This is a genomic window from Paenibacillus sp. J22P59 (assembly GCF_059383895.1).
The window spans coordinates 1-230,686 of record NZ_JBXENX010000003.1 but is presented as its reverse complement, the minus strand read 5'-3'; the positions used below and the strand labels follow the sequence as shown (position 1 = coordinate 230,686).

186 protein-coding genes, 3 tRNA genes, 1 rRNA gene and 2 riboswitches (1 of these 192 cut by a window edge) are annotated in these 230,686 nt (G+C 45.4%); of the genes, 30 read left to right on the top strand and 160 right to left on the bottom strand.

The window, feature by feature from the left end:
* Both AC50YO_RS06370 and AC50YO_RS06365 read right to left on the bottom strand, forming a co-directional pair.
* Nucleotides 1-396 carry the beginning of a ketopantoate reductase family protein gene (locus AC50YO_RS06370; RefSeq protein ID WP_494844615.1) on the bottom strand. It extends 576 nt beyond the left edge of the window, so 396 of the gene's 972 nt are visible here — the first part of the coding sequence; it begins with the start codon at nucleotides 394-396; its stop codon lies off the left edge, out of view.
* Between the two features lie 154 nt (nucleotides 397-550).
* Complete coding sequence (locus tag AC50YO_RS06365; protein ID WP_494844613.1) at nucleotides 551-1,207, bottom strand: RsfA family transcriptional regulator; 657 nt, start codon at nucleotides 1,205-1,207, stop codon at nucleotides 551-553.
* 274 nt (nucleotides 1,208-1,481) lie between these two features.
* Between AC50YO_RS06365 and AC50YO_RS06360 the strand changes: the two genes are divergently transcribed.
* The gene (locus AC50YO_RS06360) at nucleotides 1,482-1,718 is read left to right on the top strand and encodes a DUF2626 domain-containing protein (protein WP_494844610.1); all 237 of its coding nucleotides are present in this window, start codon (nucleotides 1,482-1,484) and stop codon (nucleotides 1,716-1,718) included.
* A gap of 55 nt (nucleotides 1,719-1,773) precedes the next feature.
* Here AC50YO_RS06360 and AC50YO_RS06355 read toward each other — a convergent pair whose 3' ends face one another.
* On the bottom strand, nucleotides 1,774-2,940 hold the full coding sequence (locus AC50YO_RS06355) for a class I SAM-dependent methyltransferase (protein WP_494844607.1): 1,167 nt from the start codon (nucleotides 2,938-2,940) through the stop codon (nucleotides 1,774-1,776).
* A gap of 103 nt (nucleotides 2,941-3,043) precedes the next feature.
* Here AC50YO_RS06355 and AC50YO_RS06350 point away from each other — a divergent pair, with 103 nt between their 5' ends.
* The gene (locus tag AC50YO_RS06350; protein ID WP_494844605.1) at nucleotides 3,044-4,144 is read left to right on the top strand and encodes a coiled-coil domain-containing protein; all 1,101 of its coding nucleotides are present in this window, start codon (nucleotides 3,044-3,046) and stop codon (nucleotides 4,142-4,144) included.
* On the opposite strand, the gene AC50YO_RS06345 is transcribed toward AC50YO_RS06350, so the two are convergent.
* On the bottom strand, nucleotides 4,139-5,434 hold the full coding sequence (locus tag AC50YO_RS06345) for an ABC transporter substrate-binding protein (RefSeq protein WP_494844600.1): 1,296 nt from the start codon (nucleotides 5,432-5,434) through the stop codon (nucleotides 4,139-4,141). The genes AC50YO_RS06350 and AC50YO_RS06345 overlap by 6 nt on opposite strands.
* 156 nt (nucleotides 5,435-5,590) lie before the next feature.
* Nucleotides 5,591-6,922, bottom strand: a complete 1,332-nt coding sequence (locus AC50YO_RS06340) for a PhoH family protein (RefSeq protein ID WP_494844597.1) — start codon at nucleotides 6,920-6,922, stop codon at nucleotides 5,591-5,593.
* Nucleotides 6,923-7,034: 112 nt separating this feature from the next.
* On the opposite strand from AC50YO_RS06340, the gene AC50YO_RS06335 reads away from it, so the two are divergent.
* Nucleotides 7,035-7,568, top strand: a complete 534-nt coding sequence (locus tag AC50YO_RS06335) for a YhcN/YlaJ family sporulation lipoprotein (RefSeq protein ID WP_494845301.1) — start codon at nucleotides 7,035-7,037, stop codon at nucleotides 7,566-7,568.
* A gap of 215 nt (nucleotides 7,569-7,783) precedes the next feature.
* Here AC50YO_RS06335 and AC50YO_RS06330 read toward each other — a convergent pair whose 3' ends face one another.
* The 6 genes from AC50YO_RS06330 to AC50YO_RS06305 form a co-directional block, all read right to left on the bottom strand.
* Nucleotides 7,784-8,836 carry an LCP family protein gene (locus AC50YO_RS06330; RefSeq protein ID WP_494844591.1) on the bottom strand — a complete coding sequence of 351 codons (1,053 nt, stop codon included), beginning with the start codon at nucleotides 8,834-8,836 and terminating at the stop codon, nucleotides 7,784-7,786.
* 17 nt (nucleotides 8,837-8,853) lie between these two features.
* Nucleotides 8,854-9,126 (bottom strand): hypothetical protein, encoded by a 273-nt coding sequence (locus AC50YO_RS06325; protein ID WP_494844587.1) that lies wholly within the window; start codon nucleotides 9,124-9,126, stop codon nucleotides 8,854-8,856.
* Nucleotides 9,123-9,437: a YlaH-like family protein gene (locus AC50YO_RS06320; RefSeq protein ID WP_494844584.1), complete on the bottom strand. Its 315-nt coding sequence runs from the start codon at nucleotides 9,435-9,437 to the stop codon at nucleotides 9,123-9,125. Before AC50YO_RS06320 ends, AC50YO_RS06325 begins: the two co-directional genes overlap by 4 nt.
* A gap of 32 nt (nucleotides 9,438-9,469) precedes the next feature.
* Complete coding sequence (gene typA / locus AC50YO_RS06315) at nucleotides 9,470-11,308, bottom strand: translational GTPase TypA (RefSeq protein WP_494844582.1); 1,839 nt, start codon at nucleotides 11,306-11,308, stop codon at nucleotides 9,470-9,472.
* Nucleotides 11,309-11,357: 49 nt separating this feature from the next.
* Nucleotides 11,358-11,840 (bottom strand): hypothetical protein, encoded by a 483-nt coding sequence (locus tag AC50YO_RS06310; RefSeq protein ID WP_494844579.1) that lies wholly within the window; start codon nucleotides 11,838-11,840, stop codon nucleotides 11,358-11,360.
* 196 nt (nucleotides 11,841-12,036) lie between these two features.
* The gene (locus AC50YO_RS06305; protein WP_494844577.1) at nucleotides 12,037-12,705 is read right to left on the bottom strand and encodes a TerC family protein; all 669 of its coding nucleotides are present in this window, start codon (nucleotides 12,703-12,705) and stop codon (nucleotides 12,037-12,039) included.
* A gap of 146 nt (nucleotides 12,706-12,851) precedes the next feature.
* Between AC50YO_RS06305 and AC50YO_RS06300 the strand changes: the two genes are divergently transcribed.
* Nucleotides 12,852-13,544: a TerC family protein gene (locus tag AC50YO_RS06300; RefSeq protein ID WP_494844575.1), complete on the top strand. Its 693-nt coding sequence runs from the start codon at nucleotides 12,852-12,854 to the stop codon at nucleotides 13,542-13,544.
* Nucleotides 13,545-13,568: 24 nt separating this feature from the next.
* On the opposite strand, the gene thiI is transcribed toward AC50YO_RS06300, so the two are convergent.
* From thiI to AC50YO_RS06205, 19 genes are all read right to left on the bottom strand, one after another.
* A complete protein-coding gene (thiI, locus tag AC50YO_RS06295; RefSeq protein WP_494844573.1) occupies nucleotides 13,569-14,795 on the bottom strand; it encodes a tRNA uracil 4-sulfurtransferase ThiI in 1,227 nt (408 codons plus the stop codon).
* Between the two features lie 2 nt (nucleotides 14,796-14,797).
* Nucleotides 14,798-15,952 (bottom strand): cysteine desulfurase family protein, encoded by a 1,155-nt coding sequence (locus tag AC50YO_RS06290; protein ID WP_494845299.1) that lies wholly within the window; start codon nucleotides 15,950-15,952, stop codon nucleotides 14,798-14,800.
* Nucleotides 15,953-16,043: 91 nt separating this feature from the next.
* Nucleotides 16,044-16,715 carry a lytic transglycosylase domain-containing protein gene (locus AC50YO_RS06285; protein WP_494844570.1) on the bottom strand — a complete coding sequence of 224 codons (672 nt, stop codon included), beginning with the start codon at nucleotides 16,713-16,715 and terminating at the stop codon, nucleotides 16,044-16,046.
* 116 nt (nucleotides 16,716-16,831) lie between these two features.
* Entirely contained in the window at nucleotides 16,832-17,761 is a 930-nt protein-coding gene (locus AC50YO_RS06280) for an alpha/beta hydrolase (RefSeq protein WP_494844569.1), read from the bottom strand.
* A gap of 103 nt (nucleotides 17,762-17,864) precedes the next feature.
* Nucleotides 17,865-18,464, bottom strand: coding sequence for a nitroreductase family protein (locus tag AC50YO_RS06275; protein ID WP_494844568.1), 600 nt, complete (start codon nucleotides 18,462-18,464; stop codon nucleotides 17,865-17,867).
* Nucleotides 18,465-18,582: 118 nt separating this feature from the next.
* Nucleotides 18,583-20,166: a DUF2339 domain-containing protein gene (locus tag AC50YO_RS06270; protein WP_494844566.1), complete on the bottom strand. Its 1,584-nt coding sequence runs from the start codon at nucleotides 20,164-20,166 to the stop codon at nucleotides 18,583-18,585.
* Nucleotides 20,167-20,272: 106 nt separating this feature from the next.
* Complete coding sequence (locus AC50YO_RS06265; protein ID WP_494844563.1) at nucleotides 20,273-20,950, bottom strand: response regulator; 678 nt, start codon at nucleotides 20,948-20,950, stop codon at nucleotides 20,273-20,275.
* A complete protein-coding gene (locus tag AC50YO_RS06260) occupies nucleotides 20,943-22,367 on the bottom strand; it encodes a sensor histidine kinase (RefSeq protein ID WP_494844559.1) in 1,425 nt (474 codons plus the stop codon). Before AC50YO_RS06260 ends, AC50YO_RS06265 begins: the two co-directional genes overlap by 8 nt.
* A gap of 163 nt (nucleotides 22,368-22,530) precedes the next feature.
* Nucleotides 22,531-23,259, bottom strand: coding sequence for a DUF6081 family protein (locus AC50YO_RS06255; protein WP_494844554.1), 729 nt, complete (start codon nucleotides 23,257-23,259; stop codon nucleotides 22,531-22,533).
* 64 nt (nucleotides 23,260-23,323) lie between these two features.
* Entirely contained in the window at nucleotides 23,324-24,241 is a 918-nt protein-coding gene (locus AC50YO_RS06250) for a prenyltransferase (protein WP_494844550.1), read from the bottom strand.
* 185 nt (nucleotides 24,242-24,426) lie between these two features.
* Nucleotides 24,427-25,194 (bottom strand): hypothetical protein, encoded by a 768-nt coding sequence (locus AC50YO_RS06245; RefSeq protein ID WP_494844545.1) that lies wholly within the window; start codon nucleotides 25,192-25,194, stop codon nucleotides 24,427-24,429.
* Nucleotides 25,191-25,889, bottom strand: a complete 699-nt coding sequence (locus AC50YO_RS06240) for an ABC transporter ATP-binding protein (RefSeq protein ID WP_494844542.1) — start codon at nucleotides 25,887-25,889, stop codon at nucleotides 25,191-25,193. The genes AC50YO_RS06245 and AC50YO_RS06240 overlap by 4 nt, the downstream gene beginning before the upstream one ends.
* 6 nt (nucleotides 25,890-25,895) lie before the next feature.
* Complete coding sequence (locus AC50YO_RS06235; RefSeq protein ID WP_494844538.1) at nucleotides 25,896-26,288, bottom strand: GntR family transcriptional regulator; 393 nt, start codon at nucleotides 26,286-26,288, stop codon at nucleotides 25,896-25,898.
* A gap of 44 nt (nucleotides 26,289-26,332) precedes the next feature.
* The gene (locus AC50YO_RS06230) at nucleotides 26,333-27,094 is read right to left on the bottom strand and encodes an ABC transporter permease (protein ID WP_494844534.1); all 762 of its coding nucleotides are present in this window, start codon (nucleotides 27,092-27,094) and stop codon (nucleotides 26,333-26,335) included.
* Nucleotides 27,087-28,040, bottom strand: coding sequence for an ABC transporter ATP-binding protein (locus AC50YO_RS06225; protein WP_494844531.1), 954 nt, complete (start codon nucleotides 28,038-28,040; stop codon nucleotides 27,087-27,089). The genes AC50YO_RS06230 and AC50YO_RS06225 overlap by 8 nt, the downstream gene beginning before the upstream one ends.
* 156 nt (nucleotides 28,041-28,196) lie before the next feature.
* On the bottom strand, nucleotides 28,197-29,390 hold the full coding sequence (locus AC50YO_RS06220) for an MFS transporter (RefSeq protein WP_494844529.1): 1,194 nt from the start codon (nucleotides 29,388-29,390) through the stop codon (nucleotides 28,197-28,199).
* 107 nt (nucleotides 29,391-29,497) lie between these two features.
* Nucleotides 29,498-31,246, bottom strand: coding sequence for a methyl-accepting chemotaxis protein (locus tag AC50YO_RS06215; RefSeq protein WP_494844527.1), 1,749 nt, complete (start codon nucleotides 31,244-31,246; stop codon nucleotides 29,498-29,500).
* An 88-nt stretch (nucleotides 31,247-31,334) separates the two neighbouring features.
* Nucleotides 31,335-31,419, bottom strand: a riboswitch (cyclic di-GMP riboswitch).
* 109 nt (nucleotides 31,420-31,528) lie between these two features.
* Entirely contained in the window at nucleotides 31,529-31,852 is a 324-nt protein-coding gene (locus AC50YO_RS06210) for a hypothetical protein (protein WP_494844524.1), read from the bottom strand.
* A gap of 36 nt (nucleotides 31,853-31,888) precedes the next feature.
* A complete protein-coding gene (locus tag AC50YO_RS06205) occupies nucleotides 31,889-32,212 on the bottom strand; it encodes a YflT domain-containing protein (protein ID WP_494844521.1) in 324 nt (107 codons plus the stop codon).
* Nucleotides 32,213-32,364: 152 nt separating this feature from the next.
* On the opposite strand from AC50YO_RS06205, the gene AC50YO_RS06200 reads away from it, so the two are divergent.
* From AC50YO_RS06200 to AC50YO_RS06190, 3 genes are all read left to right on the top strand, one after another.
* Complete coding sequence (locus AC50YO_RS06200; protein WP_494844519.1) at nucleotides 32,365-32,574, top strand: YrzA family protein; 210 nt, start codon at nucleotides 32,365-32,367, stop codon at nucleotides 32,572-32,574.
* Nucleotides 32,575-32,641: 67 nt separating this feature from the next.
* A tRNA-Thr gene (locus tag AC50YO_RS06195) sits at nucleotides 32,642-32,717 on the top strand.
* Between the two features lie 9 nt (nucleotides 32,718-32,726).
* Nucleotides 32,727-32,803 (top strand) — tRNA-Pro (locus tag AC50YO_RS06190).
* 95 nt (nucleotides 32,804-32,898) lie between these two features.
* Here AC50YO_RS06190 and AC50YO_RS06185 read toward each other — a convergent pair.
* From AC50YO_RS06185 to AC50YO_RS06145, 9 genes are all read right to left on the bottom strand, one after another.
* Entirely contained in the window at nucleotides 32,899-33,999 is a 1,101-nt protein-coding gene (locus AC50YO_RS06185; RefSeq protein ID WP_494844517.1) for a glycosyltransferase family 2 protein, read from the bottom strand.
* 1,897 nt (nucleotides 34,000-35,896) lie between these two features.
* Nucleotides 35,897-36,757, bottom strand: coding sequence for a sugar phosphate isomerase/epimerase family protein (locus AC50YO_RS06180; protein ID WP_494844514.1), 861 nt, complete (start codon nucleotides 36,755-36,757; stop codon nucleotides 35,897-35,899).
* A complete protein-coding gene (locus AC50YO_RS06175; protein WP_494844512.1) occupies nucleotides 36,754-37,761 on the bottom strand; it encodes a DUF6005 family protein in 1,008 nt (335 codons plus the stop codon). The genes AC50YO_RS06180 and AC50YO_RS06175 overlap by 4 nt, the downstream gene beginning before the upstream one ends.
* Nucleotides 37,758-38,051: an acyl carrier protein gene (locus AC50YO_RS06170; protein WP_494844510.1), complete on the bottom strand. Its 294-nt coding sequence runs from the start codon at nucleotides 38,049-38,051 to the stop codon at nucleotides 37,758-37,760. The genes AC50YO_RS06175 and AC50YO_RS06170 overlap by 4 nt, the downstream gene beginning before the upstream one ends.
* A complete protein-coding gene (locus tag AC50YO_RS06165) occupies nucleotides 38,048-39,319 on the bottom strand; it encodes an AMP-binding protein (protein WP_494844508.1) in 1,272 nt (423 codons plus the stop codon). The genes AC50YO_RS06170 and AC50YO_RS06165 overlap by 4 nt, the downstream gene beginning before the upstream one ends.
* On the bottom strand, nucleotides 39,297-41,207 hold the full coding sequence (locus tag AC50YO_RS06160; protein WP_494844506.1) for an IucA/IucC family protein: 1,911 nt from the start codon (nucleotides 41,205-41,207) through the stop codon (nucleotides 39,297-39,299). Before AC50YO_RS06160 ends, AC50YO_RS06165 begins: the two co-directional genes overlap by 23 nt.
* A 23-nt stretch (nucleotides 41,208-41,230) precedes the next feature.
* Nucleotides 41,231-43,090: an IucA/IucC family protein gene (locus AC50YO_RS06155; RefSeq protein ID WP_494844504.1), complete on the bottom strand. Its 1,860-nt coding sequence runs from the start codon at nucleotides 43,088-43,090 to the stop codon at nucleotides 41,231-41,233.
* Nucleotides 43,091-43,383: 293 nt separating this feature from the next.
* Nucleotides 43,384-45,015 (bottom strand): discoidin domain-containing protein, encoded by a 1,632-nt coding sequence (locus AC50YO_RS06150; protein ID WP_494844502.1) that lies wholly within the window; start codon nucleotides 45,013-45,015, stop codon nucleotides 43,384-43,386.
* Nucleotides 45,016-45,018: 3 nt separating this feature from the next.
* Nucleotides 45,019-45,678, bottom strand: coding sequence for a polysaccharide deacetylase family protein (locus AC50YO_RS06145; protein WP_494844500.1), 660 nt, complete (start codon nucleotides 45,676-45,678; stop codon nucleotides 45,019-45,021).
* 338 nt (nucleotides 45,679-46,016) lie between these two features.
* Between AC50YO_RS06145 and AC50YO_RS06140 the strand changes: the two genes are divergently transcribed.
* Nucleotides 46,017-48,137 carry an asparagine synthase-related protein gene (locus AC50YO_RS06140; protein WP_494844498.1) on the top strand — a complete coding sequence of 707 codons (2,121 nt, stop codon included), beginning with the start codon at nucleotides 46,017-46,019 and terminating at the stop codon, nucleotides 48,135-48,137.
* Here AC50YO_RS06140 and AC50YO_RS06135 read toward each other — a convergent pair.
* Nucleotides 48,134-49,363 carry an MFS transporter gene (locus AC50YO_RS06135; protein ID WP_494844496.1) on the bottom strand — a complete coding sequence of 410 codons (1,230 nt, stop codon included), beginning with the start codon at nucleotides 49,361-49,363 and terminating at the stop codon, nucleotides 48,134-48,136. The two genes, AC50YO_RS06140 and AC50YO_RS06135, sit on opposite strands and share 4 nt — an antisense overlap.
* A gap of 212 nt (nucleotides 49,364-49,575) precedes the next feature.
* On the opposite strand from AC50YO_RS06135, the gene AC50YO_RS06130 reads away from it, so the two are divergent.
* Together AC50YO_RS06130 and AC50YO_RS06125 are read left to right on the top strand one after the other, a co-directional pair.
* On the top strand, nucleotides 49,576-50,262 hold the full coding sequence (locus tag AC50YO_RS06130) for a FadR/GntR family transcriptional regulator (protein WP_494844494.1): 687 nt from the start codon (nucleotides 49,576-49,578) through the stop codon (nucleotides 50,260-50,262).
* Nucleotides 50,263-51,474: a CynX/NimT family MFS transporter gene (locus tag AC50YO_RS06125; protein WP_494844492.1), complete on the top strand. Its 1,212-nt coding sequence runs from the start codon at nucleotides 50,263-50,265 to the stop codon at nucleotides 51,472-51,474.
* A gap of 55 nt (nucleotides 51,475-51,529) precedes the next feature.
* Here the strand turns inward: AC50YO_RS06125 and AC50YO_RS06120 are convergent, their stop codons facing one another.
* The 12 genes from AC50YO_RS06120 to AC50YO_RS06065 form a co-directional block, all read right to left on the bottom strand.
* On the bottom strand, nucleotides 51,530-52,003 hold the full coding sequence (locus AC50YO_RS06120) for a hypothetical protein (protein ID WP_494844490.1): 474 nt from the start codon (nucleotides 52,001-52,003) through the stop codon (nucleotides 51,530-51,532).
* A gap of 54 nt (nucleotides 52,004-52,057) precedes the next feature.
* Nucleotides 52,058-52,288 (bottom strand): hypothetical protein, encoded by a 231-nt coding sequence (locus AC50YO_RS06115; protein ID WP_494844487.1) that lies wholly within the window; start codon nucleotides 52,286-52,288, stop codon nucleotides 52,058-52,060.
* A gap of 7 nt (nucleotides 52,289-52,295) precedes the next feature.
* Nucleotides 52,296-52,853, bottom strand: coding sequence for a hypothetical protein (locus tag AC50YO_RS06110; RefSeq protein ID WP_494844485.1), 558 nt, complete (start codon nucleotides 52,851-52,853; stop codon nucleotides 52,296-52,298).
* 116 nt (nucleotides 52,854-52,969) lie between these two features.
* On the bottom strand, nucleotides 52,970-53,626 hold the full coding sequence (locus AC50YO_RS06105; protein WP_494844483.1) for a hypothetical protein: 657 nt from the start codon (nucleotides 53,624-53,626) through the stop codon (nucleotides 52,970-52,972).
* A 377-nt stretch (nucleotides 53,627-54,003) separates the two neighbouring features.
* Entirely contained in the window at nucleotides 54,004-54,549 is a 546-nt protein-coding gene (locus AC50YO_RS06100) for a hypothetical protein (protein WP_494844481.1), read from the bottom strand.
* Nucleotides 54,550-55,101: 552 nt separating this feature from the next.
* The gene (locus tag AC50YO_RS06095; RefSeq protein ID WP_494844479.1) at nucleotides 55,102-55,434 is read right to left on the bottom strand and encodes a hypothetical protein; all 333 of its coding nucleotides are present in this window, start codon (nucleotides 55,432-55,434) and stop codon (nucleotides 55,102-55,104) included.
* Between the two features lie 86 nt (nucleotides 55,435-55,520).
* Nucleotides 55,521-55,724, bottom strand: a complete 204-nt coding sequence (locus tag AC50YO_RS06090) for a hypothetical protein (protein ID WP_494844477.1) — start codon at nucleotides 55,722-55,724, stop codon at nucleotides 55,521-55,523.
* Nucleotides 55,725-55,737: 13 nt separating this feature from the next.
* On the bottom strand, nucleotides 55,738-56,097 hold the full coding sequence (locus AC50YO_RS06085) for a hypothetical protein (protein ID WP_494844475.1): 360 nt from the start codon (nucleotides 56,095-56,097) through the stop codon (nucleotides 55,738-55,740).
* A gap of 281 nt (nucleotides 56,098-56,378) precedes the next feature.
* Nucleotides 56,379-56,780, bottom strand: a complete 402-nt coding sequence (locus tag AC50YO_RS06080; protein WP_494844473.1) for a glyoxalase superfamily protein — start codon at nucleotides 56,778-56,780, stop codon at nucleotides 56,379-56,381.
* Between the two features lie 75 nt (nucleotides 56,781-56,855).
* Nucleotides 56,856-57,206: a hypothetical protein gene (locus AC50YO_RS06075; RefSeq protein WP_494844471.1), complete on the bottom strand. Its 351-nt coding sequence runs from the start codon at nucleotides 57,204-57,206 to the stop codon at nucleotides 56,856-56,858.
* 360 nt (nucleotides 57,207-57,566) lie between these two features.
* A complete protein-coding gene (locus AC50YO_RS06070) occupies nucleotides 57,567-58,592 on the bottom strand; it encodes a lytic polysaccharide monooxygenase (protein ID WP_494844469.1) in 1,026 nt (341 codons plus the stop codon).
* Between the two features lie 469 nt (nucleotides 58,593-59,061).
* Nucleotides 59,062-61,671: an adenosylcobalamin-dependent ribonucleoside-diphosphate reductase gene (locus AC50YO_RS06065; RefSeq protein ID WP_494844466.1), complete on the bottom strand. Its 2,610-nt coding sequence runs from the start codon at nucleotides 61,669-61,671 to the stop codon at nucleotides 59,062-59,064.
* A 365-nt stretch (nucleotides 61,672-62,036) separates the two neighbouring features.
* On the opposite strand from AC50YO_RS06065, the gene AC50YO_RS06060 reads away from it, so the two are divergent.
* The 3 genes from AC50YO_RS06060 to AC50YO_RS06050 all read left to right on the top strand — a co-directional run bounded on the left by AC50YO_RS06060 (nucleotide 62,037) and on the right by AC50YO_RS06050 (nucleotide 65,769).
* Nucleotides 62,037-63,779 carry a DEAD/DEAH box helicase gene (locus AC50YO_RS06060; protein WP_494845295.1) on the top strand — a complete coding sequence of 581 codons (1,743 nt, stop codon included), beginning with the start codon at nucleotides 62,037-62,039 and terminating at the stop codon, nucleotides 63,777-63,779.
* Nucleotides 63,776-64,711: a YqhG family protein gene (locus AC50YO_RS06055; protein WP_494844464.1), complete on the top strand. Its 936-nt coding sequence runs from the start codon at nucleotides 63,776-63,778 to the stop codon at nucleotides 64,709-64,711. Before AC50YO_RS06060 ends, AC50YO_RS06055 begins: the two co-directional genes overlap by 4 nt.
* A gap of 170 nt (nucleotides 64,712-64,881) precedes the next feature.
* Complete coding sequence (locus AC50YO_RS06050; protein ID WP_494844462.1) at nucleotides 64,882-65,769, top strand: hypothetical protein; 888 nt, start codon at nucleotides 64,882-64,884, stop codon at nucleotides 65,767-65,769.
* Here the strand turns inward: AC50YO_RS06050 and AC50YO_RS06045 are convergent.
* Nucleotides 65,766-65,954, bottom strand: coding sequence for a YqzE family protein (locus AC50YO_RS06045; RefSeq protein WP_494844460.1), 189 nt, complete (start codon nucleotides 65,952-65,954; stop codon nucleotides 65,766-65,768). The two genes, AC50YO_RS06050 and AC50YO_RS06045, sit on opposite strands and share 4 nt — an antisense overlap.
* Nucleotides 65,955-66,096: 142 nt before the next feature.
* Between AC50YO_RS06045 and AC50YO_RS06040 the strand changes: the two genes are divergently transcribed.
* Entirely contained in the window at nucleotides 66,097-66,798 is a 702-nt protein-coding gene (locus tag AC50YO_RS06040) for an N-acetylmuramoyl-L-alanine amidase family protein (protein WP_494844458.1), read from the top strand.
* Here AC50YO_RS06040 and AC50YO_RS06035 read toward each other — a convergent pair.
* Nucleotides 66,763-67,518: a divergent polysaccharide deacetylase family protein gene (locus AC50YO_RS06035; RefSeq protein WP_494845293.1), complete on the bottom strand. Its 756-nt coding sequence runs from the start codon at nucleotides 67,516-67,518 to the stop codon at nucleotides 66,763-66,765. The genes AC50YO_RS06040 and AC50YO_RS06035 overlap by 36 nt on opposite strands.
* Before the next feature lie 220 nt (nucleotides 67,519-67,738).
* On the opposite strand from AC50YO_RS06035, the gene AC50YO_RS06030 reads away from it, so the two are divergent.
* A tRNA-Leu gene (locus tag AC50YO_RS06030) sits at nucleotides 67,739-67,825 on the top strand.
* Nucleotides 67,826-67,890: 65 nt separating this feature from the next.
* Here AC50YO_RS06030 and cntE read toward each other — a convergent pair.
* From cntE to AC50YO_RS05945, 17 genes are all read right to left on the bottom strand, one after another.
* Entirely contained in the window at nucleotides 67,891-69,078 is a 1,188-nt protein-coding gene (cntE, locus tag AC50YO_RS06025) for a staphylopine family metallophore export MFS transporter CntE (protein ID WP_494844456.1), read from the bottom strand.
* Between the two features lie 47 nt (nucleotides 69,079-69,125).
* The gene (locus AC50YO_RS06020; protein WP_494844454.1) at nucleotides 69,126-69,869 is read right to left on the bottom strand and encodes an ABC transporter ATP-binding protein; all 744 of its coding nucleotides are present in this window, start codon (nucleotides 69,867-69,869) and stop codon (nucleotides 69,126-69,128) included.
* Nucleotides 69,856-70,677, bottom strand: a complete 822-nt coding sequence (gene cntD, locus AC50YO_RS06015; protein WP_494844452.1) for a staphylopine uptake ABC transporter ATP-binding protein CntD — start codon at nucleotides 70,675-70,677, stop codon at nucleotides 69,856-69,858. The genes AC50YO_RS06020 and cntD overlap by 14 nt, the downstream gene beginning before the upstream one ends.
* Nucleotides 70,678-70,681: 4 nt before the next feature.
* Complete coding sequence (cntC, locus tag AC50YO_RS06010; RefSeq protein WP_494844450.1) at nucleotides 70,682-71,575, bottom strand: staphylopine uptake ABC transporter permease subunit CntC; 894 nt, start codon at nucleotides 71,573-71,575, stop codon at nucleotides 70,682-70,684.
* Nucleotides 71,576-72,508 (bottom strand): nickel/cobalt ABC transporter permease, encoded by a 933-nt coding sequence (gene opp1B / locus AC50YO_RS06005; protein WP_494844448.1) that lies wholly within the window; start codon nucleotides 72,506-72,508, stop codon nucleotides 71,576-71,578.
* A 21-nt stretch (nucleotides 72,509-72,529) separates the two neighbouring features.
* The gene (gene cntA / locus AC50YO_RS06000) at nucleotides 72,530-74,137 is read right to left on the bottom strand and encodes a staphylopine-dependent metal ABC transporter substrate-binding lipoprotein (protein ID WP_494844446.1); all 1,608 of its coding nucleotides are present in this window, start codon (nucleotides 74,135-74,137) and stop codon (nucleotides 72,530-72,532) included.
* Nucleotides 74,134-75,444 carry an opine metallophore biosynthesis dehydrogenase gene (locus tag AC50YO_RS05995; protein WP_494844444.1) on the bottom strand — a complete coding sequence of 437 codons (1,311 nt, stop codon included), beginning with the start codon at nucleotides 75,442-75,444 and terminating at the stop codon, nucleotides 74,134-74,136. The genes cntA and AC50YO_RS05995 overlap by 4 nt, the downstream gene beginning before the upstream one ends.
* Before the next feature lie 29 nt (nucleotides 75,445-75,473).
* Complete coding sequence (locus AC50YO_RS05990) at nucleotides 75,474-76,268, bottom strand: SAM-dependent methyltransferase (RefSeq protein ID WP_494844443.1); 795 nt, start codon at nucleotides 76,266-76,268, stop codon at nucleotides 75,474-75,476.
* A 27-nt stretch (nucleotides 76,269-76,295) separates the two neighbouring features.
* Nucleotides 76,296-77,129, bottom strand: a complete 834-nt coding sequence (locus tag AC50YO_RS05985; protein WP_494844441.1) for a histidine racemase CntK family protein — start codon at nucleotides 77,127-77,129, stop codon at nucleotides 76,296-76,298.
* Nucleotides 77,130-77,484: 355 nt separating this feature from the next.
* A complete protein-coding gene (locus AC50YO_RS05980; RefSeq protein ID WP_494844439.1) occupies nucleotides 77,485-77,883 on the bottom strand; it encodes a hypothetical protein in 399 nt (132 codons plus the stop codon).
* 296 nt (nucleotides 77,884-78,179) lie between these two features.
* A complete protein-coding gene (locus AC50YO_RS05975; RefSeq protein ID WP_494844437.1) occupies nucleotides 78,180-79,982 on the bottom strand; it encodes an ABC transporter ATP-binding protein in 1,803 nt (600 codons plus the stop codon).
* Complete coding sequence (locus AC50YO_RS05970; protein ID WP_494844435.1) at nucleotides 79,969-80,778, bottom strand: MerR family transcriptional regulator; 810 nt, start codon at nucleotides 80,776-80,778, stop codon at nucleotides 79,969-79,971. The genes AC50YO_RS05975 and AC50YO_RS05970 overlap by 14 nt, the downstream gene beginning before the upstream one ends.
* A gap of 116 nt (nucleotides 80,779-80,894) precedes the next feature.
* Nucleotides 80,895-81,323, bottom strand: coding sequence for an Rrf2 family transcriptional regulator (locus tag AC50YO_RS05965; RefSeq protein ID WP_494845291.1), 429 nt, complete (start codon nucleotides 81,321-81,323; stop codon nucleotides 80,895-80,897).
* Nucleotides 81,324-81,494: 171 nt separating this feature from the next.
* Nucleotides 81,495-81,926, bottom strand: a complete 432-nt coding sequence (locus tag AC50YO_RS05960) for a TFIIB-type zinc ribbon-containing protein (protein WP_494844433.1) — start codon at nucleotides 81,924-81,926, stop codon at nucleotides 81,495-81,497.
* 14 nt (nucleotides 81,927-81,940) lie between these two features.
* Nucleotides 81,941-82,153 (bottom strand): hypothetical protein, encoded by a 213-nt coding sequence (locus AC50YO_RS05955; protein ID WP_494844431.1) that lies wholly within the window; start codon nucleotides 82,151-82,153, stop codon nucleotides 81,941-81,943.
* A 114-nt stretch (nucleotides 82,154-82,267) separates the two neighbouring features.
* Nucleotides 82,268-82,588 carry a hypothetical protein gene (locus AC50YO_RS05950; RefSeq protein WP_494844429.1) on the bottom strand — a complete coding sequence of 107 codons (321 nt, stop codon included), beginning with the start codon at nucleotides 82,586-82,588 and terminating at the stop codon, nucleotides 82,268-82,270.
* Between the two features lie 81 nt (nucleotides 82,589-82,669).
* Nucleotides 82,670-83,239: a xanthine phosphoribosyltransferase gene (locus tag AC50YO_RS05945; protein ID WP_494844427.1), complete on the bottom strand. Its 570-nt coding sequence runs from the start codon at nucleotides 83,237-83,239 to the stop codon at nucleotides 82,670-82,672.
* A 282-nt stretch (nucleotides 83,240-83,521) separates the two neighbouring features.
* Here AC50YO_RS05945 and AC50YO_RS05940 point away from each other — a divergent pair, with 282 nt between their 5' ends.
* Nucleotides 83,522-84,265, top strand: a complete 744-nt coding sequence (locus AC50YO_RS05940) for a hypothetical protein (protein ID WP_494844425.1) — start codon at nucleotides 83,522-83,524, stop codon at nucleotides 84,263-84,265.
* On the opposite strand, the gene AC50YO_RS05935 is transcribed toward AC50YO_RS05940, so the two are convergent.
* Nucleotides 84,252-85,526: an ArsB/NhaD family transporter gene (locus AC50YO_RS05935; RefSeq protein ID WP_494844423.1), complete on the bottom strand. Its 1,275-nt coding sequence runs from the start codon at nucleotides 85,524-85,526 to the stop codon at nucleotides 84,252-84,254. The two genes, AC50YO_RS05940 and AC50YO_RS05935, sit on opposite strands and share 14 nt — an antisense overlap.
* Nucleotides 85,527-85,645: 119 nt before the next feature.
* Here AC50YO_RS05935 and AC50YO_RS05930 point away from each other — a divergent pair, with 119 nt between their 5' ends.
* Complete coding sequence (locus tag AC50YO_RS05930) at nucleotides 85,646-86,689, top strand: YkvI family membrane protein (RefSeq protein ID WP_494845289.1); 1,044 nt, start codon at nucleotides 85,646-85,648, stop codon at nucleotides 86,687-86,689.
* 1 nt (nucleotide 86,690) lies between these two features.
* Here AC50YO_RS05930 and AC50YO_RS05925 read toward each other — a convergent pair whose 3' ends face one another.
* Genes AC50YO_RS05925 through AC50YO_RS05910 form a run of 4 tightly spaced genes read right to left on the bottom strand, consistent with a single transcriptional unit; the run spans nucleotide 86,691 to nucleotide 92,425 of the window.
* A complete protein-coding gene (locus AC50YO_RS05925; RefSeq protein WP_494844421.1) occupies nucleotides 86,691-89,810 on the bottom strand; it encodes an AAA family ATPase in 3,120 nt (1,039 codons plus the stop codon).
* Complete coding sequence (locus AC50YO_RS05920) at nucleotides 89,807-91,105, bottom strand: metallophosphoesterase family protein (RefSeq protein WP_494844419.1); 1,299 nt, start codon at nucleotides 91,103-91,105, stop codon at nucleotides 89,807-89,809. The genes AC50YO_RS05925 and AC50YO_RS05920 overlap by 4 nt, the downstream gene beginning before the upstream one ends.
* A gap of 4 nt (nucleotides 91,106-91,109) precedes the next feature.
* Nucleotides 91,110-92,240 carry a glycosyltransferase family 4 protein gene (locus AC50YO_RS05915; RefSeq protein WP_494844417.1) on the bottom strand — a complete coding sequence of 377 codons (1,131 nt, stop codon included), beginning with the start codon at nucleotides 92,238-92,240 and terminating at the stop codon, nucleotides 91,110-91,112.
* A gap of 11 nt (nucleotides 92,241-92,251) precedes the next feature.
* On the bottom strand, nucleotides 92,252-92,425 hold the full coding sequence (locus AC50YO_RS05910) for a hypothetical protein (RefSeq protein WP_494844415.1): 174 nt from the start codon (nucleotides 92,423-92,425) through the stop codon (nucleotides 92,252-92,254).
* Here AC50YO_RS05910 and AC50YO_RS05905 point away from each other — a divergent pair.
* Complete coding sequence (locus AC50YO_RS05905; protein ID WP_494844413.1) at nucleotides 92,424-93,596, top strand: GGDEF domain-containing protein; 1,173 nt, start codon at nucleotides 92,424-92,426, stop codon at nucleotides 93,594-93,596. The genes AC50YO_RS05910 and AC50YO_RS05905 overlap by 2 nt on opposite strands.
* Nucleotides 93,597-93,734: 138 nt before the next feature.
* Here AC50YO_RS05905 and AC50YO_RS05900 read toward each other — a convergent pair whose 3' ends face one another.
* The 6 genes from AC50YO_RS05900 to nrdI form a co-directional block, all read right to left on the bottom strand.
* A complete protein-coding gene (locus AC50YO_RS05900) occupies nucleotides 93,735-93,989 on the bottom strand; it encodes a DUF2164 domain-containing protein (protein ID WP_494844411.1) in 255 nt (84 codons plus the stop codon).
* 12 nt (nucleotides 93,990-94,001) lie between these two features.
* Complete coding sequence (locus AC50YO_RS05895; RefSeq protein WP_494844409.1) at nucleotides 94,002-94,799, bottom strand: PhzF family phenazine biosynthesis protein; 798 nt, start codon at nucleotides 94,797-94,799, stop codon at nucleotides 94,002-94,004.
* Nucleotides 94,800-94,941: 142 nt separating this feature from the next.
* A complete protein-coding gene (locus AC50YO_RS05890; RefSeq protein WP_494844407.1) occupies nucleotides 94,942-95,142 on the bottom strand; it encodes a DUF6954 family protein in 201 nt (66 codons plus the stop codon).
* Between the two features lie 126 nt (nucleotides 95,143-95,268).
* Nucleotides 95,269-96,225, bottom strand: a complete 957-nt coding sequence (gene nrdF, locus AC50YO_RS05885) for a class 1b ribonucleoside-diphosphate reductase subunit beta (RefSeq protein WP_494844405.1) — start codon at nucleotides 96,223-96,225, stop codon at nucleotides 95,269-95,271.
* A 70-nt stretch (nucleotides 96,226-96,295) separates the two neighbouring features.
* Nucleotides 96,296-98,380 carry a class 1b ribonucleoside-diphosphate reductase subunit alpha gene (gene nrdE / locus AC50YO_RS05880; RefSeq protein ID WP_494844403.1) on the bottom strand — a complete coding sequence of 695 codons (2,085 nt, stop codon included), beginning with the start codon at nucleotides 98,378-98,380 and terminating at the stop codon, nucleotides 96,296-96,298.
* Nucleotides 98,313-98,726 carry a class Ib ribonucleoside-diphosphate reductase assembly flavoprotein NrdI gene (nrdI, locus tag AC50YO_RS05875; protein WP_494844400.1) on the bottom strand — a complete coding sequence of 138 codons (414 nt, stop codon included), beginning with the start codon at nucleotides 98,724-98,726 and terminating at the stop codon, nucleotides 98,313-98,315. Before nrdI ends, nrdE begins: the two co-directional genes overlap by 68 nt.
* A gap of 265 nt (nucleotides 98,727-98,991) precedes the next feature.
* Between nrdI and AC50YO_RS05870 the strand changes: the two genes are divergently transcribed.
* Nucleotides 98,992-99,213: a hypothetical protein gene (locus AC50YO_RS05870; RefSeq protein ID WP_494844395.1), complete on the top strand. Its 222-nt coding sequence runs from the start codon at nucleotides 98,992-98,994 to the stop codon at nucleotides 99,211-99,213.
* Between the two features lie 185 nt (nucleotides 99,214-99,398).
* Nucleotides 99,399-99,980 carry a thymidine kinase gene (locus AC50YO_RS05865; RefSeq protein ID WP_494844391.1) on the top strand — a complete coding sequence of 194 codons (582 nt, stop codon included), beginning with the start codon at nucleotides 99,399-99,401 and terminating at the stop codon, nucleotides 99,978-99,980.
* Nucleotides 99,981-100,047: 67 nt separating this feature from the next.
* Here AC50YO_RS05865 and AC50YO_RS05860 read toward each other — a convergent pair whose 3' ends face one another.
* The 15 genes from AC50YO_RS05860 to spoVAC form a co-directional block, all read right to left on the bottom strand.
* Nucleotides 100,048-100,803 carry a class I SAM-dependent DNA methyltransferase gene (locus tag AC50YO_RS05860; RefSeq protein WP_494844387.1) on the bottom strand — a complete coding sequence of 252 codons (756 nt, stop codon included), beginning with the start codon at nucleotides 100,801-100,803 and terminating at the stop codon, nucleotides 100,048-100,050.
* 2 nt (nucleotides 100,804-100,805) lie between these two features.
* Nucleotides 100,806-101,756 carry a CvfB family protein gene (locus tag AC50YO_RS05855; protein ID WP_494844384.1) on the bottom strand — a complete coding sequence of 317 codons (951 nt, stop codon included), beginning with the start codon at nucleotides 101,754-101,756 and terminating at the stop codon, nucleotides 100,806-100,808.
* Nucleotides 101,753-102,100 (bottom strand): ribosome silencing factor, encoded by a 348-nt coding sequence (rsfS, locus tag AC50YO_RS05850; protein ID WP_494844379.1) that lies wholly within the window; start codon nucleotides 102,098-102,100, stop codon nucleotides 101,753-101,755. The genes AC50YO_RS05855 and rsfS overlap by 4 nt, the downstream gene beginning before the upstream one ends.
* The gene (gene yqeK / locus AC50YO_RS05845; RefSeq protein ID WP_494844375.1) at nucleotides 102,097-102,681 is read right to left on the bottom strand and encodes a bis(5'-nucleosyl)-tetraphosphatase (symmetrical) YqeK; all 585 of its coding nucleotides are present in this window, start codon (nucleotides 102,679-102,681) and stop codon (nucleotides 102,097-102,099) included. Before yqeK ends, rsfS begins: the two co-directional genes overlap by 4 nt.
* A complete protein-coding gene (gene nadD / locus AC50YO_RS05840) occupies nucleotides 102,674-103,261 on the bottom strand; it encodes a nicotinate-nucleotide adenylyltransferase (protein WP_494844373.1) in 588 nt (195 codons plus the stop codon). The genes yqeK and nadD overlap by 8 nt, the downstream gene beginning before the upstream one ends.
* Nucleotides 103,262-103,296: 35 nt before the next feature.
* Entirely contained in the window at nucleotides 103,297-103,611 is a 315-nt protein-coding gene (gene yhbY, locus AC50YO_RS05835; RefSeq protein WP_494844371.1) for a ribosome assembly RNA-binding protein YhbY, read from the bottom strand.
* A 66-nt stretch (nucleotides 103,612-103,677) separates the two neighbouring features.
* Nucleotides 103,678-104,556, bottom strand: a complete 879-nt coding sequence (gene aroE / locus AC50YO_RS05830) for a shikimate dehydrogenase (protein ID WP_494844369.1) — start codon at nucleotides 104,554-104,556, stop codon at nucleotides 103,678-103,680.
* 18 nt (nucleotides 104,557-104,574) lie between these two features.
* Nucleotides 104,575-105,702 carry a ribosome biogenesis GTPase YqeH gene (gene yqeH / locus AC50YO_RS05825; RefSeq protein WP_494844367.1) on the bottom strand — a complete coding sequence of 376 codons (1,128 nt, stop codon included), beginning with the start codon at nucleotides 105,700-105,702 and terminating at the stop codon, nucleotides 104,575-104,577.
* Nucleotides 105,699-106,229 (bottom strand): YqeG family HAD IIIA-type phosphatase, encoded by a 531-nt coding sequence (locus tag AC50YO_RS05820; protein ID WP_494844365.1) that lies wholly within the window; start codon nucleotides 106,227-106,229, stop codon nucleotides 105,699-105,701. Before AC50YO_RS05820 ends, yqeH begins: the two co-directional genes overlap by 4 nt.
* Nucleotides 106,230-106,342: 113 nt before the next feature.
* The gene (locus tag AC50YO_RS05815; protein WP_494844363.1) at nucleotides 106,343-108,574 is read right to left on the bottom strand and encodes a DUF4129 domain-containing transglutaminase family protein; all 2,232 of its coding nucleotides are present in this window, start codon (nucleotides 108,572-108,574) and stop codon (nucleotides 106,343-106,345) included.
* Nucleotides 108,571-109,815 (bottom strand): DUF58 domain-containing protein, encoded by a 1,245-nt coding sequence (locus tag AC50YO_RS05810; RefSeq protein WP_494844361.1) that lies wholly within the window; start codon nucleotides 109,813-109,815, stop codon nucleotides 108,571-108,573. Before AC50YO_RS05810 ends, AC50YO_RS05815 begins: the two co-directional genes overlap by 4 nt.
* 4 nt (nucleotides 109,816-109,819) lie before the next feature.
* Entirely contained in the window at nucleotides 109,820-110,776 is a 957-nt protein-coding gene (locus AC50YO_RS05805) for an AAA family ATPase (RefSeq protein ID WP_494844359.1), read from the bottom strand.
* A gap of 133 nt (nucleotides 110,777-110,909) precedes the next feature.
* Nucleotides 110,910-111,260, bottom strand: a complete 351-nt coding sequence (gene spoVAE / locus AC50YO_RS05800) for a stage V sporulation protein AE (RefSeq protein WP_494844357.1) — start codon at nucleotides 111,258-111,260, stop codon at nucleotides 110,910-110,912.
* 7 nt (nucleotides 111,261-111,267) lie between these two features.
* A complete protein-coding gene (gene spoVAD, locus AC50YO_RS05795; protein WP_494844355.1) occupies nucleotides 111,268-112,281 on the bottom strand; it encodes a stage V sporulation protein AD in 1,014 nt (337 codons plus the stop codon).
* Between the two features lies 1 nt (nucleotide 112,282).
* Entirely contained in the window at nucleotides 112,283-112,735 is a 453-nt protein-coding gene (gene spoVAC / locus AC50YO_RS05790; protein WP_494845287.1) for a stage V sporulation protein AC, read from the bottom strand.
* Nucleotides 112,736-113,172: 437 nt separating this feature from the next.
* On the opposite strand from spoVAC, the gene AC50YO_RS05785 reads away from it, so the two are divergent.
* Entirely contained in the window at nucleotides 113,173-114,234 is a 1,062-nt protein-coding gene (locus tag AC50YO_RS05785) for an endonuclease/exonuclease/phosphatase family protein (protein ID WP_494844353.1), read from the top strand.
* A 306-nt stretch (nucleotides 114,235-114,540) separates the two neighbouring features.
* Here AC50YO_RS05785 and AC50YO_RS05780 read toward each other — a convergent pair whose 3' ends face one another.
* From AC50YO_RS05780 to AC50YO_RS05640, 29 genes are all read right to left on the bottom strand, one after another.
* A complete protein-coding gene (locus AC50YO_RS05780) occupies nucleotides 114,541-115,773 on the bottom strand; it encodes a TraB/GumN family protein (protein ID WP_494844350.1) in 1,233 nt (410 codons plus the stop codon).
* A gap of 192 nt (nucleotides 115,774-115,965) precedes the next feature.
* Nucleotides 115,966-116,256: a DUF3817 domain-containing protein gene (locus AC50YO_RS05775; RefSeq protein WP_494845285.1), complete on the bottom strand. Its 291-nt coding sequence runs from the start codon at nucleotides 116,254-116,256 to the stop codon at nucleotides 115,966-115,968.
* Between the two features lie 274 nt (nucleotides 116,257-116,530).
* On the bottom strand, nucleotides 116,531-122,353 hold the full coding sequence (locus tag AC50YO_RS05770; protein WP_494844345.1) for an SdrD B-like domain-containing protein: 5,823 nt from the start codon (nucleotides 122,351-122,353) through the stop codon (nucleotides 116,531-116,533).
* A 236-nt stretch (nucleotides 122,354-122,589) separates the two neighbouring features.
* Nucleotides 122,590-123,390, bottom strand: a complete 801-nt coding sequence (locus AC50YO_RS05765) for a transglutaminase-like domain-containing protein (RefSeq protein ID WP_494844341.1) — start codon at nucleotides 123,388-123,390, stop codon at nucleotides 122,590-122,592.
* Between the two features lie 12 nt (nucleotides 123,391-123,402).
* Nucleotides 123,403-123,486: riboswitch (cyclic di-GMP riboswitch) on the bottom strand.
* Nucleotides 123,487-123,550: 64 nt separating this feature from the next.
* The gene (locus AC50YO_RS05760; RefSeq protein ID WP_494844339.1) at nucleotides 123,551-124,186 is read right to left on the bottom strand and encodes a class D sortase; all 636 of its coding nucleotides are present in this window, start codon (nucleotides 124,184-124,186) and stop codon (nucleotides 123,551-123,553) included.
* Nucleotides 124,187-124,259: 73 nt separating this feature from the next.
* Nucleotides 124,260-125,405 carry a response regulator gene (locus tag AC50YO_RS05755; RefSeq protein ID WP_494844337.1) on the bottom strand — a complete coding sequence of 382 codons (1,146 nt, stop codon included), beginning with the start codon at nucleotides 125,403-125,405 and terminating at the stop codon, nucleotides 124,260-124,262.
* Nucleotides 125,406-125,676: 271 nt separating this feature from the next.
* Nucleotides 125,677-127,071, bottom strand: coding sequence for an alanine/glycine:cation symporter family protein (locus AC50YO_RS05750; protein WP_494844335.1), 1,395 nt, complete (start codon nucleotides 127,069-127,071; stop codon nucleotides 125,677-125,679).
* 95 nt (nucleotides 127,072-127,166) lie between these two features.
* Nucleotides 127,167-127,964: an ABC transporter permease gene (locus tag AC50YO_RS05745; RefSeq protein WP_494844332.1), complete on the bottom strand. Its 798-nt coding sequence runs from the start codon at nucleotides 127,962-127,964 to the stop codon at nucleotides 127,167-127,169.
* Nucleotides 127,965-127,974: 10 nt separating this feature from the next.
* Nucleotides 127,975-128,745, bottom strand: a complete 771-nt coding sequence (locus AC50YO_RS05740; protein WP_494844330.1) for an ABC transporter permease — start codon at nucleotides 128,743-128,745, stop codon at nucleotides 127,975-127,977.
* Between the two features lie 26 nt (nucleotides 128,746-128,771).
* Nucleotides 128,772-129,806, bottom strand: coding sequence for an ABC transporter ATP-binding protein (locus AC50YO_RS05735; protein ID WP_494844328.1), 1,035 nt, complete (start codon nucleotides 129,804-129,806; stop codon nucleotides 128,772-128,774).
* A gap of 187 nt (nucleotides 129,807-129,993) precedes the next feature.
* Nucleotides 129,994-130,830: a malonyl-ACP O-methyltransferase BioC gene (gene bioC / locus AC50YO_RS05730; RefSeq protein ID WP_494844326.1), complete on the bottom strand. Its 837-nt coding sequence runs from the start codon at nucleotides 130,828-130,830 to the stop codon at nucleotides 129,994-129,996.
* Nucleotides 130,811-131,614, bottom strand: coding sequence for an alpha/beta fold hydrolase (locus AC50YO_RS05725; protein ID WP_494844324.1), 804 nt, complete (start codon nucleotides 131,612-131,614; stop codon nucleotides 130,811-130,813). The genes bioC and AC50YO_RS05725 overlap by 20 nt, the downstream gene beginning before the upstream one ends.
* On the bottom strand, nucleotides 131,611-132,789 hold the full coding sequence (bioF, locus tag AC50YO_RS05720; RefSeq protein WP_494844322.1) for an 8-amino-7-oxononanoate synthase: 1,179 nt from the start codon (nucleotides 132,787-132,789) through the stop codon (nucleotides 131,611-131,613). The genes AC50YO_RS05725 and bioF overlap by 4 nt, the downstream gene beginning before the upstream one ends.
* Nucleotides 132,790-132,819: 30 nt before the next feature.
* A complete protein-coding gene (bioD, locus tag AC50YO_RS05715; protein WP_494844320.1) occupies nucleotides 132,820-133,551 on the bottom strand; it encodes a dethiobiotin synthase in 732 nt (243 codons plus the stop codon).
* Nucleotides 133,548-134,909 (bottom strand): adenosylmethionine--8-amino-7-oxononanoate transaminase, encoded by a 1,362-nt coding sequence (gene bioA, locus AC50YO_RS05710; RefSeq protein ID WP_494844318.1) that lies wholly within the window; start codon nucleotides 134,907-134,909, stop codon nucleotides 133,548-133,550. The genes bioD and bioA overlap by 4 nt, the downstream gene beginning before the upstream one ends.
* A gap of 302 nt (nucleotides 134,910-135,211) precedes the next feature.
* The gene (locus AC50YO_RS05705) at nucleotides 135,212-136,672 is read right to left on the bottom strand and encodes an amino acid permease (RefSeq protein WP_494844314.1); all 1,461 of its coding nucleotides are present in this window, start codon (nucleotides 136,670-136,672) and stop codon (nucleotides 135,212-135,214) included.
* A gap of 196 nt (nucleotides 136,673-136,868) precedes the next feature.
* Nucleotides 136,869-137,792 (bottom strand): macrolide 2'-phosphotransferase, encoded by a 924-nt coding sequence (locus AC50YO_RS05700; protein ID WP_494845283.1) that lies wholly within the window; start codon nucleotides 137,790-137,792, stop codon nucleotides 136,869-136,871.
* Between the two features lie 379 nt (nucleotides 137,793-138,171).
* The gene (gene cysC, locus AC50YO_RS05695; RefSeq protein ID WP_494844309.1) at nucleotides 138,172-138,681 is read right to left on the bottom strand and encodes an adenylyl-sulfate kinase; all 510 of its coding nucleotides are present in this window, start codon (nucleotides 138,679-138,681) and stop codon (nucleotides 138,172-138,174) included.
* 48 nt (nucleotides 138,682-138,729) lie between these two features.
* The gene (locus AC50YO_RS05690) at nucleotides 138,730-140,481 is read right to left on the bottom strand and encodes an FtsX-like permease family protein (RefSeq protein ID WP_494845280.1); all 1,752 of its coding nucleotides are present in this window, start codon (nucleotides 140,479-140,481) and stop codon (nucleotides 138,730-138,732) included.
* Between the two features lie 100 nt (nucleotides 140,482-140,581).
* Entirely contained in the window at nucleotides 140,582-141,352 is a 771-nt protein-coding gene (locus tag AC50YO_RS05685) for an ABC transporter ATP-binding protein (protein ID WP_494844305.1), read from the bottom strand.
* A 93-nt stretch (nucleotides 141,353-141,445) separates the two neighbouring features.
* The gene (locus tag AC50YO_RS05680; protein WP_494844300.1) at nucleotides 141,446-142,456 is read right to left on the bottom strand and encodes a sensor histidine kinase; all 1,011 of its coding nucleotides are present in this window, start codon (nucleotides 142,454-142,456) and stop codon (nucleotides 141,446-141,448) included.
* On the bottom strand, nucleotides 142,453-143,166 hold the full coding sequence (locus tag AC50YO_RS05675) for a response regulator (protein WP_494844295.1): 714 nt from the start codon (nucleotides 143,164-143,166) through the stop codon (nucleotides 142,453-142,455). Before AC50YO_RS05675 ends, AC50YO_RS05680 begins: the two co-directional genes overlap by 4 nt.
* A gap of 307 nt (nucleotides 143,167-143,473) precedes the next feature.
* Nucleotides 143,474-144,076, bottom strand: a complete 603-nt coding sequence (locus AC50YO_RS05670; RefSeq protein ID WP_494844292.1) for a class I SAM-dependent methyltransferase — start codon at nucleotides 144,074-144,076, stop codon at nucleotides 143,474-143,476.
* 139 nt (nucleotides 144,077-144,215) lie between these two features.
* Entirely contained in the window at nucleotides 144,216-145,595 is a 1,380-nt protein-coding gene (locus tag AC50YO_RS05665) for an SMI1/KNR4 family protein (RefSeq protein WP_494844289.1), read from the bottom strand.
* 830 nt (nucleotides 145,596-146,425) lie between these two features.
* On the bottom strand, nucleotides 146,426-147,613 hold the full coding sequence (gene deoB / locus AC50YO_RS05660; protein WP_494844286.1) for a phosphopentomutase: 1,188 nt from the start codon (nucleotides 147,611-147,613) through the stop codon (nucleotides 146,426-146,428).
* A gap of 92 nt (nucleotides 147,614-147,705) precedes the next feature.
* A complete protein-coding gene (locus AC50YO_RS05655; protein ID WP_494844281.1) occupies nucleotides 147,706-148,887 on the bottom strand; it encodes a NupC/NupG family nucleoside CNT transporter in 1,182 nt (393 codons plus the stop codon).
* A 2-nt stretch (nucleotides 148,888-148,889) separates the two neighbouring features.
* Nucleotides 148,890-150,200: a purine/pyrimidine permease gene (locus AC50YO_RS05650; protein WP_494844277.1), complete on the bottom strand. Its 1,311-nt coding sequence runs from the start codon at nucleotides 150,198-150,200 to the stop codon at nucleotides 148,890-148,892.
* 45 nt (nucleotides 150,201-150,245) lie between these two features.
* Nucleotides 150,246-150,953: a purine-nucleoside phosphorylase gene (gene deoD / locus AC50YO_RS05645; protein WP_494845278.1), complete on the bottom strand. Its 708-nt coding sequence runs from the start codon at nucleotides 150,951-150,953 to the stop codon at nucleotides 150,246-150,248.
* Between the two features lie 146 nt (nucleotides 150,954-151,099).
* A complete protein-coding gene (locus tag AC50YO_RS05640; protein WP_494844273.1) occupies nucleotides 151,100-152,536 on the bottom strand; it encodes an AcpB/EbpR/MafR family transcriptional regulator in 1,437 nt (478 codons plus the stop codon).
* A gap of 224 nt (nucleotides 152,537-152,760) precedes the next feature.
* Here AC50YO_RS05640 and AC50YO_RS05635 point away from each other — a divergent pair, with 224 nt between their 5' ends.
* A complete protein-coding gene (locus tag AC50YO_RS05635) occupies nucleotides 152,761-153,828 on the top strand; it encodes a VanZ family protein (protein WP_494844271.1) in 1,068 nt (355 codons plus the stop codon).
* 63 nt (nucleotides 153,829-153,891) lie between these two features.
* Here the strand turns inward: AC50YO_RS05635 and AC50YO_RS05630 are convergent, their stop codons facing one another.
* Entirely contained in the window at nucleotides 153,892-154,461 is a 570-nt protein-coding gene (locus AC50YO_RS05630) for an SF0329 family protein (RefSeq protein WP_494844269.1), read from the bottom strand.
* Between the two features lie 170 nt (nucleotides 154,462-154,631).
* Between AC50YO_RS05630 and AC50YO_RS05625 the strand changes: the two genes are divergently transcribed.
* Together AC50YO_RS05625 and AC50YO_RS05620 are read left to right on the top strand one after the other, a co-directional pair.
* Nucleotides 154,632-155,252, top strand: coding sequence for a TetR/AcrR family transcriptional regulator (locus AC50YO_RS05625; protein ID WP_494844267.1), 621 nt, complete (start codon nucleotides 154,632-154,634; stop codon nucleotides 155,250-155,252).
* A gap of 24 nt (nucleotides 155,253-155,276) precedes the next feature.
* Nucleotides 155,277-156,479 (top strand): MFS transporter, encoded by a 1,203-nt coding sequence (locus AC50YO_RS05620; protein WP_494844265.1) that lies wholly within the window; start codon nucleotides 155,277-155,279, stop codon nucleotides 156,477-156,479.
* A 98-nt stretch (nucleotides 156,480-156,577) separates the two neighbouring features.
* On the opposite strand, the gene AC50YO_RS05615 is transcribed toward AC50YO_RS05620, so the two are convergent.
* Nucleotides 156,578-157,465, bottom strand: coding sequence for a LysR family transcriptional regulator (locus AC50YO_RS05615; protein ID WP_494844263.1), 888 nt, complete (start codon nucleotides 157,463-157,465; stop codon nucleotides 156,578-156,580).
* A 113-nt stretch (nucleotides 157,466-157,578) separates the two neighbouring features.
* On the opposite strand from AC50YO_RS05615, the gene AC50YO_RS05610 reads away from it, so the two are divergent.
* A complete protein-coding gene (locus AC50YO_RS05610) occupies nucleotides 157,579-158,964 on the top strand; it encodes an MFS transporter (protein ID WP_494844261.1) in 1,386 nt (461 codons plus the stop codon).
* Nucleotides 158,965-159,104: 140 nt separating this feature from the next.
* On the opposite strand, the gene AC50YO_RS05605 is transcribed toward AC50YO_RS05610, so the two are convergent.
* From AC50YO_RS05605 to AC50YO_RS05565, 9 genes are all read right to left on the bottom strand, one after another.
* Nucleotides 159,105-159,671, bottom strand: a complete 567-nt coding sequence (locus AC50YO_RS05605; RefSeq protein WP_494844259.1) for a DUF4256 domain-containing protein — start codon at nucleotides 159,669-159,671, stop codon at nucleotides 159,105-159,107.
* Nucleotides 159,672-159,738: 67 nt separating this feature from the next.
* A complete protein-coding gene (locus AC50YO_RS05600; protein WP_494844257.1) occupies nucleotides 159,739-160,329 on the bottom strand; it encodes a hypothetical protein in 591 nt (196 codons plus the stop codon).
* A 291-nt stretch (nucleotides 160,330-160,620) separates the two neighbouring features.
* Nucleotides 160,621-160,878, bottom strand: coding sequence for a hypothetical protein (locus AC50YO_RS05595; protein ID WP_494844254.1), 258 nt, complete (start codon nucleotides 160,876-160,878; stop codon nucleotides 160,621-160,623).
* A gap of 277 nt (nucleotides 160,879-161,155) precedes the next feature.
* The gene (locus tag AC50YO_RS05590) at nucleotides 161,156-162,796 is read right to left on the bottom strand and encodes a M56 family metallopeptidase (RefSeq protein WP_494844252.1); all 1,641 of its coding nucleotides are present in this window, start codon (nucleotides 162,794-162,796) and stop codon (nucleotides 161,156-161,158) included.
* A gap of 13 nt (nucleotides 162,797-162,809) precedes the next feature.
* A complete protein-coding gene (locus AC50YO_RS05585; protein WP_494844249.1) occupies nucleotides 162,810-163,163 on the bottom strand; it encodes a BlaI/MecI/CopY family transcriptional regulator in 354 nt (117 codons plus the stop codon).
* 236 nt (nucleotides 163,164-163,399) lie between these two features.
* Nucleotides 163,400-165,049 (bottom strand): AraC family transcriptional regulator, encoded by a 1,650-nt coding sequence (locus AC50YO_RS05580; protein WP_494844247.1) that lies wholly within the window; start codon nucleotides 165,047-165,049, stop codon nucleotides 163,400-163,402.
* Nucleotides 165,050-165,195: 146 nt separating this feature from the next.
* Nucleotides 165,196-166,191 carry an iron-siderophore ABC transporter substrate-binding protein gene (locus AC50YO_RS05575; RefSeq protein ID WP_494844245.1) on the bottom strand — a complete coding sequence of 332 codons (996 nt, stop codon included), beginning with the start codon at nucleotides 166,189-166,191 and terminating at the stop codon, nucleotides 165,196-165,198.
* A gap of 213 nt (nucleotides 166,192-166,404) precedes the next feature.
* On the bottom strand, nucleotides 166,405-168,084 hold the full coding sequence (locus AC50YO_RS05570) for an AraC family transcriptional regulator (protein ID WP_494844242.1): 1,680 nt from the start codon (nucleotides 168,082-168,084) through the stop codon (nucleotides 166,405-166,407).
* Between the two features lie 147 nt (nucleotides 168,085-168,231).
* Nucleotides 168,232-169,182 carry an ABC transporter substrate-binding protein gene (locus tag AC50YO_RS05565; protein WP_494844239.1) on the bottom strand — a complete coding sequence of 317 codons (951 nt, stop codon included), beginning with the start codon at nucleotides 169,180-169,182 and terminating at the stop codon, nucleotides 168,232-168,234.
* A 340-nt stretch (nucleotides 169,183-169,522) separates the two neighbouring features.
* On the opposite strand from AC50YO_RS05565, the gene AC50YO_RS05560 reads away from it, so the two are divergent.
* A complete protein-coding gene (locus AC50YO_RS05560; RefSeq protein WP_494844235.1) occupies nucleotides 169,523-170,182 on the top strand; it encodes a CatB-related O-acetyltransferase in 660 nt (219 codons plus the stop codon).
* A gap of 469 nt (nucleotides 170,183-170,651) precedes the next feature.
* Here the strand turns inward: AC50YO_RS05560 and AC50YO_RS05555 are convergent, their stop codons facing one another.
* Together AC50YO_RS05555 and sigK are read right to left on the bottom strand one after the other, a co-directional pair.
* Nucleotides 170,652-172,592 (bottom strand): AraC family transcriptional regulator, encoded by a 1,941-nt coding sequence (locus AC50YO_RS05555; RefSeq protein WP_494844230.1) that lies wholly within the window; start codon nucleotides 172,590-172,592, stop codon nucleotides 170,652-170,654.
* Between the two features lie 508 nt (nucleotides 172,593-173,100).
* Nucleotides 173,101-173,799 (bottom strand): RNA polymerase sporulation sigma factor SigK, encoded by a 699-nt coding sequence (gene sigK, locus AC50YO_RS05550; RefSeq protein WP_494844226.1) that lies wholly within the window; start codon nucleotides 173,797-173,799, stop codon nucleotides 173,101-173,103.
* A 383-nt stretch (nucleotides 173,800-174,182) separates the two neighbouring features.
* Here sigK and AC50YO_RS05545 point away from each other — a divergent pair, with 383 nt between their 5' ends.
* Together AC50YO_RS05545 and AC50YO_RS05540 are read left to right on the top strand one after the other, a co-directional pair.
* Nucleotides 174,183-175,010 carry a helix-turn-helix domain-containing protein gene (locus AC50YO_RS05545; RefSeq protein WP_494844223.1) on the top strand — a complete coding sequence of 276 codons (828 nt, stop codon included), beginning with the start codon at nucleotides 174,183-174,185 and terminating at the stop codon, nucleotides 175,008-175,010.
* 198 nt (nucleotides 175,011-175,208) lie between these two features.
* Complete coding sequence (locus AC50YO_RS05540) at nucleotides 175,209-175,574, top strand: cupin domain-containing protein (protein WP_494845275.1); 366 nt, start codon at nucleotides 175,209-175,211, stop codon at nucleotides 175,572-175,574.
* Nucleotides 175,575-175,732: 158 nt separating this feature from the next.
* Here AC50YO_RS05540 and AC50YO_RS05535 read toward each other — a convergent pair whose 3' ends face one another.
* The 10 genes from AC50YO_RS05535 to AC50YO_RS05490 form a co-directional block, all read right to left on the bottom strand.
* Nucleotides 175,733-176,248, bottom strand: coding sequence for a GNAT family N-acetyltransferase (locus tag AC50YO_RS05535; protein WP_494844221.1), 516 nt, complete (start codon nucleotides 176,246-176,248; stop codon nucleotides 175,733-175,735).
* Nucleotides 176,249-176,475: 227 nt separating this feature from the next.
* Nucleotides 176,476-177,477, bottom strand: a complete 1,002-nt coding sequence (locus AC50YO_RS05530; RefSeq protein ID WP_494844219.1) for a C39 family peptidase — start codon at nucleotides 177,475-177,477, stop codon at nucleotides 176,476-176,478.
* Nucleotides 177,471-177,821, bottom strand: coding sequence for a hypothetical protein (locus tag AC50YO_RS05525; protein WP_494844216.1), 351 nt, complete (start codon nucleotides 177,819-177,821; stop codon nucleotides 177,471-177,473). The genes AC50YO_RS05530 and AC50YO_RS05525 overlap by 7 nt, the downstream gene beginning before the upstream one ends.
* Nucleotides 177,822-177,844: 23 nt before the next feature.
* Nucleotides 177,845-188,104: an amino acid adenylation domain-containing protein gene (locus AC50YO_RS05520; RefSeq protein ID WP_494844211.1), complete on the bottom strand. Its 10,260-nt coding sequence runs from the start codon at nucleotides 188,102-188,104 to the stop codon at nucleotides 177,845-177,847.
* Nucleotides 188,105-188,281: 177 nt separating this feature from the next.
* Nucleotides 188,282-195,403, bottom strand: a complete 7,122-nt coding sequence (locus AC50YO_RS05515; RefSeq protein WP_494844208.1) for an amino acid adenylation domain-containing protein — start codon at nucleotides 195,401-195,403, stop codon at nucleotides 188,282-188,284.
* Nucleotides 195,404-195,433: 30 nt separating this feature from the next.
* Nucleotides 195,434-198,574: an amino acid adenylation domain-containing protein gene (locus AC50YO_RS05510; RefSeq protein WP_494844206.1), complete on the bottom strand. Its 3,141-nt coding sequence runs from the start codon at nucleotides 198,572-198,574 to the stop codon at nucleotides 195,434-195,436.
* 15 nt (nucleotides 198,575-198,589) lie between these two features.
* Nucleotides 198,590-203,407, bottom strand: coding sequence for a MupA/Atu3671 family FMN-dependent luciferase-like monooxygenase (locus AC50YO_RS05505; protein ID WP_494844204.1), 4,818 nt, complete (start codon nucleotides 203,405-203,407; stop codon nucleotides 198,590-198,592).
* Between the two features lie 15 nt (nucleotides 203,408-203,422).
* A complete protein-coding gene (locus AC50YO_RS05500; protein WP_494844202.1) occupies nucleotides 203,423-205,378 on the bottom strand; it encodes a type I polyketide synthase in 1,956 nt (651 codons plus the stop codon).
* Nucleotides 205,375-210,105, bottom strand: coding sequence for a type I polyketide synthase (locus AC50YO_RS05495; RefSeq protein WP_494844199.1), 4,731 nt, complete (start codon nucleotides 210,103-210,105; stop codon nucleotides 205,375-205,377). Before AC50YO_RS05495 ends, AC50YO_RS05500 begins: the two co-directional genes overlap by 4 nt.
* A gap of 22 nt (nucleotides 210,106-210,127) precedes the next feature.
* Nucleotides 210,128-213,940, bottom strand: a complete 3,813-nt coding sequence (locus AC50YO_RS05490; protein WP_494844195.1) for a non-ribosomal peptide synthetase — start codon at nucleotides 213,938-213,940, stop codon at nucleotides 210,128-210,130.
* Nucleotides 213,941-214,263: 323 nt separating this feature from the next.
* On the opposite strand from AC50YO_RS05490, the gene AC50YO_RS05485 reads away from it, so the two are divergent.
* The gene (locus AC50YO_RS05485; protein WP_494844192.1) at nucleotides 214,264-218,274 is read left to right on the top strand and encodes an S-layer homology domain-containing protein; all 4,011 of its coding nucleotides are present in this window, start codon (nucleotides 214,264-214,266) and stop codon (nucleotides 218,272-218,274) included.
* A gap of 66 nt (nucleotides 218,275-218,340) precedes the next feature.
* On the opposite strand, the gene AC50YO_RS05480 is transcribed toward AC50YO_RS05485, so the two are convergent.
* From AC50YO_RS05480 to AC50YO_RS05435, 10 genes are all read right to left on the bottom strand, one after another.
* Nucleotides 218,341-220,287: a stalk domain-containing protein gene (locus AC50YO_RS05480; RefSeq protein WP_494844188.1), complete on the bottom strand. Its 1,947-nt coding sequence runs from the start codon at nucleotides 220,285-220,287 to the stop codon at nucleotides 218,341-218,343.
* A 113-nt stretch (nucleotides 220,288-220,400) separates the two neighbouring features.
* On the bottom strand, nucleotides 220,401-221,420 hold the full coding sequence (locus AC50YO_RS05475) for a Rieske 2Fe-2S domain-containing protein (protein WP_494844184.1): 1,020 nt from the start codon (nucleotides 221,418-221,420) through the stop codon (nucleotides 220,401-220,403).
* On the bottom strand, nucleotides 221,417-222,568 hold the full coding sequence (locus AC50YO_RS05470) for a GNAT family N-acetyltransferase (protein WP_494844182.1): 1,152 nt from the start codon (nucleotides 222,566-222,568) through the stop codon (nucleotides 221,417-221,419). Before AC50YO_RS05470 ends, AC50YO_RS05475 begins: the two co-directional genes overlap by 4 nt.
* A 42-nt stretch (nucleotides 222,569-222,610) precedes the next feature.
* Entirely contained in the window at nucleotides 222,611-224,002 is a 1,392-nt protein-coding gene (locus AC50YO_RS05465; protein ID WP_494844180.1) for a F390 synthetase-related protein, read from the bottom strand.
* Nucleotides 223,999-224,844, bottom strand: a complete 846-nt coding sequence (locus AC50YO_RS05460) for an MBL fold metallo-hydrolase (protein WP_494844178.1) — start codon at nucleotides 224,842-224,844, stop codon at nucleotides 223,999-224,001. The genes AC50YO_RS05465 and AC50YO_RS05460 overlap by 4 nt, the downstream gene beginning before the upstream one ends.
* Nucleotides 224,841-225,836 carry an NAD-dependent epimerase/dehydratase family protein gene (locus AC50YO_RS05455; RefSeq protein ID WP_494845273.1) on the bottom strand — a complete coding sequence of 332 codons (996 nt, stop codon included), beginning with the start codon at nucleotides 225,834-225,836 and terminating at the stop codon, nucleotides 224,841-224,843. Before AC50YO_RS05455 ends, AC50YO_RS05460 begins: the two co-directional genes overlap by 4 nt.
* Before the next feature lies 1 nt (nucleotide 225,837).
* Complete coding sequence (locus AC50YO_RS05450; protein ID WP_494844175.1) at nucleotides 225,838-226,998, bottom strand: ATP-grasp domain-containing protein; 1,161 nt, start codon at nucleotides 226,996-226,998, stop codon at nucleotides 225,838-225,840.
* A complete protein-coding gene (locus tag AC50YO_RS05445; RefSeq protein ID WP_494844173.1) occupies nucleotides 226,988-227,986 on the bottom strand; it encodes a beta-ketoacyl-ACP synthase III in 999 nt (332 codons plus the stop codon). Before AC50YO_RS05445 ends, AC50YO_RS05450 begins: the two co-directional genes overlap by 11 nt.
* Before the next feature lie 219 nt (nucleotides 227,987-228,205).
* The gene (locus AC50YO_RS05440) at nucleotides 228,206-228,643 is read right to left on the bottom strand and encodes a zinc ribbon domain-containing protein (RefSeq protein ID WP_494844171.1); all 438 of its coding nucleotides are present in this window, start codon (nucleotides 228,641-228,643) and stop codon (nucleotides 228,206-228,208) included.
* 98 nt (nucleotides 228,644-228,741) lie between these two features.
* Nucleotides 228,742-229,089, bottom strand: coding sequence for a hypothetical protein (locus AC50YO_RS05435; protein ID WP_494844167.1), 348 nt, complete (start codon nucleotides 229,087-229,089; stop codon nucleotides 228,742-228,744).
* Nucleotides 229,090-229,249: 160 nt separating this feature from the next.
* Here AC50YO_RS05435 and AC50YO_RS05430 point away from each other — a divergent pair, with 160 nt between their 5' ends.
* Complete coding sequence (locus AC50YO_RS05430; protein WP_494844165.1) at nucleotides 229,250-230,029, top strand: YheC/YheD family protein; 780 nt, start codon at nucleotides 229,250-229,252, stop codon at nucleotides 230,027-230,029.
* 367 nt (nucleotides 230,030-230,396) lie between these two features.
* Here AC50YO_RS05430 and rrf read toward each other — a convergent pair.
* Nucleotides 230,397-230,513, bottom strand: a 5S ribosomal RNA gene (rrf, locus tag AC50YO_RS05425).
* Between the last annotated feature and the right edge of the window lie 173 nt (nucleotides 230,514-230,686).

Below are 230,686 nucleotides of genomic sequence, written 5' to 3'. Positions count from 1 at the left end.
ACCAGCATATAAATTAGGAGTATGCAATCTTCCCTCTAACTTTTCTAAATGACCAATGCCGTTTTGCAAGCAGAGCAAAGAGGATTCCTTAGTAAGCAAACATGCAAGGCCATCTATTAAAGCGTCATCAATATGGCTTTGTTTAACTGTGAGAATAACCCAATGAGGAATCCCTCTGCCTAGATTGTGCAGCTCCCAGCTATCTTCCAGACTATGGCTGCCAATGGATATGCTCTGGGCCATTCCGTTCTGATCAATGAGCTTGATTCCTTCGGATCGCAGCCACGCAGCCTGCGACTCTGTTCTCGTCCACACCGTAGTATTGGGATGAACCTGGACGAGCATTGCTGCATGCAGCAATCCAATGGCCCCGCCTCCAACAATATCAATCCTCAATCTTCGTTCCCTCCGTCTTATCTAGATGCCCCTATCATAGCACAGCCAGTCTTAACGATTTCTAAACAAGTCTAACAAAATATAGAACGGGAGAATAACATAAGAATAAAATAACGCAAAAGCTCCACCATACGAATATGGTGGAGCTTTTGCGTTATTCAATGCGTTCCAGATTCCCGTTCGCATCCATTTTGAATCGCGGCTTAGCTTCCTCATCATGAGTAAGGACGGTCAATCGTCGAGCCCGATCCATAATTTGTATTAATGTTTTGTAGTCATCATTAACAGCCCGATAATCGGTCTGCACGTTATTCACTTCTTTAGACAATCTCTCATTATCCCGGCGCAAGCGCTCCAGCTCTTCTTCTTTCTCTTTTAGCTCTTTCTCGAAAGACTTGATCTGCCGACTCACATCCTGATAGGTTGATTTGAACTGGCGCAGGAAGCGAATAACGGAGTCAACAGATAACCCCTCTTCGGTTGTTGTCGTAGCTATATCCGATCTGAATGATCTTTCTTCCGTCTCGAACACAGCTATAGAAGAGACATGCGGCGTTGCTACAATCGCTTGTTTCTTTAAATAATTGCGTTTCTGTCGCTGCTGCTTGGCGATTTGAATCGCTTCCTCGTACCGTTTGCGAACACAGCTGTTCCAACGGAATCCACATGCTGCAGAAGTCCGTGCAATTCGTTCGCCAACCTCCTCAAAAGCTGCAAGCTGGGTACTGCCCTCTCTAATATGGCGCAAGGTAACCTCGGCGAGTATAAGATCATCGTCCGGACTCCAAGCATCTTGTCTGACTGCTGTCATGCGACCAAAACCTCCTAACGTAAAGGCGCTTACTTTATCTCTATGCCCTTGGTAGAGTTCATAGAATCTATTGGATACTAATTTGTATAACCAAATTTTTGAAAGCTCATACATAATTAATTGGAATACAGCGCAAACTGTATAGGAAACCAAGCTCTAGGAAGATAATCAGACAAATAATTGCAAATTCATCCATGTTGCTTGTTTACACTGTTATCTCCAAACGTTATAATGTACAATAGAAATTCTGGTAAAGTGAAGGGGGGATTTTTTCATGGCACGCATGTATCGGGTACTCGGTTTTTGGACACTTGTGATCGGTTTGATGGCTTTCGCAGGTCACATGACTGAATTCGCACTTCTCTTTTTCGCCCAAACAATCGCATTCGTATTTTTGGGGTACCTCAACTTTTCCGAAAGAACGTACATAGTCATGTTCTGGGGTTACATGCTTATTTCGTTTGTAGGCTTCACTTACTGGAGCGTATTCAAAATGGGCATGCCATTCTAATCACAATCGCAGCAAAAAGAAAGATGCACTCCTCATGAGTGCATCTTTCTTTTGTTTATTCGCTTTTCTCCAAAATCATGACTTTGAAGGCTTCGCTCATCCCGTCGCTGAGCAGAAGCTGGCGGACTGAACGATTCCATCTTGCAGCTTCGCTGAATGGATCAGTGGTCACAGGAGCACGAAGAAGCCCCAAAGCCCCGTAGTCCACTAAAAACTGCTTCTGCGTGTCATAATAGGCAACCTTCCAGCCTGCCTCCTCCGCAGCTTTTCGCACAAATGTGAATGGAACATGAGCCGTTATATCCTGCCGGCCTACTCGCTCAAATGGCAGATCCGAGGCTAGATGCTCGGAATAACAGAGCAGTGTGCCTTTCATTCGATGAGCCGCAGTGTATTCTTCCGCCTCATGCCCATAATCAAGGAGGATAACAGCTCCTCTCGTTACAACCTTCCCGAGTTTTTGCAGCCACAGGCCGGCATCCGGATTAATCTCTGTCTGCTGCCCTTCCAGCAGCTTAATCCCATCTTGCTCCAACCAATCTATGATTCGATGATCAGATAAAGGCATATGTACATAATGAAAGCCCAGCTCTGCTGTACCCGCAACGCCCAATTCCACAATCGCTCCATTCGCCTTCTCCACACGATGGACGGGGAAGGCATCAAGCAGCTCATTAGCAAGAATAACGACAGGACGGTCCCCCCACAGCTGAGGCTGCTCCCACGCTTGCTCTGACGTCAAGGCTACTGGGGGCTCCCAATTCCCATCTACTGTGGATGAATTCGCTATGGCTGCGCCAGCCGCCCGTAAATGCTCTGGGTGATCTTCGATGATGAATGACCTCACTTTATACGGTACAGCTCCCGCACGCCTATCCCACGACGCGCTAAGCTGTGAGGACAACCTGCCAGTACCGGCTCCCCACTCAATCAGATTCACATCGGCGGCTGTCTTCGAGAAGTACTCGCTCAGAAACGAAGCCAAGCATTCTGCTAAAATCGTCCCTACTGCAGAGCTTGTATAAAAATCGCCAGATCTGCCTATACGCACTGGACCACTACGATAGTACCCGGCCTGCTCATCATAGAGACAAAGCCTCATATATTCCTTAAAGCTAATACAGGGCACTCGTTCTCTTCCCCCAAGCCCAATTCCAGCACCTACTGGGGGCTGCTCCTTGATTAGTGCTGCTATGCGTTGCATGAGCCCTTTGTTTTCCATAGACTTGTTCATCCTTCTCTTGTTCTAAGATATAATAGACTGCATACAATGATTGCTGTACAGGCCTAGCAAAGAGATTTCTTTCAGAGAGGAGACTGTGCCTATGAAGTTCCAGAGTATTAGTATTATCCTCAGAGTGAGCCCTATCTTCCTTATCGTTGCTTTATTGGCCGCTGTGATGTCTCCTGTAATGGCCGAACCTAGCTCATTATTAGCAGAGGACAGCAAGCAGCTGCTGGAAAAAAGCTTATCCGTCGTGGAAATTGATAAAGAAATTAGCCGTATTCAATTACAGCAGCAAAACTTAAGCAAAGAACTAGAGCAAACCGAGCTCCAATTACATAACCAAGAACAAAAAATGATAGCTAAACGAGAAGAAGCAGGCAAAGTGCTGCGTGCTTATTATATGGGAGAAAGGGACTTTCTTCTTGCTGCGCTTTTATCCTTCAATTCGTTGGGAGATTTATTTGCCATGCTCGATTATATCGATATTATATTTGCAAAAGATAGAGATGCCTTGAACAGCTATCAGGAGCATTATGACAGCCTGACAGCCAGTTATGCGAAGCTTGCGGAGAAGAGCGACGAATTATCCGAGATCGAGCAACGGCTTCATACACAGAGAGAGCGTGTCCTCCTTCTGGAGAAGCAAATCGATGAGGAGCTTGCAGGACGTCCAGATTCTGAGCGCCTGAGGCTGATGATGATGGAGCTCACTAATTATTGGGAAACGGTTGGTATCCATGAGGTCGAGCAATATTTTGGCGCCCTGGCAAGTGCGATGCAGAATCTCCCCGGTTGGGTTCAGGATAACAAGCATTTATTGGAAATTAAAGGCTTCAACTACACCCTCCGTGTACCGGAGGATGCACTGAATAAGTTCCTGCGTGAACAAGACGAAAGATTCAACAACTTCTCCTTCTCCTTCCAAGAAGGCTCTGTAACAGCCTCTGGCAAAAGAGATGATATCGAGCTGACTGTAACAGGTCATTACACGGTCATAGAAGAGCCTGCTAACGGCATTAAATTCCATATTGATGAACTATTATTCAACGGCTTCTCTTTACCCGATACGACACGGCAAGCATTAGAGGAAAGATTCGACCTCGGCTTCTATCCCAGCTTGATTGTTTCATTCGTTAAAGCTACTGACGTAGAGATTGATAATGGAGAGCTTATCGTAAAACTGCGTGTGAAATTATAAATCTTCACGGTGAATCGAATCCATAAACGTCTTTCTGTCAATGCTCCCGGTTACGTATTTAGTCCAATATTTCTCCGCCCTTTCCCATTCAACTGGCCAATCTGGTTCAGGCGTCGATGGAAGAGACTCTTCGTTCAGCAGCGGCAGCCACCAAGTAGGCAGCTTGCGAGCAAGTATGCTCAGGTGATCTGCATTCTCCTCAAACATTCTGTTGTTTGCCGGGAGCTTGTGGAACAAATTATAGGTTTTTCGCTGCTGCATATCGCTTGTAATCTCTTGTATCCATAAGAATGCGTCATCCCTGACTTTACTGCTCGAGGAAACGACAAAGGCTCTGCTATTCAGCCATACATGCTGTAATTTATCTTTATCAAGCAGTAGCTTTCCCTTCTCTTCCGAAGAAAGCTTGCTGTAAGTAGACCATGACAAAACAGTAGAAAGCAGCTTCTGACTCTCCATCTCTGAAGCCAGGGAGGATGGGTTGCTTGCTGGGCGAAAGCTGGCAATGGGTGATTCTTGCATCTCCAGCCATCCTAGCTTCTCTTCCATTGAAGCCTTTCCCTTACTGCTCGAAGAGAAATAGACGGCCTGGGACTCTGGCGTCGACCATGCGTCTAGCCAAGCGATAATTGCCTGAAGATCATAAGAAGCCGGCTGCAAAACCTTCGCTCCTTCAAACTGCTCATTCATTTCACTTACCAGCAGCATGAAATCCTCCCACTTCTGCGGAGGTTTATCGTAGCCCAAATCCTTCAGCAATTGCTTATTCCACACTAGCATGTAAGGATCTGTATCATATGGAATTCCCCAGAGGTAGTTATTCCATCTAACAGGTGCCAGCAAATTCAAGGGCTGCGAGGCCCCCATCTCTACTGCCTTCATACGATCCACTGACGATATCAGGCCATTCACAGCGAATCCATGGACCCATCCGCTCTCCATTAACATAATATCGGAGGACTTTTCAATCTCAAGATCTTCTTTCCAAGTCGTATAGACGGATGAATCCGGCTTGGCATTATTCAAATTGACCGTTATATGCGGATATTTTGTCATAAACATCTCAGTAGCTGCACAAAGCAGCTTAAATTCCAGACCATCCATGTAAACGTTTACAACAATCGTATTTATAGGTTCAGCTTCAGTATCTCCTGCTGCTGGCTTCTGGTTAGCTATGAAATTCTGGGTATCTAAAGATGATGGGTTGACATTGTTCAATAACCGCACAAGCAGAAATATAACTAATATAATGGCTCCCGAAATAAGCACGGTATACTTCCTTGCAGTCATTGCCAGTTCCACCCCTTCCCGTTCCTAACCTCACAATTATAATAGCAATATTATGGATTATTGTCCAAGAAAGCTTTAATTTTCCACACCTAACAAGGGCGACCTGCGCGAAGCAGGCCGCCCTTTGCTTTATTATAATAATACCTATAAAGCAGACTAGAGCAAATCAGCAGCGAGCTGAGCCAGCTTCGATCGCTCTCCTTTCTCTAAGGTAATATGACCACTTATCCCCTCATTCTTGAAATGCTCAACGATATGCGTCAGACCATTGCTGATCGAGTCCAAATAAGGATGATCAATCTGCTCGGGATCACCCATTAATACGATTTTGCTTCCCTCGCCTACACGGGAGACGATCGTCTTCACTTCATGCTTCGTCAAGTTTTGCGCCTCGTCAATAATAATGAATTGTCCAGGGATCGAGCGTCCCCGAATATAAGTCAAGGCTTCAACTTGTATGCTTCCAAGCCCCATTAAAATTTTATCAATATCGCCGGATTTTTTCGTATCGAACAGAAATTCCAAATTATCATAGATAGGCTGCATCCAAGGTCTAAGCTTCTCTTCTTTCTCCCCTGGCAAATACCCGATATCTTTGCCCATCGGAACGACCGGACGGGCAATTAGCAGCTTCTTATACTTATGCTCATCCTCTACCTTCAACAAGCCGGCAGCAAGCGCGAGCAGTGTTTTCCCGGTCCCTGCTTTGCCGCTAAGGGTGACAAGCGGAATATCATCGTTAAGGAGCAGTTCCAGCGCCATCCTCTGCTGCGCATTCCTTGCCGTAATGCCCCAGACCGGATCATTGCTCAAGTAGAGCGGCTCCAGCCTCGCTCCATCTGAGGTTACCTTGAGCAACGCCGATTTGGATGTTCCCATCTCATCACGGAGAATAACGAACTCATTAGGCCTCAGCTTATTGCCCAGCTGCAAATTATTAATCGTTAAAAAACGAAAGGTATAAAATTCATCAATGACCGAAGGATGTACAAACAACGTTAAATAGCCGGAGTAGAAATCCGTATTCGTGATCGTTCTATCAGATAAATAATCCTGTGCCATTAAATCGAGCACATCCGCCTTAATCCGTACGAGAACATCCTTGCTCACAAGTACTACACTGCTCGTTTCTTGCCGCTCTAGCTGCTCTAGGTGATAATTGAGCGCCACCGCCAGTATCCGATTGTCATTAGACATCTCGCCGAACATTTCTTGTACTCGGACGAAGCTGCGGTGATTAAGCTCTACCTTAAGAACGCCTCCCCCAGGCAATGGAATGCCTTCATGCAGCCGTCCCTTTTGACGCATGCCATCAAGAAGCCGAGAAACGGAACGGGCATTGCGCCCCAATTCATCAGCCAGCCTCTTCTTCGAGTCAATCTCTTCTAACACCACCGCGGGAATGATAACTTCATTATCGTCGAAGGCAAAGATCGCTTGCGGATCATGAAGCAGTACATTAGTGTCGAGCACGAAAATTTTTTTCATGAGAACCCTCCCGGCGTTGGTCATTCAATCACAAGCATACATAGCCGTACTTGGGTACGGGTACAATACAGTTGAACGGACGATCTGCAACAAGAAAGACGAGGTGGCGTACATGTACAAATGGTTGGTTGCGTTAATCGCACTTAGTCTTATAGCCGTAGGCTGCGGCACCGTCGCCAGAAACGACACATCACCCTCTCCACAAAATAATGGCGCGGTTCGTGCGCAGCAGACGAATCCCCAGAAAAAAGAAATTACGAATTCAGCAGAAGTTACGCAGCATCTCGAACAATTAGCCAAAGGAGTCCAAGGGGTTAAGGGTGCACATTGTGTTGTACTCGGTAATACCGCGATCGTCGGAATCGATGTAGACAGTACGCTGGATCGTTCCAGAGTAGGCACCATTAAATATTCGGTAGCCGAAGCGCTGCACAATGATCCTTACGGTATTGATGCTATCGTAACAGCCGACATGGACTTATCACAGCGGCTGAACGAAGTCGGAGCTGACATTAGAAGAGGCAAGCCCTTCTCCGGATTTGCCGAAGAATTAGCTGACATAATGGGGCGTATCGTCCCGCAGATGCCCCGCGATGTCCTGCCGCAAAATACACAGCCAGCGCCTATGATGAAACAAAGTAAATAACACAAAAAGCCTAGTGATTAATCTCACTAGGCTTTTTTCATCATGACAAACCCTTGTCCAAACTTGCTTGTCACCATATTCAAATAGGTCATTTCAAAAATGGGCTGAACGACTAGGTGTTCTGCGGGTACGATCATCCGTGTGACCTCCTTCTTACGGGAATCAAATCGGTAACGTATCCTTATTATATCCATTAATGGATCGCTAGTCTACGGCTATTCAGCCATTTTTGCTTGAAGTGCTGCACGCGCTTCTTCGAGCTTAGCTTCATTCACATAGACATATGGGCTCTTCCAATTGCCTTCCAATGGAATGAAGGTAACATCCGAGCTGCTAATGCCAAGATAAGCTGCCATCATGTTCTTGATCTCAGAGGATGGCATATCAATTGTCATATTATCTCCAACCGCCTCAATGACCTCACCCATTCTGGCAATTCCACCCAATGACTTCATCTTGTCCACAATTGCGCCAATCACTTCCGTCTCTCGCTTATTGCGGTCAAAGTCACTTGACATGTTCTTGCCATCATTGGATTGACGATATCGAACGAAGTCGAGCGCATTGTCTCCATCGAGAACCTGCAGACCCTTTTTCAAGTTAATATCGGTTCCATCAAAAGAATCTTTATAGCGCATATTCATGTCTACATTCACTTGAACACCGCCAAGTGCATCAACCACGTCTATGAAGCCTTTGAAATTAATGACAGCCGTATATTTCGTCTCGATCCCGAAATAGCTTCCGAGCATTTCACGAATAGCGCGCTTGGCATCGGCCTCAGCCGCTTCCTTTTCCATCTTCTTCTCATTAATAGCCTGACGATAGAAAGCATTATAATGGCCGTTTGCTTTGCGCTTGGCATAGCCCTCTTGCTCAAGCAGAGAATCACGTGGAATAGATACGACTGTTGCCGATTTGGTATTCGGGTTGAATGCAGCAACCATCATAACATCGGTGTTCATTCCCCCGGCCTTCGGCCTATAATCAAGACCGAGCAAAACCATGGCAACTGACTTCTTCTTCACGGATTCCGCCGGCGGAATCGGCTTGGCTGCCTCAGTCCCTATATTATCAATCGCTTGATTGGCTTTATTAGCAATATAGCCAAGGTACACGGCGATTAAGATAAGAACCGCAACCAATACGAGCAGCAGCGTACGCCATACACGACGTTTTTTGGGCTTTTTTGATTTTTTAGAACTTTTGGATTGAGCTGGTACAGCCTGTCTGCCTCTAGGAGGCAATGAAGTCGAACCTTGTGTCATCTTAACTCACCTTCGAATCAGTTGTATTTCGGATTCGATCGGATGTCAGCGAGCAGTTGCTCTGCCGCTTCAAGGGGATACATCTGCAGCTTCGTGCTTCCGTTCCGCTCGAATTTGACATGAACCATCGTCTCATCCGTCTTCGCAATATGCAGCCCGGACACCCCATGATCCTCCGTTAATACTTGAACGAAGAAGTCACGTGTATCCGCAGCTGCGCGGTCATCTAACCTGGCATTGGCAACGAGTTCAATCTGCAACCAATTGAACAAAGCGTCATCAAACGTCATTTGCTGGGATCCGCTTCCTTCATGGCGCCGTTGCCGGCCCGTTTGCTTTTCCATTGGTCATAAAGCTGTCGTCCGCGAAGCATAAGCATCATCAAGACGGCAATCCCCATACATTGGATAATCGGAAGCTTATCGATCTGCAAGATCATCAGGACGAACGAGCCGATGATCATCACGACATAGACCATAACTTCCTTGAGAATCGGAAGCTTCTCGCTATTGGCCCGAAATACTTTATTGAAGATATAGATGGTAAAGCCCAGTATAAGCAAATAGGAAACGAGGGGATGCTCACTCAGCCATTCCTGCATGCCGTTAACCTCCTAAACAAGCTCGCATTTGGTTAGACACTTGTTTTGCGGTGCTTCTCTGCACGTTCGCGCTCGCTCTTATTCAAGATCTTCTTGCGAAGTCTGATCGATTTCGGCGTAATTTCGCAGAACTCATCATCATTCAGGTACTCAAGCGCTTGCTCAAGCGAGAATAAACGAGGTGTTTTGAGCTTAACAGTATCGTCCTTACCAGCAGAACGAATATTGTTGAGTTGTTTTTCTTTACAAATGTTTACAATGATATCATTATCGCGCGTATGCTCGCCAACAATCATACCTTCATAAATTTCTGTACCTGGCTCCAAGAATTGAATACCGCGATCCTCTACACCCATCATACCGTAGAAGGTCGTTGTGCCTGTCTCGCTCGCCACCAATACGCCTTGATGACGTCCGCCTACTCCAGATCCTGCTAATGGACCGTAGCTGTCGAACGCATTGTTCATAATGCCATAGCCGCGTGTCAGAGTCAGGAAAGAAGTACGGTAACCGATCAAGCCGCGAGCAGGAATAAGGAATTCCAGACGAACTTGTCCATTCCCGTTATTGATCATGTTAAGCATTTCTGCTTTGCGTGTTCCAAGGCTCTCCATAACAGCGCCCATGCTCTCTTCAGGGCAGTCAATAAGAAGGCGCTCGTATGGCTCTTGCTTGACTCCGTCAATTTCCTTCACAATAACTTCAGGCTTCGATACTTGCAGTTCAAAGCCTTCACGACGCATGTTTTCAATCAGGATACTTAGATGAAGCTCACCGCGTCCAGATACGACAAATGCATCAGGGCTGTCAGTCTCATCGACACGAAGAGCAACGTCTGTCTCAAGCTCTTTGAACAGGCGATCACGCAGCTTACGGGAAGTTACCCATTTGCCTTCACGCCCAGCGAACGGACTGTTATTAACGAGGAAAGTCATTTGTAGTGTTGGCTCGTCGATTTTGAGAACAGGAAGTGCTTCAGGATTAGCTGGATCAGCGATCGTCTCGCCAATATTAATCTCTTTAATACCTGCGATTGCAACGATATCACCTGCACCCGCTTCGGCAACCTCAATACGCTTCAGACCTTGGAAACCGAATAATTTCTCGATACGAGCTTGCTTCGTTGCGCCTTCGCGCGTCATTACAGCTACTGTTTGTCCTTGACGAACAATTCCGCGATTTACGCGGCCAACGGCAATACGACCCAGGTATTCATTGTAGTCAAGCAAAGTAACAAGGAATTGCAGAGGCGCATCCACATTTTCAGTTGGATGAGGGATGTTCTCAACAATCGTCTCGTATAGAGCCTGCATGTTATCGCCTTGCTTCTCTGGCTCGGATTCAAGACTGGAAGTTCCCATAAGAGCCGATGCATACACGACAGGGAATTCTAATTGCTCATCATTTGCTCCAAGCTCAATGAACAGATCCAACACTTCATCGATTACTTCAGTTGGGCGAGCATTCGGACGGTCGATTTTGTTCACGACAACGATTGGAGTCAGGTTGCTCTCCAAAGCTTTGCGCAATACGAATTTCGTTTGCGGCATACAGCCCTCGAACGCATCCACAACCAGCAATACACCGTCGACCATTTTCATAATACGCTCTACCTCGCCGCCGAAATCGGCATGCCCAGGTGTATCCATGATATTGATCAAATAATCTTTATACGTAATTGCTGTATTCTTTGCCAGAATGGTAATGCCGCGTTCCCGTTCCAAATCGCCAGAGTCCATCGCACGCTCTTGAACAGTCTCATGCTCTTTAAATGTGCCTGACTGCTGTAGCAGTTTGTCGACCAATGTTGTTTTACCATGGTCAACGTGCGCGATAATCGCGATGTTACGGATATTCTCTCTTGCTTGCATAGCTAGTACCACTCCATTTTGTCTAATTTGACTTGCTTCTAAAAACAAACTACCAACGCACGCGTTTCCCGAACATCATCCAAGCCCCTGCTGCAATCAGTGCGATCGCTATGGCATAAATTCCCCAGCTCCACAACAAGGTAAGCAACAGAAGCACTATGGCAGAGGCGGTCAACACAATAGACGCCGTAAGCATAACACGAGGCTTCGAAGAACCGAACAGGTAATATTCGTATAAGCCGACTGCTATGCCAAGAATGAACAACGGCCACAAATATTTGAGGGTACTCCAGCCGGAAACGTTGCTAACGATAAACAACAGTGCATATACCGTCAATATTCCTCCCGGAATAAGGACAGCTGCAGGAAGCAATCCGCCGAAATAAAACACATGCAGCAAAATTCCAGGGATAAGGATAAGCAAAGGCCAAAAAACAGTTCCCAGAAAACTGAAAACACCAAGTTTGCCTAGCAATATAACGACCCCGGCAAGCAACACGATAATTCCAGCGGAATATTTGTTAGATGGCATTCGCATTCCGCTCCTTACAACGTCTAGCGCATTTCATGACGAAAGACGACAGTTTTTATCTTTTATAGTTTAAAGGAAGTGCGATAAAAATACCAGCGGGAACAGCAGGAACCTTGCAAAAAAAAACCGCTTGCCTATAAAAACCGCAAACGGCGCCTGTTCAGACAGATTGGAAGAGGCTCAAAATGGACCAGCTTCAGCCTAAAAATCTTCTTTTTACGATTCCGCAAATAATGACAATTGGAATGCAGAATAGCGGAATCAATTCCGTTGCAGTGGTCGCATTATGGAATAAAAGCTGCTTCATTCCCGGATCATGGACCAGCATGCCTCCTGCTGCAAAGCCTAATAGTCCAGCTCCGATATAAGCAAGCGAAGGGAACTTTGCCAGCAAGGTGCCCAGCATTTGGCTGCCCCAAATGATCATAGGTATGCTCAGCGCTATTCCGAGAATAATAAGAAGAGGCTCGCCTTTTGCAACCGCAGCAATAGCTAGTACATTATCAAGGCTCATGATAAAATCAGCCGCTACAATGGTGCGTATCGCTTGGGATAAAGAACTGGATCTCGCTTTCTTGACCGAATGGGCATTTCCTCCACCCTCTGCATCCGCAAGCAGCTTGACAGCTATATAGAGCAGCAGAATGGCACCGACAGCTTGCAAATAAGGGATTTGAAGCAGAGTCAGAGCAGCTAAGGTCAAGATGCAGCGCAGTCCAATGGCGGCAAGCGCCCCCCACCAAACGGCTTTTTTACGTTGCCCTGGGGGAAGATGCTGGCTAGCCAATGCGATCACGACAGCATTGTCGCCACTGAGCAATAAATTAATAAGCATAATTTCAAAAAAAGTGATTAAGCTTTCCACAGTCGGTCGCCCCCTCTCTCCACCTGTATGTCCAAAAGGCAGAGAATATGTCCAATAAAGTTTTTGCATCCAACTTCTACGAGGTCCGTAAGTACTGTAAACTTTCGTGAGGAGCTGGCTAGTACAAGAGAGGAGGCTTAACAAAAATGAATATTTTCTCCGTTGATTTTTGGTTGGCTTTGCTTAATATCGTGTTTATTGACCTGATATTGGCTGGTGACAATGCCATTGTAATCGGAATGGCCGCTCGTAACTTGCCAAAGAACCTTCAGAAAAAGGCCGTTCTGTGGGGTACAGCGGGTGCGATTGGTATTCGGATTATAGCAACCATAGTCGTTGTGCAGCTGCTTGAATTGCCATGGCTGCATTTGATCGGGGGTATTCTGCTGCTGTGGATCGCTTACAAGCTGCTTGTACAGGAAGACTCCCATGGCGACATAAAAGCAGGAACCACCCTTTGGCAGGCCATTCGGACTATAATAATCGCGGATGCGGCAATGGGGATCGATAATGTTATCGCGGTAGCTGGAGCTTCGCATGGCAATATCATCCTCGTTATTCTCGGTCTGTTAATCAGTGTGCCTGTCATTGTATGGGGCAGCACCTTGTTCATCAAGCTTATTAACAAATACAATTGGATTGTCTATATCGGCTCAGCGGTTCTTGCCTATACGGCAGCCAAGATGATTACGAGCGAGAAAATTTTCATCGACTTCTTCAAAAGCAGTCCCCTTATTTACTGGGCGTTCATACTCGTAATCATCATCTTGATTATCGCAGCAGGAGTTTTGACCAATCGCCGCAAGCTTCAGCAACAAAAAAGCAGAGAATCCCATTAATAGGTTTCTCTGCTTTGTTATCTCTTAGAACCAGCGGTCTTCCCCAGCTGTTTCACTTGCTGCTTGCACCTCTGGAGTCAAAATCAGCGTCTCTGTCTGCGCAACAGCTTCCTCCAGCATTCGGTCCATCTGCAATTGGGCCAAGTAGGCTTCAGCACGCTCTACCATTCTTAAGCTTGGATTGGTGCTCGGAGATTTAGGCAAAAAGATCGTACAGCAATCCTCATAAGGCAGAATTGACGTCTCGTAGGTTTCTATTCGCCGGGCTTCCCCGATAATCTCATGCTTATCCATCATAATTAAAGGCTTCAGCATAGGAAGCTCCGTTGCTCTCCCAATGACATTCATGCTCGACAAGGTTTGGCTTGCTACCTGACCCAAGCTTTCCCCGGTAATGATCCCACCAGCGCCTTGCTGCTCAGCAAGCTTATCCGTAATACGGAGCATCGCTCTCCGCATTAAAGTAATCATTAAATTATCTTGCTTTGCTTGAACGAGCGTAGTCTGAATCTCAGTAAAAGGAACCATATGCAGCTTGAGCGGTGCGCCGGCATAATAAGAAAGCCTTCTAGCCAGATCAATAACCTTCTCTTTAGCTTTTTCACTAGTATAAGGAAAGCTGTGGAAATGCACGGCCTCAAGCTCAAGGCCCTTACGCATCGCCATCCAGCCTGCTACCGGACTGTCGATCCCACCTGAGAGAAGCAGCATAGCCTTGCCGTTGGAGCCAAATGGAAAGCCGCCGGCCCCTTTAATAACCTCGCTGAATATATAAGCAGCTTCCTCTTGAATATCTACGCGAAGCTCAACCTCAGGCTCCCGAACATCAACGCTCAGAGCGGGCATTGCCCGCAGAACATGAGCACCTACCAGATGATTCATTTCTTGTGAGGTATGGGGGAATTTCTTCCACGCTCTCTTGGAGCTTACTTTGAACGTGTCAGGCTCCTTATCAAGTGCAGTCATAAGAGATAAAGCCGCCTCGCGTATACGCTCCAGCTCAGGCTCTACACTAACGACCGGGCTGAAGGATTGAATGCCGAACAGATCCTTCACCCGTGCGGCAATAGGCTCGAAATCCTCGCCATTGAGCGTAATGGTCAATCGTCCGAACATTTTCTCATAAGTTAAGCCCTTATAGGCTTGGAGCGACCGTTTTAAATGCTGCAGCATTTTTTTCTCGAATTGATTTCGATTACGGCCTTTCATTGTCAAATCGCCATATCGAATTAAAATTTTATCGTATTTCACCGTTAGGTTAAACTCCTCTCAAGCGGGATTAGCTTTTCTACCGTATTTCTTAGCGCCTGACCAAGCTTTTCAATATCCTGTTCACTATGCTCATCACCTAGGCTGATCCTGATGCCGCCCGATGCTTTGGCCCTGTCAGCCCCCATAGCAAGCAGCACTTTGCTCGGATTCGTGCTCTGCGAAGAGCAGGCTGATTTAGTGGAGACGAACATACCCTGCTGCTCCAGCATATGAACCATCACTTCCGGCTTCATGCCCGGATACGTAAAGTGGACGATATGCGGCGCCATCACTTCAGGCTCCCCTCCGCTAAGCTGAAGCTGAGGAATAGCGTTAATGATGCTTACAAGCTTGGATCTTAATATGGACAGTCTTGCACGCCGCGCGTCTGCAGTCTGCATCGTCATTCGGATCGCTTTCGCGGAGGCGACAATTCCCGGTACATTCTGAGTCCCTGCACGCATCTCTCTTTCTTGAGAGCCTCCTGACAGCAGCGGCATCAGCTTAACTGTATTCCGAACATACAGGTATCCCGTTCCCTTCGGACCGCGAAGCTTATGCGCTGAGCCGCTGAGCAGATCAATACCCCATTCCTTCAAATGAATAGGAAGCTTGCCGATGCTTTGTACAGCATCTACATGAAACAATACGGTTCTATAACCCTTAAGCAGCTGACCAATCTTTTGAATTGGCTGGATCGAGCCTACTTCATTATTAACATGCATAACACTCACCAAGATGGTCTTGTCTGTAATTGCCTGGCGCAGCTGCTCCACATCGACATGGCCCGTCTCATTCACCGGCAAATAGGTAACCTCATAGCCCTCTTGTTCCAATTGCTGAAACGTCTCATAGACAGAGGCATGCTCAATTTGTGTCGTAATAAGATGATTGCCTCGGCTCCTATAATGCCTGGCAGCCCCCTTAATCGCCAAATTATTACTTTCTGTACCGCCCGATGTGAATAGCCATTCCTCCGGATTCACTGCGAACAGCTCACTCAAAAGCGCACGTGATCTTGTGATAAGCTTGTCCGCATCCGAGCCGGCACGATGAATCGACGATGGGTTGGCATAATGGGTCTTCATAATTTCCATCATCGTCTCAATGACTTCCTCATAAGGCGGAGTTGAAGCACAGTGATCCCAATAAAGCATACGGTTTTGCACCTTTCTATAAAAAAATAAAAAGATCAACGACGGCAACCGCGGCTTGCGGCTTGCTAATCGTGATCTGTATTTGCGCCTCTTAATAACGAGCTTGCTGTACCTTCGATACATACCGCTGGGTCTCTTCTGGAAGCTTGTCCAGATTTGCCTGCAGCTCGCTGTCATTCGATATGCCGAGCCTGTCAATACGACCCGGTCCAGCATTGTAGGCAGCAAGTGCTACCTGCTCATTGCCTTTATATTTTTGGAGCAAATAAGCGATATAACGCGTTCCTCCATCTACATTCTGCTGCGCATCAAGGGAATTGGTTACCCCTAGACTGCGAGCGGTTGCATCCATCAGCTGCATCAAGCCCTTCGCTCCAGCTGAGGATACCGCATCGGCACGGAACCCTGATTCTGTCTGAATAATGGCTCTAATAAGGTCTGCATCCACGCCATATTTGGCAGATGCTTGTGCAATAAGTGCCTCATAATCTGTCGAACCTTGCGCTGCATCTGTTACAGGTACTTCATTAACAACTGTATTCAACTGGGATAAGCGATTAAGCTGATCCGAGACAGAGGAAGACAACTCCGACAGCTCGGTAGCGTCAGCCTGTGCTCCACTCATATACTGAGACAATAAACTGTCAAATAACGAATTATCGCCATTCTTTACACTAAGCGGATTGGAGCCTGTCTGAAAATCAAGACTTGGCTTCAGCTGCATTTGAATCATTTGTTTAACCGTGCGGGGATCGATACTCATATGGTCCTCCTGGATCGTTAAGGTTCGTATATCATTTCAGGTCTATAATGATGTATCGGTTTTTATTGTACATGTTTTTACCCCTCACGGCTAGTCTAATGAAAGGATTGCTGCAATCATTGCGCAATCCAGCGCTTCAAGAAGCTTCGTACCGCTTCCTTATAGCCTGTCGGATCAGTGGAGTAAGCAAGACCATGCCCTGCTCCCGGTACGATAAAGAGCGCCTTGTCGCTTGCGCACTGCTCGTATAATGGCTGTACCATTGTACTTGGAACGAAGGTATCTTGATCGCCATGAATGAATAATATCGGCTTCTTCGCTTTCGCTACCTGTGATACGGCTGACGCCTCCTTGAACCAATACCCCGCCCGCAACCGGCAGACTAAGCTGGTTAACTGCAGAAAAGGAAAAGAAGGCAGTCGGAACATTCTGTTCATTTGATAACGAAGCTCCTCTTTAGCCGATGAATACGCGCAATCCGATATGACGGCTTTTACCTGCTCTGGCAATGGTTCTCCGCTTGTCATCAGCACGGTAGCCCCGCCCATCGAGACCCCATGCAGCACGATAACTCCCTTCTCCCCCTTGCGTTCAAGAACGTAATCAATCCATTGCAAATAATCTTTGCGATCATGCCAGCCGAAGCCAATATAACTCCCTTCACTCTCCCCATGACCCCTATTATCCGGAAGAAGAACATGAAAGCCGTATTCCTCATGATACAGCTTAGCCAAAGAGTCCATCTGCAAGCCATGCCCGCTGTAGCCATGAGCGATAATAACCGTATTTGTCGAAGGCTTCGCTGCCTCCAGCCAATGCGCATGCAAAGCGAGTCCATCAAAGGATCGAACAACGATCTTGTCCAGCTTCTGATGCTCCAGCCATAAATATTTGGGATCAGGAATATCCGCCAGATCCGCATTGCCCTCGAGAAATGACTTGCTTCTGCGTGAAACAGCCAGTCGATAGAAATACAGGCTGCCAAGCATTAACGCAGCAATAACGACAAAAAGCAACAAGCAAATTACTATAACCGCAATTTGCATACTTATCGCTGTCCTTTCCTGATGTGGAATATGAGTGTATTTATAAAAAAGCAGCCCTGATCATTCATCAGGAGCTGCCTTGCCAGTTCGACCTGGCTGTTACTTATTTGTATACTTTTACACGTGCTTCAATCGGCGAGAATTCTTTCTCTCCTGGCTGTGCAACTGGTTTTCCGAATGGCATTTGAGCAATCAAATTCCAAGATGCCGGAACATCCCAAGTTCTCTTCACTTCTTCGTCGATCAATGGATTATAGTGCTGAAGGGAAGCGCCGAAGCCTTCAGTCTCCAGTGCAGTCCATACAACGAATTGCAGCATGCCCGAAGAATGTTGCGACCACTTAGGGAAGTTGTCTGCGTAGGCTGCAAAGTTTTGTTGCAAGCCTTCAATAACAGCATTATCCTCGAAGAACAAAACAGTACCATAACCGCTTTTGAATGCGTTCATTTTCTCTTGCGTAGGAGCGAAGCTCTCCGCAGGAACGATCGCTTTCAATGTATTTGTTGTAATATCCCATAATTTATCGTGATTGTCTCCAAGCAGCACTAATACTCTAGCGCTTTGCGAGTTAAAGGACGAAGGTGTGTATTTCACGGCATCGTTAATTAGTTCTACGATTTGATCATCCGATATGACAGCTTCCTTGTTAATTGCATAGTAAGAACGTCTTGCCTTGACCGCTTCTAAAAATGTTTTAGACATATTCATTACCTCCATGTTTGTAACTTAATTTACGTAAGTAACTATACGATAATTCCGTTTTCATGTCAAGATTACACACTTAGTAAGCCCAGACAACCGCTTTGCTATGTGTTCATAATTAAGGAAGCGGCTTATCCATTTCCTTGGTGCCGTTCCATTTGCCATTAATCCATGTAATAAGGAACGAAATGCCGCCGAGCAGGAGCAATACAACGACCTTGTACAAGCTTTCTTGCCCGCTTAAATCCATGAAGATCGCCTTTATGGCTACCAATATGAGTACGATGGAACCAAACCAACGGAACAGCGACTGCCCACGGCTGGCACCCCATAAGAAAAGCAGCAGCGAATAAATCCCCCATGATACTGTTAAGGTAAGCTGCATATAAATGCGAGGCGATTGCTCAAAATATTCAAAAAAGATATTCTCAATCTGACGAGTCAACAAGCCGCCGACGATCAGATGCGACAGCAATGCGAAGATGTTGGAAAATATTTTATTCGCATGAGCTTTGAAGCCTGGCACGACCAGATGCATCGAGAAGTAGAAGCCTAACGCTGCGAGCAGAATCCAAGCCATTGCTCCCCAGTTAAAGAATGGAATATACACACCAAACCATTCGCCGCGTGGCGTAGTCCAAGTAACGATATACCAGTACAATCCAGTAAAAAACCAAATGCCCAGAGAGAAAATATTCAATATCGCCCATTTCTTCTTTTGACCTAACGCTACGAGCACAACCGCTACGATTCCCCAGATGAGCACGCTTATAAGCGGCTTCACCTGCTGCCCGCCCCCGACTTGATTAAGAGATAACAGAATGAGGAGCAGCCCTACAGACCAATATACAATTGAAGCTGCTTCCATTCTGCGAAGCATTTGATTAATGGTCGCTCCCGACAATACGAAGATAATTCCAATGAAGGCGAGCGGGAATCCATAATGGACATCTCCGTTCAGAATAATAAGCGCCCATAGACCGAAGAGTATGCCATTCGCCAAGCTCAGATACATATTCAAGCCATCGAAGGATAGGTTGTTTTTCCAAGAAGATATAAGAAACCCGATTTGGAAAATAAGGAAGGCTGCCAGCGCATAACGTATCGGCATGCTCCATATTCCGTCCATAGCCGGATCGAACTGAAAGAAATAGACGATATACATGAGCCAGCTGCCTGAGAAAGCTACGATGCGCAGCTCAATCCAGCTTTTCGCTATGCTCATGTAGAAGAATGCAATATTCATAACTAACATATAGAGGAATAAAGTAAATACTTGATCCGTCTCAGGACGCATCAGCAGCGGTGATAATAGACCACCTGCCAAAGCAATGTTCATGAGGAGTCTAGATTCAAACCGATAAGCGTATACAAGCAGAACCGCAGTCACTGCCGACATGCCAATCAACACCGTTATAGGGTCCCATAATTCATAGTAAATGCCGGAGAACGAGCATGTCGCATATAGAATAGAAGCTCCCAGACCAATCAAGATCTGGCCGGTTGTTGCCCAACCTTTGGCCACCGTTAATCTGTATCCGACAATGCCGAATCCCGTACCGATCAAGAGTCCTGCCCCAATCTTCATCGGGTCTGTAATCCACCCCTGATCAATCGTATATTTGAACAATGTAACGAAAGCCGCAAGTACGAATAGTGCGCCGAGCAGTGAGGTCCAATTTTTACGCAATGTAGCATTCATAAGAAGCTCCTCTTTTCCATTAGTAATAGGCGATACGTGAACCTTTATAGCTTTATTGTAGAAAATATATGCAAAAAAAATAGTACCATCTTTATATGGTACTATCCTATTTCGTATCCTTCTTATTAAACAATCCCAGTTCTCTTGCTTCGCGGGCCGCCTCTTTGGAGCCTTTGAATTGCAATTTCTTCAATACATTATTGATGTGATTCTTAACGGTTCGGATGGAAACGACCAACTTCTCAGCAATTTGCGATTGCGAGTAGCCTTCGTCGATCAGCTCCAGTAATTGCAGCTCAGCTGGAGTAATACGATCGCTCATCGTTTTGACTTTGAACTCCTGCTCCAGTTTTTTTAATCGGCGAAACTCTTCACGCATTTGCTCTGCCGCAGCAGCGCTAATCGGTGATTGGCGGTTCGCTGCAGCCGCAATTGCCTCGGGCAATAGTTCATAGTCTGACTTAATCTGATAGTCGATAGCCCCTGCCTGGAAAGATTGAAGAATCAGTTCCTTCTCTTCCATCGAGGTCAGCATAATAACTCGCGCTCCAGTTGCAAGCAGGGTTGCTTCTGCCAATCTAATTCCCTCCGGTTGTCCATTTAGCATAATGTCCATAAGGACGACATCAGCAGGAGCAGGTCCTTCCAGAAGTAGCTGCTCCACATCCTCTGGGCACTCTGCTGTATACACAACCTCTATTCCAGGTTGATTATTCAAGTAAGCGGATAATCCGCGAAGCCAATCCTTATCATCCTCCACAATCCACACTCGTATGTTATCCATGAGTGGTTCCCCCCATTGCTGCTTCTAGTGCTGCTTCTCCTGACACCTCATCAAGGGGCCTCTTCCTTGCCTGAACAGCACGCTTCTTAAATACCATTAGCATAGCTGTACCTTGACCTGGCTTACTGTCGATTTGAAGCAATCCCCCATGCTTTCTCATCACGTTATAAGCATAAGATAAGCCTAGGCCGAAGTTCGCACCACTCCCAACCTTTGTCGTATAGAACGGCTCGAAGGCTTGTGCCGCTTGCATTCTAGTCATTCCCGGCCCCGTATCCCGAATCTCAATGACAAGCTCACGCTTCGTTTCACGCATTTGGACAGACAGCTGCCCGGCACCTTTCATCGCTTCCATAGCATTAACAATGAGATTAGCTATCGCTTCCGTCGTCTGTGCCCGGTCCATGCGGCATTCCCAGCCATCGAGCAGCGACAGCTGCAGTTCAATGCCTCCGAGCATCTGCGCATAGGGCTTCACCGTATCTGCAATCACTTGTCCCAGAATGCAAATGTCCTTTTTGAGGACCAGATCTTCCGTACGTTGATGAACGCGGCTAATCATTTCTTGGATATGCCGTGACGTATTCAGCATCGTTATCGTATCAGCCAGAAGCTCGGGCTGATCTGTCGCTTCGGCATAGGCTTTCATTTTCTCACCGAACAGCCTCATCTTGCTGACATCATTCTTAATGGCATGATTCAATATAGCCGTACCAGAAGTTACAGCTCGCAAGGTTGTATCCATTCTTCTCCGGTCAATAAGGACTCGAACACCCATGAATCCATAAGTGAACAATCCGATTACGAACATCGTAAAGCCAAATCCGACAAACCAAGTATTATAGACCCACATCCGCAGCAAGCCGAAGCTCGGCAGCAAATAATTCATAACCATGGCGAACAGCACCGTTGGCAGCACGGCCATACATACGATCCAATGGGTTCTGGCCAGGCGCGTATTTCTTTTCATCAAAACATTAATTGTTCCTGCCACTATATAGGGAACAGCCCACCAGACCACAACATGGAATGTAATCGGGTACGTCTCGTCATAGCCTGGCGTGAATATTAGACATAAGGCGGCAGGTATGAACAACAATAATGGCAGTATGCTGCGCACCTTATTAAGGGAATGAATCGGTCGATAAGCTTCCGCGAACACGACAAAAGCGATAGGAAGCCCATAGTAAGAAGTTAACGATGAGCCTGCCTGCAGCATATATAGCAATTGGATCGCTGTCTCATTCGGATAGGCTTGCTCTACATATGGAATAATTTGCGCATCAATAACCGCAGCAAGTGCGCCCGCCCCTCCTGTGAAGGCTACAGCACTTAAACCGCGGGACGCCGTTGAGCGAAAGTCAGACAGCAATAAAGTGAGTCCGATTACCCATAAGGCAATTAGAACGAATATCATGGAGACTTCGCTCCCCCTTTACCATGAGTCTTTCTCCCTACCATATAGTGGTTACCTGCTTGCAGTCAACCATTAAACTCAAATATGGCTATGTAATAAAAAAAGAGATCATCCTCTTCTGAGGACAATCTCTTACATTGCTGCTATGAATTACGTTCAAGTCTTATTCCGTTACAGTAATCGTAATAGGCGAATATTCCCCTATTACCGTCTGTCCGTGAACCGACACGCTGCCCTCTGGCGTTAAATCCTTCTCTGTCATAATGCCAAGAGCGACGGTGAACTGATTGAATTTAACGGGAACACCATGCTCACGGCGCACCTCTCTGCCATTCACATAGAACACCACTTCGTCTGCTGCGCGGTTATAAGTAATTTTGTACGTATTGAATTCTCTGGCCTCAAAGTCCGTATCTTCCTTGAATACACAGAAGAATCGCGTTTTATCTGTCTCAGGCACCTGAACTCCCGGGAAAGGAAGCACGGCATACACGCTTGCATATTTGTCGTTGCCGGCAAAGAAATCAAGCGCCCCTCCCGTTGTGAAGTCCAGCAGGTTCAAGGAAACATAGCCATCGTACAAATCACCAGGCGCCGTATTCTGGGAACGCGCACGGATCTGCAATTCAAAGCTGATCTCGCCTGCTTCCGGCACTTCAACTGGCTTCGCTGAATAGTACATATGCTTAGCATTATCAAGAATTTGCACATGATCATGGCTACGGCTAAGAGGCGCACGTACGTATAGAGTGCCATTGCGGACAATAACGACTGCATCTGGCTCGCGATATTGCCAGAATGTACCGTCAGGAAGCGGGAAGCCGCCAATTGTCCATACTTCGCCCTCGTTTAATATGGTATCGAATTGACCTAGTGTCCATTGTTTTGCCATGTTGTAAACCCTCATTTCTCTAAGTTGTATTGTTGTATTCATTCATTGGTTCGTATCATCTAATTTAGAACAAACCCTGAATCAACAGGATGATAATAAGTAAAAGACCACAGCGAATCGTCGCTTGAAGGGATGCCCCCATCAGCGGCAAATACGCACGGGATTCATTATGATCTTTCAATTTTCCATATACGGCATAGATAGGGAAAGCCGTAATCACAGCAAGCAAAGCATAAATAGGCAGTGCCCCGGCAATAACGCAAACGATCAGTGAGGCATAGGCAAGAAACATCAGCCACTTGGAGAACAACAGAGCCTTCCGTTCACCCCACACGACGACCAGCGTCTTTTTACCAGCTTGCTCATCTGCTCTCCAATGAAGAAAATGATGGTTGAATAAAATAAGCGTGGTCAGCAGTCCAATTGGAAGCGACAGCAATAAGGCGCGATAGTCCAGGTGAGAAACTTGGACATAGTATGCTCCTGCGACTGGCAAAATACCGAAGGATAGCAGAATCGCTATCTCACTATAGCCTTTTCCACGATAGCCGAACCGAATCGGGGGAGCCACATAGAAATAGGCCAGCAAAGCACCAAGAACGCCAAAGACGAGAACAGGCCAGCCGCTTAAGATCGACAATACAATTCCACAAATCGCCGCGATGCCGAATAAGGACCAAGTAATCGTTGCGAATACGCGAATACTCCAAGTACCATTAGTCAGAAATCCTGAGTTCGTGGAAATTGCGCCCTCTGTGGACTTGGCGGCTTCATCCGTGCCACTGTAATAATCCCACAGATCATTAATCATATTGGAAAATAAATGTACGGCCGCTGAGCCGATCAACGTAATGAGAAATAACCACGGATGAAATTGATCGTTCCATACATAAGCGCCAAGAGCACCCAGCGCGACGGGTATAAGCATAACCGGGATAACCCGAATGCGTGCAGCTTTTAGAAATTGCTTCAGTTTACTCATGTTCTTATCCCCTCTGCTTATCTCGTTGACTGTCTTAATTGAACCACTTTGAGCAAGCGAGCGTCAACTGAAAGAAAAGGCATTTCCCCTCGTAAATATGACAAACTCATGTCAAAAGCTTCTGCTGTTTATTGAATTTGGCCAAAAAAATGGTCGTACAGAATCGCTTCTGTACGACCATATCCTTATATTTTCACCTTTTTATTAAGCAAATAGGCCATTGCGTAGATGAGTATCGCTGCAACCACTATCTCGAATAAGGTAGAGCCCCATTGCTCGATAGGTGCAGCCGTTATTTGGAAGTCAAATGCCCCGTCATACTCCTGTGATTGACCGAAATTAATGATGCCCAGCGAACCGTTATCCGCGACAACTTTAGGGAATAAGAGAGCCTCTATCCAGGAAATGATGATTTGGGCCGCTAGAAACACAACAATCCCGATCCATATCCCTTTCTTTCCATAAAAGGTTCTTGCGACTGTTATACTGAAGAACACCATAATCGCCATCAAGAAAATGCCCCATATGGCGATGAAGACCACCCCTGCCAAGCCAGCAGCATCCGAATTGTCCATGATTAAGGATAATAAGGTCGTCTCCATCCCCATCCCATTCATAAACCATACATCATGGACAGCCGCTATTCCACACAGCACTACAAAGGATAAGAATCCTAATATAATAGGGGACAAAATCGTATAGACCGCACCAATCGGAAGCAATCTGCGGCTATACCCCTTGATATTGCTGTCATAGGTTTTGCACATTGTAATGAACAGCAGGAACCCAGCAAATGCATAGCTCATTGTCGACAGTGTATAAATAACGGCGAAATTCCAATTCTGCCAGCTGCCAACAGCAGTTACCAGCACTTGAACGATCAGCAGGACGGCCGCCGCAGCTATTAGCGTGTTGGCATTGCGTTTCCAATCATATTTCAGCAGCTTGATCATTCGGCATACACCTCTTTGAACATCTCATCCACACTCTTCCCATGCTTAATCCGAATATTTTCTACTTCCTCTTGCATTACGACGTGACCCGCTTTTATAAAAACAACCTCATCAAAAATACGCTCAATATCCCGGACCAGATGGGTGGATATAATAAGGCAGCTCTCCTCGTTGTAATACTTTACGACCGCATCCAATATTTTCTCGCGCGCGACGGGATCTACTCCTCCTATCGGCTCATCAAGCAGATAAAGCTTTGCGTTGCGCGATAGCGTAAGCGTCAATTGCAGACGTTCATTCATCCCTTTAGACAAAGTGCGAATCCGATCTGCCTCATCCAGCTTCATGAACGCCAGCATCTCCTGCGCCTTCGCTTCATCAAAGTCTGCATAAAAATCTTTATAGAACTGAATGGCATCCTTCACACGCATCCAAGACTCCGTTAAGGGCTGATCCGGCATGAACGATACAAGCGCCTTTGTTCGAGTCCCTGTTGCTTCCCCGCATACCGACACTTTACCGCTTGATGGCTGGGACAGCCCTGCCGCGATCTTCATTAAGGTGCTCTTCCCGCTGCCATTGCTTCCAAGCAACCCGATAATTTTCCCGGACGATGCTGTTAAGGATACTTCATGCAAGGCTTTCTTCGCCCCGTAGGATTTGGATACGGCTGTCATTTCCAATATGTTAGCCAATCAAGCTCACTCCTGTCCATTCGGACGCGGAGCGGTTTTTCCGCTTACGGCATCCGATACGATCGATATGATATCCTGTTCTTTGAACCCCAGCGCTTTCATGCCTGATACAAAATTGTCCAACAGCTCTCCGGCCATTTCCTTCTTAATCTGCATAATGGTCGTCTCCTCGCTAGTTACGTATCTCCCAAGACCCCTCTTCGTCTCAACAATCCCTTCTCGCTCCAGCTCTTGGAAGGTTCTCTGAATCGTGTTGGGATTAATCTGCAGCTCTGCAGCCAAATCGCGAACAGACTCGATTTTGTCACCAGGCTTCAGCTTTCCGATAATGATCTGTTTCTTGATATAATTCATAATCTGCAAATAAATCGGCAAGTTATTATTGAATTCGATGCTCACAATGGGCTATGCTCCTTTTCAATGTCCTCCCGGAATGTCCGAGTTTAGGAAACATCGCGTTTTCTGAATGTTACGAAGCTTGCAAGTAGGAAAATCGCCATATAAGCGACAAGGACCGCAATCGAGAAGGACATCGTCAAGCCTGCAATTGGCGGCTGCGAGCCGTCGGCATACATGGATAAATCCACATTAGAAGTAAGCATGTATTTCACGAATGAATAACGAGACAGCAGCATCGTAACAATATTCGCGATCATGATGATGAACATGGAAATACCGATCGTGACACCGCTCGATTTGGTTAATACGCCAATCATGAAGGTCATCGTTACATATACAATGGAATAGACCATTAGATACACAATATTTTCCAAGATAGCTCCCCATACGGGCTCACCTGCATTCGTTCCATATAGAATGAAGCCTGCTCCGAAGGAGAATAGCAGCACAGCCGCTATCAACGATAACGTAGCCAGCAGAGCAACTGCGTATTTGGAAGCCAGTATCTTGCTGCGGCTATGGGAGCGAATCAACAAAAACTTAATTGTGCCGAAGCGATACTCCTGCGATACGATGCTCGCTGTAAATATAATAGCGATGAACGGGAGAATCTGTCCCGCTACTCCTACCGTCATCATTCCCGCTGCAAATTCGAGTACCGAGCCGTCGCCGCCCGGGTCCATACTATGAGTAGCGTAGGTGAATAGAGCTACGAATGCCAGCATAATGGCATAAGGGATAAAAAAAGTCTTTTTCTTGGATAGCTTTAACCACTCATTTATAACCAACCCACCGAAGTTACGCAATGCGGTTCCCTCCTGTCCATTTCATGAATTCATCCTCTAGTGATACTTTTGTCTCCTCAATTCGGTATATGCCGATGCCCTCGGCTGACAGTGCATCCACAAGCTTGGGAATGTCCTCATGGAGCGTTTGGATCGTTACTCTCTTCGTTGCAGCCTCCTGATGGACGATCTGAGCTGCTGCCCCGAATCGGACAATCGCTTCACTTGCTTTGTCTACATCACTTACTTGCAACGCTATCGTTAATTGCTCCTGCTCAGTCGCTGCTCCACCTATCGAACGAACGGTAACCAGCTTGCCTTCCTGAATGACAACGACTCTGCTGCACATCAGCTCCATCTCCGCGAGCAAATGGCTGGAGACTAGAATCGCAATGCCTTCCTCCTGAGCAATTTGCTTCAAGTAATCACGCATTTCCCGAATTCCGGCAGGGTCCAGACCATTAGTCGGCTCGTCGAGAATAAGAACAGAAGGCTCATGCAGCAAAGCTTGAGCGATACCTAGCCGTTGCCTCATTCCTAGCGAATACGCCTTCACCTTCTTGCCCATGACATCCTGCAGCCCCACTAGCTTCGTGACCGTCTTGATTCTTTCTTCTGAAATGCTGTCCGACATCCGCTGATATTGCTTCAGATTATCGTAGCCCGTCATATACGGATAAAACTCAGGGTTTTCTATAATTCCACCGACATGGCGAATCGCTTGCTCGAAGTTCGTGCGAATGCTGCTCCCGCCTATCCGAACATCGCCTTCCGTCATGTTGATCAAACCAACAATCATCCGTATAGTCGTTGTTTTCCCCGCTCCATTGGGGCCAAGCAAGCCTACTATCTCACCCTTAGCGACATCAAAGCTTAAGCCGTCCACTATTTTTTTACCGCTAATTTGCTTCGTGACTCCGTCCAATTGCAATACGATTGAGGGATTTGTAATAACTGCTGTTTTCATTGCTCCGCTCCTCTTTTGTACTAGTGTTATAGTTAAATAGTACACTAGGATTCCAAAGCTGTAAATAGGCACTTTAAATAACCATTGAATACCTGTATCCGCAAAAAAGACTCCTCATTAAGTTCAATAGAACTCATAAGAAGTCTCGTTAGTTAGCTATTCTGGCAGTGCCAGCGCCTTTACGGCTTTTTTCTGAAACACCGGTATAGCGAACAAGCAAATTAGCGTAATCGCAATAATGACAATGAAGAAAATGCCTTTGATGTCGTCCAGGAACAGCATTAAGGATAACAACACACAGCGCGTGAATACGAGCAGGCACTCACGCCATACTAGGTAAGCTGCCTGCTGCCCTCCGCCAAGCGGCTGAATACAGCGATAGAGCTGGGCATTCCAGATCACGCCGAAGAAGAACATTCCAATCGTTGTAAGCAGGTTAGACATAATAAGCAGCGGCTTCGTTAAATGTGGGTCCAGCGGCATAATGACAATGAGAAAACCCGTTGCCAGCAGCAGCGTCCCAATCCACAGCCATTTGTTCTCATCCAGCTTAATTTTACGGAACAAGAGCAGGCCGAGAAAGCTTGATGCGGTATACAGCATATTCAGCAAAGCGATCCAGGTCTTGTCTTCCGTCACGGTAAAGGTGAAGATAAGCGTGAACAAGTTCTGAAACTGCAGGAACATACCGCCCGCCAAGATGGATAGCAGCAGCCATTTGGAGCCTGGTCTTGCAAATACATTGCGCCAGTGCATCATCTTCAAGAAGTTCCCATCTTCGCGAGTACGCGGCGGCAGCGCAATCTTCGGCATCGTAAAGGAGAAGAGCAGCATGATGACTAGAAATAACAGCATTAATGCGAATGATCCGTTATAATCAAAAAACTCGATAACAAAGGCTGAGATCAGCGGAACGAGAAAGGCCAGCACCTGGAGAATCAAATTATTGGCTGCGAAGAACGGCGCAAAATCCTTCCCTTTCCCATATAACGCTATACTTAGATTAAGTGCTGCGAACTGAAAGCCATACATGGCACCAACGGACAGTCCTACTATAGCGATCCATAGAAATCTTACATCCGTCTGGAGAAAGGTAAGCAGCAGAAAAGCTGTTGCCCCTAGCCCCGCGGATAGCCCGATCAGCAATCGAATCGTATACTTCGTCAATAATGCAGCTCCGATTGTGAACGTTATCCCCCAGCTAAAGTACATGAACATATTGAACAAGGATAATTCATAGATCGACTGCCCATTTTCCCAAATATACAAATTAACAAAAATACCGATATAAATAAAAATAACCGAACTAATTCCATTCATTGCCAGCATTCGTCGTAATTCTGTAGTCAATCTAATAACACCCTCTGATCCATATTTGCCGCAACTTCATTATAAATGGCTTTTTCAGAACAAAAGGGATAAATTTCTATTGTCAAAGGGATATAATCATGTCATTTTTATACATGGAAATGAGATGCCTTTTCCTTCAGCTCCGTCGAGGATTGCTTCAATTGCTGGGCGAGTCCATGCAATTTATCCGATACAACATTTTGCTCTGTCGATAGAAGCCCCATCTGCTCCATCTTCTGATTTACATCAGACGAAGTGCCGAGCAATTGATCCACTGCTGTGACGATCTGTGTCATGCCAATCGTAATCTCCGAGATCGCTACCGATATTTCGCTGACTTGTTCCGACAATGAACTGCTTTGCTGCTCCAGACCTTGGAACGTAACGGATGCTGTCAATGAAGCCTCCCTTGTCGACGATATGATCTGGGCGAATTCTCCGATACGTTGACTCGTAAGCGTCACATCACCTTGGATAAGCTTTAGTTCCTTCGCAATGTTTTTGGATATCGAATCAGTCTGGCCGGAGAGCTTGCGAATTTCTTCTGCAACGACAGCGAAGCCTCGGCCATGCTCGCCGGCTCTAGCTGATTCAATAGAAGCATTAAGAGACAGTAGATTGGTCTGCGTATTCAAATCCTGAATGCCCTCCAGAAATTTGGTTACATTGCTATACCGAACCGTCATGCTTGCAAAAGCTTTCGTAACCTGCTCGTACTGCTCAGCAGCCCGCTTCACCATTTGGACGACACCTTCCATATCTTGTGAGCCGCTATTGGACGACAGCTTCATCTCCTGCATATCTTTATTAATATATTCACTGGAAGCAGCAATTTGCTGTGAGCTCGCCGATATCTCTTCTGTAATGGCAGATATAGATGACGCATCATCATATTGCGAGAGCAGCACCTCGGTCCCGAGCACAATCTGTCCCTTTACCTGCTCTGATGCGGTTTGATTGCGTCCAACCATTTCACCCATTTGAGCAGATATTCCAAGAACGGTATGGCTGACCTCAAGCGTCGATTTAATCGTATCCCGCAGCGTACCACCCATCGCCGACAGGGATCGGTCAATATCGCCGAATTCATCGAACCTGTCAAGCTTCCTGCTATAGGTGAAATCGCTGTTCTTATAGGCATTAATGCGCCCCATAATTCCAGCGAGACCCTTCTTAATGCTTTGGCCAAGCTGATAGGACATAAGAAAAGGGAGTAGAGCTAAAAAGATAACATTGATAATAACGATAATATTAGCTTTCTCTAGACTTTTGGACAATCTCGTATTTGTTTCCAACACATCGGCATTCATTTTTTCTCCGATAACATCACTTGCATAACTCAAAGTGACGGTATAGACACCGATTAAATTTCTTATATGTAACGCTCTAACTTCCGAATTTCGCTCTCCATAGCTGAGATCGAAGCTATTTAACTCCTCATACCCAAGCTGAAGCACATTTACCTGATTCGCATATTGTTTTCCCTTATCGTTAGTCGAATATTTCTTATCCAGCTTCTCAAATTTCTCCCTAAGCTTTGCCAGCTTATCAGGGACTGCCTCCAGATTAACCGTAATTGGCTTAGTGTCGACATCATCGTTCTCGATCGCATTCACCATCAGCAGCATAGTCTTCAATAGCAAGTCGGTAACATCACGATATTCTCGCTCCGCAGCAGTCAATTGCTCCGCATCCTTCACGGCATTGGATACCGATAGATTTTGCGTGTAAATAAAATATCCAGCACCCACGTTGAATAAGGTGATAAGCGAAGTAATTAACAGCAGCTTCACCGTAATTTTTTGCTTATTCACTAACCTAGCCGCCTTGCTCTTCCATTGTCTGACCTGATGCATTGCTTTCTCTCCTCTGTATCTGAAAAAAACAAAGCCATTTGAACCCCAAAAGAAGGGCAAATGGCTTTATCAGCTCTTTAGTCCTGGATCTGGAGGTCTGGCAACCTTAGTCATACAACCTTAGGCCCATAACTTTGCGTCCTTATTTTTCAATAAGTTTGCCTTTTTCAGTTAATCGCATTGAACTTCTTCAATACCGATCCATTTTAGGTGATATCCTACAATTTGTAAAACCAAAAAATGGGACCAGGTGCTTAAGTAAGCACCTAGTCCCATTTTCATCTATGCTAGCAATAGTTCTTTTAGCTGACTCTCGTCCTTAGCTTCTGATAAGACAACCGATACAGGTATGTCCGGTTGCTCCGGCTTAACGAAGCTAGTGTCTTTCAAATAATAGCCTTTCTCACGAGCAACAGTGTAAAAGGTACAAAATTGGTTGGAATAGCCTATAGCTTCCTCCTCGTTGGAATAGCTTCCTAGGATGTTGCCTATTCCAAGTGGATTCGACGTACTCTGAATACTAAGCTGAAATGCCTGTCCATCCTCACCTATTTCCTTCACGATAACCTCGCTATCAAAACAGGGAACACGATGTTTAATGGTCATTTCATTCACCGCCTTCTACACGAATGGGCCTAACTTTTATTGCTTAGCAATGACAAGGACCTTGCCCCTGTCCAGCTCTTGCTCATAATGCTCTGCTTCTCTCTCAGTCAAGCCGACTGATTCAAGCTTCGCTCTTAGCTCATCACCACGACTGCGGAACAAATTAGCCAGCGCATTGAACACGCCTTCTTCCGTCACGCCGATTTTATTTGCATTTGTCCATTCAGACAATGAATCCTCACGGTCCTCTTCATGGGCTAGGACAAAAATATCATCCTGATTAAACCCTCTAACATTCAACTCTCTTACCGCGGATAAAGCGCCTACTCCTGATTCAACAACATGTACAGATGGTTTCATTTGTCATTCCTCCATTTCGAGATTCGATATCAATTTGCTGATCGTCTTGACCAGTGTAAGACTGTTTAACCTGTTGAACAGACTTTGAAACATCGAGAAGGAAAGGTATAATAGATTTATTCTAAATACTAGTTGAGAAGAGGCTGTAACAAATGGAGTTTAGATTAGATCTTATCGCTGATAAAGTGGAGTTTTTCGAGGCGTATGATTTGAGGACATTAGAGAAGCGAATCGACCAGCAGATTGACAATAACAAGGGGCTATTGCTTGAGGTATATTCCGTGCAGCATCATACTGTATTCAACCCAAATACGGAGAAAATGCATTACAGCGCAGTCGTACATTTCAAGGCAAAAAAATAATTTAAAAAAACTATTGCATTAACGTTCAGCATATGGCATAATAACTTTTGTGTCCAAGACATACCACGCCGGTGTAGCTCAGTTGGTAGAGCAACTGACTTGTAATCAGTAGGTCGGGGGTTCGAATCCTCTCGCCGGCACCATCTTTATTACGGGACGTAGCTCAGCTTGGTAGAGCACCTGGTTTGGGACCAGGGGGTCGCATGTTCAAATCGTGTCGTCCCGACCATAAAGTCAACATTCCAGAAGCTTGAATATTCAAGCTTCTTTTTTGTGTCTTCATTTCTATTATGGTATGTTCATTTCTAATAGGCCCTCTGTCCATTAGGACCTCCCCTCCTCTATCGTTAGATCACGACCCTTCCAGCGAACCTGCCTTCTGCAATAAGCCTGATAGATGGAATAAGTGAACACAAGGAGAAATAAAAACAGCGGTATCGGAAATAATAAAGCGGTTCCAAAACCGAAGCTGCCTGCACGCTTGAACCAAACTCGAAGCTGCAGCACGAAAGCAGCGTAAATCACACCGCCTATTGCGATATTTTCTAAAGACAGATCCGCAGCAATACTCCGCCATATCGTCACTGTCTTAACGATTCCCACAATCCATAGCACTGTGCCTAACAGTACAATAGGCTGCGTTGCAGCTGCACCGAGCGCAAAGCTTTTGCCCCAGCCCTTAACTAGACTGACGAAGCCATCCGGATACATACGGAAATTAACGATCCCTTTTCCGCTGCAATTATAAATAGGCGAGCCTCCTTTGGAGAACACAACGCCAAGCTCATAATGATCCAATATTTTCCCGCGAACCGCTTCATGACCGCCTACGCGGAAATAATCATCCCGGCGGCAAGCGATACACGGACCAAAAGCACCAGAATGAATATCCCCCTCTCCAACCGAGGCCAATACAATAATATTGAAAAAAGCTGAAAATTTCTCATACAGCTTAGTCACCCGGTGATAGGGCTGGATAGATAGCAATCCACCACGTGTAAGAACTCCAGCTGCTATAGAAGCAAGGGCATTGGGCTCCAGTACAATATCCGCATCCAGAAAGACGAGAAGCTCGCCGCGTGCGGCCTTAGCCCCGCTCCAGCATGCCCAATTTTTCCCCATCCATCCCTTAGGCAGTGCTCCCGCAGCAATAACTTCTGCTCCAGCTCGCCTCGCTATGAATACTGTGCCATCCTCTGAGCTATCATCAGCCACAATAATTTGAAGCGGCTGCATAGTCTGCGCTTTCAGAGATTCAAGCAGCGGCCCAATGTTCGCAGCCTCATTGCGTGCGGGTATAACAACTGTTATCGTCGTGGGCTGTATGTGACTCCCCTTCTGTACGATTAACCGCGAATTCACCCGCCCAAATAATATCCAACCGCTAATCCAGCCTGCCATTATAATGAAAATCCCGATTACCAAGGCGACCCCTCCTTGATCTGACTCTTTTATATGACTCACTTACATGTCTCACTTACATGTCTCACTTACATGTCTCACTTACATGTCTCTTTTACATGTTTTTGTGCATGACTTTATCTCATCACTTCTTGAACAACTAGTTTATAATTCCTTTTACATGACTTTATTCCTGAGTCTTCTGCGCATTCTATTTCTGTCTCTTTTCAACAAACCTATTCAATAGATGACCCTAATCACTAAATAGCCCTACCAAAAGTATACAATTTGTATCATTGTTTTGCTATCCTTTTGTAAAATTATTGGGTAGATTAACAGACGGAACAAAGATGTTCATTGAAGCCATAGCTTGTGGGCAATCCCGATTGGTTATATGGGAGCTGTAACAAATAATCAACAGCTCCAACACAGCTGCCAATCGTATGTTTTCAACTATCCACTTTGCATAGCCATTTACTTGATTATTGAATGCTCAACTGCGAGCATGGCGCTAACTTTCCTATTCCTATTCCTATTCCTATTCCTATTCCTATTCCCTCACTATTCTATGAGGCTACACTCACTCCTGCATTCTATTTTCTCTGCAAAACTAACATTCTATGAGGCTAGGCTCATCCCTCGCGAGCCTTGCTTCCTGATGTATGAGTCTAGACTCATACATCCCAGCTTTCTTCATTAATCACTCAAATTATACGCGTTTCTCCTCACACTTGGATGAACTTGCCTCATAGCCGCTGCCTCTCGCTCTTAACTCGAACTCCTAAATTAATCAGTTCCCTACTCCGAGCGTGGCGATATCCTTCCTATTCTATTCCCTCACTATTCTATGAGGCTGCACTCACTCCTGCATCTGTTTTCTCTGCAAAACTAACATTCTATGAGTCTAGACTCATAGCTCGCGAGCCTTGCTTCCTGAAGGATGAGTCTAGACTCATACATCCCAGCTTTCTTCATTAATCACTCAAATTATACGCGCTTCTCCTCACACTTGGATGAACTTGCCTCATAGTCGCTGCCTCTCGCTCTTAACTCGAACTCCTCCCTTAAATAATTAAGAAATTAATAGAACCATAGATTAGTTTGTTGATTATTAGTTTATTGGTCTTTTGGTTCGTTGGTTCGTTGGTTTGTTGGTTCATTGGTTTGTTGGCTCGTGGGTTCGTGGGTTCGTGGGTTCGTGGGTTCGTGGGTTCGTGGGTTCGTGGGTTCGTGGGTTCGTGGGTTCGTGGGTTCGTGGGTTCGTGGGTTCGCGGGTTCGTGGGTTCGTGGGTTCGCGGGTTCGCGGGTTCGCGGGTTCGTGGGTTCGTGGGTTCGTGGGTTCGTGGGTTCGCGGGTTCGTGGGTTCGTGGGTTCGTGGGTTCGTTGGTTCGTTGGTTCGTGGGTTCGTGGGTTCGTGGGTTCGTGGGTTCGTGGGTTCGTGGGTTCGTGGGTTCGTGGGTTCGTGGGTTCGTGGGTTCGTGGGTTCGTTGGTTCGTGGGTTCGTTGGTTCGTTGGTTCGTTGGTTCGCTGGTTCGTGGGTTCGTGGGTTCGCTGGTTCGTGGGTTCGTGGGTTCGTTGGTTCGTGAAGTTCCTTGGCTCATGAATCAGCTAATCATAATCAGTAAACCGGCTATTGCACAATTCAAGCCTTTTCTCCCCTATACTGCTTAACATAGTTATCGCCCATCTGCTGCAAATCGTATGTTTTCAACTAACCTCCCACTTCAGTAACGAATGCACTGCTACGAGCGCACAGAGGGGCTGTCCCAGTAAGAGATCATAGTGTGTGAATCCCTATAAAACAGAAAGAACCATCGTTGCAACTGTAAAAGTGGCAACGATGGTTCTTTTCACCAAGTGCTGATTAGGAATCAGGAATACCAATTCCTGCTAATTTCTTTAAGAACAGCTCCTTATGACGCTATCCTCCTATTAATTGGGCTTCACAGGCCGTACGAATAAATTGAATATCATTCGTCAATATTTCCTTAGGATACGGCCCAAACCATTCCAAGGAAGCAAAGCGTTCGCCGCTTCCTTCACTCTGCATCCGCTTAAGAACTGGCCGGTAGTCGATGGCTCCCACGGATAAAGGCACCATACCGCTGCGATCACCGCTTGGCGAATATACGCTATGCGGTGCGAATACATTAGCTTGCTCAAGTGAAGCTATATTTTTCAAATGATAGTAATCCACCCACGGCTCCAGCACTTCGAATGCCACAAGAGGCTCCGTACCCGTCTCCCACAAATGGACAAAATCAAGATTTAGAGCAATTGCAGGATGATTCAACTGCTCCATCAGCCAGATTGTAGAGCTTAACGTATCCGCTAACGTTCCGGGATGTGTCTCTATGAGCAGCTTTTTGCCACGTGCCTGATAGAGATCGCCTATGTAGGCCAGGCTTTTCACATAATCAGCCATCTCCTCCTCAGACAAATCAGCACTGGCTTGATTACCTGCGAATGTACGAATCCGATCCGCACCGAACCAATCCGCCAGATCAATAAGTTTGAGGCTCTGTTCTTCCAGACGCTTCAGCCCTACTCCAGGAGAAATATCCAAATAATCGCTGATCATCGAAATTTGGAGGCCATTCTTCATGAATAGCTCTCTTGGACCTTCTACCCCGTAGAGATGTCTGCTGGAGTCATATAAATTCCGGGCGTGAACCCCCCATAATTCAATGCCATTAAACCCTTGCTTAGCTGCGAAGCTTACCAATTCCTCAAAAGAGATTAGTTGATGCCGGAACGAGATCGTACATAACGCGATTCTCATCGTTTTCCTCCCCCACTGCCTTGCAGGACAGCTGCGTCCCACCATTGCAGGTATAGCTTCTCCAGACCAAGCTTAATCTTCCGCTCAATCTCATCAATTCGGTCTAAATGCTCATAAATCGAAGGAAGAAGTGACAGCCTGCCCGTTGTCGCCAGCTTTATCGCGATATATTGAATCGTCGTATAGCCTTGTACCAATTCCTCAATGCGGTCACACCATTCCAGAAACTCTTTGTTCTCAGGATCACGCTTCGGCATGAAATACATAAAAGCATGCTCATAGCCGTATTTGCGAATAGCCAGCACCTTTAATTGACGGAGGGCAGGAGTAAGCCTTTTTAACTTCGTTTCATCCGCAGTAAGCTCGGATACGACTGCCCTGATTGCTTCTGTCAGCTCATTGCGATCTCTCTTGAAGGTTGCTTGAAACACCTGATCAACAGCTTCCTTCGTCGGCTCTTGGATAAGCTCCGCATCAATGAGGTAACCGCCTCCCTGCTCATTCCCTCTTACTGCTTCCAATACGCGATCCCGCTTCACTCGTCCTTCCCAACGGAAGTCAGGATCACACATATGCCATTCTTCCTCATCCTCTGTCTTCTCAATAATAAGAAAGTGAGGGAATGGCTTCTGGTGAAACTTATTTTCCCGCTCTGGCATAAGGGACAAGTCTATGTTCACAATGACTTGCCTATTAGCAGGCTTGTCATCCAACAGCCTAAGCAGTGTATTTACGTTATCTTCCTTGCTCCGGGAGAAATCATACCACTCTTGAACCTCTAACCCGAACAATTCCTTATAACGCTGCAAATAGGGCCGATGCTTCGAATGCTCGGAGAAGTAACATAGCTCACCGCTATCTGTCACGACGAAATCAGCATCCCATACGCCCAAATAGAACGGCCGATAGTCCACGCCGCTGCTGCGCCTAATGACTTCACAAAAGCAGCTAATCAAACAATGAACCTTGATCGATTCTTCTCCTTCAAGAGGCTGTATCGTCATCTTCCACGATCACCCGCCACATTCAAATCAATCGAATCCAGCTTCATCACAAAATCCAGCAGCGAGCCTATTGTACTAAATACAGTAGGATCTACCTCATCCTCCGGTACGAATAACCTCATATCTTCTTCTATATAAACAATCATTTGCAGGATCATCACAGAATCCAAATATAAATCCTCATTAAGCCGCATGGTCTCTTTAAGCGGTCTTAGCTTGCGCACCGCCTCGGATTCAAGACGATAAATCAGCAGCTGCTCGAGCTGCTCCTTTACTTGCTCTCTTATCATGAATACGCCTCCTCCAATTCCAATTGCCTGCGGCTAACCTTACCTGTGGCACTCTTCGGTATTTCGGCGACAAAAATAATGTCTGAAGGAATTTTGTAAGAGGGCAGCCTCTTCATGCACCATTCCTTAACCCCTTCAATTGAAACAGCGCCGTCAGCTATCACCAAGCATTTCACCTTATCACCCGAGATCGGATGACTGCCACGGAATACCGCAGTTTCTCTAATTCCTGGCATAGCGCTTATCGCTTCTTCCACTTCAAGCGGGTACACCTTCAGACCCGACACATTAATAACATCATCTATTCTTGAGACAAAGGATAATCTCCCGTCCGCTCCAATCTCACCCAGATCGCCCGTACGTACAGCCTGATTCGTTGCAGTCGATACCCCAACTAATTCAGCAGGCTGCGAGCTGTTGCCTTCGCCACCATTCTCTGCACGAAACTTCCATAAGCGGAGAGGGTATCCTAGATCATGATGAGACAGCATCGACTTGCTTACACTCATACACCCGGCTTCCGAACAACCGTATTGCTGCATAAGCGTATCCGTTGCTCCTTGCAGCCGCTCGAATAGAGGAGCAGGCAGTGGAACGCCCGAGCTGATCAGCTTATGGAAACGAATCTGTGACTGGCTCATTTGAGCAATCGTCTGGAGCTGTACAGGCACGCCATACACGATATGCTCTGGAAAATCACGAACAAGCCCTACCGTAAGCTTCGGGTTGGCATTTGATACTATAACAGGGCTGCTGCCTCTTGCCAGCGCAGCCATCACTCCGCATAGCAATCCGTAGGAATGTGTGACGGCTGCAAGTACGATTGGCGTGCAGGAGGAATCGAGCCCAATAGCTTCGTTATACGCTGATATTTCCTCATTGATCTCATTCCAGCTTCGAGCGATCAGCTTCGGATGCCCCGTCGTGCCTGAACTGAATTGATAGAGGCTCGGTACAGCATCCACTGTAACAACAGGTTCGGCACTCGGATAGTAACAAGCAGGGTCTTGAAAGAGAAGCCCCTGACAGCCCGCCGAATTGGCAATTTCCCTTGCTGTCTCAAGCGGAGTACTGCCGTGCATGAGGAGAGCAGAACCGCCATGCTCCTTCAAATAATGCACAACAAACAGCAGCTGAGAAGGGTCCGATACGCAAAGCGCATACCGCTTCCCAAGCGGTGAAGACAGATGCGGCAGCTCCTTATACGCCTGCCAATGAACCGACAGATCATTCGCTGTATATTCCTTACGATTGACTTGAAACCTCATGGTGTAATTTCTCCCCTTTCTCACCTAATGGCTTGAGCATTTTTTCCCGTGCCAGCTTCGCTTCATACAGCGGATTATTAACGGAATGATTCAGTTCACCTGCATCCGGCTGCAGCCTGCTATTGGCTAGCTGTTCGACAACACATGTCGGCGGGTAGAGATGAAAGGCCATGAATCGCTCCTCCTGATCGGGATATTCCTTGCGATGAGCATCCAATATTTCCACAGCCAGCTGCCAGAATTGCTCTTCCTTATAGTTGCAATTGGAATCGAGCAATAACGCAAGCTCGCCAAGATTAATCATGAATAGTGCATCGAGCGTCATCGCAACAAGGGAGTGACAATCCTTCATTTCGTAATAATCATCAAGCTTTCCTTGTGCATAGATCGGATGAATAGCAGCAAAATTTGGAGGAGGAATAAGCTCACTCGCCCCATCCTTACAGTACTCCACCCCTTCGTGAAAATCCTTGAGCGCAACACGAACGGGAAGGCCATGCCGATGAACGAGAACCATATTTTGCGCATGCGACTCAAGGGCAATGCCATGCATGACAAGCAAATGAACAATAGGAAGCATGCTGCATTCCAGCAAATGCGTCAACCAGTTTTGAAGACCATGCTCTTGGAGCCAAGGAAGTATAAACGGTTGCCCTTCATGATCGTTCGCATAAAGCGCATGGAAGGGAACGGCTTGCTCCCCAGGCTCCAAATAAGAATGAATGCTTTCGCGCCAGAGACAGCCGAGTGCACCATAACGATTCTCTGAACTAAGAACAAGCTGCTCCTTCTCGTTCCGCGCAACTGCTGGATTCTCTTCAAAGCTGACGCCGGCGAATTCTTTTAGAATAATTACACCCGAACGCTTCAAGTAAGGGTCTGCTTGCGTCAGAGCCGTCAACCAACGGGATACTGCCGGAGCGCTTGCTATGGAGTGAGGCGTGATCAACCTCACGGAGGATGTATTTCTTATATGAAGTGATAACTTTATGCTAGCTTTTTGCAGATCTGTCTCATTAGTGAGAGTCCGAATCGACTGCTGCGGCCGATAGCGATCCTCAGTGCAGCCTAGCAATAGAATTTGCTGTTTATGCAGCTCCTTGGAGAAGGCGGGGATAATCTTATTCGTCCATTGCCAAGGATGTACAGGAAGCCATACATAGGCTTCAGGAGAACAGCCCTTCCTGATTATCTGTTCCACAAATATCGCCGACTGTTCTTCCCCTAGCTCATCCAGCAGCAATTGCTCATAGCTGTATTGCTCATCTATCGCAACCAATGCTAATGATCGTTCAACAGCAAGCCAGAGAGGCTGAATAGATGGCTTGAATTCAGGTCCATATAAATAATTGTCTGCATAATCAAAGCCGATACGAGACTTATAGCAGGGATGATATGGATGGCCATCCATAAGCATACTTTCCAGCTCGTCATAAGACAGCCCCTGCAGCCATACTTTTCCTCGTTGCCCATGCTCATATTGCGCTAATACATCCTTCAACCTGGTCTGTTCCAGCTCATTCATCATCGCTCCGAGCCCCGCTCGATCGGTTGCTGCTTGGCTTCCAAGCAGTTCATATAGCATCTGACTTGGACTTGAGACAACTTCACTTCTGCCATCAGCCAACCGTCGAATAGAAGACGCGGCTATTCGAATGCGACCGAAGGTATGCTTAACAGAGCCCTTACAGCTATAAGCTACATCTGCACCCAGAGCATCCTTGCCTTCCATCAGAAAAACAGAGTCTTTTCCCTCCATGCTCATGCTCGGGAATAGAACCTGTTCATAAATTAAAGATTCCAAGAGCTGCCTCACGACCCGCTCCGTCACTTGCTTATACACAGGTGAGAGAATAGCATCATTCACCTTAACAGCTTGCAGCAGCAACTTGCTTTCCTCCTCTATTCCTATCAATGTATGCCAGCTAGCTTTGGAGAAGCAGCCTGCCTAATTTGCTCTGCAACCTTATGCAGCGGATTGACGATCTGTACATAAACCGCTGGCGTTTCCTCGCTGCCCTCCAGTTCATCTACGTCGTAGAAGCGTGTCAACAGATTTGCTTTGCAAGGCAGCGTATCACCGGTTAAGAGCCTCTCCAGCAAGCCCGAGCTCTGTCGGTCCATTGGAAGATAAGATTCCAGCATCGCCACAAGCTCGCCCAACAACTGATCTTCATCAATTAATTCCTCTGAACCAAACCCTTGAATTAAGCCGAAGAGGTGGTTAATAACAAGGTAATAGCACATTCTCTCGTCAACGATTCGATCCTCATAGAAATTACCTGTTTCTCCGCCTATTCCCGGCAGGGCATGCTCAAGAAGCTCTCTCGTGGACTCACAGAAATAGTAGCCTTGATTATCGCGATAATAGTAGTGCACGGGATAACCTTTCTCTAGCCTCACCACACTATTCTGCTGATGAGCTTCAAAGGCAATTCCCCACTTGAGGTATAACCACAGCATCGGGGATAAAGACAACTGCAAATATTGCTTGAACCAATCCAAGCTAACTTCTGCAAGCGGCCGTCCTTCCCTGACAGCAATTGCCTCTATAATCGTAGCCAGACGAGACCTTTGCCCTGGCAACGGCTGCTGTACGAGAGCCGCTATCACCGTCGTTCCGTTCGCATCCTCTCTCATGAATGGGTTGGCACGAAGAACGACTTCGAATCCCGACTCTACGTGTTGCTTAGACTTGATGGTAATATAAGCAGGATCATTAATAATCGTAAAACCCGGATATAATCGGCTTACATCTCCAACTGCCGTCTCCATCAGCCGCTTAATCTCGCCGCCGCTCTCCAGCTCCCTGCTCTTATTCACACGGAGTGAATTCGTTACCTTAATCGGCACGGACACCTTGAGCATGAAAGGGGCTTCGGAATGATAGAGAGTACGAATCGAGGAGGTTGCGTGGAATTCCTTCCCTAGCGCTCCAAGGTCAATAAGCTTGGCAGCATTCATCCATTCGCTGACCTCAGGCCGACCAATTAACCAAGTTGCCTGCAAAGGATGAACAGGAATAATCGACCATGCTGGATCAGCCAGCAATCTATGAATAGGATGAGCCTGTTCTATCCCTTCTAACTGCAAATGTTGCTTAATCCAGTCTGTTGCCGTCAGCTCGCTCGTGGTGCCTTCCCTCACGAGCGAGCGACAGGCTGCAAAATAATGCAATTGAAACTTGCCCTTTAATTCAGGAGAAAATAAAGAGTAGCCTTTATCTGGAATGCCCTGTCTGCTTTTGGGCGTAGGGTGCATCGAATGACCATAGAGCAGCGATTGCTCCGCTTCTATGAATGAGAAAGCTTCACCATACAATGTTTCTCCATCATCTAGCCTCGCCTCAATAAAGGATTGAATATTACGGCAGCTCTCGATGACGCGATACATAAATTCCCCGGTATAATAACCGTTGTTGTGAACGATGGACAGCTCCTTCACGAGCAGCGCAGTAAGCGTCAAATAATCAGCTTCCAGCATCGTCGCTTGCGGTGCGTTCCGATAATAAATAGGAAAAGAATAGAGATGCCTTCCTGTAGCGGATACGTATCGAACAGCCGCATACATCTCCACCTGCTGCTTGAGCAGCTTGATATGCAGCACAGGCATACGCTCTGCCCCATGATCGCTGTGTGCAAGTTCAGCAATCACTCCCGAACTAAGCCAGCATTCAGATGAGGTTTCTCTTAAGTAGCAATTCAACAGATTCGTAATCGACGCTTCCTCAGCCAACCTTTTGGCATTGGGAAGTGCTTTCGGACGTAACATTAATAACCCCCTGCCTCAACAGTAGTAACGCTGGATATTGATTCCATAATCATCGTAAATGATTATCATTATCAACACAAGATGCCAAATAAAAACAGTTCTTAAGAACTATTACATTCGACATTTTATCTTATTTTTCTCCATAATTCGATATTTATTACAGAATTGAAGCTCACGCTATTCGAATGGGTTTCTATAAAAAAAGAGAACTGAAAGATCAGTTCTCTTCAAATCTTCTATAATCAGAGCTGTTGTCCAGTACTCTGCTTCATGCATGCATTCATTGAAGACGGCTATTTCGCATACACGCTAATCTGCCATAAAGAAACGCCGAAGTTGGTTGCTTTTTCCGTACAATAAAGCCTCAGATATCTTCCCCTGCCTGTTGCTGCAAGTGTCTCAATTCCGCCCTTGCTCTCCGTAGTGCTATAAATATCGTGCCAGTCTGCCTCATTGTCGGATAGCTGAATTTGATAGCTATTGGCGTACGCACCCTCCCAGTTCAGCAGAACAGATGCTACATTCGTTTCCTCGCCAAGATCAATAGAAATCCATTGCGGCACACTGTACTGGCTCGCCCATCTCGTAGCTTTATCTCCATCCACAACGTTATATGGACGGTAGTTGACATCAATATTATCCGTTTCATGCGATGAAGCTTTGACTTCCTTGAACAAAGCCAAATCATTCGTGCTAGTAGGAGGCTCTGTTATTTCGATGATTGTACTCGCTTCCGAGATAAAGCCTAGTGCATTGATTGATCTCACCGATATTTCATATTCGGTATCCGGCTGCAAACGGATCAGATTATATTTCGTATCCTTGACAATAATCGGAGTACCGCCATTAACGGACAGCTCATAAAAAATAATATAATCTGGAAGCGAGTCTGCTTCCCATGCCAAGGATAGGCTCTGGCTTGTTTTCCTTGTTGTTCTGAGATGATAAGGACTTGCTACCATCTGCTTATCATCTCTTACGGTTTCACCATTCACCAGTTCGTCCTTTAACAAGCGCAGCGTAAGCTTTTCAAACTCCATTAATATAGAACATTTATGTATAAGATCATCAAAATCCGCCGAAGCTTCCGTCTCTAGCTGTGTTATTTTTTTCATTACGATCGTTTTTATCGTTTCTGCCAGATCAGAGCAGTACTCTAATACATGCTGCAGAATATCGCTGTAGCCAGCCTTCTTAATGAAGCAGGCGAAGTAATATCTTGAGCCATTAATTAGAGTAAAAGCTTGCTGGACACCATATAATGATTTCGTAATTTGCTCGTTGGACTGATTCTTAAAGTCTGCAAACAGTTCGATACACTTTTGATAAATGATAAAATCATCATTATTATTGTTAATAGAAGCTTTTGCAGTCTCTTTATAGTTTTCAATCATATTTGGTGTTATAGTAATTTTAGAGAAATCGATGGCAAAAATTTCGTAATTCATCTTTTCCAGCACTTTAAATATAATTTCTTTATCTACCCATCTGTGCTTAATATTCGTTACATCATCAATCTGCAGCGTGTTATCCGCTTTATTATAGTCTTCTATTATAATAAAATGGTTCGCATCTGGCGCAAGCGTTTCAAGCCCTGGCAGCAGATACGCCGTTACCCGAAAAAACACACGCTTATTGTCATCTAACTGGGAATAAATGAAGCTCTCTGCTTCTTGAGTTGTTCTTATTGGCGCACCTAACAAGCTTATGCCTAGATTTGCTCCATCCTCTAAGGTAAAGCAACCCGTTTCATAGTGCCAGAAGCCTTTGTTAGGAAGCATAATATCTGTATAGATCTTGCCTGTATCCTCGTAACAATTAGCAAATAAATAACTGATCAAATCACCATGCTGCAATAACTCCTGAGCATATTCGATCTTCAAGCAATCCAAGTAATTTTTACGATGGAGCAACAATTCTTCCAAAGCTTAAACACACTCCCTATTATTCGTAAGTTCAAGTAATTCACTAACGGTCACAAATTGATAGCCATGCTTGATCAACGCGGGAACAGCTTCTCTTAATGTCTCAACGGTCTGCGCACGGTCTCCTCCGCCATCATGAAGCAAGATGATCGACCCAGCCTTCACATTCGTCATTAGTCTATCTACCAATACAGGTACGCCCGGCAATTCCCAATCCTTCATAAACAAGGGATCAGACCATAGAACAAAGCGATAGCCCAGCCGTTCAACTAAATCAACAGTGGCTTCGTTATACACACCATTCGGCGGACGAAAAAGTGTGCAGCGTTTACCTGTAATAGGAATAATAGCGGCCTCTGTACGTTCAATCTCAGCTATAATTTCATCTTCAGTCATGATCGTTAGATCAGGATGGGAATACGTATGATTGCCTATCTCATGTCCCTCTCTCGCTGTCCGTTCTACAAAATCGGGAAAATATTCAACAAACTCTCCCAATACAAAAAAGGTAGCTTTCGCGTTATTCTCCTTCAAAATATCTAAAATTTTCACAGTAAATTCCTTGGAAGGACCATCATCCAATGTCAAACAAATATAGGACTTATGCTGCTCAGATTCAATCGCGATATCTTGGATAACTCTAGAGTCATTTAAAGTAGTCAATCTCGATTCCCCTCCTCTAACATCCAAATCTCTCTATTATATAGTTGCAAAAGGCCTGAAAAATCAGCCTCTACAATTACCAATATTTAATCAGTTTGCTCAAGTTTATGTTATCATACATTAATTTTTATTTAAAGCATCCTATTCAAAATTTTCAAATAAAAACGATAGGTGAATTCTCTTAGTACTGTATCATTTTTTGAAAACCCTTACTTAAAAGGAAATTTCTCTTTTGTGTCGTAATTACTCTTAATAATAAATAATGACTTTACAAAATAATATTAATATTATTTTCTCGGAGTCATTGCTTATATCCAAGCAGAAAAGGAAGCGATTACATGAGCCAAATCATAGCCTGCCGATGGGAGAAGGGCTATTCCCTTCAACCCGACAAAGGGCCTGATCACTACAATCATTTATTCGTGCAGCATATGCTGCATGGCATGCCGATGGACAGCTCCGGATTAACTGTCACCGGGAAGTTCGGCCAACTTAGCCTGGGAGAGCGGGATGATACGCGAGCAGCATCAACAACGCCCCCTGCTCCACTAGCTGTGCCGGTTAGCTTGGATGGACGCATTCACAATCGGGAGCAGCTTCGAGAGCAATTGCTCGGCGAGGGCATTATCATGTCTCGCTCTGTAACCGATCGCGAATTAATCTGGCAATTATATGAGACCTTTGGTTCCCGTTTCATAGCCCGGCTTCGCGGCGAATTCGCCTTAATTTTATGGGATGCCCGTCACAGCAAGCTTATTGCTGCAACAGATATCGTCGGCACTCGTTCACTTGTCTATTACAATTCCGATGCTCTTACCTTAATAGGAACGGACGTTGCACAGCTGCTTGCTGATCACCATATCCCATATGAGCTTAACAGAGACAAGCTTATCGCCAACCTTACGTCTGCTATGTGGAAATGGAAATGGGATACCTTGCCTGAGCATACCTACTTCCGCAGCATTCACCGTGTACCCGCAGGGCGCCTCCTAGAAATCACACCAGAAGGTACGAAATTATCACCATACTGGTCACCACCTCATCAAGAAATACACTACCGCAGTGATAGCGACTATTACCTCCACTATGCAGATCTTCTGCATCAATCCGTACAGGAACGCCTTCAAGAAGACTATTATTTGATGCCCATCAGCGGCGGGATCGATTCTGGGGCTATCGCGGCAGTAGCCAGCCAAGAGCTGGGCGAGACAAGAGAAAAAGCCATGTTCGTTACGGGTATTGCATTCCGTGCTCCCCGCTTCGACAGCTGCAATGATCTGTCCTACATTGATGCGATGCGCAGCAAGCTTGGACTCAGCGGAGAGGTTCTGCTGGCAGATGGGCTGACTCGCCATCCTAATGACACGCTAGGACGAGACCCCCTCTTCATCACGGATGGGCCCGAGATTCGCACAACCTCCCTAGCCAACTATTTATCAACGGCATCAGCGCTTCGTCAAGGTAAAATCCCTATCGCATCTCTATCGGGAACAGGTGGTGACGAGACGATCGACGGGAATGCCTATGTCTATGATTCACTGCTATTGAATGGCCGCTTCAAGGAGTTATTCACGAGGATGAAACGAAGCTCTGACGGCTCCGCCGCAGCGATGCTGCGACTTCTGTGGACACGGGCGCTGCAGCCCATCATTGGGGGATCTTGGCAGAGGTATATGAATGCGGTCTGGGGCGGAGAAGCTACACAAGCGCCTTTCCTGCATGCGGACGCATGCCTTGACATCAAGCATGCCCAAGAAGCTTTTCTGGAGAACGAGCTCCGCCCCCAGTTCCTCTATAATAACTGGGCCAGGCAGGCTATCTTTCACCGGAATGCCTCACCCTCCCGTTATTACATGGGCCGTGACGGAAGGAGCGTCTCCTACCCTTTTCTCGATAGGAGACTTCTGGAGTTCTGCTTGCGAATACCGCCTGAGGTTATCTATTGTGAGCAAGAAGGATATACTGGCGCGTATAGTGCTACCAAGACGCTCGTTCGCAAGGGATTAATTGGAACCATGCCTTCTCTGATTCGTTCGAGAACCGAAAAAACCTTTGCTCATGCTTTCCTGCGGGAAGTGATTATGAATCATTATCCTACCTATATGAACAGTCTCGCTGGCGATCATAGTGAGCTCGCAAAGCTTGGCTTGATTGATCCCGAGCAATTGCGGGCGCATATTCGCGTAGAGATTGGGCGAGCGCAGCGTGAAGAAACGCCAAGTCCAATCTACGCTGCCATAGATGAGACGCTGCGAATGGAGATTTGGCTGCGGGAGATGGCTGTTGGCCGCGAAGCCTACTTGAAGAGGATTGGATTCGGAAGCACTGCCCTCTTGGCAGCGAATGGGCAGCCCATTCAGAGCGCGGTACGCCAGCTATCTGAATGGCTGGAGAGAGAGCTGCCGTGCGATGCGATCTATCCGCTGCACAGCGACAACGGGGCTTTAAAGGCTTATTAACCTATTCTCTGGCTAGTTGACTGGGACTTTCGCTGCTCGGAGCGTGGCAGCATTCGCAATAGCCACACTATGTTCGCAAGCAGTAATCCGCTTGTAAGCAAGAATAACCCGCGAATGCCTAACAGACCAGAGAGTGTTCCGCCCAGCACTGGACCACCCGCGCTGCCAAGCGCGGACATGCTTGCATTGTAGCTGAACACTCGCCCTTCTTTGCCTGTGGGCGCGTGCTTATGCAGGAGGGCGTTCACAGAGGGAACGAGCCCTCCAATGAATATCCCAAGAACGAAGCGGATCACCATCAGCTGCCAGACGGATGACACCACCGCTTGAGGGAGAAATAACAATGCTGAGCCTGCCATAGAACCAAGCAACACCTTACGCTCCCCAATTCGATCAGCCAGCTTGCCTAGCAATGGAGCGGCAATAATCGTAGAAAGTCCGGATACAGAAGCAACGAGTCCTGCCCAGAATGCTACCTGATCCATACGGCCATGAAGCTCTTGGACAAATAGTGGAATCAATGGGAGTGTTGCCATTAAGGCAAGCTGCAGGAGCAGTGTCACGCCAAGCAATGCAGGCAGTTCTCGGCTATGTGTTAGTTCTCGCAGTCCCTGCCATACCGATACAGCTGGTGTCGCAGCCGCTTGCTTGCGGTCAAAGTTTTCTTTGACGAACAGCCAAGCAATCAGCGAGGCCATGAATAGGAGAGTGCCCGTTATATAGAAAATCGGACGAAAGCCAATGGAATCAGCAAGCAAACCGCCGATCAGCGGGCCAAGAACAGTGCCTGCAATCGAGCCGGATTGATAAGTTCCCATGGCAAAGCCCATCCGCTGCTTTGGTGTCCCTGAAGAAATCAGTGCCACGGCTGCCGGATTGAAACCGGAGATAATCCCGTTAACAGCACGAAGCAGCAAGAGCTGCCATGGTGCCGTAACGAAGCCCATAAGTCCCATCGTAACAGCCATTCCGAAGCCGGCGCGAAGCAGCATCGGCTTCCGACCATAACGATCGGACATTTTGCCCCAGAACGGCTGCATCAGGAATGACGTAACGAAATTTACAGCAAATATAACTCCTGCCCAAATACTGATCTCGTAAGGGTCAGCTAACCCGAGATTCGCCTGCAAATATAACGGCAAGAACGGCAACACCATCGTCATCCCCGCCATCACACAGAACTGCCCCACCCATAATACGGCCAAATTGATTTTCCACTGCTCCATTGCCTTCTACCCCTTTGTACGGAACCCTCTATCCATGCTTTTCATAAATACCTACCAAAAAATCTCATATTATAATTATTTAGATCATAGCATAGCGGCGCTTGTCCGACGAGAGGCAGCTTTTTTCATGCGAATATTGTCGAATATGGTTTAAAAAGAAAAGAACCTATGCTATAATTCATACAATCATCCTATGTTTGGAGGTTTAATGAATGCTGCACAAAACGAAACGTCTTACCCTTGTCGATCAGGTCATTATTCAAATACAACAGTTGATTGAATCTGGCACCTGGCGAGTTGGTAGCAAGATCCCCCCTGAACCGGATCTCGTTCAGGAATTGAATGTCAGCCGCAATACGCTCCGAGAAGGCATTAAAGCGCTTTGCCATGCTGGTGTCCTCATTACAAAGCAGGGAGACGGCACCTATGTTTCTTCGAACAGCACCCTTGGCGCCGCTATTTCACGCCGCATCGAGAAGTCGAGCCTGCTAGAAACACTGGAAGTGCGGAATGCTCTTGAACAGGAAGCAGCAAGGCTGTCTGCCAATCGGCGCACGGCTGAGGATATTGAGAAAATGCGATTCTATCAGCTGGAATGCCAAGACTACAGCGCCAGCCGCGATCTAGAACGTTACGTGGACGCGGATATGAAGCTGCATCAGGCCATTGTAGAATCGACAGGGAATCGAATGCTGATTGACTTATATGAGCATATTACCGAGGCCATTCAGGATTCGATTATTGTTTTTATCAAAAAGCAATTTGACAATAATCTTCCGCATGATCAGCATGATCAATTGGTAGATGCCATCATCGCTCAAGAGCCTGAGACCGCTGCCGCTATGGTTCAGCAATTCATTAACCAACTACAACGAGACATACCTTTGGAGGAAACCTAAATGCAGTCCCAGAAGAATTCAACAACAAGATCAGCAACTACAGGATGGCTGCTAGTGCTCGGCATTATTTTGATTGCAGCAAATTTGAGAGCCCCGCTCACCTCGGTAGGCCCTTTATTAGGAACGATTCGAGATGATTTGCATATTTCGAATACTTTAGCCGGCTTAATCACAACACTTCCATTAATCGCCTTCGCCCTGCTGTCGCCGATTGCGCCAAAGCTTGCTCGACGTTTTGGCATGCCTTCCGTATTATTCGGATCGCTAGTACTGCTGGCTATCGGCATTGCTCTCCGTTCATCATGGAATATTAGCACTCTTCTAATTGGAACCGTGCTTTTGGGTCTTGCCATTTCTATTTGCAACGTATTGATGCCAAGCCTTATTAAAGAGAAATATCCTTTGAAGATAGGGCTAATGATCGGGATCTATTCCGTGGCGATGAATCTCAGCGGCGCTATTGCTTCCGGCATTAGCATGCCTATTGCTGCTCAAGAAGGCTTTGGGTGGAAGGGAGCGTTGGGTCTATGGAGCGTATTGGCGATTGCGGCAATTGTCTTTTGGCTTCCTCAATTGAGGGGACAAGCTCATAAAGCAACAATCTCGACGCTGGGCGAGAAGGCAACGAATGTCTGGAAGTCGCCATTGGCTTGGCAAGTAACGCTCGTTATGGGCTTGCAATCGATGTTATTTTATATCGTCATTTCCTGGCTTCCAGAAATTTTGCAGACACGAGGCATAAGTCCGGATTCGGCTGGATGGATACTCTCCATTATGCAGCTTGCTGTACTTCCGCTAACCTTCCTCGTCCCAATCATAGCTGGACGCATGAAGAATCAGGTTTTGCTCGTTATTCTGACATCGGCCTTCTTCCTCACCGGATTTATAGGGCTGTTATCTGGCAACCAATCACTAATCCTTCTGTGGGCCATCTGTATCGGAATCGGAGCAGGCTGTGGCTTCAGTATCGCGATGATGCTGTTCGGCTTGCGGACAACCAATTCGCAGGATGCCGCAGAATTATCGGGCATGGCACAAGCAGTAGGCTATCTGCTCGCTGCAGTAGGTCCTATCCTATTCGGTTATCTGCATGACGCAACAGGCGGATGGACGATCCCGCTTATGATGCTGCTCGTCGTTACCATTCTATTGCTTATTGCTGGCGTTTCTGCCGGGCGTAATCGATTTGTTGGGAATGACGGGATGAAATGATACGACAAAAAGAGTGACTATTGACTAGTCGCTCTTTTTTTTGTAAACATAAGGTCTATCGTTCAAATTCAAAATACAATACATCATTATTCGCATCCAAATAAAATTTCCCGACAAAGGTTGAAGTCCTAATATAACGATCAAATTCACTGCTAAATAACCATTGGGGCTCATACTCTTGTGCTAATGCCAAAGGCTTCAAACCATTGACTTCTTCCCAATCATCGTATGAAGCTTTAATACGGCTGATGCCCCCCTTATCCAAATAAGCATACCCCTTCATCCAATAGGAATCTGGACCAAATCTATTCTTACCTATTGAACCAGCTTTCCAGTACACACCTTCTACCTTCTCTAGCTTTGGAAATCTATTGGTTATCGGTTGAATCTCGGTGCTGAATTCATCTGGAGAGATCGTAGTCGATAGCCCCACACCAATAACGGTATTAAAAAGAAAATATCCAATATATACAGAAACGATAGCGGTACACGTAATAAGTAAAGTAAGCATGATTTTTTTGCTGAACATTATCCGCTCCTGTCTTTCTCAGGACTATTCATAAATATGGTTGACTAATTAACATTACTTCACAAAATCTAGACGAGATAAATATTTACTTGATGAAAAGGGTCGGAGGATCTTAGCGCCTCTAGGGACAGGCTCAACGATGTCCCAGCTCTCTACTTTTAATACTTTCAGTGCCTTCGGATCAAGCTCATTGGGATTGTCTTCCTCTCTCAATTGCCCCCTCAATATAAATACAGGAGTGTCCTCAGAATAAAGCAATATCTCTTCATTTAGTACTGCGGTCACCTGCTTATTATTTTCTAATATTTAATCCGTTACTTTTAGCTATAGATTCCAGACTATTAAATACTGAGCGATTTAAACTGTAAATAGGAAAACTAAGATCGTAGTTTCCAATAATAACGGTTTGAATATCATTAAAGAAAAAGTTTGTAAAAAGTTGTTCTCTGGTTGACATTTTAAGAAATGCATCAAGAATATTCAACGATGAAATTTTCATAATATCTGATTTTAATGGGAGTATTGTCTCTTTAAAAAGATGATCATTTTGAGGCTCAAAGGTCTCATCTCGATAATATTTTTTAATACTTGGACAATAAACAAAAACCTCATTATTATTTTGTTGAAAGATACTATGAAACACCTCAATAAAGTTTTGTTCGTATTTTAAATTATGCTCCTCAAATGAAGATAACCAAATTCCTGCATCTTCAACTGTTAAGCATTTTTCATACACGTCCAAGACACCTACCATATATTTTTCTAGGTTAGTTTCTTCTTCAATATCCAGCCTAGAGAACATCTCTACTATTGATTTAATCTGATCCAGATTGGCTTTCACTATTCCCATTTCTATCGCCGCCTAAATATTCTTTCTTATGTGTATTTTCAATAGGAATAGGGCGATCAGCCCTCTCTACTCTCCTTTTACAAGTACACCAACACATTAAGAATAGGCAGAAAAGCTTATAATTTGACCTCTCTAAAGCTCATCTGCATAGCCCTAATATTTTCATCCAACTTACATTCTTCAGTACTAGCTTCAAACCCTACTACATTCCATTCTTTTGTAAACTTCAAGAGTAAATTTCTTACTCCTTCTACTGCACTACAATCCAATGCAATCTCAGCATCCACTCTATAAGAATTATCAATTTTAAAATATTTGTGTGCACCCGTAATTTTGAAGCCTAGCGAAATTTTGTTGGTAACTAGCTTTACTCTTTCAAAAATATCTTCAATAGAGCTTCCTTTTAAATAAAAAGTGAACAGCAGACTGTCTTTTTCTTCGCTAATTGTTACATCAATAAATAAAAACTCGGTAACTTTACCTTCTATAAAAATATGAAATGCTGCCGTATGTATTGAAGATAACTGCCATTTCCATTCGTTTGATAGCATTTCTAATAATTCTTTAACTCTAATAAAATCAAGAACTTCATATTGAGAATTTAATTGCAAGGTAGTTTTTAAGACAGTAGTATTTGCATGGTTACCTCGCTGCTCATTTGCCACTATAGTTCCTGATTTTATCATAGGTTTTAAACACTTTATTAATCGTTTAGAGGCTTCCTTGGAAGCTTCTTTTGATTGGTAATCAGATAAGTAACGTAAAATGATCAAATATTTCGCCCCTTAATAGAATAATGCATAAAAGTATGTAATCAGTCCTAACACTTACGAATTTAAAAACTTACTATATTATTTCCGTCCCTAAAATCTATCAGCTCTCTCTATTGATCCAATAAAACACCAAGATGACCGTTATAATCAGAATTAAAAGTTTCTTCTACTAACACATACTTTCCATTCATTTTCCGCAAATCTTTTAGAGTCGCCCGCAATACTTTATAATCGAGCTCTAACCAAACAGCATTCTTAAAAAACTATTGTTTATAATCATCTAGAGAATAATACAAACCATTACCCCGTAACTCTACTTAAATGTATCCGCTTGTTCTGAGCAGAGTATCTCTTTCCTTTAAATATAGAGAGCAGTTTTAAACCCTTTCTATTTCGAGATAAACCCCTCCCGCAAGGAGTATACTACGATTTGAATTGTCTTCTGACATATAAAGGACACCCAAATACCAAGGATCTTTATACTCTTTATCCATATAGATTTCAAGCATAGTTATAGAGTCGCTCGAAACCCCAATATCCTCAAAAGTAACCCCGCTGCTGCCATTAATAAAATCTATTCTGGTCACAATACTTTGTTTGTAATTAGGAACATTTAAATAAGGGAGTTCTTGCCTGCTAAAATTAGGATTTCCTTCTCCCCCTAGATAGAAATTATTTGTTGTCAAATAATCCTCCTTAATTATTATCTTGGAACCTATAATACTGTCCACCTCTTCACTACCATACATGGTCGCTTGACCATATTTTAAAAGCCTCTTAACTTCCCAATATCCTAGAAATTCATGACCGAGGGAAGAAGGCTTTTTTATTTCAATTCCTTCATCCGAGGATTCATCACCGCAACCTAAAGAGCAACTAATCATCATTACAATTAAAACTACTACTAATGCTTTTTTTGTCATATCATATTTTCTCCAATTAGACTCTCATGTAGTTTAGAAACGAGATACCAAACTCAATTATACTTATTTAAAATTTTACTTAAAATCAAAATTCATTTCGTTTATTGATACTTTATTTCCTATTCCTTCTTGTGTAATGAATTTTTTCGAAATAATTTACCACTTTATTAGTTGGCATTATTAACGAAAAAATAATTGCATAAAGAATCACCATAATCAGATGTCTAATTGATTCTTTTAAAGGAATGTTAATAATGAAAAATAGTAATAGAAAGGAAATGGGGAGTGCGTATTTCATCCGTTTTTCACTTATTCTTTTTAATAAAGATATTAAAATAATTATTGTTATTACAATTATATACAACAACTTGTTTTCTCCTTAATTCATTCATTATTTTTCACATGATACATACAACTGCCTGTGGTTTGGTCTTCATTCCTCATTTATTCTCAATAGTATGATTTAGCACAAAAACCCTTAAGAGGAAAATTTTTTAAGTGTCCATCTTACGGGTTACAGTTCACTCTAATGTGCCTTTATATCAAAATAATTTATTCGAAAAACACACCTCCATTTGCAAATTTCTCATCAAGAACTATATCTGTTTTTTTTATTTTATAAACATACACCATATTATTTTGGCTTTTCTTATTTAATGTAGCTTTAACTAGCCTATGCGTATGTCTACTGAACGGTTTAAATTTCACATATGTAAGTTGTTTCAATTTCCACCCTTCAGTAATTACTATTATATTTTTTTCCCAATTAATTTTTGGCACCTCAATACCATGATAAAGAAATATATCATCTTCTTTAGACATAATAATGTGTACTATTGCATTACTTTCTTTTACTTGTTTAATTGAACTAATTTCTTTGAACACTATCTGTTGAGACCTGATAAAATAAAATCATAATTAATAAACAACAGGCCACCATTAGTACAATCCATCTATATTTCATAAGTTCCCTAAAATATTGATTCCCATACTTTTTTCCCTGCCCGGTTTTTACCACTGTTTTTAACTACCTCATAGCCATAATGATTTTTTCCTTTTTTATAGTACCTGACTAATCCTTTTGCTTTCCTGTTAGACCCCTCTGGTAAATGGTTTTCAAAATAGTATTGGTCATATGCAAGCATTGTATCTCCATTATTACCAGACCATCTCATACTACCATCCCACTCATAAAATTCCTGTAATCCTGAAAGGCTTTCCTTCAACAACCCAGATAGATTGATCCACTGAAGCAAACTTATTAAATGATAAATTTGTTACCGAAATTTTTTGAACCTGAACCCCACTGGATACAGCATCTTGTATAAGGCTAAACGAGGCTGTTCCTGTCGTCCCCCATTTTTCTGCAACACCATTTTGTCCCGGACCTTCAAAGCTAGAATTAAGAATTAAGTTTTCTTCAATTAATTTATTATTAATTGAAGTGTTTTGCTGCAAGGCAGATACATTAGTCGGAGTTATCAGCAATAAAATTATTAAGAACATCATTGCTATACTAGTATTAATAGATGTCTTGTTTGTATTCATACGATCTTTTCTCCTTATTTTGTTAATTATTGCGAATACCATAAATTTCACATCAATAAACGATATAACACTTGTCTTTGTAAATCATTAAGAGATAATGTTGGTTTATGACTAATTTTGTCGAAATATAGGTCATGAATTTGTTTTGACAGAACTAAGGACCTGCATAATCCTTTTCTTCTATTAAAAGGATTGAAATGATAGCATATAGATGAAAAAAAAAGCAACCAATCCCCTCAAGAGAGAATTAGCTGCTTCATTATAGAAATCCATTGCTGAGGTTATACTTTGTTGTCATCCCCAAATTCAATATCCTCATAAAATAAAATTCTGTTACCGAAAGGATCGGTCACAGTCACTTCAAGAGTATCCCATGGCGTAGGTTCTATACCCGGACGTGAATAGGGATATTTCTTTTCTATTATTTTCGTATGTAATGCCACAATATTGTTCACTTCAATGCGAATAGCGGCGCCGGGCGAGCAATCTCCATGATGCTCAGAGAGATGTATGATGCAGTTACTGTATGAGACCTGCATATATAACGGCATATTCTCTTCAAACCGATGCTCCCAATCTAATGTAAATTCCAAAAACTCCAAATAGAATTGTTTAGCCTTGTATACATCAAAAATTCTTAGTATAGGTGTCACTCTATTCATTATTATTTCAGTTGCCTCCATTCATCCTCGCTCCTTTTGATCATGATAAGAAAGATATGCCGACGAAAAAGTCAGATTGACTGCTGTCAGTCCAAACTAATATCGCTTATTAAGAAAATAAGAGATTGTAAAAACAATAACCGCAAGTATAATAACCAATAGAAATATCATACAAATAAAAGCGGTAAGTACATGGAGAATTTCGATGGGGATAATGCCAAACCCCCAATTAAATAGAAGTGCAAGCGATAAAATATTGAACAACACTCGACTGATTACAGACTCAATAGAGATACTTTTATTTATTTTTCTGAAAAAAATCAAAATCGCTATTATCTGAGTTAATTTTATCTTAATCGGTGAATCAATATTTCTATTTGCCCCATAACTGAATAGAAAAGTTAAGAGCATAACCTGCATAGTAAACAAATGAATATCTTTCTCCAACTTAAAGCCCCCTAGTAGAGCCATTTTTACGACAGTTCCCACACTTTTCAAAACTCTGGTCGCAGCCGATCTCACACCACAACAGCAACCAACCATGAAATAGGATGACATAGTGCTTTCGTCTAATGATTCACTGCATCTTCCATCTGAACATCATATTATCAGAGAATTAACGAAACGGCTAGAAACTAATATGTCTCTAATACCCGGAAACTCCTTCTTCGATCTCTTACAAAGTCTGTTCGTATTAGGTGCAGACGAATGAGTTGAATTTATATCATGATTTCCTTCATTATTATCAGGAAAAACAGACATAGAAAAAAGCCCTGAAGGTTCTTACCTCCAAGGCTTTACTGATCGTTAAGGAATGATCTTCCAAACATTATTGCCAGTTGGGGTCTCGCCTAATGTCCACCATTTGGCTTCATAATTGACGCCGTTATAAGAAACCTTGTTTCCGCCTACATAGACTGTCGTCGCACTCCAGGCTGGATACGCTGGGCTGCTAGATCCAGTCGTCGTGACCGACAATGCGGAAGAGGCCGGTGAGGCGTTGCCCGAGGCGTCTATGGCTATGACGGTAAAGCTATAAGGAGTGCCGCTCGTTAGGCCCGTGCTCGTGAAGGTAGTTGACGATGTTGTGCCTACCGATACATTATTGCGATAAATCTGATAGCTTAATGCACCAGGTACGGCGGTCCAGCTCAAGGAAACGCTGTTATCTGTTACGGCTGTGGAAGCCAAGTTAGTTGGTGCTGGAAGTGCACTGCCTCCGCCAAAATCAACATCAGATACGTTGACGTAAGCAGTAGGAGCTCCGGAAACTTCCCAGATTGCTAGAATAACATGATAGCCTGTTCTTGCTGGAACATTGCAATTGGAAGTGTAATAATTAGCGGGACTTGCACCATTCAGATTTTCTTGGCAGAACGGTGTAAGGTCAAAGGAGGCTCTTGTCAGCGGAGCGTTCGGGTTCCAGCCCGGCTTAGTGATGAAATACTTGAACGTAGTCGTAGCGTGAGCAGCATTCAACTGCCATTTGAAAGCCTGTGGTCCTGCCTGCATTGGCACCTTAGCCCAACGAGTCGAAGTTTGCTCATTAAGCTTAGGAAAGCTGGTGCCAGCACTCGCAATTTGGCCGTCAGCAGGGCCGCCGTTAGGGAAGCCTTTAGGCGCTTCAGCGCTTTGCGGCTCGTAAGCAGCTCCTCCACAATCTGTATTTATCTTTTTTTGGCATAACAATGCGCGGCTCGCTGGAACATCCAAATACCCGTGAGCCGAGCTTGTGTCTGGAAACAGAAGCATCAGTACAGCGGTCATCAGAAGCATACCGCCAGCAACAAGCAGCTTGTGGAACAAACGGTGGTTCGGTAAAGCCAGATTCATCATTAATTCCTCCTTAGATTTGGGTTTTCAAATACAAAAGCGCTTACATTTATCTGCTCTAAACCAGCATCACCTCCCTTAAAAATCAAGCATCAAGCTATTTTTAAAAGTACAGGCTAGCACATAGTCTTGTCTATAGGCATAAATAACTGGATATGCAATCCAATTATATGCCGTATCAGAGCATATCAAAACAAATTTTATTGAAAAAATTGTTACAATCTATAATTTATGCAGCTTCTTGTCCTTCTATATAGGGTAATCACTACTATAACTACTAATAATACCTAGTATTTCTTATCTATTTCTTATCCGACGAATAAGCATATGGAAGTCGCCATTCATTTATACCCAGCAATGGGTCTTATGAAACAAATAATATAAAAAAAAGCAACTGAAAAAATCTCAGTTGCCCATTGGCTTTCTTATTGACTGAATCGTATATGCAGAAAAATTTTTTCAACATTAATCAATTACACTTGCTGTATCCGCAGGTGCTGCATTGCTTGCAGCCCTCTATACTAAGCAGCGTAGCTGCACCGCATGACGGACAGAGATCCCGCGAGTCCACTTCTCCTGACTTAGGCAGCGCTGCATCCACGAACGGAGGCTGTGCAAGCTGAGAGGAAACCGCTTCTTCGCCGCTATCCATATGAATTTCAAGCGCCTTTGCTACCGCGTCAGCAATAGATTCAACACGATTGACACCGAATCCGATTGCGCCTGAACCCCCGATTCCCTTCAAATGCTTGGTCAACAGCTTCACTTTATTGCCGTGATCCCCATACCGCAGGAATAAGGAGCATACCCGTCCTAGCGCTTCTGCCATCGCGAATACATCGGAGCCCGCTTTGCCGACATTGAGGAATATCTCCCCTGGAATGCCGTTCAGGTCATTTATTGTAATATAGGCCATGCCGAATGGCGTATTGATTTTGTAGGTTGCACCACGCAATATTTGCGGACGGCTCTTATATTGTTTATCCAGCACCTGCTCCGACTGATCTAACGAATTCTTGCCCATTTGACGATCCACCAATGCACCCTTACCTGCTTCCAGCTTTGTTGCCGCCTTTATTCCATCATCCGCAGCTTGGGCGACTGGCTTCTTCAATTCTGATTCCTTTTTCTTTTTCTCTTCCTCTTCACTCTTCGTCGTTGACAAGACCTGGACATCACGGCTTCCGTCCCGATAGATCGTCACGCCCTTGCAGCCAAGGTCAAAGGCCAGCTCATATAGTTCCTTTGTCTCCTCCACTGTGAAATCACTCGGACAGTTGGCAGTCTTCGAGATGGAGCTATCTACCCAGCGCTGAATAGCGGCTTGCACACGAATATGGTCTTTTGCCGACAAGTTCATTGCAGTTACGAAGTACGCTGGCAGCTCCTCGCCAGGATGCGTATCCTTCCATTGCTGGGCAATAGGCACAAGCTGCTTGTCATAGCCAAGACGGCTCTGGCGGAAATATTCAAAGGCAAAATAAGGCTCTATGCCAGTTGATGTGCCGACCATCGTCCCTGTGCTGCCTGTCGGCGCTTGCGTAATAACAGTAACGTTACGCATGCCATTGCTTCGCACGGCCTCGCCCACTTCGGGATACTGCGAGATCATATTGCGCATAAACCCGCTTTGCAGGAAGGGCTCTGCCTCGAAGGCTTCGAAGGAGCCTTTCTCCGCAGCAATCTCTGTGGATGCCAAATAAGCCTCTCTGGCGATGAACCCATACAGCTCATCGAGAAATACAAGCGATTCTGGGCTTCCATATCGTACGCCAAGCTGAATCATAAGCTCCGCAAGTCCCATCGTCCCTAGACCGACGCGGCGCTCGCGCTTTTGATTTTTTTCATTTTCTTCAAAATGATACGGCGTAGTGTCAATCACATTGTCGAGGAATCGCACGGACCATCTCGTTACCTTAGCCAGCTCTTCCCAAGCCACCGCGTGATTCTCTTGGTCATAGAATTTGGATAAATTGATCGCTGACAGGTTGCATACGCCCCATCCCGGAAGCCCCTGTTCGCCACAAGGATTCGTGCTAATAATCGGATTGAAATACCAGCTATTAGACATTTGATTGTAATACTCCATAAATACGACACCAGGCTCCGCCGACTTCCATGCCGATTCAATAATTTTATGCCAGACGTCGCGGGCACGGACTTTTTTGTACAGAATCACTCTTTTGCCAAGCTTACGCCATGCCTCTAGGTCGCCGTCCCACAGCTCATCATATTCAGGGTCCTTCGTATCCGGGAAGACAAGCTCCCACTCCAGATCCTCTTTGACGGCTTTCATAAAACCATTGCTGACACAGACAGACAGATTTGCATTCGTAACCTGCCCCATCGTCTGCTTAACCGTTATGAAATCCTCAACATCCGGATGCCAATCATTCATCATCAGCATTAATGCTCCGCGTCTTGATCCGCCCTGCTCGATCAGCCCTGTTGTATAGCTGAACAAGCCACCCCAAGAAACAGCGCCGCTCGAGGAACCGTTAACTCCCGCTACAATAGCGCGCCGCGGACGGAGCGAGGACAGATTAATGCCTACACCGCCTCCCCGCGCCATAATTTCGGTCATTTCCGTCAGCGTAGTCATAATACCGCCGCGGCTATCCCTTGGAGAAGGAATAACATAGCAATTGAAGAGCGTCAGCTCCTCACTCGCACCCGCTCCAGCTGCAATTCGGCCCCCGGGCACGAGCTTCCAATCATCGAGCAAATAACGGAACCGCTCCGTCCATAACGCCCGCTTCTCCTCCGTGTCTTCTGCACCTGCCAAAGCACTTGCAAGCCGTGACCACATTTCCTCCGGCGTCTTCTCTTGCGTCAACGTCAGCTTCTCCACATCCGAGGTTACCACCTCGCCGCTCCGCAGCTGCACCTTTACTTCAGCGCCATTGCGGGCTACGACCTCTCCAACCTCCTTGGCAGGGAATTTCGGATCATCCTTCGTCAATACTAATACAACGTCCCCGACCTTCGTTAAGCTCGTATCCGCTTGCTTCCACGCATAGCGATCCAAAAAAATCTTCTCGCTAAGCCCCTCCAGCTGTCTTCCCCGATTATTCGCCATTTGTTATAATTACCTCCCCATTCCACTGCTTCCTGCTTACTAACAGGTTCATCTTATATGAGATAAATCACAATATATTGTGTATAAATACCATTATAACATACTACATATGGACTTAAAGCCATCTCAAGCCTCATTTTTCCCTAATCTCTCCTACTACTCCCTGCCACACTTCTGATAGCTTGTTTTTTCTTTAATTTCGGACATTTCTTATTAATATTTGTTGAAAAGGCCATACTAGAGGCAACTATCCCTTTTTCCACCTGAAAGGAGCTGCTCCATTGTCCTCTACTATAAATAATCAATCCAACGGCAACACCGCAGGAGCCTCCCTCATTACTCGTCCCCTCCATGCCCACGTGGATATGCATGTTGATCGTTCCTGGTTCGACGAGCTCCAAAGCCGTGTAGCCAAAAACGGGCCATGGGATGATTGGACACTATATCAGCTGTCTATGGAAGCCGAGCAGTCCAAGCGAATTGAGAGCTTCGAGCAATTGCAATGCCTCCGTTCTTTGCCTTCCTTAGAACCGATGCCTCACCAGATCAGTACTGCACGCAAAGTGCTGCATGAGATGGGCGGCAGAGCCATTCTTGCGGATGAGGTTGGACTAGGCAAAACAATCGAAGCGGGCCTTGTGCTCAAAGAATACATCGTACGCGGTCTCGTTCGCCGGGCTCTGATTCTCGTTCCTGCTTCACTCGTACTGCAATGGGTTCGTGAGCTGAATCAGAAATTCGGCATAGCTGCTGTCGCGCAAAAGAAAGAACATACTTGGCATTATGACGTAGTTGTCGCTTCAATGGATACAGCGAAGCGCGATCCTCATCGTGATATTGTTCTTGGCAATGATTATGACCTCATCATTATTGATGAAGCGCATAAGCTCAAGAACAAAAAAACGACCAACTATCAATTCGCCTTGCAGCTCCGCAAGAAATATTGTCTGCTGCTGACGGCTACTCCTATTCAGAATGATCTCGATGAATTATATAACCTCATTACACTGCTGAAGCCGGGCCAGCTTGGCGGGCAAAGCGAATTCGCCGCTAACTTTGTGGTTGATAAAAGACTGCCTAAAAATGAGGACCAGTTGCAGGATGCCTTATCCGGCATTATGATCCGCAACCGCAGAGGCGACGGAGGCATTTCGTTCACGAAACGCTTTGTTAAGAATATTCCGCTCGAATTGTCAACCGAGGAGAAAGCGCTCTACGATGCTGTCACCGGATTTGTCAAAGAACGTTATGAAGAGAGCGGCGGCGACATGTCCAGCATGCTCTCCCTTGTAACCCTCCAGCGCGAGGTGTGCAGCAGCCGTGATGCCGTGTTCCTTACGCTCGTCAATCTGTTCAAGAAGACCGCCGAGGATTCGCCGCTTCGCGCCAAAATATGGGGGCTTGTGGAGTTCATCAAACAGATTCAATCGAACACCAAAGCCGAAAAGGCGATGGAGCTAATTAAGGAAATGAATGACAAGGTTATTATTTTCACCGAATATCGTGCGACGCAGGAATATTTGCTGCAATTTTTCCGCAAGCATAATATCAGTGCCGTCCCCTATCGAGGCGGGATGAATCGCGGCAAAAAAGATTGGATGATGGATCTATTCCGTGGACGCACCCAAGTGCTTATTGCAACGGAAGCCGGCGGCGAAGGCATTAACCTGCAATTCTGCCACCATATGATCAACTTCGACCTTCCTTGGAATCCGATGCGAGTGGAGCAGCGAATTGGGCGGGTTCATCGGCTCGGGCAAACCGAAGATGTGAAAATATATAATTTGTGCACACTTGGCACCATTGAAGAGCATATCGTTCATTTGCTGCATGAGAAAATTAACCTGTTCGAGCTGGTCATAGGCGGATTAGACCATATTCTAGAGAAATTCGATAAGAGCGATGGCTCCTTGGAGCAGCGTCTGGCTCGTATGCTTCTAGAAACTGGCGGGAGTGAAACCGAGCTCCGCGAGCAGATTAATGAGCTTGGATCATCGCTGGTCAAGCTTCGGGACGATGCTGCTGATGATCCTGCATTAGCGGTAGAGCCTGCCGCGATCCTATCCCAAATGACGGCATTAGGCCAGAAGGTAGAGATACGCCCATGAATGAGAAACAAATACACAAGTTTGTTCATCGTTATCTGGAAGCGACAGACTGCTCTATTATTGAGAAGTCCCCTGCTCATTTCACCGTCAAGCTATCGCCTGCAGCGGATCGGGAATTAACGAATCGCCCGTATTATTGGAGCTTCGTTGATCGTACGGATGCAGAGCCAGAGACCATGACCTTCTTGTTCGTAACCGATAAGCCCAAATATGAAGCTGCACTTGAGAGTCCTGTAATACAACCGTCCACTCAACAGCCATCCGCTGTCGATGCGGCGCTAAATCGATCCTTCGGCTTCATCAACAATAACCTGGCAGCGCCTGCACGAGTGCCTCGCGAGGATTTGCATTTTGGCTCGAATAAGCTGGAGCAGCTTTTCAAGGCAGCCAAAGCCTACGGAAGCTACGTTAATTTGTATCAGGAGCGGGACACTAGAGCCAGCAATCCATTCCAATCAACCGCTTATACGGCTTGGCTTGGTGTTAATATGCGTGTGGAGTTCGCCTGTGACCGGAAGCGCGAGGAAATTCACAGCTTCGGCATTTCTCTGGCAACGGGACACTGCATCGACCATTTTTTCGATCATCTTGTAGCAATGAAGCTATCCCCAAGACTTCCTGCGAATGTCCATATTGCTAAGAACGGCATCTCCATGGCCAAAGCCTTAACTATTATCGAGCAATCACTCGAACGAAAGCTTCGGGCTTATGACTATAGTTGGGCCGCAGATGCCTCCTCTCGTCTCGAGGAAGAGCTGGAGCGCGTTCAGAACTATTATGAGCCCATTATTAAGCATGCAGTTGAAGAAAATAAGCCTGCCTTAGAAGAGCAATACAAGCAGCGCTATTCCGAAATTAAATGGCAATATGAGCCCCGCGTAACCGCTTCCGCCATTAATTGCGGTATTTTCCACTTGGAAGGGATCGAATAACAACAATAAGACGGTATCCGCATCAATACGCCAAAAAAAGTACATGACCATTCCTCACAAGCGCGACACATTCCAACAGCCTCTGCCAGCTTGTCCGATTACAATGGTCATGTAGTCAATATCAGGCAGGAGATCTCAGAGCCTGCTTCATAGAAAAGGGTGACACTAACTTGCGCCAATGGACCAATAAGCTGCTAGCTTCTGTCGTTTTTCTCACTGTATTGTTGTCTGCTTCTGGCGTACATGCCCAGCAGGCTCTCTCTACGCCGTCGATACCAGCAACCGACAACGCCCTTGAAGCGCATATTCAGAGCTGGGTTGCCGAAATTGCCAAGCAGCCTTCTTTTGAACAATGGAAAAATGCCGCCTATACAATCTCTCCCCTTGGGGCCGGTATGCATAGCTGGCTCGTCATTATTCAGCAGAATAAGCTTTCAGTGGGCTATGCAGTCATTCATGCCAAGGAAGAAGGCGGTTATGCCCTTGGTGAATATGGAATGGGCTCTTACTTATATAATGAAACAACGCTGCATTCTTCTATGAAGCAGCTTGAACTCATCCCTTCGGCATCGACTAGCAAGCGAATCTATATTCATCCCTTATTAGCTGTCTGGAAAATAAAAGAGGGATACACTGATGCCATGAGCGGAGAATGGCTGCCGCTTAATGAGAAGGCGTGGAAGGTTGCTTTCATGCAAGAACAGAAGTTAGCAGCGGCAACGAATGCACTATTGGGGCAATCAGGGGCTATTAAAAAGGCAGTACGAATCCGATCATTTGATCCTTATCATACACTGCCTTGGCTTACCGAGAAGCCGATGCTTTCCTTGCATGCCACTTCTTACAAGCCTTTACTTACCGCAATTAGCTCTAAGCAGGAGGTCCGTTATACGGCGGAGCGATTCGGAGGAAAAATGCGTTATGTGTGGTCTGTCACAGGCTATCAGCAATGGGATAATGATACGATATTTATAGCCCTCGAAGAAGATGAGCTCGGCGAGAGCCGGAGATTTGTTCCGCTGTCGCTGCTTGCCGAGCTTGGCCAATTCTACCTTTAACGAGAATCTCGACCTCTCCACCATAATAAAATAGCAGCAGGTCCCCAACCGAACCAACGCGTCAGCCATGGCTCTCTTCCTGCCTTGGCTGATGCTTTGGTCTGCTTGCGATCAACCTTCGGCGTATCTAGATGCTTCACGAGCTCCACGGTCATGTACTTAATTAGATCATTCCCGCTTGCCATATCCATCACCTCGTTTATTTGTTAATACAAGTTTGCCCGTCACTTGCCATTCTTACACGTGCATGACTTTTCCTCTAAAGAGCCACGCTAACAACAGCTAAAATTGAAGCTGATGATTCGCAGACCTTTAGGAGGGTTCACCATGTTTATGTACGGATTAAGAAGCATTGCCATTATTCTACTCACCTTTTGTTTGTCTGCATCAACGGTGCAAGCGGCGAAGCTGGAACCCTCTAATAGTCATGAAGAATGGACCATGCCATCCGCTGCCATCTTAATTGATGCAGGACATGGCGGCATTGATGGAGGAGCTTTTTCCGATTCGATTCTAGAAAAGGACATTAACCTCGCCATAGCTCAGAAGCTGTATCTTCTTCTGAATAGCCAAGGAATTCCGGCTGTCCTGAACCGAACCGGCGATTACGCGCTCAGTGATGACAACAGATGGCATATCAGCAAATCGAGGCATAGGCGTGATCTGTCTCAGCGGCGCCAGCTCACCGAGGAAATCGAGACGCAATTGCTCGTCAGCCTTCATGTGAATGCCACACGGAATACTTCCAAGTCTGGCCCGCTTGTCCTCCATCAGGAGAATGGCGAAAGTGCGCTGCTGGCGTTTTGCATTCAGGATACGTTGAATCGACAGCAACAGAGCAGCTTTTTGCCAAGAGAGGGCACTCCCTTCTACTTGCTGCGCAGAGTCAAGCAGCCTGCTGTTATTGTCGAGATGGGTTTCATTAGCAATGCAGGGGATCGAGCTATGTTAACGGACCCTCGTCAGCAGCTGCGTATCGCCTCCGCTATTGCTTCAGGGATTCGGAATTACAAGTGGATCACCAAGTGAAGCCGGCAGCATCTGCGACACCTTCACAAATTGCACATTGGAGTTAGTCTGCATGCCGGGGATAGACTGTCGCAGAACAGCGGCTGTCTTCTTGCCCGGCGCTCCTACATGACCGATCGTAATACATGAATTATGCGTCTCCAAATGCTTCTTAATAACGCCGAGCTGCTTCGAAATATGCTGCTCTGTATATACATCATCAAGAAATACATCATTCGATACGAGAGGAACGCCCAGCTCCTGTGTCACTTTAGGAACAATCGTCTTATAAGTTGTCCTGCTGTCTAGGAAGAATAAGCCTCTTTCCTTACATACTGCCAGTACAACGCGCATCACTCTTTCATCCGCGGTTATTTTGGAGCCCATATGGTTATTCATCCCAATCGCATGCGGCACGTTATCAATCGCATCATTCACACGCTTCCGAATCTCTTCGTCGCTAAGATCTGCAGTAATCGCTCCAGGACCTAACCACTTCTTAAGCCCTTTATTCGGCTCCATTGGCATGTGTACAAGCACATCATGACCCAGTCTATGGGCCTCCTCGGCATCTTCACGCGTTGTCGGCATAAAAGGCATCACCGCGACTGTGAACTTCACAGGAAGCCGGAGCATCTCCTCTGTACCGTCCATGTTATTGCCGAAATCATCGATTACAATCGCAATTTGCCGCTGTGCTGCTGGCTCAGCCGCCATCCCATGCGAAGCTGGAGTAATCAAGAAGCATGCGATTGCTGCCGCAATGATTATTTTTGTTTTTTTAGCCTTTGCTGCTGCTGTCAATAAGTCCACTCCTCGCTGTACTCCTGCTTGATTATTATTGCGGAGTATCCCTTTTATTGTTTGTCTATGCGAGGTAAAATATGCTGACCTTTCAACTTTATGCGGGCGGCTTGACTTGGCTTCTGCCGGCATGCTACGATGAAAAAGTAACTAACATGCGGTCGTGGCGGAATTGGCAGACGCGCTAGATTCAGGTTCTAGTGGTGTAACAGCCGTGGAGGTTCGAGTCCTCTCGACCGCACCAATCTTTTAATGAACAGGTTCGTCAATTGCTCATTGAGCGATTTACGAACCTTTTTAGTAACAACTTTATCTTGAATCAACGGAAATCTTATTTCTCTCATAGGCAAAAAAGATCATCGACACACCTAATATCGCACAAATCATATACATAAATGAATAAGAGGAAAAATCCGCGATCGGCCCCATTATGACACCTCCTAGTGAAACGCCCAAATCAGCCATAGCAATAAATAGACCTATAAGCACATTGCGATTCGAATGAGGCAATACAAAAGACAAATAAGACATTAATGCAGGATAGAGAAGTGCCTGAGCAAGCCCCATTAGAACTGCACCTAAATAGAAAAATACTGCTCCGCCCATTATAGAAAAGCTAACACATTGCGCCGCTACAGCTAAAATGAGCATAACAGCCATGACAAAAGACGTATGCCATTTGCCGTCTGACGGAATCTTCTTCCTAAAGAAGAAGCGGGCTCCAACTACAGCCCCTGCTTGAAGCATGAGATAAATTGCCGCACTCCCGCTTTTGATATGCGGAGCGTACAGCGGTATGAAGGTTATAACCGCTCCGAATACAATAGAAGCAGTCAGCATCAGAACACTGCATTTGAATAAATGCGGATTCTTGACTAACTGGCCAAATGACTGAACTATCGCTACTTCCTGCTCTTTCTGACCCGAAGCAGGTTTATGCTTGTTATTATCCATTGTGGCGCTATAACCCACTACTCCTGTAAGGATCGCAATGGCAATCATAGCTGCTGTAAAATAACTCATATTTCCCGCTTGCCACATGCCTAAAGCCAGCAGGGGGCCAATAATGCCCGGCATGGAAGCGCATAGGGAATACATCGATATCCCTTGTGAACGATCCTTCTCTGGCAGCGCATCAATAATGCCGAGCTGCAATGCCATAGAAAAAAATGCAGTACACACCCCTTGCAGCATGCGGGCAACGAAGTAACCCCCTAATCCGGTAAACGTATATAGGATTAACGCCAATCCGTTGACAACTAGAATGGTCCGCAATACTTTGATAGGCCCGTACTTTTGAATCATACGGCCCGCCAATGGCCGAAAAAACATCGTCGTAAACAAGTACGCCCCCATGATGATTCCGATCATCGTATTGGCAGCGCCGAGTGATTCGCCTTTCAAAGGAATGATGACATTCAATATGGAGTTAGCGCTAAAATATAATAGGGTCAAAATATATAACCTTAGAAAAGGCCAAGACAAAGCTCCTCGCAAAACTATTACTCCTTCCTCTGTTCTCTTTAGCAATGCTCAAGCCACCGCTACTTAATCATCATCTGCAACAATTTCTTTGCATACGCAGACTTAATGCCCTTCAATTCTTCAATGTTAACTATTTCTTCCATTCGACCGCTTCTAATAATCATCACTCTGTCGCAAATGTACGCGGCGGCCTGGATATCATGGGTGATAAAGATATATCCTATGCTGTAAATGTCCTTCAAGTTTTTTAGCAGCTCAAGCACCTGGACTTGTACAGATCCGTCCAAGGAACTGATGGCTTCATCGAATAATATACATTTCGGCTCCGCCGCAACCGCTCTCGCAATGCATACCCTTTGAGCCTCCCCGCCCGATAATTCATGCGGGTATTTGGTTCGATAGGATGAGTTCAGGCCCACCTGATGCAAGAGCGTATCGATTTTGTCCCTAGCCTCCTGCTTACTCTTTCTCAACTGCATTAAAGGCTCCATCATCGCCTGTTCCACTGAATAAAAAGGATTGATCGAGGAGGTATAGTCTTGAAATACAGCGCTGATCTTTCCCAATCTCGCCTTTCGATTCTCCATTTTTTCTCCCTCGAACAAGATCGTCCCATAATCTGGCTTCTCAATTCCTATCAATAAGCGCCCTAACGTGGATTTTCCGCTTCCGCTTTCTCCAATAATACCCAGACATTCTCCTTGCCAGCAGTCGAAGCTGATATTATGCAGTACCTTTTGTCTTTCTCTTGAAAACAATCCGCCTTTTTTATAGGATTTCTCAACATGGTCAACACTGAGCAAGGCTAACGCCTCCCATTACTCTCTTAAAATGATCATCCAGCGCTAGCTTCGAAGATACCAGATATCGGGTATAGTCATGCTGAGCTTCAGCGAAAATAGCCTGCGTCGGTCCTCTTTCAACAATTTCCCCTTGTTTCATCACCAGAACATCATCCGCAATTTTCTTAACAATACCTAGATCATGAGAAATAAAAATCATCGAGCAGCCCATTTTCTCCCGCAATTGAATAAATTGTTCAACAACCTCGAATTGTGAGATGGTATCAAGTGCTGTTGTCGGTTCATCAGCAATAACAATGTCTGGTTCTAACACCAGAGCGAGCGCAATCATAATTCGCTGCAACATGCCGCCAGACAACTGGTGCGGATATTTATTCATCACTGCAATTGGATCTTTAAGCATCACGCTTTCCATGGCATGTTTCATTTTAGAAATTATCTCCTCACGACTCCAACCAAAATGGCAGGCGAGCGTTTCCCTTAAATGAACCCCGACCACACAAGAAGGATCAAAGGCACGCATACCATTTTGCAAAATCATGCACAGCTGTTTTCCTCTTTTTTTTCTCATATCTTTTTCAGGAAGCTCAGTGAGGTTGATCCCATTGAACAGAATGTCTCCAGATTGGCGAATATTAGATCTATTCAATCGCATGATAGCCCTGCATGTCAGAGATTTTCCGCTTCCGCTTTCTCCGACTATAGCCAGGCAGCTTCCCTGTTTGACATCAAATGAACTATTAGGAACAATTACTTTACCCGTACGGCTATCCCAAATTTTCAAATTCGATACTTCCAAAATAGTCATAGAATCAAGCCACCTCTTTTCCTTGAAGCTTGGAAGCGGCAGCAGTCCCCTGTCCTAACAGCTTATATTTGGAGGTTAGTAATTTAGGATCTAATGCAACTTGAAGCGCATCCGACAAAAAATTGACCGCCGATACAACAATGATAATGGTTAAACCCGGCGCCAGCATAAACTCCGGCCTTGAGAACATGACTTCTCTTGCCTCATTCAGCATCATACCCCACTCCGCATTCGGAGCTTGAATGCCTAATCCGAGGAATGAAAAACCTGATAATTGCAAAATCATCGAACCGAAAGAGCTGCTTGAAATGACCGCAATGTCCGGAAGCGAAACAGGAACGATATGCTTCGCCATAATTTTGATATCGCTGATACCCAGCGCTTTGGAGAACTTTACATAGTCGGATTCGGCATACTGCATCACAGATGTTCTGATGATTCGAGCAAACCATGCCCATTTCATCAATACAAAGGCAATCAATATATTTTCAAGGCCCACTCCCAGAATGCCGATCACAGCCAATGTCATCACATATCCAGGAAAAGAAAGCATCACATCACATACCCTCATTACGATGGCATCCGTTCTCCCTCTAAAGTAGCCTGCTGCAAAACCGAGAACGGCCCCAATACCTGCCGATATGACCAACGTAACAAGCACCCAAAGGAAACTCGGACGAATCCCAAAAATTAGTCTCGATAAAATGCATCGCCCCAAGTGATCGTTACCTAACAGATATTGCCATGATGCGGCTGCAAACCGAAGCTCCATATGGACCTCTTCGGGGTCATGCGGCGCAAAAAAAGGAGCAAAAATACCGGCGACGAAGGTTATAACAATAATCGATAACGATATAGCGGCTAGCTTATCTTTCAATAGATGCTTTAATCGTTTCATTCAGATATCCTTCCTTAATTTGGGGTTCATCGCCGCATTAATTATATCCGAGACGGTGTTGAACAGAACAAAGGCAACAGCCAGTACGAGGACATATGCCTGAATGATTGGGAAGTCTCTGCCAAGAATGGACTTAACGCTCAGCATCCCTAACCCGGGCCATGCAAATATATTTTCCACAACGACCGTGCTTCCCAGAATAATAGGGATCGCCATGCAAAACGCAGAAATTGCTATTTGCAATGAATTCCTCAAGATATGCATTGTTATTCTCGTCTCTGGCAAGCCGCTTGCCCTGCCATACAGCACATAGTCTTCATTCAAATTGCTTATCATGGAGCTTCTAATCATTCGGAAGTAAATGCCTACATAACTGATTGTAATGACAATAACGGGTAGAACATAGCTTTTGTACGAATCCATCCCACTTGTCGGAAGCAAATCTAAATGTACGGAAAAATACCAGACCATAAGCGCCGCAAGCCAGTAAGGCGGCATAGACGTAAGAAAGGAAGAGACTCCCCTAATCGATTTGTCCATCATCCTTCCTTCTCTCAGTGCGCAGATTACACCCAATACAATTGACAGTGCAATAATGGCAGTCACTGAAATCAACGTCAGCTTTAAGGTATTTAGAAAAGCTGGCGCCAACAATGACCAGACCGGTTTTCCAGTTACATACGAGTTGCCAAAATTGAGCTGCAAGCATGAAACCAGCCATTTCAAATAACGAATTAGAAAGGGCTGGTCCATCCCAAGCGCCGCTTTCGTTTCTGCTATTAATTCATCCGTTATGGTCGGCACACCTTGAGCATGCAATATCACTTCAGCCGGATCTAAAGGAGATAGATTGTTCAGACCAAACGTTAAAAAGGATATAATTAATAGCAAAGGAATTGAAAGGAATAACCTTTTGAAAATATAACTGCCCATAGCAATCCCCCTTGTATGTTTCTACTCAAAGAACATTTGTTCAAATGGCAGCTCATATTGGGTTTGCTTGAATGAGATTCCTTTTAGCTCTTTTGGCGCCATTACTGTAATACTGCCATTCGTAATCGGAATAAAGACGGCTTCATCATGAACGATACCCAAAATATCCGCATACAGCGACTTCCGTGTATTCTCATCTTGGGACATCAACACTTCTTCAATTTTCTCGTACAGCTCATCTGCGTTGGAGATGCCGCTTGTCGTATGGTAATAAGAAGATTCGGAAGTAAAAGCAGAGATTGTACTTTGTGGGTCATAGGCCAACCCCCACGTTTGGTTAAACAGCAGATCATAATCTCCCGCTGCTCTTCTGTTTGCGATGGAAGAAGACTCTTCACCGATAAGCTCCAACTGGGCCCCTATCTTTTTTACTGTATGTTGAATAAATTCAGCCTGCGTTTTTTGAGAGGAGGAATTGACGTCATAGTATAGCTTCATGACTAATTGATTTCCGTCTTTCGTTCTGACCTTACTGCCATTCTCCAGCAGCCAGCCTGCTTTCTCCAAAAGCTGACTTGCTATATCCAGATCAAAGCCGCGTTTCTTTAGCTCAACATTGGCATAATTGACATTAGTTGAAAGGAGAGTATTGGCTGCTGTTTCCGTGCCACTAAAAATCTGCTTGCTGATGGTCTCTCTATCAATCGAGTACCAAATCGCTTCACGAACAGCCCTTTCATGAACTGGACTATCTAATTTACTGCTATTTGCAACGATCATCTTCGTATTCATGGCCTTACTTCTGACAAGCTGAAAGTCACTTGAGTTCATCAACTGATTCATTGCATCCACATCAATACTGTCTGCCCCGCGATCATCTGTAAATATAAAGTTGACCTCTCTTTTTTGCAGTGCTAGAAATGTCGTTTCCCCTGCCGGGAGCACTTTCGCCATAATTTTCTTCACTTTAGGCGCGCCGCCCCAGTAGCTTTCATTGGCTTCGAAGGTGGCATACTGATCGGTTTTATGTTCAGTAAGCTTGTATGGCCCTGTCCCGTTGTAACCACTTACCCCGCCTTTTGTCTCTTCATCAATAAAATTTTGGGGAGAGATGAACACATAAGGTCTAGTCATAGACAATTCAAGCAAGGTCGGATAGTAAGGCTCCGATAGCACCAACTCAACCGTGTACTCATCAAGTATGTTGCAGCTCATGATTTTTGTTGACAGCTTAATCCAGGAATGCTTGCTTGCATTACTTTGTACGGCTTCAATATTCTTCTTCACGGCATCGGCGTTAAACGGCACTCCATCGTGAAATTTCACATCTTTTCTTAGATGAAAAGTATATATCTTCTTATCTTCGGAGACTTCCCAAGAGGCGGCAAGCAAGGGCTTAATTCCATCCTCCGTATTTTCAACTAATGACTCATACACCATCCCCTGTGCCGGCAACGAGCCTGAGTACAAATGGGGATTCATATCATTAATATCTTTTGATGTGGCGTACACCAGCTCTTCTTTTTGATCCGTTGACTCTGTTTTCGCTGCATTACCGCCACTGCATCCTGCCACTAATATAAGTGAAACCATTAGAGTTGTTAGTGAAACAACCATTCTTCTTGTCATGTTATATCCTCCTCTATATCGCCTATTTCACTGCAGATCATCTTCAAATCCTCTTCAAAGCTTTGTACAACGAAGGCATCCGACATCTTCACGCCTTTAATCGCCTGTGCAGCTTCCTCGATCTTATGCTCGTAGGCTGCAATGAATTTATCTATAGTTGGGCAACTGAGGCCAACGAATCTCGCAATGCCTTGTATTATTTTTATCCGATAGTAATCTTCCTTAGGCATTCGGGGAATATCCCAGCATTGTTCCTGGTTGACGAAGATTCGGCGAATGGGAACAGCTGAAAAGTCAAAATATTTCCCTGCCTGATCCGGCTCCGAGAATGGATCGATTAACAGGGATGTATACCGGATATACAATAAGTACTCTTGATGGATCGTTTCCAAATGAAGAAAATTGTCGATATCATGACGCGATAAACTCTCTAATTTGACCGGATAATTATCATCAATCATGAACTTTAGTAAATTAACGCCCTTCATATTCATCTTTTCTATCACCTTTGTTATCTCTTTCCACCCATCCAGCATCTCGCGAATTAAATATTGTGTAATAGGTCCTTCGGGAAACATTTTATAGACATATTTTCTCACAGCCGAATCTCCGAATATGACATTTAGTGAAAAGTCATTCATAAACAACGGCGGATGCACATATAGAGAAATATTTCTCGTTTCCGCCTCGATCGCAGAGCCCATGACCTGCAGAATAATGTCCAATCGTTCGTATAACGCACAGAGCTTTTCAATGTTTGGTGACATGTTGTTAGAGGAGCCAATGAAAACCTTTTTCTTAACCCCTGTCGTAATGACATGATTGGAAGGCTCGCCGTTCATCCAGCGTGTATCGCCAAGATAGGTAGAAAAACTGATGATGTCCACGCTTGGCTGAATAGACTTCATATAATGTCGCACTAAGCTGTTTGAACCAAAGGTCGGAGAAATTAACACTATGCACTTTACTTGCTTTAGCAGTTGATTACTAACTTGTTTCAAAACCTCCATGTACGCATCGGTTGTGACAGAAAGGATCAGCGTATCCCATTGTCCCGTAATCGTTCCATATCCATGATAGACATGATCGACAATGCATTGGCCTTCCATCTGCCGATGCTTTTCATTCTGAATGTTTGCTATAACTTTTCTTTGGCTTTGCTTCAGTGCCGTAAAGAAGGACTGGGAACGAACCGAATCTCTCCCGACCATACCGATACAGCAATTCAAATGTTTTTTTAGCACTACAGCAAGTTGAATGGAAGCAGGACCTGTACCTAATAGTAAGACTCGTTCGAAAGCGCTCATATAAACCTCCTTTTCGATTACCATGCAGTCTATGCTTTTTGATACAAAGCAATATCAAACACATGATCGGGTCGCAATACCATGTCTACCAGTCTCCACTTTTCCTTTGACACCTCTTGCATGGGGTAATTAAAAAGCGACTTCAGCGAATCGCCATATCTCATCGCCACAACGACTTGATCATTTGTTAATGAATATAATTCGTCCAGCAGACCATATTTAATAGATACCGTCGAACTGAAAATAATATGGGTCACATCCTTTATGACGTCCAAATTCTCTATCGCCACACGCTCTAAACGGATGTTTAATCCATTTCCTAATCTACTCACCACGCTTCTTCCAAGCTCTACAGCTTCCTCATCAATATCGATGCCAATCACTTGTGCACCTGTCTGCTTTGCTATAAATAATGGGGTCATTGGGAACGAGCCCGAGCCAATCAGCAATACGGTGGAATTAGAAGTAACTTGAGAGCTTCCAAATTCTTTCTCAATACAGGACTCTATATTTTTGAAGTAATCAGTCCTGTCAGTCTCCCCATTCAGCAGCTTCAAAGCACGGTATTTCTCCATAATTGCAACGCACAGCGCTGACGTCATCCTTAGGTCATCCACAAGCTGTAGAAACTCGCCAGATGCTTGTCGTTCCAGCTTTGTCCATGATTCCTTATTTTCTTCGTTTGTTATGAAAGTTGAATAGTCGTCTATTACGCTCTCCAACTCTGAGCTATGATGAACTGTACCGTCATATCGATTCGCCAAATCCATAAACCTAGCTTGAAACCCGATCAAACTTTGTTGAAACGGTTCTGTCCTATTCATTCACTTCTCCCCCATATAGTATATTAACTACACGTCGATAAACGCTTTGCCTTGTGCAACGATTCCAACAGATCCTTCAATCTTCAAGCTTGTTAGCTCATCTTGACACCAGTCAGCAGTTACCTGAATCATGCCGCCAGGTTGCTTAACCTGCACTGCAATAGTCCCTTTACTTTTCCAAGCCAGGTAGGCTCCAAGTGAAGCTGTGCCTGACCCGCAGCCCCTCTCCCAAATCATGCTGTCTAGTGGAGGAACATAAATGAGCGGAGCCAATTCCATTGAATTAGATTTAAACAGCAAGATGGCGATTAAGTTGGCCCCTAATGTTACTCCGAGTAGCTTGGCTAATGACTTGGCCCTTTCCCTCTCTACCTTATTGAACTGCTCCACTTCGATTACAATATGGAAGCAATCATCATATCTCACAATGACAATATTCAAATCATCGCCTTCATACCTGACTGTCTTCTGCTCTATTTTTTTCGGGACTGGCATGGCCACTTGACAGAAATACTCTTCTTTGATTTTTCTCACTTGACAGGCGATTAATTGGTCTGTCCCCGAAGCCTCTAATATGATTTCCAATGAATCGTTATGAGGGATTTCTTGTTCGGATGCAATAAAAACGGCCAAGGACATGCAAGCATTACCACAAAACTCACCTCCTGCCATTTGCAGATGTGCAGCAGCTTCGTGTTTATTCGATTCTTCGATAAATCCTACTTGTTCAGCATACACATGATCATAAGCCATCATTTTTGAAGCAATGTGCTTATACTCTTCAACTGAATGATTCGTTTTCACAAGAATAGTCATATTTTGTGTTGGATTGCACTTTACAAAATCGATTCCTCTTATCATCTCAACTACCCTCTAAATAAAATTTTTGATGCAGTGTTCTTTTTGCTTTAGTGTTAATAGTAATCGTAACGATTACTATTAACACTCGGTACATCATACCCATAATCTGGGTCAGTGTCAATATCCTTTTGGAATGAATTAGAAAAAACCTATAGGATCAGCAGACATTAACACGGTAATGTATTAAATAATTTAGACACAAAGAAGGCTGCCGAGAAAGTCTCGGCAGCCTGAGGCCTTCCTAAGAAGGGCCTATCTCATCGCTGCAATACTCATGAATTTACAGAGGTAATAGGCTACAGTAGAGGAAAACCGTTTCTCTACTTAGCTGCGTATAATCCGATTCACTTCTTTCTTATTTATCATTAGATTTCATTGTATATCCGCTTAATTTGGATAAGCTCGCTTTTGTATTTACGTTGGAGCTCGAACTAGAATAAGAGCTTGGGTTTAAGCTGGAGCTGGCGCCTGAGCTCTGAGGAGCAGAAGACTTCTCAGATTTTGCCGATTCCTTTTGCAAGTAATATTGATCATAACCATTTTGCCGAATATCGTGAAGAATCGTAATGATCTCAGCGATTCCAATAACAAATGCGCCGGATATAATTCCGCCAACCCACCAGTATAACGCTACACTCCACTGAAATTCATCGAACAGTTCAGAATTACCCATGTTATAACCAACTATTAATGCACATGCAATTTCAACTATACCAATCCACAATAAAACCTTGCCAATCTTGTTCTCACCCATTCGGATATCCCCCTATCTGTTTATCCATTGATAGTATCATATGGAAGAGGATGGGTCTGTCGAACTATGTCGTTAAATAAAATTATTAGTCACCAAGTCCCGATTCATGATTCACAGTTTTTTATGAATCAGCTGATTACTAAAATAATACTCAACCATCCTACTAATATAGGAAGCATCTGCTCAAATCACGATTTAACTGCTTATTTCATAAATCGTCGCACAGAAAAACGACAGTCTCCAACAAGGTAATCCCTGATCGGAGTCTGCCATTACATTGTAAATTACGCAGCAGCCTAGTTATCTATAAATTGCTGCTGAACAAGCTTGCTATATAGCTCGTGAGTCTGGAGCAGCTCTGCATGGGTGCCTTGTCCTGAAATTTCTCCATCTTCAAGCACGATAATTTTATGGGCATCACTTATGGTTGACAAGCGATGGGCAATAACGAGCGTTGTGCGCCCTTTCATTAATGCTTGCAGCGCCCCTTGCACTTGCTTCTCTGATTCGCTGTCCAAATGTGCCGTCGCCTCATCCAGCAACAATATATCTGGATTTCGCAGAATGGCCCTTGCAATAGCCAGCCTCTGACGCTGCCCACCAGACAGCTTAACTCCACGCTCGCCTACCTCGGTATCCAGTCCTTCTGGCAGCGATTCGAGAAATGCGGTCAGATTTGCTTGCTCCATCGCCTCAAGCATACTGTGCTCAGCAACCTGCTCTAGCCCATAACCTAGATTATGACGAATCGTACCTGCCATCATCGGACTATCCTGAGAAACATAGGCAATTCGTTCCCGCCAAGCTTCCAGCGGCATCAACTCTATTGTCTCGTCCCCATATCGAATCTGCCCTGCTGTCGGGGTATAGAATCGCTCGATAAGCGAGAACAGCGTTGTCTTTCCTGTGCCACTTGGACCAACGAACGCCGTCATCTCACCAGGCTCAATGCGGAAGGATATCCCTCGCAGCAGCGGCCTATCCGCGGAATAGCCGAAGCTTATATCCTCGAACATAATCGCATGCTTCTGCTCGTGAGTGCGGGCACGATCAACTTGTCCACTAGACTCCACAATAACTGTTGATTCTACTGGCTCAGCAAGGAGCTCTATAATACGCTCCGAAGCGCCCATTGCCTTCTGAAACTGTGTGAAGAAGGAGGCCATCTGAGTAAATGGAAATACAATTTGGAACATATATAGGATAATGGCTACGAGATCTCCCATGCTCAGTGTATTTTGGGCAACCCTAATCCCTCCATAGCCGATCAGCATGACGAGAATAAGCAGCATCACTGTCATCATTAACGGAGTGACAATGGATACAATCTTCGCTTCCTGCAAGCCGAAGCGGAACAGCTTCATAATGCGAAGCTTGCCCTGCTGCTGCTCAACAGGCTCAGCGAGAGATGACTTCACAAGTCGAATATCCGACAAGACACGTCCTAGATCACCTTGGAATAACGCGGTCTCATCCTGCATAGATTTCGATATTTTGAACATCCGGCTGCCCAGCGGCCATAATACGAGCAAAGAGAGGGGAACCGCAACAAGCATAAGGAGCGTTATTTTCCAATCAATTAATAACAGAATAACTACGCCGCCCACTACCGATATGATGCCGCCCAAAAAGGAGATGACATGACCGATAATAAATTCCTTAATGACGTTCGTATCATTCGTAACCCTGCTCATCGTTTCTCCTGAATGATTACGGTCAAAGAAGGAAACTGGGAGCTTGAGCACCCGATCCCACACCTCGCGGCGCAAGCCGCTGATGACATATTGTCCGACATAAGACATCGTGTAGACTGAAAAGCCGGACATCGCTGTCTGCAAGACGAATATAGAACCGAGCTTTATAATCGTAGCGGTCTGCAGGGCGGCCGCAGATGCCTCTTCAACTAAGCCTTTTGTAAGTAAAGGAATAAACAAGGAGAGAACCGTTTCACCTACTCCAAGAACAATTGCCGCTACTATCAATATTGTCGAGGGCTTATGCCTGGTGATCAAAGATAGAAACTGCGATACGCTAATAGCGGGTCCTTCTTGCTTAACTGTCTTCAATTGTTCTTTCGCTTCAGAATTAGTCTTCCCCATTCGGCATGCTCCTTTCCGATATCATTCCATCCAGTTCTAAATGCTCGAATACTTGACTGAGAAAAGCCTCTTCTTCCGCCGTAAACCCGTTTGGGAAGAGCATCGGATCAACCACACCCAGTGCCATAAGTTGTGCAAGCTCTTCTTCATTCAGCCCCTCAATGACCGATTCTAGTATAGCTTGAACACTGGTCGTCAGCTTCCTGCCGCAATCGAGCACTTCTTTGTCCAACGGATGCTTGCCCAGCTTGTAAAACTCCTTTAATTGGAACAAATCAGCGGCCATTTGCTGCTCAATTGCCTGCTTTTTCTCCTCAGGCATGCCTTCCATATACAGAGCCTTAATGAATGATGGCGGAATTTTGGCCGCGAGCCACTCCTTCTGCGCCTCTTCATGCTGAATATTGTGGATGAACATAAACAAAAGATCACTGTCGATCGACTCTGATCCCTCCACGAGCTTTTGCATCCGCTCAATTGTCCCGATCACTCGTTCCAGCTGTGCCTGCTTTTTCTTGAGCATGTCGTACTGGATGGCAAGAGAATCTTGGATAGGCATATCCGGTTTCCTCAATTGGATCGCGATTTCCTCTAATGTAAAATCCAAATATTTAAGCATTAATATTTTTTGCAGCTGGAACAAATCCGCTTCCCTATAGTAACGATGGCCTTGCGCATTTCGTCCGGAAGGCTTCAATAGCCCTTGCCGATCATAATAACGCAATGCCCGTTCAGTAACACCTGTCCGCTTGGCGAACAAACCTATTGTATACACGGTATCCTTCTCTTTCTCCACTCCATCGCCTCCTCGCTGTTTCCAGTATAGTACTTGACGTAACGTCAAGCGCAACTGTTATTTTCAAATAAAAAAGCACCCCTCGCCTTCAAGGAATGCTTATCGCTATGCGGCATCTAACCTTCCAATTTTCGACTAATAGACGTCGTAATCTGCTCGAGTGTTATGCTCCTTAGCTTCTGCTCCATCGCAAGCTGCGCTTCGGTAAATGCCGCTTCGAGCGAGCCTTGAATATGTCTGCCTACCCCGCAATCCGGGTTAGGCTTGTCATGAATAGCAAATAACTCCTCCTGCGCATCTGTTTGGACCGCCCGGTAAATATCCAGCAGCGTAATCTGCTCTACAGGCCGCGCAATCGTCGCGCCAGCAACTCCGGCATTCGTGCGCACTAGACCAGCCTTATTCAATAACCCTATAATTCGCCGAATCACAACGGGATTCGTGTTGACACTCCCGGCAATAAACTCCGAAGTTACCCGTTCCTCCTTATTGATCTCCAGCAAAGATAAAATATGTACAGCTACAGCAAATCGATTGCTGATCATTCCATCACCCCACTCTAACTCGCCTAGCTTATTCTTATCGAGAATAATATCACATTTTATAATGACATCATACCCGTTGAATAAAGAGAACCATCTGTTAAAAAACTGTAGATTCAGGTCTATCATACAAAAAAAGCTGCTCCAACGAATGCTAGAGCAGCCCCAAATCCCTTATTCGAATAGATCACCGAAAATATCAAGCACTGTTTTTTTCTTCTTGTATGGCTTGTTGCCATAGTTCCCGGCATGACCATACTGCCCATATCCATTCTGCTGCTGTTGACCGTAACCGGGCTGATTGCCGTAGTTCGGCTGCTGGCCATAGCCAGGCTGATTGCCAAACGGTTGTTGTCCATTAGGGGCATAGTGTTGTTGCCCTAAGCCATTAGGGGCTTGTTGGTCATATCCTGGAGGAGACTGTGGTTGTCCGGTCTGAGTATTGGCTCCATTGTATTCGGCTTGAAACTCCTTAACCCCTTGCATAAGCTTGTCCAGCTCACCGCGGTCAAGCCAAACTCCCTTGCAGTCTGGACAAATATCAATTAGAATACCGTCTTTTTCCACTTCACGCATACGTACATCCGTACATACCGGACACTTCATATCCCTCTCCCCTTTCAGTTGCTTACACTTCGCTGGCTTGAAGCAAGCTCGAACCGATAGGTACGGCTTAGCTTGACCACTCGTCTATTGGCTCTGCGTATGACAACCGATTGGTCATCCCATGCGACTATGATGCCAATAACATCATTCATTTCCATATCGTCACGGACAACGCGAATCAATTCCCCTTGAATACGGTAGTGATCCAATTGTTCTTCGCTAATCAATACGTGCTCACCGCCTTGTCGTTTCTTAAAATCTGTTTGAAAAGAAAAACCTCAATAAACCTTAGATAAGTTTATTGAGGTTACCGTATTCTATACAAGCGTGCAGCCTAACTATTAACCAACATGCTCCTTGGAATCATTCGTCTCATACCATTCATCCAGTACACGAGAAGACATCACGCGAGAAGCAATATAGGCAACCTGACGCTCCGTAAATTCCTCGCGCCATTCCATCTCAAGCTCTTCACATAGCTTAACAATCGTCAATAATTCCGACCAAGCTACATAACGTTTGTACCAGAAAAATTGCGGATGCTCAATCATATAAGGATACAAATCATCAAATTCCGTATGCTTGCAATCAAGTGCGCGTTCAAAATGGACCTTCGCAGCACTCAATTTCCCATTCATAAATTCAGCAGATAAGTTCACCATTGTTTCTGCCTCCTCTTTCGTCGCTTATGACTATTATAAATTAAATTAAAATGCCGGAAAAGAGCTTAATACTGGAACCTGCTACTCAAAAATAATTTGCCCGTTCTCTAATGAAGAAATTTTGACTAACGGCTCTACGCGTATCCCTTGCTCCCGCAGTGTTCTGCCGCCTGCTTGGAATGACTTCTCTACGACGATCCCGAGCGCTACCAGCTCTGCACCTGATCTCTCGATAATTTTAATTAATCCTCTAGCCGCATCGCCGTTAGCAATAATATCGTCGATGAACAAGACTCTGTCTTCTTGCGTCAAGAACTGTTTGGATACCATAATATCCGTTACCATACCTTTCGTGAAGGAAGGCACTCGTTCTATATAAGCCTCGGTATCTGCGATCAGCGTTTTTTTGCGGCGAGCAAATACGAGCGGCACGCCAAGGACATACGCCGCTGCAAAAGCAGCTGGAATCCCTGAAGATTCTATTGTGATTACCTTTGTAATTTTCTCATCGGCGAACCTTCTCGCGAATTCATGTCCCATTTCCATTGTCAACGCGGGATCGACCTGGTGGTTGATCAAAGAATCCAGCCTCAGCACATTGTCTGACAACACCGATGCTTGTTGTAAAATACGTTCCTTTAGAATATCCATAGTATTCCCTTCCCTCCACCAAAATCCCTTTTCGATAACGTACCATAGGAAAGGTAAAAAACGCAACCCGTTAAGCATAATCAGCACTGGGTTCGTCTATGAGGGAAATATTGGGGTACTTAAAGGGCATCCATAAATATACCAACGAAAGAAAATGATGTTTTTTCGATAAAAATGAGGATTTCCAGAAACTTTTACCAATTATGGGCGTCTGTTTATATAGGACCTAACTATACCCTTTTCCAATATAACTTTACCCTCATACAAGGAGTGTTAACCAATATGAAAAATGCCAATCGGCGATCATATCCTATATCCAAATGGGCAGCAATAGTGGCGATTACTATGCTTGCGGCTGGCTGCTCCAATACTCCACAGCCTGGGCCAGTATCCACTTCCGGAATTTCTGCCCCGCCAGCCGGCGGCACTTATCTATCTGGAGATACCCCTCAAAAAAACTATTTGGATAATCATCTGGAGAAAGTCGAGCCTGTCCAGCCAAGCCTTGAACCTGATGATGCTACAACCGATCTTGGCGGTCAGACGATCGCTGAGTCAACCAATACGACGAATAGCAGCAGTACCAAGACTGTAGTCGCTGCTCCTGAGAACGCTGAGCAGCAATGGAATGCCGAGAAGCCTGCACTGCTAGGACTAAAGATCGGCGACGCCAAGGCCAAGGCAGTTAAGCAATTAGGTAAGTCCGCTGACATCTATAGTATTGAAGCAGAGGATGCAAAGGATGTCATTGAAGTGCATGAATATCAAGGCTTCGCAATTGGCTTGAACAAAAGCTCGACCATTCAGTATATCGAAGTGTATGACAAAGCAGTCACAACAGAGCTGAATGGCATCCGCATTGGGGATAAGCCGGACACTGTTGTGAAGAAGCTCGGCAAGCCCAAAACGCAGAACAGCTACATCATTACATACGAAGGCAAAGATGCCCTCCTTAAGATTGATCTCGACTCAGAACGCAACAAAATTGTTTCTATTAAGCTGTTGAAGCAATCTAGCTCCAGTTAACCAGCCACAGAACGAATAAAGCAGTCAATAGAATGGGCAATGTAAACAACAAGCCATACTTTGTATACTCTCGCCAGGTAATGCGAATTCCCCCCTGACGAAGAAGCTGAATCCATAACAACGTTGCTAACGAACCGATCGGTGTAAGCTTCGCTCCAACTGCTGCGCCCAGCAAGCTCGCTTGAGGCAAATAGTCGGGGCCATTCATTTGGACGATTGCAAGGGACGAGATCAGCACTGCCGGCAAGTTATTAATGACAGAGGCCAGCAGTGAGAACAGAACACCCGCTCCCATTATGCCAATGAATTCATGCTGCTCAGCGAGCAGCGTCAATAACTTAGGAAGCCACGCTGCTGCCCCATGTATGTGCAGAGCATACACAATCAAGTTCATCGACAAAGCAAATACAATAATAAGCCATGGGGCGCGCATCACCGTTTGCTTGAACGGAGCGCGCCCTACTGCTGCTGCTGCAATCCACTGAATTGTCGCGCCGCTTATCGCTACTGTAGCTGCCGGTATGCCATCCGAATACAAATAACCTGCCATCATGAGTGCAATGAGAACCCATGAAACACGAAACAAGCGCCAATCTCCAATAGCTGATTGCGGACTAGGGAACAGAGATTTGCCCTCTTTATGAGAATCAGCAGCTAGAGTCTTCTTGAAAAAGATACCCGTTACGACCAGAGTCGCTGCAATGGCTGCCAAGCCTGGCAACAGCATGCTAGAAGCATATTGTCCGAATGAAAGCTCGAAAAAATCCGCTGTTAATAAATTCGTAAGATTGCTCATCATTAAAGGTGCGCTCGCAGTGTCCGCCATAAATCCAATTCCGATTAAATAGGCAAGCCGACCGCCCCTGCTTAATCCTAGCAAGGCTGTGACCTCAAGCACGATAGGCACCATAATGAGAATCGTTCCATCATTATTGAATAAAAGTGTAATGGCTGCTGCAAGAAGCGACAGTAAAATAAAAAGAAGCATTCGACGATTGTGATAGCGATGTACGATATGTAAAGCAGCCCATCGAAAAAAACCGTTATAGTCTAGTAATGCTGTGAAAATCATAACCCCGATCAAGGTGAACGTCGCATTCCACACAAAGCCCCATATATAGGACACGTCCTCTGGCTTCAGCAATTGCAGAGCTAATAGAAGAATGGCCCCTGCCATTGCGGTGAATGCTTCCTGCCAAGGCTTAATCAGAATTAGAGTAAGCGCCGCTATAAATATAATAATGGATAAGAACATAGCCATGTCTGATATTAACCGCCTTTAGGTATAGGACTTACAATGAACTTACTGTCATGCTCGTCCCTGTTGCTACATACTCTTTTAATATAAGAGGTTGATAGAACGGAGGACGGGCATTCATGATGAAGCGTACGGGAAAGGTGCTGCAGATCGCATCGACCTATATGGGTACGATTGTTGGCGCCGGATTTGCAACCGGCCAAGAAATTTTGCAGTTTTTCACCCGATTCGGTTATTGGGGAACACTTACAATTGCACTTTCAACCGTTATGTTCATTTGGCTTGGCAGCAAGATGATGCTGATTGCCAGCGATATTCGGGCCAAATCGTACGAAGACTTAAATAAAGCGTTGTTCGGTGAGAAATATGGACGTTGGATCAGCCATTTCATGCTGGTCGTATTATTAGGCGTTACTGCTGTCATGCTGGCAGGAGCGGGTACGATTTTTTATGAGAATTGGAATATTTCCTATCAGACCGGACTTCTTATTACGATGGTAGCCTGCTATTTTCTTCTCCGCAAAGGCATGAATGCGATATTAACCGTGAATGCTATCGTGGTCCCGCTTATGCTGCTCTTCACAGCTCTGGTCATGATTGATACCTTCCAAACGCCCGGGTCAGGACGCTTCATCACCCTTGAGACCGATCATACCATTTGGGCGGCTTGGGCATCCCCCTTTCTCTACACGGCCTTTAACCTATCCATGTCCCAAGCTGTATTGGTCCCGCTTGGCGCAGATATACGCGACCGCAAAACGATTATTATCGGTTCATGGGTCGGTGGAATAGGGATTGGGTTCATGCTGTTAGCAGGGCATATCGCCTTGTCCGTGCATATGCCCGGAGTTCAGCAATATGCCATTCCAATGGGCGGCATCGCCAAGCAGCTTGGGCATACCATTCAGTTCATCTATGTCTTTATCATATTCGCCGAAATATTCACAACGCTCATTGCCGATATTTACGGGCTCACTCTCCAGCTTCAAGAGCGGCTCAAGTGGTCCCGCTCCATTATTACCATCCTCATTCTGATCGTCTGCTTTTTTGCAAGCCAGATTGGATTCGGACAATTGCTGTCCCTTTTGTATCCCCTATTCGGGCTGATCAGTCTGGGCTGGCTAATTTTAATGATTCGCAAAAAGATGGAACGCCGCAGCGCGTGAATCACGCGCTGTGTAATTCTACTAATAAGGACTGCGCCAGAGCTTCCTGCAGCGCATCGCGAATATGCTCATGACAGGTGAACAGAATGATCTGACGTTCCTCCGCCAGCTGAGCAAGGAGCTTCGCTGCCGCCCGCAGGCGCAAACGGTCGAAATTAACGAAGAGATCATCAAGCAGCAGAGGCAAGCTAGCTGATTGTGCTGCTTCGACAGCAAGCGCAAGACGCAGCGCAAGATACACTTGCTCGGCAGTTCCCCGGCTAAGCAGCGTACTGTCTATAATGCGGTACTCTGCACTCTCCAGCCGTATATTAGAATCGCTGGGCGTTGTCAGAATGCGAATGTAACGACCTTCTGTCAATTGTTGTGCAAATCGGCTAGCCAGACGAAGCACGACCGGCTGTCTTTCCTCCTCATAGATCCTTCTCGTTCCGCGTATAAGCCCCAAGCTAACGGATAATACCGCATACCGCTCCGCAGCGCGCTCAAGCTCGGCAACGGTCATCTCCTTCTCAGCCATTAGCTCCCTCTGCGTATCTTCCTGCAGCAAATGATCAAGCTGCTGCCGCATTCTCCCTCTCTTATCGAGCATATCTGCTCGTTCCTGCTCAGCTGCGGCCACTTGCGAAGCTGCTTGCTCTCGCAGCAGCACAAGCTCCGCTTCGTCATATTCCGTCAGCAAAGCCTCCAATTCATGCCTCCGCTGCTCCGTCATTCCGGCTAATAGCTCTACTTGCAGCTTATTACATTCCAGATCCAGCTCTACCAAACGGTCCCGATTCGCTACAGCAGCAGCAAATTGCGCTTCCGTCCCGAGATCTGCTTGCAAGAGCAGTTCATCCCTAGCAGCCTCCAATTCTGCCAGCCGAGTCTCGACGGCAAGAGCGGCGAGCTGCTGCTCCCGCAACTGCGCTGCTGATTGAGCGGCTTCCGCCTGCGCCGCTGCTTGCCTGCGAAGCTCAGCCTGCAGCAGCCGGAGAGCCAGCACCGGGTCGGCAGGGCAACGCTGCGCAGCCTCCGGGAAAGCGGCGCAAAGCTCGGCCGCCTGCGCCTCGAAGGAGGCAAGCTCAGCATCGACAGCGGCTTTCTTCGCCGCGTCGCGGTCTCGCTGTCTGAGCCGGAGCAAAGCTTGCTCGGCGAGATCGAATACTTCAAGCGCTGCGTCCGGCGACATTGCCGGGGGCAGCGCTAACGCTTCCAGCCAGCCCCGCCATTGGCGGAGGGCGGCTGCCCGCTCTTGCGCCGCGGCTGCGGCAGCATGCTCGCGCTCATGCACAGCAGCGCGCAGCCGCGCATGCCGCCGCAAGAGCTCGGCGCGGCTGGCCGCGAGGCGCTCGCTGCTGTGCAGCGCCTCCAGGCGCGCCTCGACAGCGCCGCGCAGCTGCTCGCACTGCGCGGCCGCCGCATCCGCGGGCTCGCGCACGAGCGCGGCAAGCGCTGCGCCAAGGCGCGGCGGCAGCGCCAGCGTGCCGCGGCCGCGCGCGGGCTTGCGAGCGCCTCGCCCGCGGCGCAGCAGAGCTGGCGCAGCTAGCGCAAGCGCCAGCCCGCCAAGCGCGGCTGCGCTCACCGCGCTCGCGATATCCTCGCCGCCGCTGCTCAGCGCGGCTGCGCCAAGAGCCAGGGCAGCGCCGCCAGCAGCAGCGGCAGCCCATAGCAGCGGACCGGCTCTGCCACGGTCCGACCTATCCGGCTGCCCTGCTGTCCGCAGCCGTTCCAGCTCCCACTCGCGCAAGGCCAAATCGCATTCCTTCCATGCGATTCGCAGCGACTCTCTCGTTGTTGGAACAAACGTCCAGCGCTGCTGACTATTGCGCTCTTCCTGCGCCAAGCTTGTCAGCTCAGCTTCCATTTCCTCTAGCCCGTGTACAGCCTCTTTCTCTAAGTCCTTCGCGCTCTGAAGCTCGGTAGCCATTCTTTCCTGCAAGCGTCCAGCTTCAATGTCCAGTTGGCGCACACCTCTCACATACTCGCGGTCACCAACCGTTATGCCAAGCGCAAGAAGCTCGGCCTCCGTCCATCCCGGAGCGATTCTGCTCAGAAGGCGGGAAAGCAGCTCTTCATGACTGCGAAGCTCAGCGGCAAGCTCTATTTGCTCTTGACGATTCAACTGTATACGGTCGCTGCCTTGTACCAAGGCTTCCACTTCATCCGTTCTGGCAATCAGCTGGCCCGAATCGTTTTCTTCGCCCTTCTGCTGCTCCAAATACCTCAGCTTCAAAGCATGCTGCTCCAGCTCATCCATTCGCTGGCTTCGTTCTTTGAGCAGCTCATTCCAGCGATATACCACATCGACCGTCAGCTTTGCTGCATCATGAAGCGCTTCCCGCTCATTCGTTAGCTCCAGCCATAAGAGCCACTTCGATCTGCTCGTACAGGCTTTGGCAGCCAGCTGAAATTCCGCCTGAAGCTGCGGCAGCTCATCGGCTAACTGCTCCAATCTCTGTTCCAGCTCCTCCAACTGACGCTTCCGTTTGTTATAGACGGCTATAGCATCCTCCTGCTTCCGCAGCTCCTGCTCTGTTTGTTGAAGCGATTGCAGTTGGCGATTCATTTGCTGATTGGAGCCGCGTGGCTTAAAGAGCGATTCCAGCTCCATTAACAGCCGCTTTTCTGCCGCGGCTATCTTTTTACCGTCCTCCCAACCCGCATGGTACAAATATCGGCCAAGCTCATCGCCCGACAGCGCGCTGACCTCCTGAAGCTCAGTCAAAGTAATCGCATAGAGCTGGCGGAATAACCGCTCGCTTGTACCGCCGAGGAATCTCCTCTCCCACTCGTCTTGAGAGAGCCAGCTCTCTTCGCCTTCCTCTCCCTCTGCATTCAGGCGGCGAAGCTTAAGCTTGCCCGCACCTACCCCCGCATAGCGCTCGGCCAAATATCGGCAGCCCTCGTCGTCCTCGAACAAGAGTTGGCCTCCATGAGCGCCTCCATGGATCGGCTCTTGACGTTCAACGCTGTTGTTGCGCTTCGCAAAGCCATACAGCATCGTTCGTATAAAGGCAAAAAGCGTACTTTTCCCTGCTTCATTCCTCCCGTACAGAACTACGGCAGAAGCATCCAAGCGGCAGCGAAGTCCATGAAGCTGTCCAAACCCGTCAATCCACACCTCCAGCAGCTTCATGTGCTCTTCCTCCCTTCTTCTTCATCACTCGCTAACAAACCAAGCGTCAGCTCGCGCGCTTGCTCCAGCCAGCTCTCCGGCAGCTGCTCTGCCTGCTTCTTCAACAATCTGCCCAAAGCAGGATGGCTAAGAAGTGGAGCTATAGCTGCGGCTGCCTCTCCTCTCCATGCAGCCTGATCCTCCTGCAGCGTATGCGAGAGCCTGTACAATTCCCCGGAGAAGCTATCCTCTTCCTCCAGCTCCATGAGGCGCAGCTCTGCCGAGGTATGGATATCTAACGAATGAATCCATACCCAGTTCTCCCCGGAGAACGATAACGTATTGTTCTGAAGCTGCTCCAGCAGCGTCTTCACCATAAGCGGATCGGACAGCTTCCTGTGGAGCGGGCCTCTGCCTGACAGCCGGAGCCTTGCCATCACAGCCCGTCCGCCCGATGCCAGCTCTAATCGTTCAACTAATGCCTCTAGCCGCAGCAGCAATTCCTGTTCGGTTGTACTATCCGCAATTGACAGCTCTTCTTCCAGCCACCTTACCTCATCTAACGGGACAAAAGTAAGCTTCACAGCCCTTGCCGCTGAGACATCTACCAGATAGCATCCTTTCGGGCCCTGTTCTCTAGGATTCCGGCCCTGCAAGTTGCCGGGATAGACAACATGGGGATATTCATGCAGCACCTGCCGCTTATGAATATGGCCAAGCGCCCAATAATCAAAGCCCTTGCCGCCAATTAATTCATTGAGTGAGCATGGCGCATAAGGATCATGTGAGCTGTCCCCATCCACATTGCCATGCAGCATCGCAATATGAAACGGCCCATCGGGCTTAGGGACATAAGCAGCAGCCAGATTATCCGTGACATGGCGGGTACCATAAGACATTCCGTACACAAAAGCAGCCAGCTGACCGTCTTTGCGGTAAGCCGGCTGATAATCCATCTGCTGCGCTCCGAACACCGTAACAGATGGAGGCAGCGCAAGCTCCGCTCGCGCCCCGTTCAATGGATCATGGTTGCCATGAATAACAAACACTGCAATCCCATGCTTATGAAGCTTCTCCCATTCCTTAACGAGCAGCAGCTGCGCTTTGAGCGAACGGTCAGCCTCATCATACAAATCGCCAGCCAGCACGATGAAATCGACCTGCTCGCGAATAGCAAGCTCCGTTAACCCTCGCAGCGCTGCGAAGGTCGCCTCCATGAGCTTTTCCTTTACTTCTGCCGGCACTTTGTTCATGCCCCGGAACGGGCTATCCAGATGCAAATCCGCTGCATGAATGAAGCGAAAAGGAACCATCATTCGCCTACGCCTCCGGTTTCATGGACAAATATACTTTTTTCAGCTGAGCAATAACCCGTTGCAGTGAATAGACCTTCTTGGCCTTATCCCAGCCCGAGCGAGCCAGGTTGTAGCGGTAGGTTGGATCAGCGACGAGCTTCTCCAGCGCCTCCGCAAGCGCAACAGGATCTTCCGGCGGCACGAGCAAGCCGTTGACCCCGTCCTCAATCTGCTCCGCAATTCCCCCTACATTCGTGCCTACGAGCGCCAGCCAGCACAAAGCGGCTTCTGCAAATACCGATCCAAAGGCTTCTGCTCGCGATGGCAGCACGAATATATCAAAGAACGGCATAAATTCTTCTGGATGGAGCATATAGCCATAAAAAATAATATCATCATATAAATCAAGCTCCACAGCAAGCTGCTCCAGCTCCTCGCGGATCGGTCCATCCCCGATAATATGAAGCACGAATGGATGCCCCTTGCGCTTCAGCTCCGCACAAGCATGGAGCAGAATGTCCAATCCTTTGGCAGGGACAAGGCGGCATACCGTAATCAATTGGGTTACTGCATTCTCATGGGCAATCGGCTTGAATCTTTTCTCATCGAAGCCGTTCGGAATCACCTTGATTTGTTCAGTGTCCTTCATATACGGAGCTACATAGGTACGGAAGGATTCCGAGACAGTCAGCAAGCGATCTACCTTAGCCTCAAGCTCGCCATAGATCGAGGTTAGGAAACGATGCTCCACGCTGTCCTGCTCAATCTTGCCATTCAAGACAAGCTCCCGCTCATAGCTTGAGTGAAGCGTCAGCATAACAGGTGTGTCTGGGAACAGCTGCTTCATAACAAGAGCCGCAATTGGATGGTGCGCATGAATAATATCATAAGGCTTCTTGATCCGCATGCGAGTCCACCATACATAATCACGATACGTTTGTAAGTATTTATCGACAATAGGATTGCCTATGAATTCATTAATGTCGAAGGTCTCGAATACGACCTCTTCCTGTCCTTTGGTTCTCACTCGCTTGGGCAAATAGAATAGCTCCATCTGCCAGCCCAGCTTGAGAAAGCGCTCCTGTATATAAGGGATCATTGACGATACACCGCCGGGCTGCTCCGGCGGGAAAAACAAAGCTTGCAATATATTCAACGTCCTGCCTCCTAGTGCATTCTCTCAGGTTTTACTGATGCAAAACCGATAACTTCCTTATGGCTTACGAAATGAGGAACAAACAATGCCTTAATCGCTGCTGTTCGCCTCTCGTAAATCATGATATAGTAGAACATATGTTTCTGTAAAGCAATCATTCCAATCAGATACGGTGGTACAGCCATGACAATTTTCCAATGGTTTTCCGGCCCTAATGGCCAGCTTGTTTCTTCTGCTTGCGTTATCATTATTTTAATATTAATGCTGTTTATGTCGATGCGGCTCTACACCAGCTATCGGAACAAACGCATTTATCGGCTATTGACCGCAGCGCTTCCGCTGTTCATTATTCAGCATTTCATTCTAGCCCTGCTCGCCATGCCAGGCTCATCTATGCCTCCATGGCTTCATACGACCGCTACGCTTTTGCAGATCGTCTCTTTCATTATTATAAACTTTGTTTTCATGAAATTATATACTCATCAAACCGCGAAGCTAAGAGTAAGTCCTTTCATCATTATGATTGTTCTCGCTTTTGTCATTATTGGAGCCTATTATGCTTTTCAGCCTGCCCTCCCGGAGACGATCACAACAGGCGGTCAATACCGGCTGCTGGGACTGGATTTCTACTCGCTGATCGTTACGTTTCTTATTCTGCTGGACACGAGAGGAGCAGATATTAATACCAAATACTCCGCCAGTCTTATTACCTACTTTATTGTAGAGCTGGCACGAATTTCAGATGCTTACGTGTTCCATGGCTCCGTTTCTTGGCTTCTGCTGCTGACTTATGTGCTGCCTGTCGTTTATTTTATGCAGCTGTTCCTTCTTCTGTTTGAATGGGTTATTGAAAGGCTGTTATCTACTTATCAGTCCTCCATTACCGATGGCTTGACCGGCTTATACAATCGCCGGCATTTCCAATTGAAGGCTGATCAGCTGCTGCGGAAAGAGCGGGGACTGGCTATCATCTTTTGTGATATCGACAACTTCAAGAAGCTGAATGACACGCATGGGCACCACAAGGCGGATGGCGTACTGAAGCAGGTATCAGAGATTCTCAAGGAGGAAGCAGCAGGCATTGGCGCAGCTGGCCGTTATGGCGGAGAGGAATTGCTTGCCTGTGTAAGCATGGATCGCGCCAAGCCCGAGCGTGTTGCCGAATCTATACGCAACCGTGTTGAGCTTGAGACAATGGTCACCATAAGTGTAGGTGTCAGCACCTCCAAGCAAGCACAAGATGTTCAGGAACTAATTAAGCTTGCGGATGAAGCTATGTATCATTCGAAGACGACAGGGAAGAACAAAGTCACAATGTTCCAAGCCCCTCCTGCTCCCAAGAAAAAATCCAGCTAATCACTGTGCATTAATGTGAACAGGGTCTGCTGCATCGCCATTAGAATGGCGATGCAGCAGACCCTGTTGGTTTTTCAGCTGAATGATCATCCCTGCTAGTAAGGACACTTTCCGACCTTGCTAGCAGTAGCTGTTCATCTAGCTTCTTTTCCTAGACTGGACAACATTTTGCTCCAGCGCATACAATTCATCCTCTATCGACTGCATCCGCTCCATAACAGTCTTCCTCGCATCTTGAATAGCCTGATTGTAAATATACGGACCGATCTCCGACAGCATATAATCGAGCAGCTGCTCTGCAGCAATGGAACCGATCATCTCTGAACGCTCTATCTCGAAGTAATGCTGCACTCGTTCAACCATTTCCTGCTTCTGCTCCCTAGGCAGCTTCATATTCATGCTTCCTCACACCTCCAATGTTCCTCGCAGCACCATAACGGCTTGTCCTGTTAGTTGGACACGATCTCCAAGATGAATCACTTTCACAACTCCGCCTCTTGCTGAAGCTTGATAGCCCGTCAGCTCCGGCTGTCGCAGCCGTTTGCTCCAATAAGGGGCTAACGCACAATGAGCCGAGCCAGTCACCGGATCCTCCGGTACGCCAATCGCCGGGAAAAATGCTCTCGATACGAACGAGTAGCCATCTTCGCCAGACGCTTTTGCGGTAATAATAATCCCTCTGCAATCCAGACTGCGAAGCAGCTGCCAATCGGGCTTAACATCCCTTACCGTCTGCTCACTGTCCACCTCTACTACATAGTCGAAGCGATTGCGACCTGTGTAACGGGGAATAAGCCCAAGACCTTGAATAAGCGCCTCTGGCGCCTGAACAGGCAGCGGCGGCTCTGACGGGAAATCCATCATCATCCATTCCCCGTCTCCATGGCGCTCAACCGTTAGAACGCCGCTCTTCGTGAAGAAACGAGCAGGCTGCTCCGGCATGAGCAGCCCCTTATCCCATAAGACAAAAGCAGCTGCCAGCGTAGCATGCCCACAGAGATCGACCTCAGATGCAGGTGTAAACCAACGGAGGTCATAGCCTTCTTCACTTGGCAATAAGAATGCTGTCTCGGATAAATTCATTTCGGCTGCGACCTGCTGCATCCACTGCTCATCCCTTGGAGTATCCAGCAGGCAGACTGCTGCTGGATTGCCGCGAAAGGCCTTGCTCGTAAATGCATCAACGATATACATAGGTAACATACATACTCCACCTTCCTGAAACAAAAAGGAGGAAGCCTGCATTCCAGGCTCCTCATCTCATTATTGTTCATCCATTATACTTGCTCTTTCAACTTTCATTTTTCTTAGTGTAGCATGTTCTTTGAGGACCAGACACCCCTTTTTATTTGCCTCTCTGGCCCTTTCTCCATACTACAGCAAGCACGGCTGTAATACCTATGTAGAGCAAAATCACAACAGCTAGCGTCAGCATTCTTTCCTTCATCGAACCATCGGCTAGCAGCACTGGACCAAGACCAAACAACGTCACAAGCACATACAGCGCGAAACACAAAACGACCATCAAGCCTTTGAGCATATCCATTTCTCCTTCGTAGAAATCCATATATGCAGCATGTCCCTTTTGTTTTAATTAAATCGGCGTAGCTAGCTGTAACTAAAAATAACGTACAAGACTGTTTCCAGTCTGTACGTCATTCTTATAGTCTATTTAGAAGTTGAAAATAAAGTCATCGTCTCTCAATTGCTCTACGTGAACCGTACGCACATAACCGTTGCCCTTCTTCGAGAAGAAGTCATGCTGCTTCGTATGTGTGCTGATGCCGTTGAAGACAATTGGGTTAACTGGCTCTTCCGGGAAATGCGGATCAAACCCAAGATTCATCAAAGCCTTGTTCGCATTGTAACGAACATAGGTCTTCACTTCCTCCTGCAAGCCGATTGGGCTGTACAGATTATCAGTGTAGATCACTTCGTTCTCATACAGCGTGTTGAGCAGCTCGTATAGCTCTGCTTTTAATTGCTCTTGCTCTTCAGCGCTGAACTCTTGGTACAATTCCTGTGCCAAGACACCAACATACAGACCATGAATACTCTCATCGCGCAAGATCAAGTCGATAATTTCGCCGCTGCTTGTCATTTTGCCCTGACCAGCCAAATAAAGCGGGTAGAAAAATCCGCTGTAGAACAAATAGCTCTCTAGAAATACAGAAGCTGCCATCGCTTTATACAGCTCTTGCTTCGTATTAATATTCGCATACCATGAGGAAATCAATGTCGCTTTGCGTTGAAGCTGTTCATTGGTCTCCACCCATTGGAAGATCGCGTCGATCTCCTCTGTTGAAGCAAGCGTTGTGAAGATGCTGCTATAAGACTTCGCATGAATCTGTTCCATCATCGACATGAAGGACAGCACTGCTTTGCGCTGGAGCCCTTCAACATGCTCTAATACTTTCGGCATGCCGATACCGCCTTGGATCGTATCGAGAAGCGTTAAGCCGCCAAGAACATTCTTGTATACGGTACGCTCTGTGTCGCTCATCTCCATCCAGTCCATCTTATCATCGGACAATGGAATTTCTTCATCCGTCCAGAACTGCATGACATTCTGCTGCCAGAAGGTTAATGTGAAATCATCATCCGGACGGTTCCAGTTTACTGCTTTCATCAAATTCTGCTCCTTTATAGAAAGCTGCGCTTGGAGCATATCCTCGCGCAGCCTTGCATTTAAGTTCAATTTATACTGCGCAGCTTGTGCACTCTTCCACGGAAAGACGCTTCGTTCTCGTATAGTAGAGTGATTTCAGACCCTTTTGAGCAGCATAAATATAGAAACGCGCCAGCTCACGAGTCGATACATTACTATTTACGTGCAGAACAGTCGATATGCCTTGATCGACGTGCTGCTGAATTTCCCAAATGAGATCGATTAGCTTGAACTGATCGATATTATAAGCCGATTTATAGTAGAAGAAGTTCTCCTGCGACAAGAACGGCATTGGATAATAGGTTGTCGAGTTCGCATACGTACGAGTCTCGATATGCTCAACGATCGGCATAACGCTCGATGTGGCATTCTGAATATAAGAGATGCTTTGTGTTGGCGCAATAGCCAAGCGATAAGCATGGTACAGGCCGTGCTGTTGTACTTTCTCTTTCAATGAGGCCCAGTCCTGCGGTGATGGAATATCCATACCCTCGAACAGTCCCTTTACTTTGTCCGATGTCGGACGGTAATCCGTCTCGATGTAACGGGTGAAGTAAGTGCCCTTAGCATATTCGGAGCGATCAAAATCTTTGAAGGTAACGCCGCGATCCTTGGCAATTTCCATACTTTGCTCGAGTGAGTAATAGTTCATCATCATGAAGAAAGCGCTGGCGAACTCTTTCGCCTCGTCACTCTCGTAAGCAATCCGATTTTTCGCGAGATAGCCATTCAGGTTCATTGCGCCAAGGCCGACCGAGTGCAGCTCTTCGTTCGCTTTGCGTACGCCTGGTGCATTATCAATCTCTGACAAGTCACTAACCGTAGTAAGCGCCTCGATACCGACATGAACGGATTCTTTAATCTTCTTGCGCTCCATCACGTTCACAATGTTCAGTGAAGCGAGGTTGCAGCTGATATCGCGTTGAATGATGTCATCAACACCGTAATCATTGATTGTAGACGTCTCTTGCACCTGGAAAATCTCCGTGCAAAGATTGGACATCTTAACTGCACCGATATCCTTGAGTGCATGAACACGGTTCGCGTTCGATTTGTTCATAATATATGGATAACCCGATTCCAGCTGAATCGAAGCAATCTTCGTCATCATGTCCCGTGCATTCATAACCGCTTTTTTCACGACCTTGTCGTTAGCAAGCAGCTCTTCATACATCTCATCCATATTCATGTCATCCAAATGGATATCATACGCTTTGTGAACAGAATGCGGACCGAATACATACAGCGGTTTGTTCTGTGCAGCCAGCTCATAAAATTTATTCGGTATAATAAGGCCGATAGACAGCGTCTTGATCCGTGCTTTCTCATCTGCATTAATTTTTTTGCAATCAAGGAACTCAATAATGTCCCAGCCAAAAATATTATAGTAGCCTGCGCCAGAGCCCTTGCGTTGGCCCATCTGATCGGCATAGGAGAACGCATCCTCCATCAGCTTAAGTACTGGCATAATGCCTTTTGCTGCGCCTTCAACGCCTTTGATTGCCTCGCCGCGACCACGCAGCTTGGACAAATTGACAGCAACGCCGCCGCCAATCTTGGACAACTGCATGCAGGTGCCAAGAACATAGTTGATAGAGTTCAAGGAATCATCCATCTCCAGCAGGAAGCAGGATACCATCTCTCCGCGGCGGCTCTTGCCTGCATTCAAGAAGGTTGGCGTTGCCGGCTGCAAGCGCTGCTCGATCATCGCTTCTGCAATTCGGAGCGCCTTCGCTGCGTCCCCTTCACCAAGATGCAACGCAACGATTGCTACGCGATCCGGATATTGCTCCAAATATTGCGCCTTATTATTTGTTTTGAGCGCATAGTCTTTGTAGAATTTGGATATTGCCATATAGGATTCAAATTGAAAGCCGCTGTTTCCTACCAGCTCGAATACGGCTTCAACCTGCTCATATGTATATTTCTCATATACATTATCGTAATAGTCATTGTCTATTAAATAATCTAGCTTTTCACGAAGTGAATCAAATTTCACACTCTTCTGATCGACTTCCTCCATGAAAGCAGCTACTGCTTCCTTGTCTTTATCCAATTGATAGAAGCCGTCCGCTCCACGTTGCATCAGTTCGTTGTTCAGCTCGATATGTTTCAATGAATTGCACCCTCTCGACAAAATATTCCATATCTTGATTGGTTCCTGATAACTCAAACTTTGAAATGACGGGTACATCGAATAGATCAGCGATCGTATCCGCACTTTTTGCAAAGCCGCTTCCCCAATTTCGATTACCGCTTGCAGACACACCGCGCAAGTGCTTGTGATTCCGTTTCAAAAAGGACATGACCTTCTCAGGCACTTGTCCGAATCCAGTCGTATAAGTGACCAGAATGAACGGCTCATCTATTGCGCTATGCTCCTCAATCGGTAGTGTTCTCATATTCAGCTTGTTGATAAAGCGCTTGACATTGCCTGTCTTTGAATCGTAGACAACCAGCATTTCTCTCTCTCTCCTTCACTGAATTACAGCAATATAAAAGCGCTTCTGACCGCAAAAACGTCAAATGCGCTTATTGACAACAGTGTGTGATGACAACCACATAACTCAATATGTAGTTGATGAATTTGATTCTACATCAATATATAGGTAGAGTCAATGTATAATATGGAGAAATATTTAAGGTTGTGCATTCAAGCACTCGACTATTTTAACAGATACAGATATGATAGGATAGTGACATTTTGTAGCTATTATGGAGGTAGTCATGAAGGATCAACCAACACCCGAACAGATTCGGGAGGCTATACTTACCCTGTTTCAGGACGCTGGGTATTCAGTCCCGGAACTGCTTCCCTATATAGAGGCTTTGAGTGCAGATAACGAACGCTTGAGGCAAGAGCTGCGAAGATTACGACTCGCAGCGGCTCGCGGATCTAGCGCAAACAGCAACATGAATAGTCGCCTGAAAGACGCGTTAAGGGAATAGGACTATCTGTACAGTTCCATTCCTTAGCATAGAACAAGCAATCGTCGATTGCTGTTGAAAAAAACAGACGCAGATCATGTCGAATGCCTCTATTAGAGTGAAATGCCTTTCTGCTACAATGAGAAGAGCTCGATGATTATCGACTCGACTTGAACCCTACATGAAAAAGGAGAGCGGCAGCCTGCATGAATAGAGGATTTATTACCGTAATCATTGGTCCCATGTTCTCTGAGAAGTCTGGAGAACTAATTCGGCGCTGCCAGAAGCTGATCCAATATGGACATAAGAAGGTTAGAGCCTACAAGCCTGCAGAAGACAATCGCTTCAGCAACGAGGACATCGTAAGTCGCATAGGCTATCGACTTCCCGCCACTAGCATACCGCGGGAGCTGACACCAGAGACAATTGAACGAATCCTGCAAGAAACCTCCTACTCCGATGTTGTCGCTTTTGATGAAGTACAGTTCTTCTCAAAGCCTATTATCGAGCTCATAGAGAATCTGGCCTATGAAGGCAAGCATATCATCGTAGATGGGCTTAATATGGATTACAGAGGCAAGGAATTCGGTTATATCGGCGGACTGCTGGCGATCGCTGATGAGATCATCAAGCTGTCATCCTTCTGTGCCGTCTGCTGTGACTCAGAAGCCACCTTTACGCAGCGCATCATCAATGGACAGCCCGCTCAGCTTGGGCCTCTCATTCTTATAGGCGACACAGAGAGCTATGAGCCTCGTTGCCGCCGCTGCTTTGTCCCACCGCTATAAAGCTATTTCTGCACAAAAGAACAGGGTTGTACGGATCATCATGATAGTGATCCGTACAACCCTTCCTTTATTTCACGGCAGCAAAGAACAGCCGTTCTGAGCTCTCCTTAGGAGGCGTCATTGTAAAATCCGCGAAGCGATCGACCGAAGCAAATCCCGCGCGCTTAAGCGCTGCTTCGATCCAGTCAGGCGGGTATGCCCGCTGCGTATGCATCTCCTCGAAGCGGTGAAACCGTTCATTACGTTCCTTGGCGAATATCGTAAGATGATGCTCGATTTCAATACGAGACTCATCCAGCTCACAGGTCCATATATAGGCAACCTCTTCTTCATCAAGAACGAAAGGCTGCTCTTCTGCATAGCGAGTCAACACGCCAGGCGCATGTACGTCAAATAAAAACACGCCTCCGCTGCGCAAGCCAGCGTAGGCGGCGCCAAATGCAGCCTCTACATCCTCTTCCTCTGTTAAGTAGTTCACACAGTCACAGAAAGAAATAACGGCATCAGCCTGCTCAAGGAGCTCCCAATCTCGCATATCCTGCTGAAGCCAAGTGATTGTCCCGCTTCCTGCTTGCCGAGGAGACTCATCCCATTTGCTGCGGGCAACCGACAGCATATCAGAAGACAAATCAATGCCATACACCCGCAAGCCCGCTTGCGCAAGCGGAATTGCGATGCTGCCCGTACCGCAGCCAAGATCCACGACAGTCGCCGGCTTCCCGTAGCGGCTCCAGCTATCGCTTGCGAATCGCAGCCATTCCTCATACGGCATATCTTCCATCAGCCTATCGTATACCGAGGCGAATTGCCCATAGGAATCCATATCTACTCCTCCGTATTCCGCAGCTTTTCCTCAGCGTTCTGCTCTGCCTCAACCTCAGCATCAGCGGATTTAACTGACTCCGTCAAATACGTCCAGCTTCCCTTTTGCGTGACCAAGCCCTCTCTCATCAGCTTGCCGATCGCACGCTTGAAAGCAGATTTGCTGATCTCGAACTTCTGCTTAATGACATCAGCAGGCGTTTCATCCGAATAAGGCATTCCTCCGCCCGGACGTTCCTTCATGAAGGCGAGGAGCCTGTCCGCATCCTCCAGTCGCCCTTCCTGCTTCAGCTTCGCCATAGCAAGATTCACCCTGCCGTCTTCGCGAATAAAAGTAATCCGCGCAGACACACGCTCGCCGAGCCTTAGAGGCCGGGTACGTTCCACACTCGGAATAAGGCCATATACGCCAAAGCCTACGACTCCGCCATCGATTAGAACGAAAGACCCCATCTGGAGCGACTTCGTAACCCAACCTTCGACCCATTGATTCTGCCAAGATTCAGGAGCAGCAAATACATGCTTGCTCAGCTCCTCCTCACCTGCCAGCGTTGCCAGAAGACGGCCTGCTTTGTCATGGCCGAGAATAACATGAACCTCATCACCGGGAATCGGTCGATATTCAATTTTCTCAGACAGCTCAGACAGTGGCAGCAGCAGCTGACGCCCAAGCCCAATCTCAAGAAAACAGCCCAATCGAGGGTGGACATCAGCAACTTTTAACCGCGCCATCTCTCCAAGAGTCAAAAAGGGACGCTTCATCGTTGCCGAGATTCTATCTTCCGTATCGAAGAATAGAAATACTTCAATCTCATCCTGCAGCTTAGGCTTCTTGCCGACCAGCTCGGTGTAGTGCATGAGCACTTCCGCTTCGCCATTCGTTAGAAAATAGCCATAGGGCGACACTTCACGTGCCACCCTTAGCGTTTGTATCGTTCCAGCTACAAAGCTCATGCGAACTCCACAACTTTCGCGTCGGACCACAGCCGCTCAATATTATAGTAATCGCGCTCATCACGATGGAAGACATGCACAATAACATCCCCAAGGTCGATCAGCACCCAACGAGCCGAATCCATTCCTTCAATACCGCGAACTCTTACACCGCGCTGCTCTGCTTGCTTGCGGATTTCCGTTGTAATCGCTTGTACCTGCGTATCTGAATTACCGTGGCAAATAACGAAATAATCCGCCACAAGAGAGATATCTTTCAAGTTCAAAGCGACGATTCGTTGCGCCTTTTTGTCTTCTGCTGCCGCAACCGTCACTTGTAGCAATTCATCTGAATGTACTGTCATAGCTCAGCCTCCTGTAATAGGTTTGTAATTAAATCATTTCTGGCATCAATCATAAGCGGATAAATCCGTTTTCCTTTTGCAACCAGAAAGGTAATCGTAGAATCGAAGCCTGCAAGCAGCGCTTTCTCCAAATGCTGCGTACTCAGCTCACGAATATGGTCTACACCTGGAAAATCACGGCCCGGCTCAATATAATCCGCCAAACACACAATTTTATCAAGCTTGGTCATTTGGGTTCGTCCAAAAGTATGGTATCGAATCGCATCAATAATTTCATTATCCGTAACCCCATACTCCTGCTTCGCCACCCAAGCGCCAATCTCCGCATGCCACAGCTCTTTATCATAGTTCAGCAAAGTTTGGTCCAGACGCTGCTCACGTATGACCTGCTCCATTCTGGCAGTAGGCCAATACTTGGCGACATCATGCAAAATCGCGGCAAGCTCCGCACGAACGGGATCTTCGCCGAAGCGCTGCGCCAGTATGACCGCTGTTTCCATAACCCCGACCGTATGCTGCCAGCGCCTCTCCGGCATTTGCTCCTTCACGGATGCAATCAATTGTTCACGATCCCTATTCATAAAGACCTCTCCTCTTTATAAATTGATGAACAGAATCAGGAACCAAATAAGTAATCGACTGCCCCGCATGCAATCGACTGCGAATTACAGTGGAAGAGATGCCGATTGGCGGCATGTCGATGATGGTTAGCCGTTCTTGCAAATAATTGGGCAGCGTGCTGCTCTGAGTAGGAGTTCCCTCCCTCTCCAATCCAATGAAGGCTACAAGCCCAGCCAGCTCCTCGATTCGGTGCCAGCTCGGCAAATCATTGATCCGATCGGAGCCAATCAGGTAGGAAAAGGTATAGGATGGATACTCGGCTCTGAGTTCAAGTGCTGTGTCAATAGAATAGCTTGTTCCGCCGCGTCTCATCTCAAGATCCATGACACGAAAAGCAGGGTTCGAATCAATTGCCTCCAGCACCATCTGGAACCGCAAATCGCTATCCACTCCGGGCTCTCGGTTTTTAAGAGGGGGAAGATACGTCGGGATGAACCACACTTCATCCAATTGGCAATTATCGCGCGCCGTCTCTGCCGCGATCAGATGTCCAATATGGATCGGATCGAATGTGCCGCCCATTATGCCAATGCTCTTCACTTTAACCCCCCGCTTCCCTTAATGCCTGCCAATGTCTATTTTTTTGCTGTAGCCTTTGGCAGCTCGATTTTTCTATTCTTTTCTTCCTTAGCTTCCTTATACAAAACAATGGTCTTGCCAATAACCTGAACAAGCTCCGTTCTTGAGGCTTTTGCCACCTCAACTCCAATTTCCTTCGGATCATCCAAGCAATTGTTCAGAACCGATATTTTAATCAGCTCGCGAGTCTCGATTGCTTCTTCAATGTGACGAACGAGCTGTTCATTCGTTCCGCCTTTGCCTACCTGGAAGATAGGCTGCAAATGATGCGCCATTGAGCGCAAGTGGCGCTTTTGTTTGCCTGTTAGCATAGCTTCATTTCCTACTTTCTTTATATCCAAATTTAATAACCTTATTCCAGAAGGAATATCAGCTGCCTATTGCCCTTGCAAAGAGCTTAATACTCTATCACGCATAGCCGCTGCCGGCGCCGGTTGTCCAGTCCAATACTCAAAAGCGTATGCGCCTTGATAAATGAACATGCCAAGACCGCCATGCACTCGGCAGCCCCGCCGCTTGGCATCTTGCAAAAACTTCGTTTGAAGCGGATTATAGATGAGATCACTGGCAACTGCACCAGGCTTCAGCCAGTCTGCATCTATCGGGCTCTCCTCTATATTTGGGTACATCCCGACAGAGGTCGTATTAATGACGATGTCAGCCTCTTCACAAGCTTCCTTTAAGCTATCCATTGTAATCGCCTGCATATCCGTCAGATTGCCGAAGGTACGTACCAGCTCTTCTGCACGCGCAGACGAACGATTAGCAATTGTAATATTCGCAGGCTGTTCCCCTGTCAATGCATAGATAATTCCCCGTGAAGCACCGCCTGCTCCGATCACAACAATTCGTTTGCCTGACAGATCCGGCTCCGCTTCTTCCTTTAAGGAGCGAACATAACCGATTCCATCGGTATTATAGCCAATCAGACGACCGTCCTCATTAACGATCGTATTGACAGCACCAATCACTTTGGCGCCCGCATCAATCTCATCCATATAGTTCATAATATCCAGCTTATGCGGAATCGTCACATTCACTCCCCGGATGCCTAGGGCACGAACACTTCCAATAAAGTCCGATAGCTTATCAGGCGTAATATGAAAGGCCATATACGCTCCGTTAATACCGGCCTCCCGAAAAGCATGATTCATCATTATCGGTGATTTGGAATGACGGATCGGATCACCGATAACACCATACAGCACGGTATGGCTGTCGATCCGACAACCGCCTATTTCATTCATAAGCGCCATACGCCGTTCCCCTCTTTTCTATATGAGTGAATCCCGCAACAGCACTTTGATTCCTTTTGGTGCATACAGGTCAAGAATGGCACCTGTTGATCCGTTCACCTGAATCCACCCTAACCCAGAGATGAATACATCCTTCTTAGCTCCGCGCGGTACTCGAAGCGAATGACGTGTCCATGCCGGCATTTCGGCAAGCTCTTCGCGGGTTGGCGCACCTAGAAGCTCACCGCGATGCTCTTCATACAGCTCATCTGCGCGCTCAAGCTTCGTCCGATGCACATTCAGCGCATTAGAAATATATAACGTGAAGGATTGTCGTTCACCTTCTACAAAGTCGAATCGAACCAGACTGCTGATGAACAGCGTCTGCTTGTCATTCAATTGATAAACTAACGGCTTGATTGGCTTGTCCGGCAGCAGCGTCTGCAAGAAGCTGCGTGGAACAATCTCGGTCATGCGGGAAGCGTATACGATTCCCGGTGTATCAATAATAGCTTTGCCGTCATCAAGCGGAATATGAACCGCATCCAGCGTCGTACCAGGATAACGCGAAGTCGTCAGCTCACGCTCCAGATCGCTATAATCATTAATCAGTCGATTAATCAAGGTCGATTTGCCTACATTAGTAGCTCCTACAACATAGACATCGCGGCCTTTGCGGTGGCGTTCCAATGCTTCAATAACATGCTCGAAGCCAATATTGCGCTTAGCGCTGCACAGCACGATATCAACTGTACGCAATCCCTCTTCCTTTGCCTGCCTTTGCACCCAGTTGCGCACTCGATTCAAATTCATCGACTTAGGCAGCAGATCAACCTTATTGACAACCAATAATACCGGATTATTGCCAACGAAACGCTGCAATCCGGATATTAAGCTTCCTTCGAAGTCATACAAATCGACGATATGAACGACCAGACTGTCTGTCTTCCCGATGCTTCCCAATAAACGCAAAAATTCATCCTGGTCAACAGCGATCGACGATGCTTCATTATAATTGCGAATACGGAAACAGCGCTGGCAAATAACCGGCTCCTTCAGAAGGGCCGCTTCCGGTAAATATCCAGGCTCCTCCGTGTTCTCCGACTGCAGTCTGATTCCGCAGCCCGCACATGATGGCGCTGCCTGATTGTGATTCTCTTCCTTCACTTCTTCTCCTCCTCATACCATAACCCTTTCTTGCGCAGCCTGAATAGAACAATTCGTTCAATCCGCCGGTTGACACGGGTCATGATTCCTTCATCAGCAGGAGCAATTGGTGTTACAAGAATCGTATACAAGCCCATTCGGTTGCCTCCAAGCACATCCGTGAGCATCTGATCGCCAATAACGACCGTCTCCTCAGCAGACAGACCGAGCACCCTCAAACCCTTGTGGAACGATCGATTCGCCGGCTTGCGAGCCGCATGGATAAAAGGAATACCAAGCGGAATAGCGAACCTCGAAACTCTTGTCTCATTATTATTCGATACGATAACGACCTTAAAGCCGCGTTCGCGAACATGATCCAGCCACTTCACAAGCTCAGGCGTTGCGAGCGCCTCACCCGCTCCTACAAGCGTGTTGTCCAGATCGGTAATAATTCCGCGAATCCCTTTCTTATATAGCTCGTCTAATTGAATATCATAAACCGTATTCACACGCATGTGCGGCAACAGCTTCTCGAACATAAGCATTTTACCCCTTTGCTTTCTCCTGCTATCTTACGAAACTATACCATAGAATAGGATTTTGTTGCAAAGAAATACCGTACATCAGCAAGCTGATATACGGTATTAGGCATTAATTGCTATAATTGCTCCTTAATCGCCTTTATCTTTTTTGTAAACTTGTCTGCATCAAGATTCGTAGCTTGGAACGAACTATATTTGGCTTGCTCAAAAATATCCAGCAGCTCGCGGAACTCGCTCTGCAAGGACATTCGACTGTCGGACCAGCGAATTATCGCTTCGCGCATCGTCTCATGCTCTCCGCGATGAAGCCCTTTTCTGCGGCATTTCCGCAGCAGCCGCTCGGTCTCCCATATGATTCGTTCATTAGCCGAGAATGAGCGGAAGCGGAATTTTTTCCAGCCTCGCAGCAGCGTTTGGCGGCGCATGACAACGAGAATAACCAAAGCTGCTAACAGCAAGCTCAATACGACCCAGAAGCCAATGCTCCAAAACGCTAAGCTCTCCTTCTCTGTTGCAGCTGCTGCCTCTGGCTGGTCAGGCACAAGGTCAGTCGGCTGCTTCTGCTTGTCTTGCGTCATAGAATAAGGAAAATTAAAGCCTGATGTAGGCTCGAATGGAATCCATCCGTAGCCATCGAAATAGATTTCAACCCAAGAATGCGCATCTGCATTACGAACGGTATAAGTGCCTTGCCCATTGGGATTGATCTCAAAAGGCTCCCGCAATTCTGACATCGGAGAGCCATAACCGGTAATCGGCAGCGAGCCTGGAGCGAAGCCCTTCACCCAGCGTGCAGGCAAACCGATGGAGCGAGACATCGTAGCCATTGCGGTTGAGAAGTAATCACAATAGCCCTCCATCAGCTCGAATAAAAATTGCTCCGTGAAATCGGTTGATGCTCCGCTCAGCTTGGACAAATCGGGCTTGTTCGTATACAAATAATTCGTCTGCAAATATTGCTCGATAAGCTTCGCACGATCATAATCATTCGTTGCTTGTATCGTTATCTGCTCGGCGAGCTGCTTGACTCGCTCCGGGAATTGCTGCGGAAGCTGCAGATAGCGATAATTTTGCTCAGGTATTTCCCAGCCAGCCTTCGCCTTGCGAAGTCCGTCTACATCCAACACCGTTACCTCAGATGTGACACTATACGATTCCGGATACTTCATATCCGGTTCTGTCCATCGCAGCTCCAGCTTACTGGGGGACCATATTAGGCTGCTGGGAAACTTTAGATCAGGATCATTAATCCAATTCACCTTCGCAGGAGGCGAAGCAGCGAATAATACCGGATAGGAATCTTTGCGAATCATCGTCACTAGCTGCGTAATCTCCATTGTGTCAGCAAGCTCCCGATTATCGACCATCGGCAATGCCTGAGCTTGCCTTACAAAAGCAGGAGATTGTCCATCATCAATAACATCCCAGCCTTGTCCAGAATAATAAATTTTGGATTCGCCTCGCCAATAGCTCTTGTGAGAGGTAGATACCGTCATCACTGGCGAATAATCATAATTAAAGCCGCCTCCAAGTGTCGTATCATCGCGGCCATAGCCTGATCGTGAATCTCCTTGGCTGGAGGACGATGGAGATTGCGAGCCTTTGTCGCCCAGAAAATCATTAACGCTCTCCCCTTTGGACTCCTTCCAGATCGTATAAGGGTCCTGAAGAATCGGAGCGATTGTCGGCATCATGAGTCCAATTGTCATCAGCACCGACAACACAATAGCAACAGGCAGCAGCAGTTGTACCGGATATTCAATCATTTCCTTCCAGCTGCCGGGATGATCACGTTCCAGCTTATGCAGATGAGCAGCGCTCAACCATAGCAGCGCCATGCAAACAACCCACGCCACCTCGTCCCATAACCAAATGGGAGAAAAAGAATCCGCAATAGTTAAGCTAATTAGATTCATGCCGATAAATCCAAAAATCCGCGGTCTGGTCGTCACCCAGTAATTGAATAAGATATATAGGAGAAGCAGCGATAAGGCAATCCATATCATAGGCTCTAACTGATCCAGATATTCCCTTGCCAGTAACAGCCAATCGCCTGCCCCTACTGCCTGCCAATAGATCTTGTCGGGATTCGTATAATGGATCGTCAGAGCAATAGCTAATATCACCTGAATAGAAATCTGAAGCATGCGGCGGCTGCGCGGGAGCAGCCACTGAACAGCAATGGCAAGCAGCACCGTAGAGGTGGCAACCGTAAAGGTCTCTTCCCACCAATAGCCCTCAAATATTGAAATCGTATTTAACAGCATAAGCCCAATGAACAGCTCTGAGAGTCTTCTATACCAGTCCCGTGACAATTTGAAAAAGCACCATTTCAACAGACGTCTCATGCGCTGCCTCCTTCCAGTACAACGGGCAGCTCCGCGAGCTGCTTCAGCGTGAATACCGGCCAGCCGCGGCTTCGCAATAATTGATACCAGCTCTCCTGCCCCTCAGCAGGATCAATAGCGCCAGCAGCTCCAATATGTACAAGACAAGGCGTCATTCCTTTGCGGAATAACCACTCCATGGATTGAATAGCCTCTTTGCCTGAGACTGCTGATACAAGAACAGCAAACGCCCCTTGCTCCAGCAGCGTACCGGACGCCAGCAATGACTTATACAAGGATTGGTCAGCATCGGAATCTACAAAGGTCAAATGCTTCATGACCGCATTACGCTGATCCGTGCCTGATTTTGGAGGAATATAGGTCGTTTTCTTGCCAATGGAGAGCAAGCCCATCGCCGTATCGCCCTTAAGTCCATTCTCCAAGATGGAAGCGGCGACCGATACAGCAAGCTCAAATCGATCAATTATTGGCTTAGGATAATCATTGGCGCATCGGTCCAGAATCACCAGTGTCCGGGGCAAGGATTCCCGCTCGAAAGCTTTGGACTTCCAATTGCCTGTCTTCGCCGTCGCATTCCAATGAATCCGAGATAAACGATCCCCATACAAATATTCGCGAACGCCATTGATTTGTGTGGTTTCTTTGGCAGAACGGGAAGCAATAGCATGCGAGAACGGCCCGCGTATCCCTCTTTGTATGCCATGCCATTGCCTTAAGGGCACGATCTGAGGCAGTACGTTAAACAAGGCTTGAGAGTCAAAGGTACCCGTATTCTCAAACAAGCCGAATACATCATGCGAGGAGCATTCCGTACTCTGAAAGCGATATTCCCCCCGCTGTAAGGGCGGCGTGTGATAAATAACTTCTCCAGCGCGTTTCCAGGTCGGCACGAAGGAGGCTTCGAAATCCAGCTCCTGACCGTTATGGCGATAAAGCCGGTCTCTGACGAGCACATAAGGAATCGGATAGATGCCCGGCAGCTTAACCGACAGCTGCACCTCCATGGAATTCCCAGCTGTTAAGGAGTGATCGGCATGAGTAGGGCCCTGCTGCTTGTAGCTGCGTGAGCCTTGCACTTGACCAATCCCGCTCCAGCGGCCCAAAAATAAATAAACGAGCAGCAAATTCAATATCATAAACAGCATGAAGGCCGTGCGTCCACCTTGAAACAAAAAATAAAGCAACGCAACGGCGTAAATGGATGTTATCGCAATCCAACGTATTTTCTTGTCCTTGGCCATCTCATTAGCGCTCCAGCCTAACCGGCACTTTCGTCTGTCCTAGTACATACGCTACAATATCCTCTGCTCTAACACCCTTCATTCGCGCTTCTGTATGAAGAAGAAGCCGATGAGACAAAACAAAAGGAGCCAGCTTCTTAATATCATCAGGCGTAACGAAATTGCGCTGCTGCAAATACGCGCTCGCTTTCGCTGCACGCACCAGTGCGATAGCTGCACGGGGGCTCGCTCCAAGCTGTACGTTTGGATGCTCCCTCGTTGCTCTTACAATACTTACTAAATAATTGCCTACCGCTTCATCTAGATGAACAGCAAGCACTTGCTTCTGAATACGAATGATATCTTCGATTTCCGTAATCGGTACGATGCGATCAGAGGGGTGAATCGCCTGACTGGCCACAATCATGCGCTGCTCGTTCTCCTCGCTCGGATAACCCAAAGTCAGCTTCATCATGAAGCGGTCGAGTTGGGCTTCCGGCAGCGTATACGTCCCTTCGAATTCAATTGGGTTTTGAGTGGCAAGCAGCATGAACGGCTGCGGCAGCATATAGGTCTCACCATCTACGGTCACATGCCCCTCCTCCATAGCTTCAAGAAGGGCCGACTGCGTCTTTGTCGTTGCTCGGTTAATCTCGTCAGCGAGCAGCACATTAGTCATAACCGGGCCCGGACGAAAAATAAACGATTCCAGCTTCGGATGATAAATAGATACTCCCGTTATATCGGTCGGCAGCAAGTCAGGATTGCATTGAATCCTTCTGAACTGACCGCCGATTGATTTAGCCAATGCTTTTACCAATTGCGTCTTACCTGTCCCTGGGACATCTTCGAGCAGAACATGTCCTCCCCCAATAACGGCTATCATAAGACGCTCTATTTCTTCCTGCTTTCCTAGAATACAATCATTTAAACTACTTAATATAGATGAACATAATTGCATATCCGCAAGACGAGTTTCCATTTGTGTATAACCTCCCGGAAAGTAATAAGCATTATAAAGGCGATTTAGTACTATTTTACAGCAACACCTTGTCGATACACAAATGATGGATGAACAAAAAAAATTGGAAGATCCCACAGGACCCTCCAATTTCTCACCCCTTCGGCCTTATAACTAATGCTGCCAGAAAGGAGAATATGATAGCTGCCGATATGCCGGAGCTTGTTACTTTGAAAATACCTGATATGACGCCAATCCAGCCCTGATCGTGAAGCTCCGTCAAAGCCCCGTGAACGAGCGCATTGCCGAAGCTTGTTATTGGGACTGTTGCTCCTGCACCCGCAAAATCGATAAGCGGCTCGTATAGCCCAACCCCATCCACAATTGCGCCTATGACAACAAGGGTTGCCATCGTATGCGCTGGCGTAAGCTTAAAAACATCGAACATAATCTGACCCAGAACGCAAATCGCGCCCCCTACCACAAAAGCCCATAAGAATTGCATTGATCGGTCATTCCTTCCCGTTGCTGATAGCAACTGCATGTGCAATACACGGAATACTTTCCCCTTGCTGGAAAGAGAGGGGCGAGAGCAAGGCTCCTGTCGCTACGACCAAAATACGGTTCAGCTCGCCTGAAGCGATTTTCTTCAATAAATGTCCATAAGTCACGACAGCTGAGCAGCCGCAGCCGCTTCCTCCTGCCTGAACCTTTTGACGCTTCACATCATAGATCATCAGACCGCAATCCTTGAATATCGTGTCATTCATAGGTACCCCGTCGCGGAGCAACAGTTCATTAGCAATCGGATGACCAACACCTGCCAAATCGCCCGTCACGATCAGATCATAATCTTTGGGCGTGCGACCTGTATCATTGAAATGCGATTGTATCGTATCTACCGCAGCTGGAGCCATTGCAGCACCCATATTGAACGGGTCGGTTATGCCCAGATCAACGATTTTGCCAATTGTCGCACACTCGATGACCGGTCCTTCCCCTACAGCCGCGACCACTGCAGCTCCCGCACCCGTCACTGTATATTGAGCGGTCGGCGGCTTCTGCGAGCCATATTCCGTCGGGTAACGGAACTGCTTCTCAGCCGTGCAATTATGACTGCAGGTGCCTGCCAGTACGTAGTCAGCCGAGCCTGTATTTACAATTAAAGAGGCCAGCGCCAGTGATTCCATCGAGGTAGAGCATGCACCAAATACGCCCAAATACGGGGCACCCAATGATCTGGCTGCGAAGCTGTTGCTTATAATCTGGTTCATCAGATCTCCGCCAATATAGAAATTCAGCTGATCCTTCTGAATTCGAGCGTTCTGAACAGCAAATTCCGATGCTTGCTCAAGCAGCATCCGCTCTGCCTTCTCCCAGCTTTTCTGCTGCATATCCAGCTCAGGGTGCACAAGATCGAAATCATCAGCTAGCGGCCCGTCCCCTTCATCTGGACCCACTACGGTAGCGGCGCCAATAATGACAGGCCGATTCTCGAACCACCAGGATTGTCTTCCCCGCAGCATATTATTGTCCTCCAGTGCCTATTATGAGATGGGCAATACCAACAAAGAAGGCTGCTACTGTACCAAATACAATAACGGACCCTGCCAGCTTGAACATATTGGCCCCGACCCCTAGAACAAGCCCTTCACTGCGATGCTCAAGCGCAGCTGAGCACATCGAGTTCGCAAATCCCGTAACAGGCACTGCTGTGCCAGCTCCAGCCCATTGTGCAATTTTATCGTACACGCCCAGACTCGTGAGAATCACCGAAATGAGAATGAGTACGGCTACGGTCGGGTTGCTTGCCTGCTCAGGCTTCATGTCCATCAAATGAATGAATAGCTGCTGGATTGCCTGTCCGAGCACACAAATGGCGCCGCCGATAACAAAAGCTTTAATGCAATTCGAAAAGATAGAACGGGACGGCTCGCGCATTTTGGCATAAGCCTGATACTCCTTAGAAGACATGGACATTTTTTTATACTTGTTATTCCCTGTGGTATTCGTTGCCAAGGTATTCTCCTCCTTAACGCTTCTCCTATTCATTATTTGTCAATTGCTTATCGCTTATGTATGGGAATCGCTATTCATGAAATTTCATTCCAGTCATTCGCCTCATAGGCCGACACGCCAAAAACGCGTGCAGCCAGCACGCGCAGCCTTTATTGGAAGCAAAAAAATAATAAAATAACAAGAAGTACGTATAAGACGAGTATGAGCATAGAAGACGATTGCCTTCTACGCCTAATTGCTGTACTACCCATGAGCATCCCCCCATGCAGGCTTCTACCTATAGCATATGCGGAGCTGCACGAATGCGGAGATTGTCCTGAATTGTGCGTTGTAGGATTTCCTATTATCCCCTACTATTAATGTAGATACCCGATTCGCATCTTGAAAGGAGCTTGATGATGATTCAAATAACCAAAAAACTGTTCTTTGTGCTAGTGGCAGCAGCCTTAATAATAGTAGGAGGTTTTTTGCTCTTCATTACCTTAACCGATTATAAGCCGGAGGCACGCCTGCCCCTTGCTGTTGATAACCCGAATAATAATAAGCTTAAGTCAGGCGAAGCCTTTACGGTGACAACATTCAACCTAGGCTATGCTGGGCTTGATCGTAACAGCGACTTCTTTATGGATGGCGGCTCAATGTCTCGGGCCAGCAGCAAAGAGCAGACGACTGCCAATCTTCAAGCCATCACAGCTTTTATGAAAGAACAACAATCTGACATCTATATGCTGCAAGAGGTTGATGTGAAATCATCCCGCAGCTATCGAATAAATCAAGTGGAGTATCTCACTAACGAAATGCCTGCTTACAGCCATTCCTTTGCTTTGAATTACAAAGTTCCTTGGGTGCCGGTGCCCGTCTTCGACCCGATGGGCGCTGTCCAAAGCGGACTATTAACGCTGTCAACCCTCCATAGTACAGATGCTGAAAGGCTTGATCTTCCTGGAAAAGAAAGCTGGCCGCGGCAGCAGCTCGATCTCGACCGGGCTTTGCTGGTGTCTAGATTTCCTGTTGATAATGGAAAAGAACTGGTGCTTATCAATCTTCATTTATCTGCCTTCGACAAAGGGGGAAGCATTCGCAAGCAGCAATTAAGCTTCTTATCCTCCTACATTCAACAAGAATATGAACAAGGAAATTATTTAATCGTCGGGGGAGACTGGAATCATTCCTTGCCTGGAACCGACCCGCTCGCGTTCAAGGCTACTCAAGACTCTCCTGAATGGCTTCAACGATTCCCCGATCAATTCGAGCCTGCAAGCTTCCAATGGGCATTAGACACAGAGATCGCTACGGTGCGAACTATGGATATTCCTTATACGGAAGGCGTAAATTTCAGAGCAATTATTGATGGCTTCTTCCTATCCCCAAATATTGAGGTTATTACGGTTCAGGGTACAGAATTAAAATATGAGCATAGCGACCATAACCCGGTAACAGCCACGCTTGTACTGCGTTAAAGTATAGGCGGCGGGATAATTTCACCTCATACAGCACTGCCCCTAAACAATAAGAAGATAAATAAACATCCCATCAATAAAAAAACCTTAGACCACTAAAGTGAGGTGCATTCCTTTGAATACTCATTGAATTAAACTCATGGTTTAACCAATGACGTTCTAGGAAGTGCACTTCAAGTGGAAAAAGGTTCTCTTTTCACCTATTCATACGTACAAACCAGGGCTTCATTTGCAAAAGCAATTGTGAAATCGCCCATTTCCTATCTAATCCAAATTGATTTCATCCATTGGCGTAAGAAAAGAAGCCTATTTACGAACGACCTCGAATCCTTTCTCTTGCAGCTGTGTTACTATTCCATCCTTGCCTAGCATATGCAAAGCTCCAACGACTACGAAATGCGTTTTCTTCTCGCTGCTATCCAAATACCCAGTGATTTTCTCAGCCATCGCATCATTGCGGTCTGCGACCATTGCCTTGTAATATTCTTCATCGCTGGCTGATGCATTCGTAAGCGTAATTAGCTGCTCATCATCACCATTAACCCACATTTCGGTCAACTCTTCTATGCCCGATTCCTCGGAATAATAGGCTTCGATTGAATCCTTCAGCATCTGTTCTTGCAGCTTAGGAGTGAAGCTGTCCAGCATGTTCAATTGAAATTCGACGGATTCCAGTTCTTTAATGGGAAGTCCCTTCTCAATCGCTTTTGTAAGGAAGAAGAGGTCAATCCCATTTTGTGATTCGTAGCCTAATTTCATCATTTTCAAATAATCTAGAGAGGAAGAAATACTCCAAGGCTTAAATGCATCAAATGCCCCTGCCTGTAGACCGTTTTCAACAGCAATAGTGTTCAATTGCTTATAAGTCTCTTCCGAGATATGCTCCTTGAGCGTCGTTCCCTCCGCATATGTACTATACTTAAGCACAGATTCCTGAACCTTTGGATCCGATGCTTTCGTAATATCCGCCTCAACGACCAAATAATCGGCCTGTTCGTATGCCTCTTCAAAAGCAGCGCGCAGCGGATACATCTTCTCGTTAGCAATATGAATAGAGCCTACTAAATAAACGGTGTTGCCATTCTTCTCTGTTTTCCATAAAAATCCTTTGCTTGCTTCTCTAATCAAGACAGCTTGCAGCTTGCCATCCCATGCCACTATATAACCCGCTGCTTCACTTACGAAGCGAACTGGCACGTACAAAACATTATGCACTAATTTAGGAGCGACGAGCAGCTCTTGCTTTTTGTCATTCACAATCGCTTGCTTGCTGCCTGCCTGAAGCGCAATGGAAAGTCCCTCTTTGGTTCCGGTAATAATGTTATTCGCTTCATCCCAGCTAGGCGTTAAATGCAGCTGCTTCATCAGCGGCTCTGCTGGAACAAGCGTTGTGCCTTTCTCCACAATCGGCGGATGAGCACCCAATTGGATTTGTTCACCTGCTACGGATACCGTTATTGGCTTCCCATCCGCTTGAACACCTGTAACGAAAGCTAGCATTAGAACGAACGATAATAAGAGAGCGGTAATCTTTTTCATCTGGACATAGGCTCCTTTTAATAGAATAGATAATTTTACCAGTATTGTCGGTTATACGGCTCACCTTTCTTTTCGTTTCATTCTATTTCATATGATGGTTAATCTAGCAATAGGAATCTATTTTTCCATGCAAAAAAAAGCAGAGGCTAAAGGAGTAATCCCTTAACATCTGCCGTTGTATTCATTAGACTATTATTGTTCTTTGCGCAGCTTAGCTTCCAGCCAGAATGTTGCAAATGGAAGAAGTGAAGCAATAAAAGCTACGACCACTCGCCAGAATGACCAGCGATGCTTAATCCAGACAACCAGCAGCGCGATCATGTACATCGTAAACAATACACCGTGCGCCATGCCTACAATCTGCACATAAATCGGAAGATCGGCAAAATATTTAAGAGGCATCGCAATAAACAGTAATACAAGATAAGATAACCCTTCTACAAAAGCGATTCCTCGGAACCAGCCAATACTCGACTTCCACATTGTTGTACTCAATCCGCCTCTCCTCTAAGAACAATTTAATCCTACTTAATTATATCGAATCCAATTGAAGGAATATATCCCTACTGGCGTTGTTCACAGAAATGTAATGAATCTCCTCTAGCAGGCCAGGAAAGGACTGCGATTAAATTTGGCACTCAAGCAAAATAAAACGGGACGGAGCAGCAATAATGCCTGCTCTATCCCGCTTTCATATTTCTAGCAATTGTTCTGAGGCTATACTTTGCTTAGTGTCGGAACAACGAGCCTCTTTGTCCTATTGCTGAGGACGTTTCTTTCTAAGAGCTACTCCTAACAGTATGAAGCAGAGACCAGTCAAATACACAAGCAGGTGGCTAGCTTCTCCTGTCTTAGGGAGTACTTTTACAGGTGGGTTGGTGCCAGAGCCAGCGCTCGAATCGACTCCACCCTTAGGCAACTGAACATCTATATCGAAGAAGAGCTCTTCTTCATTCCCGGCTTTATCCGTAACAATGATTGAGAATCCATCTTTTCCTGTATAGCCTTTGTCAGGCGTATAAGTCCAGTTGCCATTCTTATCAATAGTTACCTTGCCGTGCTCAGGCTGATTGCCTACATTCGCTGTACCGCCCTCAGGAATCGTCACCTTATCCTTAATAGGCTTATCAACGACTGTCTCTTTCTCTTCCTTACTATCTGTAGGCTTATCCGTATCAGGCTTCTCCGGTTTACCTGGTTCAACTGGCTTGCCCGGATCTGGTTTCTCCGGCTTATCAGGATCAGGATTGCCTGTACCTGGAACACCCGTACCCGGATTTCCTGTGCCTGGGTTACCCGTGCCTGGTGGCGTGACAGGAGGCTCAGGTGTAGTAGCCTTAGCGACCATACCTACGTCAATGGTCAAGTTCTCCCAACCATAAGGAGCATTTTCACCAATTATTACAGCACTAGTAAATCCATCTACAAGCAGATTGGAGTCTTCCTCTGGCGATACGCCTGCCGCCTCTGACTTGGTCAAAGTATAAGCTCTAGGAATATCAAAATGCACGTAATATTGTCCGCTAACTAATTGTTCGAAACGGTAATACCCGCTGTTGCCAGCTCCGTCATTAGCCGTAACCGTTTCCTGAAGCAGCTGAATATTGCTGTCAAAGAGCTTCACAACAATACCATTGCTTCCATTAACAGCTGGCTCGTCCTGCTTGCCATTGCCATTGCTGTCTATCCATACGTAATTGCCAATAACCCCTTTTGCGACTACACCTAGATCTATACTGTGATCGATCCAGCCTGTCGTGTCGCCGATCGTGATTTTGGCTGTCTTGCCCTCTGCATCAATAGCATTCGAATCTTTAGCCGTATCCGCACCTTGCTGGGCAAGTGTTACTTCGTAGTCGGACGGCAGAACAAACTGCACATAATAATCACCTGCGAGCAGGTCATCAAAGAGATAATAGCCGGATTTGCCGTTGGCATCATTAGCAGTTACTGTCGTTGCTACTGGTGTTCCTGTCGCACTGCCCTTGAACAGATGAACAGTAATTCCATTAATGCCATGCTTTTCTGCTTCATTCTGAATGCCATCTCGATTGAAATCGAGCCATACGTAGTTGCCAATCTCTCCACGCGGCAGCAATCCCAGGTCGATCGTATCATTGTGCCATGCTCCAGGCCCAATAACGATAGCATCGGTCATTCCATTGCTATCTGTCTTGTTGGAATCTTGCTCAGGCGTTGTTGCTTCGGACTTCGTCACGCTGTAATCCGCCGGAACAATAAACTGTACATAGTAGCTTCCTTGCGGCAAGCCTTCGAACGTATAATAGCCCGGTTTGCCATCTTTATCTTTCGTTACGGTCTGCAGTATGACTTGGTTGGTGACAGAGTCATACAGCTTCACAACGATGCCGTTGATACCAGACTCTTGTGAATTCTGAATACCATCTTCATTCGTATCCAGCCACACATAATTGCCTATTGTACCACTCTCTACTGTTATGATTGGCACTTCATGTACGGTTGTCACTGGTGGAGTCTCATCTGGGTCCGCTGTTACCTGATTTGTAAGTTTAATTTGGCTTAAATCCGCTTGCTTGACGCTGTAAGTATAAGTAATTTCATGCGATTCTCCTGACTTCAGCAGAGGAATAGCTGGAATACCTACAACTTTCGTATCCGTAATAACGACATTAGTAAGATCACGTGATCCTGTATTGGTAATCGTTACCGTGTAGTCAATCGAAGCCCCTACTGCTGCTACAGACAATACATTGCTGACCTTCTCCACACGTAGTCCGGCTGTATTAATCTCTTCACGATCAGTAGACGACTCCGGTGATTCATTATAATTGACCGTAACCACGTTCTCCAGCTTAGTTAAATCCAGATCTGCTGTTACAACGGAGTAGACACCCTCCAGCGTAATACGCTTCCCTGGCTCCAAACTCTTAATTTTTACGTAAGGAGCGTTCCCGGAATTAACTAATGAAGTAATAATATCCGGCCTATTATGACTGCTGCCATTAATTGTAATTGTTTCTTGATCATAGATCAGCTTAGTAAACGCGAAGCCGGACTGGCTTCTGTCCATTTGATCGTCGATCTTGATATTGTGTAAGGTAACCGAAGATGTATTCACTACCTCAATGGCATAATGAACCTTATCCCCTACTACAACGTAATTCGCTGGCGAGACGACACCAGACGCACCTGTCTCAACGCCAGTAATCTTCTTATCCATCGTAATTGATGGATATAGTTGACCCGTAGGCGAAGCTTGCTCAATTAAACCCAAATCAATGGTCAAGTCTTTGCCTGCGTTCGCAAGCGTGATCTTATTCGTACGATATGGGGTGTAGCCTTCGCTATCCGTTGCACCTTTGGTTACAAAATTGGAATCAAGCTGACTTCCCCCGGGTGCTTCTTGAAGCGTTGTCGTGTAATGCTCTGGCAATACGAACTCTACAAAATAGTTGCCAGCTTCTAATCCTTGGAATAAATAATAGCCAGGGCTTCCATTGAAATGATAGCCTGTCTTGCTTGATTTGAACGGCACGCTTTCTCCTTCTTTGTAGAGGTTCACCTTAATGCCGTTAATGCCTGCTGCCTGATTCTCATCACCTGAATAGCCTTCGTTCTGAATGCCATCGCGGTTGCTGTCGAACCATACGAAGTTGCCGATCTCGCCGAGCGGCACATGCTCATCATTAGGATGGACGATAAATCCAACTTTGTTCGGAGCCGTCGGAAGCATTTTGCTGCCATCAGCATTCCCGTTAGTTCCTACCTCTGTCGCTTGGATCGCAAAGGAATTCCAAGCAATGGAGTTTGTTGGAGCTCCCACAGGGGCATCCATCTTCCAATCCAGAACGATATAATCGCCTGGAGCGAGGCCGTTTAGTCCGTCACTGCCCTTAATGTTTGTAATCTTAAAATACAACGATTTGATATCCGTCAGATCATCGCTTGTGAACGAGGATTGCGGAATCCAGCCATTCTGACTGCCCGTTGCATTTGAGAAATTGACAACTTCAGCTTGATTAACGGATTTACTGTAGTAAGCATCAACGTTGAAATCAACCTTTCTACTTCCTGTAGCTGCCGTTGAAGTGAAGGTTGACGGACCAGACTTCATCACTTCCGCCAAATTTGGCTGCCACTGTGAGCCTCTAGATTCAGCTGGGACGTTGCTGTTCACTTTTAAGGCATAGTCATTGACATGAGGAAGAATATCCAATAGATCAATTACGCCAAGTCTCGTATTGCCGCTATTGCGAACAACGAGCTTATAGTCAGCCGTACCACCTTCATAAGTGACGCTGTAATAAGGATATTCCGTATAAGCAATTACACCATCGGATTCGAATGGCTGATCAGGGATGGCTGGTTGACCCAGGTACTCATCTCCTGAAGTCTGCTTGAAGATCGGAGACAGATCGCCCCTATTCCATTTGGTTGATTTCACTTGTGAAGATTTTTCCACTTTCACCGTTGCTGACTCATGAACAAAAAATTCTTTCACGCCAGGAGTTGGATCAAAGTTCAGCACTGTATCCTCAATGGGTTGGTTCTTAACTTGCCAGTTCACTAAGCTATCAACAGCATCTTGTGTGCCATCGCCTTTATGCCAGAACTGCATGTTAGGGTCAGATGTTGTCACATACAGGTCATTAACATAGGTGATGCTTCCTTCAGTACGAGGTGTTCCCTCACGGATCAGCCCTTGATAGATGATCTTAAAGTTAGTGCCTGGCTCAAACTTTATTGCATCCGCTGGAGCTATTGGCTCATCCCAATACCATTTCAGCATCGTTCTTCCAGTATGGTTAAAGTCTTTAATAATTTCTAATTTGGGTTTTGCAATTCCAGTAGCAGTGCTCCATTGATAAGAATCAGCAATTGCTGTTGCTGGATCTACAATCTTCGGATTCGTATAATAATCGAAGCCTGCTGGCAATAGGTCATAAATGAAAGGCTGAATGTAAGGACCTGTCGCTTTGATTAAATTGTCAATATCAAGCTCGAACTTTACCTTGCTAAGAGGACGATAGTTGCCACTCTCTACTTTTTTGCTGGCCTTCAGCCATGGCTTTTCATTATTAATGAAGAAGCTCTTCGTTGTTACTTTTTGCGGCTCCGTAACCCAGTCATTCTCGACAGTAGGATTAGGCGTTTTATAATCCAGAGTTACTCGGTTAATAACCTCTTGTCCATGCTGTAAAGGAGTAACGCCTTCATGAGCTATATCTCTAACGATACCTTTTAGCTCAATACCTTTAATCTCTTTGCCTACTGGAAGCGTATTATACGTCCATTCCAAGGAGGTCAAATATTCCCCGGGCAATAAAAGAATATCCGCATTGGCCTCTCCGACAGTAAGTGTACTGGAGGGTCCCTTGCTTCCTCCATATACCTTCCATACTCGATCTACCCCATCACTGACTTCATAACGGAAAACATTCCATTTGTAGCTCGGCATTTTAATAGAGGTATAATCCAGCTCAAGGGGCAGCTGCTCAGTCAACACCACATCCTTGGCAGGGAAATTGACATTCGTGCCCGTGTTACTGATACCTCCGATAAAAAAGATCTGTTCTTGATTATGCCAGCGATAATCAAATTGTTTGGTCTTCGTCACACCCAAATCCCCAGCCTTTGGCTCTCCGAAAAGTGTCTTTACAGTTGCCTGTCCCGAGCCTTGCAAGGTACCGCCACCCTCAGGAGTATAGGTGACCAGCTTAACGACGTTCGTACGCTCAAGCGGTGAATTTGTTGGATGACCATACCCGTAATTATCAGGGTATCTTACTACTACATTTGCTTCAAAGGATTGACCAGAGCGCAGTTCATCAATCGTCCACTTCACGATCCCGGCGTTATGCACGCCACCATTTGATGAACTTACATATACAGCACCTGGCGGAAGCTCGTCAATTAATTCCATTCCGCTCAGCTTGGCAAGCTCATAATTGCCATCGACTACATTTTTTATCTCTACTTTGTAGGTAACTTCTCCCCCTACAATTGGGACGGTATCCCCGAAGCCTGTATTTTGGCTTTTGCGAACCTCCCATACATCATAGGTCGATTCGATAACCCCAGGCGTTGACGGACTTGGCTCCGGATCCGGAATGGGATTCGGATCAGGATTAATTGCCACATTGGCAGAGGAAGTGGTATTTTCATTCGTGTCCACCACAGTTACAGCAGCCGTATTTGTCGTTTGTACGGAACTGCTTACTCCTGTAGGCTTTACCTTAACCTCAATGTAGAATCTCCCTGCCGTTCCCGAGATTAACATACTGGGTCCGAATGTTAATGTCTGACCGTTACGAGAAGTATAATCCCCCCCTAAAATCTCGAACTGCGAAGGAACTGTATCAACTATGGTAATTTCCCTGCCGACTTGTGTAGACCCTGCGGCACTATAATCCAGATAATACTCAAAAGTCTCTCCGACATTCACTACACTTTTGGAGGCTGACTTCTCAAAAATCAATCCTGTTATTGGTACAGCCGCGTTAATAGGCGCAGCCAAGGGCTGTACCAACAGCTGCAGCAGCAGCAATCCTACGAGCAGGATTGAAATTCTACTATTACGTATTGAATTACTCTTCACTCGAACTCTCATCCCTTCTCTGTATCTGATTCCAAACACCTACTCCTTCTTTCACCTCCTAGTCTTCAGTAACTAGTATAAACAAAACTATCATGATGCCAACTGCCTAGTATGCTCTCGCTTCTAGTATACCTTGTAAATCTATCCAAAATCTAAACATATCCAAAAATTATGCAAAAAAAAAAAAAAGCTTAAGCCCTCTCTATGAGTGCTTAAGCTTTCTATTAGACATCCAATTAGTAGTATTTGTCCGTTTTGTACTGTGCATTATCTTTAATCATTGTTCCTTTTTTGCTGCTCTTGCCCATTCCAGCATCGACTGTTGTGTCGATCGTTACCCATTTCCCATTCAGGTAGACCTCATTCCAAGCATGGTACGTATCGACATAAGTCGAATTGCCTGTAACAAGCTTCGTAGGAATATCCAAGCTCCGAAGCATCGCACCGAATAAGGCAGCATAGCCATAGCATATATCCTTCTTCTCAAGGAAGGTACGATCAATCTGTGGAAGGTAGTCGGTGGAGGCAGTTTCTGCGAGCTTCTTGTCGTAGGTTATATTCGATACAATATATTGATGGATAGCCTTTACTTTATCCAAATCTGTCTTCTTGTCACTTGCCAATTGCTTGGCCTTCGCTATCGCCTTGCTTGTAGGGCTCCATTCCATATTCTGAACGGAGTTCAAGTAGACGGTCTTGCTATCTGCAAGATTCAATTGCAGCTTGCTGCTATCTACTGCTTTGTACCGGCTGCCGCTTGCATGCTCCAATATCGTAATGGTATATTCACCGTTGCCCATTTGAAGAGCGAAGCCCTCTTCCTGCTTGCCAGCGGACAAGGTATATGTGTAGCTTTGTTTGCCTTTGGCTATCATGACAACGGTCTTCACTTTGGCATTAACCGGATAATGAATCGTGACCAAGCCTTTGGACAGCTTGTCCGTCTTCAGCCACGCTTTGTCACTTGCATCCGCCATTCCTTGGGTAAGATTGAAAAAAAGAACGATACCCAACAGCATCACAACTAATTTGCGCATAAAAAAACTCCCTTCGGTGGCCAGGCTGCCTTTTCTCGCGAAGAAGGCCCTATAGCTTTGCGTCCCTGCCTTTCGACAGGTTTGCCATTATCGTATGAAGCACTATACCCTTACCATATCACAACAAAATTCGATGTCAATCTTTCTTTTTCACTCTCTATTAAACGGAATCCATCTTCGCATGAATAATGAGTCGATGGGTTGGGTCTACGATAGGATCACAAGTAATCAAAGTAAGCATACGATCGCGGTTATTGCTCGACAATACAGATAGGTCCGTTGGCAATACGACGGATTTATTCGTAACGATGTAGGTATAATTCCCCGCTTGCGTCTCAACCGTAATCGCATCCCCTGTATCCAGCTCATCCAATCGGTTGAACAGCCTGCCCTTCGTCTTGGCCCGGTGCGCAGCAATCGCAGCATTGCCAATCTCGCCAGGCAGTGGAGTCTCCGACATATGTGCTGCTGCGTGCCTCATGTTATCCCTCGTCGCTCCTTCCAGAACAGGGAGCTTAACATTAATTGCATCGATTCTTATAATGGCCAGCAAACCCTCCTTGTCCACCAAGGAGGTCTGCTCCTCTTCCTCCGAGCCCTCGTCCAATAATTGCGATACCGTCTCCAATTCGTCTCTCATGCGGAGTTGCTTCGCTTCATCTGCCGGCTTATTCATTAAATTCTCTGCCTCAGCAAGCAGCTTATCTTGCTGGCGCTCCGAATACCACTCATTCATTAATGGAAATAAAATAATAAGAATTCCTGCAATAATTAATAGATAGGATCGCTTGCGCACGAATGAACCTCCTCCCATCTTTATTATTCCTTACGTCCCTATACGAATCCTATACTTTCTCAGTCTATAAAAATTAAACGATGCCGCCCTGCTTCCACTGCTCTAACCATTGGTGCGTTTCGTCACTTGGCTCAATATCCAATTGCTCTCTTAGGATGACCGCCAATTGCTTATATTGCTCTTCCACAGCGATCTCGTTATTAATCGAAGCATACAGCTTCATCAAGTCCAAATAACTCTGTTCAAATACGGGATTGACTTGCTGGATACGTAGATTTACCCTAATCGCTTCATTAACATAGTGATGCTTGATATAGTATTGGCTCAGCTGCTGGGCATGAATCAGCCACAACATACGCAATCGTTCACGCTCGGGCTCCGCCCAAATATAATCATAATCCGCTAAATAATCATGAGTGTATGCCGCAAACACGGCCTCATGGCGATCCTTATTGTCTTCATTAATCAAATCCAGCTCGGCAAGCTGCTGCTCCCATTGCTCAATATCTATGCTCGCCTGTCCCATATGCAGCACATAGCCGTCCTTTAAGCTTGCTTTTTTAATAGAAAGAACGCTTGCTCCTGAACGGACTAACGTCTGGCGCACATGATAGATTGACGTATACAGTTGGGTAGCTGCTCGATGTGAATCAAAAGAGGGCCAGAGCAGTTCCAGCAATACATCCTTCTCCACAGTTTGTTCTCGATTATGCAGCAAATAGACAAATAGCTCCTGTGCTTTGGACGTTCTCCACTTCAGCTCAATCGTCCTATTGTCCAAATCCTCCAACCTAAGGCTCTTCATACAATATATCCACAGGGATGAGTCTTTCGGACTATCTACCTTCTCTTCTCTCAGACTTTTCAGCTGGGATAGGCGGTCGATTGCTTTCTGCAGTCGATCAGCCCGTATCGGCTTCATTACGTAGTCGAGTGCATTGATCTCAAAAGCTTGAACAGCATGCTGGTCGTAGGCCGTCACGAAAATAATCTCAGTGCCCGGCAATACTTCCTGTATTTGAACCGCGCTATTCAATCCGTTGATCTCAGGCATAAGTATATCCAAGAAAACGACATCAGGCTGGTGCTCTTTGACCTCTTCAATTGCTCTTACAGGATCTTTATACATACCGATAACGTCAATGCCGCCAATTCCCATTAATAGCTTGTTTAGCTGCATTAACGCCAGTTGTTCATCATCAATCAATACAACTCTCATCTAGCTCACCATTTTCTGACCATCATTTCTTTACATATATTATTATATTTCGACAGGCAGCATTCATTTGCTTAGCTTTAATTCTATCAAAAACTACTAAATCCGCAATCAGATTCGTCTAAATCAAGTAAATCAAGTGAAAAGAAAGAAGGTATTTAGACCTATAAACTTATATGTTGGCGACAGCCACAAGTCAACTATGCATAAGCTAGCCAAAACAAGATAAACAGGCCCATCCCTCTCAGAGGAACGGACCTATTGTTAAAGCTATTTAATCATCCCAGCACTCGACTTGCTCCAGTCCTTTGACGCTGCTTTTTACGAACTGAGGGTCCACGCCAGCCTTCTTCTGCTGCATATAATTGCGCAGCACATTGAATGCAATTCGCGACAACAAAGTAATAGCGATCAGGTTGACTACCACCATAAAGCCCATGAACAAATCCGCTAAATCCCAGACGAGCTGCACCTTCGCAACAGAGCCGAAAATAACCATCGCTAGTACACAAATACGATATAACCACAACCATGCCTTACGCGTATTCAGAAATTCAATATTAGTCTCTCCATAATAATAATTTCCCATCAACGTACTGAAGGCGAACAAGAACACCATAATAGCAAGAAATCCTGAGGCCCATGCCCCCATATGCACGCTTAGTGCCGCTTGCGTTAGCTCAATACCGCCCAGATCCTTCTGGTTATACACGCCTGACAGCAAAATAATGAATGCTGTGCTCGTACAAATCACTAATGTATCAAACAGCACGCCCAGAGCTTGAATTAACCCTTGCTTTGCTGGATGGCTCGTCGTAGCTGTCGCCGCAGCATTGGGAGCACTACCCATACCCGCTTCATTAGAGAAAAGCCCTCGCTTCACACCGTTCATTAATGCTGCCCCAAGTGAACCTCCAGCTACCTGTTCAATCCCGAACGCATTTTTCACAATCAAGGCAATGACTGCCGGCATCTCTGTTATATTGATAACGACGATAACCAGGGCAACCCCAATATACAGCACAGCCAATACAACGACAATATACTCCGACAGCTTGGCAATTCGCTTAACGCCGCCAATAATAATGATAGCGAATATAACCGTCATTATTATTCCGACAACTAGCCGATTCGTGCCAAAGGAGTTCTCAAAAGCGATTGTAATTGTATTCGATTGCACTGCATTAAACACAAGTCCAAAGGACAATGTAATCAAAATGGCGAATAGAGTTCCCATCCACCGCTTCTTCAAACCCGATTGCATATAATAAGCCGGGCCCCCGCGGAAGCTGTCTCCATCTTTGATTTTGTACACCTGTGCCAGCGTGCTCTCTACAAAGCTGGAGGCAGAGCCTATAATCGCAATAATCCACATCCAGAATACGGAACCCGGCCCGCCTAATGCGATCGCAATGGAAATTCCTGTTATATTCCCAGTTCCGACCCGAGCCGCCATACTAATACAGAAGGCCTGAAAAGGAGAAATGCTGCCGCGCGGCCCTTTATTCGGCTCGAACAGCAATCGGACCATTTCTTTTAGCATTCGTATTTGCAGGACATTGGATCGGAGGGTGAAATAAAGGCCGATGGCTATAAGCATAATGATCAACAGCTTGGACCAAAGAAAATCATTCACAACAGCAACTAAATCATGCAACGTCTGCTCCATTGGTTACCCTCTCGTTGTTGTTCTATCTGCTCAACGGTTAGGCTACCCCAATCTGCGGACATCATCATTCACTAAAAGCAGTAAATATTGGATGACTAATTCCCGGCACTCTCATAGCGCTTAAGACCTGTATTAAAGACGAATATGGCTGCTGCCATAAAGACAATGGCAATAACGGGAGTCAATAATCCGACCCAAGACCAATCCTCTTTGCCGAACAAATAGGCAGCAGGGTAATAGCTGATGAACGCGTACGGTATCGCAATTGAAATAAATAACTGAATGCCGGAAGTAAAGATCGTAATCGGATATTTGCCGAAATCGCTTAGGCTATGAATCATCAGCGGGAAGCTGTTGCCTGGCTCATGCGTCCAGAACGAAACGCTGTTAGCCGCCAGATTAATGGCGAAACGAATAATTATGCCTGATAATACGAAGACGATGACCAGAATGATTGTCCACCCGCTCCATGCCAGCTCAATATGCCGAAGCGCTTGAACTAAGAAAATCAAGCCGATAATGATATTCCCAATCCCGTTCATTCCAAATGATGAAGCAGAGATTTGAAGGACAGGTGACAACGGCCTGACAAGCAGCCGATCAAACTCTCCCCGATTGACCATTCCGCTAATGAACCAAATTCCGTTGAACAGAAATGAAGTCACGCCTTCCGAGAAGAAAATCAATGAGCTTAAAAATACGATTTGCCAAAAATCCCAGCCATGTATATCGGGAATCTTATCAAAGATGACCCAGATGAATATAATGCCAAGCAGCTGAGTGAGCATAGCTGCAACCATCGCGATCCAGAAGTCTGCTTGATACTCAAGAATAGCTTTTACATGCTGTGTTATTAGCCGATAGTAAATGAACAAGGTGCGTTTCCATTTCATCACATTTCTCCTATCCGCCGTGTATCGTCACTTGACGCACAGACCATTTCCATATTGCCTTGCCGAAGAACCACAATAGAATAACCCACATAAGCTGCAGCCCGATTCTGCCGACAGCTTCCATATGCTCCATCTGCCCCATATAGATCATTGCAGGAACATATACGATCCCTTGGAACGGCAGCCAGCTTGCTAACGTGCCCAGCCATTCCGGGAACATCGTAAGCGGCACAAGCGCCCCAGAGAATAAATTCGTAATAGCTGCTCTAGCCCATGCAACCCCTGCTACACTTGTCGTATAGAAGCAGACGAGAGCCGCGAGATAGACGATACCGAACTTAATAAAGAAAGATAATAGCATGCTAACGATAAAAAGGCTGCCGGATATCCAATCTGGAGGAAGCTTCACACCTGTGAACAGCAAAGCCCATAGGACGGCGAACAATACGCTTATTCCGCCCTCAACGATACTTGTTCCAATTGTCTCTGCGAATTTCGCTTTCTGAAAATCATAGGGCTTCATCAAATCTGCTGCGATGCTGCCATCCATAATTTTTCGTGAGATAGCCGTCTCCGAGTACCAAGTTAGCAAGGTGTTGGAAATGAAAACAATAAGCAAATAGGTCTTCATATCCTGCCAGCTTAAGCCGCCAATCTCCGTTTTTTGCTCATAAATCGCCTGCCAAATATAAAAGAGAACCGTAATAAAAACGATTCCTGCAATCGCGCCTACGAAAAAATTGAAACGATAAGACAAGGCGACCTGCATCGACGTTTTCATAAGCGAAATGTATTTTCTATGGAAGATCATAGACCAGCAACCTCCGGCTCCCCTTGAAAATCCAACTCACCATTATAGAGCTTGTGAATAATTCTATCGATCGAAGGCTCGTCAATTCGAAAATCAATCACATCAGCAGCCTTCATAATTTGGCTGGCAATCTCGCCTGCGGAATGCTGGAAGCGGTTGAACTTAATCGAGAAGGACTGGCCTCGCTCATTCCATTCCTCTAATTCGATACCCGGAATGGCTTGCAGAACTGGCCTAAGCGCCATGATAGAGTCGCGAACCTGGAAGTGAATCGTCCTCTCTTGCGCAAAAGCATCCAACACCTTTTCCATGGAGCCGTCGTAGATAATCATGCCCTTGTCGATAATAACCAGTCTGCGGCAAATATCTTTGATATCATCCAAATCATGCGTCGTTAATAGAATTGTCGTACCCTGCTCTTGATTGATTTGTTTAATAAACTCACGAATGCGATGCTTCACAGCGATGTCCAGACCAATTGTAGGCTCGTCCAGGAATACAATCGGAGGATTATGCAAAAGGGCGGCCGCAAGGTCAGCACGCATGCGTTGGCCTAATGATATTTTGCGTGCAGGCAAATGAACGAACTCCTCAAGCTCTAGCAGCTCATAGAAGCGCTCGAGATTTTGTTGATAGATACGCTCAGGTATTTCATAAATATCCTTCAATAGAGAGAAGGACTCTCTCACGGGAATATCCCACCACAATTGTGTCCGCTGACCGAAAACAACTCCGATCTGCTGGGCGTGCCGAATTCGCTGCTCATGCGGAATAATGCCATTGACCTTCACCGTGCCTGAGGTAGGGACAAGAATGCCTGACAGCATTTTGATCGTCGTCGACTTACCCGCACCATTAGGGCCTAGGTAAGCTACGGATTCTCCCTCCTCAATTTTGAGATCAATGCTGTCGACCGCCTTTTTATTCTGATAGTTTTGTGTGAATAGATGCTTCACTGAACCTTTGAGCCCCGGCTCCTTTATCGCCTGGCGGAATGTTTTGGATAGTCCTGTTGCCTCAATTGCTGCCATTATGCTCATCCTTTTCTCTGTAAATTCTTAACATTATAAGATTTATTGCAATTTAATGTCAATACACTGCAGTTATCTTTTATCCACGTAATGACGTAATCAATCTGCCCCTTTATATCAATAAAATAAAAAGCACCGCAGGCATCCTGCGGTGCACTTAAATATGTGCCATAGCTATGATCTCTAGTTAACGACCAGCGGTATTTGCTTGAATGAAGAGGAGATCATAGGTGGCGGCAACGCCTCCCGGCATACTGAATCTCTCCTCGTATTCCTTATACATATCCGTGAACAAGCGTCTCGTACTGTATCCGGCTATCGCAGCTGCTTCGGAAGTACTGGCTCCCATTGCTTTGACCGAATGAAGGAAATCACTTGGCGATCCATATTGTTCAACATGAATAGAACGTGTGCAACGGAAGCCTGAGTACCCGGATTGCTCAAGCATGGATTCCCATTCCTCCGATGAATGAAATGACAGTCCGTGGCGCTGAGGCTCCCTTCCCAAGGCCCGATAAACTTCGTTGAAAGACTGGTGCATCTCGCAAAATGTATCGGGCCCGAATGTAGCAAATAACAGCAGCCCTTCAGAACGGAGCACCCGCTTAAGATGCACTAGCGTACCTTGGGGATCACTCAACCATTGAAAGCAGGCATTGGAAATAATAATATCAAACGAGTCCATTTGCGCTTCAGCCGCCCACGTTTCAATATCCGCATGAATGAACTGTACAGGTTCCGCTGATCGGATACGTTTCTTTGCTGCTTTAATCATCTCGGGAGCAATATCAAGTGCAATAATTTTGGCTTTATGCCCTTCTTCCAATAGGATTTGAGTTAAAGCCCCGGTACCGCATCCGATCTCAAGGATACTCAGCTCCTGTTTGAATCCTTCATTATTAAATGCTCTAATGAGTTCCACAAGCCGATCAGCCATCATTCGCTGAATTTTGGCATGAGCATCATAAGAAATCGAGCTCCGATTAAATTGGCGTTGAATGGCATTAATTCTGTTGCTGCTCATGACGCCATCTCCTCAGCTCTTCAACTGCATATACTTCTCTTCCCCAAAAAGGCATATGCCCGCACTCAGGTATGGCAATTAGCTTGGCCTGAGGCAACTGATTCGCAAGCTCTAGAACAGCAGGATAAGTACAAATCGCATCCTCCATTCCATGAATAAGCAGGACTGGACATTCTATATGCGGCAATTGGGACAAGCATTCCTCGCTTCGTAAAAGCTCAAGGCCTGCAAGCAGTGCTGGCATTGTCCAACTGCCGATTGGAGGAAGGCTGCTTGCAGCAAGCCCCCTCTCCCCTTCTGCCTCGCTAAACATCAACTGTCTGAAATTGTTCTCCACAGCTAATCGATCTTTCGAGATCCCTCTAATCATTTGCCGAATAATCGCATCTGCCCAGCCTGGAACGCTGTCTTCTCTTGAGCGAATGAAGCGAGCCGTTGCACCCAGCAGCACCAGTCCATCAGCGTAGCCCTTAGAAGCTAATCGCAACGCCAGCAAACTACCAAGCGACCAGCCTGCGATTAGGATCGAGCCGTGGAAGCGCCGGATGCTGCCATCTGCTTGTTCGACATACCAGACTTTTCTTACTGCTGCTTCTGTCATTTCCAGCATGCTATCAGGAGAGTCCGCAGCATTGTACTCGATAGTAATATGCTCGTATTCGGGCAGCAGCTCACGAAGCCGATCAAAAACAGCAGCCGGCAAGCTCCATCCTGTTAGCCACAAGATCATGCCACTAGATGATCTATCCTGTTCCCATCCTGCAACGTTTGTGGCTGTATTCATGCACGCGTCACCCCTAACTGATTGCCAATTGTCGCAATTACCAAGGCCGCATGAAGCAGCTGCTTTTCCGTATGCGCGGCTGATATCGTGAAGCGAATTCGAGCTGTCCCCGTTGGAACCGTTGGCGGTCGAATCGCCACCGCTTCAATTCCTTCCCGTTCCAGAGCTTTGCTGAAGCATAGGGCCACTTCATTATCACCGACAATAAGCGGTACAATAGGAGAAGCTCCCGTATCAATCGCAAAGCCTGCCTCGCGAAGTGAAGCTCGAAACAAGGAGGTTAATGAAAATAATCGTTCGCGGCGCCAATGTTCCGCCTTAATTAAGGCTAATGAAGTCGAAATCCCAGCTACTAAAGAAGGCGGCAAGGCAGTCGAATAAATCAGCGGCCTAGCCTTGTTAATTAGCCAGCGAACCAATGTATGGCTGCCAGAGATGTACGCCCCGTATAAGCCAAATGCTTTACTGAAGGTGCCCATATGAATATCCACCTCATGCTGGAGGCCAAGACTAACACAAAGTCCCTGGCCTCGTTCACCATAGATCCCTCCGCTATGCGCCTCGTCTACCATAAGCATCGCTCCATACTTGCGTTTGAGCGCAGCCAGCTTGCTTAATGGTGCTAGATCCCCATCCATAGAGAAAACCGCATCCGTCACAATCAGCTTGCGCCTTTTAGGAAGATGCTTCTTGAGCAAAGCCTCCAAATGCTCTATATCGTTATGTCGATACCGGGCATGCTCTGCCCGGCTCTGCACAATGCCATCCACTATGCTCGCATGGTTCAATTGGTCGCTGAACACCACATCACCCCTTCCCGCAAGCGCACTAATCACTCCTGTATTCGCCATATATCCATTCGCAAAAACAAGCGACGCTTCATTCCCCTGCCATCGAGACAGTTCTTCTTCAAGAGCTCCGTATGGCAGGCGGTTGCCAGTTACAAGACGTGACGCTCCTGCTCCGCCCCCCTCGGTAAGCAGCGCTTCGCGCATTGTGTGAATAACGGCAGGATGTTGAGCTAACCCCAGATAGTCATTGGAGGCTAAATTAAGCAATGACCGTTCTCCTCTTAACATATAAGCAGGGCGCCGGGGATCTGGAGCACTGTCATGCAAGAGACGCTCCAGCGATGCGTTATGTAATTGCTCAAGTTCTTTTTCCATCCAATTCATGATCTTGATACCACCCTATAGCCATAGATTCTAAGGCTTAATTCCATTCCTCTGAGCAATTATTGCTTCTCTGATCGTTTCCAATTGAATCCGTTCACGAACTGCATGAATCAGCGATAGTGTGTCAATTTCTTCCCTCAAGCAAGGGAAATGCCCGAGTGATTGGATGCCGCTGTAGCGTTCAATCAACGCTGCATTAGTTGCAACGCTAGGGTCTGCCTCGTCGCCGCTTGCTTGTCCGTCATTCAGAATAAAGCCTATCATTGGAATCCCCTGCTGCCGCAAATAAAATATCGTAAGAAGCGTATGGTTAATCGTGCCAAGACCGCTTCGAGCTACGATCAAAGCAGGAATCTGAAGTTTCGCAATCAAATCTGCAATAAGAGCATCATCCGTTAATGGAACGGCGGAACCCCCAGCCCCTTCGACGAGAAGCGAATCATAACGCTGCATCAAAGCTTCACCAGCAGCAGCCAGCCCCTGCATAGTCAGAGCTGCACCCGCTTGCTTGGCTGCAAGCAGCGGCGTAAGCGGAGCTTCGAAGGTGAAGGTCGCTACCCTATCCGGATGCTCCTGCAATCCTGAATATTGCAGAAGGCGCTCTGCGTCTGTAGCCCCGCTTCCTAATCGCTCACCGGACTGTACGGGCTTCCAAATGCCGACATTCATAGCATTGGCGCGAAGAGCTGCGGCAAGCGCAGCCGTTATAATTGTTTTTCCTACGCCAGTGTCCGTTCCGACAATAAATAACCCGCGCATCATAGAAGAGGCTGTCCTTCCGTAACACTGAGGATAGCTTCAATTAAAATATCTGTCATCGCATCTAATTCGTCCTCTGTGCTGGCAAGCGGCGGCATGAAGACGACAACATTGCCTAGCGGTCTCGTAAGCATGCCAAGCTCCCTTGCCCTCTGGGTCACGCGAACACCCATTCGTTCTGACCAATCATATTCCTCATGCTCCGCCTTGCTTCGTACAAGCTCAATTCCAATCATCAGTCCCTTCTGCCTGATATCACCGACATGCGGGGCATTGTGCAGAACGGCGAGCTTGCGCTCTACGAATGCTGCCTTTGACCGTACTCCTGCAATAATGTTGCGCTCTTCAATAAGCTTCAGGCTGGCTATAGCAACCGCACAGCCGAGAGGATTGCCAGTGAAGGAATGGCCATGGAAGAACGTTTTCTGGTCCTCGTAATCGGCATAAAAGGCATCATAAATCTCATCTGTCGCAAGCGTTGCTGCCACCGGCAAATAGCCGCCTGTAAGGCCTTTCCCGATTACCATCAAATCAGGCGATACCTCTTCGAGGTCACAAGCAAACATTGCGCCTGTTCGGCCAAAGCCAGTGGCCACCTCATCGGCAATAAATAGTACATCATAGCTGCGGCACAGCGCTGCCAACTCACGCAAACAGCCCTCTGGCATAATCATGATGCCGCTAGCCCCTTGTACAATCGGCTCTACGATGAGAGCTGCGATTTCATCCGCGCTAGTTTCAAGTAAATGACGTAATGCTGCTAACACCGCTTCCTTTGCTAGCTCTTCGCCGCCAGCTGAACGATTTGCTTTGGGATATGGAATGCTGTAGGCAGGAAACAGCATGGGGCGAAACACCTCATGGTATAACGGAATTGCCCCGACACTAACTGCTCCTATCGTATCTCCATGATAGGCTTCATTCATCGTGATAAACTTGGTCTTCCTCTCTGCCCCCTTGTTCTTCCAATATTGAAACGCCATTTTGAGCGCAATTTCCACACCTGTTGCCCCAGAATCAGAGTAAAACACTTTATTTAATCCTTTTGGAGAGATCGCTGCCAATCTTTCTGCAAGCTCAATGGCAGGCACATTAGCCATGCCAAGGAGGGTAGAGTGGGCAACACGCCCCAGCTGATCAATGATCGCTTGGTTGAGCTCAGGTATGTTATGCCCATGGACATTGAGCCATACCGAAGAGAAGCCATCATAATAGGCACGCCCGTTCACGTCATATAATTTAATGCCCTCGCCGCGCTCGATGATGAGAGGATCGGAGTTATTGTAGTCTTTCATTTGAGTAAAAGGATGCCATACCTTTTCTTTATTTAGAGCTGACAGTCGTTCATAAGACAGGGTCACAAGCTATTACCACCTTTCAATATCCGCGCTCTATTGTTAACTAATAATAAATAATATTGGTTAACAATAGAATGTAGCTATTCTATCAGACATCATTTTTCCTGTAAAGGACAGGATTCTGCGCCATGACGGTGAGTCGAGCTTTCTACTTATGCATAGCAGACGTTGGCTTGACATGAATTTATGTGAAATACAAAAGGAGAAGGAGTTCCTCTATCGTATGCTTGAATAAAAAATGACCCACAAGAAGGTCTTCTTGTGGATCACAATTCGAATATGATAGAGGCTGTTCTCCAAATTCCTTAATCCTTGAACTGGCAATCTGCAAGCGGAACGATCCGCGTACGATTCTTGATTTTATATCCGACAAATACGAAGATAAACAGCGGCAATCCAATATACGTGGCAATCAATCCGTATACATTGACGTTGCCCTCTTGAAACATGGAATAGCCTTGGCCAATAATGACAATTGCACAAACGACTAGCGCAACGATCGGGCCGAACGGAAACCATCTCGCCCGGTAAGGAAGCTCATCCAAGCTGTGCCCCTGCGCCACGAAGGCTTTACGGAAACGGTAATGGCTAATTGCTATACCTAACCAAGTAATAAAGCCGCACATGCCTGAAGCATTAAGCAGCCACATATAGACGACGCCATCCCCGAACAAAGAAGCGAAGAAAGCCAGCATGCCGATCGCAGCGGTGACAGCTAGAGAAGCAATCGGAATACCGCGCTTATTAAGACGCTTCAGCCAACCCGGCGCCTTGCCCTCCTTAGCAAGCACCCATAACATTCGAGTGGAAGCATAAAGGCCGGAACTGCCGGCGGATAGAACAGAGGTCAGAATAATCGCATTCATTACCGAAGCTGCGAAGGCGAAGCCTGCTCTCTCAAAAACAATCGTAAACGGGCTAACCGCGATATTCGTAATATCTGCATTAAGCAGCATCGGGTCCTGATACGAGATCAACGTTCCAATGACAAAGATGGAGAGAATATAGAACAGCAATATGCGCCAAAAAATTTGCTTGATCGCCTTCGGCACATTTTTCGCGGGATCTTCGCTCTCCCCTGCAGTAATGCCAATCAGCTCCGTTCCTTGAAACGAGAAGCCTGCCGTCATGAATACCCCTAACAGCGCCATGAATCCGCCATGAAACGGTGCATCACCTACCGTCAAATTTCGGAAGCCCGCCTCATTATCCCCGAGAATGCCGACAATCATCAAGATCCCGATGCCTATAAACAAGATGACAGTCGCAACCTTAATAATTGAGAACCAATATTCCGACTCGCCGAATGCCTTGACTGATAAATAATTGATGAACACAATAATGCCGAGGAACAAAGCGCTCCACAGCATTGTGGAGGATTCAGGCAGCCAATATTTCACGATAAGACTCGCAGCCGAAATTTCAGCGGCAATCGTTATCGCCCAATTAAACCAATAATTCCAGCCGAGCGCGAACCCAAGCGCTGGATCGACGAATCTTCCTGCGTACGTACTGAATGAGCCGGACACGGGCATATAGGCTGCCATTTCTCCAAGGCTGGTCATTAGAAAATAAACCATAAGCCCAATCGCCGCATAGGCGAGCAGCGCCCCTCCAGGCCCAGCCGTATGAATCGCGCCGCCGCTTGCCAAGAACAGTCCCGTTCCAATGGAGCCGCCTAACGAAATCATTGTAAGATGGCGAGCCTTCAGCCCGCGCACTAATTGTTGTGTTTCTTGTTTCTTCTGCTTATTCTGGTTGTCCATGCTTTCTTTCCTCTCTAACTCAACAAGATGAAGCCCATTCACGTTCCTTTAAGCGGCTTATGTTTTTACAACCTTCTTATTATACAAGTATCTCCGCTTATTTTATAGTTCCCTGTATTTCCATCGGCTAAGACATAAAAAACAAATGATAATAAAAAATTAAGAAGCCGGCAGCGAATAGGCTTTATCTAGACCATTAATTGACGTTCCAACTCTCCATCATCCCAATTGCCATTTCCCTGTAACTTTCTTGTCCAGTAATCAGCGCAAACTTGGCGACTATGGCTGGGTACGCTGCCCACTGCTCAGCGATATGCTCCTGCATACGAGGCCATGTTCTACCCCCAGCTCCTTCATAGCGTTTTAACAATTCCCGCAGCCCCTCATCTCCAAAAAGAGCATACAGGATGACAAAATCCTTCCCAGGATCGCCAATCTCCGCTTCTGTCCAGTCAATCAGACCCGTTACACGCTGCATGCTATCAACGATGATATGAGGGGGATGGAGGTCACCATGATACAGCACGGAGTGCTCTGGCCAGTAGCTATCGTTAGACAGCCATGCTGTCCATCGTTCATACAGCTTGGCAGGAATGGTGAAGCTTTGTTTAATTTCTTCTATCGTTGCGGCAAAACCCTCTCGAGCTTCCTGAGGAGTCTTGATCCTTACTCCCGCCTGTACAGCCTCTGCATGATTGACATTGTGTAGAGCGGCAAGTGTATGGGCAAGAGACTCGAAGAATACATCCGTCAGCGTAGACTGTTCGAACTGCCAGACATAACCTCCTCCCGCAGGGTCTACAGTCGCAATCGGCTGTCCAGCCAGCAGAGGATAAGCAATAAGCTCGGGCGTAAAGATTCGCCAATCCGGGACGTCGACAGGCAGGCTTTTGCCCACAACTTTCAGCACCTTTTGCTCATTCTTCGCTCTCTCCAATACGTCGGAGCGCCTAGGCTTGCGAAGGATCCAAGATGTTCCTTCCTCATCCGCTGCAAAAGCAACGAGAAAATCCATCCCCGACTCATTAATATCGAGGTACTCGGGATTCAATCTCAGTCCATTTAGCTTAGCTAGACTTAAGAACTCATCTTTTATAGGCTGATTATTATTTTTTGTCATCATACGGCATTCTCCTTTTGGGCTGCAAAATAAAAAAACACAGACATCTGATGTCTGTGCAGCGTAATCAAAAATTAGAATGCCTGAGTGTCCGCAAAAGTACAACCCAATAGGGTATGCAAAGAAGCACTCTCATACGGAGAGCGTCTAATCGAATACGCGGAGATATGTGTAAATAGGCAAACTAATCCCGATTACTCTGCAAAGAACAGAGCACAAATAGCAGTTGCAATTATTTGCATTGCTTCCTCAACCGGGAATAATTTATCACACATAACCCTCCGTTCCTTTAGATTGTTCCATTTTATCATGCTAAGCTTGTTATTTTCAACCAATAATTCCAAACTTCATACAAATGTATGAACATTGCTGCAATGGATCATCCATTCGTTTTTGAAGCAGTAAATTCCATAATCTTAGTCACACATTCCTCTAAAGAAAGCCTATCGGTTTCTACAATTACATCCGGATTAATAGGCGCTTCATACGGCGAATCGATCCCTGTAAAATTTTTGATTTCACCAGCTCTCGCTTTGCGATATAAGCCCTTCGGGTCCCTTTGCTCGCAAACTTCTAATGGGCATTGAACAAATACCTCAATGAAAGAAGCTCCCACGAGAGAACGAACTTTATCACGAGCTGCGCGGTGTGGAGAAATGGAAGCAACGATTACATTAAGATTGGCATCCAGTAGAATCTTGGCAATTTCACCCGTTCTTCTGCCAACCTCAATCCGATCCTCCTCACTGAATTGTAGATCCTGATTAATTCCTTTACGAAGAACATCGCCATCAAGAATATAGCAATTTGCAATTAGCGGCTTCAGCCCATTAGCAATCGACGTCTTTCCTGATCCAGAAAGACCCGTCAGCCATATCAATTGTTTCATTATGTTCATTCTCCTAATGATTATTGCGGTTCCAATCATATACCGAGATTAAGTCTCTTCCAATAAGCTTCTCAAAAAGCGAGAACGAAGAAATAAGAAGTATATGGACCATGCTACTAAAAAGAAAATCAAAATACTAGATGCATAACCTCCAATAGAAGTAGCCACTCGTGTTTGCAGCATTTGCAATGCAAATACAGAATGTAATGCTGCCAGGAAGATCGGGATAAAGAAAAGGATTGCCAGCTGAACCGTAATAATCTGCTTCACCTCACGGATCGTCATGCCAATTTTTCGCAGATTTCGAAACTTCCCTTTTTCCTCCTGAACATCGGTATAAAAGCGGAAGTAAATGAAGCTTCCAGCTGCTATAAAAAACACGATGCTGATAAACGCCCCCACAAAGAGAATTAATTTGTAAGTTAATTGATCCGTCTGATACCAATCCGGTGATGAGCGATATTTAAACGCGTCCCAATCATTCCCAATTTGAATGCTGATTTTTTCAGCTGCTGCGGATGCCTCCGTCCAATTCGGAACTAAATATCCATAATATATCCCTTCGTTTAATACAGAATCCTGTTTCTCGAAATCCGAATCATTCAATACATACAAATTTCTAAATGATCCCTCTGGGAATATGTTTTCTTGGACGGCACCGATAAGCCGAAGTGTATGACTTCCTAAGTATAAAGCTTCATTCTTCTCGATTGATATAAGGGAATTGACTTTCTTCGTCCAGTTGGAGACTTCAATAGCTTCTCCCTGTTCTAAATGCAATCGGTCTCGGTTCAAGAGTTCCGCAAGACGATTATAGCCTTCCGTGGATATTGCTCCGGACTTCTGACTTGAATCGCTGTCGAATACTAGAAACGGTACTGAGACTGTCGTATACGACAGCCCTTCCTCATCTAATCTTGAAGAAATAATAGAAAGATTATGTTCACGCTGAACGTCTGAGGAAAAGGAGGAATAATTGAACGGAATCGGATAACTCTTCGCATATTCCTCGTCTACAGACTGATAAATGGCAAAAAAAGCTGCCATTGTCGTGAATGATACCGTGCAGGTAATCGTAACAACAAACAATAATCGAGCATTATCCTTCATACGATAGACCAAGTCTGACACCCAAAGCAAGTTCGTTTTTCGAAAAAAGAATGTTGGAAGGGCTGCTAATCGCATTAAAGTAAATACACTGAGTTGAGAATAGAATAGGTAGGTTCCTGCTGAAACCAGTATCGCGATTACACCCAAGTCATAAGGGATCGCCATTTCTAATATTACAATAAGATAACCTGAGGCAATCATTAATAATCCTGCTATTGAGAGCCATATTGATGCTTTAGGTGGTTCTTTAGGCTTCCGATTCCCTTTAAGGAGCTCAATGATCTCCTTAGACCTCACTGCAAACGGAGCGAGCTTAGAGATCAAGAGGAATATGATTAGAAAGCAGGTTAATGTAAAAATAATAGCTTTCACTGGCATGTAAAATTCGAGCTCTGGAACTTCCAGAATCATTGAAGCAAACATTAAAAAATATTTAGATAAAAAAAGCCCAGTGATAATTCCCATCACCATTGAGGCAAGTCCAATGATGATATTCTCCAATGAAATCAGTCGATTCAATTGCTTACGTGTAGCACCTAACATTATCAACAAACCAAATTCTCCTGATCGCATCTTCAAAAAAGTTCCCACTGAATAAAGGATAAACAGTAAAGAAAATATGGATATTGCAATTTCTCCTGTAGACAGAACAGAATGAACGGGTCCAGAAGTGAAGCTTTCTCCGATCATAGGATGAAATAGATTCACAGCAAATAGAAAAAAGACCAATATGGAAAAGGTGCTGCTAAGAAAATAGGCCAAGTAGGCTTTATAATTTCGTTGTACGTTTTTAAGTGCGAATTGCCGAAAAGTCACGAGAATCGCCTCCCATAAAAGACAATACTTCCATAATGTTGCCGTAGAAGTCGTCCTGATGTTCCCCACGATAAATCTCGTTATATATAGAGCCATCTCGAATGAAAATAATTCGGTCGCAATAGCTTGCAGCTGTTGGATCATGAGTAACCATTAGCATCGTTGCTCCAATTTGACAATTAATATTGCGCAACAGCTCCATTACATCCCGAGATAACTTGGTGTCCAAATTTCCAGTTGGTTCGTCCGCAAGCAGTAATGCCGGTTCATGTATTATGGCTCTTGCAATGGCAGCACGTTGGGCCTGACCTCCAGATATTTCATAGGTTCGCTTGTCGAGAATGTCAGTAATCCCTAGAATAGGAGCAATGGCGTTTAACCGTCCATTCATTTTGCTTATAGAGACTCCGTCCAGAGCTAAAGGCAGAAAAATATTTTCCTGTACTGTCAACGTAGGCAATAAATTGAAGTCCTGAAACACAAAACCTAGCTCGCGGCGTCGAAACACAGCCAATTGCTCCGTTGGCAACTGATGCGGTTCTTTTCCATTGATGATAACCTCTCCGGTGGTCGGATGATCAATGGTCGAGATGACATTCAACAGAGTTGTCTTGCCACTCCCCGATGGACCCATAACCCCAACAAATTGACCTTTCGGTACGACAAAATCCATATAACTCAAAGCCTGATAAGACACTTTCCCATCATATATTTTGGATACCTTATTGATTTCCAACATATTCATGCGTTAGTTCACTCCTTTCTTTTCTTACTCCAAGGTTATAAGAAAGGAAGGGATGCCGCTATCGTTCTAGCTAACATCAACATTACAGATTCGTCACCTTGTCGTTCCAGAAGAGGATAATGAAAAATCAATCTTGACCTCCGTTCCTACTCCTAAAGCGGATTGGATCGCAACCTTGTGGCCCAGCTCATTACAAATTTTCCGAACGAGATATAAGCCGATGCCTGTGGATTCACCGAATTGGCGTCCATTGGTACCCGTAAAATACAAATCAAATACTCTAGGAAGGTCTTGAGGCGAGATGCCCACGCCATCATCCTTCACGGTCAATGTCATGAACTCCACCTGTCGAATCGCAGATATTCTTATCTGTCGGTTTCCACCATCAGAATAACGAATGGCATTAGTAACCAACTGCGTCAGTATAAACTTCAACCATTTGCGATCTGAAAGTACGACGGCATCCTCGTGTATATCGGCTGAGGGGAATAGGTGATGGTGAATAAAGTGGCTCTTTAAATCGTTAATAACTTCAAACACTAGCAGCTTTATTGATACCGTTTGAATATAGAAGTCCTGTCGAAAAGAAGACATTCTTGACAATGTCAGAATCATATTCAACTGGTACTCCATACGGACAATTTCAACTCGCATTTCCTCTGACCCATCCAAGTCCTCACAATCCTGGACAATCAGATGCAACGCGGAAAGCGGTGTTTTGAGCAAATGGACAAAACGATTCATAAAATCAATCTGCTCCTGTTTTTCCTGTATGGATTTTTCTTTTTCACTCTGCAATAACTGATATTGTCTGGCAAGCCCTCTCTTGAAAGTATGAAGCAGCGGTGTTGTAACGTCCATTTGTAAGAAAACCTTCGCATCTTTCCAATTGGAAAGATTGCTTAGCCATTTATAGCCACTGTGTTCAGTCACATAACGAAATATAAGATAAATAATCAGCATAAAAAGACTTACTAAAAAAAGATAAACAATATTGCCTTCAACCATATTTACATCCAGCCAGCGAAAAGTCGAATATAAAAAAACAAATTGCAGAACATGAAGTACAATATAGGGCGTATTTTCTTTGATAAATAATTTCATTCTTCGGCCACCTCGTTCCAAGATACGTTAAGGCGATAGCCTAACCCCTTGACGGTTTCGATAGCATTGTCTATTCCAAGCTCTGTGAACTTCTTGCGTAACCGAGCTACATTAACATTCAACGTATTCTCATTGATAAATTCTTTTTCGTCCCACATTCGTTCAAATATTTTCTCCCGCTTTACCGTACGTGGATACTTGTTAATAAGAAGGTCAAGAAGATCACCTTCTTTTTTCATAAGCGATATTCTCTGCTGTCCGTAATGTAGTTCTGGACGTTCTGGAAAAAAAGTCACTCCATGAAAAAAAACTTTTCGTTCCGTCTCAGCAGCACCTATTGATAACTCCCCATACGAACGGCGAATTTGACTTTTCACTTTGGCAACGATGACATCATAATAAAAAGGCTTGGTTACAAAGTCATCTCCGCCATATTCAATTGCCATCACCTGATCCAATTCTCCTGTTCGGGCAGAAATAAAAATAATAGGACAAGATGAAATTTTTCGTATTTGTTTGCACCAATAGTATCCATCAAATTTAGGCAGATTCACATCCAGCAACACAAGATGAGGCATGATTTGTTCAAAGGCTTGATCTATGGCATCAAACTGTTGAGTCACAATAGGCTGATAGCCGTATTTATCTAAATGATTCGATAGAAGTTCGGCAATTCGCTGATCATCTTCTACAATGAGAATCCGGTACATAAATCCTCCCTCTACATACTTGAATGATAATGAGCTATACCAATTTCAGGTTAATCACTACTATTATAGAGGAAATTAGGCGGTCTTTGTAAAACATCGGAAGCAAGATAGCAAATAAAAAAACAGGACTCCTCTCACCAAGTGAGGGATCCTGTTTCTATTCAAATGAAGGTTATTTAAACTCCTGCAGGAGACTCTGTTCAAATAGCGGTATGAACCGAATCATTGCTATGAATCTGCCGTAATCATGAGAAAATCATCTTCGCGCAGCTCCGCAAGAACTTTATCATATACCGTTTACCTGTAATTATTTTTGAGCATCAAGAACAAACATGGAAGCATCCTGGCCCATAAATAGTTTGCTTCCATGATAAAAGGTTTTGGATTGAATATTTCTATAGCCTAGTTTAGTCATCCTATCAGCCAGCTCTGCTTGATTAAATCCATTATGAACCATGTCTGAAACTACATTTTCATTGTTATCAAAGTCTACGATTAGTAAATGTCCCCCTTCATTCAAAACATCGAATAATCTTGATAATACGGGTTCCACATCAGGAATATGCAGGAGAACCTGCGTCATAACAATATAGTCCGCCTGTAAATCTGTTAGACCCTCCTTTTCAAAATCAAAGCATAATGTATCTGCATTCTGAATATTGCACTCAGAAATTTTTTGCTGGATTTGATTAATCATATTTGGTGAAGTATCCAGAAAAAGCATAGAATGAAAATCGTTTAACAAGTTCATTCCGACAAGGCCCGTTCCACATCCAAAATCAATAGCATGCTTATTCTTAGCGTCAACTACATATTCACGAATGGCATCGGATGCTACCTTTGCAATGTAGATTCTTTCAGGGGTATCATAACTACTAGCGATCATTTCAAACTTATCCGTATTTCCCATCCGTATCTCTCCTAGCTGTTATTACTTTTTATGATTTCCTAACTTTTCATACGAATACTGTTGTGATCAATCGAACTCCGCCCGAGAGTATAGATTGCGAATAACCGTCTCATTCTCATCGAGCTGCTTCAACTGCATCTCAAACCGCCGCGGCTTCCAACCGTGCAATGACCTTTGAGCGGGCTTGGTCCGTAAAGCCAAGAATTCCGTTTTCCTGAACGATTAACCCTTCCCGTATCCGCCCATCCAGCCAGTCGCTGATCCAGCCGGGAGCATAACCGCCTTGACCGAACTCGCCGCCAAAAGCGATCATTTTCTCATAGACATCCAAATATTGTTGGCGGCTCGTATTCGGATAAGAACTGGTGTAGAGCCAGAACTGCACATCATACATCAGAGTTGATAGCTCATCCGCATGAAACGAAAAGTGTCCCTTCTCATCAACGATTCGGGTACAGACTTTACGAATCTTCTGTTCAAGCTGGTCTACCTCAGGCACATGGCTGCACAGCTTGGCGAGCAAAGGCGAGAATTCGCCTACGGCTACTTTGCGCAGATCCTCCTCTTTATCTTCTTGAGAGGTATCATACTCCTCCTCACTTACCAAGCCGCGTATAAACGTCTCGAAATCTTTCGCCAAAAACGTAATCTCATAATCATCTTCCTGATCCACATGAATCACTTCGGGTTCGCCGTCTCTCCCGCAGTTCCGATAATCCAGCATCACGACATCATGGCCTGCCGAAGGGCAGTCACAAATTACCACGCCAATATCAGGATACCCCCATTCCTCAATCATGAATGGGCTGCCGAGATCGCCGCAGAGTGAATAGCTTTTCTCCCGTCCAATGCCCATGATGCCCGTAACCGCAATATGATCCTCGGCCCATGAGGTCGCGTCCTCCGTCGGGAAACAAGTATGATAAGGAATCCCCCCATTGTGCTGCTTCATCAGACTGATATAAGAAGCAGGAAGCTTGTAGCCGAGCTGTTCTTCTACAGAAGCAATTAGCTCATCCGTAGGCGGGGCGGAAACATATTCTTTAAGTGCATAATCGCTATCGTCCCAAAATTCGGAGAGATCCATTCCTTCAAAAGGAGCTGCAGCCGTCCCCGAATCATTATGCTGCGCTCTGATTGCCCGCCTAACTGCGGCATTTTGTTCTTTGCGTAGCTTGCGCTGGCTAAAGCTCAGTAACATGGCCGTATTCTCGTCGTCAGGATCCAGGTCATGGGCAATACCCAGCACTCTCACTGCTTCTTCATATTGATTCAAATAATAGTAGGAATATCCCACACGAAAATACCACAAAGGGTCATTTTGCCCCTGTTCCTTAATCAACCCAAACTGTTCAAGAGCTTCTTCATAACGTCCCAGATTGTTATACGCTCTTCCCAAACTGCTGACCGCCTCATAATCTCTATCCTCTGAAGGGATCTCCATTAGGGTGTCTACAATACTCTGGTGATCACCATCTTCATGCCACTGCGCCAGTTGCGCGATTAATTCTTTGTTCATGGTCTGCCTCCCCAAGCGTATAATCAAGTTTACTAGAATATAAAGAAATATGGTCTTCCTTATTATACTGGATGGGATGTAGAGATTGAAAACCGGCGGTGTTTGACATAAGGCTCACGGTCCTTTCTGCAGCTAGCTTAAAGGTTTAAAAATACTCCGTGATTGTTAATAAAGTATCGAACCTTATAGTTCTGACTATTTCTTAGCAACCATCCATATCCCTCACAATAGTATTGGATTTCAATTTCTAGCAGGCTTCGGCACAAATCTAGAAATAATAGAGCCCAAAGCCTATTTTGAACAATTTCGAGATTATTTGAATGAAATGATCAAGAAGTATAATAGTAAAGGGGCTTAGACCTCCAACCCACTAGGAGCCCCATCTCTTACGCTACAGATGTTGTAAAGGAGGAGCTTACGCTATTTTAGGAAGCGTTTTTCGTAATAATAGGCATAATCTGAGGGCAAATCGGAGATAACGTCAGCTCTATTCAGTAGTCAGAAACCGACCTGCTCCACTAATGAACATAGCTTCACTGTTGCTCCTTTTTGCCTGTCTAAGCTAAGAAATAGAGCAAAGGTATTCATTAAATTGTACATGACATTCCTTCTCTAGCTTGAGAGCCTGCCTTTTGGACCAGTCCTTTCTTTTTCAGGGCGGCGAATGGTACAGAAGACAGCAATAGTCCAAACAGTAAAAAATGGCGCTGCGGGGATACCCTCCCTAGCAGCGCCATTCCTTAAATTTTCACCAAATTTCTATTCATCGAGCTGTCTCTTCAAGTGAGCAAAGCTACTTTTGGAACAGCCCGTTGCTTTTCGCAAGAAGGTTATTTAAGCTCCTGAAGGAGACTCTGTCCAAATTGCGGCATGGCTACAGCAAAGTTATCTGCAACCGTTGCTCCAATATCCGAAAAGGTCTTGCTTACCGGCAGTTCACTTGGTCCAGTTAAGCTCTTGCTGTATAGGAGTAAAGGAACATATTCACGTGTATGATCTGTACCAGCATGAACCGGATCATTGCCATGATCTGCCGTAATCATGAGAAGATCATCTTCAGTCAGCTCCGCAAGAACTTCATTTAACCGCTCATCAAATTCCTCTAGTGCTTTTCCGTACCCGATCGGATCTCTGCGATGCCCATAGAGTGCATCAAAATCAACAAGATTCAAGAAACTCATTCCCGTAAAATCAGTACGAATCGTCTCCATGAGTTTATCCATGCCGTCCATGTTAGATACGGTGCGCAAGGACCTAGTAACGCCTTCGCCATCATAGATATCTGAGATCTTGCCGATGGCTAGTACATCGAGCCCAGCATCTTTAAGCTCATTCATTACCGTTCTTCCATAAGGCTTCAAGGCATAATCATGACGATTCGATGTTCTCTTGAAATCTCCAGGCTGTCCGAGGAATGGCCTAGCGATCACTCTGCCGAGCATATATTCTTCACGCAGCGTAATCTCTCTTGCAATCTCACAGATTTGATATAGCTCTGCCAAAGGAATAACCTCTTCATGAGCCGCAATTTGAATAACGGAATCAGCCGAAGTATAGACAATGAGTGCCCCCGTGTTCATATGCTCTTGTCCAAGCTCATCCAGAATTTCTGTGCCGCTGGCTGGCTTATTCCCAATTATCTTTCGCCTAGTTCTTTGCTCCAATTCATGGATTAATTCATCGGGAAATCCATCTGGGAATACTTTGAAAGGAACATCAATTCGCAGGCCCATAATCTCCCAGTGACCGGTCATCGTATCCTTCCCATTCGAAGCCTCTTCCATTTTGGTGAAATAAGCTAAAGGCTGCTCTACTCTAGGCACCCCGGGTATTAGATCGATATGGCTTAGCCCTAACTTAGATAAAACAGGAACATTCAGCCCGTTCATTCTTTCCGCAATATGCCGTAATGTATGTGATCCTACATCACCAAACTTTTGCGCATCTGGAGCTTCACCAATGCCAACAGAATCCATAACGATGACGAAAATTCGCTTAAACCGAGGTTTTTGTTTCATGCTCAAGGCTCCTTAATTTAACATGAGCCGTCCCGCAAGCTGCTAAAGCTTTGGGACAGCTCCATTTCAGTTAAGTGGTATTAGTGGTTCTACTAAAAGATGATACCGATAATGATCGCTGATAAAACGCTTACAAGCGTAGCGCCAAACAACAGTTTTAAACCAAATCGAGCAACAATGTTCCCTTGTTTTTCATTCAAGCCCTTCACTGCACCCACGATTGTGCCAATGGATCCAAAGTTAGCAAATGAGATTAGGAAAACGGAGACAATAGCTGCAGTACGACCGCTTAAGCCTTCTTGAATCTTAACAAAGTCAAGCATAGCAACAAATTCATTAGCAACAAGCTTTGTCGCCATAATACTGCCCGCAGTAACCGCTTCATTCCATGGCACACCGATAAGAAAGGCAATTGGTGCAAAGACATACCCTAGAATTCCTTGGAACGAGATACCGAATATACCGCTGAAAACTCCGTTAATTAAAGCAATGATTCCAACAAACCCGACTAACATTACGCCGACTATTATGGCTACTTTAAAGCCATCCATAATATATTCGCCCAGCATTTCAAAAAACGTTTGTTTTTCGCCTTCCTGAACCTCAACGATATCCTCTTCCGCTGTAACCTCATACGGATTAATGATGGAGGCAATAATAAAGCCGCCAAATAGGTTTAATATTAATGCAGCCACTACATACCTAGGCTCCAGCATCGTCATATAAGAGCCAACAATGGACATGGATACTGTCGACATGGCAGATGCACATAATGTGAACAGGCGATGCTTAGGCAATAATCCAATCTGGTTTTTCACAGAAATAAATACTTCGTTTTGCCCTACAATTGCCGCTGCAACTGCATTATAAGATTCCAATTTCCCCATGCCGTTTACTTTACTTAATACCCAGCCAATATATTTGATAATGAACGGCAATATTTTGTAATGCTGCAAAATCCCTATTAATGCTGACATAAACACGATTGGCATCAAAACAAATAGGAAAAAGGTGTGTGCTCCTTCATTTGCAATCCCGCCAAAAACAAAGTTAGTGCCTTCATTCGCATAGCCAAGCAATTTCGAGAAGCCATCAGCAAAGCCTTTAATTAAGAATTCGCCTATGCTCGTCTTTAATATCAGCAAGCCTAATACAACCTGAATAGCAATCATGATAAGAATTGGACGATATTTGATCTTCTTCTTATTGTTACTCGCCAACCATGCAAGCAATAGAACAACAATCAGACCAACAACAGAAATTAAATAATGCATCTTTATCCCTCCAAATTACGGTTCATTTTCTTAGAAGCCTTATATCGTTCTTTCCACATTAATCCTTGCTCCAAAATAATAGCCAACAGGCTTCCGCAAATTAATCCATTATTTAAGATGGCTATCACGATGGGAGATAAATTTATCGTGGATGATGGAGGGACAAACATCAGGCCCACACCAACTAAAAGGGAAACCCCACTGACGATATAAGTTCGCTCTTCATGAATAACCTTCTTCAATTCCCTCAGGGATAATCCCACCATCTTTACAAAAATGACGAAGGTAACGGCATAGCCTATAGGAGCTGGAATACCTGATATTACGTTCATCATTGGTGGAAACAAGGAAATTGAGATCACTAAGCTGCATCCAATTATGAACGATAGGCGTTCCCTCATCCCTGTCTGTTCCACATATCCCGCCGCTCCTGATATAGGCACTGAGCCGATCGCCCCTAAACTGCCACTAATAACATGCGTAAGCCCAGAAATAAATCCAGCACGCAAATAACGGCGATTATCCGTTTGCTTAGGTTTCATAACGGTCTCCATCAACCGAATGGATGCAAGCGCATTCGTTATTAATAACAATGTTAGTAAAAAAGCAGTAGTGATCGTCCCGCCGTCAAAGCTTGGCGTTCCAAAAGGGAATAGTTCCGGCAGCTTAAATAAAGTATTCGCTTGTGAAATCACTGGCATACTGCCGAAAATAAAAAATAATAAATAACCGATCCCTATACTAATAATGACTGAAAATTGGCGCAGCAAAACAAAGCGACTGTTCCCTAACCAAAAGGTCATGCAGATCACAATCACGCTAAGCAAGAACACTTTAACATCTAACAAAGTGTGGCTTGAGGTGATCCCCATCATCCCTTTCATAAAGGTACCGCTTAATTGAAAGATCAATAAGAGCAAATAGATAAAGGTGATCGTTGGTGTAAATAAACGGGCGATTTTATCCATTAGCTTAAATGCTGAAATAAGGATAAATAAAACGCCGCTAATGATCATTCCTCCACTTAAAGCTTGCAGGGCAGCACTGTTAGAAGAATACAACACGCCCACTAAACTCGCATAGATGGTGAATATGCTCCACCATAACCCTGCCGGACCTTCATGAATAGGGAATTTATGACCAATCAGGCCTTGTAACAATCCAGCTATCCCTAACGCAATCATTGTGCTCTGGATGAGTCCAGAAGTCTCAATGGGTGTTAAGTTATATAAATCTGCGATAGCAATTGGTGTAGCAATTGCACCTGCGATCATAAAAATCATCCACTGCAATCCGGACAGTATTACCTTCATTTCTTTTCCACTCTTCTTTCTTACACCAGTACTCTTAACAATAAATTAGCCTTCAATGACTGTGTTAAGAGCTACTTCGACCATTTCATAAAAAGATTGTTCACTTTCTTGATGAGTTAAATGTTCATCTCTTAACAATTGACTGCCGACGGTTAAGATTGTTAATGCTTTCACGCCATATTTAGCGGCTAACGTATATAAAGCTGTGCTTTCCATCTCTACTGCTAATACACCAAAATCCATAAACTTGTGAAGTCGATCTAACGTCTCGCGGTAGAACTCATCAGAATTATAAATATTGCCAACAAAGACCTGCGCATTCCCGTCTTGCGCTAGTTGATACGCTTTCATTAACAACGAAAAATCTGCTGTAGGTGCATAATTACAGCCATGGAAGATCTTCTCCGTCATGTTGCTATCTGAAGACACGGCTTGGGCTAAAATAATATCGCGAATATTAATTTCTTCTTGCATTGCGCCGCATGTACCGATACGAATCAATTTTTTAACTTCGTAATCAACGATCAATTCCCTGGCATAAATACTCATAGATGGATTCCCCATACCAGACCCCTGAACCGACACTGGCATGCCCTTGTATAATCCCGTATATCCGTACATGCCTCTTACTTCGTTATAACAAATGGCGTTATCTAAAAAGTGTTCTGCTACAAATTTTGCACGTAAAGGATCTCCTGGTAGCAAAACACGATCCGCTATCTCTCCTTTTTTTGCGCCTAAATGCCTACTCATATTTCTTCCTCCAACCTTTCTTGTTAAACGCAGGCCAACCGAAATCGCTAGCACTATCAGTCCCGAAACTATCTTGAGCATAAGGTTTTTTATCCTAGCAAACTAGACCAAAATCTTACGTAGGGAACGGAAAATAATTGGTCAAATTATAAAAGCAGTTCTTTACGGATGTTTTCCAGGTCTCTTTTGGATGGGATCGTAGAGATAATGACAACAGGTACGGTCTTTAATGCAACCGGGATATTGCTTATGACAAAATCAATTTGATGCTGCTGTATGATTTCATCGGTCAGCCCTTTCATTATGGATGTATTGAGAATCAATTGATCGCCAATTTCCTTCTTTATCAGGTCTGCTATATAATGGCGGATTGAAAATTCTTCCCCAATTACTAAGAAAGCCCGCTTCCTTTTATAACGTAAGCTTGAACGAACCATTAAGGTTAGCTTTGTTAAATGGAAATCATTATACAAGACAGAAGGGTAAGCTTTGCTCCAAGTTTGCATGCAGGCTTGCAATTGTTGATAAATCTGCTGGCATTCTTGTTGAACATATGCCGTTAAATTACTTTTTGAAATCATCATCCATTCAGGGATGGCATTATCGATTAATAATTTATCGAAGAACCCGTATATCTCCAATATAAGTCGTTCTTCCGTATCCAAGTTAGGGTATTCCTGTGCCAATAAGGTTAGCAGCAGATTACCCATTTGATATTCTTCTTTATCTTTGTGTAATTCGACTTCTTTAATCGGTGTTATTTCTGAGCCTTCATAATAATGATATTGGCTGAGACTAACCAGGGACTGTATAAAGAATAGTTCACTTTCGGGAAATGCAATGGACAGCTTTTCTTCAAGGCTTTCCACAAGAGCCTTCACTGGCAAATAAAACATCCCCTTATCCCAGGGGTAGCTATTCTCGTCGATTTTCACATATTCCCCTTTGGCAGCTCTTTCTATAACAATGGCCAACAAAAAGGATAATTTCCTCTTGGAATTGATAAAATAAACGATGTTCTTCTCATTCTCTATCGTTGTAATTAATTGATTAATATAAGCAAAGTCGACATTCTCAAAAGGCCATCCTGTCAGCTCATACGCATCACCATATAATTTCCAATAAAAATAACGAATATTCATTTCATTTCCTTTGATCATAGGGGTAGAATGCGTGATGCGCAGCTTGTACGCTTGGAGATCATTATTATTTAATTGCACAATCAGCTTCTTCAAAGATGAGGTACTCATAAACATGGCCCCAGCCAGCTCCTCCACAGACAGCCGGTCAACATTCATAAACAAGATATTCATCAGCCGATAAAAGATCGTTTGTCGGAACATAGAAGAAATCACTTCACTGATCGTCTCACTTCTCCCATCACGTCGAAGCACGATTCCCTTTCCTCTAGAGACTTCAATAGTTACATTAGATGGTAATTGCTTGCTGATTTCCTCCACCATCTTGCGTATTGTTTTATCTGAAATGCCTAAGCTCTTTTCAACCTCGGCTAAGGTAAACCATCTTTGTTCCGAATCAAGCAGCGTCATCAACTGGCTGGCTAAATTAAATCCTTTATCCATGTTTACACCCTATTTCAATTTAATTGTAATGTTTGTAGTATTGAGAACCTTCAATAAACAACAACGATTGCTAAGAACTTTAACAGAATTATTCAAGAAGTCAAAACTTAAGTTTTTTATGAGGTGCGCTCCTTAGTTTAATATTCTTTAGAGGAAATTAAGGAATTCTTATCAAATAGATTATCTTTATTTGCTAAGATGAGGTGTCCAAAGCAGTTGTACATGTGGCAGCCGCTTTGCAAAAAAGAAAGGATGTCATTATGTATCAAGGAAACTTACGAAAGCTCACCTTACTATTGTTAGCATTATATACCCTTTTGACCCTCTATTTTTTGTATGTAGGTTTTAACAGAGCTGCTTTTCTTCAAGATTCTACTATGCGATATAGTCTAATACCTGAAGGGATTCCTTTACACTTTCCAATGGGAAGGAACTTTCAAGTTTGGTTTTTTGAGCTTGGCAACTTTGCAGCATTTATTCCTTTTGGCATTGCTATCCCACTTCTGTTTCGTTGTGGTTTCATTCGGTTTATAGCCATATTTATTCTGTCTATTACGATTCTTGAAATTGTGCAAATGCTTTCTCGTTTAGGCTCCTTTGATATTGACGATATCATTATAAATACGTTAGGGGCCGCGGTAGGATTTTGGGCGCAGCGGCTCGTACACCGTGATCGAGATAAATGGAGAGGAATCTCTCGAATCCTCTTAACAGCCATTGTACTTTCCATTGGAGTCATTGCCATTGTTGGCGGCATCAATCGTTATTTGGACGAGGGAGGCGGCAAAGTCTCAGCCCTGAACGAGCTTGCATTAGAAGAGGGTTCTGCAATATGGGATAAAACGCTCTTAAGCTTTACAGCAGACCGGCAAAAGGTTGCTCCTCAAATCAATATGTACAGTAGAAAAAATACAAGAACTAACGAATTTACGTATCATTTAAATGGCAAATACACAAAAATGGATGGTTATGTCGCGATACCAGATGATGTAATCCACACTGCAAGCAAAGGGATAAGCAACATTATTTTTATCGCAGATGGCACAGAAATTTATTCACTGGGTTTGTCCGCTAGACGCGGAGAGAATCAGCTTACCTCTTTTCAAATCCCTTTAAACGGAGCAAATAAACTTACCATTCAACTAAGGAATGAAGACCCCGATCCGACTACAAATGCCGTGATGTGGGACATTACTCTTACAGAGGTCAACTTAGGACAAAAGATGATTAATAGCAGTAAAGAAAAATTAAGGTCACTGTTCTACAGGTATCACATCAAGGATAATGTCTGAAAATAAAAATAAGCTTCTCTCCTATAGGAGGGGAGCTTATTTTAGTCTTGTTTTCCTTTTTTTTTATATTGTGCGAAGCCGCAGCTCATAAAAATACTGCACAATGGGATGCTTTAGCTTCATCTTGCCCGACATGTTCAAGATTCGCTTTTTCCCAACTCGCCTGTCCACCAGAGCTAGAATATTCAATAAGATATCATTGCTCTCGATACTTTCTTCTATGGGAGCAGCTAAAAACTTGGTAGCTACAACGTCAAAATTGGATTTGCTCAATGAGGATTGTGCGGATATGAGCTGCTTAGCATATTCCGTTATTTTCCTGCTTCTCGCCATTACTTTTAGCCGATCCTCAGGAACTACGCCCTTTGTATCGTTTCTGACCGCTTCAATTTCTTCATTGCTGATAGGAATTTGGATATAGGCATCATTCTTAATTTCGAGCTCCGTCTGATACCATCTGATTAAAGTAGTCGCATCATTCATATTGAACACATTCTTCTTATCTACTGCAATATAACAAAGCCCCGCTTTATCAGGTAAATATCGGTAGCCGGTGGCGCGATATTCTACCCTTCCCTGTAACGCAGGACAGAGAAAGCTCTCCAGATTCTGCTTCAATTTGCTCCAGGCCATACAATCCTCCTATGATCTATATCATGAATGCTTATTTATGCAATCGTTCTATCCATCATACAATAAACCAGCGCAATGATCCTACTACTACAAGTAACTTTACATCTCTTTCTCTCGATTTTTGACACAGAAAACAATTTAGATTGCACACAAAAAATAAATTTGATAAAATGACTGACGAACGTTCGTTAGTTATAGAGGTGATTTTATTGAAAAGTGTGGAGATTAAAGATGTCGCATTAAAATTTTTTACCATTCATGGGTATGAAGGAGCCTCGCTATCTCAAATTGCTGAGCATGTCGGTATGAGAAAGCAGTCGCTCTATGCTCATTTCAAAGGGAAAGATGATCTATTCCTACAGGTTCTGCACGATGCCAAAGAGACCGAAATCACATCTATACTTCATTATTTGAGTAAAGTAGGTACCCAAAACCCTAAAGCAGATTTATTAGGATATCTCCATTTGGTCATTGATTTATTCCAACAAAGTGAGCAGTTAAAGTTTTGGCTGCGTATGTCTTTTTTTCCTCCTCTTCATCTCGCAGCAGCCATTAATGAGGAAGTACGCGATACGGAGCAGAAGCTTCAAACTATGCTTGAAAGCAAATTTCAGGATTGGATCGATGCCAAAGCCATCATGGAGAGTAAGGCCTCTATCCCTACGCTTGCCTTCTTAGGCATAGTTGATTCCATCATACTAGAGCTCGCTTATGGGAATAATGAAAAACGTTTATACGACAAACTAGATGCCTCATGGACCGTATTTTGGCGAGGCATTTCACAGCTATGATTTTACAGAGAGAGGTATTTCTTTATGAAGAAACCATTGAAAGAACAAAAAGCAGTCTTATTCATTCTTTTAAGTAATATATTCATTGTTTTTCTAGGAGTCGGGCTGATCATTCCGGTTATGCCCTCCTTTATGAATATCATGCATTTATCAGGCCAAACGATGGGTTATCTTATAGCCGCCTTCTCGTTCGCGCAATTACTCATTTCTCCCCTCGCAGGGCGATGGATTGACATTTATGGCCGAAAAAAAATGATCATTATTGGTTTATTCCTCTTCGGTATATCCGAGCTGATCTTTGGTTTAGGTACACATATATCCGTGCTTTATTTTTCCAGAATTTTAGGAGGCATTAGCGCTGCATTTATTATGCCTGCCGTAACTGCCTTTGTTGCAGATATTACCTCTGTAGAGGAAAGACCCAAAGCGATGGGCTATATTTCAGCTGCCATTAGTATCGGTTTTATTATTGGACCTGGTATCGGAGGGTTTATTGCTGAGCTGGGCGTGCGTGCCCCGTTCTACTTTGCTGCCGGCTTCGCATTGTTAACCTGTATTACTTCCCTTATTATTTTAAAAGAACCGCTAAGCAAGCAGCAGATGTCAGAAATTTCTCAGCTCAAAAAGGATACCACCTTTGTAGGTGATATCAAACGGTCACTCCAGCCCCTATACATTATCGCCTTTATTATTGTGTTTGTGCTGGCGTTTGGCTTATCCGCCTATGAAACGGTATTTAGTCTGTATTCGGATCATAAATTCGGCTTCACTCCACAAGATATTGCCGCCGTTATTACGATAAGCGCCGTATTCGGGGTTGTCGTTCAGGTCTTTATGTTCGGTAAAATGGTGGATAAGCTCGGTGAAAAGAAGCTCATTCAAATATGCTTAATTACTGGCGTACTATTAGCGGTAGTATCCACTATGATCTCGGGCTTTATAGCCATTTTGCTAGTAACCTGCTTCATCTTCCTTGCATTTGACTTGCTGCGGCCAGCATTAACGACCTACTTATCAAAATCTGCCGAAAAAGAACAAGGCTTTATCGCTGGGATGAACTCCACCTATACAAGCTTAGGCAACATCGTCGGACCCGCATTAGGCGGCATATTATTCGATGTAAACATCAACTATCCGTACCTCTTTGCTGCTGTCATTATGTTTATTGGTCTTCTCATTACAATGATCTGGAGAGAGCAACAATCAGCTAGCGGTATGGTAAAATAACTTGCTTAGGCTGTCGAGAAATCTCGACAGCCTTCTTTATGCTTTTTCAATGGATACCCCCAATGTCATTCCGGCTCACACCAGCTCCAAACAACGATTTAGATGGTCTCTGTGGACATTTCTTCAAAATAGTGTACAACGACCTCCCGGAATTCCAGAGCAGCCTGCGAGATGTATCTACCCTTATGCCATAATAAAGCTATCTCGCGTACCAATTCGTGATTCTCTACTTGGAGATAGGTGATATGCTCTCGGGAGAATCTTGCTGTACTCGGTATGAAGGCTATGCCAAGCCCTGCTTCAACCAAAGAGCTCAGCCTCGCAGGCTCATCTCCCTCATACACATATTTGGGTACAAATCCAGCTGACTTGCAAATCGAGTCCACTAGATCGCGTGTACCATAGCCCCTCTTTACTCCGACAAACCATTCATCTCGTAATTCAGCCAAGGATACGCTGCTTCGTTCTGCCAGCCGATGCCCCTGTGGAACAGCTACAAGGATCGGGTCAACGAACACGATCTGACATTCAATATCATCCCCTTGTATCGGAGGTGAGGACAAGCAATAATCGACTTCTCCTCTATGAAGAAGCGTAACCATTTCCTTCATCGTTAACATTTGCACATGAAATTGGATATCAGGCCGCTTTTTACGAAATTCTCGAAGAATATGGGGCAACGTGCTTGCAGTGCTAACTGCCAATTCAAGCGTGCCCTGTTCCGTATTGGACAACTCCCTAAGCTCCTGCTTCCCCTGCTCCAATTCAAACAAAGCCCGCTCTGCACGGAGAAGAAATCTGCTGCCGAACTCATTCAATCGAAGCTTCCTTCCTTTTCGATCGAATAGAGGGACCCCTAGATCCTCTTCCAAGCGTTGAATCGTTTTGCTAAGCGACGATTGAGTAACATGCAGGCTTCGTGCAGCGTCGGTCACATGCTCCAAACGAGCTACCGTGAGAAAATATTGCAGTTGAAGAAGTTCCATTGTCGCATCCTCCATATATTCCTTCCAGTCAATGAAATCATAACATGAAATGCGTTGGAATAAATAAACGGTTTCCAGTACGATGGCATTACTATACTTTGGGGGGAACAAAAATGAATGCTCGCAGCAGATGGTTAATGATATCCGTGGGACTTGGGATACTATTGAACCCTTTGAATTCATCAATGGTTTCTGTAGCTATACCAAGCCTGCAAAATGTGTTTCAGCTTGATTTCACACGTGTTTCCTGGATCATTTTTTCATTTTATATGGCAAGCAGCATTGCTCAGCCTATCATGGGGAAGGCCAGCGATTTATTCGGCCGCAGGAAGATATTTCTTATCGGGCTTATCATAGCCTTCATTGCATCATTATTTGCTCCACTATCACCAAGCTTTGGGTATCTCATCCTATTCCGCATTGTACAAGCCATTGGAACAAGCATGATGGTTGCCGTTGGAATGGCGATTGTAAGGATTCATATTACGGAGAAACAAGCGACTGCGCTGTCTGTTTTATCTATATTCCTATCCGGAGCGGCCGCAATTGGACCCTTTATTGGCGGGGTCATCCTTCACTGGTGGGGCTGGCCTGCTATCTTTTTTGTCAATATTCCATTCGTGCTGGCGAGCTTCTTATTATCATGGAGGACCATTCCTAAGGACGAACCGACAGCATCCATTGCACTGAAGATGCCCCTTCGTAAATGGCTGGATTGGATTGATGTATCCGGGATTCTGCTCTTCACCGTGGGACTGATTGCCCTGCTCCTTGGGTTACTCTCAGCCAAATCCTCTGGGCATCTGTCATTGAGTACTGGAATTGCCTTGCTGATAGGCCTGGTAACGCTATATGCATTCGTACGGCATGAGTTAAAAGCTGCATCACCTTTTATTCCTTTTCGTACGTTCGCCAAATATCCTGCGATGATTTGGGTTAATATTGAATTCATGCTTGTAAACTTACTTTATTACTCCCTCTTTTTCGGGCTTCCCTCTTACTTGCAAATGGTACGTCATGTCAGTGATTTCCACACAGGGATTCTCATGCTAAGCTTGGGGATAAGCTCATTAGTTACTTCTCCAATAGCAGGGCGATGGATAGATAGATCAGGGCCAAGGCCGGCATTGCTCGTGTCCGCAATCCTGATGGCATTAGGATCGGTATGGCTGGTAACATTGAATCAAGCTTCACCGGTTATAAGCGTGTGCTTCGCTTTGGCAGCGTTCGGCATTAGCAACGGCTTGAACAATGTAGGCATGCAAGCCGCTTTGTTCAAGAGCTCTCCCAAAGAAATCATTGGTGTAGCATCAGGATTATTCAATACATCGAGATATCTGGGAACTATTCTCTCTTCCTTGGTGATAGGTGTCGTGATGGGAGGCAAATTCAATTTCGAGGGGTTTCGAATACTTGGGATTATCCTCACAGTAATTGCATTGTCTCTGGTTGTCATGAGCTCGCGACGCAGGGATTCAGGGCAATTGCAGGAGGAGTAAAAAATGCCACTTGAATGGCAATGCAGTTAAAGGACAGTGTCGCATCTCATTTATCCATTACGATCCATTCCTAATAGACACTCCACATCTGTGGAGTGCCTATTATAGCTGAATACATTTTACTGCTTGTACAAAAAAATCTAGACCCTGAGTGAGCCGCGGAACCCTCTGGCGCCATAATAAGATTCTGCTCCGTTATGATACACAAAGACTTTGCCATAGCGGAAATCAGCGAAGATAGCACCGCCGAGTTTTCTAATCTCAGAAGGCGTTTTCACCCAGCTCGATGTTTTCGTATCGAAATTTCCAAGCTCCTGCAGCTCTCGATATTGTTCTTCCGTTAAAATCTCAATTCCCATATCAGCCGCCATATTAATAGCGCTATTTTCCGGTTTATTTGCTTTCCTTGACTTCAAAGCTTCATCGTCATAACACACACTTCTGCGGCCTTTAGGACTTTCCGCTGCACAGTCAATAAAAATGTATTCACCCGTCTCTTCATCATAACCAATAACATCCGGCTCACCGTCGGTTTTTTCCATTTCGTGGAGTGACCACAGCTTGTCAGCATTAGCTTCCAATTTTGCTTGTACTTTGGCCCATTCCAAACCATTATGACGGTTCATATTTTTCTCAAAACGGGCTTTTACTGCTCTGAGCAACTCTTCACTTTGTTCTGATGATAATTTCCTGTTTTCATTTACCACAATGAAACCTCCTTGAAATACACTTCATGATGTACTATTGCTTTATGAATTCACGTCTATCCGAGCATCAAGGAGCAAAGACCTCTGGATTATCGTTTCGCCAGGCGCCTATGCAGCCAATTAAACACGCCATGTAACTGATCATCACTCTATCAGTCTCATTGTCCTCATACTCCGTTACGATATTTATGCCCGGCTTGCGCCATGCCAATACTCGTCCAGAAGATCTAAGCCTCTCAAACTCTTCATCCAGTTCAGGTTGGCCATATGCCTTTATCGAATCATCCGGAGTTGAGCTCATCGTGATTCCCTGAGGAAGCTTTCCGGGAAATGGTGCTTTAATTCTATCATCCGCTCCGGGAGCTAGAAAATGTATGGCCCCAATAATCCATCCATCTTCACTTGTATAAGTGAGTCCGGTCAGATCATTTATTTTGGGTGCACGATAAATATCGATACGTATTGATGATTTCACAGACCAGATGATATCGTCGTTAAAATAGCTGCTTGGGGGTGGCATTCGCTTGACACCGAATGCTTGCAGCAAAGCTTGAACATTCTTGGGACTATACGGCTGACCAAGCATTTCGATAAGCTGTTCAGATGGTTCTTTCACGCTTATATCCCTTCCTTTCGCTTCGCTCAATACACACGACATGATGAGTGGGTTACTTCCTGCCGTTTTTAGTTTTAATTATCCCGATTTTTTGTTCAAGGGTCAATGCCACACAATGTGCGTTATTAATTTTTGATTGTTTTCAGACAAAACAAAAACACCCCATTCATTCTTTTTTAGTAAATGAATAAGGTGCAGTTAAATAAACCCAGGCATGTTTGTATATAAATGATGAAAAGATTTGTATACATCAGTATCAGTTCAATATACACACAGACTGTGGTACTTTGTGAATGTTCTTTCAGTTCAATCTGCGCCCACACGCACAGCACACTAATTCAAGATATATCGATCGCCAAACGTTTTTTTTACTAAAACGCCGCTTAATCCCTTTGTACTCTTAATGGAATAACGCTGTCCTTTTGAAAATACTCCTGAAATATCTTCAAGTTCAAAATTCTCTCCAAAAGTTTTACTAGTTTTTAATTTCCCAGTAAAAGTCTCACTTAGCTCGCCTAAATCATCATCAAAGAAACCACTCTCACGATAAAGGTGCAGTTTTCCAGCGACATTTTTGAAATAAAATTCCATGATATAACCACCCTTCAAAATTGAATATATTTTTAAATTTAATATATATTACAATTATACATATAAAAACATATAATTAAAATGCACTTTATTCATTCTTTACGTCTGGATATTACATCACATATTCCAATTATCCATAGTTCTCAAAAATCATTAATCAAGCTCTTGCCTACTCTATAGAACGAAGATAAATCTAGCTAAAAAAGCCAGCTATACTAGCTGGCCAAGTTTTATATGAGTCTAGCCTAGCTAAATTTAAAAAATTAGTAATTCTCTTTTATTTCGTTACCAAGAAATGTTCTTTAAGATACTTGATTCTTTCCGAATAATCTTGTTCTGCTTGAGGTTTTGTTAGTATATTATTGGAAACTAACAAATCATAAAATGATTCCAACATCTGTGCTGATATAAGTATGGGAAGCTTCTTAGAAGTAATCATCATTCTTTGACCGTCAATCAGGACAGAAGCTATTTTGTTAGGCTGAATAAGCTCAATCTGTACGCCGTGCTTGTCTATTATAAAATACATTTCCTTTTCGTTTTCAAATACTAAATGCTGTACTTCTGCCCCGTTTGCCAAGCGACTCTGCATTTCATTTATGGAATAGCCCGGATTCGGATCATTTACTAAAAGCCATTTAGCAAAATCTGTTGCGTCAACACCTGTAGTATCATATTTTTTCCAAACTGCCCCATTGTCCTTGCTTATCATTATGGAGTTATCATTCGTTACACGCAAATACATCTCGTTGTCCACATATACTGCCCTATAATTTGAAGCGATTAAATTATCGATCAACTTCGGCACATCCAATTTGGTAAATGTTAAATCGATCGGCATTGAGGCTATCATGGATTCTCCCTCGCTATGGTATAAGGCAAGCGTACTTTCTGCCATAGGTTCGGCTATTGGGCTGTCCATACCTGAAGGCGCTCCCGAACTATCCAGTGCAGAAGTCGCAAAGACCGTAACAGTCCCAGCCACAATCACAATAGCGAGCAACATCGTCGTGATAGAGGTTTTCTTAGTCTTCATAATAGATATAATCCTTTCTTCAATTGGGTTTTTGGAAAAATTACTGGTAAATGGAGACAATCCACTCCTCTTTTCTTCCAAATGGACAAGTGCTAGAGCGTAAGCGGGTTTCATGCTTTCCCCAACTGTCCAAATAACCTTTTCATCACAGGATAGCTCAATATCACGGTTAGCAAGAATGTACATTACCCACACGACAGGGTTAAACCAATGGATACACATGGCGGCGGCAAGCAGCCACTTCTTTAGTGTGTCAAATCGTTTGATGTGAGTAAATTCGTGAGTAAGGATAAACTCAAGTTGGCTTTCATCGGTATAATCTATATTTTTGGGCAAGAGTACAACGGGCTGAAAAATACCATAGGTAAGCGGAGTTGAAATTTTATCCGATTGCCGAATTTGTACCTTTCGCCATAAAAGATTCGACTTCTGCCAATTACTAATGAAATCATTTTTAATAGGTAACGACATTTTATAGTTATTGCGACATCTGATATGTGGGATGATGAAATACAAAGCGCACAATGTAAAACCAATCAGCCATACCAATACAATAGGCGATATTAGTGAAGGCGTGTGGGTTGGAACGGTTGGTATGGTCAAATTTTCTGTTATTGGTGGCATGATAACCGTACCACCATTTAAAGAGGATGAGTTTTCCGCTACAGGAATTACCTCTTGTACTATAAACATCTTTTCTAAATAGTTAACTGCCGTAAAAAAACTGAATGGCGAAGGAACAGAAACAGGTACAAGCAGTTGGCATAATGCAACACCCCAAAGAAACATAAAGGTCATTTTGGGCAGCCTGTGAATGAGCAGGAAACGAAAGAAAATAACCGCAAGAATAAAGAGGCTAGCCGATAAACTTATTTCAAGCAACGACATCTCCACCTTATTCCAAGCTCTCAATAAGACGTTTTAATTGATTGATTTCCTCCGTCGACAGCCGTTTCTGTCCCAAAAGAGAAGCAATCAGCCTGTCGGGGGCACCATCATACATCTTATTGATAAGCTCTGTTGTTTCGTGCTCTTGCGCCTGCTCCCGTGTAACAAGCGCACGGCAAACGAAATTTGGCTCTTGACGTTCAATCGCCCCTTTATCAAGGCACCTCTTAATGATCGTATAGGTCGTTGTCTTGCTCCAGCCTACTTTTTCTTTTGTAATTTCTGCAATCCTCTTTGCCGGGGTATCGCCATCTCTCCACAAGATTTCCATAATATTAAGCTCGCTGTCGAAAAGCTTCATAACCAGATGAAAGCACCTCATTTCGTTATCGTTCTACTGCAGTAGAATTATATATTTACATTCTACTGCAGTAGAATTGTTTTGTCGAGTCATTATTACACTAATATCTCAGCTTTTTATAAACATATACCTAAAAAAACCAAACGGAATATCACCGTTTGGTTTCATGCTTTATATCTCTTCAGCCAGAACTTATAGAACAGATGTGAATACCGTTAACCAGATGCTTAACTTAATCACATCATTTTCTTTTCAAAAATATACGGCAGCACCTCTAACAACCGTCCACGTGTGATGGGATCTTCATAATTCCATGTAAAATCCAAATAATGAATTTTACTGGGAGTTAACTCTGCTATAGCCGCGATCTGTGGACATTGAGCAACTGTTTGCAATTCTTGGGGAGAAGCCAAGATGAAATTACGATCTCCAACATAGTGTTTCATTTGATGCTGCTGAATTTCTATCCATGCTTGCCCTTGCTCGATTAGGTGCATGACTTTGGCAGAGGGACAAAAGCCAAGTGATTCGTATAAGGAGGCTGCAAACCCGCTGTGCCCCATAATATAAAGTTTGGCGCCTAACTTGAGATAAACAGTTGCCGTCTCCCCAGCAACATAAGCCTGTTCTAATTGCCTACGCACGAGTCTTACTTTGTCCTCATATGTAGTAATCCACTTCTCCGCCGCTTTGCTACGTTCAAATAATAGAGCGATATATCGTAATCGCTCAAATAGCCTAAACTTATTGTCCAACACAACAGTAGGAGCGATTCTATCTAGTAGTTGTAAATCTTGTGCATGATGATGATAGCTAAGCAAGACTAACTCAGGCTGCAGCTGTGCTATTTTATCGGGATCTGCCCAGTGCCCGATATTATGAATATTTCGCAGCCTATTGTGATAAATCACATTATCCTTCATAGAGATGGCCGCTCCTACAGGGGATATGCCTAAAACGAGTAATTCTCCAAGTGTGTATTTGCCATCAGTCACAATACGTGTTGCATCTTTAGGAACATGAACCTTTCTTCCCAAGGAATCAATGACTGTTCTTTGCTGAGTATGAATATGGATATTGGCATATTCACGCGGCGTGTTTCCAGTTAATTTACGAAAGCATCTGCTGAAATAATATTCATCCTTAAACCCAATTTGTCGAGATATTTTGCTCAATGGCTCGGTGGAATTACACAAGAGTTTCTTGGCATGGTTTATACGTAAGTGGGCCAAATAATCTGTTGGCTTTTTACCAGTCAGTGTCTTAAACTGTTGGCTATACTGCCATCTGACCATTCCGGCCATATTAGCTAGCTGTTCTACTGTCAAGTCCTCATCATAATGCTGTTCCATATAATGTACAGTATGTTGCGTCATGTTTATCTTTTCTTCGTTCTTCAACTGGGAAGCTTGCTCATCTAACTGAGCCATCATGCCTAGAATAAGCTGAAGTCTACCTTGCATCATAGCCAGTTCTAATGTGGATAGTGACCTCATACATCCTTCATTTCCTAATATTTGCTTGACTCGAGAAAATAAAAGACTATAGGGATAACCACAAAGCAAAGGTGGATGAGCAACTGGTTTCATGGACATTCCTTCTACTTCAAAGGTTTCAAAGGTAAAGCGCGCAAACTGTACTTCCCCGTCGCTTGATTCCACACTGTAGCGTTGTACAGGTAATACCAGAATGCAACTCCCTTGTCGCAGATCGATTGCGATTTGGTCTATATACAGCCGTATGCCACGACTGAGTGCTATTAATAATGTACATAAATTTGTTGCATCGTTATTTATTCCCTCTTTATGACTATTCGCCCGCATCATCTGGTCAACCTGAAACCAATCATAGTGCTGCAGCCTAATATACAGGGATGCTAGATTCATAAGCAACTCTCCAACTAATAAAAATGATTATCATTATCATTACTATAACATATAATGACATGCTCTCAAATATAGCTCAGCTTTAATAGTTGGAGTAGACACTATTTTGAAAAACTAATGGTGTATCACGAGTCAGATACAATTTATTACGACCGTTTCATCCATTTTGGCAGCTCTTCATACAATTTCTCCAAAGCTAACAAATTATCTGTATTCCATTCATCCGAAACAAAGTAAACATTCCCCTTTTGGACAGCAGGAAGAGTCTTCCATATTGGGCTTTGTAGCAATCGATCAGCTTCTGTTCTACTTTCATCAGTATCTTGTGCAATGACAAACAAATGATCGCCAGCATAATCTGGAAGCAACTCTTCTGAAATGGTAACGAAAGACACTCCTTTTACATCAATAATATTTTTCTGTACAGCTGGTGGAACAGCAAAGCCGTTCTCTCCATAAATGGTGGCTCCAAGGCTACGATCACCCATAACATAAAGCGTTTTACCTAACTGGTAGAAAACAGTTGCTGTTTCCCCTTCTGCCAATTGAAGCTTATCCCACATTTTTTGCGACTGTGCTTCAAATTTAGCAATCAGTTGCGCAGCTTCTTCCTGTTTGCCAAAAATTTTCCCAATCTCAGTTACACGTTCTTTATAAGGAAGAGCTGGGTTGAAAGGAATAGTAGGAGCAATTTTCGATAAAGCCTCATTCTGTTCTGCATCTGCATTGTGATAACCATTAATAATCAGATCAGGTTCTAAATAGAGAATCAACTCTAAATTACTAGGGTTTCCAACATCGACTATCCCTGCTAATTTATCTTCATAATAACTAGAGGGATCCTTAGGAAGGTTATTGCCAACAATGGGAATGCCCATCGCCAAAAAATCACCAATCGTCTGAGCAATATAAACCACTCGCTTTGGATCTGCAGGTATTTCAACCTGTTCACCTTTAATCGTTGTATATTGAATTGTTGTCTTAGTTTCCTCTGCCTGCACATCAGTTTGAGTTGTTTTCTCACTTTTCTCTACCTGCGCCTTAGGCACATTGCCTCCAGAATTGCTGCAAGCTGATACTATCAATATCAGGAGTAAAATCCCTCCACATAGCATTATTTGCTTTCCACGATATTTCTTCACACTTGTTGCCCCTTCCTGTCTCTTTTTAATTGAAAATGATTATCATTACCTGTATTATTGTAGCTTGTGCAAAAAGGGGGAACAATGAAAAAAACGCAATGATTTATTTGGATAAATGTCAATAACCAGGATAGAAATATGAATTTGCCATGCTAGCTTACTTCTAAAGGATTGTTTTCTCTGCATCACTGCATAACTAATAGCCCCTTTATGTTAAAGCACATAGGAGCTATTAGTGTTCTTCTTAAAAATATATGGTAGCACCTCTAACAACCTTCCACGTGTGATGGGATCTTCATAATTCCACGTAGCATCCATAAAATGAATCTTACCGGGAGTTAACTCGGCTATAGCCGCGATCTGTGGACAGTGAGCAACAGTTTGCAATTCTTGGGGAGAAGCCAAGATGAAATTACGATCTCCAGCAAAGTGATTCAATTGATGCTGCTGAATTTCTATCCATGCATGCCCTTGCTCAATTAGGTGCATCACTTTGGCAGAGGGACGAAAGCCAAGTGATTCATACAAGGTGGCAGCCAACCCGTTCTGGCCCATAATATATAGCTTTGTACCTAGCTTGAGATAAACAGCAGCCGTCTCCCCATTAACATAAACATGTTCTAATTGCCTACGCACCAATCTTACTTTTTCCTCATATCTAGTGATCCATTTCTCCGCCGCTTTACCACGTTCAAATAATTGAGCGATATATCGTAATCGCTCAATTAATCTAAACCTTTTGTTCAGTATAACAGTGGGAGCGATCGCATCCAGTACTTGTAAATCTTGTGCTTGATAATTGCTTAGCAATAATAAATCAGGCTGCAGCTGATCTATTTTATCCGGTTCTGCCCAGTACCCGATATTATGAATATTTCGCAGCTTACTGTGATAAATCACTTGCTCTTTCATGATAGAGATAGCCGCTCCTATAGGGGATATGCCTAGAACAAGTAATTCTCCAAGTGTGTCTGTTCCAGCAGTCACAACACGTGTTACATCTTTTGGAACATGAATCTTTCTGCCAAGTGAATCAATAACTGTTCTTTGCTTACTATGAAGATGGATATTGGAATATTCACGCGGAGTGTTTCCAGTTAATTTACGAAAGCACCTGCTGAAATAGTATTCATCCTTAAATCCAATTTGTCGAGATATTTTGCTCAAGGGCTCGGTGGAATTACACAGGAGCTTCTTGGCATGGCTTATACGTAGATGGGCTAAATAATCAGTTGGTTTTTTTCCAGTTAATATTTTAAACTGTTGGCTATATTGCCATCTGACCATTCCAGCCATATTAGCTAGCTGTTCTACTGTCAAATCCTCATCATAATGCTGTTCCACATAATGTACAGTATGTTGCACCAGTTTTATCTTTTCTTCTTTCTGCAAATGGTAAGCTTGCTCATCTAACCGGGTCATCATACCTAGAATAACCTGTAATCTACCTTGCATCATAGCCAAGTCATATGTAGATCGTGAGGAGCAAATCCGATTCCTTTTCCATGCTTCATTCCCTAGTATTTGCTTGACTTGAGAAAATAACAGATTATAAGGACAGCCACAAAGCAAGGGTGGATGAGCAACCGGATTCAAGATCTTTCCTTCTACTTCAAAGGTTTCAAAGGTAAAGCGCGCAAGCTGTACCTCCCCGTCGAGTGATCCCACAGTGTAGCGTTGTACAGGTAACACTAGAATGCAGCTCCCTTGTCGCAGATCAATTGCAACATGGTCTATATGCAGCCGTATGCCATGACTGAGTGCTATCAATAATGTGCATAAATTTGTATCCTTGTTGTTTATTCCTTCATTATCACTGATCGCTGGCGTCATCTGGTCAAATTGAAACCTATGATAGTGTTGTAGCCTAATATACAGGGATGCTAGATTCATAAGCAACTCTCCAACTAATAAAAATGATTATCATTATCATTACTATAACATATAATGACATGCTAATAAATATAGCTCAGCTTTAATAGTTCGAGCAGGCAAATTTTTTTGGAAAACTAACGGTTTAAAATGAGCAGATACAATTTCTTATGGCCGTTGCACCCATTTTGGCAGCTCTTCAAGCAATTGCTCCAAAGCTAACAAGCCATCTGTATTCCATTCGGCTGATGCAGTGTAAACATTTCCCTCTTGAACTGCAGGCAAAGTCCCCCATAGCGGGCTTTGCAATATTCGATCAGCTTCTGTTTGACTTTCATCATTATCGAGTATAAGGACAAACAAATGATCACCAGCATACTCTGGAAGCAGCTCTTCTGAAACCGTAGCGAAAGTGAGCCCTTCATCAATAATATTCTTCTTAACAGCGGGTGGGATTGTAAAGCCTTGCTCTTGATAAATAATAGCGCCAAGTGAACGATTGCCCATAACATATAATGTTTTACCTAACTGTAAGAAGACCGTTGCTGTCTCCCCTTCTGCCAATTGAAGCTTATCCCACATTTCTTGCGACTGTACTTCAAATTTAGCAATCCATTGAGCTGCCTCTTCCTGCTTGCCAAAAATATTTCCAATCTCAGTTACACGTTCTTTATAAGGAAGCGCTGAATTGAAAGGAACAATAGGAGCAATTTTCGACAATGCCTCATTACGGTCTGCATCCTGATGGTAACTATTAATAATCAGATCGGGCTCTAACGTCAGAATCAACTCTAAGTCACCAGGATTTCCAACATCAACTATTCCTGCCGTTTTACCTTCATAGAACCTATCAGAAGCATGGACAAGGTTATTACCAATAACCGGAATATCCATCACCAAGAAATCGCCAAGCGTCGGACCTAAATAAACGACTCGTTTTGGATTTGCAGGTATTTCAATCTGTTCACCTTTAATCGTTGTATATTGAATTGTTGTCTCACTTTCCTCTATCTGCACCTCAGGCACGTTGCCTCCAGATTTGCTGCATGCCGATACTATCAACAACAAGAGCAAAGCTCCCCCCCATAGTATAATTTGCTTTCCATGATGTCTCTTCATACTTGTTGCCCCTTTCCTTCTCTCATTTAATTGAAAATGATTATCATTACCTGCATTATTATAGCTTGTGCGAAAAGGGGAAACAATGAAAAAAAACAAAACGTTTTATTTGGATAAATGTCAATAATAAGCTAGTAAAAAAAGAGTTATGTACACATTGGATTCCAAATAATTCGGACAGTAAGATATGATTTGACCAACAAATCTGTTACAATGTCCCCATTAAACAGGAAAAGGATGAGGACGATGGTTCGTCGTTTGAAACGGTTTAAGAATGTTGCTACTGTATTAAGCTTCTAAGTAAAAAATGATTGATATTACTTAGAAGCGAGGGGTAAAAATGAAACAACATCGGTTTGACCACTGGTCGGAAATCAAGTATCTAAAAGATATTGTCACCAACCCAATGATTGAAGTAGGAGAATACTCCTACTATTCTGGTTATTACGATAATCATGATTTTGAAGATGGTTGCGTTAGATACCTTTGGGGAGATGAAAAATCAAGAAAGCTATTCAATCCCACCGAAGATTATGGTTGGATTCTAGATAAATTAATTATTGGAAATTACGTATGCATTGCAAGTGGAGTAATTATTTTAATGGGTGGAAATCACAATCATCATACGGAATGGATTACCGTGTATCCGTTTGTGGAGCAGATTGAAACCTCTTACGAACCAAAAGGGGATACAATCATCGAAAGTGATTCCTGGATTGGCATGAATGCAATGATTATGCCCGGTGTGAAAATAGGTGAAGGTGCCGTTGTTGCAGCAGGTTCGGTTGTTGTAAAAGATGTCCCACCGTATACGGTAGTAGGCGGCAATCCTGCTAAAGAGATAAAAAAACGCTTCACGGACAAAGAAATCGAAATGTTACAGGAAATGCGTTGGTTCGATTGGGAACGCGACAAGATTGAACGAGCTAGCCATATCTTATCAAGTTCTTCAATTGATCAATTATTTGAATTTTATCAGAGGGAAATAAGAGGGAAATAAAACCATGGTAATCTCATTTAAATAGACAAGAAATGACTCTGATGATCTTATTCCTCATGTACAGAATGGTTGAGTTGCAGTTTGGCGTTCAGTAAGTGAATTACGGATTAATCTAACCACAAATTATTCAACTAACGGGAACTATAGGTTGTCGGGTAAAAGAAAAAGAGGGGCTACTTGCCCCTCTTTACTCATTCCACCAATACATCTCAACTATTAGTCTTTTCTGACCAACAGCGAGCAAGAAGAGATTCCTAACAAGTTTCAGTGAACCTTAGCGGGATCGCTACGCTCTATCGCCATAGTCGGCCACATTGCCAAAAATAGTCCTAGCTTCAGGCGAAATGTAATACTTGATCTAGTTTTACCCTGGAAGACACCTACAATCAAATACAACTTCTCTTCATGATGCAAAGATGTCCTCCCAGCGTATAAACCTTCTACAATGTTTCGCTCATTGTAGTTTCTTTCATTCCCCAATGCCCAGCAAGCTATCCACGACAAAGTCAAGCTGCTTTTCTAGCGAAAAGATATCATTGTAGAAAAACAAGCCAAAGCTCATATCGATAAGCCGGCCTTCCTTCACTGCCGGAATGTTATTCCAAATTGGGTTATCTGATAAATCCGCCATTCCTTCAAAGGCAGAGCGGAACACATAATCACCAGCATACTGAGGCAATACTTCATAGGAGACATCCATGCTAGTTGCATCATTCTTGGAGTTGTCTATTTCCTGTTGCACGATCTCAGGTGCTTTCATCCCCAAATATTGATAAATGATCTGCGACCCCCGTCCATAACCCATCCCCACCATTACGGCCATAGAACCTTTGTTGCTTTCCATAATTGTGACTGTTTTATCCAAGATACCAGCTTGCTGCAGCTTCTGCTTGCTTAACTCAACCTTCTCATAAAAGTTGTCCAAAAGCCCTTTGGCCTGATCTTCTTTACCAAATACTTCTCCGAGAATTTCCAAACGTTCTTCCACGGGCAAGTCATATGGTATATAGATAGTGGGGGCAATTTTATGAAGATTGTTGTAAATTTCATCCGTTGTAACAATAATGAGATCCGGGTCAAGGGCAATCACCGCTTCTGGGCTCGGTTGGCCATCCCCCAAAGTGGTGATGCCATCCAATTCGCTAGCGATTGCAGCATCATCTCCTCCCACCAGAGTAGAGATACCAACAGGTTTTATTCCTAAAGCAAGCAGATCTCCCATCAAATACAGGACAGCGACCCGCTGCGGGTTAACAGGCACTTCTACATCTCCTTTTAAGGTGTTCACAATTCTCGTTTGCGGTGTCACAACCTCGGTCCCTTTTGCTTCAGCATTCAATATTGTCCGTGTTTGCGTCTCTGCCGGGCTCGCCGTTGCTCCATTATTTACAGGCGCATTTGATGTACACGCCGATAACAACAACATCAAGCTCATGGCTGCCGCCAATATCATTTCCTTGTTTCTTGTCTTTCCAAACATCAATAAGTCCCCATTTCTGCTAGATTCGACTAATCTATCTCGTCTTCTCTCACTATAATGATATTGGTTATCATTATCAATATCATTATAGTCCATATTCGTTATCATTTTTGTCCGATACTCATTCGGTGTCATATGATTGTATTTTTTAAACATTCGAATTAAATTTAATCCATCCACAAAACCGCACCCAACAGCAATTTCTTGAATAGTAGCATTTGTGTATTGCAAATGCCGCTTAGCCGAATTCAACCTTATCTCATTCAAATACTCCTGAATACTTTTATCCTCGCATTTTTTAAAAAGCCTAACTAACTGGCTTCTGCTAATGGGGAGCATTTCAATAAGTTGTTGAATAGACACAGGTTCGCTATAGTGTTGTTCCAAATATTGCTTGACCAAAATAACATAATCAGGCTGGAAGCAGAGAATATCTCCCTTTTCCAGCTCATTGTAAATCTCATAGACAATCTGATACAGAACGGTCTTTGAATAAAATTGATTCAACACGGATTCACGATTCCAACGGTCTTTCATAATCAAAAACTTCTCCATAAAAAAAATAGGATTCCTTGGTGAGAAGCCATACACTTGTATAAACGGATTTATATGTTCTAACAAGCGATAAATTTCTCTTTTGTAAAATGGCGGAGTTTCTGCTCTATACAGCACCATGTAAGTCTCGAGACTTCCGCTTGTAGAATGAATCGATAATTCCGTCCCTTTCCCTCCATGAAAAATGCCAAAACGATCTGATTGATATAGTGTGTGATCCAGTTTTACGTTAGCTGTTCCACCACAGGTATACACCAGCATACTAGTCGGCATCCTGTAACTTTCGATCGGCTTGTCCGGATAAATCAACTTGTAACGAACATCTATTAATGAAATGGATGAGCGTGCCCATAGCCGAACTGCTACATCAATCATTTCTTTTGTAAATTGGCTAGTGGAATTCATATCCTCCGACATCTACCTTCACTCCTTCAATCCATACTATATTTATATGGTAATTCAAATGATAATGATTATCAAATCTGAAGTGATTTCTTTCCTATTAATCTTCTACTGTACGGCGAAGAAAAATTGTGAACAGCGAAAACTAAAAAACAGCTTGATTGCCTTATTTTCTGATTTTAGATCACCTACTGATCATGATTATTTAATAGTTAACATATAAGATTTTATTATCTAAATTTGGATTATTTAGAGATATTATGATATCTCAATATATTTATGTAGTCAAAGTCGCTGTCATATTGAAAAATCATGAAACAAGCCTCACTAAAACAACGACGTTCGTTTGGACAAAGGTCGCGGTGTATTAACAACTAGCGATCAATAGATACTGCTATTACTGCTCGATATTTATTAAATAAAAAAAGCGACCGTTTCCTTTAAAAAGGAAAATGGTCGCTACGCGTCATACTGCAATTTATTACCGCTTCGCCTTATAAAACTCATGATACAGCTTCATCAGCGCCCGCTTCTCAATCCGCGACACATAGCTGCGGCTGATGCCCAGTTCCTTCGCGATCTCCCGCTGTGTCCGCTCATCGCCGCCATGAATAAGGCCGAAGCGCCCAATGACAACCTCCTTCTCGCGTTCATCGAGAATGTCCAGGTTCTTATAAATTTTGCTCTTCTCGATCTTAAGCTGCACCCTGTCCGCTACATCGTCTGCTTCCGTACCGAGGATATCGATCAAGGTAATTTCATTGCCCTCCTTGTCAGTACCTATCGGGTCATGCAAGGAAACATCCTTCCGCGTCTTTTTCAAAGATCGCAAATGCATAAGTATTTCATTCTCAATACAACGTGCTGCGAAGGTCGCGAGCTTCGTGCCTTTTCCCGTCTGGAAGCTCTCGATCGCTTTGATCAGGCCAATAGTACCGATGGAGATCAAATCCTCCAGATCCTCACCGGTATTGTCGAATTTCTTGACGATATGGGCGACCAACCTAAGATTATGCTCAATTAACAAATTGCGTGAATGCGCATTCCCCTCCGCCATCAATAACAGATGCTTTGACTCCTCTTCTTCACGAAGCGGCTGAGGAAATGCGTTGTTCTTCACATACGATACAAGCAGTGTAAGCTGCTTTATGAAAAGCGCGATTGCCGTAAATATTCCCATGAACCAGACACCCCCATGCTGTATTACCGCAGGCTTTTACTCTCGCCTCCAGTGAACCAGAAGATCAGTTCTACATTCTATGTGGGCAGCGGCCTAGAAGTGCAAGTACAGGGAAAAGAATGACGAATACTTTATAATCGACCCAAATAAATTTCACTCCCCGCAAATGTTGACAATGATAATCGTTATCAATAATGTAGAACTAGACGAGAGTTCTCATACTCACCATTCTGTATTCCAACGACAGATTTTTGATTAATTCCGAGTTTACACAGACAAATAAAGATGAGTTTCCACTTAAAGTGCCTTCCATTCATCTATGCAACGAGAACGAGCGATATCAGATTAACGGTCAATATAACGATTGAAATGAGGTAGACAATATGAAGGTTGAGGTCAATCAATTAGCAGAGCATCTGGCACACACTCCTTTCCAAGTACAAGGAGTATATCGTTATGCTAGAAACCCAGGTGTGCCTAACGCTGACTACACAGATTCTTTTCCGGGATTCGTGTTTCCACTTACAGGCAAAATACAATTTCAATTTAATGGTACTCCTTATATCTTTTCACCCGGAAAAGTTGTACATGGAGGTCCAAAAATGAAACTAACCCAACAACGGTTTGGTGAGAATAACTGGGAGTATATACTAGTTTTATATCGCATATGTAACTCTGAACTAGAAGAGTCATGCCTTTCGCATCAGCATTTTGAATTGTTAACAGGACAATCCCCTCGTCTTACTGAATTAATTATGCGTCTTTGGCATGTTTATAATCAGCAGGGAGGCATTTCGATGTTTCAGACCGAAATGCTGTTTCGCGATGTACTGAATGAAGCTCTATTATGTGTTGATAACAGGCAAGCTAGTTGTGAATCCTATACATTATTCGAAAGAGTATCTCATTATATTCAAGAATACTATTATCAAAGCCTTACATTAGCATCGCTAGCAGAACAAAATAACGTTAATCGAAATCGGCTTTCTTACGTGTTTAGAACACATGCAGGCATGGGACCAGCACAATATTTATTAAAACATCGTATAAACATAGCCGAAAAAATGCTATTAACAAGTGATGCACCCGTACAACAAATTGCGCAAGCTGTTGGAATGGCTGATCCCTTTTATTTTAGTAGAGTGTTCAAGAAACAATGTGGTGTTTCTCCAACTGAATATCGAGAGAGGTTCATCAATAATCCATGCTGATTTCAGCAAGGGTCCATTCTATTCTATACATTAATTTTCTATACTATTGTCAAATCAAAGAAAACATATGTTGGAGGACTTTCCTATGCAAAAGATGAAAGGCTTGCTAATCCCACGCTATTACAGGTGGCCCATTAGCGATCGAATACGCCCTGCACAATATAACAAGTGCCTTATATAAAAAAAGGAGGGATTAATATCCATTACCAAGCTATTAATCTAAATGAGAAGCTCGCTAAATTCAACGACTATTGGTCTCTGAAAGTCATTGGTGAAATGAATGACTCTCACTTTAAGCTTTTTAAGATTGTTGGGGATTATGTGTGGCACGTTCATGAAGATACCGATAAGGTATTTATCGTACTTGAAGGAGAGATGATTCTTGATTTTCGTGATGGCCAAGTGAAAATTGCCAAGGGTGAGATGTTTATTGTCCCAAGAGGACTAGAGATGAAGCCTTCCGCCCAAAAAGAATGCCACATCATGCTGGTAGAGCCTAAAAGTATTGTAAGCACTGGCGGTACTGAATCCGAATTAACAGCAGCCAGTGATACTTGGATCTAGTACGGTCTGATTGGGCGAATTGCTCAGTAGCAATGTCATGATTAATACCAAAGAAAATAAAGTATTAGACTGCCGCCGCTTTGTTGAACTAACGTTCCCGTTAGCTTAATTTCCAACAGAATGGGTTCATCATGGAAACCTTTTTCAATTTCACCTGCTCATTTTGTTCGCTCTACAGAATACAGAAAAAATTCCATATCTATATTCCTAAAATTCTTAGTATCTTTATCAATAATATTCATACCGTTTCGAACAGCAACTTTTTGAGAGGCTATATTTGTGTCCCTAATAATAGAATACACTCTATTTGCATTAAGAACTGAGAAAGCATATTCCTTGCAAGCAATTGCCGCTTCTGTTGCGTAACCTTTGTGCCAATACGCTTTTTGAAACAAAAATCCTATTTCCAAAATTTCTTTTTCTCTCCAGCCTTGCATTGTCAAGCCACATTGAACAATTATTTCGTTTGTTTCTTTTAATACAACAGCCCAAAGTCCAAAACCATATTCTTCATATCTTTTAAGATGTCTGTTAAGCCAATTTTGTGCTTCTTCTAAATTGAATGCACTTTCATAAGAAGCACGCATTACTTCCTCATCACATAATATTCCGCACAATGCATCATAATCGGACTGCACCATTTCTCTAATTATAAGACGTTTTGTTTCTATCAAAAATTTCCCGCCTTTCTATTGTATCAATAACCTTTTAAAAATTCCTTATCCTGCCGTTAGCTTAACCAACGGGCACCAGTTTCCAGTCTATTGCTTTATTTTCCTAGTCTAATACTTTATTTTTCAGTCTCATACTTTATTTTCTTCTGACAATTAACCCTTGACTCAATAATGAAGGACACCCAATCAGGGTGTCCTTCATTTCGCTATACTAGTGTTAATTATTATTAAAGAGCAACGCTCTCCGTTGCATCATCAATAACGGACTCTTGAAGATATGCCATCAGAACCCCTTCTAATTCAGCAGCCTGTCGCAGCTTGTTAGCAATATGCAAAGTGAGCTCCGATCCATCCTTTTCGGTATGAACGACGTGAATTTTTTGAATGGAGTACTGTACGGCCTTCCACTTGTCATATATTTTAGCCGATAAATGATAGATCTTTTTCAATTTTATTTTTTGTTGAGTCTCCACGCATTCTCCAAATAAGAAGTGTATCGCCCTCGAAAAATAATATCGGCTGTAGCGAAGAATGTCTAATTTTTGGAATATTTCAGTTTGCCAAAAATCATGATGCCCTTTCAACTCTTCGTCTATATTAAGCCTGTCTTCAATATCCTGCGCTAGCTGAAATAATAAGGAATAATTATTTTCCTCTACCGTTTTTTTGGCGATACGCTGCAGCAATAATTCACAGTCAATCGCCTTGGGCTCTACATTCTCAAAATATCCTATGCTGCCATTGTTTCCTTCTAAGAAATGGTCCAACGGCAGGTACTCAATATTTTGGGTAAATACAGGGTCGACACAGACTAGCTGTGAATTGTCCTCATCAATCCCAATAACCAAACAATAATGCGCCGCATCTATACGTTGATAAGAAGAGGCAACTCCCCATGGATTCCAGTAGGAGCTCAAATAGATCACGACAGGCTTATTCTCAGCCAATTCAACCGCAATCCTGTTCAAGGCTTCTGTTGACGAGTCATAGCTATGCGGTTTTATTCCCAAGCCATGATAATCGTATAACAAATCGTAAGAGGTATAGCGGTGGGCAGTAATATATTTCCCAATTAGTGGACTATGTTCACTCTCGGGCTGATAATCAAACAGCATGGATTCTGAAAAAGCTAGTTCATAATGACGCCCCCATCCAGTAAGAACCGTAAGAATTAAGCTTTGCAGGCAATCTGTGCTTTTACCTCTGACTGGTTTTATATCAACTAGCATATTTCATCTCCCTTACTAGACAATAATAGCCTCATTCCAGTTTCGTTCAAAAGCCTCTCTATTCGTTGTGTTTGTTCTTCTTGATCGACTCCCTTTGAGCGGAACACCATATGAACCATTTCAAACGCTTCTTTTAATTGCTCCACTGTCGGCAATTGATTGGCTGCTTCAAGCTGATAGAAGCGCTCCTGCACTTTTTTATAAGGCTCAATGACGCCTTTCTTATAGTCCTCATCATCCCAATTGCTGTTTTTCGTGCACATTGCAGCAGCCAGGCATCTAGCTATAAAGTAATACGCCTTCTTCTGGTCATAATCCGTATCATGCTCTGCCATTAGCTTCAATAGAATAACTCCCTTTTCACCTTTTATGGTCTAGTCACTTCTTCATTCGTTGCAGCAAGGAGATCATTTATTCGTTTGGCCATTTTTTCAATGGTGGCATAGTCAAATACATCTGCCATCGTAATTTTATCTGTTAATTCCTGTTTAATTCGATTAAATACTTTTGTGATAAGAATGGAATGCCCTCCAAGCTCAAAAAAGTCTTCCTGCACGCCAACCTTCTCTAATCCGAGCACGTCCTTCCAGATAACAACCAGCGTCTCCTCCACTTCGTTCCGAGCTGAGATGTAGTCCACACCCGTTGCCATTTGTCCGTCCGGCTTCGGCAGCGCTTTTCGATCCAGCTTCCCGTTAGGTGTCAGCGGCAAAGCTTCCAGCTCTACAAAGAAAGAGGGAACCATATAATTCGGCAATCTCTCCCCTAGGAAGGTCCGAAGAGCATGTACATTCAGCAGAGCTTCCGTTACGACGTAAGCACAGAGGTAGACCGCTTCACTATCCTCTTCCTGTCTGGCAACAACGGCTGCTTCTGCAATATCAGCATGCTCCAGCAGGATGGCCTCAATCTCGCCCAATTCAATGCGATGGCCTCTAATTTTCACCTGATGATCCATGCGCCCCAAATATTCCAAGCTGCCATCAGGCAAGCGACGAGCCAAATCCCCGGTCCGGTAAATGTTCGTTGTTGGAGCATACGGATTAACGACAAACTTCTCTTGTGTTAAATCCTCCCGCTGCCAATAGCCGCGGGCTAAGCCGTCTCCGCCTATGCAGAGCTCTCCGGCAACCCCTATCGGCTGCATACGCAGCTCATTATTCATAATATACAGCTGCGTATTCGCAATCGGGCGTCCCAGATCCACCTCTTCTGCCTCGGTTAACTCTTTAATTGCCGACCAAATCGTCGTCTCTGTTGGTCCATACATGTTATAAATTCGCGCACGGGTCGTCTGCTTAAGGTCCTTGAGCAAGGCATTCGGGAACGCCTCGCCGCCCACTAGAATCGCATTCACCTCTCTTAAGGAGGCCCCATGCTCAGACAACAGCATCCGCAGGTGTGAAGGCGTCATTTGGACGATCTCAATCTGCTCTTCTTCAATTAAACGGCCTAACTTTTGCGGGTCCTGCTGCGCTTCTTTGGACGCAATGACCACCTTGAGGCCTTGGGTTAGCGCGAGAACCGTCTCCAATATAGAGATATCGAAGGACAGCGTAGTGACCGATAGAATCGTTTTGTTCTGGATAGCAATCGTGCTCGCTACGCCGCAGATGAAGTTATGCGCTGAACGATGCTCGATCATAACGCCCTTTGGCTTGCCTGTCGAGCCAGACGTAAAGATGACATACGCCAAATCCTTCTCGCTGTTGCTTCCCTCCAGATTCGTTCCGTTGCCTTCATACAGGCTCGCATCATCCAAGCAAATCTTCTCTGCAAGGGTATCGATCTTGCCCTGCAAAGACCGCTGCGTCAACAGCCATTTGGCTTCCGAGCTCTCTAGCATATACTGAGTACGGTCCGCCGGGAAATCAGGATCGATTGGCACGTATGCTCCGCCTGCCTTCAAAATCGCCACCATTCCGATCATCATCTCAAGCGAACGCTCGACCATAATGCCGACCAGCGTATTAGGCTTGACTCCCTTATCTCTTAACAAGCGAGCCACCTGATTCGCCTTCTCGTTCAATTCCGCATACGTTAAGCTTTGCTGCTGCCAGACGACCGCAACGGCATCTGGAGTTCTCGATACCTGCTCTTCGAATAATTGATAGATCGTTTTCTCGCTAGCATAATCGAGTACCGTATCATTGAAGGCAAGGAGCTGCTGCTCTTCCTCTTCTGTCAAAAGGCTGGCAGCCTGCACCAGTCCCTTCGGATCATTCACAGCCTCTTCGGTGAGGTGCAGGAACTGGCCTTGCAGTCTCTCGATGCTATCCTGATCATAGACATTCTCGTTATAACTAAATTTAACGGCTATTTCATCCCCAGGGATGACAATGACGTTGAAGTCATAGTTGGTTTGCTCGAATACTTCTACATTCTCAACGCTTAGGCTCGTCACTGTCCCCCTTTGCTCCATTTCCTGCTCCATCGGATAGTTCTCAAAGATCATGATATGATCCACTAATGCTTGCTTTAGAACGCTCTGCGATTGAATCGCATACAAAGGGCTGTAATCATAACGAGCAGACTGCAGTGACTTCTGCTGATTCTTCTTCAGCAGGTCTGCGAAGCTGTCCCCGTCCTCGCTCTGCACACGCACGGGAATGGTATTAATAAACATGCCGACCATTTGTTCAATGCCAGGCACCTCAGACGGTCTGCCCGATACAACCGAGCCAAATACGACATCCGATGTCCCATTGTACTGCTGCAGCAACATGCCCCACAGCGTTTGAAGAACGATGTTCATCGTGACTTGGGTATCCTGTGCCATTTTTTTGATTTTGCCCGTTAACGATTCTCCGAGTACGATTGTGCTTACCGCCAAGCTATAGCTCTTATCTGGTAACGGCTTTCTTGTCTGTGGCAGCTGCGCCTGCTCTTCGTATCCTGCTAAATACAGTTTCCAATAAGCTTCTGCTTCTGCCGGCTCCTGCGCACCTAGCCACTCCACATAATTGTAATACGAGGATACCGGGGTTAATTCAGGCTGCTGATTAGCATACAATCCCTCATAAATTTCGAATAGCTCTTTCACAATGATAGGGAAGCTCCATCCATCCATAACAATATGATGAATGCTCCACACCACATGGTTCGCGTTTCCTTCAGCTTGGAATACGGCGACTCTTACTAATGCATCCAGACTATTGAGGTCGAACCCTCTGTCCTTGTCTTCCTGCTTATATTGGTCAATGATCTGCTGCCGCTGATCAGCCCCGCAGCCGCTCAGATCCTTCACATCAAGCTGAATCTCTCTTTTCTTCAACACAACTTGCAGCCACTGATCTATTCCGGTACGTGCGAATATCGTGCGCAACGATTCATGTCTCGTAAATAGCAGGTTCCAGCTCGTCTCGAATAAATGCGTATCCCACTCCCCTTTGACGTCAAAGGAGAACTGCTGATAATAAGCATAGGATTGCTGATCAGCCAAGCTATGGAACAGCATGCCTTGCTGCATTGGGGTCAGCTCGTAAATATCTTCGATTTCCCCAATCGTTTGGATGTCTTTGTTGAGGCTCTCCAAGGCTGCTAGTGATAGGTTGGAATAGCTATAATCGCTCGGAGTCCGTTCAGTCGTCGTTTGCTCTGCACAGTAAGCAATAATTTGTCTTAGCTTATCCTCATAACGGCTTAGGAAAGCTTCAATGGTATGACTCTCGAATTGCTGCGTACTGTAGCGAACCGTCAGCTGTAATTGGCCGCCCGTAATGGCTCCATTAATATCTAAGGCATACAATAGCTTTTCATCTGGACTTAGAGATTGGCCCGTAGAGTACCGCGAGAACTGAATGCCGCTCTCCTTGCCAAGATCCTGATCGAATTGCCCCAAATAGTTGAAGCTGATTTCTGGCTCACGCCTAAGCACGATGCTATTCTTCTGTTCTTCAGAATCAGAGGTCAAATAACGGAGCAGGCCGTAGCCGATCCCCTTCTGTGGCACCTGATGCAGCATTTCCTTCGTTGCTTTAATCTGATCCTTGAGCGTCTCATGCTGATCTAACTGCAATACAAGAGGATATTGCACCGTGAACCAGCCGACCGTTCGGCTCACATCAAGCTGCAGAGTATCTCCCTCTCGTCCATGCCTCTCCAGATTCAGCGCCATGCTGTCTATGCCAAAGCTTTCTCTCACGGCAAGCCCTAACGCTGCGATAAGCACATCCGTCGTATCCGTGTTGTAGGCACTGTTCACCTGCTGCAATAATTGCTTCGTTTCCTCTTTGCCTAGCGTCATCTCTTGCAGCTCTGTATCTTTCAGTAACGAGCCTTCCGCCTGATGATCAAAAGGAAGTTTGCCGATCTGAGCTGCTTCTGCATCCGTCCAATAGTCCAACTGCTTGAGTACCTTCGGACTGTTCGCATATGCCTCAAGAGCTTCGCTCCAAGCCTGGAAGGAATGGCTTTTCTTCGGCAGCTCGATCTCTTTCCCTTGGCTGAGCTGTTCATAGGCTGTTCCCAAATCCTCGAACAAAATCCGCCAGGACACGCCATCTACGACCAGATGATGAATCACTATGAGCAAATGATCGCCATCCGAAGTCTGGAACAGGCCGCATTTCACCAGAGGTCCTTGGCTTAGATCAAAGCTGCTGTGCAGTTGATTGACAGCCGCTTCTATTTTCGTTTCGGGCTCGTCCTCCAGCTTCATATCGTATACCTGAAGCGTATAGAGCTCTCCCTCGCCTATACCGCGATTATAAGCAGAAACTCCATCTTCGGTTCGCCGATATACTGTGCGCAAAGCATCATGATGCTCCACTAGCCTTTGCAGCACCTGCTCAAGCCTCGCCACATCCCACCTATTCTCACGGTACAGCATAACCGCTTGATTGAAGTGCTGGTGCGCTTTTCTCGGCTGCTCCAAAAACCATTGCTGAATTGGCGTAAAACGCACCTCGCCTGTGACTTCCTTCTGATCCACTCGCGCCTGTGCCGTTCTAATGTATGGAGCGAGCTCCGCAATCGTCGCATGCTGGAACAAATCCTTCATCTCCAGATGATAGCCGGACTGATACATTCTTGAGGACACTTGAATCGCTTTGATCGAATCGCCGCCGCTAGCAAAGAAGTTGTTGCGTATGCCAATTTGTTTTTCTCCGAGTACATCCTGCCAAATGGCTGCTAGAAGCTTCTCTACTTCATTTCTTGGCGCTTCGTAATCGATCCCGGTTGCCATCATTTGACCATCTGGCTTCGGCAGCCCCTTGCGATCGAGCTTCCCGTTAGGTGTAAGCGGCATGGCGGGCAATTCAACAAAATAAGCTGGAATCATATAGCTTGGAAGCTCTTCTCCCAAGTAGCTGCGCAGCTGTTGGATGTTCACCTCTTGCTCAGTTACTACATAAGCGCATAAGTAAGCGCCGGCTTTGCCTTCATCCTCCCAAGCAATAACAGCTGCTTCGCTTATGCTTGTATGCTTCAATAGAGTCGATTCGATTTCACCTAGCTCAATCCGATGTCCTCTAATCTTCACCTGATGATCAATACGTCCCAAATATTCAATGTTGCCATCCGGCAGCCAGCGGACCAAATCACCCGTGCGGTACAGCTTGCTTCCTGGCTGGAAGGGATTATCCACGAACTTCTCATTCGTCAGTTCCTCACGATTCCAGTACCCTCGTGCTACCCCGTCGCCCCCGATGTAGAGCTCTCCCGCAACACCAATAGGTTGGATATGGGCATGGCTATTCAAAATATACAGCTGGGTATTGTCGATAGGCTTGCCTATAGGCACGCTTGCCAAGTTGCTCTCGCCTGAGCAATTGAAATACGAAACGTCCACCGTCGCTTCTGTAGGACCATACAAATTAATTAAATGTGTCCCATTCCGCTGATACAGCCTTTGATTGAATAGATTCATCTGATAGACATGGAGCGCTTCACCGCTGGCGAACACTTGGCGCAGGCTGCTGACTGCATGCCGATCGCCGTCAGTTCCCATATGCTCTAGGAAAATGCTCAGCATCGACGGCACAAAATGCAGCGTCGTAATCTTATGCTTCTGGATGGCCTCGACGATCGCCTGCGGTTCTTTCTCGCCCTTTGGCTTCAAGAAGCATACCTTCGCTCCGACGAACAACCCCCAGAACAATTCCCACACCGATACATCAAAGCTGAATGGTGTCTTTTGAAGAATCGTATCCTTCTCATCAATCGCATACTGCTTTTGCATCCAATTTAATCGGTTGATGACCGAAGCGTGCTCAATCATAACCCCTTTAGGCCTGCCTGTTGTCCCGGAGGTATAGATGACATAGGCCAAATCCTGCGGCTTATTAATCAAGTTCAGCTCAACTGACTCTGCTTGATAGAGGCTCGCATCATCCAAATATATAATTTCGTCGTTAAAAACGACTTCTTTCTGCAAATGGCTTTGGGTCAACAGCCATCTAGTCTCGGTATCCTCCAGCATGAATTGAATCCGGTCCATCGGATAATCAGGATCAATCGGCACGTACGCGCCGCCGGCTTTAATAATTGCGAGAATCCCCACCATCATCTCAATTGAGCGTTCGACCATAATGCCTACCAACGTGTTCGGCTGTACGCCCTTCGCCCTTAGCAAGCTGGCAAGCTGATTCGCCCGCTGATTCAATTCCGCATAGGTTAGTGACTGTCCCTCGAATAAGACTGCAACTGCCTCTGGACTCTTCGCCGCCTGCTCTTCGAACATTTGCTGAATCGTTTTATCCTTCGGATAATCCGCCCTCGTATCGTTGAAGTCAGCTTGCAGCTGCTGCTTCTCTTCTTTACTGAGCCACTCCATATCCTGCAGCAGCAGGTCTGGTTGCCCTGTAATCTCTTGTACGATTCGAATAAAATGCTCGGTCATCCGCTGTATCGTCGCTGTCTTGAACAGGCTCGTCCTATACTCCCATGTGCATTGGAGCTGCTCATTCTCCTCTATAGCCTCAAGCGTCAAATCAAACTTCGATACCCCATATTTAAACGGCAAGGTCTCCATTTGAAGTCCTTCTATCTGCATGTCGGTCGATTCTGTATTTTGCAGCACCAGCATCACATCAAACAAAGGATTCCGACTCAAATCTCTTGGGACATTCAGCTCTACGACCAGCTCCTCAAAAGGATAGTCTTGATGTTCATAGGCCTCTAGGCTTCCCGCTTGCACCTCCGCCAAAAACTCACGGAAGCTTTTCTGCCCAGTGGGACGATTCCGCATAACCAGTGTATTAATGAACACCCCGAATACGCTCGCCATCTCAGCTCGCGTCCTGCCGGCGATCGGGCTTCCTATTACGATATCCTCTTGCCCGCTGTATTTGGACAGCAGCACATTATAGGCTGCCAGCAGAATCATATACAACGTCGTTCCTGTTTCCTTCGCCAGCTTGTGCAAGCCTGCCGTCGTAGCTTTATCCAATTCAAAGGTTTTCAATTTACCTTCATAGTTCTGCACATGCGGACGAGGATAATCATGCGGCAAGGACAGGACAGGAATTTCATCGGCAAATTGATTGAGCCAATACGCTTTCTGTTTGCTTTGTTGCTCACTTTGGCGCTGCTGCTCCTGCCATACGGATACATCCTTATATTGAATCCGAAGTGGCGGCAGCTCTTTTCCTGCATACAAATCCATGAACTCACGGACCATAATTCCCATGGATACGCCATCGGAAATAATGTGATGCAGATCAAACAAGAGAAGATGCTGCTCCTCAGCTTCCTTAGCCAGTCCTACACGCAGCAGTGGCGCTTGCTCCAAATCAAATGGACGTATAAACTCATCCGTCGAGCCCGTAATCAACCGTTCAATTGCAAACGGAACAGTTGCATGAATTCGCTGAATCGGTTCGCCCTGCTCGAAGCCGAACGAAGTACGCAAAGCCTCATGGCGCTCAATTAATTGATCAAAGGCTTGTCTCAGACGTGCTTCATCCAAGCTCCCCTTAATGCGCAATATTCCCGGAATATTATAAGTGATGCCTGCACCTTCAATTTGTTGAAGCAGCAGCAGCCGTTTTTGTGCAGAGGATACCGGATAATACGCGCGTTCTTCAACGACCGGAATAAGTTCGAAGGAGTTGCCTTCCATCCCTTGCAAATAAGCAGCAAGCTCTTCAACCGTCGGCAGTCGGAATATATCCTGGATCGTTAGTTCAACGTTCAATGCTTGCGTAATCTTCGATGCCAACGTTATTGCTTTTAGAGAATGTCCTCCAAGCTCGAACAGGTTGTCCTGTACCCCGACCCGTTCTACCTTCAATACTTCCTGCCAAATCGCAGCCAATTGCTCCTCCACTTCATTCCGTGGTGCTGTGTAGGCAGTACCAGTCAACTTGCCATCCGGCTTGGGCAAGCCCTTCCGATCCAGCTTGCCGTTAGGCGTAAGCGGCATCGCAGCAAGGGCAACAAAATAAGAAGGAACCATATAGCTTGGCAGCTTATCCCCAGCGAAGCCTCTCAGCTCCTGTGTAGTAAGCTCTTGCTCCGAGACCACATAGGCGCATAGGTATGAAGCTGAATGGGCTTCCTCTTGATAGGCGATGACCGCTGCTTCACGAATCTGCTCATGCCCGAGCAAGACCGCTTCGATTTCGCCGAGCTCAATGCGATGGCCTCGAATTTTCACTTGGTGGTCAATTCGGCCCAAATATTCAATATTGCCGTCCGGCAGCCAGCGGACCAAATCGCCCGTTCGGTACATTTTGCTCCCCGGCTGAAAAGGATTGTCCACGAATTTCTCCTGTGTCAATTCCTCCCGCTTCCAATACCCGCGAGCAAGACCGTCGCCTCCAATGTATAGCTCCCCAGCAACGCCGAGCGGCTGTACGCTTGTATCGCTATTCAAAATATATAGCTGCGTATTGTCTATCGGCTTGCCAATAGGTACACTTGAAAGCTCGCTCCCACCTGAGCAATTGAAGTAAGAAACGTCTACTGTCGCTTCTGTTGGACCATACAGGTTGATCAATTGTGTTCCATTTTGCTGCTGCAGCCCTTGATTGAATTGGTTCATTTGATAGACCTGCAGCGCTTCCCCGCTGGCAAAAACCTGGCGCAAGCTGCTGACCGCAGCCAAATCACCCTGCGTGCCCATATATTCTAAGAAAATGCTCAGCATCGAAGGCACAAAATGCATCGTCGTAACCTGATTGCTGCGGATAGCTTCTACGATGGCCTCGGGCTCTCTTTCTCCTTTTGGCTTCAAGAAGCATACCTTAGCTCCAACGAACAATCCCCAGAACAATTCCCATACCGATACATCAAAGCTGAATGGCGTTTTTTGCAAAATCGTATCCTTCTCATCAATCGCATACTGTTTTTGCATCCAGTTCAATCGGTTGATCACAGAGGCGTGCTCGATCATGACTCCTTTTGGCCTGCCTGTCGTACCCGATGTATAGATCACATACGCCAAATCTGTCGCTTCATTGATTATGTCCAGTTGATCTTGCCCAGCTTGATAAAGGCTGGCATCGTCCAAATAGATCCGCTCATGGACAAACTCGACATCACGCTGCAAATAGCTTTGGGTTAGCAGCCATTTCGTTTCCGTATCCTCAAGCATGAATTGAATTCGTTCGATCGGATAGTCCGGATCAATCGGCACATAAGCACCGCCCGCTTTAATAATTGCGAGAATTCCCACCATCATCTCAATCGAGCGTTCGACCATAATGCCTACCAACGTATTGGGCTGTACCCCCTTCGTTCTTAACAAGCTGGCAAGCTGATTCGCACGCTTATTCAATTCCGCATACGTCAAAGACTGACCTTCAAATACGATAGCAGTCGCATCCGGACTTCTTAGCACTTGTTCCTCGAACGTTTGCTGAATCGTCGTATGCTTCGGATAGTCTGCTGCTGTAGCATTATAATCGAATACGAGCTGTTTCTTCTCTTCGTCTGACACAAGCTCAATCTCCAGCAGCGAGCTGCCCGGATAGTCAACAATATGAGAGAAATAACGAATCAAATGCGTCATAATGCGTTGGATCGTCTCTGCTTTATACGCATCGGAACGATATTTCACATTAAGATGCAGTCCTGCCTCATGCGAGAAAACAAACAGCATGTCCGTAGAGAAGGAATCGACATACTGCGGATTATGAATCGGCTCCAGCATTACCATCGTTGGAATAACCGGCTGGGCCTGTTCGTCTAATGGCCAGTACAACCGTTCCGCAAGCTTTTCGATTGGGAAGTTTTGATTCTGGTTGGCCTCCGTTACAGTCGTTTTTATACGCTGCATAAATGCTCGGAAGCTCTCGCTTGTCTCCACTTGTGTCCGCAGAGCTACCACCCGATTCAATAACTGGGCCGGTTCTTGCTTTTGCTTAAAGATCGGCATGCCAACCGTTATATCTTGTTGGTTGGCATAGCGATGCAATACGTATTTCACACCGGACAGCAGCAGCATATAGAGGGCAAAATCCGACTTGTTGCTCATCAACAGCAGCTTTGTATACAACTCTGCCGGGAATATACGAGATATCACTTCTTTGTCATCAGTCAATACGGCATCGTCGCCGCTCCAATGATCAACTGGAAAAGCGCTCATGCCCGTATGGCCTTCAAGCTTGTCCAGCCAATATGCTTCTTCTGCTTTTAGCTTGCCACTGGACAGCGTAATATTTTGTGCATAATCTTTCACTCGATCATCCTCCACAAACTACTTATTAAACAATTAAGATACTTCATTTAATTGCATCCGCCACTGCACTGCATAATCAAGCTTCTCAAAGGTGTACACTGATCCAACAATTGAATTCATTAATACGGATTAGCGGTTATTTGTTCGAGGATGGATACATCATGATAGGAATACCTTTTATACCGTAACGAGCAGCTCGCTTCTAATATAGTTCGCCATTTGTTCAATGGTTGGATAATCAAAGATATCTCTCATCATCACTTTCTCTGACAGCTGCTTCTTAATCATATCCAGTACCTTGGTAATGAGAATGGAATGGCCTCCGAGCTCAAAAAAGTCATCCTGCACACTGATATCCTCTAATTCGAGCACATTTTTCCAGATGAGAATCAGCTTTTCCTCCACATCATTACTTGCCGCGATATAGTCCACACCCGTTGCCATTTGCCCATCCGGCTTCGGCAGCGCTTTTCGATCCAGCTTCCCGTTAGGTGTCAGCGGCAGTGCTTCCAGCTCTGTAAAGAAAGAAGGAAGCATATATTTCGGCAATCGCTCTCCAAGGAAGGTCCGAAGGTCATGTACATTCACCTGCTTCTCCGTTACCACGTAAGCACATAGGTAAGCTGCTGCTTCATTGTCCTCCTCTTGTCTGGCAATGACGGCTGCTTCTGTGATATCAGAATGTGCCAGCAGGCTGGCCTCAATCTCGCCCAATTCAATGCGATGGCCTCTAATTTTCACCTGATGATCCATGCGTCCCAAATATTCCAAGCTGCCATCAGGCAAGCGACGAGCCAGATCCCCAGTCCGATAGAGGTTCGTTGCTGGAGCATAAGGATTAACCACAAACTTCTCTTGCGTTAAATCCTCCCGCTGCCAATAGCCGCGGGCTAAGCCGTCTCCGCCTATGCAGAGCTCTCCGGCAACCCCTATCGGCTGCATGCGCAGCTCATTATTCATAATGTACAGCTGCGTATTGGCAATCGGGCGTCCCAGATCCACCTCTTCTGCCTCAGTTAACTCTTTAATCGCCGACCAAATGGTCGTCTCTGTCGGTCCATACATGTTATAAATTCGCGCACGTGTCGTCTGTTTAAGCTCCTTGAGCAAAGCATTCGGGAACGCCTCACCGCCTACTAGAATCGCATGCACCTCTATTAAGGAAGCGCCATGCTCAGATAACAGCATCCGCAGATGCGATGGCGTCATTTGGACGATCTCAATCTGCTCGTCCTTGATTAATCGGCCTAGCTTTTCCGGGTCCTGCTGCGCTTCTTTGGACGCAATGACCACCTTGAGGCCTTGGGTTAGCGCGAGAACCGTCTCCAATATAGAGATATCGAAGGACAGCGTAGTGACTGATAGAATCGTTTTGTTCTGGATAGCAATCGTGCTCGCTACGCCGCAGATGAAGTTATGCGCTGAACGATGCTCGATCATAACGCCCTTTGGCTTGCCTGTCGAGCCAGACGTAAAGATGACATATGCCAAATCCTTCGCGCTATTGCTTCCCTCCAGATTCGTTCCATCGCCTTCATATAAGCTCACATCATCCAAGCAGATCGTCTCTGCAAGCGTATCGATCTTGCCCTGCAAAGACCGCTGCGTCAGCAGCCACTTGGCTTCCGAGCTCTCTAGCATGTACTGGGTACGATCCGCCGGGAAATCAGGATCGATTGGCACATACGCGCCGCCAGCCTTCAAGATCGCTACCATTCCGATCATCATCTCAAGCGAACGCTCGACCATGATGCCGACTAGCGTATTTGGCTTAACTCCCTTGTCTCTTAACAAGCGAGCCACCTGATTCGCCTTCTCGTTCAGCTCCGCATACGTTAAGCTTTGCTGCTGCCAGACGACCGCCACGGCATCTGGGGTTCTCGCCGCTTGCTCTTCAAACAATAGATGAATTGTTTTTTCACTTGGATAGTCGAGCACCGTATCATTGAAGGCAAGGAGCTGCTGCTCTTCCTCTTCTGTCAGCAGGCTAGCAGCCTGCACCAGTCCGTTCGGATCATTCACAGCCTCTTCGGTTAGATGCAAGAAATGGCCTTGCAGTCTCTCGATACTTTCCCGGTCATAGACATTCTCGTTATAGCTTAATTTAATGATCAGCTCTTCGCCGGGGATAACAATGATGTTAAGGTCATAATTGGTTTGTTCAAATATTTCCACATTCTCGACGCTTAAGCCCGTAGAGGCGCCTCTTTGTTCCATTTGTTGCTCCATTGGATAATTCTCGAAGATCATAATATGATCCAGCAGCCCTTGCTTCAGCGCACTTTGCGCTTGAATCGTATAGAGCGGAGTGTAATCATAGCGCCCAGACTGCAGCGACTTCTGCTGATTCTTCTTCAGCAGGTCTGCGAAGCTGTCCCCGTCTTCGCTCTGCACACGCACGGGAATGGTATTAATAAACATGCCGACCATTTGTTCAATGCCGGGTACCTCAGACGGTCTGCCCGATACGACGGAGCCGAATACAACATCTGATGTCCCATTGTACTGCTGCAGCAGCATGCCCCACAGCGTTTGAAGAACCGTGTTCATCGTGACTTGGACTTCTTGCGCCATTTTTTTCATTTTCTTCGTTAACGGCTCGCCAAGCACGATTGTAGCTGCCAATTGATTATAGGTGCTGCTAAGGGTATGCTTTCTTCTTGGCAGCTGGGCTTGCTCTTCATAGCCTGCCAGATGTTGCCTCCAATAGGCTTCTGCTTCTGCCGGCTCCTGCGCACCTAACCACTCCACATAGTTATAATACGAGGATACTGGCGTTAATTCGGGCTGCTTCGCTGTTTGCAGGCTCTCATAGATTTGGAATAGCTCTTTCACAATGATAGGGAAGCTCCAACCGTCCATAACGACATGATGAATGCTCCACACCACATGATTCGCAGTTCCCGATCTTTGGAATACCGCAACTCGTACTAACGGCTCCAGGCTGTCGAGATCAAACCCTCTATCTTTGTCCTCGATCTTATATTGGGCAATAATCTGTTGCTGCTGCTCTTCCTTTTCAACACTCAGATCCTTTACCTCGACCTGCATTTTTCTTTCCTTCAACACGATTTGCAGCCATTGCTCTGCTTCGTAGCGTACGAATACCGTTCGTAGAGCCTCATGTCTAGCGAACAGCAGATTCCAGCTTTGCTCAAACAACTGCGTATCCCATTTGCCTTTGACGTCAAAAGCGAATTGTTGATGATAAGCATGAGAATCCAGATCTGCTAGACTATGGAACATCATGCCCTGCTGCATCGGAGTTAGGGCGTAAATATCGTCGATCTCGCCAACCTCACGCATATCCGTTTGCAGCTTGCCAAGCGATGCCAGCGACAGTTTAGAATAGCTGTAGTCACTCGGGGTACGCTCTGTTGCAGACTGCTGCACGCAATGCTCGATGATCTGCTTTACCTTTTCCTCATAACGGCTTAAAAAGGCCTCGATCGTGCTGTTCTCGAATTCTTTCCGGCTGTAGCTGATCAATATCTTTAATTGCCCGCCCATAATGGCGCCATTGATTTCTAGCGCATAGGACAGCTTTTCCTTAGGGCTGATTAAATGCCCTGTGGAGAAAGGGGAATATTGAATTCCGCTTCCCTTGCTAAGATCCTGATCGAACTGCCCCATATAGTTGAAGCTAATCTCCGGCTCACTCTCGAAGACGATGCCATTCTTATGTTCCTCAGAAGTTAAGTAGCGAAGAAGGCCATAACCAATCCCCTTTTGTGGAACCTGGTGCAGCGTCTCTTTCGCTGCTTTAATCTGATCCTTCAGCGTCTCATATTGTCCCAGCTGCATAATGACGGGATACTGCGCCGTGAACCAGCCGATGGTTCGGCTTATATCCAGCTGAAGAAGATCCCCTTCTCTGCCATGCCGCTCCAAATTCAACGCCAGCGTGTCCACATTGAAGCTTTCCTTCACGGCAAGCCCAAGTGCGGTGATGAGAACATCCGTCGTATCCGTGTTATAAGCACGATTCACTTCTTTTAATAATTGCTCCGTCGCTTCTTTGCTTAATGTCATCTCCTGCAGCTCTATATCTTCCCATAACGATTGTTCTGCATAATGATCACGAGGAAGCTTGGCAACCTCGGCTGCTTCCCCCTCTTTCCAGTAATCCAGTTGGCTCAGCACCTTCGGGCTTTGCGCATATGCCTCAAGAGCCTCACTCCAAGCCTGGAAGGAATGGCTTTTCTTCGGAAGCTTAATTTCTTGCCCTTGGCTAAGCTGTCCATAGGCTGTTCCCAAATCCTCGAATAGGATTCGCCAGGACACCCCATCTACAACCAGATGATGTATCACAATAAGCAAATGATCGCCATCCGCAGTCTGGAACAAGCCGCATTTCACCAGAGGCCCCTGGCTTAAATCAAGACTGCCCTGCAGTTGATTCACAGCTGCTGCTATTTGCGCTTCGGGCTTGTCCTCCAGCTTCATATCGTATACCTGAAGCGTACAAAGCTCTCCCTCGCCTATGCCGCGATTGTAAGCAGAAACTGCTCCTTCGGTTTCCCGATAGACTATGCGGAGAGCATCATGATGCTCAACGAGCCGTTGCAGCACCTGCTTGAGCGTCGCTGCGTCCCACCTATTCTCACGATACAGCATCACCGCCTGGTTGAAATGCTGCTGCTCTTGTCTTGGCTGCTCAAAAAACCGCTGCTGCACAGGTGTGAAGCGAACTTCACCCGTGACTTCCTTCTGATCCGCTCTCTCCTGAGCTGTTCTTATATATGGAGCCAGCTCTGCAATCGTCGCTTGTTGGAATAAATCCTTAATATCCAAATGATAGCCGGACTGATACATTCTTGAGGACACTTGAATCGCCTTAATCGAGTCGCCGCCGCTTTCAAAGAAGCTGTTGCGAATCCCGATCTGTGATGACCCGAGTACATCCTGCCATATCGCAACCAATTTCTCTTCCACTTCGTTTCTTGGCGCTGCATATTCTACGCCCGTCGCTTGACCATCCGGCTTCGGCAAACCCCTTCGGTTGAGCTTTCCGTTAGGTGTCAGCGGCATCGCATCCAGCACTACAAAGTAGGCAGGAATCATGTAGCTTGGCAGCTTATCACCTATAAAGGCCCGCAGCTGCTGAATATTGAGGTCATGGTCCGACACCACATATGCACATAAGTAGGAGCCGGATTGATCCTCTTCTTGATAAGCGATTACCGCTGTTTCACGAATCTGTTCATGCGTGAGCACAATGGCTTCAATCTCACCAAGCTCAATGCGATGCCCTCTAATTTTCACTTGATGGTCGATGCGCCCCAAATATTCAATGTTGCCATCCGGCAGCCAGCGAACCAAATCACCTGTACGGTACATCTTGCTTCCTGGCTGGTAAGGGTTATCTACGAATTTTTCATTCGTCAATTGTTCGCGATTCCAATACCCGCGGGCTACGCCATCTCCGCCGATATACAGCTCTCCTGCCACTCCGACGGGCTGTATATTGGCATGGCTATTCAAAATATACAGCTGGGTATTGTCGATAGGCTTGCCAATAGGCACGCTAGCCAAGTTGGTCTCACCAACGGAGCAATTATAATACGAGACATCCACTGTTGCTTCTGTAGGACCGTATAGATTAATCAATTGCGTCCCATTGCGCTGATACAGCCATTCATTGAATTTGTTCATCTGATACACATGCAGCGCTTCACCGCTGGCGAACACTTGGCGCAAGCTGCTGACTGTCCCTGACTCGCCATAGGACTCCATATATTCCAAGAAGATGTTCAACATCGACGGTACGAAATGCATCGTCGTAATTTTATGCTTCTGGATGGCCTCGACGATTGCCTGCGGCTCCTTCTCGCCCTTTGGCTTCAAGAAGTACACTTTGGCACCGATGAGCAGTCCCCAGAACAATTCCCAGACCGATACATCAAAGCTGAATGGCGTTTTTTGCAAAATCGTATCCTTCTCATCAATGGAATACTGCTTTTGCATCCAGTTGAGTCGATTGATGACCGAAGCATGCTCAATCATGACCCCTTTTGGCCTGCCTGTCGTCCCTGATGTATAGATCACATACGCCACATCCTGCGGCGTATTAATCGCATTCAGCTCAACTGGCTCCGCTTGATAGAGACTCGCATCATCCAAATAAATAATCTCATGAGTAAAGGCGACCTCGTTCTCCAAATGGCTTTGAGTCAACAGCCATTTGGTCTCGGTGTCCTCCAGCATGAATTGAATCCGGTCCAGCGGATAGTCCGGATCAATCGGCACGTACCCGCCGCCCGCCTTTATAATTCCGAGTATACCTACCATCATCTCGATGGATCGCTCAACCATAATCCCGACCAAGGCGTTCGGCTGTACGCCCTTCGTTCTTAACAGGCTTGCAAGCTGATTCGCCCGCTGATTCAGCTCCGCATACGTCAAAGACTGCTCTTCGAATAGTACCGCAACCGCATTTGGACTTTTCGCCACTTGTTCTTCGAACATGTGCTGGATCGTTTTATTGTTCGGATAATCTGCTATGGTATCGTTATAATCAACGATAATCTGCTGCTTTTCTTCCTCTGAAACGATCTCAATCTCCATTAGCGAAAGTGCTGGGTTAGCAGTAATATGGGAAAAATAACGAATCAAATGTGTCATAATCGCCTGTATCGTATCCTCTTTGTACGCATCAGGACGATACTTAACGTTAAGCTGCAGCCCATTCTGATGGGAGAAGATAAATAGAATATCAGTAGAAAAGGAATCGACATACTGAGGATTATGAATCGGCTCCAGCATAACCATGGTTGGAATGACAGGCTGACCCTGTTCACCTAACGGCCATTCCAGCCGCTCCGCAAGCTTTTCAATCGGGAAGTTCTGATTCTGATTGGCCTCCGTTACCGTCGTTTTGATCCGCTGCATAAACGCTTTGAACTGTTCGCCCAGCTCCACTTGTGTGCGTAGAGCCACCACTCGATTCAATAGCTGAGCTTGGTCTTGCTCTTGCTTTTGCTTAAAGATCGGCATGCCCACCGTTATATCCTGTTGGTTCGTATAACGATTCAATACGTACTTCACACCGGACAAGAGCAGCATATACAGCGCAAAATCTGATTTATTGCTCATCGTTAACAGCTTCGTATACAGCTCATCCGGGAATGCACGAGATATGATTGCCTTATCTTCCGTTAACAAGGCTGGATCGCAACTGATAAGATCGATGGGAAAAGCGCTCATTTCCACATGGCCATCCAGCTTTTCTATCCAATAGGCTTCTTCTGCTTTTAATTTCCCACTGGATAATGTAATGTTTTGTGCGTAATCCTTCATCTTCATCCTCCGCAAGTGCATTTTGCCAGCCTAAAAATTAAATTCGATTTCCTCCGTTAGGGCATCATCCAATTTCTCAAACATATGCTCGAGCTCGATGGACTGAATTTGTTGATTCGGATTGGCAATGATCTGTCTCAGTATCAATTGATAGTCCCTCGTAAATTGCTCCATCGTAGCCCGTCTGAACAATTCCGTACGATAAGACCATACGAATCGAATTTCACCTTCGTATTCTTCAGCTTCCACAGCAATGTCGTATTCGCACAAATCAATGGGAATGTCGAACCGGTTAAGCTGCAAGCCATCCATCTCTATTTCAAGCGACTCCATATTTTGCAAGGTGAACATCACCTCATACAAATGGCCGTTGACCTTTCCATCCTGCTTTAATCTCTCCATAAGATCATAAAACGGGAATTCCTGATGGTCGAAGGCTGCAATAGAATGACGCTTCACTTCTTCAAAAAACGTCGTTACTGTTTTTGTGTGTACAGGATAATGGCGAATAGCAATGGTGTTCACGAACATTCCGAGCATATGCTGAACGTCATTAATCGGCGGTCGGCCCGCAACGAATGAACCGACTATCGTATCTTCTTTGCCTGCATATTTGGACAGCAACAAATGGAATGCTCCTGTTAGAATCATGTATAAGGTCAGGTTCATGTCACTCGCAAGCTGCTGTATTCCCTGAGCTACATCCTGCTCCAGCGAAAAGATTACCTTATCCCCGGCATGTGTTGCCTGCTGCGGGCGTGAATAATCGGTCGGCAAATCCAAGGCCGGTATCGCTCCCGAGAACACCTCCACCCAATATTGCTCATTTTGCTGCGCATATTGCGCATCCCAATATTGTTTTTTCCATAGGGTAAAGTCTTTGTAATGAACCGAGAGTGGAGGCAAGCTTCCTCCTTCATATAGTTCTTTCAACTCTTTTACAAAAATAATGATAGAAATGCCATCAAAAATAGCATGATGCGCATCGAAAAATAAAAGATGCTTGTTCTCTGCCACGCTAATTAGCTTCATTCTCAGCAATGGAGCTTGTGTCAAATCAAATGGCAGTACCTGCTGTTTAAGAACTACCAGTATATCTGCTTCTTCGATTGCCTCTTCCTCAATTACAAGGCTGGCACTCGGATGAATCACTTGGACAAACTCACCGCTGGGGCGCAAATGAAAGGACGTTCTTAAGCTTTCATGCCTAGCAACGAGTGCTGCAATCGCTTGATGGAGCCGAGATTTATTCAGCTCTCCTTCGATGGACAAGGCACCTGGCATATTCCACGTCAAATCCTGTGGGTTGATTTGGTGAAGAATGAACATTCTTTTTTGTTCCGGGGACATTGGATATTCACTTTTTGCTGCTGCCTTTGTTAATGGAGGGATATCCTGACGCTCAGCTTGTTCGACGATGAGCGCTAATTCCTTGATCGTCGGATGATCGAAAATATGCTGGAGCGTCAGGTGAATGTTAAATTTCTTAACGATATTGGCTGCTAGCAAATTGACGGTTAGGGAGTTTCCCCCACGCTCAAAAAAGTGATCCTCAATACCAATGCTTGAGTCCCCGAATAGGTCTTGCCAAATCTCTACTAGCTGCGCTTCGACTTCATTCGTAGCGGGTACGAAGGAAGGGAGTGCCGATTCCATCTGCTCGAGCTGTGGCAGCGCTTGTCGATCAACTTTGCCATGTGCAGTCTTCGGCAAGGCATCCAGCTGCATCCAATGGGTTGGAACCATATAATCAGGCAATTTCTCGCCTAGCTCTGCCTTCAAGTGGGTCCAAGCTATCTCTTGATTTGCAACGAGATAGGCACATAAAACCTTTTGCCCAGAAGCATCCTCATGATCCTTCACGACAGCTTCTTTTACAGACGGAATTTGCAGCAGCTGCTGCTCGATTTCTTCAAGTTCAATACGGAATCCTCGAATTTTCACCTGATAGTCGATTCGTCCTAAATATTCAATGTTCCCATCCGGCAGAAGCTGTGCCAAATCGCCGGTACGGTACATGCTCTCCCCTTGCAGCAAGGGGTTCGGAACAAATTTCTGTGCGGTTTTGTCTGGATCATTGAAGTATCCTCTGGCTAAACCCGCTCCTGAGATACATAATTCCCCCGGCACTAAAGCAGGCTGAGCCTCATTCTGTTCATTGAAGATCCATGCAGTCGCATTCGTGATCGGCTGCCCAATTGGGATTCTCCCTGAGGAATAGGAAGCAAGATTGCCCAGCTTATAAAATAAGGAAATATCTGTACATTCCGTCGGCCCATATAGATTGCCTATTGTACAATTGCAATTCGGGCTTGCAAGCCAAGCCTCCAGCCGATGAATATTCATCGACTCTCCGCCAAGCAGCACATATTCCAAGCTGCTGAGCGGAGAATACTCCTGCTCAGCAGCCAGATCGATGACCGTATATAAAGCTTGAGGAACACAGTTAATCAAGGTAATGCGCCGTTCATGAATCGTATTTAATAATTTTCTGGCATCGTAATAGCCCGCAGAAGCCAATACCAATTGTGCCCCGCTCATTAATGGGCATAGAATGTTTTTTACAGACGCATCGAACCCGAAGGAAATCATCTGCAATACGTTGGACTGCTCATTAATTGAGAACTCTGCTTGATACCACTGGCATAAGTTCAGCAGCGACTTCCCTTCGACCATGACCCCTTTTGGCTTGCCTGTTGAGCCAGAGGTATAAATGATATAGGACAAATCCTCTACTGTAGAGATCGGTGTCAGATTGTCTATATGATCCGAATAGCTAGCTTCATCCTCAATATTAATAAGGTCGCCCGCAAAAGGAACTTTGCCGAGCAATTGAGCAGAGGCAAGTAAAATATGGGTTTGAGAGTCCCCCAGCATATACTGGATTCGCTCTTGCGGATAGGCAGGATCAAGCGGCAAATAAGCGCCGCCTGCCTTCAAAACCGCGATTACCGCAACAATCATTTCTAATGACCGATCGGTTAATATGCCTACAATGCTGTTCGCACGAACACCTTTTTGTCGCAGCGTGTGGGCTAATCGGTTCGACTTTTCATTTAATTCACGATAAGTCAACGTATGATGATCAATAACAACCGCGATACGATCCGGCGTTCTGGCTGCCTGCTGCTGAATATACACATATACGTTCTCCCCGACATTACACATCATTTCACCTTCTCATCGTTAAAAGTTAAAGCCTACTTCTTCCTCGAGCACATTATCCAATGTAGCGTAACCACCCTCTAGTTGTATGTCTTGCAGCCTAATCTCCTGATTATCAATAATCATCGTCAAAATATGCTTATAATCTCTCACTAGCCATTCGGCTATCGCATCACGGAATAACTTCGTACAATAATGCAGCTTGCAGGCGATATGATCATCAGCTTGCACGGCTTCTAGAGCAAGATCGAACTTGGATACATTCATCTCCAGCTCATACTGGGTAATTTGAATATCCTGAAGAATAAAAGCAGGCGTATCCATATTTTGCAGCGTGAAGAAGGTATCAATGACAGGGTTGCGGCTTAAATCGGTTGGCAGGTTTAATTGCTCAACCAACCGATCGAAAGGGTAATCCTGATGGTCATAAGCTTGCAATGCATTTTTCCTGACTTCACCTAAAAATTCAGCAAAGGTTAGCTCGCCAAGCGGTTGATTCCTCATCACGATTGTATTAACGAACATACCCAGCACTTGATTCAGCTCAGGATGCGGCCTGCCTGCAATCGGTGAACCGACCAATATATCATCTTGAACCGAGTACTTGGACAATAAGATATTGTAAGCAGCCAGCATTACCATATACAGCGTTGCGCCTGTTGTCCGGCTTAAGCTTAGCAAGCCGTCATAGATGGGCTGCTCGAGCTCAAATAATGCGTTCTTCCCTTCAAAGCTTTTTCGCTCCGGCCTTGGATAATCAGTTGGCATAGTCAAGGCTGGAAGCTCTCCTGAAAGTACGCTTAACCAATAATTCTCTTGCTCTTTCACTGCATCGCTTTCCAGGAAATCATTCTGCCAGACCGCAAAATCTTTATACTGAATGTTCAACGGCTCCAAGCTTACTCCCTCATACAACTGGATGAAATCACGGACAAAGATAGCAATCGAAGTGCCGTCCGAAATAATATGATGGATATCAAATACAAGAATATGGTTATAGACGCTCGTCCTCATTAACGCTGCCCTGAATAACGGAGCTTGGCTTAGATCGAAGGGACGAATATAGCGAATAATCGTTTCGTCAATTTCTTCCCGTGGACAATCGAATACATCCAATTCAAAAGCGATGTCTTCATTAACTTTCTGTACATAATAGCCATTCTCAACAGGGAATGAAGTTCTTAATATTTCATGTCTCTTCACAAGGAGCTGGAACGTTCTCTCGACCCGCTCCAAGCTGAGCTCTCCTTGGATCTCGATTGCGAACCGCTCGTTATAGCTAATTCCTGTTGCATCTGTAAGCTGCACGAGCGAAATTCTCTTTTGCGCCGAAGATAACGGGTAGTACTCTCTTTTCTCAACAGGCTCTATGCGCCAGTTCTCTTGCTTGTCTTGCCCGCGAATATAATCAGCCAATTGCTTGATCGTTGGGGTGTTGAAGGCTTCCCGAATCGGGACCTGGACCTGAAGCGCCTGCTGTATTCTAGTCAACAATATCGTTGCTGTTAAGGAATGCCCTCCAAGGTCGAAGAAATTATCATCCAGCCCTATATTTTCAATGCCAAGCACATCCGACCAGATCTGTCTGAGTGTCGTTTCAATTTCATCCCCTACACCCAGCTCAGGCTCTACTTGTTTGGGCTCAGGCATAACTGACCAATCTATCAGCCCGCTTGCCGTCATTGGCACTTCTTTCAACACAATGACAGCCGTGGACAGTCCGCTTGCGGGAAGAAGCTCATCCACATGCTCTTTCATCTTCGAAGGGTCTACATGCTTATCCGAGAGGATATACACGACAATCTGCCCTTGTTCATGGCGCCAGCGAAGAAATGCGTTCAGGATAGCAGGCTGCTCGAGCAATGCTTCTCTTAATTCATGGAGAAAAATACGATAGCCTCCGGCTTTGACCATGTCGTCCGTTGTTCCAAGCAATTGGATAGTGCCGTCAAAACGCACATGCCCGCGATCCCTCGTCGGCTCGGCTGCATCCGTCCTGCCCATATACAGCTCACCTAAGCCGCCGACAGGCACGCTCGTTTTTTCAGAATCAAGAACAACAGCATTCGTACTCGCTGGCAGCCTTAGCGGGTGATTCAGGCTCCACTCATAGATGATCCCTTCTGCAATCAAGTCTGACGTCCGGTACAGATTCAACCGCTTGGCGCTGCTTCTTGCACTCACTTGATTAGCATGGAACCGTGATAGTCTATTGCTGCTGTCTCCGCTCACGAGGAGCGTTTTTAGTGAGCCTAGCAACTGAGCAGACTGCTCGTCCTGCAGCATGCTCGCAAGCCTTAAGGATGAACTATGAAGCATCGTAATCGGCTGGTCATTAGTTGGCTTATCGTTTGCAGCCTTATCCAAAGGCTTGAATTGTCTTTGGAACTCCGCCAAATAAGTCAGGCTCTCCATAATTAATTCATCTTTTAATCCAAAATCAATTAAACAGCCAATTTCATTCACGCCTGCCTCATATAGTTTGCGTACAATTGCTTTGCAGCTCTCTGGCGTTCCGAACAACGCCGCTGTGCCCCAATACTTCTCGAACGCCATTTCTAGAAGACGATTCGTGTCATCATCAGTCATGCTGTCCATATTCAAATTCATATTGTCTGCTAAGTTTTTGAATAATCCGATGCTTGACTTCAAGTACTCGCAGAATGGCTCTTTAACTTCTCGCTTAACGGCCTCCACATCATTGCCCATATACGTATGCAGCATGACGCTGACCTTTCCTTTGTCAGGCGAGAAGTTATTTTCAGCTAGAGTTTGGCGATAAATCCGGATATTGTCGGCTAAGCGCTCAAGGTCTTGCCCGCCTAATAGATTGGTTAATAGGTTCGCGCCTATCTGCCCGGCTTCCCTGAAGGTCTGCTCGCTGCCTGCGGCCGTAACCCAAATAGCCAGCTCGTCTTGAACAGGCCTTGGGAAGGTGCTTACTTCAATCTTCTTGCCCAGACCATTGTCACGCAGGACGGATTCGCCCTTCCATAAGCGCTTGATCTCATCAATTTGCTCGAACATGAGCTTTTTTCTATCTTCATAGGCATGTGGTTGGAATACGAAATCATTCGCATGCCAGCCCGAGGCGAATGACAAGCCAATCCGGCCTCCCGACAGGTTATCGACTACAGACCATTCCTCTGCCACGCGCAGCGGGTCATGCAGCGGAGATACAACACTGCCCGAACGAAGTTGAATTTGATCGGTAATCATCGCAAGCCCGGCGGACAGCACCGCTGGGTTAGGGAATAAACCGCCAAATTCATGAAAATGCCTTTCAGGAAGCCAGACGGCATTGAAGCCCTCTCTGTCGGCAATCTTCGTTGTTTCTCTAATGAGCTTATATTTGTCATTTTTATTCCCATGATCATAGCTGGAGAAGAAAAACAAGCCGAAGTCCATCTCCGTTGGCTGATAAGGCTTCAAATATTGGTCCAGCCGTCCATCACGGGCTTCCGCTCCAGCGATGACCACCTTCATGCCTTGTGTTAATGGCCACAGCCATTCTATAAGAACTTCCTGCGTGTAATAAGGGGATAAAGACAAATAGGCTTCACCCGATTGAACGCTTGTGCTGCCGGTTATTTTTTCAAATAAACCGCTGATCTGCTCATGGCTGATCATTGTCCACTCCGCTCCATCCGTCCTTATAACACAGGCAATTAAAGATACATCTTCGTGATTAGTGGCAGAAGCAGGATTCGTGCAATCCTGAAGTTGAATCTCAGATTGGGCTTCATTCCAATAGACGACACTGCCGCCAGAGCTCGTTTCCTCCTGCCGCTGTGTCAGCAGAACTTGCAGCGATGGCCGAATCTCATCGTTATGCTTTCTGCCTGGCTCTAACGGAACATAAGATGCTCCTGCCTTCAGGATGCCTAGAGCAGCAATAAACGCTTGTTCATTATCAGTCATAGCAGCGCCTACTCGGTCGCCTGGCTTGATTCCATATCTGTATATCAAATAATGAGCGAGCTGATTCGCCTTCTCATTCAATTGTTTATAGGTAAGTGTCCGCTCCTCGAATTGAACAGCGATGCTGTCTGGTGTCTGTGCAGCTTGTTGCTCAATAGAGACATGAACCGGCATGGTCATGAAAGAGCCTTTCATCTGCTCCTGCTGCACAGGCTTGCCGTCGCTTCGGAATATATCCAATGAATGCAGCGGGGCATCCGGATTGCTTAACGCCATTTCTAAGAAGGAATGAATATGCTTGAATATCGCGCGTACCGTATCCTTCTGATAGAGATTAGCATTATAGTGGAGCCTTAGCTTTAATTGATTGGATTCTTTCTGGAAGGAGAAGACCGTATCAAAGCGCGTTTCGCCTGCAGGCAGCAAGCTATGAATAGGATGCAACAGAACGACCGTTTGAAAAGGATAGAGATGAGGGCCTGTCGCAATATCCATTCGCTCAGCCAATTTCGGAATTGAATAATTTTGATGCTCATTTGCTTCTGTAACGACTTTTTTGACTGCCCCAAGCAGCGATTTGAAATGCCCTCCAGGCTTCAGCTGCAATCTGAGCGGCAGCATTTCATTAAGCAGCTGTCCCTCTTCCCCTTGGTCAAAGACCGGCATGCCGACCGTTACCTCTTGCTCATTCGTATAACGGGCCAATATATATTGCGTAGCTGCAAGAAGGATAACGAATAACGAATAGTTTGATCCTTTGCTTATGGAGACTAATGCTGCATACAGCTCATCGGAGCATACAAAATCCTCTGCTTCACCCAGATAGCCTTGTATTTGTGGATTCTCACAATCAACAGGGAAGCTCTCTATATTCATCGGCCCTGTTAATTGCCCAAGCCAGTATTCTTCTTCTCCCATCCTCAAATCACACTCCTAAAATTCAAAATCCATTTCTTCTTCCTGAAGCATATTTTTCATCTTTTTAGTTTCCGGTATTTTCATCCAGCAGCGATACCTTTCGAACGCATAGACAGGCAGCCGAAGCCGCTTCCTTCTCTCTCCCTCGTACAATTGAGCCCAAGGGATCGTTGCGCCTTTCACGTATAGCTCGGATAGCTCACGCAATGCCTCCGCATCCATATCCCCAAGCGGGGCAGGCTGAACGGCCTTATTTTTCAGCTCATTGGAACGCTGATCATGTGAGCCGTAGAAAATTTGGCTTGCTTCATCTTGCCTAATGCCTTGAGCTGCGAGCTGGCTTATTTTCTGCTTCAGGTCTTGCAGATCATCGAATATAATAACGATTCGGAACGGGTAATGTCCTCTTCCGAATGCGGCGGTATAACAAAGATCACGCAAATTTATACGTTCCTTATTCGCCAGAAAAGCATCATAGCTTCGGACAAGCTCCTGCAAGGAGTCTTCGCTTTTAGCCGAGAGAGGAAGGATATGGACTTGCTTTGTATCAGCTATATCTTGCTCGGCCTCTTCTTGACTAGGTGTCTCCTCTAATACGACATGACCGTTTGTACCGCTAAAGCCGAAGGAGCTGATCCCGCATCTTCTTGCTTTGCCGTTCGGCTTCCATGTGTTTAATTGATCATTGACGTAGACGGGTGATTGCTCGAAGCGAATATTCCGATTAGGCTGCTCAAAATGCAGCGTTGGCGGCAGCTCTTGATTTTGCAAAGAAAGCACGCACTTTATAATTCCAGCAAGCCCTGCCGTACTGTCGGTATGGCCGATATTGGTTTTGACAGAGCCAATTGCACAAAACTGATGCTTGTTCGTATATTTCTTGAACGCTTTTTGAATGCCGTCAATTTCAATCGGATCGCCAAGCTGCGTGCCAGACCCCATCGCTTCAATATACGAGATCGTTTCCGGATCAACCTTGGCAGCTTCCCACGCCTTCGTGATCACATCTTCCTGCGCGCGTGCGCTTGGTGTCGTAATGCCCGTGGAACGCCCATCCTGATTAATCGCACTGCCTTTAATAATGGCATCAATATGATCGCCGTCTTGCAGCGCTTTGCTTAACGGCTTGATCAGAATGGCAGCAATTCCTTCGCTTAATATCGTCCCATCAGCGCTATCATCGAATGATTTGGTCCGATTATGCTGCGACTCAATTCCATATTTGATAAAGCCCTCGACCGGAAGCAGGAGCAGACGAATTCCGCCAACAAGCGCCTGATCGCAATCCCCGTTCTTAATTGACTGACAGGCTAGATGCAGAGCGACTAATGAGGAGCTGCAAGCTGTATCAATCAGCATGCTTGGACCGCTTAGATCAAGCAGCTGATGCAATCGCTTGGCAATGATGGCTGAAATATTGCCGGATACCGAAATTTCGAAGGAATCAGGCTCAACCTGCGAAACGAATTGCCCATACATCGGCCAGCCGCTATAGCCTAGGAATAAGCCCGTTCTGCTGCCTACAAGCTGATCGCCGCCATAACCGGCATCTTCAATCGTATTCCAAGCGGTTTGCAGAAACAGCCGATGGTTAGGGTCCATTAAGCTCGCTTCTTTGGGCGAAATATTGAAAAATTTATAGTCAAACTTATCAATCTCGTCCAAATAACCTCCCTCGCTGAAAGTAACCTGTTTATCTTTCATATAGGTATAAGGCAGGAAGGGCTCCACATCTTTTTTGCGAGATTCGGGGAATGGCGCAATAGAATCAACACCATCCCGCAAATTTGACCAGAACTGATCCAAGTTATTGGCGCTTGGCAATTTGAGATTCATCCCGATAATCGCGATATCTTCCATTTGCGAAGTGCGGTCTTCCATCTTTAGTTGCTTCAGCAGCTCTGTCCCTACAGCTTCATCTATTTTTCCTGATAAAATATGTTCAAAGATCAGTTGGGTCGTCTGTTTCATACCGGTACCCCCATGCTTTTATAGCTTGCTACAGCTTCCTCAATGGATATTCTTCCATATTTGAGATCATCAACGAGGCTGATGATATTCGTCTCCAAGCTCGCAGTTGAGACGCTCTTCTCGATAGGAATCGATACTGGAGCCTCCTGTACGTCTTGCGAAACGATAAAGCCTGCAATCTCCGTAATAGTCGTGTAAGTGAACAAATCAGCAACCGTTACTTTTCCAGGATAGGCTGCTTCTATCAAATGATGAACTCTTGTAATGAGAATCGAATCGCCGCCTATATCAAAAAATTGATCATCAGCATTCAATTCCTCGAAGCCTAGAACCTCCATCCAAATCGCTTCGATCCCTTTCTTCACCTGCTCAGGATCGCTCGCTTGGCCAGATGATGCGCTTGCCTGCGTTTTGGGCTTCACAGTTTGCTTCGCTTTCGCCTTCTGCTTGGCTTTCTCAATCTCGCTCATAATCGGAGCTGAGAATCGAATAGGAACATCCCATATCGCATGGCCCTGCATCGAACCATGGAAGTTGATTTCACCAATATTGACGTTCGTGACGTTTAATTGAAGCACTTGCTTGAACGCTTCGATTGCCTGAGCGGTACTGATTGCCTTGAGCACGGTATCGACATTCACGCCAAAATCTTTGGCCATGCCCGTTTCTTTCCATGCAGGCCAATTAATCGTTATGGTTTTTTTGCCAAGCTTATTTCTATAGGCAGAATACGAATCCAAATAATAATTCGCCGCCGTATAATCGCCCTGTCCAGGTAAGCCTACCAGTGTCGTATTAGAAGAGAATAGAATCATGAAATCGAGCTGATCTTCTCTCGTGTAATGATCAAGCAGCCATGTCCCCGCCACCTTTGGTGAGAGAACCTGCTGGAACACATGGGCATCCTTGCGAATAATAAAGCCATCACCAGGCAGCCCCGCGCTATGAATAATGCCTTGTATGGAGCCATATTGTTCTCGAATCGACTGCAAAGCTTCACGCAGCTGCTGTTCATTCGCTACATCGGCTTGTATATGCCGGACAGAGGAGCCTCCGCCTTCGATCTCCTGAATCAACTTCAATTGCTCGATTAATTTGCGATTGTCGGAATTGGCCAAGAGGGAACTCCACTTCTCCCGCTCTGGGAACGAAGAACGGCCCATTAGGACAAGAGATACCTTTCTCTCCGAAGCGATATATTTGGCCACTTCCAGCCCAATACCGCCTAAGCCGCCTGTAATCACATACACACCCTGCTCTTTAATGATAGGCTCTGCGGCAAGCTGATCCTGCTCTTCCATTAAAGCAAGCTGCTGAACGAAGCGCTGCCCGTCACGATAAGCTACACAATCGACATCCTCTTCCCCAGCAAACAGCTCGGACAATATATGCATGCTGCTCACTTTATTGTCAATATCCATACATTTGGCAGTTACCGTGGAATACTCTTGATTCACGACTTTGGATAGGCCAACCATCGTCGCACTTTCCGGTACAATAAAGCTCTCATTCCCGGTTACTTCATGCACATAAGGTGCAGCACATAATACGTTCAAGGCGCCCTTGAGATTAAGCTTGAAGAAGGCCTTCATGAAATAAAACAAACTATTCACGCCGCGAGTTTGGCTGGATTCCAGCTGCTCCAAGCTTGTAATTAACGCTTCGTTCATTGGCGAAGATAAATAAAGGACATGGGTTATCGTTTCTTGCTGGCTGATCTCGTGTAATAATTTCTCATAATCCTCTTCCGTTCCTTGAACGGTATAGGCAGTAGAGCCTACCTGAGCAAATGCCTCGCCGAATTGAACCTGCCATACTGTATTTTGCTGCTTCGCCAGCTCCTCAACGGTCCTTGTGGCAATCTCGCTGTGATCATGAAATACGAGAACCGCTGCCTGCTTGCTTCCTTGCTGACTTGCTAGCGCAGGAAGAGGAATCCATTCTGTTGTATGGAGCACATGGCCTTTGGATACCGATTGCAACGGCCTTTGCTGTGATTTTTTCAAGCCGTAATTTTCAATCTCGATTAACACCGCTCCATCTGTATCAACGATCGTAATATCATAAGTAATAATTTCAGATAATGGAGTAATCGGGTCATTAACTCGAACATAGCTGTACATCTGATGCTGCAAAGGACGGTATACTTTTATGCTTTGATAGGAGAATGGCAGGAATATCGATTTGTCTTCTTCGCCCAGCGCACTTCTAATCAGAGGCATCGTTGCCAGCGCATTGTCCAATAAAGCGGGATATAATACATAGTCAGGCAGCTCAGCCTGATATTCCTTCGGCATTTCAAGATAGGTGATCAAGGTATCGTCACCAATATACATCTGTTCGATGTTTCTCCATCTCGGCCCGAATTCAAAAGCGGATGTCTCGTTATACTCATCCATATTAGGCTCAATATATTGCTTGTTATTGCTGCGCTTGAGCTGTTCAATACTCAGCTTTGCCTTCGTTTCGCCTGTGAAACCAGCAATTTTGCCTTCCACATGCTTCACCCAAGACTCTGCTGGTGCTTCGCTATCAGATTTGAGGCGGCTAATGACATAGAATGAATACTTTTGCCGTTCCTGCTTCAATACAAGCTGAACCTCTCTGACCTCATCTTCACCTACGATCAGCGGGTAGAGGAACAAAACGTCCTGAAAATGCACCTGCTCGCCAAACTGGCTTTTGCAGGACTGCAAGACCATCTCCAAATAAGTCGTTCCAACCAACACACAATCGCCCATAATTTTGTGCTCGCTTAACACCCAATAATCTTGCACGCTAAGATTGGTTTCATAGATTTGTAAATCAAGCGAGTCTGTCAAGCGGTGGTCGAGCAAAGGACTAAGTCCCGCTTCTCTGACTATTTTCTTGTTCCCATTTGTTTTTGGCTCCAGCCAGCATCTCGTCTGCTCGAAGGGGTATAAAGGCAGGCTTAGCTTTCTTCTCCGCTGTCTTTGATAACGAAGCTTCCAATCGATCTCGAATCCGTGTACATACGAACGAGCCAGAGTCTCCGGCGTGAAATCAACAATAGACTCTGCTGATGGTTCCTGATCAGATATGGCATCCGGATCTATCACCATGCTATAGCCGTCTGCAATAATCCCCTTTTGCATTTTCTCCCAGTCGAATGCGGCCAAGTGATGCAGAATTTGCAGCAGCTCCGCTTGATTATTAAATATAAGGCAGACACGATAACGATGATGATCCCGCCCTGTGTTTGCTGTATAACAAAGATCAGCCAAATGAATGCTTTCATTGGATTGTACATAGGCAGCGTAGTCTTGTATGAACTGTTTTAGTGAATTTTTTGTTTTTGCGGACAAAGCTAGCATGTGGGTGGATGGTTCTTCTAGTTGAGAGGTTTTCTTCACCTCAGGCGCTTCTTCCAATACAATGTGGCAATTCGTACCGCTTATACCGAACGAACTTATGCCGCATCTCCTCGGATGTTGACTGGTCTCCCAATCGGCAGCCTTATCATTGATATAGATAGGTGAATTAATGAAATCAATTTTACGATTCGGTGAACTAAAATGCAGCGTAGGGGGGATTTTTTTATGTTTTAAAGCAAGTATGCATTTGATAAAGCCCGCAATTCCTGCGCTATTATCCAAATGTCCGATATTGGTTTTGACAGCCCCAATCGCACAGAAGTTTCTACGGTTGGTGTACCTGCTGAAGGCTCGTTGAATACCGTCAATCTCAATCGGATCACCAAGCTTCGTGCCAGTTCCATGCGCTTCGAGGTATCCTATCGTTTCGGGATTTATGCCAGCCGCTTCCCAAGCAGCGACCATAACATCCTCTTGTGCAGCTGCATTAGGTGCAGTTAAGCCGATGGAATTCCCATCATGATTCAATGCGCTTCCTTTGATCACTGCGTAGATATGATCATTATCTGCAACAGCCTGATTCAACGGCTTAAGCAGCACGGCAGCAACGCCTTCGCCTGTGCCGGTTCCATCTGAATCATCACTAAAGGTTTTGGCACGATGATCCGAGGATTCTACCCCAATGCTTGTCTCTCTGAATGGAAATAAATGAAGCTGAACGCCGCCAGCAATCGCTTGATCACACTCGCCATTCCTGATTGCTTGGCAAGCCAAATGAATCGAGGCAAGTGAGGAGGAGCAAGTCGTGTCTACCAGCAGACTAGGCCCATGAAAGTCCAGAATATAAGATAATCGGCTGGCGATGATCGGGCGAACATTGCCGGCTGTAGACATGGACAGGGAATCGGGATCAAGATCAGCAATCGCTCGCTTATAGTCGGAGTCGGCTCCGCATCCCACGTATACGCCTGTGCGACTGCCGACCAGCCTGCCCCCGCCATAGCCCGCATCCTCCAAAGCATTCCATGCTACTTGAAGGAATTGCCTTTGATTCGGATCCATCAGGCTTGCTTCCTTAGGTGATAAACGGAAAAACTGATAATCAAATTTATCAATTTCGTCCAAATAAGCGGCTTCGCCTAGCTGAACATCCTTGCCGCTCTTCCCCATAGCATTCAACCAACGCATTACGTCATTTTTACGCTGGGCTGGAAGAGGGCGAATGCAATCTTCGCCCTTTAGAAGAATATCCCAAAACTCATTCGTATGATTGGCATTAGCCAGTCTAGATGAAACACCGACAACAGCAATATGTGAAGCCGAATAATCGACGATATTCACTGTGCTTTTTCGATTCGATTTCTCTCGCTTCATGTCTTTGAAATCAAGCATAATCTATCATCCTTTCCTAAACCTATACAACTGTCGAACCTTCATATTTCTCGGCTATCCATTCCAGCAGCTCGATGTATTCCTGAATAAGCTCTTTAAGCTTCTCTTTATGGAAAGCACTGTTCTTGGAGCAGGCAAAATCAAATTGAATGCCATCCTCCTCTACGCTAATGCCTACGATCATATGAAAGCGCTGAATGGCGTCTTCCCCCGTCCATACGGAACGGTCATATAAGAAGACGATGCTTGGGGTCTCTTTGCTTCGAGCATTTAATGGACTTACATCCTCAAGTGCATACGCATTCGGATGCTCCACTTGCGCTCTTTGCAGATGTACCTCTTGGAATAGAGCAGGAAGATTGGATAGCTGCTCCAGATCAAGCTGCAATGGGAACAGCTTGCCATCAGCTGTCGTCGTTTGAATCGTAATCTTCTTTTGTTCACTCGTATCAGAGAGTAAATAGGAATATAAAGAAAGCACAATTTCATATACGTTCACGTTCTCATGCTTAGCCATGCTTGTAAGCTGAGTGAACAGCTCGTCCCTGATCTCGAACTCGAATACAGCTTGGCCCGAGGCCTCATATTGCTCCGCAAAGAAATGCTCCGGGAAAGTGATTCCTTCTAACTTCAGGCTTTTCTCGACATTTTTCGCCGGCTGGATACGATTAGCCAGCTTAGCAATCGTCGGATAAGTAAAGAAGTCTGTAATTTTGACCGTCCCAGGATATTCTCGCTCGATTTGGCTGTGCATTTGAATAAGAAGAATAGAGTTTCCACCCAAGTCGAAGAAATTATCGTTTATGCCCGCTTTTTCGATGCCGAGAATTTTGACCCAAATTTCCGCCAGCTTCTTCTCTATCTCATTGGTCGGCTGAACAAATGCGCTCTGCCTAGCTTCGTGCTCATTCTGCATCTCTATTGGGCTATGCAAGGCTCTGCGGTCCACTTTTCCATTCGGTGTTAACGGCAGACGGTCTAGCTGAACGTAATATCTCGGATTCATATAAGAAGGCAGCGTATCGGATGCATATTGCTTCAGCTGCTCCACGCTTATTGGTTCGTCGCTAACGACGTAAGCACACAATGCGACATGACCCATCGCATCCTTTTGATCAATAACAGAAATTTCACGTACCGCTGGATATTTTAGAATCTGATTCTCAATTTCCCCCAATTCAACACGGAATCCGCGTATCTTCACTTGATAATCCAATCGTCCCAGGTATTCAATAACTCCTCCTTCACGCCATCTTGCCAAATCATTTGTTCGATATATTTTGTCAGATGGTAAATGATTCACTTCGATAAATTTCTCTTCGGTCAACCGTGGCTCGTTAAAGTAGCCTCTAGCCAGACCTACCCCGCCAATGCATAATTCCCCAGGTACACCGATTGGCACAGGCTGTTGATTATCATCCAGAATATAAATATTGACATTATCAACCGGGTTCCCTGTAGGCACATAGTCAAGCTGCTGGATGTTCGTCGAATCAATTCGATAGAACGCCGCAATATCTGTACATTCCGTCGGACCGTATGTATTGATGATTTCGGTATGACAGTCAGAGGAATACAGCCAGCTCGATACTTTGTTCAGGTGAATCGGTTCTCCACCAAGTACAACGCGCGTCAAGCTTCGCAATTTGTCAAAAGAAGAGCTTTGATTGAAATCGATTAATGGATAAAAAGCGCTAGGGGCACAATTGACCATGGAGATTTGTTCTTGCTGAATCATATCGGACATGACATTGTAGTCATAAATTCCCGGCTCATAAATGTAGAGGCGTGCTCCCTTAATAAGCGGGCTGAAAATATTTTTTTGAGCAAGATCGAAGCTGGTAGGTGCAATGAACAGCATCCGTTCAACCGCATTAATATTCATTTCGGTTGTATACCAATGCAATAGATTCAAGAAGGCATTGCACTTTACCATAACCCCTTTGGGATTACCTGTTGAGCCCGATGTATAGAGCACATACATTAACCGCTCTGGATGGTAGGCAAGCTCCAGATTTTGTGAGGAATAGCCTTGCTGAAGGATATGCTCAACCCTGTGGACCTCTGTGTTTGGCAAGGAGAAATCATGCTTCGGCTCTTGGTGGGTTAATAAGATGCTCGTCTGCGAATGGTTTAATAAATATCCGATACGTTCCTTCGGATTATCCAGGTCAATTGGCAAGTAAGCAGCGCCTGCCTTCAATATTCCCAGCATTCCTATCACAAGCTCCAGCGATCTTTCCATCATTACGCCTACAACACTGTCTTCCCCAATCCCTTTGTCTCGCAGGAATCTCGCTACTTGATTGGCTTGCTCATTCAATTCATGGTAGGATAATTGTTTGTCGCGAAACAGCACTGCGGGCTGATCAGGATATTGCTTGGCTTGCTGCTCGAATTGCTCATGTATGGAATGGTTAAGATCATGTGCTTGCTTCGTCTGATTGAATTGAAACAAGAGCTGATGCTTCTCGTCATCACTCAGCATATTGAGCTCACTTATTGCTAAAGTCGGTTGTTCAACGATATGAGTCAATAATTGAATCAGATGCTGAGACAGCCGTTGAATCTTCTCTTCATCGAACGTCTGTGTGCAGTAGCAAAAATCAAAAACCAAACCATCAAAATTCAAAATATTCAACGTTAAATCATAATTTGTCATTTCAAACATATGATAGCCTTCCATTGTCAGGGCGGCCTTGTCCTGAAGCAGCTGTTGATCCAATGGATAGTTTTCAATGACGACTAAAGAATCGAATAACTGCTGCTCCGTATCAAGCTGAATCTGTGCCTGAATATCCACCAAAGAAGTACTCTCAAATGACTCCCTGTTACGCAAAACTTCATTCGTCCGCTTTACCAGCTCATACACCTGTTCATTGGTACTATTATTAATCCGCAAAGGAATCGTATTAATGAATAAACCGACCATGTCCTGAATGCCCGATACTTCGGAAGTACGGCCAGAAACTGTCGTTCCGAACAGGACATCATTAGTGCGGTTATATTTCTGCAGCGTTAATCCCCAAGCGCTATATAGCAATGAAGCCAGCGTAACCTCATGCGTTCTTGTGAATAGAGCGGCTCTATCCCGCACCTCTATCGGACAGTCTATGCGCAAATTGCTAACTGTTCTGCCTTTGTTGCCGACTTCTCTTGGGGCTTCCTTCTCTTGCCGGAAATGGGAAGTGAAGGACTGTGGCTCATACCCCTCGAAATAGGATCCCCAATATTGTTTTTGCTGCTGCTTATCTTGCTTGGTTAACCATGCCAAATATTCCCCGAATTTTCGTTTCCCCTGCCGATTCGGAGCCTTTCCTTCATGAAGCTCTTGATAGGCTTGAAAAAATTCCTTCAATATAATGCCATTGCTCCAGCCGTCATAAATAATATGATGACTATTAATAATCATCTCATACCGATTCACATCTAACAGACATAATGTAATAGCAAAAGGCTGCTGCCGAATATCTATCGAATTGGAACGATCATTAGCCCGCACCTCTTCGACTCGATGTTCATGCTCATTCGCATCGCCTTGTGTCAAGTCAATAACCTTCAATGAAAGCTCTTTGCTCTTCAAAATAATTTGTACAGGCTTATCAATCTGTTCCCATCTGAATACGGTTCGCAGCATCTCATTGGTCTCAATGACATGGGACCATGCTTTACGGAACAATGCCTCATCCAATACGCCGGATAGTCGTAAACTTAATTGCTCGAAATATTGCTGAGAATCCGGCTCTGCCAAATAATGATAGAGCATTCCTTCCTGCAGCGAAGTTAACGGTAAGATGTTTTCGACATTTTTTTTATCCAGCTTCTGTTCAGTCATGATTTGTCCTCCTATCACAATGTTACTATTTTCTCTCTCTCTTTTGTCAAACGTACAAAAAAGGCATTATTAAAGAAGCCTATGCCTCTGAACTAATGCCTTTCAGATCTCTTGTAGGAATCATGATAATTATAGTAATTACCATAATAGTTAGAGTAAATATAAAATATTTACACTATATTGTCAATGCTACTCTCTGTAGATTCGTCATTTTTCTCCTTTACAAGATCTTCATTCTGAGAAAATAAATCAATAACATCTCCTTGCTATGATAGAGAAGTCTACGAACGGATCTATCAAATTCATCTACAAAGGAGATTGTTATGAACAACGTTTACAAACGAATGTTATCACTTTTATTATCCTTGGCATTATTGCTCGGTTTGCTCGGAGCAGCCATCCCGGTCCCCGTATCGGCAGAATCCGATGGGCCAGTCGTGCTACTGTCAGGAAATTCAGAGTGGAAATATTATGATAAAGGCTTCGATCAAGGCACAGTATGGCAATCTGTTTATGATGATTCCTCTTGGAGCTCCAGCAGTGCCCCATTCGGTTATAAGGATAACGGGGCTGGAGTAAGCACTACTTTATTTGGCCCTTTGCAGACTACTGTCGACTATGGCGCGGATAAGAAGAAAAAACATCCCACCACGTACTTCCGTACAAACCTTAATGTAGACAAAAGCAAAATTGACGAGTATGGCCAACTTCTTGGCACGTTCGCCATTGATGATGGCGCAGTTATTTATGTGAACGGTGTCGAAATTATGCGTGCAGGCATGCCTGATGGTGATATTACGTATACCACCAATGCGGTATCTGGCAAAGACCTGCCTGTTATGTATGAGAATGTGGACCTCACAGCTCCACTAAAGTCGCATCTTCGAGATGGCAATAATGAGCTTGCCATTGAGGTGCATCAGCAAAGCAGCAGCAGCTCGGATCTCTATTTCGATATGAAGCTGACGGCCCTTATGAAAGCTCCAGCCGTTGAGGTAAGCAAGGTAACGGTAACGTTCTATGGTGATACGACCAGCTCCAAAGGCTTCACATGGTATACGCCGCTTGCTTCAAGCCGAAGTGACCTGCAGATCGTGGAGAAGACAGGCGCTACCGCTGACTTTACAAACGCAGCTCTATTTGCAGGACGCTCATCTATTTCCTCCAATTCACGGGAAGAACGCGTACATAAAGCTGAGGCAACAGGCTTGAAGGCTGATACCTCCTATTACTTCCGTGTCGGTGATCAAGATTTGAATATTTGGAGCGATACAGGAACGTTCGAGACAGCTCCTATTGGTGGAGCATTTAGCTTTATTAATTTAACAGATACACAGGCCAAGGAAGAAGATGAAGCCATTTTATCCGCTTCAACTATATCCAAGGCACTCGCAACCGTGCCTACTGCGAAATTTATTAGCCATAATGGCGATATCGTTGAGAACGGAACCTCGGAGCAGGAATGGAACTGGCTGCTTGGGCACTCGCAAGCTAGTCTGCTTAATATGACGATTGCACCTGGGGCTGGCAATCATGAGAGTGGCAACTACTCTTTTTACGAGCATTTCAATATCAATCAGGCTGAGAACTCTGCTACGCAATCCGGAGCCTACTATTCCTATGATTACAGCAATGCGCACTTTATTGTTTTGAACTCGAATGAGAATTCAACAGAATATGCGAATTTCTCTGTGGATCAAGTCGAGTGGTTGAAAAAAGATGTACAGGCAGCCAAGGCTGCAGGCGCACAATGGATTATTGTCAATTTTCATAAAGGCCCTTACACGACCTCCAACCATGCTACGGACAGCGATATTATGGGTGCCAATGGCGTGCGCAATAAGATTGCGCCTCTAATGAATGAACTGGGAATCGACTTTGTATTCCAGGGACATGACCATATTTATGCGCGTACCAAGTCAATCAAGAGTGACGGCACAGCCGAAGTCGTTGAAAAAATAACGGAAACGATGAACGGGCAAACGATCGAGTATGCAGTAAAGCCAGATGGCACGATCTACGTAATTCCAGCAACTGCTGGCGCAAAGGTATACTTCAAAAATCAAAAGCCGCAGCTCGGCGATGCTTATTTCAGTCTCTTCGAGAAAGCTGACGAGAATCATGCCCGTAAGTATGGGGATACGACGAGCCTTGCTCGCGGACATGTACAAAACTTTATGGGAATTACGATCGACGGTGGCAAGTTTACCGCTATAACGTACGAGATTGATAAGAACATCAATAATGGACAGCCCTTTATCGTCGATCAATTCGGCATCTTAAAGGAAGTACAGCCTGACTATAGCAAGGAAAAGGTCAGCAAGGTAACCGTTACCTTTAACGGCGATTCGACAAGCTCCAAAGGATTCGCTTGGTACACGTCTTTGCTGCTTAAAGGAAGCAACTTGCAGGTGGTAGAGAAAACAAGTGCTCTGCCTGATTTTACAGGGGCTAAATCCTTCGAAGGACGCTCAGCTGTATCCTCGAACTCTAAGACTGAGTTGGTTCACAAAGCTGAAGCAACGGGCCTAAAGGCGAATACCTCCTACTATTTCCGTGTAGGTGATGCAGCACTTAACATCTGGAGCGAGGTCGGCACATTCCGCACAGCTCCCCAGAACGGTGCATTCACATTTATTGACCTAGCGGATACGCAAGCCAAGGATGAAGAAGAGGCTAAGCTGTCCGCGCAGACGCTAGCCAAAGCGCTAAGCACTGTGCCAAATGCGCAGTTTGTTGTTCATAATGGTGACATTGTAGATACTGGTACCAAGGAAGAGCAATGGAATTGGCTCTTGGGCCATTCGCAGGACAGCCTTCTGAACACAACGATCGCTCCTTCTGCTGGTAATCATGAAGATGAGAATAATGCGTTCTTCGAGCATTTCAACGTTAAGCAAGCCGAGAACTCTGCTACCGTAACCGGAGCTTACTATTCCTATGATTACAGCAACGCTCACTTCGTCGTATTGAATTCGAATGAAGATTCAGAGCAATATGCGAACTTCTCTACCGAGCAGGTTGAATGGCTGAAGAAGGATGTGCGAGCGGCTAAAGCAGCGGGCGCACAATGGATCATCGTTAATATTCACAAAGGTCCTTATACGACCTCGAATCATGCAACAGACAGCGACATTATGGGACCAAACGGTGTGCGGAACCAAATCGCCCCATTGATGGCGGAGCTGGGAATTGACTTTGTCCTGCAAGGACATGATCATATCTATGCTCGTACGAAGCCGATTAAGAAGGATGGAACGGCTGCCGCAGCAGAGAAGATTACCGAAACTCTTAATGGGCAAAAGATTGAATATACCGTTAATCCTGACGGCTCCATCTACATGATTCCTGCAACAGCAGGCCCGAAAGTGTATTATAAAAATGTTAAGCCAGCGCTAGGCGATGCGTATTACAACCTCTTCGAGCGGGCTGAAGAGAATCATGCTGCCAAGTATGGCCCAGATCCAAATGATAATCGCCGTCCGATGCGCAGCCAAGTCCAGAATTTTGTCGGCATTACAATTGACGGCAACAAGCTGACGGCTGTCACTTATGAAATCGACCAAAATCTTAACAATGCAGAGCCATTTATTGTAGATCAATTCGGTATCGTGAAAAAGACGATCAGCGGTCCGGGTACAGATCCGGGAACTAACCCAGGCACGGGTACAGGTCCAGGAACAAATCCTGGAACGAATCCAGGAACAAACCCTGGAACCAATCCAGGCACGAACCCGGGAACTAACCCAGGTACTAACCCAGGAACAAATCCTGGTACGGGTACAGGCGAAGGAAATGAATCTCAGATTATTCTGAAGGACATTGCTGGTCATTGGGCAGCATCCGCAATTGAGCGTGCGGTTCAAGCTGGTTTTGTAACAGGCTATGCAGACAATCAATTCCGTCCAGACAAAGCCGTTTCTCGCGTGGAATTTACAGCGATGCTGGCTCGCGCACTGGAATTGCCAAGCACGAGTACAAGTCTTGTCTTCAAGGACTCCGGCAAAATACCGGCATGGGCGCAAGCCTCTGTAGCGCAAGCTGTAGAATCCGGCATCATCAGCGGATATGAGGACGGCACATTCGCTCCCGATAAACAATTGAATCGTGCAGAAATGGTCGCTATGATCGTTCGCGCAAGTGGAATAAAAGTAAATCCAAACGCAAAATTAACGTTCGCGGATACGAAGGATATTCCAGCATGGGCCCTCCCTTATGTCGCAACAGCTGTAGATGCTGGACTCGTTAGCGGTGTAGGCCAGAACAAATTCGCACCACTGAAGGTCGCGACAAGAGCAGAAGCAGTAGCACTTATAATTGGAATGCTTAACTAATACGCAAGAAAAAAGAGAAGCTTTGCGCCACTATGCGCAAAGCTTCTCTTTTTCTAATTCAAGTTATTACGGCGTATAGATTTGTGATACCTTCCCGTTAGTGAAGGTCACATAGTTATAATAGCTGTAGCTCCATGTTTCTACTGTAATCCCGCTTCCGCTAATGTAACTCGATGAACTAGGATTGCCCCATGACATGCGTACCTGATCCTTCGTCATGCCAATGGATATTTTCTCTGCTTTGACCAGTTTCCAGATCGAAGAAGACCAGTTGTATTTTTTATATGGATCATAGGAAAGGAACATATCCTCACTGCCCAGAACGGTATCAACCGTATAGCTTGGCATTGAATAGGACTTTAACTGAGTACCGCTCGTATTTTTAAATACAATCGTGAAATTATTCATGCTTTCTGGCACAATATCAACAATTGTCAGCTTACTGAACCGCTCCCACCCTTGGAAGTGATTCACCCAATAGGATTTGCCAATATACTTATTCAAGCTGCCCAAAGATTCTTTTTTGATGATCTTTGCTGTATCAGCAGTCGCTACAGTCATATTAGCTTTGCCAAACGAAATATTCATTCTTTTATATTTCGAATCCCATTTCAGCGTGGCTCCAAGCGCTTTGCTGAGCAGCGACGCCGGGAATACAGCCGTGCTGTTTTCTGTACGGACTGCCGCTCCCATACTTACATTTTTGCCATCTACCTTCGCGTTCTTATCGCCTTGTTTCAATTTAATGGAAGTAGACCCGACCTTCACCTCGAAGGTTTTGCTGGCAGCCGTATAGACAACCGATCCTCCCAAAGATTTGAAGACGGACTGAATCGGCAAATAAGTGACCCCATCCTTCTGTACCGCATTGGTAAGCGAAGTATCCAGACTAATCGCAACAGACAGCGTTTTGGAAGCGCCCCCTGAGGTAATGGTTACTTTCGTTACACCGACTGCCAGGGCTTTGAACGTGCCGTCCTCATTTTTTTTCAATAGATATGGTTTTTCAATCGTTGCCTTCGCTTGGTTCAATGGAATTGTTTTTTTGGAGCCATTGGAATATTGTTCGGTAATCGTAGCTTTGATGCTGTCTCCAACGGATGGATTAAGGTCAGACAGCTTGAAGTCAATATTCGATACACCCGGTATTTCCACTGAAGTGATTACGCCATCATAATAGTTTTTCCAATTGCCGTCTTGCTGCTCGTAATAGAAAAAATCTTTGTCTTGAGGCGCAGCGATCTTCACAATACTGCCAATTCCCGTTATTTGTGCCTTCAGCACATACTGATCACCGTATGCTCCTGTCGCCCACAAAGAACCATCCTTCAGCGTTACAAGCAGCGTGCCGTCAGCGGCAAAAGCGATATGTGCAGCATCCTTCGTAACAACCTCTGGAATTAACGGCAAATCTTTTTTATTGTAATCAAAATGGTATTTATCAAACACTGTAACCTTTCCGCTATCGTCGAGAACGGCCGTTCTGCCCTTCACACCCACAGCCATTGCAACAATGCTTCCCCCATTGCTTCCTGCATCAAGCGGCTTCAAGTAGCCGCTCATTCTGATCTCTCCACTAGCAGAGACCGTTGAGAACTCATCATCATTAGCAGCAATTAAGGCTATATGGTCATAGCCTGTTACTCGCTGGCCGGTAGCCTCCCACACACTGCCATCCTGTTTCACATAGTAGCCGTCAGCAATTTGTTTAATGCCGTTCTGCTTGGATTCTATCTTAGGATTCAGGCCGAGCATCCAGGTCACGAGCTCCCCTTTTTTCGTAAGGCCGTAACCAGAGGTGCTGTCTCCAGCAATGGCTGCTAGATTCAGGTTCTTATATTGTTGCTCTCCTTGTATGCTGCTTAGCCATATCGAACCATCCTCGAGCAGCATGCCGCCGTCAATGATAGAAATAATGCGAGAACCATTTGCAGCCGATACCATACTGCCAGGCAGTGCAAATGATGCCGTAATCAAACAAAATACAACAAAAAACGATATCATTCTTTTCATTTCTATACTCTCCCATTCTAGTTAATAGGTATATTATACCATAGACCTAGAAAGAGATTCGTTTATTTTAATTATCCTTCCTTACCAACTGGGCATCGCTCAAGCTTGCCGCATTACAGCAATAACTGGCTGGTTCGTTCATATGGTTTATCGTAATGCCTCCCCTTGACTAACTGCTCGACAAAGGGACGGATTAAATCGGCTTGCGTAGAATGAAAGTCTTCTCCTCCGAAGCGTTCCAGCCATTGCTGCTGCATCTCTACAATCTGAATATCCTGCTTCAATGCCTTTTTCAAAAAAGGGGTAAGCGCAAGTTTTTTGAGAGAGCCTGGCATTATCCCGCGCTTGGTGGTGACAATCGCATAAATCTGTTGAAAATCTGCGGATTTCGGACAAATAATAGCAGTGATCATAAGCGTTAATCCCTTCGACGAGCGATATTCGATCTGAGCGATGCCCGGCATAAAAAATCGACCATAGCTCGTGTGCCTATCCGATTCGAATAGTTTGGAGATGAAGCCAGATTGCTTGGACTCTCCGCTATACTCGATTTCTACCCCATCCCCGCTTGCGACCAGCTTTGCTGTGACCATTTGACGATGTTTATCTGTTCGAATTAATCCAGCGTGTACGTAATGCGTATGGGTCGCATCCAAAAAATTTTCCGTCGTATTGATTAAAGAGCCCTTCACATCAGTCTTCCACACGAAAGATTCATATCGCTCATCCTCCATGAACGGCATTGCATAAGGAAGAACGCCACGTATTTCCCCCGGATCAGCAGAAGGAAGCCTAACCCAAATAAAGCCATTCTGTTCCATAACGGATATTGGAATTGCCTTCGTATGGTCGCTCGGGGCATAATCACACAGTCCTGGTACGCGTACACAATTGCCTTGCCCATCAAATTCCCAGCCATGATAGGGACAGACGAGCGTATTTCCTTTTACTTTGCCTGCTGACAAAGGAACATTGCGATGCGGGCAACGATCGAGCAAAGCATGTATGCTGCCCTTCTTCGTCCGAAATAGCACGATAGGCATATCCATAACTGTAACCCCTAAAGGCTTCTTGCTTAATTCACTTGAGCGGCCTGCAACAAGCCAATAGTTTCGTAAGGACTGTTCGTTCATAGTCGATATTTCCTCATCAGCGGAGCTCCAATCTTATTCAAGATTGTACTTAACAATGACCATGTCAATCTTCTCCCGAAGGACAAATGCTTCATATAGACGGCACTATATTCAATAGCCGGCTCAGCGCCGCGTATTCGTTTGAAGTGCGCCGCCCCTGAGCTCAAATGAAGCAGCTGTCCCCGCTCCGCTGCTTCTCGGAGCACCATAGCCATCAGCATTCGGTACAGCCCTGCCTGCTGAGGCAGGCTCGTATCATAGCCGACGAGCGGCACCGTAATGACACCGCCCCGTATGAAGCAACCAGCAATACCGACCAATACGCCATCAGCAGCCCGTAAGCCCATCATATAGAGCAGATTGTTTTCGTGGCAATTACGTATGTAAGCTTCCGTAAATTGAGGATTAAGCGCAGAATATTTATCAATGTAAAGCAGCGCATACAGCTCCGCAATTCTCGCATAATCGCTCGGCACAAGCTGATCATGTCTGACGATCTCGTAAGGCGAGCGCTGCAGCAGCTTTTGATCCACACTCGTATTTTGTTTTTTTAAATAGTGAGGGTTTCTCCCGTCGAAGAAATAAACCTGTCTGCTCGGAACCATCACATAGCCCTGCTTAACCAATTGCTTCATCAATTGTGCATTTGTTACCTCATTTAAGGAACGAAAAATAAGCGCATGCTTGGGGTATTCCTCTATTAACTCGTTCGTTAATGGAGCTAGATGCTGCTCTTCTATTGTTTCGTACAGGTTGGTAGACAGCAGCCAATTATTAATATGAACATTCTGGTTAATTCTCGCCATCTTAAGCAGTGGGGCAATTACAGCAATAATAGCCCGCAGCATTCCCCTGAACAATTTGCCTTGCAGCAAATAAAGCTCTTCTATTGCATAGCTGATATAGGTGGAATAAGGAGAGCATACATAAGAATTCGCATATTCAGTATCATTAACCGTCATTGGCAGCAGCTGATCTCCAACTTGAAGCAGCTGAATATCCGTTCGAATATTGGTGAAATAGGTTTCTGTGCAGTCTCTCATCAAAGGAAGCACGTACGCAAGCTCTGCTTTATGCCTCCCGCTCTTGTATAAGTCGCTCCATAAAGGAAGCTCCCGGTTACCTATCCTTCGGATTACCGGCTCCATAGCTTTTCTCCCTTCCATGTGAGATTTATCCCAGCGGTACGGTTACTGTGCTTGCTTCTTCTTCGCAGCTGAACAATCTTCATACGCTGCCACAGTAGCATGCTCATTCTCTACTTGATAGCGGCGTTCAATTCTCCGAAGCTTCCGCAGCCTAGCATCCAGATGATACGGTACGAAGCGGATATAGGGCGGGACGCAGCCCATATCCGTGAACAGCTTCAACAGCTCAGCCCGCAGCTCCTGCTGCACCTGCTCTTGCTCTTCCTCTTCCTCCTGGTCGATACGCAGCGCAGCTTCAAGCTCCGTCTCCGAGAACTGAATAATCTTATACTCCATAATTTGATCAGATGACATCATGACCGCTCGCCTTATAAAATCAGGGAAGATTGCAATTCGCCTCTCCCTGTGCTCCTGTAAACCGAAGAACAAATCATCGGTTCGTCCCCCTACTGATTCTATTGCCGTATAGAGCGAACCGCATCGGCAAGGCTGAGCGCTTTCGGTAAGAAGGTCATTTAGACGGTACCTTATAATCGGCTGTGTTCTCCTTGAGAAATCGGTAATGATCGGCGAAAATATTCGGCGGGAGGTATCTATATACTCCTTCTGAATGACAAGAATATCCTCATTCAAATGCAGCGTTCCATACGCGCATGTAGCTGCCAGGAATCCCTCTGTGCATTGATAAATCTGATGGACTGGCGTATCAAATGCTGCTTCAATATACGCTTGATCAATAGGCTCCAATACTTCAGCCACTGAGATAATTTTGCTAGGAGCCACTGACAGCTTGCCCTGCAGCTTCGCCTCAGACAACAGTCGCAGCATGGAAGGCGGTGCCACAAGGAGAGTTGGCCTGAGCTTATTAAGGCTGGCAATATGCTCCTGCAACGGCTTGATCATATCGTAGAACTGGAATTGCATCCTGCTTGATTTCACCGTCTGATACAAATGGCTGTCTGCCCGCAGAAAGAAGGCTATTCGCTGCTTGGCAAACAACGATCCCGGAAGCACCTTGGCCAGCACCGTGCCCGCCCATGCTGCCCGTTCCTCATTACTCACAAGGAACAAGCCTCGATTGCCGGATGTGCCTGAAGAAAGACCGACGGTAATTTCACCAAGCTGCGAGGAGAAATCACGCTCACGCTCCGCTCGAAAGGCAACCTCGAAGGCTTCCTCTTTTCTCAGTCCAACTGTATTAAGATCATTGAAGTTGTCCATCATCATTGCTTTGTCCGTTGTAGGCCACTGCTGCCAGTCTTCCAGGCTCAAGTCCTTATAATAATCTCTATAAAATACAGATTGCGGCATAATAGTTGCTAGAAAGCTTGTCACCTGCCGGTGCTGCCAATCCTCCAGTCCAGCTCTGTCCTTCCACTTTTTCTTGCGATACTTGGTCATGGTGTAATGGAACAATAGCTTTGCTATTTTCATGATGTTTCACCTTCTTCGATTGGGCTCCCGCATAGACGCAAGGCTTCTTCGCAATGCGTGAATAGAAGCTGCAGCTCTGGATTATTTCTTTTCAAGGCTACCAGACGGCTGAAGGTCTCCTTATACTGCTTCGCATGATCGAATACCAGAAAAGCCAAAGGATGCGGCAAGCGATTCTCTTTTATCGCCCGAACCGACCAGCTCGCATCCGCCCCAAGCAGCACTGGGCTCTGATTGTCATCCTGAATAATAACTCCGAACTGATGCCCGGCATGGCCGGGCAGTGCAATCGCAATCATTCTGCCATCACCGAATAGATCAAATCCGCTGTCGAACGGAGTGAACTTAGCATTCAGCCTTGCTGCCGGTGAAGCCTCTATCCATCGTACCCTCGCTTCAAAGTCTGGTGGAATAAGATCGGGCAGGAACGCATGCTTCACGGCAGAAAATCCCCTTAGCGGCCTAACCGCTTCAAATCCCGGACGTGAGCAAATAAACTCTGCCTCGGGGAACTCATCCAGCCCGCAAATATGATCCGCGTGAAAATGCGAAATAATAATCGCTTTGACATCTGCTGCCGAGTAGCCTGCCGCCTTAACCTGCTCCGCTGCCGAACGCTCCATATGAACGGGGGTCGTCCAGCGATATAAGCGGTAGGGAAAGCGCTGAGTAGCCGAATGGAATTGCTCTGAATACCCGGTATCGAACAAAATCAACCCGCGCTCAGGATGCTCGATCATGGCAAAGATGCCAGGAAAAGTCGTATGTGCCCAGCGCCCTCCTTTAATTGAGAAGGCCTCAAGCTGCTTGCAATAGCCTGTACTGAAAAGTGAGATTCTCAAATTATCGTCTCCTGTTCCTTCCACCACTGGGCGAATCGCTCAATACCCTCATCTATTGAAACGATAGGCCGATAGCCAAGCTCACGCTCCGCCTTCGAGATATCCAGCGTCTGGCTATAAGCTAATATGCCGACCGTATAACGAGTCATAAGCGGCTCTTGCTTCATGAAGGGCAGGCTCGCCAGCCCTTCCATTACAGCAGCTAGCGAATGAGCTACCGGGTATGGGATATGCTTGTAGCGGAACGGAGTGTCCAGCTGATGGAACAATTTCGTTAAAATATCGAACAGGGCAACCGGCTCGCCGTTCGTAATATTATATTTCTGCCCAAGCGTGCTTGCATCTGCATGCATGCATCGCATTAAGGCTTCTGTTACGTTGTCGATATAAGTAACATCAATAATCGAGCGTCCATCACCGAACAGTGGAACAAATCGACGTTCATTCGCTCTCATTAAGCGAGGGAAGATCGCACGATCGCCAGGACCGAAGAGCGCGCGCGGTCTAATGGTCACGACAGGCAAGCCGCATTGAAAAGCATCATCAATCTCTTTCTCCGCCAGCCGCTTCGTATGAGCATAGCTATTGACTCCTTGCCTAGGCAACGCTTCATGCTCCTTAATAAGCAAGCGATTGCGATAATCAAAGTAAATGGAGGGTGTGGAAACATAGATTAATTTGCTGACGCCATACTTCAAGCAGCCCTCAATGACCCGCCTTGTTCCAATCACATTAGATTGATAAAATTCCTCATAAGCGCCCCATGGCGATGATAAGGCACCGCAATGAAATACAATCTCATGCCCTCCTATCGCTTCTGGCAGTGCAGCCGAGGACAGATCTAGAGGAACAAAACGCGCCCCTTTGCCAGCAAGCAGCTGCCCTTCCCGCTCATTGCGGCCTACAGCCGTCACTTCATAGCCTTCCGCCAACAAACGATCTATCAAATTTTTCCCTAGGAACCCTGTCGCGCCCGTAACAAGTATATTCATCTTAACCATTCCATTCGATATCATGAGTAGAAAATGCTTTGATCGTCTTGCGTTCCAAGCTTGCTTGCCGCCATAGATCCAGCAGAACATAGCCTTGCAGCAGGAAAGGCTTTGGGTCCTTCCATTGAAAAATAACGTCCTTGCCTCTCGCCATGCAGGACAGCCAATGACCGAAGCCTCGCAGCGTTCTGCGCTGCGTTATTCCGTATAGAAGCATCGCCGATGTGATCATTTTTGGCCTTGCGCTTCGCGGCACGATCGTACTTTTGCTGCTGCCCCCTATAGCCCGATCAATTCTATCGTCTTCATGGAATAAGTGCAGGCCGCTGGTTGCTCGCGGATTGCATTCCAAAGGATACACGCTGCCTTCGGCATCAATAATAAAATCAAACGCGATTTGTCCTGTAAATCGGGTATGCTTTACAAACAGCTCTACCCATTTAAACAGCTCTTGATGGTGGCATTGTTCAAAAAACGTGCTGGCACCCCGGCCTGCTGTAAAATCAACCTCGTAGTCTGTATAAGCACATAACTGCCCGTCTAGTGCAATGGCATATGTGCAATATTCCCTGCCCGTTACGAATTGCTGCGCTACCCAAGGGCGCTCCTTGGATATCGTTATAGCAGGTGGCGCTTCACCTGCTTGATACATATACACATAGTTGGCAAAGCGCGAATAGACCGGCTTAAGTATCCATTGCCTGACTTCTTGCAGATTTTTTAGATCCTCTTGTGAATGGAGCAGCTCAGTATGAGGGGCCTTCAAGCCCGCCTCTTCCACCATTTGAATGAACGACCATTTGTTATGCAAGCGAATAAGCTTGTCCGGATCATCTGCGAATACGCTGCAGCCCGTTAATTGATTTTTCCATTTGGATATATAGTAGATTTCCTCGCAGGTAGGTATAAGAAGCCCAATGCCATGCCTATCAATAATCTCTTGAATGCTCTTTACGAAGGCCTGCTCATTCTGGCGCGGACTTGGTAGCTTATAAAAGCGACTAACGCAGTTGGAGAACCGAATAAGCGGATTGCTCAAGCTATCGGCGGCATATACCGTATGGCCAAGAGCAGACAGCTGTCTGGCCCATTCCAACGCGACCGGTGCTCTCCCTCCGGTGATCAGAACAACCTGCTTCTCTGATAATGACTTAATACTCAAGAATCATCCCACCCAAAGAGACGCCTGCAGAAATACCGATCAACGCGAACAGATCACCTCGTTCGAGACGGTTTTGATGCACAGCTTCATGAATGCCCATCGGCAGGGAGGCAGCGATCGTATTCCCATGATTCCCGATGATATTCATAAATTGAGCGTCCGAAATTTGTAATTTCTTTTGCAATAAGCGCATTGCCATCGCACTTCCCTGATGGGGGATGACGACCTTCATATCAGACATAGCCACCTCTGCGCCGCCGAATAATCTAGCCAGAAAAGCCGGGAGTAGCTTGGACGACTTTCTAAATAATGCTTCACCCTGCATGTGGAAAAGATAGTCCTCGGCATTCGACTGCTGGTACTGAGTGGAAGGCAGCTTGGAGCCTCCTCCACGTACCTCTGACAAAGAATGGCCAGAAGCATAGGTCTCAATCCGTGAAGACAGAATCTTCGAGCCATGCCCCTCACTCGTCTTACCAATAATAACAGCCGCAGCCCCATCTCCGAACAGAATGGAGCTTTCTGCATCTTTATAGTTAAGTCCAACAGAGGCAATCTCAGGAGCTACAAGTAGCACTCTCTCATATCTTCCGCTATCTATCAAATAAGAAATTAAGTCCAGTCCTGCCAGAAAAGATAGGCATGTCGTGTTTATATCAAAGCAAGGTACGCCTGAATCCCCCTGATTCATCGCTAATTGAATGAGCGCCGCCGTACAGGGAATCGGTTGCTCCGGTATCGCATTGGTACAAATGATACAATCAATATCCTCAAAGGTGAGACCAGCATGCTCTAGTGCAGCGTTAGCCGCTTTAGCCCCCATATGAGAGACGGTTTCCCCATCTGCATAGTGCCGCACTCGAACACCAGATTTTTTATAGACCCAGCCATTCGGCTTGCCTAGCAAATCATCCAACTGCTCAGCTGTAACCTGTTTTTTCGGCAAATATTTTCCCGTACCCAAAATGATCGTTCGTCTAGTTTGCATAGGATCACCAGCCAATTTTCGATAATTTTCTACATATTTCTATCTTACTAGAACTATCCCATTGCATCATAGTTCTATTTTTTACTAGTACCTCCAATCAAACATCCCCCTCATTCTGCCTAACCTCACTTTTTACCCAAAAAAAGCAAAAAGCAATCGAACAGGTTACCTGTTCGATTGCTTTTTATATTGTTTCTTAATTCTAGCAATAATTAACTCTTATTCCTCTTTATTCGAGCGTTCGGACAGCAAAGGTGTATGCTGCAGTGACTCTTCCTCATTTACTTCAATAGGCTGGTCTATTATTTCAAAGGTATGGCCGCATTTAGGGCAAAACCTTACATCAATTGCAACCGTCGCTCCACAGGATCTGCAGGGCTTCTCATCCGAAAGATTGGCGATCTGCAATAAGTTCTGCTCGATCTCGAATTTCAGTTGGAGTATGCGATTCATATTTGGATCCAGCTGCTCCTTGATTATAGGCCATGCGTCATCCTCTCTTGCCTCGAATACTAGTCTGCCTATCTCTTGGTATTGCTGCTCAATTTCATTCTGCTTGCTACTGTTTTGCATCTTCAAACGATTAATTTCTACAACGGTCTTCGCTTTGTTGCCAGCTTCAGCCACACCGGCCTTGAATTTATTGATCAAACTCATCTTGATGGCTCCTTCCCTGTTAGCAATTCATCTAACTACTTGTTTCGACATCTTTCTCCATCGTCCTTCTTTATTACGAGATTAAGCTCTATTATTACTCATTTCTTTTCGACATGCAGCAGCTTCACTGTCTTAATCGAATAAGAATCCTTAATCGTCTCTTCATTAATCACCTTTAGCTTCACCAAGCTGGATATTTTGGAGCCATCTGATTTGGACAGCAGCCGCCATACATCCGGGTCTGGCAGCGACTCATAGAGCTTGCTGTCATCATAATCTTTACGCTCTTGCACAACCAGCTTCACCCTATAGCCGCTTAGCTCCGCCTCTGTAGCCTTATTGTCTTCGAGATACAGCGTAATATCATTACGCAATTCTGTTAATTCCTGTTCTATTTCCTTCTGTTTCTGCTTCAACTGATAATATCGCTTGATCTTTTTGTCCATCCATCCATTCACGCTCCCTCTATATCAATAAATATGCGAAGGAAGCGAAATATTGACCGTTTCTATCCTATTCCATTAGGCTTAAAGGATAAATTTTTCTCCACTAGACCGACGTACAAAACAACCTCCTGCTATTCTCATACGTTATCCAGAGGTGAAGGTGTTGTACAAAAAAAAATATAAGAGCCAAACGATTCGGGGCAAGCTTCGAGTATGCCGCTACTTGTCTGCGAATGACGGGACAAAGTCCTTCATTCCACATACGTTAATGTTTTCTTTAGAAAACCTTCGGACCATGGCTTCAACCTACAATGGACTATATATCAAGCCAAATATCGGCTCCCTTGGAATCGGCATATACAAGCTAGTGCGGCAGGGCGAAGGCTATACGCTACAATATACTAGAAACAAACGCCAGTTGACCGAAACCTTTGAATCTCTTGAATCTGTATATCACTTTATAAAAAACAAACAGTCCAAAAAGATGATCATACAGCGAGCAGTCAAGCTTGATCAGATCGATGAGCATCCCTATGATATTCGCTCGATGGTACAACGCAAGCCCGGCGGTAATTGGACCTGCACCGGTTTTATGGTCAAAGTCGGTGCCAAGCACAAAATCGTAACGAATTACCATCAAGGCGGAGAAATCTGGACGCTCCGCAAGCTGTTTGGAAAACAAGGACTAAGCTCCACAACACAGGACAAAAAGATCGAATCCTTAAAAAAAGACTCACTCCTCGTCTCCCGGATATTAAGTCGTCATAAAGCGGGCATGCATGAGCTAGGCATTGATTTTGCATATGATCATGATGGAAGACTATGGATTCTGGAGGTCAATTCCAATCACCCACAGTTCAGTCCCTTGAAAAAGCTCGACCTTAAAGCCTACAATCGGATGCTCTCCTATGCGAAAAGCTATGGACGCAAAGATGCTTAATCTTCACGATACGGTATAAAAGAGCATTCTTTAGGGCCGTGACCCTATGGAATGCTCTTCTGGCTATTCCATTGTGTTCATATTCCTCCGAGCAGATAATACCATCCCCATAAGAAGAAGAAGGGCACGAGACAGCAGATCAAAACAGCTAAAACGAACATTTTGTTTTTCCATTGCTTGGTCATAGATACCTCCAAGTTCAAGTTGACGCGTTTATTGCTAACCATTATTTTCTTTATTCATATAGCTAGACGAGTCAAGCCCGAACGAGGTTGCATCCTTTTGCAGCAGAAAGCTTTGATTTTCATTTATAAAAAAGTACATAGACAGAAAAAGGCCTGCCGCATAATGCGACAGGCCTTCTCGTGCTTGGCGACGTCCTACTCTCCCAGGACCCTGCGGTCCAAGTACCATTGGCGCTGGAGGGCTTAACGGTCGTGTTCGGTATGGGAACGCGTGGTTCACCTCCGCCATCGCCACCAAACTAGATTACTCATGGTAATCCCTCAAGGTATTGCTACCCTGAAAACTGGATGCGAAAGAATATGAAGTCCTTTAAGCTTCGATGTGTTGGTCTACTCTACGAGTAAACCGTAGTAGGATAAGCCCTCGACCGATTAGTATTCGTCAGCTGCACGCATTGCTGCGCTTCCACCC

Excerpts from the sequence above, each read along its gene's own strand:
- AC50YO_RS06265 (WP_494844563.1), bottom strand. The coding sequence starts at position 20,950 with ATGGATAACATACGAGTGTGGATTGTGGAGGATGATAAGGATTGGCTT.
- rsfS (WP_494844379.1), bottom strand. The coding sequence starts at position 102,100 with ATGACAGTACATTCAGATGAATTGCTACAAGTGACGGTTGCGGCAGCA.
- AC50YO_RS05560 (WP_494844235.1), top strand. The coding sequence starts at position 169,523 with ATGAAACAACATCGGTTTGACCACTGGTCGGAAATCAAGTATCTAAAA.
- AC50YO_RS05945 (WP_494844427.1), bottom strand. The coding sequence starts at position 83,239 with ATGGATATTCTAAAGGAACGTATTTTACAACAAGCATCGGTGTTGTCA.
- AC50YO_RS05640 (WP_494844273.1), bottom strand. The coding sequence starts at position 152,536 with ATGGATAAAGGATTTAATTTAGCCAGCCAGTTGATGACGCTGCTTGAT.
- AC50YO_RS06180 (WP_494844514.1), bottom strand. The coding sequence starts at position 36,757 with ATGAGAATCGCGTTATGTACGATCTCGTTCCGGCATCAACTAATCTCT.
- AC50YO_RS05440 (WP_494844171.1), bottom strand. The coding sequence starts at position 228,643 with ATGAGTTTGATCAATAAATTCAAGGCCGGTGTGGCTGAAGCTGGCAAC.
- AC50YO_RS05615 (WP_494844263.1), bottom strand. The coding sequence starts at position 157,465 with ATGGAACTTCTTCAACTGCAATATTTTCTCACGGTAGCTCGTTTGGAG.
- AC50YO_RS05805 (WP_494844359.1), bottom strand. The coding sequence starts at position 110,776 with ATGGAAACTCGTCTTGCGGATATGCAATTATGTTCATCTATATTAAGT.
- AC50YO_RS05865 (WP_494844391.1), top strand. The coding sequence starts at position 99,399 with ATGAATAGAGGATTTATTACCGTAATCATTGGTCCCATGTTCTCTGAG.
- AC50YO_RS06255 (WP_494844554.1), bottom strand. The coding sequence starts at position 23,259 with ATGGCAAAACAATGGACACTAGGTCAATTCGATACCATATTAAACGAG.
- AC50YO_RS05610 (WP_494844261.1), top strand. The coding sequence starts at position 157,579 with ATGAATGCTCGCAGCAGATGGTTAATGATATCCGTGGGACTTGGGATA.
- AC50YO_RS06330 (WP_494844591.1), bottom strand. The coding sequence starts at position 8,836 with ATGACACAAGGTTCGACTTCATTGCCTCCTAGAGGCAGACAGGCTGTA.
- AC50YO_RS05600 (WP_494844257.1), bottom strand. The coding sequence starts at position 160,329 with ATGTCGTGTGTATTGAGCGAAGCGAAAGGAAGGGATATAAGCGTGAAA.
- AC50YO_RS05500 (WP_494844202.1), bottom strand. The coding sequence starts at position 205,378 with ATGAAACAGACGACCCAACTGATCTTTGAACATATTTTATCAGGAAAA.
- AC50YO_RS05705 (WP_494844314.1), bottom strand. The coding sequence starts at position 136,672 with ATGGACAACCAGAATAAGCAGAAGAAACAAGAAACACAACAATTAGTG.
- AC50YO_RS06065 (WP_494844466.1), bottom strand. The coding sequence starts at position 61,671 with ATGGCGAATAATCGGGGAAGACAGCTGGAGGGGCTTAGCGAGAAGATT.
- AC50YO_RS05735 (WP_494844328.1), bottom strand. The coding sequence starts at position 129,806 with ATGGCAGCAATTGAGGCAACAGGACTATCCAAAACATTCCGCCAGGCG.
- AC50YO_RS05595 (WP_494844254.1), bottom strand. The coding sequence starts at position 160,878 with ATGGAATTTTATTTCAAAAATGTCGCTGGAAAACTGCACCTTTATCGT.
- AC50YO_RS06275 (WP_494844568.1), bottom strand. The coding sequence starts at position 18,464 with ATGTCTAAAACATTTTTAGAAGCGGTCAAGGCAAGACGTTCTTACTAT.
- AC50YO_RS05585 (WP_494844249.1), bottom strand. The coding sequence starts at position 163,163 with ATGAAGCTTTTCGACAGCGAGCTTAATATTATGGAAATCTTGTGGAGA.
- AC50YO_RS06285 (WP_494844570.1), bottom strand. The coding sequence starts at position 16,715 with ATGAGTATCGATCCCCGCACGGTTAAACAAATGATTCAAATGCAGCTG.
- AC50YO_RS06170 (WP_494844510.1), bottom strand. The coding sequence starts at position 38,051 with ATGATAAGAGAGCAAGTAAAGGAGCAGCTCGAGCAGCTGCTGATTTAT.
- spoVAC (WP_494845287.1), bottom strand. The coding sequence starts at position 112,735 with ATGTCCATGTCTTCTAAGGAGTATCAGGCTTATGCCAAAATGCGCGAG.
- AC50YO_RS05470 (WP_494844182.1), bottom strand. The coding sequence starts at position 222,568 with ATGGAGCCGGTAATCCGAAGGATAGGTAACCGGGAGCTTCCTTTATGG.
- AC50YO_RS05985 (WP_494844441.1), bottom strand. The coding sequence starts at position 77,129 with ATGATAAGAGGAATCGATTTTGTAAAGTGCAATCCAACACAAAATATG.
- spoVAD (WP_494844355.1), bottom strand. The coding sequence starts at position 112,281 with ATGCTGCGGGGAAGACAATCCTGGTGGTTCGAGAATCGGCCTGTCATT.
- AC50YO_RS05910 (WP_494844415.1), bottom strand. The coding sequence starts at position 92,425 with ATGGCTGTACCACCGTATCTGATTGGAATGATTGCTTTACAGAAACAT.
- AC50YO_RS05515 (WP_494844208.1), bottom strand. The coding sequence starts at position 195,403 with ATGAAGGATTACGCACAAAACATTACATTATCCAGTGGGAAATTAAAA.
- AC50YO_RS06060 (WP_494845295.1), top strand. The coding sequence starts at position 62,037 with ATGCATGTTGATCGTTCCTGGTTCGACGAGCTCCAAAGCCGTGTAGCC.
- AC50YO_RS05785 (WP_494844353.1), top strand. The coding sequence starts at position 113,173 with ATGATTCAAATAACCAAAAAACTGTTCTTTGTGCTAGTGGCAGCAGCC.
- nrdF (WP_494844405.1), bottom strand. The coding sequence starts at position 96,225 with ATGAAAGCAGTAAACTGGAACCGTCCGGATGATGATTTCACATTAACC.
- AC50YO_RS06365 (WP_494844613.1), bottom strand. The coding sequence starts at position 1,207 with ATGACAGCAGTCAGACAAGATGCTTGGAGTCCGGACGATGATCTTATA.
- AC50YO_RS06110 (WP_494844485.1), bottom strand. The coding sequence starts at position 52,853 with ATGGGAATAGTGAAAGCCAATCTGGATCAGATTAAATCAATAGTAGAG.
- AC50YO_RS05975 (WP_494844437.1), bottom strand. The coding sequence starts at position 79,982 with ATGGGGAAGACTAATTCTGAAGCGAAAGAACAATTGAAGACAGTTAAG.
- AC50YO_RS05445 (WP_494844173.1), bottom strand. The coding sequence starts at position 227,986 with ATGCAAACTAGACGAACGATCATTTTGGGTACGGGAAAATATTTGCCG.
- AC50YO_RS05630 (WP_494844269.1), bottom strand. The coding sequence starts at position 154,461 with ATGGCCTGGAGCAAATTGAAGCAGAATCTGGAGAGCTTTCTCTGTCCT.
- AC50YO_RS05965 (WP_494845291.1), bottom strand. The coding sequence starts at position 81,323 with ATGATCAGCAATCGATTTGCTGTAGCTGTACATATTTTATCTTTGCTG.
- AC50YO_RS05700 (WP_494845283.1), bottom strand. The coding sequence starts at position 137,792 with ATGACAAAAAATAATAATCAGCCTATAAAAGATGAGTTCTTAAGTCTA.
- AC50YO_RS05570 (WP_494844242.1), bottom strand. The coding sequence starts at position 168,084 with ATGAATCTAGCATCCCTGTATATTAGGCTACAACACTATCATAGGTTT.
- bioF (WP_494844322.1), bottom strand. The coding sequence starts at position 132,789 with ATGAATTGGATGGAAAAAGAACTTGAGCAATTACATAACGCATCGCTG.
- AC50YO_RS05655 (WP_494844281.1), bottom strand. The coding sequence starts at position 148,887 with ATGCATTATTTAATTTCTGTTGTTGGTCTGATTGTTGTTCTATTGCTT.
- AC50YO_RS06070 (WP_494844469.1), bottom strand. The coding sequence starts at position 58,592 with ATGAATCTGGCTTTACCGAACCACCGTTTGTTCCACAAGCTGCTTGTT.
- deoB (WP_494844286.1), bottom strand. The coding sequence starts at position 147,613 with ATGAAACAAAAACCTCGGTTTAAGCGAATTTTCGTCATCGTTATGGAT.
- AC50YO_RS06340 (WP_494844597.1), bottom strand. The coding sequence starts at position 6,922 with ATGAAAAAAATTTTCGTGCTCGACACTAATGTACTGCTTCATGATCCG.
- AC50YO_RS06200 (WP_494844519.1), top strand. The coding sequence starts at position 32,365 with ATGGAGTTTAGATTAGATCTTATCGCTGATAAAGTGGAGTTTTTCGAG.
- AC50YO_RS06125 (WP_494844492.1), top strand. The coding sequence starts at position 50,263 with ATGCAGTCCCAGAAGAATTCAACAACAAGATCAGCAACTACAGGATGG.
- AC50YO_RS06175 (WP_494844512.1), bottom strand. The coding sequence starts at position 37,761 with ATGACGATACAGCCTCTTGAAGGAGAAGAATCGATCAAGGTTCATTGT.
- yhbY (WP_494844371.1), bottom strand. The coding sequence starts at position 103,611 with ATGCTAACAGGCAAACAAAAGCGCCACTTGCGCTCAATGGCGCATCAT.
- AC50YO_RS06155 (WP_494844504.1), bottom strand. The coding sequence starts at position 43,090 with ATGTTACGTCCGAAAGCACTTCCCAATGCCAAAAGGTTGGCTGAGGAA.
- AC50YO_RS06350 (WP_494844605.1), top strand. The coding sequence starts at position 3,044 with ATGAAGTTCCAGAGTATTAGTATTATCCTCAGAGTGAGCCCTATCTTC.
- AC50YO_RS05995 (WP_494844444.1), bottom strand. The coding sequence starts at position 75,444 with ATGAGCGCTTTCGAACGAGTCTTACTATTAGGTACAGGTCCTGCTTCC.
- AC50YO_RS05960 (WP_494844433.1), bottom strand. The coding sequence starts at position 81,926 with ATGAAGTGTCCGGTATGTACGGATGTACGTATGCGTGAAGTGGAAAAA.
- AC50YO_RS05675 (WP_494844295.1), bottom strand. The coding sequence starts at position 143,166 with ATGTACCGGATTCTCATTGTAGAAGATGATCAGCGAATTGCCGAACTT.
- AC50YO_RS06280 (WP_494844569.1), bottom strand. The coding sequence starts at position 17,761 with ATGCAAATTGCGGTTATAGTAATTTGCTTGTTGCTTTTTGTCGTTATT.
- nrdI (WP_494844400.1), bottom strand. The coding sequence starts at position 98,726 with ATGCTGGTTGTCTACGATTCAAAGACAGGCAATGTCAAGCGCTTTATC.
- yqeK (WP_494844375.1), bottom strand. The coding sequence starts at position 102,681 with ATGAATAGGGATCGTGAACAATTGATTGCATCCGTGAAGGAGCAAATG.
- AC50YO_RS06040 (WP_494844458.1), top strand. The coding sequence starts at position 66,097 with ATGTTTATGTACGGATTAAGAAGCATTGCCATTATTCTACTCACCTTT.
- typA (WP_494844582.1), bottom strand. The coding sequence starts at position 11,308 with ATGCAAGCAAGAGAGAATATCCGTAACATCGCGATTATCGCGCACGTT.
- AC50YO_RS05815 (WP_494844363.1), bottom strand. The coding sequence starts at position 108,574 with ATGAGACGTCTGTTGAAATGGTGCTTTTTCAAATTGTCACGGGACTGG.
- AC50YO_RS05890 (WP_494844407.1), bottom strand. The coding sequence starts at position 95,142 with ATGGATATGCTCAAAGGCTTGATGGTCGTTTTGTGTTTCGCGCTGTAT.
- AC50YO_RS06310 (WP_494844579.1), bottom strand. The coding sequence starts at position 11,840 with ATGCCATCTAACAAATATTCCGCTGGAATTATCGTGTTGCTTGCCGGG.
- AC50YO_RS06345 (WP_494844600.1), bottom strand. The coding sequence starts at position 5,434 with ATGACTGCAAGGAAGTATACCGTGCTTATTTCGGGAGCCATTATATTA.
- AC50YO_RS05950 (WP_494844429.1), bottom strand. The coding sequence starts at position 82,588 with ATGGTGAACTTATCTGCTGAATTTATGAATGGGAAATTGAGTGCTGCG.
- AC50YO_RS05435 (WP_494844167.1), bottom strand. The coding sequence starts at position 229,089 with ATGGACAAAAAGATCAAGCGATATTATCAGTTGAAGCAGAAACAGAAG.
- AC50YO_RS05455 (WP_494845273.1), bottom strand. The coding sequence starts at position 225,836 with ATGAATATACTTGTTACGGGCGCGACAGGGTTCCTAGGGAAAAATTTG.
- spoVAE (WP_494844357.1), bottom strand. The coding sequence starts at position 111,260 with ATGCAATTCTTATGGGCTTTTGTGGTAGGGGGCGCGATTTGCGTTCTG.
- AC50YO_RS05565 (WP_494844239.1), bottom strand. The coding sequence starts at position 169,182 with ATGAAGAGACATCATGGAAAGCAAATTATACTATGGGGGGGAGCTTTG.
- AC50YO_RS05495 (WP_494844199.1), bottom strand. The coding sequence starts at position 210,105 with ATGCTTGATTTCAAAGACATGAAGCGAGAGAAATCGAATCGAAAAAGC.
- AC50YO_RS06090 (WP_494844477.1), bottom strand. The coding sequence starts at position 55,724 with ATGAGATGGTCTGGTAATAATGGAGATACAATGCTTGCATATGACCAA.
- AC50YO_RS05580 (WP_494844247.1), bottom strand. The coding sequence starts at position 165,049 with ATGAATCTAGCATCCCTGTATATTAGGCTGCAGCACTATGATTGGTTT.
- AC50YO_RS05510 (WP_494844206.1), bottom strand. The coding sequence starts at position 198,574 with ATGATGTGTAATGTCGGGGAGAACGTATATGTGTATATTCAGCAGCAG.
- bioD (WP_494844320.1), bottom strand. The coding sequence starts at position 133,551 with ATGATGCGCGGGTTATTTATTGTCGGAACGGACACTGGCGTAGGAAAA.
- AC50YO_RS05685 (WP_494844305.1), bottom strand. The coding sequence starts at position 141,352 with ATGAATATGTTGGAAATCAATAAGGTATCCAAAATATATGATGGGAAA.
- sigK (WP_494844226.1), bottom strand. The coding sequence starts at position 173,799 with ATGGGAATATTTACGGCAATCGCGCTTTTCATAAAGCAGCTTACACTG.
- cntA (WP_494844446.1), bottom strand. The coding sequence starts at position 74,137 with ATGACAAGAAGAATGGTTGTTTCACTAACAACTCTAATGGTTTCACTT.
- deoD (WP_494845278.1), bottom strand. The coding sequence starts at position 150,953 with ATGAGTAGGCATTTAGGCGCAAAAAAAGGAGAGATAGCGGATCGTGTT.
- AC50YO_RS05665 (WP_494844289.1), bottom strand. The coding sequence starts at position 145,595 with ATGAACAAAGAATTAATCGCGCAACTGGCGCAGTGGCATGAAGATGGT.
- AC50YO_RS05925 (WP_494844421.1), bottom strand. The coding sequence starts at position 89,810 with ATGAAGCTGCTGGAGGTGTGGATTGACGGGTTTGGACAGCTTCATGGA.
- AC50YO_RS05980 (WP_494844439.1), bottom strand. The coding sequence starts at position 77,883 with ATGGGTGAGAACAAGATTGGCAAGGTTTTATTGTGGATTGGTATAGTT.
- AC50YO_RS06205 (WP_494844521.1), bottom strand. The coding sequence starts at position 32,212 with ATGAAACCATCTGTACATGTTGTTGAATCAGGAGTAGGCGCTTTATCC.
- AC50YO_RS06085 (WP_494844475.1), bottom strand. The coding sequence starts at position 56,097 with ATGAATACAAACAAGACATCTATTAATACTAGTATAGCAATGATGTTC.
- AC50YO_RS05465 (WP_494844180.1), bottom strand. The coding sequence starts at position 224,002 with ATGAAAATAGCAAAGCTATTGTTCCATTACACCATGACCAAGTATCGC.
- AC50YO_RS06055 (WP_494844464.1), top strand. The coding sequence starts at position 63,776 with ATGAATGAGAAACAAATACACAAGTTTGTTCATCGTTATCTGGAAGCG.
- AC50YO_RS06210 (WP_494844524.1), bottom strand. The coding sequence starts at position 31,852 with ATGACCATTAAACATCGTGTTCCCTGTTTTGATAGCGAGGTTATCGTG.
- AC50YO_RS05650 (WP_494844277.1), bottom strand. The coding sequence starts at position 150,200 with ATGAAGGTAATACTGTCCGGATTGCAGTGGATGATTTTTATGATCGCA.
- AC50YO_RS05920 (WP_494844419.1), bottom strand. The coding sequence starts at position 91,105 with ATGATGGTTCCTTTTCGCTTCATTCATGCAGCGGATTTGCATCTGGAT.
- AC50YO_RS05855 (WP_494844384.1), bottom strand. The coding sequence starts at position 101,756 with ATGAGCTTTGTAGCTGGAACGATACAAACGCTAAGGGTGGCACGTGAA.
- AC50YO_RS06225 (WP_494844531.1), bottom strand. The coding sequence starts at position 28,040 with ATGAAAACAGCAGTTATTACAAATCCCTCAATCGTATTGCAATTGGAC.
- AC50YO_RS05930 (WP_494845289.1), top strand. The coding sequence starts at position 85,646 with ATGAAGCGTACGGGAAAGGTGCTGCAGATCGCATCGACCTATATGGGT.
- AC50YO_RS06250 (WP_494844550.1), bottom strand. The coding sequence starts at position 24,241 with ATGAGTAAACTGAAGCAATTTCTAAAAGCTGCACGCATTCGGGTTATC.
- AC50YO_RS05870 (WP_494844395.1), top strand. The coding sequence starts at position 98,992 with ATGAAGGATCAACCAACACCCGAACAGATTCGGGAGGCTATACTTACC.
- AC50YO_RS06300 (WP_494844575.1), top strand. The coding sequence starts at position 12,852 with ATGAATATTTTCTCCGTTGATTTTTGGTTGGCTTTGCTTAATATCGTG.
- AC50YO_RS06100 (WP_494844481.1), bottom strand. The coding sequence starts at position 54,549 with ATGACAAAAAAAGCATTAGTAGTAGTTTTAATTGTAATGATGATTAGT.
- AC50YO_RS05690 (WP_494845280.1), bottom strand. The coding sequence starts at position 140,481 with ATGATCGGAGAAAGCTTCACTTCTGGACCCGTTCATTCTGTTCTGTCT.
- AC50YO_RS05480 (WP_494844188.1), bottom strand. The coding sequence starts at position 220,287 with ATGAAAAGAATGATATCGTTTTTTGTTGTATTTTGTTTGATTACGGCA.
- AC50YO_RS06355 (WP_494844607.1), bottom strand. The coding sequence starts at position 2,940 with ATGGAAAACAAAGGGCTCATGCAACGCATAGCAGCACTAATCAAGGAG.
- AC50YO_RS06335 (WP_494845301.1), top strand. The coding sequence starts at position 7,035 with ATGTACAAATGGTTGGTTGCGTTAATCGCACTTAGTCTTATAGCCGTA.
- AC50YO_RS05750 (WP_494844335.1), bottom strand. The coding sequence starts at position 127,071 with ATGGAGCAGACGTTGCATGATTTAGTTGCTGTTGTGAATGATTTTCTT.
- AC50YO_RS05485 (WP_494844192.1), top strand. The coding sequence starts at position 214,264 with ATGAACAACGTTTACAAACGAATGTTATCACTTTTATTATCCTTGGCA.
- AC50YO_RS05530 (WP_494844219.1), bottom strand. The coding sequence starts at position 177,477 with ATGCTAGTTGATATAAAACCAGTCAGAGGTAAAAGCACAGATTGCCTG.
- opp1B (WP_494844448.1), bottom strand. The coding sequence starts at position 72,508 with ATGGGCAGTTATATTTTCAAAAGGTTATTCCTTTCAATTCCTTTGCTA.
- AC50YO_RS05810 (WP_494844361.1), bottom strand. The coding sequence starts at position 109,815 with ATGGCCAAGGACAAGAAAATACGTTGGATTGCGATAACATCCATTTAC.
- AC50YO_RS05555 (WP_494844230.1), bottom strand. The coding sequence starts at position 172,592 with ATGATTGATGTAGCAGTTCGGCTATGGGCACGCTCATCCATTTCATTA.
- aroE (WP_494844369.1), bottom strand. The coding sequence starts at position 104,556 with ATGGCGCTTATGAATGAAATAGGCGGTTGTCGGATCGACAGCCATACC.
- AC50YO_RS06080 (WP_494844473.1), bottom strand. The coding sequence starts at position 56,780 with ATGGAGGCAACTGAAATAATAATGAATAGAGTGACACCTATACTAAGA.
- AC50YO_RS06130 (WP_494844494.1), top strand. The coding sequence starts at position 49,576 with ATGCTGCACAAAACGAAACGTCTTACCCTTGTCGATCAGGTCATTATT.
- AC50YO_RS05670 (WP_494844292.1), bottom strand. The coding sequence starts at position 144,076 with ATGGGAAATACGGATAAGTTTGAAATGATCGCTAGTAGTTATGATACC.
- cysC (WP_494844309.1), bottom strand. The coding sequence starts at position 138,681 with ATGAAACAATTGATATGGCTGACGGGTCTTTCTGGATCAGGAAAGACG.
- cntD (WP_494844452.1), bottom strand. The coding sequence starts at position 70,677 with ATGACTATTTTGGAAGTATCGAATTTGAAAATTTGGGATAGCCGTACG.
- AC50YO_RS05935 (WP_494844423.1), bottom strand. The coding sequence starts at position 85,526 with ATGGCTATGTTCTTATCCATTATTATATTTATAGCGGCGCTTACTCTA.
- AC50YO_RS05940 (WP_494844425.1), top strand. The coding sequence starts at position 83,522 with ATGAAAAATGCCAATCGGCGATCATATCCTATATCCAAATGGGCAGCA.
- AC50YO_RS06360 (WP_494844610.1), top strand. The coding sequence starts at position 1,482 with ATGGCACGCATGTATCGGGTACTCGGTTTTTGGACACTTGTGATCGGT.
- AC50YO_RS06120 (WP_494844490.1), bottom strand. The coding sequence starts at position 52,003 with ATGTTCAGCAAAAAAATCATGCTTACTTTACTTATTACGTGTACCGCT.
- AC50YO_RS05490 (WP_494844195.1), bottom strand. The coding sequence starts at position 213,940 with ATGACTGAACAGAAGCTGGATAAAAAAAATGTCGAAAACATCTTACCG.
- AC50YO_RS05620 (WP_494844265.1), top strand. The coding sequence starts at position 155,277 with ATGAAGAAACCATTGAAAGAACAAAAAGCAGTCTTATTCATTCTTTTA.
- AC50YO_RS05740 (WP_494844330.1), bottom strand. The coding sequence starts at position 128,745 with ATGAAAACGTCGATGCAGGTCGCCTTGTCTTATCGTTTCAATTTTTTC.
- AC50YO_RS06135 (WP_494844496.1), bottom strand. The coding sequence starts at position 49,363 with ATGGAGCAGTGGAAAATCAATTTGGCCGTATTATGGGTGGGGCAGTTC.
- AC50YO_RS05905 (WP_494844413.1), top strand. The coding sequence starts at position 92,424 with ATGACAATTTTCCAATGGTTTTCCGGCCCTAATGGCCAGCTTGTTTCT.
- bioC (WP_494844326.1), bottom strand. The coding sequence starts at position 130,830 with ATGAGCAGCAACAGAATTAATGCCATTCAACGCCAATTTAATCGGAGC.
- AC50YO_RS05780 (WP_494844350.1), bottom strand. The coding sequence starts at position 115,773 with ATGAAAAAGATTACCGCTCTCTTATTATCGTTCGTTCTAATGCTAGCT.
- AC50YO_RS06215 (WP_494844527.1), bottom strand. The coding sequence starts at position 31,246 with ATGCATCAGGTCAGACAATGGAAGAGCAAGGCGGCTAGGTTAGTGAAT.
- AC50YO_RS05895 (WP_494844409.1), bottom strand. The coding sequence starts at position 94,799 with ATGTTACCTATGTATATCGTTGATGCATTTACGAGCAAGGCCTTTCGC.
- AC50YO_RS06045 (WP_494844460.1), bottom strand. The coding sequence starts at position 65,954 with ATGGCAAGCGGGAATGATCTAATTAAGTACATGACCGTGGAGCTCGTG.
- AC50YO_RS05990 (WP_494844443.1), bottom strand. The coding sequence starts at position 76,268 with ATGAATAGGACAGAACCGTTTCAACAAAGTTTGATCGGGTTTCAAGCT.
- AC50YO_RS05820 (WP_494844365.1), bottom strand. The coding sequence starts at position 106,229 with ATGCTTATGTTCGAGAAGCTGTTGCCGCACATGCGTGTGAATACGGTT.
- AC50YO_RS06140 (WP_494844498.1), top strand. The coding sequence starts at position 46,017 with ATGAGCCAAATCATAGCCTGCCGATGGGAGAAGGGCTATTCCCTTCAA.
- AC50YO_RS05775 (WP_494845285.1), bottom strand. The coding sequence starts at position 116,256 with ATGTGGAAGTCGAGTATTGGCTGGTTCCGAGGAATCGCTTTTGTAGAA.
- AC50YO_RS05765 (WP_494844341.1), bottom strand. The coding sequence starts at position 123,390 with ATGCGCAAATTAGTTGTGATGCTGTTGGGTATCGTTCTTTTTTTCAAT.
- AC50YO_RS06325 (WP_494844587.1), bottom strand. The coding sequence starts at position 9,126 with ATGACGTTTGATGACGCTTTGTTCAATTGGTTGCAGATTGAACTCGTT.
- AC50YO_RS05545 (WP_494844223.1), top strand. The coding sequence starts at position 174,183 with ATGAAGGTTGAGGTCAATCAATTAGCAGAGCATCTGGCACACACTCCT.
- AC50YO_RS06320 (WP_494844584.1), bottom strand. The coding sequence starts at position 9,437 with ATGCAGGAATGGCTGAGTGAGCATCCCCTCGTTTCCTATTTGCTTATA.
- AC50YO_RS06290 (WP_494845299.1), bottom strand. The coding sequence starts at position 15,952 with ATGCTTTATTGGGATCACTGTGCTTCAACTCCGCCTTATGAGGAAGTC.
- AC50YO_RS05745 (WP_494844332.1), bottom strand. The coding sequence starts at position 127,964 with ATGAAATGGAAACGCACCTTGTTCATTTACTATCGGCTAATAACACAG.
- cntC (WP_494844450.1), bottom strand. The coding sequence starts at position 71,575 with ATGAAACGATTAAAGCATCTATTGAAAGATAAGCTAGCCGCTATATCG.
- AC50YO_RS05755 (WP_494844337.1), bottom strand. The coding sequence starts at position 125,405 with ATGAGAGTTGTATTGATTGATGATGAACAACTGGCGTTAATGCAGCTA.
- AC50YO_RS06165 (WP_494844508.1), bottom strand. The coding sequence starts at position 39,319 with ATGAGGTTTCAAGTCAATCGTAAGGAATATACAGCGAATGATCTGTCG.
- AC50YO_RS05475 (WP_494844184.1), bottom strand. The coding sequence starts at position 221,420 with ATGAACGAACAGTCCTTACGAAACTATTGGCTTGTTGCAGGCCGCTCA.
- AC50YO_RS05900 (WP_494844411.1), bottom strand. The coding sequence starts at position 93,989 with ATGAAGCTGCCTAGGGAGCAGAAGCAGGAAATGGTTGAACGAGTGCAG.
- AC50YO_RS05860 (WP_494844387.1), bottom strand. The coding sequence starts at position 100,803 with ATGGATTCCTATGGGCAATTCGCCTCGGTATACGATAGGCTGATGGAA.
- AC50YO_RS05725 (WP_494844324.1), bottom strand. The coding sequence starts at position 131,614 with ATGAATACAGCCACAAACGTTGCAGGATGGGAACAGGATAGATCATCT.
- AC50YO_RS06245 (WP_494844545.1), bottom strand. The coding sequence starts at position 25,194 with ATGATCAAGCTGCTGAAATATGATTGGAAACGCAATGCCAACACGCTA.
- AC50YO_RS06260 (WP_494844559.1), bottom strand. The coding sequence starts at position 22,367 with ATGATATTCGTTCTAATTGCCTTATGGGTAATCGGACTCACTTTATTG.
- AC50YO_RS05505 (WP_494844204.1), bottom strand. The coding sequence starts at position 203,407 with ATGGGAGAAGAAGAATACTGGCTTGGGCAATTAACAGGGCCGATGAAT.
- AC50YO_RS05680 (WP_494844300.1), bottom strand. The coding sequence starts at position 142,456 with ATGAAATTATTTATCAAAGAAAATACGCCCTATATTGTACTTCATGTT.
- AC50YO_RS06270 (WP_494844566.1), bottom strand. The coding sequence starts at position 20,166 with ATGAATGCTACATTGCGTAAAAATTGGACCTCACTGCTCGGCGCACTA.
- AC50YO_RS05625 (WP_494844267.1), top strand. The coding sequence starts at position 154,632 with ATGACTGACGAACGTTCGTTAGTTATAGAGGTGATTTTATTGAAAAGT.